211 protein-coding genes, 3 tRNA genes, 2 rRNA genes, 1 other RNA gene, 1 pseudogene and 1 riboswitch (1 of these 219 running past the window's edge) are annotated in these 223,638 nt (G+C 59.0%); of the genes and pseudogenes, 100 read left to right on the plus strand and 118 right to left on the minus strand.

The genetic code is table 11. The features are described 5' to 3' along the window. The first annotated feature begins 358 nt into the window (after positions 1 to 358). The 3 genes from CFBP5499_RS13675 to CFBP5499_RS13685 all read left to right on the plus strand — a co-directional run bounded on the left by CFBP5499_RS13675 (position 359) and on the right by CFBP5499_RS13685 (position 3,966). Positions 359 to 3,167, plus strand: a 23S ribosomal RNA gene (locus CFBP5499_RS13675). Positions 3,168 to 3,435: 268 nt separating this feature from the next. Continuing rightward, positions 3,436 to 3,550: ribosomal RNA gene (gene rrf / locus CFBP5499_RS13680) — 5S ribosomal RNA — on the plus strand. A gap of 339 nt (positions 3,551 to 3,889) precedes the next feature. Beyond that, a tRNA-Met gene (locus CFBP5499_RS13685) sits at positions 3,890 to 3,966 on the plus strand. A gap of 283 nt (positions 3,967 to 4,249) precedes the next feature. Here CFBP5499_RS13685 and CFBP5499_RS13690 read toward each other — a convergent pair. The 5 genes from CFBP5499_RS13690 to CFBP5499_RS13710 form a co-directional block, all read right to left on the minus strand. After that, on the minus strand, positions 4,250 to 7,606 hold the full coding sequence (locus tag CFBP5499_RS13690; RefSeq protein WP_233284154.1) for a molybdopterin-dependent oxidoreductase: 3,357 nt from the start codon (positions 7,604 to 7,606) through the stop codon (positions 4,250 to 4,252). A 158-nt stretch (positions 7,607 to 7,764) separates the two neighbouring features. After that, complete coding sequence (locus CFBP5499_RS13695; RefSeq protein WP_080827531.1) at positions 7,765 to 8,514, minus strand: amino acid ABC transporter ATP-binding protein; 750 nt, start codon at positions 8,512 to 8,514, stop codon at positions 7,765 to 7,767. Positions 8,515 to 8,519: 5 nt separating this feature from the next. Next, positions 8,520 to 9,602, minus strand: coding sequence for an amino acid ABC transporter permease (locus CFBP5499_RS13700; protein ID WP_080826955.1), 1,083 nt, complete (start codon positions 9,600 to 9,602; stop codon positions 8,520 to 8,522). Positions 9,603 to 9,605: 3 nt separating this feature from the next. Continuing rightward, on the minus strand, positions 9,606 to 10,766 hold the full coding sequence (locus CFBP5499_RS13705; RefSeq protein ID WP_080826954.1) for an ABC transporter permease subunit: 1,161 nt from the start codon (positions 10,764 to 10,766) through the stop codon (positions 9,606 to 9,608). Between the two features lie 225 nt (positions 10,767 to 10,991). Beyond that, positions 10,992 to 12,020: an amino acid ABC transporter substrate-binding protein gene (locus CFBP5499_RS13710; RefSeq protein ID WP_199445967.1), complete on the minus strand. Its 1,029-nt coding sequence runs from the start codon at positions 12,018 to 12,020 to the stop codon at positions 10,992 to 10,994. A 158-nt stretch (positions 12,021 to 12,178) separates the two neighbouring features. On the opposite strand from CFBP5499_RS13710, the pseudogene CFBP5499_RS30885 reads away from it, so the two are divergent. The 3 genes and pseudogenes from CFBP5499_RS30885 to recQ form a co-directional block, all read left to right on the plus strand. Beyond that, positions 12,179 to 12,310 (plus strand): annotated as a pseudogene (locus CFBP5499_RS30885) (helix-turn-helix domain-containing protein); the annotation flags it as partial. A 108-nt stretch (positions 12,311 to 12,418) separates the two neighbouring features. Beyond that, on the plus strand, positions 12,419 to 13,090 hold the full coding sequence (locus tag CFBP5499_RS13715) for a LysR substrate-binding domain-containing protein (protein WP_233284155.1): 672 nt from the start codon (positions 12,419 to 12,421) through the stop codon (positions 13,088 to 13,090). 240 nt (positions 13,091 to 13,330) lie between these two features. Next, positions 13,331 to 15,139, plus strand: coding sequence for a DNA helicase RecQ (gene recQ / locus CFBP5499_RS13720; RefSeq protein WP_080826951.1), 1,809 nt, complete (start codon positions 13,331 to 13,333; stop codon positions 15,137 to 15,139). A 48-nt stretch (positions 15,140 to 15,187) separates the two neighbouring features. Here recQ and CFBP5499_RS13725 read toward each other — a convergent pair whose 3' ends face one another. Next, positions 15,188 to 16,420: an ROK family transcriptional regulator gene (locus CFBP5499_RS13725; protein WP_080826950.1), complete on the minus strand. Its 1,233-nt coding sequence runs from the start codon at positions 16,418 to 16,420 to the stop codon at positions 15,188 to 15,190. 264 nt (positions 16,421 to 16,684) lie between these two features. Here CFBP5499_RS13725 and CFBP5499_RS13730 point away from each other — a divergent pair, with 264 nt between their 5' ends. The 8 genes from CFBP5499_RS13730 to nrdF all read left to right on the plus strand — a co-directional run bounded on the left by CFBP5499_RS13730 (position 16,685) and on the right by nrdF (position 24,883). Further along, on the plus strand, positions 16,685 to 17,707 hold the full coding sequence (locus CFBP5499_RS13730) for a sugar ABC transporter substrate-binding protein (protein ID WP_080826949.1): 1,023 nt from the start codon (positions 16,685 to 16,687) through the stop codon (positions 17,705 to 17,707). 223 nt (positions 17,708 to 17,930) lie between these two features. Further along, positions 17,931 to 19,013, plus strand: a complete 1,083-nt coding sequence (locus CFBP5499_RS13735) for an ABC transporter permease (protein WP_080826948.1) — start codon at positions 17,931 to 17,933, stop codon at positions 19,011 to 19,013. Then, entirely contained in the window at positions 19,013 to 19,795 is a 783-nt protein-coding gene (locus tag CFBP5499_RS13740) for an ATP-binding cassette domain-containing protein (RefSeq protein WP_080826947.1), read from the plus strand. The genes CFBP5499_RS13735 and CFBP5499_RS13740 overlap by 1 nt, the downstream gene beginning before the upstream one ends. Beyond that, positions 19,792 to 20,421 carry a nucleoside triphosphate hydrolase gene (locus CFBP5499_RS13745; RefSeq protein WP_080826946.1) on the plus strand — a complete coding sequence of 210 codons (630 nt, stop codon included), beginning with the start codon at positions 19,792 to 19,794 and terminating at the stop codon, positions 20,419 to 20,421. The genes CFBP5499_RS13740 and CFBP5499_RS13745 overlap by 4 nt, the downstream gene beginning before the upstream one ends. Before the next feature lie 133 nt (positions 20,422 to 20,554). After that, positions 20,555 to 20,778, plus strand: a riboswitch (cobalamin riboswitch). A 307-nt stretch (positions 20,779 to 21,085) separates the two neighbouring features. Beyond that, positions 21,086 to 21,307 carry a glutaredoxin-like protein NrdH gene (gene nrdH, locus CFBP5499_RS13750; protein WP_010970634.1) on the plus strand — a complete coding sequence of 74 codons (222 nt, stop codon included), beginning with the start codon at positions 21,086 to 21,088 and terminating at the stop codon, positions 21,305 to 21,307. Between the two features lie 12 nt (positions 21,308 to 21,319). After that, on the plus strand, positions 21,320 to 21,718 hold the full coding sequence (gene nrdI / locus CFBP5499_RS13755) for a class Ib ribonucleoside-diphosphate reductase assembly flavoprotein NrdI (protein ID WP_080826945.1): 399 nt from the start codon (positions 21,320 to 21,322) through the stop codon (positions 21,716 to 21,718). After that, complete coding sequence (nrdE, locus tag CFBP5499_RS13760) at positions 21,706 to 23,892, plus strand: class 1b ribonucleoside-diphosphate reductase subunit alpha (RefSeq protein ID WP_080826944.1); 2,187 nt, start codon at positions 21,706 to 21,708, stop codon at positions 23,890 to 23,892. The genes nrdI and nrdE overlap by 13 nt, the downstream gene beginning before the upstream one ends. A 16-nt stretch (positions 23,893 to 23,908) precedes the next feature. Then, on the plus strand, positions 23,909 to 24,883 hold the full coding sequence (gene nrdF, locus CFBP5499_RS13765) for a class 1b ribonucleoside-diphosphate reductase subunit beta (protein ID WP_080826943.1): 975 nt from the start codon (positions 23,909 to 23,911) through the stop codon (positions 24,881 to 24,883). A gap of 30 nt (positions 24,884 to 24,913) precedes the next feature. On the opposite strand, the gene CFBP5499_RS13770 is transcribed toward nrdF, so the two are convergent. Beyond that, positions 24,914 to 26,017: an alpha/beta hydrolase gene (locus tag CFBP5499_RS13770; RefSeq protein WP_175416731.1), complete on the minus strand. Its 1,104-nt coding sequence runs from the start codon at positions 26,015 to 26,017 to the stop codon at positions 24,914 to 24,916. Positions 26,018 to 26,168: 151 nt separating this feature from the next. Here CFBP5499_RS13770 and recF point away from each other — a divergent pair, with 151 nt between their 5' ends. From recF to CFBP5499_RS13785, 3 genes are read left to right on the plus strand one after another with little or no spacing between them, the layout of a single operon-like run. Next, positions 26,169 to 27,296, plus strand: coding sequence for a DNA replication/repair protein RecF (gene recF / locus CFBP5499_RS13775; RefSeq protein ID WP_080826941.1), 1,128 nt, complete (start codon positions 26,169 to 26,171; stop codon positions 27,294 to 27,296). Between the two features lie 22 nt (positions 27,297 to 27,318). After that, positions 27,319 to 28,086 (plus strand): molybdopterin-synthase adenylyltransferase MoeB, encoded by a 768-nt coding sequence (locus tag CFBP5499_RS13780; protein WP_080826940.1) that lies wholly within the window; start codon positions 27,319 to 27,321, stop codon positions 28,084 to 28,086. Further along, complete coding sequence (locus CFBP5499_RS13785; protein WP_080826939.1) at positions 28,083 to 28,559, plus strand: GNAT family N-acetyltransferase; 477 nt, start codon at positions 28,083 to 28,085, stop codon at positions 28,557 to 28,559. The genes CFBP5499_RS13780 and CFBP5499_RS13785 overlap by 4 nt, the downstream gene beginning before the upstream one ends. A 6-nt stretch (positions 28,560 to 28,565) precedes the next feature. Here the strand turns inward: CFBP5499_RS13785 and CFBP5499_RS13790 are convergent, their stop codons facing one another. Beyond that, positions 28,566 to 29,570 carry a 2-hydroxyacid dehydrogenase gene (locus CFBP5499_RS13790; RefSeq protein WP_080826938.1) on the minus strand — a complete coding sequence of 335 codons (1,005 nt, stop codon included), beginning with the start codon at positions 29,568 to 29,570 and terminating at the stop codon, positions 28,566 to 28,568. Between the two features lie 180 nt (positions 29,571 to 29,750). Here CFBP5499_RS13790 and CFBP5499_RS13795 point away from each other — a divergent pair, with 180 nt between their 5' ends. After that, positions 29,751 to 30,284 (plus strand): SH3 domain-containing protein, encoded by a 534-nt coding sequence (locus CFBP5499_RS13795; protein WP_175416789.1) that lies wholly within the window; start codon positions 29,751 to 29,753, stop codon positions 30,282 to 30,284. Here CFBP5499_RS13795 and CFBP5499_RS13800 read toward each other — a convergent pair. Next, positions 30,277 to 31,269: an adenosine kinase gene (locus CFBP5499_RS13800; protein WP_080826936.1), complete on the minus strand. Its 993-nt coding sequence runs from the start codon at positions 31,267 to 31,269 to the stop codon at positions 30,277 to 30,279. The two genes, CFBP5499_RS13795 and CFBP5499_RS13800, sit on opposite strands and share 8 nt — an antisense overlap. 476 nt (positions 31,270 to 31,745) lie before the next feature. On the opposite strand from CFBP5499_RS13800, the gene CFBP5499_RS13805 reads away from it, so the two are divergent. Further along, positions 31,746 to 32,690 carry an AEC family transporter gene (locus tag CFBP5499_RS13805; protein ID WP_080826935.1) on the plus strand — a complete coding sequence of 315 codons (945 nt, stop codon included), beginning with the start codon at positions 31,746 to 31,748 and terminating at the stop codon, positions 32,688 to 32,690. Between the two features lie 5 nt (positions 32,691 to 32,695). On the opposite strand, the gene CFBP5499_RS13810 is transcribed toward CFBP5499_RS13805, so the two are convergent. The 9 genes from CFBP5499_RS13810 to rimP form a co-directional block, all read right to left on the minus strand. Beyond that, on the minus strand, positions 32,696 to 33,712 hold the full coding sequence (locus CFBP5499_RS13810) for a class I SAM-dependent methyltransferase (protein WP_080826934.1): 1,017 nt from the start codon (positions 33,710 to 33,712) through the stop codon (positions 32,696 to 32,698). A 135-nt stretch (positions 33,713 to 33,847) separates the two neighbouring features. Next, positions 33,848 to 35,989 (minus strand): polyribonucleotide nucleotidyltransferase, encoded by a 2,142-nt coding sequence (pnp, locus tag CFBP5499_RS13815; protein WP_080826933.1) that lies wholly within the window; start codon positions 35,987 to 35,989, stop codon positions 33,848 to 33,850. Between the two features lie 266 nt (positions 35,990 to 36,255). Then, on the minus strand, positions 36,256 to 36,525 hold the full coding sequence (rpsO, locus tag CFBP5499_RS13820) for a 30S ribosomal protein S15 (protein WP_006309908.1): 270 nt from the start codon (positions 36,523 to 36,525) through the stop codon (positions 36,256 to 36,258). Positions 36,526 to 36,691: 166 nt separating this feature from the next. Next, positions 36,692 to 37,639: a tRNA pseudouridine(55) synthase TruB gene (gene truB, locus CFBP5499_RS13825; RefSeq protein ID WP_080826932.1), complete on the minus strand. Its 948-nt coding sequence runs from the start codon at positions 37,637 to 37,639 to the stop codon at positions 36,692 to 36,694. Between the two features lie 3 nt (positions 37,640 to 37,642). Next, entirely contained in the window at positions 37,643 to 38,059 is a 417-nt protein-coding gene (gene rbfA, locus CFBP5499_RS13830) for a 30S ribosome-binding factor RbfA (protein WP_035241339.1), read from the minus strand. Positions 38,060 to 38,134: 75 nt separating this feature from the next. Continuing rightward, complete coding sequence (gene infB, locus CFBP5499_RS13835; protein ID WP_080826931.1) at positions 38,135 to 40,876, minus strand: translation initiation factor IF-2; 2,742 nt, start codon at positions 40,874 to 40,876, stop codon at positions 38,135 to 38,137. Between the two features lie 102 nt (positions 40,877 to 40,978). After that, positions 40,979 to 41,680: an RNA-binding protein gene (locus tag CFBP5499_RS13840; protein WP_010970646.1), complete on the minus strand. Its 702-nt coding sequence runs from the start codon at positions 41,678 to 41,680 to the stop codon at positions 40,979 to 40,981. Further along, on the minus strand, positions 41,677 to 43,293 hold the full coding sequence (gene nusA, locus CFBP5499_RS13845; RefSeq protein ID WP_080826930.1) for a transcription termination factor NusA: 1,617 nt from the start codon (positions 43,291 to 43,293) through the stop codon (positions 41,677 to 41,679). Before nusA ends, CFBP5499_RS13840 begins: the two co-directional genes overlap by 4 nt. Positions 43,294 to 43,356: 63 nt before the next feature. Further along, complete coding sequence (gene rimP / locus CFBP5499_RS13850) at positions 43,357 to 43,947, minus strand: ribosome maturation factor RimP (RefSeq protein WP_080826929.1); 591 nt, start codon at positions 43,945 to 43,947, stop codon at positions 43,357 to 43,359. A 288-nt stretch (positions 43,948 to 44,235) separates the two neighbouring features. Here rimP and CFBP5499_RS13855 point away from each other — a divergent pair, with 288 nt between their 5' ends. Beyond that, positions 44,236 to 45,864, plus strand: coding sequence for an MFS transporter (locus CFBP5499_RS13855; RefSeq protein WP_080826928.1), 1,629 nt, complete (start codon positions 44,236 to 44,238; stop codon positions 45,862 to 45,864). A 22-nt stretch (positions 45,865 to 45,886) separates the two neighbouring features. Here the strand turns inward: CFBP5499_RS13855 and CFBP5499_RS13860 are convergent, their stop codons facing one another. Continuing rightward, complete coding sequence (locus tag CFBP5499_RS13860) at positions 45,887 to 47,152, minus strand: lytic murein transglycosylase (protein WP_080826927.1); 1,266 nt, start codon at positions 47,150 to 47,152, stop codon at positions 45,887 to 45,889. A gap of 32 nt (positions 47,153 to 47,184) precedes the next feature. Continuing rightward, positions 47,185 to 47,790 carry a recombination mediator RecR gene (gene recR, locus CFBP5499_RS13865; protein WP_080826926.1) on the minus strand — a complete coding sequence of 202 codons (606 nt, stop codon included), beginning with the start codon at positions 47,788 to 47,790 and terminating at the stop codon, positions 47,185 to 47,187. A 37-nt stretch (positions 47,791 to 47,827) separates the two neighbouring features. On the opposite strand from recR, the gene CFBP5499_RS13870 reads away from it, so the two are divergent. Beyond that, positions 47,828 to 48,463 (plus strand): MOSC domain-containing protein, encoded by a 636-nt coding sequence (locus CFBP5499_RS13870; protein WP_175416732.1) that lies wholly within the window; start codon positions 47,828 to 47,830, stop codon positions 48,461 to 48,463. Between the two features lie 60 nt (positions 48,464 to 48,523). Here CFBP5499_RS13870 and CFBP5499_RS13875 read toward each other — a convergent pair whose 3' ends face one another. From CFBP5499_RS13875 to ffs, 3 genes are all read right to left on the minus strand, one after another. Then, entirely contained in the window at positions 48,524 to 48,847 is a 324-nt protein-coding gene (locus CFBP5499_RS13875; RefSeq protein WP_080826925.1) for a YbaB/EbfC family nucleoid-associated protein, read from the minus strand. Positions 48,848 to 48,871: 24 nt separating this feature from the next. Next, positions 48,872 to 50,746, minus strand: a complete 1,875-nt coding sequence (locus CFBP5499_RS13880) for a DNA polymerase III subunit gamma/tau (protein ID WP_080826924.1) — start codon at positions 50,744 to 50,746, stop codon at positions 48,872 to 48,874. A 76-nt stretch (positions 50,747 to 50,822) separates the two neighbouring features. Further along, positions 50,823 to 50,919: signal recognition particle sRNA small type (gene ffs / locus CFBP5499_RS13885), an RNA gene on the minus strand. A 65-nt stretch (positions 50,920 to 50,984) separates the two neighbouring features. Between ffs and CFBP5499_RS13890 the strand changes: the two genes are divergently transcribed. Together CFBP5499_RS13890 and nudC are read left to right on the plus strand one after the other, a co-directional pair. Beyond that, entirely contained in the window at positions 50,985 to 51,413 is a 429-nt protein-coding gene (locus tag CFBP5499_RS13890) for an HIT domain-containing protein (protein WP_175416733.1), read from the plus strand. After that, the gene (gene nudC, locus CFBP5499_RS13895; RefSeq protein WP_080826923.1) at positions 51,413 to 52,375 is read left to right on the plus strand and encodes an NAD(+) diphosphatase; all 963 of its coding nucleotides are present in this window, start codon (positions 51,413 to 51,415) and stop codon (positions 52,373 to 52,375) included. The genes CFBP5499_RS13890 and nudC overlap by 1 nt, the downstream gene beginning before the upstream one ends. A 15-nt stretch (positions 52,376 to 52,390) precedes the next feature. Here nudC and CFBP5499_RS13900 read toward each other — a convergent pair whose 3' ends face one another. Next, positions 52,391 to 53,254 carry a prephenate dehydratase gene (locus CFBP5499_RS13900; RefSeq protein WP_080826922.1) on the minus strand — a complete coding sequence of 288 codons (864 nt, stop codon included), beginning with the start codon at positions 53,252 to 53,254 and terminating at the stop codon, positions 52,391 to 52,393. 11 nt (positions 53,255 to 53,265) lie between these two features. After that, positions 53,266 to 54,021, minus strand: coding sequence for a 3-deoxy-manno-octulosonate cytidylyltransferase (locus CFBP5499_RS13905; protein WP_080826921.1), 756 nt, complete (start codon positions 54,019 to 54,021; stop codon positions 53,266 to 53,268). Between the two features lie 150 nt (positions 54,022 to 54,171). Here CFBP5499_RS13905 and CFBP5499_RS13910 point away from each other — a divergent pair, with 150 nt between their 5' ends. Then, positions 54,172 to 54,747 carry a c-type cytochrome gene (locus tag CFBP5499_RS13910; RefSeq protein ID WP_080826920.1) on the plus strand — a complete coding sequence of 192 codons (576 nt, stop codon included), beginning with the start codon at positions 54,172 to 54,174 and terminating at the stop codon, positions 54,745 to 54,747. 94 nt (positions 54,748 to 54,841) lie between these two features. Here CFBP5499_RS13910 and CFBP5499_RS13915 read toward each other — a convergent pair whose 3' ends face one another. The 3 genes from CFBP5499_RS13915 to CFBP5499_RS13925 all read right to left on the minus strand — a co-directional run bounded on the left by CFBP5499_RS13915 (position 54,842) and on the right by CFBP5499_RS13925 (position 58,751). Next, entirely contained in the window at positions 54,842 to 55,567 is a 726-nt protein-coding gene (locus CFBP5499_RS13915; protein WP_080826919.1) for a sugar transferase, read from the minus strand. 285 nt (positions 55,568 to 55,852) lie between these two features. Beyond that, on the minus strand, positions 55,853 to 58,147 hold the full coding sequence (locus tag CFBP5499_RS13920) for a transglycosylase domain-containing protein (RefSeq protein ID WP_080826918.1): 2,295 nt from the start codon (positions 58,145 to 58,147) through the stop codon (positions 55,853 to 55,855). A gap of 145 nt (positions 58,148 to 58,292) precedes the next feature. Next, a complete protein-coding gene (locus tag CFBP5499_RS13925; protein WP_080826917.1) occupies positions 58,293 to 58,751 on the minus strand; it encodes a YbaK/EbsC family protein in 459 nt (152 codons plus the stop codon). Between the two features lie 470 nt (positions 58,752 to 59,221). On the opposite strand from CFBP5499_RS13925, the gene CFBP5499_RS13935 reads away from it, so the two are divergent. After that, positions 59,222 to 59,431 carry a cold-shock protein gene (locus CFBP5499_RS13935; protein ID WP_080826915.1) on the plus strand — a complete coding sequence of 70 codons (210 nt, stop codon included), beginning with the start codon at positions 59,222 to 59,224 and terminating at the stop codon, positions 59,429 to 59,431. 407 nt (positions 59,432 to 59,838) lie between these two features. Here the strand turns inward: CFBP5499_RS13935 and CFBP5499_RS13945 are convergent, their stop codons facing one another. Together CFBP5499_RS13945 and CFBP5499_RS13950 are read right to left on the minus strand one after the other, a co-directional pair. Further along, positions 59,839 to 61,230, minus strand: coding sequence for a dipeptidase (locus tag CFBP5499_RS13945; protein ID WP_080826913.1), 1,392 nt, complete (start codon positions 61,228 to 61,230; stop codon positions 59,839 to 59,841). Between the two features lie 165 nt (positions 61,231 to 61,395). Next, positions 61,396 to 61,830, minus strand: a complete 435-nt coding sequence (locus CFBP5499_RS13950; RefSeq protein ID WP_162688010.1) for a MarR family winged helix-turn-helix transcriptional regulator — start codon at positions 61,828 to 61,830, stop codon at positions 61,396 to 61,398. 416 nt (positions 61,831 to 62,246) lie between these two features. Between CFBP5499_RS13950 and polA the strand changes: the two genes are divergently transcribed. From polA to CFBP5499_RS14000, 9 genes are all read left to right on the plus strand, one after another. Continuing rightward, on the plus strand, positions 62,247 to 65,243 hold the full coding sequence (gene polA, locus CFBP5499_RS13955; RefSeq protein ID WP_080826912.1) for a DNA polymerase I: 2,997 nt from the start codon (positions 62,247 to 62,249) through the stop codon (positions 65,241 to 65,243). A 262-nt stretch (positions 65,244 to 65,505) separates the two neighbouring features. Next, positions 65,506 to 65,691: a 50S ribosomal protein L32 gene (rpmF, locus tag CFBP5499_RS13960; RefSeq protein WP_003507205.1), complete on the plus strand. Its 186-nt coding sequence runs from the start codon at positions 65,506 to 65,508 to the stop codon at positions 65,689 to 65,691. A gap of 162 nt (positions 65,692 to 65,853) precedes the next feature. Next, a complete protein-coding gene (locus tag CFBP5499_RS13965; protein ID WP_080826911.1) occupies positions 65,854 to 67,680 on the plus strand; it encodes a sensor histidine kinase in 1,827 nt (608 codons plus the stop codon). Then, complete coding sequence (locus CFBP5499_RS13970; protein ID WP_080826910.1) at positions 67,677 to 69,023, plus strand: sigma-54-dependent transcriptional regulator; 1,347 nt, start codon at positions 67,677 to 67,679, stop codon at positions 69,021 to 69,023. The genes CFBP5499_RS13965 and CFBP5499_RS13970 overlap by 4 nt, the downstream gene beginning before the upstream one ends. Positions 69,024 to 69,221: 198 nt before the next feature. Continuing rightward, entirely contained in the window at positions 69,222 to 70,205 is a 984-nt protein-coding gene (locus CFBP5499_RS13980) for a tripartite tricarboxylate transporter substrate-binding protein (protein WP_080826909.1), read from the plus strand. A 200-nt stretch (positions 70,206 to 70,405) separates the two neighbouring features. Next, positions 70,406 to 70,867, plus strand: a complete 462-nt coding sequence (locus tag CFBP5499_RS13985; protein WP_080826908.1) for a tripartite tricarboxylate transporter TctB family protein — start codon at positions 70,406 to 70,408, stop codon at positions 70,865 to 70,867. 9 nt (positions 70,868 to 70,876) lie between these two features. Then, positions 70,877 to 72,382 carry a tripartite tricarboxylate transporter permease gene (locus CFBP5499_RS13990; RefSeq protein ID WP_080826907.1) on the plus strand — a complete coding sequence of 502 codons (1,506 nt, stop codon included), beginning with the start codon at positions 70,877 to 70,879 and terminating at the stop codon, positions 72,380 to 72,382. Positions 72,383 to 72,530: 148 nt separating this feature from the next. Then, a complete protein-coding gene (locus CFBP5499_RS13995; protein WP_080826906.1) occupies positions 72,531 to 72,743 on the plus strand; it encodes a SlyX family protein in 213 nt (70 codons plus the stop codon). A 13-nt stretch (positions 72,744 to 72,756) separates the two neighbouring features. Next, positions 72,757 to 73,308 (plus strand): DUF924 family protein, encoded by a 552-nt coding sequence (locus tag CFBP5499_RS14000; RefSeq protein ID WP_080826905.1) that lies wholly within the window; start codon positions 72,757 to 72,759, stop codon positions 73,306 to 73,308. A 66-nt stretch (positions 73,309 to 73,374) separates the two neighbouring features. On the opposite strand, the gene dnaJ is transcribed toward CFBP5499_RS14000, so the two are convergent. The 3 genes from dnaJ to CFBP5499_RS14015 all read right to left on the minus strand — a co-directional run bounded on the left by dnaJ (position 73,375) and on the right by CFBP5499_RS14015 (position 76,900). Continuing rightward, positions 73,375 to 74,511 (minus strand): molecular chaperone DnaJ, encoded by a 1,137-nt coding sequence (gene dnaJ / locus CFBP5499_RS14005; RefSeq protein WP_003507223.1) that lies wholly within the window; start codon positions 74,509 to 74,511, stop codon positions 73,375 to 73,377. Positions 74,512 to 74,601: 90 nt separating this feature from the next. Then, complete coding sequence (gene dnaK / locus CFBP5499_RS14010; protein WP_080826904.1) at positions 74,602 to 76,503, minus strand: molecular chaperone DnaK; 1,902 nt, start codon at positions 76,501 to 76,503, stop codon at positions 74,602 to 74,604. Positions 76,504 to 76,810: 307 nt separating this feature from the next. Continuing rightward, positions 76,811 to 76,900, minus strand: a tRNA-Ser gene (locus CFBP5499_RS14015). Between the two features lie 222 nt (positions 76,901 to 77,122). Between CFBP5499_RS14015 and CFBP5499_RS14020 the strand changes: the two genes are divergently transcribed. The 10 genes from CFBP5499_RS14020 to deoA all read left to right on the plus strand — a co-directional run bounded on the left by CFBP5499_RS14020 (position 77,123) and on the right by deoA (position 86,343). Continuing rightward, the gene (locus tag CFBP5499_RS14020) at positions 77,123 to 77,440 is read left to right on the plus strand and encodes a hypothetical protein (RefSeq protein ID WP_080826903.1); all 318 of its coding nucleotides are present in this window, start codon (positions 77,123 to 77,125) and stop codon (positions 77,438 to 77,440) included. A 71-nt stretch (positions 77,441 to 77,511) separates the two neighbouring features. Then, positions 77,512 to 78,162, plus strand: a complete 651-nt coding sequence (gene msrA / locus CFBP5499_RS14025; RefSeq protein WP_080826902.1) for a peptide-methionine (S)-S-oxide reductase MsrA — start codon at positions 77,512 to 77,514, stop codon at positions 78,160 to 78,162. 213 nt (positions 78,163 to 78,375) lie between these two features. Continuing rightward, a complete protein-coding gene (locus CFBP5499_RS14030) occupies positions 78,376 to 79,368 on the plus strand; it encodes a BMP family lipoprotein (RefSeq protein WP_065654768.1) in 993 nt (330 codons plus the stop codon). Between the two features lie 82 nt (positions 79,369 to 79,450). Next, the gene (locus CFBP5499_RS14035; RefSeq protein WP_080826901.1) at positions 79,451 to 80,956 is read left to right on the plus strand and encodes an ABC transporter ATP-binding protein; all 1,506 of its coding nucleotides are present in this window, start codon (positions 79,451 to 79,453) and stop codon (positions 80,954 to 80,956) included. Between the two features lie 7 nt (positions 80,957 to 80,963). Then, the gene (locus CFBP5499_RS14040; RefSeq protein WP_080826900.1) at positions 80,964 to 82,067 is read left to right on the plus strand and encodes an ABC transporter permease; all 1,104 of its coding nucleotides are present in this window, start codon (positions 80,964 to 80,966) and stop codon (positions 82,065 to 82,067) included. Between the two features lie 6 nt (positions 82,068 to 82,073). Then, a complete protein-coding gene (locus tag CFBP5499_RS14045; RefSeq protein WP_003514401.1) occupies positions 82,074 to 83,045 on the plus strand; it encodes an ABC transporter permease in 972 nt (323 codons plus the stop codon). A gap of 4 nt (positions 83,046 to 83,049) precedes the next feature. Further along, positions 83,050 to 83,454 (plus strand): cytidine deaminase, encoded by a 405-nt coding sequence (locus CFBP5499_RS14050; RefSeq protein ID WP_080826899.1) that lies wholly within the window; start codon positions 83,050 to 83,052, stop codon positions 83,452 to 83,454. Further along, on the plus strand, positions 83,454 to 84,254 hold the full coding sequence (locus CFBP5499_RS14055; RefSeq protein WP_080826898.1) for a purine-nucleoside phosphorylase: 801 nt from the start codon (positions 83,454 to 83,456) through the stop codon (positions 84,252 to 84,254). The genes CFBP5499_RS14050 and CFBP5499_RS14055 overlap by 1 nt, the downstream gene beginning before the upstream one ends. Positions 84,255 to 84,256: 2 nt before the next feature. After that, entirely contained in the window at positions 84,257 to 85,030 is a 774-nt protein-coding gene (gene deoC, locus CFBP5499_RS14060; RefSeq protein WP_080826897.1) for a deoxyribose-phosphate aldolase, read from the plus strand. Further along, complete coding sequence (deoA, locus tag CFBP5499_RS14065) at positions 85,027 to 86,343, plus strand: thymidine phosphorylase (RefSeq protein ID WP_080826896.1); 1,317 nt, start codon at positions 85,027 to 85,029, stop codon at positions 86,341 to 86,343. The genes deoC and deoA overlap by 4 nt, the downstream gene beginning before the upstream one ends. Here deoA and CFBP5499_RS14070 read toward each other — a convergent pair. The 9 genes from CFBP5499_RS14070 to cyoA all read right to left on the minus strand — a co-directional run bounded on the left by CFBP5499_RS14070 (position 86,336) and on the right by cyoA (position 95,147). After that, the gene (locus tag CFBP5499_RS14070; protein ID WP_080826895.1) at positions 86,336 to 86,857 is read right to left on the minus strand and encodes a TIGR02281 family clan AA aspartic protease; all 522 of its coding nucleotides are present in this window, start codon (positions 86,855 to 86,857) and stop codon (positions 86,336 to 86,338) included. The genes deoA and CFBP5499_RS14070 overlap by 8 nt on opposite strands. Before the next feature lie 133 nt (positions 86,858 to 86,990). Beyond that, complete coding sequence (gene upp, locus CFBP5499_RS14075; protein WP_004439188.1) at positions 86,991 to 87,620, minus strand: uracil phosphoribosyltransferase; 630 nt, start codon at positions 87,618 to 87,620, stop codon at positions 86,991 to 86,993. 95 nt (positions 87,621 to 87,715) lie between these two features. Continuing rightward, on the minus strand, positions 87,716 to 88,693 hold the full coding sequence (locus tag CFBP5499_RS14080) for an adenosine deaminase (RefSeq protein WP_080826894.1): 978 nt from the start codon (positions 88,691 to 88,693) through the stop codon (positions 87,716 to 87,718). Beyond that, positions 88,690 to 89,910 (minus strand): phosphopentomutase, encoded by a 1,221-nt coding sequence (locus CFBP5499_RS14085; RefSeq protein WP_080826893.1) that lies wholly within the window; start codon positions 89,908 to 89,910, stop codon positions 88,690 to 88,692. The genes CFBP5499_RS14080 and CFBP5499_RS14085 overlap by 4 nt, the downstream gene beginning before the upstream one ends. A gap of 114 nt (positions 89,911 to 90,024) precedes the next feature. After that, entirely contained in the window at positions 90,025 to 90,786 is a 762-nt protein-coding gene (locus CFBP5499_RS14090; RefSeq protein WP_175416790.1) for an SURF1 family protein, read from the minus strand. 179 nt (positions 90,787 to 90,965) lie between these two features. Continuing rightward, positions 90,966 to 91,361 (minus strand): cytochrome o ubiquinol oxidase subunit IV, encoded by a 396-nt coding sequence (gene cyoD, locus CFBP5499_RS14095; protein ID WP_004439196.1) that lies wholly within the window; start codon positions 91,359 to 91,361, stop codon positions 90,966 to 90,968. Then, positions 91,361 to 91,987: a cytochrome o ubiquinol oxidase subunit III gene (gene cyoC, locus CFBP5499_RS14100; protein ID WP_080826891.1), complete on the minus strand. Its 627-nt coding sequence runs from the start codon at positions 91,985 to 91,987 to the stop codon at positions 91,361 to 91,363. Before cyoC ends, cyoD begins: the two co-directional genes overlap by 1 nt. A 6-nt stretch (positions 91,988 to 91,993) precedes the next feature. Beyond that, entirely contained in the window at positions 91,994 to 93,997 is a 2,004-nt protein-coding gene (gene cyoB / locus CFBP5499_RS14105; RefSeq protein WP_080826890.1) for a cytochrome o ubiquinol oxidase subunit I, read from the minus strand. 76 nt (positions 93,998 to 94,073) lie between these two features. Then, a complete protein-coding gene (gene cyoA, locus CFBP5499_RS14110) occupies positions 94,074 to 95,147 on the minus strand; it encodes a ubiquinol oxidase subunit II (protein ID WP_080826889.1) in 1,074 nt (357 codons plus the stop codon). A 305-nt stretch (positions 95,148 to 95,452) separates the two neighbouring features. Between cyoA and CFBP5499_RS14115 the strand changes: the two genes are divergently transcribed. From CFBP5499_RS14115 to CFBP5499_RS14125, 3 genes are all read left to right on the plus strand, one after another. Beyond that, positions 95,453 to 96,775: an MFS transporter gene (locus CFBP5499_RS14115; protein ID WP_080826888.1), complete on the plus strand. Its 1,323-nt coding sequence runs from the start codon at positions 95,453 to 95,455 to the stop codon at positions 96,773 to 96,775. 410 nt (positions 96,776 to 97,185) lie between these two features. Next, positions 97,186 to 102,690 (plus strand): glutamate synthase-related protein, encoded by a 5,505-nt coding sequence (locus tag CFBP5499_RS14120; protein ID WP_080826887.1) that lies wholly within the window; start codon positions 97,186 to 97,188, stop codon positions 102,688 to 102,690. Then, positions 102,687 to 104,456, plus strand: a complete 1,770-nt coding sequence (locus CFBP5499_RS14125) for a sulfite reductase subunit alpha (RefSeq protein ID WP_080826886.1) — start codon at positions 102,687 to 102,689, stop codon at positions 104,454 to 104,456. Before CFBP5499_RS14120 ends, CFBP5499_RS14125 begins: the two co-directional genes overlap by 4 nt. Positions 104,457 to 104,493: 37 nt before the next feature. Here CFBP5499_RS14125 and CFBP5499_RS14130 read toward each other — a convergent pair whose 3' ends face one another. From CFBP5499_RS14130 to fabA, 5 genes are all read right to left on the minus strand, one after another. Further along, entirely contained in the window at positions 104,494 to 105,087 is a 594-nt protein-coding gene (locus tag CFBP5499_RS14130; RefSeq protein WP_130932493.1) for a TadE/TadG family type IV pilus assembly protein, read from the minus strand. Beyond that, positions 105,084 to 105,680: a TadE/TadG family type IV pilus assembly protein gene (locus CFBP5499_RS14135; RefSeq protein WP_080826885.1), complete on the minus strand. Its 597-nt coding sequence runs from the start codon at positions 105,678 to 105,680 to the stop codon at positions 105,084 to 105,086. Before CFBP5499_RS14135 ends, CFBP5499_RS14130 begins: the two co-directional genes overlap by 4 nt. Before the next feature lie 184 nt (positions 105,681 to 105,864). Then, positions 105,865 to 106,671 carry an enoyl-ACP reductase FabI gene (gene fabI / locus CFBP5499_RS14140; protein ID WP_080826884.1) on the minus strand — a complete coding sequence of 269 codons (807 nt, stop codon included), beginning with the start codon at positions 106,669 to 106,671 and terminating at the stop codon, positions 105,865 to 105,867. Between the two features lie 6 nt (positions 106,672 to 106,677). After that, positions 106,678 to 107,901 carry a beta-ketoacyl-ACP synthase I gene (fabB, locus tag CFBP5499_RS14145; RefSeq protein ID WP_080826883.1) on the minus strand — a complete coding sequence of 408 codons (1,224 nt, stop codon included), beginning with the start codon at positions 107,899 to 107,901 and terminating at the stop codon, positions 106,678 to 106,680. A gap of 75 nt (positions 107,902 to 107,976) precedes the next feature. After that, positions 107,977 to 108,492: a 3-hydroxyacyl-[acyl-carrier-protein] dehydratase FabA gene (gene fabA / locus CFBP5499_RS14150; protein ID WP_080826882.1), complete on the minus strand. Its 516-nt coding sequence runs from the start codon at positions 108,490 to 108,492 to the stop codon at positions 107,977 to 107,979. A gap of 317 nt (positions 108,493 to 108,809) precedes the next feature. Between fabA and irrA the strand changes: the two genes are divergently transcribed. Then, a complete protein-coding gene (gene irrA, locus CFBP5499_RS14160; RefSeq protein WP_080826880.1) occupies positions 108,810 to 109,229 on the plus strand; it encodes an iron response transcriptional regulator IrrA in 420 nt (139 codons plus the stop codon). A 75-nt stretch (positions 109,230 to 109,304) separates the two neighbouring features. Here the strand turns inward: irrA and CFBP5499_RS14165 are convergent, their stop codons facing one another. Further along, the gene (locus CFBP5499_RS14165; protein ID WP_080826879.1) at positions 109,305 to 109,943 is read right to left on the minus strand and encodes a trimeric intracellular cation channel family protein; all 639 of its coding nucleotides are present in this window, start codon (positions 109,941 to 109,943) and stop codon (positions 109,305 to 109,307) included. 77 nt (positions 109,944 to 110,020) lie between these two features. Here CFBP5499_RS14165 and CFBP5499_RS14170 point away from each other — a divergent pair, with 77 nt between their 5' ends. Then, a complete protein-coding gene (locus CFBP5499_RS14170) occupies positions 110,021 to 110,539 on the plus strand; it encodes a hypothetical protein (protein WP_080826878.1) in 519 nt (172 codons plus the stop codon). A 12-nt stretch (positions 110,540 to 110,551) separates the two neighbouring features. Here CFBP5499_RS14170 and CFBP5499_RS14175 read toward each other — a convergent pair whose 3' ends face one another. Continuing rightward, positions 110,552 to 111,262 carry a YoaK family protein gene (locus CFBP5499_RS14175; protein ID WP_080826877.1) on the minus strand — a complete coding sequence of 237 codons (711 nt, stop codon included), beginning with the start codon at positions 111,260 to 111,262 and terminating at the stop codon, positions 110,552 to 110,554. Positions 111,263 to 111,467: 205 nt separating this feature from the next. Between CFBP5499_RS14175 and CFBP5499_RS14180 the strand changes: the two genes are divergently transcribed. The 8 genes from CFBP5499_RS14180 (at position 111,468) to CFBP5499_RS14215 (ending at position 118,790) form a co-directional block, all read left to right on the plus strand. Beyond that, positions 111,468 to 112,409, plus strand: coding sequence for an ABC transporter substrate-binding protein (locus CFBP5499_RS14180; RefSeq protein ID WP_175416734.1), 942 nt, complete (start codon positions 111,468 to 111,470; stop codon positions 112,407 to 112,409). A gap of 140 nt (positions 112,410 to 112,549) precedes the next feature. Then, a complete protein-coding gene (locus CFBP5499_RS14185; RefSeq protein ID WP_006309981.1) occupies positions 112,550 to 113,323 on the plus strand; it encodes an ABC transporter permease in 774 nt (257 codons plus the stop codon). Next, positions 113,323 to 114,108: an ABC transporter ATP-binding protein gene (locus tag CFBP5499_RS14190; RefSeq protein ID WP_080826875.1), complete on the plus strand. Its 786-nt coding sequence runs from the start codon at positions 113,323 to 113,325 to the stop codon at positions 114,106 to 114,108. Before CFBP5499_RS14185 ends, CFBP5499_RS14190 begins: the two co-directional genes overlap by 1 nt. Before the next feature lie 34 nt (positions 114,109 to 114,142). Then, entirely contained in the window at positions 114,143 to 114,880 is a 738-nt protein-coding gene (gene hutC / locus CFBP5499_RS14195) for a histidine utilization repressor (protein WP_080826874.1), read from the plus strand. A gap of 192 nt (positions 114,881 to 115,072) precedes the next feature. Further along, a complete protein-coding gene (exbB, locus tag CFBP5499_RS14200) occupies positions 115,073 to 116,227 on the plus strand; it encodes a tonB-system energizer ExbB (RefSeq protein WP_175416735.1) in 1,155 nt (384 codons plus the stop codon). A gap of 6 nt (positions 116,228 to 116,233) precedes the next feature. Beyond that, positions 116,234 to 116,737, plus strand: a complete 504-nt coding sequence (gene exbD, locus CFBP5499_RS14205) for a TonB system transport protein ExbD (RefSeq protein WP_080826873.1) — start codon at positions 116,234 to 116,236, stop codon at positions 116,735 to 116,737. Beyond that, positions 116,734 to 117,657 carry an energy transducer TonB family protein gene (locus CFBP5499_RS14210; protein ID WP_080826872.1) on the plus strand — a complete coding sequence of 308 codons (924 nt, stop codon included), beginning with the start codon at positions 116,734 to 116,736 and terminating at the stop codon, positions 117,655 to 117,657. The genes exbD and CFBP5499_RS14210 overlap by 4 nt, the downstream gene beginning before the upstream one ends. Before the next feature lie 143 nt (positions 117,658 to 117,800). Further along, positions 117,801 to 118,790, plus strand: coding sequence for an Ldh family oxidoreductase (locus tag CFBP5499_RS14215; protein WP_080826871.1), 990 nt, complete (start codon positions 117,801 to 117,803; stop codon positions 118,788 to 118,790). A gap of 219 nt (positions 118,791 to 119,009) precedes the next feature. On the opposite strand, the gene CFBP5499_RS14220 is transcribed toward CFBP5499_RS14215, so the two are convergent. The 16 genes from CFBP5499_RS14220 to phnG form a co-directional block, all read right to left on the minus strand. After that, the gene (locus CFBP5499_RS14220; RefSeq protein ID WP_080826870.1) at positions 119,010 to 119,255 is read right to left on the minus strand and encodes a LuxR C-terminal-related transcriptional regulator; all 246 of its coding nucleotides are present in this window, start codon (positions 119,253 to 119,255) and stop codon (positions 119,010 to 119,012) included. 462 nt (positions 119,256 to 119,717) lie between these two features. After that, on the minus strand, positions 119,718 to 120,758 hold the full coding sequence (locus CFBP5499_RS14230; protein ID WP_080826869.1) for an AraC family transcriptional regulator: 1,041 nt from the start codon (positions 120,756 to 120,758) through the stop codon (positions 119,718 to 119,720). An 87-nt stretch (positions 120,759 to 120,845) separates the two neighbouring features. After that, on the minus strand, positions 120,846 to 121,445 hold the full coding sequence (gene phnN, locus CFBP5499_RS14235; protein WP_175416736.1) for a phosphonate metabolism protein/1,5-bisphosphokinase (PRPP-forming) PhnN: 600 nt from the start codon (positions 121,443 to 121,445) through the stop codon (positions 120,846 to 120,848). Beyond that, positions 121,442 to 122,578, minus strand: coding sequence for an alpha-D-ribose 1-methylphosphonate 5-triphosphate diphosphatase (locus CFBP5499_RS14240; protein ID WP_080826868.1), 1,137 nt, complete (start codon positions 122,576 to 122,578; stop codon positions 121,442 to 121,444). Before CFBP5499_RS14240 ends, phnN begins: the two co-directional genes overlap by 4 nt. Then, complete coding sequence (locus CFBP5499_RS14245) at positions 122,575 to 123,273, minus strand: DUF1045 domain-containing protein (protein WP_175416737.1); 699 nt, start codon at positions 123,271 to 123,273, stop codon at positions 122,575 to 122,577. Before CFBP5499_RS14245 ends, CFBP5499_RS14240 begins: the two co-directional genes overlap by 4 nt. Before the next feature lie 275 nt (positions 123,274 to 123,548). Further along, a complete protein-coding gene (gene phnE, locus CFBP5499_RS14250; protein WP_080826867.1) occupies positions 123,549 to 124,898 on the minus strand; it encodes a phosphonate ABC transporter, permease protein PhnE in 1,350 nt (449 codons plus the stop codon). Further along, positions 124,898 to 125,884, minus strand: coding sequence for a phosphonate ABC transporter, permease protein PhnE (gene phnE / locus CFBP5499_RS14255; protein WP_080826866.1), 987 nt, complete (start codon positions 125,882 to 125,884; stop codon positions 124,898 to 124,900). Before phnE (CFBP5499_RS14255) ends, phnE (CFBP5499_RS14250) begins: the two co-directional genes overlap by 1 nt. 71 nt (positions 125,885 to 125,955) lie before the next feature. After that, positions 125,956 to 126,861, minus strand: coding sequence for a phosphonate ABC transporter substrate-binding protein (phnD, locus tag CFBP5499_RS14260; protein WP_080826865.1), 906 nt, complete (start codon positions 126,859 to 126,861; stop codon positions 125,956 to 125,958). 85 nt (positions 126,862 to 126,946) lie between these two features. Beyond that, positions 126,947 to 127,807 (minus strand): phosphonate ABC transporter ATP-binding protein, encoded by an 861-nt coding sequence (gene phnC / locus CFBP5499_RS14265; RefSeq protein WP_080826864.1) that lies wholly within the window; start codon positions 127,805 to 127,807, stop codon positions 126,947 to 126,949. A 235-nt stretch (positions 127,808 to 128,042) separates the two neighbouring features. Further along, positions 128,043 to 128,660 (minus strand): DapH/DapD/GlmU-related protein, encoded by a 618-nt coding sequence (locus tag CFBP5499_RS14270; protein WP_080826863.1) that lies wholly within the window; start codon positions 128,658 to 128,660, stop codon positions 128,043 to 128,045. After that, complete coding sequence (gene phnL / locus CFBP5499_RS14275) at positions 128,657 to 129,364, minus strand: phosphonate C-P lyase system protein PhnL (protein WP_080826862.1); 708 nt, start codon at positions 129,362 to 129,364, stop codon at positions 128,657 to 128,659. The genes CFBP5499_RS14270 and phnL overlap by 4 nt, the downstream gene beginning before the upstream one ends. Positions 129,365 to 129,431: 67 nt before the next feature. Further along, positions 129,432 to 130,208, minus strand: a complete 777-nt coding sequence (phnK, locus tag CFBP5499_RS14280) for a phosphonate C-P lyase system protein PhnK (RefSeq protein ID WP_003524419.1) — start codon at positions 130,206 to 130,208, stop codon at positions 129,432 to 129,434. Beyond that, positions 130,205 to 131,107 (minus strand): alpha-D-ribose 1-methylphosphonate 5-phosphate C-P-lyase PhnJ, encoded by a 903-nt coding sequence (locus CFBP5499_RS14285; protein WP_003507325.1) that lies wholly within the window; start codon positions 131,105 to 131,107, stop codon positions 130,205 to 130,207. The genes phnK and CFBP5499_RS14285 overlap by 4 nt, the downstream gene beginning before the upstream one ends. Positions 131,108 to 131,240: 133 nt before the next feature. Beyond that, positions 131,241 to 132,350: a carbon-phosphorus lyase complex subunit PhnI gene (locus CFBP5499_RS14290; protein WP_080826861.1), complete on the minus strand. Its 1,110-nt coding sequence runs from the start codon at positions 132,348 to 132,350 to the stop codon at positions 131,241 to 131,243. Position 132,351: 1 nt separating this feature from the next. Further along, a complete protein-coding gene (phnH, locus tag CFBP5499_RS14295) occupies positions 132,352 to 132,960 on the minus strand; it encodes a phosphonate C-P lyase system protein PhnH (RefSeq protein ID WP_175416738.1) in 609 nt (202 codons plus the stop codon). Continuing rightward, positions 132,960 to 133,421, minus strand: coding sequence for a phosphonate C-P lyase system protein PhnG (phnG, locus tag CFBP5499_RS14300; protein ID WP_080826859.1), 462 nt, complete (start codon positions 133,419 to 133,421; stop codon positions 132,960 to 132,962). The genes phnH and phnG overlap by 1 nt, the downstream gene beginning before the upstream one ends. 82 nt (positions 133,422 to 133,503) lie before the next feature. Here phnG and phnF point away from each other — a divergent pair, with 82 nt between their 5' ends. Continuing rightward, positions 133,504 to 134,241, plus strand: a complete 738-nt coding sequence (gene phnF, locus CFBP5499_RS14305; protein WP_080826858.1) for a phosphonate metabolism transcriptional regulator PhnF — start codon at positions 133,504 to 133,506, stop codon at positions 134,239 to 134,241. 9 nt (positions 134,242 to 134,250) lie between these two features. Here phnF and dapB read toward each other — a convergent pair whose 3' ends face one another. From dapB to mepA, 4 genes are all read right to left on the minus strand, one after another. Then, positions 134,251 to 135,078, minus strand: coding sequence for a 4-hydroxy-tetrahydrodipicolinate reductase (gene dapB / locus CFBP5499_RS14310; protein WP_080826857.1), 828 nt, complete (start codon positions 135,076 to 135,078; stop codon positions 134,251 to 134,253). A 127-nt stretch (positions 135,079 to 135,205) separates the two neighbouring features. Beyond that, on the minus strand, positions 135,206 to 136,228 hold the full coding sequence (locus CFBP5499_RS14315) for a glucokinase (RefSeq protein ID WP_080826856.1): 1,023 nt from the start codon (positions 136,226 to 136,228) through the stop codon (positions 135,206 to 135,208). Positions 136,229 to 136,255: 27 nt separating this feature from the next. Next, positions 136,256 to 136,639 (minus strand): methylglyoxal synthase, encoded by a 384-nt coding sequence (locus tag CFBP5499_RS14320; protein ID WP_080826855.1) that lies wholly within the window; start codon positions 136,637 to 136,639, stop codon positions 136,256 to 136,258. A 99-nt stretch (positions 136,640 to 136,738) separates the two neighbouring features. Then, on the minus strand, positions 136,739 to 137,800 hold the full coding sequence (mepA, locus tag CFBP5499_RS14325) for a penicillin-insensitive murein endopeptidase (RefSeq protein ID WP_080826854.1): 1,062 nt from the start codon (positions 137,798 to 137,800) through the stop codon (positions 136,739 to 136,741). 202 nt (positions 137,801 to 138,002) lie between these two features. On the opposite strand from mepA, the gene CFBP5499_RS14330 reads away from it, so the two are divergent. From CFBP5499_RS14330 to CFBP5499_RS14360, 7 genes are all read left to right on the plus strand, one after another. Continuing rightward, the gene (locus CFBP5499_RS14330; protein ID WP_080826853.1) at positions 138,003 to 139,847 is read left to right on the plus strand and encodes an extracellular solute-binding protein; all 1,845 of its coding nucleotides are present in this window, start codon (positions 138,003 to 138,005) and stop codon (positions 139,845 to 139,847) included. Positions 139,848 to 140,090: 243 nt separating this feature from the next. Continuing rightward, positions 140,091 to 141,185, plus strand: a complete 1,095-nt coding sequence (locus CFBP5499_RS14335) for a microcin C ABC transporter permease YejB (RefSeq protein ID WP_080826852.1) — start codon at positions 140,091 to 140,093, stop codon at positions 141,183 to 141,185. Continuing rightward, the gene (locus CFBP5499_RS14340) at positions 141,185 to 142,330 is read left to right on the plus strand and encodes an ABC transporter permease (RefSeq protein WP_080826851.1); all 1,146 of its coding nucleotides are present in this window, start codon (positions 141,185 to 141,187) and stop codon (positions 142,328 to 142,330) included. The genes CFBP5499_RS14335 and CFBP5499_RS14340 overlap by 1 nt, the downstream gene beginning before the upstream one ends. 5 nt (positions 142,331 to 142,335) lie before the next feature. Next, complete coding sequence (locus tag CFBP5499_RS14345) at positions 142,336 to 143,976, plus strand: ABC transporter ATP-binding protein (RefSeq protein ID WP_080827524.1); 1,641 nt, start codon at positions 142,336 to 142,338, stop codon at positions 143,974 to 143,976. 101 nt (positions 143,977 to 144,077) lie between these two features. After that, complete coding sequence (locus CFBP5499_RS14350) at positions 144,078 to 145,325, plus strand: NAD(P)/FAD-dependent oxidoreductase (RefSeq protein WP_080826850.1); 1,248 nt, start codon at positions 144,078 to 144,080, stop codon at positions 145,323 to 145,325. 172 nt (positions 145,326 to 145,497) lie between these two features. Next, positions 145,498 to 146,859, plus strand: coding sequence for a glutamine synthetase family protein (locus CFBP5499_RS14355; protein WP_175416739.1), 1,362 nt, complete (start codon positions 145,498 to 145,500; stop codon positions 146,857 to 146,859). 1 nt (position 146,860) lies between these two features. Next, positions 146,861 to 148,162 carry an NAD(P)/FAD-dependent oxidoreductase gene (locus CFBP5499_RS14360; protein ID WP_175416740.1) on the plus strand — a complete coding sequence of 434 codons (1,302 nt, stop codon included), beginning with the start codon at positions 146,861 to 146,863 and terminating at the stop codon, positions 148,160 to 148,162. Here CFBP5499_RS14360 and CFBP5499_RS14365 read toward each other — a convergent pair. From CFBP5499_RS14365 to rirA, 7 genes are all read right to left on the minus strand, one after another. Further along, positions 148,159 to 148,647, minus strand: coding sequence for a gluconokinase (locus CFBP5499_RS14365; RefSeq protein ID WP_175416791.1), 489 nt, complete (start codon positions 148,645 to 148,647; stop codon positions 148,159 to 148,161). The genes CFBP5499_RS14360 and CFBP5499_RS14365 overlap by 4 nt on opposite strands. 108 nt (positions 148,648 to 148,755) lie before the next feature. Next, a complete protein-coding gene (locus CFBP5499_RS14370) occupies positions 148,756 to 149,496 on the minus strand; it encodes an ABC transporter permease (RefSeq protein ID WP_080826847.1) in 741 nt (246 codons plus the stop codon). Then, positions 149,493 to 150,431, minus strand: coding sequence for an ABC transporter ATP-binding protein (locus CFBP5499_RS14375; protein ID WP_080826846.1), 939 nt, complete (start codon positions 150,429 to 150,431; stop codon positions 149,493 to 149,495). The genes CFBP5499_RS14370 and CFBP5499_RS14375 overlap by 4 nt, the downstream gene beginning before the upstream one ends. Continuing rightward, positions 150,428 to 151,594, minus strand: coding sequence for an ABC transporter permease (locus tag CFBP5499_RS14380; protein WP_175416741.1), 1,167 nt, complete (start codon positions 151,592 to 151,594; stop codon positions 150,428 to 150,430). The genes CFBP5499_RS14375 and CFBP5499_RS14380 overlap by 4 nt, the downstream gene beginning before the upstream one ends. 83 nt (positions 151,595 to 151,677) lie before the next feature. Continuing rightward, positions 151,678 to 152,589 (minus strand): glycine betaine ABC transporter substrate-binding protein OsmF, encoded by a 912-nt coding sequence (gene osmF, locus CFBP5499_RS14385; protein WP_080826845.1) that lies wholly within the window; start codon positions 152,587 to 152,589, stop codon positions 151,678 to 151,680. Between the two features lie 149 nt (positions 152,590 to 152,738). Beyond that, on the minus strand, positions 152,739 to 153,785 hold the full coding sequence (locus CFBP5499_RS14390) for an AbrB family transcriptional regulator (protein WP_080827521.1): 1,047 nt from the start codon (positions 153,783 to 153,785) through the stop codon (positions 152,739 to 152,741). Positions 153,786 to 153,953: 168 nt separating this feature from the next. Beyond that, entirely contained in the window at positions 153,954 to 154,424 is a 471-nt protein-coding gene (rirA, locus tag CFBP5499_RS14395; RefSeq protein WP_080826844.1) for an iron-responsive transcriptional regulator RirA, read from the minus strand. A gap of 173 nt (positions 154,425 to 154,597) precedes the next feature. On the opposite strand from rirA, the gene CFBP5499_RS14400 reads away from it, so the two are divergent. Continuing rightward, positions 154,598 to 155,647, plus strand: a complete 1,050-nt coding sequence (locus CFBP5499_RS14400) for a Fe(3+) ABC transporter substrate-binding protein (RefSeq protein WP_233284157.1) — start codon at positions 154,598 to 154,600, stop codon at positions 155,645 to 155,647. Between the two features lie 192 nt (positions 155,648 to 155,839). Here the strand turns inward: CFBP5499_RS14400 and CFBP5499_RS14405 are convergent, their stop codons facing one another. Beyond that, entirely contained in the window at positions 155,840 to 157,336 is a 1,497-nt protein-coding gene (locus CFBP5499_RS14405) for a CoA-acylating methylmalonate-semialdehyde dehydrogenase (protein ID WP_080826842.1), read from the minus strand. Between the two features lie 106 nt (positions 157,337 to 157,442). On the opposite strand from CFBP5499_RS14405, the gene CFBP5499_RS14410 reads away from it, so the two are divergent. The 7 genes from CFBP5499_RS14410 to pncB all read left to right on the plus strand — a co-directional run bounded on the left by CFBP5499_RS14410 (position 157,443) and on the right by pncB (position 164,316). Further along, positions 157,443 to 158,324 (plus strand): LysR family transcriptional regulator, encoded by an 882-nt coding sequence (locus tag CFBP5499_RS14410; protein WP_080826841.1) that lies wholly within the window; start codon positions 157,443 to 157,445, stop codon positions 158,322 to 158,324. Positions 158,325 to 158,442: 118 nt separating this feature from the next. After that, positions 158,443 to 159,369, plus strand: coding sequence for a DMT family transporter (locus CFBP5499_RS14415; protein WP_173986053.1), 927 nt, complete (start codon positions 158,443 to 158,445; stop codon positions 159,367 to 159,369). Between the two features lie 290 nt (positions 159,370 to 159,659). Next, the gene (locus CFBP5499_RS14420) at positions 159,660 to 160,766 is read left to right on the plus strand and encodes a DUF475 domain-containing protein (RefSeq protein ID WP_080826840.1); all 1,107 of its coding nucleotides are present in this window, start codon (positions 159,660 to 159,662) and stop codon (positions 160,764 to 160,766) included. A gap of 364 nt (positions 160,767 to 161,130) precedes the next feature. After that, positions 161,131 to 161,475 carry a MarR family transcriptional regulator gene (locus tag CFBP5499_RS14425; protein ID WP_080826839.1) on the plus strand — a complete coding sequence of 115 codons (345 nt, stop codon included), beginning with the start codon at positions 161,131 to 161,133 and terminating at the stop codon, positions 161,473 to 161,475. A gap of 18 nt (positions 161,476 to 161,493) precedes the next feature. Next, positions 161,494 to 162,345 (plus strand): NlpC/P60 family protein, encoded by an 852-nt coding sequence (locus CFBP5499_RS14430; RefSeq protein ID WP_080826838.1) that lies wholly within the window; start codon positions 161,494 to 161,496, stop codon positions 162,343 to 162,345. A gap of 95 nt (positions 162,346 to 162,440) precedes the next feature. Further along, complete coding sequence (locus CFBP5499_RS14435) at positions 162,441 to 162,800, plus strand: hypothetical protein (protein WP_080827519.1); 360 nt, start codon at positions 162,441 to 162,443, stop codon at positions 162,798 to 162,800. A gap of 211 nt (positions 162,801 to 163,011) precedes the next feature. After that, the gene (gene pncB / locus CFBP5499_RS14440; protein WP_065114598.1) at positions 163,012 to 164,316 is read left to right on the plus strand and encodes a nicotinate phosphoribosyltransferase; all 1,305 of its coding nucleotides are present in this window, start codon (positions 163,012 to 163,014) and stop codon (positions 164,314 to 164,316) included. A 58-nt stretch (positions 164,317 to 164,374) separates the two neighbouring features. Here the strand turns inward: pncB and CFBP5499_RS14445 are convergent, their stop codons facing one another. Continuing rightward, entirely contained in the window at positions 164,375 to 165,769 is a 1,395-nt protein-coding gene (locus CFBP5499_RS14445) for a leucyl aminopeptidase family protein (protein ID WP_080826837.1), read from the minus strand. A 142-nt stretch (positions 165,770 to 165,911) separates the two neighbouring features. Between CFBP5499_RS14445 and CFBP5499_RS14450 the strand changes: the two genes are divergently transcribed. Next, positions 165,912 to 166,736 carry a tetratricopeptide repeat protein gene (locus CFBP5499_RS14450; protein ID WP_080826836.1) on the plus strand — a complete coding sequence of 275 codons (825 nt, stop codon included), beginning with the start codon at positions 165,912 to 165,914 and terminating at the stop codon, positions 166,734 to 166,736. A gap of 82 nt (positions 166,737 to 166,818) precedes the next feature. Here the strand turns inward: CFBP5499_RS14450 and CFBP5499_RS14455 are convergent, their stop codons facing one another. From CFBP5499_RS14455 to CFBP5499_RS14495, 9 genes are all read right to left on the minus strand, one after another. Further along, a complete protein-coding gene (locus CFBP5499_RS14455; RefSeq protein ID WP_080826835.1) occupies positions 166,819 to 167,805 on the minus strand; it encodes a type II secretion system F family protein in 987 nt (328 codons plus the stop codon). Between the two features lie 9 nt (positions 167,806 to 167,814). Continuing rightward, positions 167,815 to 168,819 (minus strand): type II secretion system F family protein, encoded by a 1,005-nt coding sequence (locus CFBP5499_RS14460; RefSeq protein WP_080826834.1) that lies wholly within the window; start codon positions 168,817 to 168,819, stop codon positions 167,815 to 167,817. A gap of 15 nt (positions 168,820 to 168,834) precedes the next feature. Continuing rightward, on the minus strand, positions 168,835 to 170,307 hold the full coding sequence (locus CFBP5499_RS14465) for a CpaF family protein (protein ID WP_080826833.1): 1,473 nt from the start codon (positions 170,305 to 170,307) through the stop codon (positions 168,835 to 168,837). A 33-nt stretch (positions 170,308 to 170,340) separates the two neighbouring features. Further along, positions 170,341 to 171,624 carry an AAA family ATPase gene (locus tag CFBP5499_RS14470; protein ID WP_080826832.1) on the minus strand — a complete coding sequence of 428 codons (1,284 nt, stop codon included), beginning with the start codon at positions 171,622 to 171,624 and terminating at the stop codon, positions 170,341 to 170,343. Positions 171,625 to 171,658: 34 nt separating this feature from the next. Continuing rightward, positions 171,659 to 172,351, minus strand: a complete 693-nt coding sequence (locus CFBP5499_RS14475; RefSeq protein ID WP_080826831.1) for a CpaD family pilus assembly protein — start codon at positions 172,349 to 172,351, stop codon at positions 171,659 to 171,661. Between the two features lie 56 nt (positions 172,352 to 172,407). Continuing rightward, positions 172,408 to 173,991, minus strand: coding sequence for a type II and III secretion system protein family protein (locus CFBP5499_RS14480; RefSeq protein ID WP_080826830.1), 1,584 nt, complete (start codon positions 173,989 to 173,991; stop codon positions 172,408 to 172,410). Beyond that, the gene (cpaB, locus tag CFBP5499_RS14485; protein ID WP_080826829.1) at positions 173,988 to 174,794 is read right to left on the minus strand and encodes a Flp pilus assembly protein CpaB; all 807 of its coding nucleotides are present in this window, start codon (positions 174,792 to 174,794) and stop codon (positions 173,988 to 173,990) included. The genes CFBP5499_RS14480 and cpaB overlap by 4 nt, the downstream gene beginning before the upstream one ends. Before the next feature lie 118 nt (positions 174,795 to 174,912). Continuing rightward, on the minus strand, positions 174,913 to 175,425 hold the full coding sequence (locus CFBP5499_RS14490; RefSeq protein WP_080826828.1) for an A24 family peptidase: 513 nt from the start codon (positions 175,423 to 175,425) through the stop codon (positions 174,913 to 174,915). Positions 175,426 to 175,503: 78 nt separating this feature from the next. Next, positions 175,504 to 175,689 carry a Flp family type IVb pilin gene (locus tag CFBP5499_RS14495; RefSeq protein WP_080826827.1) on the minus strand — a complete coding sequence of 62 codons (186 nt, stop codon included), beginning with the start codon at positions 175,687 to 175,689 and terminating at the stop codon, positions 175,504 to 175,506. 443 nt (positions 175,690 to 176,132) lie between these two features. Here CFBP5499_RS14495 and CFBP5499_RS14505 point away from each other — a divergent pair, with 443 nt between their 5' ends. After that, a complete protein-coding gene (locus tag CFBP5499_RS14505) occupies positions 176,133 to 176,516 on the plus strand; it encodes a pilus assembly protein N-terminal domain-containing protein (RefSeq protein WP_010970742.1) in 384 nt (127 codons plus the stop codon). Between the two features lie 186 nt (positions 176,517 to 176,702). Here the strand turns inward: CFBP5499_RS14505 and CFBP5499_RS14510 are convergent. Beyond that, positions 176,703 to 176,789 (minus strand) — tRNA-Leu (locus CFBP5499_RS14510). A gap of 119 nt (positions 176,790 to 176,908) precedes the next feature. Next, positions 176,909 to 177,214 carry a SelT/SelW/SelH family protein gene (locus CFBP5499_RS14515; RefSeq protein ID WP_080826826.1) on the minus strand — a complete coding sequence of 102 codons (306 nt, stop codon included), beginning with the start codon at positions 177,212 to 177,214 and terminating at the stop codon, positions 176,909 to 176,911. A 137-nt stretch (positions 177,215 to 177,351) separates the two neighbouring features. On the opposite strand from CFBP5499_RS14515, the gene CFBP5499_RS14520 reads away from it, so the two are divergent. The 4 genes from CFBP5499_RS14520 to CFBP5499_RS14540 all read left to right on the plus strand — a co-directional run bounded on the left by CFBP5499_RS14520 (position 177,352) and on the right by CFBP5499_RS14540 (position 180,187). After that, positions 177,352 to 177,801 (plus strand): DoxX family protein, encoded by a 450-nt coding sequence (locus CFBP5499_RS14520; RefSeq protein WP_080826825.1) that lies wholly within the window; start codon positions 177,352 to 177,354, stop codon positions 177,799 to 177,801. Positions 177,802 to 177,936: 135 nt separating this feature from the next. Then, positions 177,937 to 178,635, plus strand: coding sequence for a type 1 glutamine amidotransferase (locus CFBP5499_RS14530; RefSeq protein WP_175416742.1), 699 nt, complete (start codon positions 177,937 to 177,939; stop codon positions 178,633 to 178,635). A gap of 87 nt (positions 178,636 to 178,722) precedes the next feature. Then, positions 178,723 to 178,911 (plus strand): YegP family protein, encoded by a 189-nt coding sequence (locus tag CFBP5499_RS14535; RefSeq protein ID WP_080826823.1) that lies wholly within the window; start codon positions 178,723 to 178,725, stop codon positions 178,909 to 178,911. 178 nt (positions 178,912 to 179,089) lie between these two features. Next, the gene (locus CFBP5499_RS14540; protein WP_080826822.1) at positions 179,090 to 180,187 is read left to right on the plus strand and encodes a glycoside hydrolase family 25 protein; all 1,098 of its coding nucleotides are present in this window, start codon (positions 179,090 to 179,092) and stop codon (positions 180,185 to 180,187) included. Between the two features lie 3 nt (positions 180,188 to 180,190). On the opposite strand, the gene CFBP5499_RS14545 is transcribed toward CFBP5499_RS14540, so the two are convergent. After that, a complete protein-coding gene (locus tag CFBP5499_RS14545; protein WP_080826821.1) occupies positions 180,191 to 181,066 on the minus strand; it encodes a DMT family transporter in 876 nt (291 codons plus the stop codon). A gap of 83 nt (positions 181,067 to 181,149) precedes the next feature. On the opposite strand from CFBP5499_RS14545, the gene CFBP5499_RS14550 reads away from it, so the two are divergent. Together CFBP5499_RS14550 and CFBP5499_RS14555 are read left to right on the plus strand one after the other, a co-directional pair. Beyond that, positions 181,150 to 182,571, plus strand: coding sequence for a PLP-dependent aminotransferase family protein (locus tag CFBP5499_RS14550; RefSeq protein WP_080826820.1), 1,422 nt, complete (start codon positions 181,150 to 181,152; stop codon positions 182,569 to 182,571). A 95-nt stretch (positions 182,572 to 182,666) separates the two neighbouring features. Next, positions 182,667 to 182,984, plus strand: a complete 318-nt coding sequence (locus tag CFBP5499_RS14555) for a lipase chaperone (protein WP_080826819.1) — start codon at positions 182,667 to 182,669, stop codon at positions 182,982 to 182,984. A 129-nt stretch (positions 182,985 to 183,113) separates the two neighbouring features. Here CFBP5499_RS14555 and CFBP5499_RS14560 read toward each other — a convergent pair whose 3' ends face one another. After that, positions 183,114 to 183,890, minus strand: coding sequence for an AraC family transcriptional regulator (locus tag CFBP5499_RS14560; RefSeq protein WP_175416743.1), 777 nt, complete (start codon positions 183,888 to 183,890; stop codon positions 183,114 to 183,116). 94 nt (positions 183,891 to 183,984) lie between these two features. On the opposite strand from CFBP5499_RS14560, the gene CFBP5499_RS14565 reads away from it, so the two are divergent. Then, on the plus strand, positions 183,985 to 184,392 hold the full coding sequence (locus CFBP5499_RS14565; protein ID WP_080826818.1) for a DUF2000 family protein: 408 nt from the start codon (positions 183,985 to 183,987) through the stop codon (positions 184,390 to 184,392). 69 nt (positions 184,393 to 184,461) lie between these two features. Here CFBP5499_RS14565 and lepA read toward each other — a convergent pair whose 3' ends face one another. The 3 genes from lepA to CFBP5499_RS14580 all read right to left on the minus strand — a co-directional run bounded on the left by lepA (position 184,462) and on the right by CFBP5499_RS14580 (position 187,832). Next, on the minus strand, positions 184,462 to 186,288 hold the full coding sequence (gene lepA, locus CFBP5499_RS14570) for a translation elongation factor 4 (RefSeq protein WP_080826817.1): 1,827 nt from the start codon (positions 186,286 to 186,288) through the stop codon (positions 184,462 to 184,464). A 72-nt stretch (positions 186,289 to 186,360) separates the two neighbouring features. Continuing rightward, a complete protein-coding gene (locus CFBP5499_RS14575) occupies positions 186,361 to 187,230 on the minus strand; it encodes a carbon-nitrogen hydrolase family protein (RefSeq protein WP_080826816.1) in 870 nt (289 codons plus the stop codon). Beyond that, positions 187,227 to 187,832 carry a GNAT family N-acetyltransferase gene (locus CFBP5499_RS14580; protein ID WP_175416744.1) on the minus strand — a complete coding sequence of 202 codons (606 nt, stop codon included), beginning with the start codon at positions 187,830 to 187,832 and terminating at the stop codon, positions 187,227 to 187,229. Before CFBP5499_RS14580 ends, CFBP5499_RS14575 begins: the two co-directional genes overlap by 4 nt. Before the next feature lie 72 nt (positions 187,833 to 187,904). Here CFBP5499_RS14580 and CFBP5499_RS14585 point away from each other — a divergent pair, with 72 nt between their 5' ends. The 3 genes from CFBP5499_RS14585 to CFBP5499_RS14595 all read left to right on the plus strand — a co-directional run bounded on the left by CFBP5499_RS14585 (position 187,905) and on the right by CFBP5499_RS14595 (position 189,521). After that, the gene (locus tag CFBP5499_RS14585; protein WP_080826814.1) at positions 187,905 to 188,306 is read left to right on the plus strand and encodes a ketosteroid isomerase-related protein; all 402 of its coding nucleotides are present in this window, start codon (positions 187,905 to 187,907) and stop codon (positions 188,304 to 188,306) included. Between the two features lie 94 nt (positions 188,307 to 188,400). Further along, complete coding sequence (locus CFBP5499_RS14590; RefSeq protein ID WP_080826813.1) at positions 188,401 to 188,982, plus strand: helix-turn-helix domain-containing protein; 582 nt, start codon at positions 188,401 to 188,403, stop codon at positions 188,980 to 188,982. Between the two features lie 20 nt (positions 188,983 to 189,002). After that, positions 189,003 to 189,521, plus strand: coding sequence for a GNAT family N-acetyltransferase (locus tag CFBP5499_RS14595; protein WP_080826812.1), 519 nt, complete (start codon positions 189,003 to 189,005; stop codon positions 189,519 to 189,521). A gap of 13 nt (positions 189,522 to 189,534) precedes the next feature. Here CFBP5499_RS14595 and CFBP5499_RS14600 read toward each other — a convergent pair whose 3' ends face one another. Next, complete coding sequence (locus CFBP5499_RS14600; RefSeq protein WP_080826811.1) at positions 189,535 to 190,608, minus strand: alpha/beta hydrolase family protein; 1,074 nt, start codon at positions 190,606 to 190,608, stop codon at positions 189,535 to 189,537. 142 nt (positions 190,609 to 190,750) lie between these two features. Between CFBP5499_RS14600 and CFBP5499_RS14605 the strand changes: the two genes are divergently transcribed. Further along, entirely contained in the window at positions 190,751 to 191,863 is a 1,113-nt protein-coding gene (locus tag CFBP5499_RS14605; RefSeq protein ID WP_175416745.1) for a helix-turn-helix domain-containing protein, read from the plus strand. Positions 191,864 to 191,872: 9 nt separating this feature from the next. On the opposite strand, the gene CFBP5499_RS14610 is transcribed toward CFBP5499_RS14605, so the two are convergent. Together CFBP5499_RS14610 and CFBP5499_RS14615 are read right to left on the minus strand one after the other, a co-directional pair. Further along, on the minus strand, positions 191,873 to 192,976 hold the full coding sequence (locus tag CFBP5499_RS14610) for a TRAP transporter substrate-binding protein (protein WP_080826810.1): 1,104 nt from the start codon (positions 192,974 to 192,976) through the stop codon (positions 191,873 to 191,875). A 162-nt stretch (positions 192,977 to 193,138) separates the two neighbouring features. Next, complete coding sequence (locus CFBP5499_RS14615) at positions 193,139 to 193,612, minus strand: group III truncated hemoglobin (RefSeq protein ID WP_130932492.1); 474 nt, start codon at positions 193,610 to 193,612, stop codon at positions 193,139 to 193,141. A 140-nt stretch (positions 193,613 to 193,752) separates the two neighbouring features. Between CFBP5499_RS14615 and mbfA the strand changes: the two genes are divergently transcribed. Continuing rightward, positions 193,753 to 194,736 (plus strand): iron exporter MbfA, encoded by a 984-nt coding sequence (mbfA, locus tag CFBP5499_RS14620; protein ID WP_080826809.1) that lies wholly within the window; start codon positions 193,753 to 193,755, stop codon positions 194,734 to 194,736. Between the two features lie 57 nt (positions 194,737 to 194,793). Here the strand turns inward: mbfA and CFBP5499_RS14625 are convergent, their stop codons facing one another. Both CFBP5499_RS14625 and CFBP5499_RS14630 read right to left on the minus strand, forming a co-directional pair. Further along, a complete protein-coding gene (locus CFBP5499_RS14625; RefSeq protein ID WP_130932491.1) occupies positions 194,794 to 195,408 on the minus strand; it encodes a transglutaminase-like cysteine peptidase in 615 nt (204 codons plus the stop codon). A 117-nt stretch (positions 195,409 to 195,525) separates the two neighbouring features. Beyond that, complete coding sequence (locus CFBP5499_RS14630; protein ID WP_080826808.1) at positions 195,526 to 196,314, minus strand: alpha/beta hydrolase; 789 nt, start codon at positions 196,312 to 196,314, stop codon at positions 195,526 to 195,528. A gap of 187 nt (positions 196,315 to 196,501) precedes the next feature. On the opposite strand from CFBP5499_RS14630, the gene infC reads away from it, so the two are divergent. From infC to pheT, 6 genes are all read left to right on the plus strand, one after another. Then, positions 196,502 to 197,038, plus strand: a complete 537-nt coding sequence (infC, locus tag CFBP5499_RS14635) for a translation initiation factor IF-3 (RefSeq protein WP_080728780.1) — start codon at positions 196,502 to 196,504, stop codon at positions 197,036 to 197,038. Between the two features lie 189 nt (positions 197,039 to 197,227). Beyond that, positions 197,228 to 197,431, plus strand: coding sequence for a 50S ribosomal protein L35 (gene rpmI / locus CFBP5499_RS14640; protein ID WP_003493355.1), 204 nt, complete (start codon positions 197,228 to 197,230; stop codon positions 197,429 to 197,431). 40 nt (positions 197,432 to 197,471) lie between these two features. Next, positions 197,472 to 197,876 carry a 50S ribosomal protein L20 gene (gene rplT / locus CFBP5499_RS14645; RefSeq protein ID WP_003507464.1) on the plus strand — a complete coding sequence of 135 codons (405 nt, stop codon included), beginning with the start codon at positions 197,472 to 197,474 and terminating at the stop codon, positions 197,874 to 197,876. Positions 197,877 to 198,040: 164 nt separating this feature from the next. Further along, positions 198,041 to 198,919, plus strand: coding sequence for a lipopolysaccharide kinase InaA family protein (locus CFBP5499_RS14650; protein WP_080827514.1), 879 nt, complete (start codon positions 198,041 to 198,043; stop codon positions 198,917 to 198,919). After that, positions 198,912 to 199,994: a phenylalanine--tRNA ligase subunit alpha gene (gene pheS, locus CFBP5499_RS14655; RefSeq protein WP_080826807.1), complete on the plus strand. Its 1,083-nt coding sequence runs from the start codon at positions 198,912 to 198,914 to the stop codon at positions 199,992 to 199,994. Before CFBP5499_RS14650 ends, pheS begins: the two co-directional genes overlap by 8 nt. Before the next feature lie 24 nt (positions 199,995 to 200,018). Further along, positions 200,019 to 202,442: a phenylalanine--tRNA ligase subunit beta gene (gene pheT, locus CFBP5499_RS14660; RefSeq protein WP_080826806.1), complete on the plus strand. Its 2,424-nt coding sequence runs from the start codon at positions 200,019 to 200,021 to the stop codon at positions 202,440 to 202,442. Between the two features lie 58 nt (positions 202,443 to 202,500). Here pheT and CFBP5499_RS14665 read toward each other — a convergent pair whose 3' ends face one another. Beyond that, positions 202,501 to 203,502 carry an aldo/keto reductase gene (locus CFBP5499_RS14665; RefSeq protein WP_080826805.1) on the minus strand — a complete coding sequence of 334 codons (1,002 nt, stop codon included), beginning with the start codon at positions 203,500 to 203,502 and terminating at the stop codon, positions 202,501 to 202,503. A gap of 171 nt (positions 203,503 to 203,673) precedes the next feature. On the opposite strand from CFBP5499_RS14665, the gene CFBP5499_RS14670 reads away from it, so the two are divergent. Further along, complete coding sequence (locus tag CFBP5499_RS14670; protein WP_080826804.1) at positions 203,674 to 204,564, plus strand: LysR family transcriptional regulator; 891 nt, start codon at positions 203,674 to 203,676, stop codon at positions 204,562 to 204,564. Here the strand turns inward: CFBP5499_RS14670 and CFBP5499_RS14675 are convergent, their stop codons facing one another. The 4 genes from CFBP5499_RS14675 to CFBP5499_RS14690 all read right to left on the minus strand — a co-directional run bounded on the left by CFBP5499_RS14675 (position 204,565) and on the right by CFBP5499_RS14690 (position 207,612). Next, positions 204,565 to 205,008: a GNAT family N-acetyltransferase gene (locus tag CFBP5499_RS14675; RefSeq protein WP_080826803.1), complete on the minus strand. Its 444-nt coding sequence runs from the start codon at positions 205,006 to 205,008 to the stop codon at positions 204,565 to 204,567. Between the two features lies 1 nt (position 205,009). Next, positions 205,010 to 205,960 carry an aldo/keto reductase gene (locus tag CFBP5499_RS14680; protein WP_080826802.1) on the minus strand — a complete coding sequence of 317 codons (951 nt, stop codon included), beginning with the start codon at positions 205,958 to 205,960 and terminating at the stop codon, positions 205,010 to 205,012. Between the two features lie 108 nt (positions 205,961 to 206,068). Next, positions 206,069 to 207,052 (minus strand): GlxA family transcriptional regulator, encoded by a 984-nt coding sequence (locus CFBP5499_RS14685; protein ID WP_080826801.1) that lies wholly within the window; start codon positions 207,050 to 207,052, stop codon positions 206,069 to 206,071. Beyond that, positions 207,052 to 207,612, minus strand: a complete 561-nt coding sequence (locus CFBP5499_RS14690; RefSeq protein ID WP_080826800.1) for an isochorismatase family protein — start codon at positions 207,610 to 207,612, stop codon at positions 207,052 to 207,054. The genes CFBP5499_RS14685 and CFBP5499_RS14690 overlap by 1 nt, the downstream gene beginning before the upstream one ends. 180 nt (positions 207,613 to 207,792) lie before the next feature. Between CFBP5499_RS14690 and CFBP5499_RS14695 the strand changes: the two genes are divergently transcribed. After that, positions 207,793 to 208,776: a Gfo/Idh/MocA family protein gene (locus CFBP5499_RS14695; protein WP_080826799.1), complete on the plus strand. Its 984-nt coding sequence runs from the start codon at positions 207,793 to 207,795 to the stop codon at positions 208,774 to 208,776. Here CFBP5499_RS14695 and CFBP5499_RS14700 read toward each other — a convergent pair. Both CFBP5499_RS14700 and CFBP5499_RS14705 read right to left on the minus strand, forming a co-directional pair. Continuing rightward, positions 208,773 to 209,144, minus strand: coding sequence for a hypothetical protein (locus CFBP5499_RS14700; RefSeq protein ID WP_080826798.1), 372 nt, complete (start codon positions 209,142 to 209,144; stop codon positions 208,773 to 208,775). The two genes, CFBP5499_RS14695 and CFBP5499_RS14700, sit on opposite strands and share 4 nt — an antisense overlap. A gap of 12 nt (positions 209,145 to 209,156) precedes the next feature. Continuing rightward, the gene (locus CFBP5499_RS14705; protein WP_080826797.1) at positions 209,157 to 209,399 is read right to left on the minus strand and encodes a hypothetical protein; all 243 of its coding nucleotides are present in this window, start codon (positions 209,397 to 209,399) and stop codon (positions 209,157 to 209,159) included. A gap of 188 nt (positions 209,400 to 209,587) precedes the next feature. Here CFBP5499_RS14705 and xseA point away from each other — a divergent pair, with 188 nt between their 5' ends. Beyond that, positions 209,588 to 211,186, plus strand: coding sequence for an exodeoxyribonuclease VII large subunit (gene xseA, locus CFBP5499_RS14710; RefSeq protein WP_080826796.1), 1,599 nt, complete (start codon positions 209,588 to 209,590; stop codon positions 211,184 to 211,186). On the opposite strand, the gene CFBP5499_RS14715 is transcribed toward xseA, so the two are convergent. The 3 genes from CFBP5499_RS14715 to CFBP5499_RS14725 form a co-directional block, all read right to left on the minus strand. Then, positions 211,187 to 212,389, minus strand: a complete 1,203-nt coding sequence (locus CFBP5499_RS14715; RefSeq protein WP_080826795.1) for a mandelate racemase/muconate lactonizing enzyme family protein — start codon at positions 212,387 to 212,389, stop codon at positions 211,187 to 211,189. Between the two features lie 51 nt (positions 212,390 to 212,440). After that, positions 212,441 to 213,148 (minus strand): FadR/GntR family transcriptional regulator, encoded by a 708-nt coding sequence (locus tag CFBP5499_RS14720; protein WP_080826794.1) that lies wholly within the window; start codon positions 213,146 to 213,148, stop codon positions 212,441 to 212,443. A gap of 108 nt (positions 213,149 to 213,256) precedes the next feature. Continuing rightward, positions 213,257 to 213,757, minus strand: coding sequence for a MarR family winged helix-turn-helix transcriptional regulator (locus CFBP5499_RS14725; RefSeq protein ID WP_175416746.1), 501 nt, complete (start codon positions 213,755 to 213,757; stop codon positions 213,257 to 213,259). 81 nt (positions 213,758 to 213,838) lie between these two features. Here CFBP5499_RS14725 and CFBP5499_RS14730 point away from each other — a divergent pair, with 81 nt between their 5' ends. Then, positions 213,839 to 214,702, plus strand: a complete 864-nt coding sequence (locus CFBP5499_RS14730; RefSeq protein ID WP_080826793.1) for an EamA family transporter — start codon at positions 213,839 to 213,841, stop codon at positions 214,700 to 214,702. Between the two features lie 6 nt (positions 214,703 to 214,708). Here the strand turns inward: CFBP5499_RS14730 and CFBP5499_RS14735 are convergent, their stop codons facing one another. The 3 genes from CFBP5499_RS14735 to CFBP5499_RS14745 form a co-directional block, all read right to left on the minus strand. Next, on the minus strand, positions 214,709 to 215,947 hold the full coding sequence (locus tag CFBP5499_RS14735; protein ID WP_080826792.1) for an aminopeptidase: 1,239 nt from the start codon (positions 215,945 to 215,947) through the stop codon (positions 214,709 to 214,711). A gap of 87 nt (positions 215,948 to 216,034) precedes the next feature. Beyond that, positions 216,035 to 216,511 carry a Cys-tRNA(Pro) deacylase gene (gene ybaK, locus CFBP5499_RS14740; protein ID WP_080826791.1) on the minus strand — a complete coding sequence of 159 codons (477 nt, stop codon included), beginning with the start codon at positions 216,509 to 216,511 and terminating at the stop codon, positions 216,035 to 216,037. A gap of 12 nt (positions 216,512 to 216,523) precedes the next feature. Further along, entirely contained in the window at positions 216,524 to 216,871 is a 348-nt protein-coding gene (locus CFBP5499_RS14745) for an ArsC family reductase (protein WP_080826790.1), read from the minus strand. A 233-nt stretch (positions 216,872 to 217,104) separates the two neighbouring features. Here CFBP5499_RS14745 and CFBP5499_RS30035 point away from each other — a divergent pair, with 233 nt between their 5' ends. Continuing rightward, positions 217,105 to 217,272, plus strand: a complete 168-nt coding sequence (locus CFBP5499_RS30035; RefSeq protein WP_003503889.1) for a hypothetical protein — start codon at positions 217,105 to 217,107, stop codon at positions 217,270 to 217,272. A 185-nt stretch (positions 217,273 to 217,457) separates the two neighbouring features. On the opposite strand, the gene CFBP5499_RS14755 is transcribed toward CFBP5499_RS30035, so the two are convergent. Further along, on the minus strand, positions 217,458 to 218,174 hold the full coding sequence (locus CFBP5499_RS14755) for a 2'-5' RNA ligase family protein (protein ID WP_080826788.1): 717 nt from the start codon (positions 218,172 to 218,174) through the stop codon (positions 217,458 to 217,460). A gap of 174 nt (positions 218,175 to 218,348) precedes the next feature. Here CFBP5499_RS14755 and CFBP5499_RS14760 point away from each other — a divergent pair, with 174 nt between their 5' ends. Further along, positions 218,349 to 218,927, plus strand: coding sequence for a TetR/AcrR family transcriptional regulator (locus CFBP5499_RS14760; RefSeq protein ID WP_080827512.1), 579 nt, complete (start codon positions 218,349 to 218,351; stop codon positions 218,925 to 218,927). A 142-nt stretch (positions 218,928 to 219,069) separates the two neighbouring features. After that, positions 219,070 to 219,558 carry a hypothetical protein gene (locus CFBP5499_RS14765; protein WP_080826787.1) on the plus strand — a complete coding sequence of 163 codons (489 nt, stop codon included), beginning with the start codon at positions 219,070 to 219,072 and terminating at the stop codon, positions 219,556 to 219,558. 73 nt (positions 219,559 to 219,631) lie between these two features. On the opposite strand, the gene guaA is transcribed toward CFBP5499_RS14765, so the two are convergent. From guaA to CFBP5499_RS14790, 5 genes are all read right to left on the minus strand, one after another. Beyond that, the gene (gene guaA / locus CFBP5499_RS14770; RefSeq protein ID WP_080826786.1) at positions 219,632 to 221,209 is read right to left on the minus strand and encodes a glutamine-hydrolyzing GMP synthase; all 1,578 of its coding nucleotides are present in this window, start codon (positions 221,207 to 221,209) and stop codon (positions 219,632 to 219,634) included. An 83-nt stretch (positions 221,210 to 221,292) separates the two neighbouring features. After that, positions 221,293 to 221,931: a 5'-methylthioadenosine/S-adenosylhomocysteine nucleosidase gene (locus CFBP5499_RS14775; protein ID WP_080826785.1), complete on the minus strand. Its 639-nt coding sequence runs from the start codon at positions 221,929 to 221,931 to the stop codon at positions 221,293 to 221,295. Beyond that, a complete protein-coding gene (locus tag CFBP5499_RS14780) occupies positions 221,928 to 222,377 on the minus strand; it encodes a PaaI family thioesterase (protein ID WP_080826784.1) in 450 nt (149 codons plus the stop codon). The genes CFBP5499_RS14775 and CFBP5499_RS14780 overlap by 4 nt, the downstream gene beginning before the upstream one ends. Positions 222,378 to 222,455: 78 nt before the next feature. Next, positions 222,456 to 222,908 carry a TspO/MBR family protein gene (locus tag CFBP5499_RS14785; RefSeq protein ID WP_080826783.1) on the minus strand — a complete coding sequence of 151 codons (453 nt, stop codon included), beginning with the start codon at positions 222,906 to 222,908 and terminating at the stop codon, positions 222,456 to 222,458. A 51-nt stretch (positions 222,909 to 222,959) separates the two neighbouring features. Beyond that, positions 222,960 to 223,638: the 3' portion of a DUF1513 domain-containing protein gene (locus tag CFBP5499_RS14790; protein WP_080826782.1), read on the minus strand. 416 nt of this gene lie beyond the right edge of the window; 679 of the gene's 1,095 nt are visible here — the last part of the coding sequence; its start codon lies off the right edge, out of view; it ends in the stop codon at positions 222,960 to 222,962.

A 223,638-nucleotide genomic window follows, 5' to 3' on the forward strand; every position in this document is an offset into this window, starting at 1 on the left:
AGCCCTTGTGGTTTGAAGCGTCCGAGCCCAGTCCCAGAGAAACCATGTGATGGCTTAGTCGGCCGGAATTGGCGGAGGGATTGGAGGTAGGTAGGAAAGCTTGTCCGAGGCATGTTTGTTGTTTGAAGGTTTAGGCCTTCATCTGATGGACATGCTGGATTGATGTTGCCTGACCGCGCATCACCGGATGATATCTCGAGAAGCTGGTCTTAATGGTATGGCTTCGAGGTGCACCGGCGTGCCCTCAATGAAGACCGTACCGACACGTCGATGTCATCAGGAAATGACTTGATTGTAAAAGGTAATCAGGTTGCCGTTCCCTAGGGAATGGCTATGGATGAGCATAGACAATGAGAACGAAGAAGTGAATTAAGGGCATTTGGTGGATGCCTTGGCATGCACAGGCGAAGAAGGACGTGATACGCTGCGAAAAGCCGTGGGGAGCTGCGAATAAGCTTTGATCCATGGATCTCCGAATGGGGCAACCCACCTTAAATGCTTGGAAAATCCAGTCTGTTTTAACGAACGGCCTGGGTTTCCAAGCATTGTGATAAGGTATCTGCACCTGAATACATAGGGTGTAAGAAGCGAACGCAGGGAACTGAAACATCTAAGTACCTGCAGGAAAGGACATCAACCGAGACTCCGCAAGTAGTGGCGAGCGAACGCGGACCAGGCCAGTGGCAATGATGAATAAAGCGGAACGATCTGGAAAGGTCGGCCATAGAGGGTGATAGCCCCTTACGCGTAGAACAGTCATTGTCCTTGAGTAGGGCGGGACACGTGAAATCCTGTCTGAACATGGGGAGACCACTCTCCAAGCCTAAGTACTCGTGCATGACCGATAGCGAACAAGTACCGTGAGGGAAAGGTGAAAAGCACCCCGACGAGGGGAGTGAAATAGAACCTGAAACCGGATGCCTACAAACAGTCGGAGCCCGCAAGGGTGACGGCGTACCTTTTGTATAATGGGTCAACGACTTAGTGTAACTAGCAAGCTTAAGCCGGTAGGTGTAGGCGCAGCGAAAGCGAGTCTGAACAGGGCGATTGAGTTAGTTGCATTAGACCCGAAACCGAGTGATCTAGCCATGAGCAGGCTGAAGGTTGGGTAACACCAACTGGAGGGCCGAACCCGTATCTGTTGCAATAGATTGGGATGACTTGTGGCTAGGGGTGAAAGGCCAATCAAACTCGGAAATAGCTGGTTCTCCGCGAAATCTATTTAGGTAGAGCGTCGACCGAATACCCTCGGGGGTAGAGCACTGGATGGGCTATGGGGACTCACCGTCTTACTGATCCTAACCAAACTCCGAATACCGAGGAGTACTAGTCGGCAGACACACGGCGGGTGCTAACGTCCGTCGTGAAGAGGGCAACAACCCTGACCTCCAGCTAAGGTCCCCAAGTCATGGCTAAGTGGGAAAGGATGTGAGGATCCCAAAACAACCAGGATGTTGGCTTAGAAGCAGCCATCATTTAAAGAAAGCGTAACAGCTCACTGGTCTAAATAAGGGTCTTTGCGCCGAAAATGTAACGGGGCTAAAGCCATGCACCGAAGCTGAGGATTGTGGCAACCTTCGGGTTGCTTCAGTGGTAGCGGAGCGTTCCGTAAGTCTGTGAAGGCGGACCCGTGAGGGCTGCTGGAGATATCGGAAGTGCGAATGTTGACATGAGTAACGATAAAGGGAGTGAGAGACTCCCTCGCCGAAAGACCAAGGGTTCCTGCTTAAAGTTAATCTGAGCAGGGTTAGCCGGCCCCTAAGACGAGGCGGACACGCGTAGTCGATGGGAACCACGTTAATATTCGTGGGCCTGGTGGTAGTGACGGATCTCGTGTGTTGTACATTCTTATTGGATTGAATGTGCGGCGAAGAGGTTCCAGGAAATAGCTCCACCGTATAGACCGTACCCGAAACCGACACAGGTGGTCAGGTAGAGTATACCAAGGCGCTTGAGAGAACTATGTTGAAGGAACTCGGCAAATTGCACGCGTAACTTCGGAAGAAGCGTGACCCTTTTGTACGCAAGTATGATGGGGTGGCACAGACCAGGGGGTAGCGACTGTTTATCAAAAACACAGGGCTCTGCGAAGTAGCAATACGACGTATAGGGTCTGACGCCTGCCCGGTGCTGGAAGGTTAAAGGGAGGGGTGCAAGCTCTGAACTGAAGCCCCAGTAAACGGCGGCCGTAACTATAACGGTCCTAAGGTAGCGAAATTCCTTGTCGGGTAAGTTCCGACCTGCACGAATGGCGTAACGACTTCCCCGCTGTCTCCAACATAGACTCAGTGAAATTGAATTCCCCGTGAAGATGCGGGGTTCCTGCGGTCAGACGGAAAGACCCCGTGCACCTTTACTATAGCTTTACACTGGCATTCGCCAAGGCATGTGTAGGATAGGTGGTAGGCTTTGAAGCAGGGACGCCAGTTCTTGTGGAGCCATCCTTGAAATACCACCCTTATCTTCGTGGATGTCTAACCGCGGTCCGTTATCCGGATCCGGGACAGTGTATGGTGGGTAGTTTGACTGGGGCGGTCGCCTCCGAAAGAGTAACGGAGGCGCGCGATGGTGGGCTCAGACCGGTCGGAAATCGGTCGTCGAGTGCAATGGCATAAGCCCGCCTGACTGCGAGACTGACAAGTCGAGCAGAGACGAAAGTCGGTCATAGTGATCCGGTGGTCCCGTGTGGAAGGGCCATCGCTCAACGGATAAAAGGTACGCCGGGGATAACAGGCTGATGACCCCCAAGAGTCCATATCGACGGGGTTGTTTGGCACCTCGATGTCGACTCATCGCATCCTGGGGCTGGAGCAGGTCCCAAGGGTATGGCTGTTCGCCATTTAAAGCGGTACGTGAGTTGGGTTCAGAACGTCGTGAGACAGTTCGGTCCCTATCTGCCGTGGGTGTAGGAATATTGACAGGATCTGTCCCTAGTACGAGAGGACCGGGATGGACGTATCTCTGGTGGATCTGTTGTCCTGCCAAGGGCATAGCAGAGTAGCTATATACGGAATGGATAACCGCTGAAGGCATCTAAGCGGGAAACCAACCTGAAAACGAGTGTTCCCTATCAGAGCCGTGGAAGACGACCACGTTGATAGGACGGGTGTGGAAGCACAGCAATGTGTGAAGCTTACCGTTACTAATAGCTCGATCGACTTCTTCGTTCCCATTGATTATGTTCATCAAGCAAAGCTTGATGACATCGTCTTCTGTCCTGACGCGCTGAAAGCGCTCCGGACGGGCCGCGCCATAAGGTATTTTGCTTGACAGCAAAAACCGGAAGGCGCGACAGACCTCTGGTCTGTATGGCTCCAAGCTCGATCTCGAGCAAAGGTAGAATACGGATCGGTCAGACAAGACGTGTAATTAAGACAAAAAGTGGTAATGCCACCCAGCTTCTCGAAAACAACTTATGTTGTTGCGTTTTGCCGACCTGGTGGTTATCGCGGGGCGGCTGCACCCGTTCCCTTTCCGAACACGGCCGTGAAACGCCCCAGCGCCAATGGTACTTCGTCTCAAGACGCGGGAGAGTAGGTCGCTGCCAGGTCTGCAAAACGCAACAATCAATCTTCTCATCACTCTCTTCGGCCCAGCCGATACAAAGGGCCGCTACAAGCGGCCTTTCGTCGTTCTACGGCATAAAACAAGGCAAACGCACAGCGCGTCCCTTACAGGAGATAAATTGCTCCGCAATTTACTCCGGCAATATGCATCACAGCTTCCCTGTGATGCAGTCGCGATAAATCCCATAGGGATTTACGCTGGTAATGACATTTTTGCTAACGCAAAAACGCAGTCGGTATTTTGCTAACGCAAAAACCTGGTAAACACGCAAACTCTTCGAGTTTGCTCTGTCGCGACAAGTTCTTCGAACTTGCGCTGGTAACGCGGGGTGGAGCAGCCCGGTAGCTCGTCAGGCTCATAACCTGAAGGCCGCAGGTTCAAATCCTGCCCCCGCAACCATTTCCAGATATTTCCGCGTTCAAGTCCCAGAACACAAAGCTCCTTCGTGTAAAGCTTTGAGGAGCGTTTTGTGTTTGACCTCTGTCTCGAGTTCGGCGTCGCGATGAAATCCACAGGCCGGCAGCGCATTGCAGGGCATCACGTTGTTATTCTGTTTACATCAGGCATCGCAAGAAGGCCCTGTGAGCAGCTCGGCAAAGTTTGACTGCGCTTGATGAAGATAGACGTCTTTGGATGTCCTGCATGGGATTGCTCAGCAATGGCCTCCAGAAGGCTCTAAACCTCACGCATCTAAAACGATATCCGTCAGCGGCACAGCCTGGCATGTCAAGCATTGATCGGCTTCCAGCTCTGATAAGTCGATCAGATGCCGGATCTTACCGGTCAGAACTCTGACGGAGCAGCTTTCGCATTGGCCGACCCGGCAGCCGCTTGGAATGGACAGGCCCTGCTCTTGCGCCGTTTGCAGCAGCGGAACGAGTGGTGTGCCGGGCCGCCACACGATTGTCCTGTCTGACTTGGCGAATGTTACCTTCCGTTCGGCGAGACCCTCCACGGTGGCCGCACTTGAAGCACCGAAACGCTCCTTGAAAAACTCGAACTTCGGGACGCCGCGATCACGTAGGTCCCGTTCGACGGTATCGATCATAGCGTTTGAAGCGCAGATATAGAATCGGGCGCGGGCCGCCAGCAGTTCGTCCGCAATATGGGAAACATCGAAACGACCGTGAATATCGAAATCGTCACCCGGTTGCGGCTGGCTGAGATACAAAATGATCCGCAGCGTCGGCAATTTTTGCGCGAGCTGGGTGAGCCGGTCCCGGAAGGGTCTTTCGGCGGCGGATCGGCAGGCATAATGCAAAATGAGCGGCTGACGGATTTCAGGCCGCTCGGCCATCGTTTCGAGATAGGAGAGAAAAGGGGTTATTCCTATGCCTCCCGCTATCAGGACGACCGGGAAATCGGGGGCAGTGGGCAATACGAATACGCCTGACGGAGGTCTTACCTCGATAATTGCTCCTTGCCTTGCCTTGTTCCAGATCTTCGGCGAGAGAGCGCCACCCTCAACGCTTCGGATTCCCAGCGAATAATGGTCGAGCTCTTCCAGCGCTGCGTTTGTCAGGGAATAGCTGCGCTCGATCCCGTCGACTTTAATACTGAGATATTGGCCGGCCAAGAAGCCGGGCAGGGGCTCGGGCACGAGCGGCTCCAGAGAAATCGCCGCAACATCTCCCGCTTCGTCCTTTCGCTCCCGCACGCGAAAAGGCTTCCACCCCATCCACCCTCCCGGAATTTTGCGGTCGATCTGGCAGGCGAAGGAGCGTAGCGCCAGGGCACCGCTGACCGGATCGCGGTCACGCTCGCTGATCAGCTGGTTGAAATTTCCGTAAACGGGGAGAGTTTTGGTCGGGATGCTTCCGCCAAGGCCGAGATCCGGTGCAGGTTGCCACCACCCATAGTCGCTGGCGACAACATCGCGTGCCAGCATGTCATCAAATTTTGCCCGAGCCGAAATCTCCCCCAGACGGGTGCGGATCGATATCCAGTCATTTTCGGCGATGCCGCGGCTTGCTGCCAGATCAGGATGTATTTCCGCTATCGGTTCTCGTCGCCGGCGGCGAAGAGTGTTGATACCGCGGTCCTGACTATGACGAAAATAACCGTTGTTAACAGAAAACAGAATAAGCGGATGCTCCGGGGTCAGCCGCTCCGCCGGTTCCGTAAAGACGGGCACTGGCGAATACCCGTGGCGATGCAGAAGCTCCGAGTAAAATTCGGCTTTTCGCGTCTGCGTCGCAAATCCACCGTTGCGTTCGTATTTCTGAAACCGCGTTTCGAGAGGCAACGGAACCCCTTGGGGATTTTCTCGAAGCATATTCATATCGAGGCCGAGCGGCGCGAGTTGATACTCGAAGGCCTTTTCGATATCGCCGCCGAAGAAGAGATCGGTAAAGCCGAGGTGCACTGCGAGCTGGAAGGCAATCCACATGTCGGATCGGGCTTCACCGCAGGGCGGGATCATGGCAGAGCGCAACTGGACATGCTCCTGCGCTTCCTGTGAAATCTCGAAGCCGATTTTCAGCGCTTCGAATTCCCATGGGCTGGCAACAGGCAGCACGATGTCGGCTGTCCCAGCCGTCGGGTTCATGAACAGATCGCAATGAACCTGAAAATCCAGTGCTTCAAGCGCCGCTCGCCCCCGCTCCGAAGCCGGGTGGGACACAAGGAGGTTAGCACCGAAGCCGATCAGCGCGCGCACCCTGTAGGGTTTGTGTTCAAGTACGGCATCATAGAAATCCGTCGAATTGATCCATCCATGCGCCTGGGGTCCAAGCGGCCGCTCCTCAAGTCCCAGCGCCCGCTTCCGAGCTTCCGGCGTCAGCATCGTCATCGAATGGATAGATGCTTTGGGCAGTGAAGTGAGTTCGACGTTGCCGCCGCGCCGGTCGAAACTGCCGGTGAGGGCGTAGAGCGTCGCGATGGCCCTGTCGGTCTGGGTGGCGTTGGTGTGCTGGCCTATTCCAGTCCAGCCGTGGTAGGCGACGGATGCCGCTTCTGCCATCATCGATGCGAAAGTCTCGACATCGCTGGCTGGTATTCCCGTGATGCTTTCCACCATTTCCGGCTGATATCTGGCGGCTGCTTCGTGATAGTAGCTAAACGCCGTTCTCAGGGATGTAGGGCCAAAGTCGGTTTCGACCGCAAACCGGCCCATCAACGGAGCACGCCCGGCATGGCCGGTCGCTGAAGCCGGAGCGCCCTCTAGAGCGTCCCACACCAGAAAATCGTCATCAGCTCGGCCGACATCGTACCCCCTTGCGAAATGTCCCGTCTTTTCACAGACGAGGAAAGGGGCATTGGTCCAGTTGTGCACGAATTCCTTGTCATAGGCCTCGTCTCTCATCAGGCAATAAGCCAGGCCGAGCGCAAGTGCTGCATCCGTTCCGGGCCTGACGCGTAGCCACAGATCCGCATCCCGCGCCAACGCGGTCCGTCGCGGGTCGATGACGACCAACTTCGCACCCCGCGCGCGCGCGTTGCCGATCACCTCTGCCTGCGCCAGCCAGACATTGGTGGGATTGTGCCCCCACAGTATGATTAGCTCGGCATTTTTATAGTCCGGCGCAGGGGTCGCGCAGCCAAAGGTAAAAACATGCGCATTGTCTTTATGCCAATTGCAGACTTCGGTGGAGGAAAGAAGGTTTGGAGTGCCATAGGCGCGGGCCAAACGCTGTATCCAGTCAGCACTGTCAGAAATCGACGATGATGACCCTGAAGTCATGGAAAATACCACCGATTGAGGGCCGGTTTCATCGCGAAAACGGTGGAGCTTACCTGCGATCTCGTCCAGGGCTTCGTCCCAGGAAATAGGCTCGAACCCTGGATCCATATCGCTTTTGGCACGCGTCCGCCGTAGCGGCGTAGTCAGGCGACGTGCCGAGTGCGCGATCTCCGGAGCCGCCCTTCCTTTCGGGCAAATTGCTTTGCCGGTGGGATGAGAAGGGTTGGGACGAACCTCGACGAGCCGGCCGTCATCGACGACATTGAGCGTACCGCATCGAGAACGGCAGAGCGTGCAGTAGCCGGGAATTTCTTTTTGCAAATGCCACTCTCCTGAAGAGCGCTTCATCTCGAACATCTACTGCACAAGCCCCAGTCCAGCGTCGCATCGAGGCCAACCACGCAGCATAATTTCCCGCGGCTGTCGCGTCATGCACGCGGCACAGCAAAGCGCATCACGTTGATCCTGGTGCGGAGCCGGTGCCTCATCGGCGGCGGTGAGGTCGCCGCCGCAACTCAGTGTTTCAGTATCTGCGACAGAAATTCCCTTGTGCGGGCGTTTTGCGGCGCGTCGAAGAAGGCGTCCGGTCTCGCTTCTTCAACGATTTCACCGCGATCCATGAAGATCACCCTGTCCGCCACTTTGCGGGCGAAAGCCATTTCATGGGTGACGCAGATCATCGTCATGCCCTCATTCGCAAGCGAAACCATCGCGTCAAGAACCTCGGCGATCATCTCCGGGTCGAGCGCCGACGTCGGCTCGTCGAACAACAGCACCTTCGGCTCCATGCTCAGTGCGCGCGCGATCGCCACCCGCTGCTGCTGACCTCCCGAAAGCTGACCCGGATATTTGTTCGCCTGGTCGAGTACGCGGACCTTTGTCAGATATCTGGTGGCGGTCTGCTCGGCCTCCGCCCTCGATTTCCGGCGCACGAGCATTGGAGCCAGCAGGCAGTTCTCCATAACCGTCATGTGCGGAAACAGATTGAAATGCTGAAACACCATACCGACTTCACGGCACACCTCGCTGGCGCTCAGCATATCCGTATCCACCATAGTGCCGAGGACGCGTATCGATCCGGCATTGTGCTTTTCCAACTGGTTTATACATCTTATCAGCGTGGATTTACCCGAGCCCGAGGGGCCGCAGATCACGACTTTCTCACCGTTTCCAACCGAAAGGTTGATGTGTTTCAATGCCTCGTATTGTCCGTACTGTTTTTTAACGCCGCGCATTTCCACGATGATGGAATTTTCTCTGGTCATGATGTTCACCGTATATCCTTGTTCATTCTTCGCTCCAGAAACGCGCCGTATCGCGAGAGGCTGAAAACGACGGCAAAGTAGATGGCTCCGATGAAGACGTAGACTTCAGCGAAGGCGAAGGTCCATTCGCCGGTTCGGTAGGCTGCATTGGCGGAGGCCAGCAGATCGAAAAAGCCGACGACGGTTACCAGTGATGTTTCCATGAAAGTGACGACGAACTGATTGATTGTCGCCGGAAGCGCAAATTTGAAAGCCTGCGGCAGAATGATAACCGTCATACGTTTGGAATAGGGCAGGCCGAGCGCGCGGGCAGCCTCATCCTGACCTTTCGGCACCGCTTGCATGCCGCCACGAATGATTTCCGCTTGATACACCGCAAAATACAGCGTCAATCCTAGAATGACGCGATAAAGCTTTTCGCCCTTGGCGAAATCCGGAAGCACGAACGGCAGGATGATGGCAAATGTAAACAAGATGGACAGAAGCGGAAGCGCACGTACCGTGTCGATCATCAGTCCTGTTAATTTGGCAATCCACGGCATGCTCGAGTTGCGCAGCAGCGCCAGAAGAATGGCGAGCGGCATTCCGGCGATGACCGATGCGGCAAAGGTGAAAAGCGTGAGCGACAGGCCACCCCACTGTTCCTCCCGTATCTGGGGCAGGCCGAATACGCCTCCGGCCATCAGCACGTAAAACCCTATGAAGCCCGAAAGCCAGGTCGCCGCAAGCCTTTCCGCCGTCCACAATGCCGGCATGCAGCTTGCCACTATCGTCGCCATCATGATCATGCAAGCCGCCGCCGAACGCCAATGCTGCTCGTGTGGATAAAGCCCAAAAAAGATGAGGCGCCAGCGATTGGCGATAACGGACCAGCACGCGCCTGATGCCGCCATGCATTCGGCCTGCCGGGCCTGCGGGTCAAAAGTTGCGTCGAGCACGCCCCACTTCAACAGCCACCATCCGAAGATCACAAACAGCCCGACACACACAGCCGTGACGGCTGCAGCCAGCAATCTCGTGGGTCGGAACCTGCGCGAAAGCCTGTAAGATGGCGATGCATTGGAAGAAAATGTATCCAGAACCGTCATGTCCTAACTCCGCAACTGGTGGCCTTTGATCGCAATCGCGTCGTTCACGCGATTGAGGATCGTTGCAAGGGAAGCGTTGATCAGCAGGAACCCCGCCATCAGCAGGCCCACCATCTCCAGGGTCTGGCCCGACTGGGTTATCGCCGTGGCGATGACCATGAAAAAGTCAGTAAAACCAACGACAATGCCTAGGGTTGTTGCCTTGATAAGCCAGATATACTGGTTCGTCAGAATGGGCAGCATGGACTTCAGCGCAAGCGGCAAACGGATACGGGTAAATCCCTGCCAGGCAGTCAGGCCCAGAGCCTGTGCTGCCTCCATCTGGCCCCTGCCGACAGCAAGGAAGCCGCCTCGTACGATTTCACCGACATAAGCTGCGGCGTAGAGCGCTATCGCAAGGATGAGGATGTAAAGCTCGGGCTGAAGCCTGTATCCGCCACTGAAGTTGAGGCCTTTTAATTGCGGCATATTGAAAATTGGCGTTTGCGGGTTGTGGCCCGCCATCAGCACAAGCATGATTGCCAATAGGCTGAGGGTCGTAACCGATGTTATTACCCACCACCTATGACGGTGTTGAATGGTTCTGGCGCGCCGCGAGAGCTTGAAACAGAGCACGAAGCAGGCGAACGAAAAGCAGATTCCGAATATAGCCGCCGTAGTCCACGAGGATATATTGAGCGTGGGCAGATAGAGCCCCCTGTTGTTCAGGTAGATGCCGGATATCTCCAGAGAATTTCGCGGTGCGGGAAGCCTGCTGGCAAGCATGTACCAGAACGACAGTTGAACGATGAGCGGAATGTTTCGGAAAAGCTCGACATAAGCGGTGCCCGCGAAGCGCAAGGCGCCTATGGGAGAAATTCGCATGGTGCCTATCGCGCCTCCCAACGCAGTCGCCAACAGGAGAGCCATGACCCCGGTGAGCAACGTGTTCAGGAATCCCATCAGCAGTACCCACCAATAGGGATCGTTGGACGTGGTAGGGAAAAGCGAAAACGCCATGTCCCAACCAGCCGATTTCCATAAAAAGTCGAAACCGGAGCCGATGCCCTGCTCCTGCAGGTTCTGCCGCGCAATAAGTACGGCCGAAAGGAACAGGGCCGCGAAGCTCCCCACATAGAGCGCCTGCAGAAGGACGTATCTGGAGAAAAATCCCCGCCAATTCATGGTCGATCTCAATCTTTGCAAGAGGGGAAAATGCGCCGGGCCTTGCTTGGTGCAGGACGCTTGCTCTTTCTGAACGACAATTGCCCGGTCGGCTGCCACAGCGTCGCGTACCCGATATGATGGCGGAGGGATCGCTGTAGCAGCTTGTTTAATTTGAATATTTTTTTGAAAAGATTTTTTTGAAAAATATTCCGGCGGGCGGAACCGCGTTCCGTGGATACTCGATCAGTCAATAACGTAAGGATAAAGGGCGCCACCCTTGTTCCACAGCGCATTGACTTCCCGCGGCATCTTATATGGGGAGCCCATGCCGATATTGCGTTCGTAGATTTCCTCGAAATTGCCGACGTGCTTTATGACGTTGTAGGCCCATTTGTCGGACAGTCCGAGCGGCTTGCCCATTCCGGGCGTCACGCCAAGCAGTTTGGCGATTTCCGGCGTCGGCGGTGTGGCCTGCATCTCATCAACATTTGCCGATGTTATGCCTTCCTGCTCCGCAAATAGCAGAGCGGACAGCATCCAGTTGGCGACGTCCAGCCACGCATCGTCGTTTTGACGCACCACCATGACTTCCGGCGAAGCAGCCAGAATATCCGGCAGAATGACATGATCGTCCGGGGAAGCAGCCTTCAGGCGGGCTATTGCCAGCGATGGCCCGAACTCCACGAGCAGGTCGCACCGGCCCGAAAAATAGGCTTCATGCAGTTCCTCGCTCTTTTCCAATACGACCGGTTCGAGCTTGATGCCAAGCCGCTTGACATAATTGGCTGTATTTTTTTCCTGCACGGACCCGGCCATGATGCAGACGGTTCCGCCATCCGCCTCTTTCATCTCGCTTATTCCGAGCTTCTTGTGTGCAAGAACCTTCGTAGTGCCGAGGTAGTAAGGATTTGAGAACTGGAACCCGAGTTCGGTGTCACGCGAGAGCGTGCCTGCGGTGATCTTGATGATGATATCAACGTCTCCGCCCTGTAATGCCGGCCATCTTTGTACCCAGGATAGTGGAACAACCTTCAACTTGTCCGGAGTGCCGAAAATCGCCGTTGCGAGAGCGCGGCACAAGTCGATGTCCAGCCCTTTCCATTTGCCCTTATCGTCCAGTTCAGCAAATCCAAGATAGGATCCGTTATGTCCCGGGCAGCTCAGCGACCCGCGCTCCACGACCGCTTTCAATGTCGGGCTCTTCACATCCGGTGCGGTTTGCGCGAAAGCGGGAGCTGTGGCCGCAAGGCTCAGGCAGAATATAATGCCCATCCCAATTTTTCGTATCATAGGTTCCCTCTTATATTTTAGCTGTATTTAGCTTTTAGGCCGAGCCCACCAAGTAGGTTTATGCTCGGCGGAAGGATTATGGACTTGCTGCAAGTAGAGAAGCCAGTTTAAATATCGCAAATGCATTATTGAGATTTTTTATGTTACCTTCGGTTCGTCAACTTCAGTATTTTGTTGCCACCGCGTCTGCCGGACAGATTTCGCGGGCTGCGGCGATCATGAATGTCACTCAGTCTTCCATAACGATCGCCATTAAGGGGCTCGAAGATTGCCTCGGTTACAAATTGCTGCATCGGCACTCGCAAGGTGTCCAATTGACGAGCCGCGGAGAGATATTCTTTCAGAACGCACGGGGCGTCCTTCTGACACTTGAGACGTTGATGGATGTGCCCCCGATCGCCGCCGAGGATTTTGCGGGATCAGTGAAACTCGGTCTCACCTATACCGTTTCGGGTTATTTTCTTCCGGGGCTCATGAGCCAGATAAAAAGGGAGCTTCCGAAGCTGAAAATAGAGCTTATCGAACTGCCACGCGCGCAGATCGAAGATAAAATCCTAAAGGGAGAAATAGATGTCGGCGTAGTTCTGGTGTCCGACATGAAGGACAGAACCGATTTCGAAACCATCACATTGCTGAAGTCGACCCGCAATTTATGGGTGGGCGCCACGCACCGGCTGGCAGATAAAACTCAGGTTTCGTTCAAGGATATCGCTGACGAGCCATATATCGTCCTCGATGCTGACGATCATGAGGAGACGATGAAAAAGAACTGGGATAAATATGGATTTGAGCCCAAGATCATCCTACGCTCCCGCTCGATGGAGGCAGTGCGCAGCCTGGTTGCGGCGGGTTACGGCATATCCATCCTGTCCGATATGGTTCACCGCTCCTGGTCTCATGAAGCGCAACGGATATTGAAGAAGCGGCTTGTGGAAGACGTCAGCAAACTTGAAACCGGGGCCATATGGGCGCGCAACAGGGAATTGTCCTCATCCACGCGCAAACTGCTCGAGGTTATGCAGACCTTGCCAGTCGTTGATCTCGGTAAGTAATCATCCCGCGGCAGGACCGGCGTTTTGCAACTGCCACTCCTCGCCAAGTCGCCTGAAGTAGCATCCTGTCATACGAAACCTCGCAACGCCCTTGTAGGTGAGCGGTCCTGTACGCTCGGAACGGGATTTCAACAAACCCCTGTACGAAAATGCCGTGACCGGCCGAATCTCAACTTCCGGATTGCCATAGGCGTTAAACTCGCCATGATGTGCGGATTGCGAGTTCTGAAGAAAGCTGCCGTGATCGCCGACCCTTTGCAAATTCTCAAGACTGTTTATGGCTACGATGCATTTCGCGGACGGCAAACTGACATCATTCAGCATGTCATGGCTGGAAAAAACGCCTTCGTGCTGATGCCGACCGGCGGCGGAAAGTCGCTGTGTTATCAGATCCCGGCGCTCGCCCGCAAAGGCATGGGGCTGATCGTCTCGCCGCTGATCGCGCTCATGGTCGATCAGGTGGCGGCGCTGCGTCAGGCGGGCGTGCGGGCTGAGGCGCTCAACTCGGACCTTTCTCCCGAAGAACGACGCGCGCTCTGGCAGGCGATGCGCGCCGGTCATGTCGATATTCTTTATGCCGCGCCGGAAACTCTCCTCAAACCGGAGGTTCTCGAGGCGCTTCAATCCATCGATCTGTCGCTGATCGCGGTCGATGAGGCCCATTGCCTGTCGCAATGGGGGCATGATTTCCGGCCGCCCTATCGCCAGCTCGATATGTTGATCGAGCGTTTTCCAAATGTACCGAGGATGGCGCTGACGGCGACCGCTGACGAACCCACCCGTAACGAGATTCTCGGCCATCTCGCTATCGATGAAAGTGATGCCTTCATCGCCGGCTTCGACCGCCCCAATATCCGCTATGCGATCATGGAGAAGGACAATCCCCGCGCCCAGCTGAAACGTTTTCTCAATGGCCGGGAGACCGAAAGCGGCATCGTTTATTGCCTGTCGAAACGCAAGGTGGATGAAACGGCGGCATGGCTGCAGGAAGAGGGGCGTGACGCGCTGCCCTATCACGCCGGCATGGACAAGGCCGCCCGCGAGGAAAACCAGACCCGCTTCCAGCACGGGGAAGCAGTCATCATCGTAGCGACGGTTGCCTTCGGTATGGGCATCGACAAGCCGGATGTGCGTTTCGTCGTTCATATCGATCTACCCGGAAGCATCGAGGCCTATTATCAGGAAACCGGCCGAGCCGGGCGCGATGGCCTGCCGTCTGACGTGCTGATGCTCTATGGCTACGAAGATATTGCCCTGCGCAACCGCTTCATCGAGGAGTCGGATGCTGCGGACCAGCGCAAATATATGGAACGACAGAAGCTCGATGCGCTGCTTGGCCTTGCGGAAACCGCGGGATGCCGGAGGCAGGTTCTGCTCTCCTATTTCGGTGACCGGTGCGAGCCCTGTGGCAACTGTGATACGTGCGCAGCGCCGCCTGATCTGTTCGATGGGGCCATCGCCGCACAGAAGCTGCTTTCCTGCATCTACCGCACGGGAGAACGTTTCGGGCAGGCCTATGTCATCAGCGTATTGCTGGGCGCGCAGGATGAGCGGATTTCCCGCTTCGGGCACGATCGCATCACCACTTACGGGATCGGCAAGGAACACGACAATCGCACCTGGCGGGCCATTTTGCGCCAGCTGGTGGCGTTACGCCTGATCGAGGTGGATCTGTCCGGGCATGGCGGATTGTCCATTTCAGAGGACGGGAGACGGTTCCTGCGCGAAAAGCCTTCCCTGATGCTGAGAATCCCGTCCGCGCCCCGTGCGGCACGGCGAGAGGCGCCGCGCAACTCGACATCGACGGCTCTGCCGGCGGCCGACCGTGGCCTCTTTGAGGCGCTGCGTGCCAAGCGCATGGAAATTGCCCGCGCGCAGAACGTTCCACCCTATGTGATCTTTCACGACAAGACCCTCATTGAACTCGCCGCGGCAAGACCGGCCTCTGCGAAGGAAATGGCGCAGATCGCCGGTGTTGGGGAAACCAAGCTGGAGCGGTACGGCCCCGCCTTTCTGGACACGATAATCCAGCACGCTGCTGGCGAATGATCGCCAGATCAGCCAATAAAGAGCCGGGTAAGGAAACCCGGTTAAGGCTCAGCCCGACGTGTCCTTGAACAGAACATTCTGATCGATGAGATAGCGCGAAAACAGCGGAAGGCTTGCACCGCCGATTGCCCGGGCCTGGCTGCCGACCGCACCTTCGACAATTTCCGGCAGCGTGACACCCTGAAGGTCGTGATGCTTGAGGGCAAGCCGGGTGGCGGAAACGATTCTCGTTCGGACCCAATCGGGAAAACCGCCATCGATGATGACGCTGGAAAAATCGATAATGGAAGCGGCGGCGATAACGGCCTGCGCCAGCGCGGCGGCGGTTTTTCCAATCCAGCTTTCCAGCGGTTCGCCGAAATCGATCCATTCGTCAGGCGAGAACCATAGGGGGCGGGGATCAATGCCACGTTCGCGCAGCATGTTTTCCAAAACGAAGATCGACGCGATTTTCAGCAACTGAACCGTGTTGCCGTCCTGCCCCTGCACCGGCAATGGGCCGATTGCGCCGGCGGTGCCCGTCTTTCCGGAAAACAGCGCCGAATTCAAGACGACGCCACCGCCGATAAAGGAGCCGATGAAGACGTAAAGAAAATCCGCATAGTTCTGGCCCGCGCCGAAAACCAGTTCGGCGCCGCAGGCGCTTGTGGCGTCATTCTGTAGAAAAACCGGATAACTGATGCCGTCGGCAATCTCCGAGCGGATATCGACGTCCCGCCACCGCTCCATCTCGATTTGCGGCGCACCCACTTCCTGGGCCCAATTCCATAATTCAAACGGGGCGGCGATGCCGACACCGGCAATTTTTTGCCGCTCCGCCGCGGAGAGTTTTGATTCGAGTTCGGATATGCCCTCTATGACAAAGGGCAATATCCATTCCGGCATGGGGTAGGGATAGGTCTTGCGGAGCTTGAGCCTGATGCGCCCGACGAAATCCATCAGCACGAGATCGACGCTACGCCGGCCGATCTTGACGCCAAAAGAAAATACGGCATCGGGATTGAGGCGCATCGGCGTCGATGGCTGCCCCACCTTGCCGCGCAGTCTTTCGCCACGAATGAGAAGACCATCCTTCTCAAGCGAACGCATGATGACGGAAACGGTTTGTGCCGAAAGGCCGCAAAGTCTTGATATTTCGGCTTTTGACAGTCCGCCATGACGGCGAACGAGGGATAACACGAGCCGCTCGTTGTAAGCGCGCACCCCGATCTGGTTAGCGCCGCCGCTCATATCCATGGTAGTGGGCGGCGCTTGCGGCGCCGTCTCGACAGATTGTCTCATAATGTCATCCTCCCGCCCGCCATATCCGCCGCGACCGATACATGAGGCTTTATGGCAATCTTGCTATCGCAACGTTAAACGACGCGGCGATATTCCTCCTTGCCGCTTGTCAGAATGCCATACGGAATTAATAATTCAATCGGATTTATTTATTGACAGCCGTTTCCTTTGGTGGTTCCATCTGCATCAACGGTCGTCGATCTCGGAGGAGACGAGATCGTCGGGTAACCGTCACGGTGCTCAAATATCCATTGGGAGGATCTCATGAAGACCACTGTTTCCGCTCTTCTGGGCGCGCTCGCGCTTGGCGTTTCTTTCGCTTCCGTTGCATCCGCCGCCGATACTTCGGTTTGCCTGATTACCAAAACCGACACCAATCCCTTCTTCGTCAAGATGAAAGAAGGCGCGACCGCCAAGGCGAAAGAGCTTGGCGTGACGCTGAAGTCCTATGCCGGCAAGATCGACGGTGATTCCGAAAGCCAGGTTGCCGCAATCGAGACCTGCATCGCCGATGGCGCCAAGGGTATCCTGATCACCGCATCGGACACCAAGGGCATCGTGCCGGCCGTACAGAAGGCGCGTGACGCCGGCTTGCTGGTGATCGCCCTCGATACGCCTCTGGAGCCCGTCGATGCCGCCGATTCCACCTTCGCCACCGACAATCTTTTGGCCGGCGAGTTGATCGGCAAATGGGCCGCCGGCACCCTCGGCGACAAGGCCAAGGATGCGAAAATCGCCTTCCTCAACCTTACCCCCTCCCAGCCGACGGTTGACGTGCTGCGTAACCAGGGCTTCATGAAGGGCTTCGGCATCGACGTGAAGGACATCAACAAGATCGGCGATGAAGACGACAAGCGTATCGTTGGCCATGACGTTACCAATGGTAACGAAGAAGGCGGTCGCTCGGCGATGGAAAATCTGCTGCAGAAGGATCCGACCATCAACGTCGTTCACACCATCAATGAGCCTGCTGCTGCCGGCGCTTACGAGGCGCTGAAGGCTGTCGGTCGTGAAAAGGATGTTCTGATCGTTTCCGTCGATGGCGGTTGCCCGGGAGTCAAGAACGTGGCGGAAGGCGTGATTGGCGCGACATCGCAGCAATATCCGCTGCTGATGGCGGCACTCGGCGTCGAAGCCGTCAAGAAGTTCGCCGATACCGGTGAGAAGCCGAAGCCGACGGCAGGCAAGAGCTTTGTCGACACCGGCGTGACGCTGGTGACCGACAAGCCGGTCAAGGGCCTCGACTCGATCGACACGAAGGAAGGTCTCAACAAGTGCTGGGGCTGATGCCTCACCGTTGAAACCCGCGGGGGCAGTTTTGCCCCCGCCCTTGGACCAGAATGATTTCAGGCACGATCCGGGGGATCGGACAAAGGAACAAACGAGCGTGCCGCATATCCTGCGGGGATGTTGAGGCCGCTTCACAACACTTTGAATCTGCGCATCATACTCTTTGGAGACAGACCCCGGTTTCGGGGCTGGTGCGATGGAGCGATCGGGAGGAAAATCCATGAGCGATCAGCCGGTGCGGGCTCAGCCGCATAATGAATTTGAAAAAGTGCTTTCGGGAAGTTCGACACAAGTCGCTGCTTTCGATACGCACGACAAGAGCGCGCTGGAAAAGTTTCAGCACTTTCTCCACTCCAGCCCGGCGGCCGTGCCGCTCATCGTTCTGGTGCTGTCGCTGATTATTTTCGGCTTGCTCCTCGGCGGCAAGTTTTTCTCGGCCTTTTCGCTGACCCTCATTCTGCAGCAGGTCGCGATCGTCGGCATCGTGGGTGCGGCGCAGTCTTTGGTCATTCTCACGGCGGGCATCGATCTGTCGGTTGGCGCGATCATGGTTCTGTCCTCCGTCATCATGGGGCAGTTCACCTTCCGCTACGGTTTGCCGGCGGAGCTTTCCATTCTCTGTGGCCTTGCGGTCGGCGCATTCTGCGGCTTCATTAATGGCGTCCTGGTCTCGCGTATGCGTCTGCCACCCTTCATCGTTACCCTCGGTATGTGGCAGATCGTACTGGCGACCAATTTCCTCTATTCCGCCAATGAGACGATCCGCGCTCAGGATATTGCCCAGCAGGCGCCGATCCTGCAATTCTTCGGCGCCAATATCCGTTTTGGCAGCGCGGTCTTCACCTATGGCGTCATCGCCATGGTCCTGCTCGTCGCTTTGCTCTGGTATGTGCTGAACCGCACCGCCTGGGGCCGCCATCTTTATGCGGTGGGCGACGATCCGGATGCCGCCGAACTTGCCGGCGTCAACGTCAAGCGCATGCTGACCACCGTTTACACGCTGTCCGGCCTCATCTGCGCCTTCGCCGGCTGGGCCTTGATCGGCCGTATCGGCTCTGTTTCGCCGACCGCAGGTCAGTTTGCCAATATCGAATCCATCACGGCGGTGGTGATCGGCGGCTTGTCGCTGTTCGGCGGACGCGGCTCCATCATGGGCATGATCTTCGGTGCCCTGATCGTCGGCGTGTTCTCGCTCGGTCTGAGACTCATCGGCACCGACCCGCAATGGACCTATCTGTTGATCGGCGTCCTCATCATCATGGCTGTCGCAATCGACCAGTGGATCAGAAAGGTAGCAGGCTGATGGCAAAAGAACCCATTCTCACAGCACGCAATCTCGTCAAGCGCTATGGTCGCGTGACCGCCCTCGACCATGCCGATTTCGATCTCTATCCGGGCGAAATCCTTGCTGTCATCGGTGACAACGGCGCCGGAAAATCCTCTCTCATCAAGGCGATTTCCGGTGCGGTGACGCCCGATGAAGGGGAGATCAGGCTGGAAGGCCAGCCCGTGCAGTTCCGCTCGCCGATTGAGGCGCGCAAGGCGGGTATCGAAACCGTCTATCAGAACCTCGCGCTCTCGCCGGCGCTTTCCATAGCCGACAATATGTTCCTTGGCCGGGAAATCCGTAAACCCGGTATTCAGGGCAGCCTGTTCCGGGCACTCGACCGCCCGGCCATGGAAAAATTCGCCCGCGAGAAACTGTCCGAACTCGGCCTGATGACGATCCAGAACATCAACCAGGCCGTGGAAACACTTTCCGGCGGCCAGCGTCAGGGTGTGGCCGTGGCGCGTGCGGCGGCCTTCGGCTCCAAGGTTGTCATCCTTGATGAACCGACAGCGGCGCTTGGTGTCAAGGAAAGCCGCCGCGTGCTGGAGCTTATTCTCGATGTGCGTTCACGCGGCCTGCCGATCGTTCTGATCTCGCATAACATGCCGCATGTATTCGAGGTTGCGGATCGCATCCATATTCACCGGCTGGGCAAGCGCCTTTGCGTCATCAATCCGAAGGACTATTCCATGTCGGATGCCGTCGCCTTCATGACCGGCGCCAAGGAAGCGCCGCAGGAAACGCTTGCCGCATGACGCTGAAACTCGAGACGATCGTCGAAGACGTGCTTCGACGGGCACAGGGTCAATCCCGTTTCATCATTGCCATTGCCGGTCCCCCTGGGGCCGGCAAATCCACGCTGGCGGATGTGCTTTGTGATGCCTTGTGTGCGCGGGGCGAAACGGCTGCCGTACTGCCGATGGATGGCTTCCATATGGATAATGGCATTCTCGAAGAACGAGGGCTGCTGCCGCGAAAGGGCGCGCCCGAAACATTCGACGTGCGTGGCTTCCTTGATATCGTCTCCGCTGTCCGCAATGGTGGGCAGGAAATTCTTGTTCCGGTTTTCGACCGCTCGCGCGAGATCGCCATTGCCTCTGCCCGAGCGATTGCGCCGGACACGCGCCTGATCCTTGCCGAGGGCAATTATCTGCTGCTCAACGAGGCGCCCTGGACGACACTGTCCGACAGCTTCGATCTTACTATTTTTGTGGGTCCATCCGTGGCGGTGCTTGAAGAGAGGCTGCGCAATAGATGGCAGGGCTATGGGCTCGATGCCGCGCAAATCCACGCCAAGCTGTTTGAAAACGATCTTCCCAACGGAAAAAGGGTGATCGAAAACACCCGTCCCTCCGATATCCACATCGATATCTGGGAATAGATTAACGCTTTTCCCCTCTTGAGCGGCGGTTCCGATCCGCCGTTAAGCCTTTCTTGACCATGTGTTGAATCTTTTTGATCCACAGGGTGGGGCTTTTGTGTGTCTATTCATTGACGTGAAAATTTCCTCATATACTATATGTGGTGTTCGAGGTTCTTCCGATTCGCAAGGGTTGGGAGCTAAGACGGGAATTCGGTGCGTAACGCCATCATGGTGGAGCAAGGCCGAAACTGCCCCCGCAACTGTAAGCGGCGAGCATCGTTCCGAATTGGGTCACTGGGGCTGAAAGCTCCGGGAAGGCCGGAATAGATGTTGTGACCCGCAAGTCAGGAGACCTGCCTTGAGCGCAAACGTCCACGGGCGGGGTGTCCGGAGGAAGGTGTCTGACGCAAATGATTTGCGTGCGCCCTTTTCTGCCCCCTCCAGAACAAGCTTCGGGGTGAAGTCATGCCAGTGCATTTGTTTGAGTTGCTACGCTCGTCGGCGTAGAGAGTGATTTTCTGCGGCTTGAAGCATCGCCAGAAAAACGGAATCCCGTTTCCGTCTGAGTATGACGAACTCTAAAGCTGCACGCCTCGCCTGAATGACAGATCCATCGCCGCCCGATTGCGATTGCAATCGGCAATGTAGAGCCGTGTCCGAAATCGGCTTTGAAAGGGAAATTATGACCGTCACCGTTTACAGCAAACCCGCCTGCGTCCAATGCACCGCCACCTATCGCGCGCTCGATCGCATCGGCGTTCCCTATGAGATTATCGACATTTCCGAAGATACGGATGCGCTCGATCATGTCCGTGGCCTCGGTTACATGCAGGTTCCCGTGGTCGTCGCCGGCGAACGCCATTGGGCGGGTTTCCGGCCTGATATGATTGGCTCGATCAGCTGAGGCGGCAGGGCGATGGGCCTGATCGTCTATTATTCCAGCCGTTCTGAAAACACCCATCGTTTCCTTCTGAAGCTGGGACGGCGATTGTTTCGCCTGCCGCTCGGCGCTGAGGGTGACGTGCCTCAGGTGTCGGAGCCCTATGTGCTGGTTACCCCCACCTATGGCGGCGGCGGCACCAAAGGGGCCGTGCCGAAGCCGGTGATCCGGTTCTTGAACGAGCCCTCCAACCGAAATCTCATTCGCGGTGTCATCGCGGCGGGCAACACGAATTTTGGCGCAGCTTTCGCATCCGCTGGAGATATCGTCTCGCGCAAATGCGCAGTGCCGTTTCTCTATCGCTTCGAGCTTCTCGGCACGGAGGAAGATGTCGCCAACGTCAAACATGGATTGGAACGATTTTGGACACGCTGACCTCAAGCGCGCTGCGCAAGGACGCCAAACAGCCCGTAGCCGCAAGCCAGAAACCGGTCGATACGGGGCTGGATTATCACGCGCTGAACGCGATGCTGAACCTTTATGACGAGAACGGCAAGATCCAACTCGACAAGGATCGCCTGGCGGCCCGGCAATATTTCCTTCAGCACGTCAACCAGAACACCGTCTTTTTCCATAATCTCCGCGAAAAGCTCGATTATCTCGTGACCGAGGGATATTACGAGCAGGAAGTGCTGGATCAGTACTCCTTCAATTTTGTCCGTGACCTCTACGATGAGGCCTATGCCCGGAAATTCCGTTTTCCGACCTTTCTCGGCGCCTTCAAATATTACACCTCCTATACGCTGAAGACCTTCGACGGAAAACGCTATCTTGAGCGTTACGAGGATCGCGTCTGCATGGTGGCGCTGGCTCTTGCGCGCGGTGACGAGCAGCTGGCCCGCGATCTGATGGACGAGATCATTTCCGGCCGCTTCCAGCCGGCAACCCCGACCTTCCTCAACGCCGGCAAAAAGAGCCGTGGCGAGCTGGTGTCGTGTTTTCTGCTGCGCGTGGAAGACAATATGGAAAGCATCGGCCGTTCGATCAATTCGGCTCTCCAGCTTTCCAAGCGTGGCGGTGGCGTGGCACTGTCCCTGACCAACATTCGCGAATTCGGGGCACCGATCAAGCAGATCGAAAACCAGTCTTCCGGTGTCATTCCCGTAATGAAGCTCTTGGAAGACAGCTTTTCCTACGCCAACCAGCTCGGCGCACGTCAGGGCGCGGGCGCGGTCTATCTGCATGCCCACCACCCCGACATCATGCGCTTCCTCGACACCAAGCGCGAAAATGCCGATGAGAAAATTCGCATCAAGACCCTGTCGCTCGGCGTGGTGATCCCCGACATCACTTTCGAACTCGCCCGCAACAACGAGGACATGTACCTGTTCTCGCCCTATGATGTGGAGCGGGTCTATGGTGTGCCGTTGACGGAGATTTCGGTCACCGAAAAATATCACGAGATGGTCGCCGACAGCCGCATCCGCAAGAAGAAGATCAAGGCGCGCGAATTCTTCCAGGTGATCGCCGAAATCCAGTTCGAAAGCGGTTACCCCTACATCATGTTCGAGGATACGGTGAACCGCGCCAACCCGATCGCGGGCCGCATCAGCATGAGCAATCTTTGCTCGGAAATCCTGCAAGTCAGTGAAGCGAGCGAGTTCAATGCCGATCTTTCCTATAGCCATATGGGCAAGGATATTTCCTGCAATCTCGGCTCGCTCAACATTGCCTCTGCCATGGATTCGGCCGATTTCGGCAAGACGATCGAGACCTCCATCCGGGCGCTGACGGCGGTGTCGGATATGAGCCACATTTCCTCTGTTCCCTCGGTGGAAAAGGGCAATGATGCGAGCCACGCCATCGGGCTAGGCCAGATGAACCTGCACGGCTATCTGGCACGCGAGCGTATCTTCTACGGTTCGGAAGAAGGCGTCGATTTCACCAATATCTATTTCTACACAGTGACCTATCACGCCATCCGCGCCAGCAATCGGCTTGCGGTGGAAAGGGGCCAGAGCTTCAAGGGCTTTGAGAGCTCCAAATATGCTTCCGGTGATTATTTCGACAAATACACCGACCGGGAATGGTTGCCTGCGACGGAAAAAGTCCGCGACCTGTTCGAAAAGGCCGGCATCGCTATCCCGACCCAGGAAGACTGGACGGCGTTGAAGCAGGAGGTCATGGCATCAGGTCTCTATAACCAGAACCTTCAGGCCGTGCCGCCGACTGGCTCGATCTCCTATATCAACCACTCCACCTCCTCCATTCATCCGATCGTCTCGAAGATCGAAATCCGTAAGGAGGGCAAGATCGGCCGAGTTTATTACCCGGCTTCCTATCTCTCTAACGACAATCTCGAATATTACCAGGATGCCTATGAGATCGGTCCTGAGAAGATCATCGACACCTATGCGGCGGCCACCCAGCATGTCGATCAGGGCCTGTCGCTGACGCTGTTCTTCCGCGATACGGCGACGACCCGCGATATCAACCGGGCGCAGATTTACGCCTGGAAGAAGGGCATCAAGACCATCTACTACATTCGTTTGCGCCAGATGGCGCTGGAAGGCACGCAGGTTCAGGGCTGCGTTTCCTGCACGCTCTGATTTGAGGGACAAGAGAATGAACATCGCCGTAAAACCTGCGTCCCGCATCCGCGCGGTCAACTGGAACCGCATCGAGGACGACAAGGACCTCGAAGTCTGGAACCGCCTGACCTCGAATTTCTGGCTGCCGGAAAAGGTGCCACTTTCCAACGACATCCCCTCCTGGGGAACGCTGAGGCCTGAGGAGCAGAAACTGACGATCCGGGTCTTCACCGGGCTGACATTGCTCGACACCATCCAGAACGGCGTCGGCGCGGTGCGCCTGATGCCGGATTCGGCGACGCAGCATGAGGAGGCCGTGCTTTCCAACATCTCCTTCATGGAGGCCGTGCACGCCCGTTCCTATTCTTCGATTTTCTCGACACTCTGCCTCACGCCGGATGTTGACGACGCCTATCGCTGGTCGGAGGAGAACGAGTTTCTGCAACGCAAATCCGCGATCATCATGCGGGAATATGGCAGCGGCGATCCGCTGAAGAAAAAGATCGCCAGCGTGTTTCTGGAAAGCTTCCTGTTCTATTCCGGCTTCTACCTGCCGATGTTCTGGTCAAGTCGCGCCAAACTCACCAACACGGCTGACCTCATCCGCCTCATCATCCGCGATGAGGCCGTGCACGGCTATTATATCGGTTACAAGTTCCAGCGGGCGCTGGACCGCCTTGGCGAGACGCAAAGACAGGAAATCAAGGACTTCGCCTTTGATCTATTGCTCGAGCTTTACGACAATGAGGCGAAATATACCGAAGACCTCTATGACGGCGTCGGGCTGACCGAGGACGTCAAGCAGTTCCTGCATTACAACGCCAACAAGGCCCTGATGAATCTGGGCTATGAGGCGCTGTTTCCGGCCGAGGCTTGCCGGGTCAATCCGGCGATCCTCTCGGCGCTCTCGCCCAATGCCGATGAAAATCACGACTTCTTCTCGGGTTCCGGCTCGTCCTACGTCATCGGCAAGGCTGTCGCCACCGAAGATGAAGACTGGGATTTCTGAAGCCGGGAACGTCGGCAGGTGCCCGCAAATCTATTGCGGGTTCACCACCTGGCTCGCAAGGCGGAAGGGGCTGGAGACGGTCGCGCCAATCGCATCGAACACGAAGGCGCCCGCACTGTTGATGCCACCCCCACGCCTGCTTGCTTCCAGCTGCGGCACCATGGATGCCAGCGCCGCGTAGCGATCGTGATTGAGCGGATCCGAGGCTTTCAGGTTGGAGATATCCACGAACTGAACACCTTCCTTCAAGGCGGCTTCCTGCACCTTCGGGTCGGTGACGTCCAGCGCGCCGATGCGGGTGACGTCCGCGCCCAGTATGGAAGAAGCCTTGAGGGCGCGGTCATCCTTGGACACCAGCACTGTGAGCGGCGGGTTGAGCTGCCCAACCACCTCGATCTGCTTGCGGAAGACATCAGCGTCGATATCGGGTGCGGCCAGCACCACCTGTAGCTTGGCGATAACGTCGTTTCTGCCTTCGAAGCGCAACTGCCGCAACGCCTCCATGACCAGCCAGCCACCCATGCTGTGGCCGAAGACGACGATATTCTTGCGCGGAGACTGACGCGTGAGATCGGTCATCAGATTGGCGAGGGCATCACGCGAATAGGTCGCCGATTCCTTGTCCGCCACATAGCCGGTGACATTGGCCTGTGACGGCCAGGAAAAGACCAGCGGAACGCCATTCAGATTGGCATCGGCGGCCATCTGCGCCGCTCGGAAGAGCGCTTCCTGATAGCTATAATTATAACCATGCACAAAAAGCGCGATCTGCTTGCCGGAGCGGGTAATATTTCCGAGATCGGTGTTGAAACGCGCCTTGCTCAGCATCTGCGCCTGCGTGACGACGAAATCCTTCTTCGCATCCGGTTTGCCGGTGGCCCATTCGATTTTTCCGCTCTTGTGGGTCGGCGGTATGGAAATATCGAAGCGGGCATAGTTCGGTTCGGCGGCCCGAAGGGCGCTAAACCCCTTTTTTGCCTCCTCGTTTTTCTCCCGCGTGCTTGCCACATAGGCGGTAACGATTTTAGCGTCCTTCGCCCTTGTATTGACGGCTTGCAACACGTCCGCTCCCGGCCGTCCGGCGCAGGACGACAGAAAGCTGATCACAAGAACGAGAGAAAGAATGAGGCGCATGGACGGGTTACCGGTGACAACGAAAGTCCATAAATAGCTGCCCGCTAAAAAAGTTGCCACTACTGAATAATTCGCGTGGTTTTGGCGCTGGTCGATGGGCTCGGGCATTCGCCACCTTGCCATCCGGCCAGCTTCGTTTTAGGCCGTAACGATGACGAACAAGGTGTCGCTTTCCCGACTTAAACTTACGGACTTCCGCAACTATGCGGCGGCGGCACTTGTCTTTGATGAGCGCCATGTTGTGCTGACCGGTGACAACGGTTCCGGCAAGACCAACCTTCTGGAGGCGGTTTCCTTTCTTTCTCCAGGACGCGGCCTGCGCCGTGCCGTCCTGTCCGACGTCACGCGCGTGGGTGCGGAGGCAATCGGTTTTTCGATCTTTGCGGATGTCGAGGGCATGGATGGCGAGGTCGCCATCGGCACCGGGATCGACGGTGATGGCGAGGTGGTGTCGCGCCGTCTGAGGCTGAACGGTACGCCGGTTAAATCCGTCGATGAATTGACCGACCATCTGCGGGTTTTGTGGCTGACGCCCGCCATGGATGGCCTCTTTACCGGCTCATCATCGGACCGCCGGCGTTTTCTCGATCGGCTGGTGCTGTCGCTCGATCCGGGCCACGGCCGGAGGGCAAGCGATTTCGAAAAGGCCATGCGAGGCCGCAACCGCCTGCTTTCGGAAGGCCGCTTTGATCCGGTCTGGCTGGATGGCATCGAAAAACAGATGGCCGAACTCGGCATCTCCATGGCGGTCGCCCGTTATGAAATGCTCGGCCTGTTGAAGACGCTGATCGAAGGCAGAGCCGGCAATGCGGCCTTCCCATCCGCCGCATTGTCGCTTGCCGGCTTTATGGATGACAGGCTCAACCGCCCGGCTGTCGATCTGGAAGACGAATATGGTCTCATGCTGCGGGAGGGCCGGTATCGGGATGCGGCCGCAGGCCGCACGCTGGATGGGCCGCACCGTGTCGATCTTTTCGTGCGCCACGCGGAAAAGAACATGGAAGCTGAACGCTGTTCGACCGGGGAGCAAAAGGCGCTCTTGGTCGGGCTGGTGCTTGCCCATGCGCAGCTCACCGCAAATATGACCGGTTACGCGCCGGTTCTGCTGCTGGACGAAATTGCCGCCCATCTCGACGAGGGCAGGCGGGCCGCCCTGTTCGATCTCATCCACGCGCTGGGCGGTCAGAGCTTCATGACCGGAACGGATGCGGCCATGTTCTCCGCTCTCGGTGAGCGCGCGCAGTTCTTCAATGTGTCCCATGGGAGCATCACGGCATGACGGCAGAGAAATGGAGTACGGCATGGACCCGCTGAGCCCGGAAGAAATCGAACGTTACAAGCGCCACATCCTGCTGCCGGAAATCGGTGGTGCCGGTCAGCAACGGCTGAAGGCGGCGCGGGTGCTGGTGATAGGCGCCGGCGGTCTCGGTGCGCCCATCCTTCAATATCTTGCCGCCGCCGGTATCGGCACGCTCGGCATGATCGATGATGATGTGGTCTCCCTTTCCAATCTCCAGCGGCAGGTGATCCACGATAGCGGCACCATTGGCGAGCTGAAAACGGAAAGCGCCCGCAAGACCATCGCCCGGCTCAATCCGCATGTCCGCACGCTTGTTTTTGAAGAACGCTTCTCGCAGGTCTGGGCGCATGATTACTTGCCATCCTTCGATCTGCTAATCGATGGTTCGGACAACTTCGATACACGTTATGCCGCGGCTGACGCCGCAGAGGCTGCAAAAAAACCGCTGGTGACGGGCGCCGTCGGCCGTTTCGATGGTTCGGTCACCGTCCTGAAACCCTATGAAACGGGGCCTGAAGGCAATTTTTTCCCCGGCTATCGCGATCTGTTTCCGGAGCCGCCGCCGCAGGGGCTGATACCGAATTGCGCGGAAACGGGTATTGTCGGCGCGCTGACCGGCGTGATCGGCACTTTGATGGCCATGGAGGCGATCAAGGTGATCACCGGTGCCGGTGAGCCCCTCATCGGCCGCCTGCTCCTCTATGATGCCCTGTCGGCGCGTTTTGAAACGGTGCGATACAAGCGTCGGGCAGCGGGCAGGAAACCATGATCGAGATCGTGAAGATCGGCGACGAATTCGACCGCTGGCAGGACTTGCTGGCGCTCATCATGGCGTCCTTCGCTTATATGGATGGCGTCATCGACCCGCCGTCTTCGGCCCATCGCCTGACACTCGAAAATCTCGCCGAAAAGGCGAGGGTGGAGGTCGCTTTCGTGGTGCAGGATGGCGATGAACTGCTGGGCTGCCTGTTTTGCCGGCCGGAGCCACCGGCCTCACTTTATGTCGGCAAGCTCTGCGTTTCCCCGAAAGCGCAGGGAAAGGGCATCGGCAAGCTGCTTCTGCAGCGGGCCGAAGCGCTGGCTCGGGAACTGGCGCTGCCGGCGCTCAGGCTGGAAACGCGCATCGAGCTTCTCGCCAATCATGCGAAATTCGCCGCCTGGGGTTTCGTCAAGACGGCGGAAAACGCCCATGCGGGTTATGATCGTATGACCTCGATCGAAATGACAAAATTCCTCGGCTGAACCGGCTCAGTTCCGCCCCGGCAGCACCCGGTTCGGCGGGCGGTGCCCGTCGAACAATGTGCGGATGTTGATGATGACCTTGTCGCCCATTTCGATGCGGCCTTCGATCGTTGCCGAACCCATATGCGGCAGCAGCACGACCTTGCCTTCCTTGGCGAGCTTGATGAGCTTGGGGTTCACCTGCGGCTCGTTCTCATAGACATCGAGACCCGCGCCGGCGATCTTGCCCTCGCGCAGGCACTGGATCATCGCCGCCTCGTCGATGATATCGCCGCGCGCGGTATTGACGATGTAGCTGGTCGGCTGCATCAGCGCCAGCCGCCGTGCCGAGATCAGGTGATAGGTCGCCGGCGTCGAGGGGCAGTTGACCGAGACGATGTCCACCCGTGCCAGCATCTGGTCGAGGCTGTCCCAATAGGTCGCCTCCAGCTCCGCCTCGGTGGTCGGGTTAACGCGCTTGCGGTTATGATAATGAATGGAAAGGCCAAAGGCCTTGGCGCGGCGCGCAACCGCCGTGCCGATTCGTCCCATGCCGACAATGCCGATACGCTTGCCGGAAATGCGGCGTCCGAGCATCCAGGTCGGAGACCAGCCCAGCCACTCATCGGCGCCATTGGCGAGCACGCGCGTGCCCTCGATCATGCGGCGCGGCACGGCCAGCACCAGCGCCATGGTGATATCGGCGCTGTCCTCGGTCAGCACATTGGGTGTGTTCGTCACGGTGATGCCTTTGCGGGCGGCGGCATCGACGTCCACATGGTCGATACCGTTGGAGAAGCTGGCGATCAGCTTCAGCTGCGGCCCGGCCTTCTCGATCATGGCGGCGGTGATGCGGTCGGTCACGGTCGGCACCAGCACGTCCACCCGTTGCATGGCGGCGACAAGCTCTTCCTCACTGCGCGGGCTGTCGTCGATATTCAGTTCCGCATCGAAGAGTTCACGCATTCTGGTCTCGACGACGTCAGGCAATTTGCGGGTGATATAGACTGTCGGTCTCTTCTTGTGGGTCATCGTTTGCCGCTGCCTTGTTCAGAAGTCATTAACCAGAAAGAGCGATAATTTCTTTCAATCAGGGCGTTTCTACCAGACCCACCGGCGAAGACAAATAAAACTCGCCGCGGCTTGAGGCATGTGGAAACGCGCCTCCTTGAATATCATCCGGTTTACAGAAGGCGGGAAACGGAAATGGGCATGCGCAGTGTGGTTTCTATCGTTTGCATTGCATTGTCTCTCGGCCTCTTCGGTGCGGCGGGCGAAGCCATGGCGCAGGGTGCGGCCAAGGGCGCAAGCGGCCTGCCGCTGCCGCGTTTCGTCAGCCTGAAATCCAAGCGGGTCAACATGCGCATTGGCCCCAGCACGGATTATGCCGTGTCATGGATGTATCTGAAATCGGGAATGCCGGTGGAAATCATTCAGGAATATGAAAACTGGCGGCGCATCCGCGATGCCGACGGGACGGAAGGCTGGGTCAATCAGGCCCTTCTGTCAGGCGAGCGCACAGCTGTCGCCGCTCCGTGGATGCGCGGCAAGGGCAAGGAAGTCTACGTGAACATGCGCCGTGAGGCGCAGTCTGGCGCTGCCGTTACTGCCCGCCTGGAGCCGGGCGTCGTCTTCCGGATCGGTGAATGCAATGGCGACTGGTGCCGTGCCGAGGCCGGTCAGGCCTCGGGTTGGGTATCCCAGGGGGAAATCTGGGGCGCTTACCCCGGCGAAGCCTTTAAATAAGGCTGTGTTTTGCGCCCAGCGCCTTCAGCGATGACATGGGGCGTGGCCCGACCTGTTGAATGACGGCGGCAGCCGCAAGGCAGCCAAGCTTGCCGCAATCTTCGAGCGGACGGTCCTGAGTATAACCGAAGAGGAAGCCTGCAGCGAAAAGATCGCCGGCGCCCGTCGTATCGACCACGTCATGCACGGGATAGGCGTCCACCTTCACGCGTTCCGTGCCGCGCAGGATAACGGCGCCTTCTTCGCTCATCGTTACCGCCGCGATCTTGCAATCGGCGGCGATTTTGGTCAGCGCCAGTTCGAAGTCGTCGGTTTCGTAAAGCGAAAGCGCTTCCTGCTTGTTGGCGAAAACAATGTCCACCGTGCCGGACCGCATCAGGTCCAGAAACTCGTCGCGGTAGCGGCCGACGCAGAAACTGTCGGAGAGCGTCATGGAGACTTCGCGGCCGTTTTCATGGGCAATACGGGCGCATTCGCGAATGGCGTCCTTGGCGCGCGGCGGATCCCACAGGTAACCTTCGAAATAGGTGACCTTGGTCTGCGCCACCACGTCATCTTCCACATCTTCCGGTCCGAGATCCACGCAGGCACCGAGATAGGTATTCATCGAGCGTTCGCCGTCTTCGGTCACGAAGATCATCGAACGTGCCGTCGGCGGGAATGTGCCTTCCGGCTTCGTTTCGAAATAGACGCCCTGGGCGCGGATATCGTGCTGGAAGATTTCGCCCAGCTGGTCCTCGGCCACCTTGCCGAAATAAGCAGCCTTGCCGCCGAAATTTGCAACGCCTGCCGCCGTATTGCCCGCGCTGCCGCCGGAGGCTTCGAGCGCCGGTCCCATCAGCGAATAAAGCAACTCGGCGCGTTCCGCGTCGATAAGGTTCATCGCACCCTTGGTGATGGCATTGTCATTGAGGAAGCGATCATCGCAGCGGGAGATGATGTCGACGATGGCATTGCCGACAGTCAGTACGTCGAATTTCGTCATAGGCCCTATCCGGTTCGCACAAGGTGTGCTTTTTTCGAATGGTCTTAAACATTTCTGGCTGCAAGAAAAGCCCAAACAGAAAATATGCCGTTCTCCGCGAGGAGCGAAAACGCGTCATCTGCCTGTAATGTGGTTAAGCTATTTCATTTGTCAGAGCAAAAGGTGTGTGAATGCATACCGGAATGGAAGACATGATGGTCTTCTGGCTCAACCGTTATCTCCGCCACGGATGTACTGGCGGCATATAACGGACATAAAAGGCGGGGGAGACCCCGCTTTTTCTTTTTGGGTAACGTTCGGCCTAGCGAATTTTACGGGCCAAGACGCGCTTTCTGCCCAAAGCGGCTCATGAGTTTTGTCTTTCTTGGACGCCATATAGCGAAAACAAAGAGTGGGAGCGTTTTCGCGATTCCATTCCCGTGGAAAAGGCTCTAAAGCGGAGTATCTCCCGCAAAAGCCGCGAAAGCTTTCCCTCCATGTCTGCCGTTGCCGCGAATGTCGCCCCGATTTTCATTCTCATCCTGATCGGCTGGCTCACCGTCAAGGCCGGTCTGTTCAGGGCCGATGCCGGCGATATCCTGAGCGATTTCGTGTTCAAGATTGCGGTGCCGACATTGATCTTCCGCACGCTTGCGGAAGCGAATTTCCACGGGGCCTCGCCCTTCCGTCTCTGGATAACCTATTTCGCCGGCGTGGCCGTCACCTGGACGGTCGGGCATATCGTCACCCGTTATGTCTTCAAGCAGGATGTCCGCATCGCCGTCATCGCCGGCATTTCCTCGGCCTTTGCGAATAACATCTTCATCGGCTTGCCGCTGGTCGGGCGTTCGGTGGGGGATGAGGGGCTGGTGGCTCTCTCCATCCTGCTCGCCATCCATCTGCCGGTCATGATGATCGCCGGCACGATCCTGATGGAAAATGCCACGCACAAGGCGGTCGGTGGCGAAAAGCGTGGCATGGCTGCGGTCTTCAAACAGGTGGGCCGCAATCTCGTGACCAATCCGCTGGTGATCGGTCTTGCTATCGGGCTTTCGACCAATGTTTCCGGCGTGGCGCTGACACCCATTTTGAAAACCGTGGTCGACCAGATCGCCTCGATGGCGGGGCCGGCGGCTCTCATCTCGCTTGGCATGGCGCTGACGAAATACACCATTCGCGGCAATATGGGCATTGCCGTCACCATGACCGTTTTCAAGCTGCTGCTTCTGCCCGCCTGCGTATGGGCCATGGGCCACGCTCTCGGCCTCAGCCGCGAATGGACGGCGGCGCTGGTGCTCACCTCGTCGGTGCCGACGGGCGTGAATGCCTGGCTGATCGCCAACCGCTTCGGTATCGGCCACAGTGTCGCGGCCTCCACCATCAGCATTTCCACAGCGACCGGCGTTCTGTCCGTATCGCTATGGGCCTGGCTGCTGAGCTGATCCGATTACTTCTGGGCGCTCAGAATCTTGAAGCGGGCGTTGCGGCACACTTCGGCGGTCGTGCGGAATTCCGCCGCCAGAACCGGTTCATAGGGCAGGCCACGATTGGCCACCATCAGCAGCTTGCCGCCGCTGCGCAACGCGCCTGCGGCCGTCTTGATAAAGGCCTGTCCGAGGGCGGGTTCTGCTGCCTGTCCCGCGGCATGGAAAGGCGGGTTCATGATGATCAGGTCGTATTTTTCCTTCGGCGGCTCGTTTGCCAGATCCTGCCAGAAGAAGCGCGCCGTCAGGCGCGGATTGTTTTCGAGAAGATTGGTCTTGGCGAACTCAAGCGCATTCCAGTCCGCTTCGAAAAGATCGATACGGGCGGTGCGCGGTGATTTTTCCGCCAGCATGATGGTGAGATAACCCCAGCCCGCACCAAAATCGGCGGCATTGCCGTCAAAGTCGGTCGGCAGGCGCGATGCGAGAAGCTCCGAACCGTCATCCACGCGATCATGGGAGAACATGCCGGGCAGGGCAGTAAAGCGACCATCCACCGTCACGGGCTTCTGGGCGAGTTTGGAGGCGACGGCTGAGACATCGTCCGGCCGTTTGAACCAGATTGCGACGCCGTGATATTTCGGTGTCGATTCCGACTCGATGCCGATCTTCGCCAGCGTCTTGCGCAGCGTCACGATGCCATCTTCCTTCGATCCGGCCGCGACGATCAATCCGCCGGCCTTCACGCGCGTAAGCGCTTCTGCGACACGGTTCTCGTTCTCGCCACGGTGTTTGCCGCAAAGCAGCAACGCCGCATCGTAGTCTTCGCCAGAAACGGCAGGGGCGACCCCTGCGCCCTGAGCCTCAAGAGCGCGATAGAGCGGCCGAAGGTGCTGAACCGCGACGATCTCTGCGTCGAAGCCATCCAGCCGCGGGCCGGCTTCCGCTCCCAGAAACAGAACGCGTTCGCCCTCTTTCGGCATGGCAAGCATGTCCGAGGCAAAGGGATGGAAAAGGGTTTTCACGGCGTCACGGCTCATTGGAGCGTCCTTAAGGTAGGATGGAGTTTGTCAGGGAAAAGTGGAAACCGGTTTTCCGGAAAAGACAAACGATAACAAAAACGAAAAAAAGGCGCGGGCAGAACCCGCGCCTCGATAGGGTCTGGCGACGCAGCCTTATTCGGCAGCGGCTTCGCCGTCTTTCTTGTCGGCAGCGACTTCCTTGCCGGTTGCCTGGTCGACAACCTTCATGGACAGGCGAACCTTGCCGCGCTCGTCGAAGCCCATCAGCTTGACCCAGACCTTGTCGCCTTCCTTGACGACGTCGGAGGTCTTGGCAACGCGCTCGGAAGCGAGCTGCGAGATGTGGACGAGGCCGTCACGGGCCCCGAAGAAGTTGACAAAAGCGCCGAAATCAGCGGTCTTGACAACAGTGCCTTCGTAGATCTGGCCGACTTCCGGTTCCGCAACGATGGAGTGGATCCACTTGCGGGCCGCTTCGATTTCCTTGCCGGAAGAGGAAGCGATCTTGACGGTGCCGTCGTCTTCGATGTTGATCTTGGCGCCGGTCTTTTCGACGATTTCGCGAATGACCTTGCCGCCCGAACCGATGACTTCACGGATCTTGTCGACCGGAATGTTCATGACTTCGATGCGCGGTGCAAATTCGCCGAGCTGGCCACGGCTTTCGGTGATGGCGTTGGCCATTTCGCCGAGGATGTGCTTGCGGCCACCCTGTGCCTGCTCCAGAGCGATCTTCATGATCTCTTCGGTGATACCGGCGATCTTGATGTCCATCTGCAGCGAGGTGATGCCATCGGCAGTACCCGCAACCTTGAAGTCCATGTCGCCGAGGTGATCTTCGTCACCGAGAATGTCGGAGAGAACGGCAAAACGCTCGCCTTCGAGGATCAGGCCCATGGCGATGCCGGCAACCGGCTTTGCCAGCGGAACGCCGGCGTCCATCAGTGCAAGCGAAGTGCCGCAAACCGTTGCCATCGACGAGGAGCCGTTGGACTCGGTGATTTCGGAAACGACGCGCAGCGTGTAGGGGAACTGTTCCGCGGTCGGCAGCATCGGACGGATGGCGCGCCATGCGAGCTTGCCGTGACCGATTTCGCGACGGCCCGGGGAGCCCATGCGGCCTGTTTCACCGACCGAGTAGGGCGGGAAGTTGTAATGCAGCAGGAAGCGTTCCTTGTACATGCCGGTCAGGCTGTCGACATACTGTTCGTCTTCGCCGGTGCCGAGCGTCGCAACAACGATCGCCTGGGTTTCACCACGAGTGAAGAGAGCCGAACCGTGCGTGCGCGGCAGCAGGCCGACTTCCGAGATGATCGGGCGAACGGTCGACAAGTCGCGGCCGTCGATGCGGCTCTTGGTGTCGAGAACGTTCCAGCGAACGATCTTCGCCTGAAGGTGCTTGAAGACAGCGCCGATTTCTTCCGGGCTGTACTTCGCTTCGCCTTCTTCCGGCAGGAAGTGAGCCTTGACCTTCGCCTTCACGGCGTCGACGGCGGCGTAACGGGCAGCCTTTTCGGTGATCTTGTAGGCGGTGCGCAGTTCGGCTTCGGCAAGACCGAGCATTTCGTTTTCGAGCGCGGAGAAATCTTCCGGTTCGAATTCGCGCGGCTCCTTGGCGGCAACTTCGGCGAGCTTGATGATCGCGTCGATAACCGGCTGGAAGCCCTTGTGGCCGAACATGACGGCGCCGAGCATGACGTCTTCGTTGAGTTCCTTGGCTTCCGATTCCACCATCAGGACGGCGTCCTGCGTGCCGGCGACAACCAGATCGAGAACCGATTCATCCATCTCGTCGAGATGCGGGTTCAGAACGTATTCGCCGTTGATGTAGCCAACGCGCGCGCCGCCGACCGGGCCCATGAAAGGAATGCCGGACAGTGTGAGCGCAGCAGATGCGGCAACCATCGACAGAACGTCCGGATCATTTTCCAGATCGTGCTGAATGACCGTGACGACAACCTGCGTGTCGTTCTTGTAGCCTTCAGGAAACAGCGGGCGGATAGGACGGTCGATCAGACGGGAAACCAGAGTTTCCTTTTCGGAAGGACGGCCTTCGCGCTTGAAATAGCCACCGGGGATCTTGCCGGCTGCGTAGGTCTTTTCCTGGTAGTTGACGGTCAGCGGGAAGAAGTCCTGGCCGGGCTTCGGAGACTTTGCGGAAACCACGGTCGCGAGAACCATCGTCTCGCCGTAGGTTGCGATGACGGCGCCGTCAGCCTGACGGGCAACCTTGCCGGTCTCGAGCTTCAGCGGGCGGCCTGCCCATTCGATTTCCACGGAGTGCTTATTGAACATATCTTGTCCTTGTTTGTGCGTGCCACCAAAAAGGGGCAACGGATGACGCAATCACGGGCAAGACAGCGGGAGGCTTTCGAAGATCAAGCATCCGGCAATCCTGCCCCATGACAGGTCTGCGGTTGAAAAGGCTGCACCGGCCCATCCGGGGCTACCTTATCGGTCCGGGGCCACATCTGCGGCAGACGCCCGGAAATTCATGTGGCCTTCAAAAGGCCCAATATAAAAACCGGCGGGTATCGTTGCGAAACCCGCCGGAAAAGGTTTTAGCGGCGAATGCCGAGAGCACCGATCAGCTTGGTGTAACGGGCTTCGTCCTTCTTCTTCAGATAGTCGAGAAGCGAACGGCGGCTCGAAACGAGCGTCAGAAGGCCACGACGGGAGTGGTTGTCCTTCTTGTGGTCCTTGAAGTGACCGGTCAGGTTGTTGATCCGCTCGGTCAGGATTGCGACCTGAACTTCCGGAGAACCGGTGTCGCCTGCCTTGGTGGCATATTCCGTGATGAGGGCGGCTTTGCGCTCTGCAGTAATCGACATCGTACGATCCTTTCTTGTTTTAAGGAAAAACGGGGACGCCTAGAGCCGGGATGTCGTCCAGCGCTGGCCATTCATCAGCATAGGCAAAGCCCAAGCTGGCGCTGCCTATAAACTATTCCGGGTGCAATTGAAAGAGGCGATTGATAGCGCCTCCCAAGCCGTGTGGTTAGCCAAAAACCCGCTTCGGCCTGAACTCGCCTTCGCCAATCTCGCCGATGGCGACCAGTTTGCCATGCGCGGTGGCATAGGCTTCCGGGTGATTGGCCGGCGCATCACGCCCGCGCAGCAGGATGGGGTTGCCCATTTTCAGCCTGTGCGCTTGATCATCGTTGATGATGAGGCGGGGAAGTGAGGACAGCGCCTCGGCCGTATCGATCAGGAAAGCATCCAGCGCTTCCAACCGTTCGTCACGATCTTCTATCGCTTCCAGCGCCGTCAGCGTTTCGAGCGGAACCATCATGTCTTCGCCGAAAGGGGCGACCATGGTGCGGCGCAGTTCTGAAATATGGCCGAAACAGCCGAGATCGCGGCCCATGTCGCGCGCCAGCGCTCGCACATAGGTGCCCTTGCCGCATTCCACTTCGAAATGCGCGGTATCGGCGTCGGGGCAGGCAAGCAGCGTCAGGCGGTGAATTTCCACCTCACGGGCGGGAATTTCCACCGTCTCGCCGTCACGCGCCAGATCATAGGCGCGCTCGCCGGCGATCTTGATGGCGGAAAACTGCGGCGGGGTCTGCATGATCACGCCGGTATAATTGGGCAGAATATCACGGATCGCCTGCTCGTCCGGCCGCTGGTCGGAGGAGTCGACCACCTCGCCTTCCAGATCGTCAGTCGCGCGCTGCTCGCCCCAGGTCACGGTAAATTCGTAAATCTTCCGGCCGTCCATGACGTAAGGAACAGTCTTGGTGGCGTCGCCGAGTGCGATTGGCAGCATGCCGGAAGCGAGCGGATCAAGCGTACCGGCATGGCCGGCCTTCTGCGCGTTGAACAGCCATTTGATCTTGGAAACGGCCTCTGTGGAGCCGAAATCGAGCGGCTTGTCGAGGATGAGCCAGCCCGAAATCGGACGGCCCTTGGGTTTGCGGTGCTGCTGTTTACGTGGTTTGGACATGCTTCAGTTCTGTTCGTCGTCTTTTTCGTTTGAAGGCCCGAGATCGCGCTGCACTTCAGGCGAGCGCAGGAGCGCGTCGATCTTCTGGTAATTGTCGAAACTCGTATCGTCGCGGAAGCGCAGTTCCGGCATGTATTTCATCTGCCGAAGCTGGGGCCCGAGGCGGCCGCGCATGAACTTGGCGTGGCGGTTCAGCGCGCTGATGATGTCGGTGTGATCAGCAACGCCAAGCGGCGTCACGTAAGCGGTTGCGATCTTCAGATCGGGCGACATGCGCACTTCCGAAATGGAAATGACAGTGCTTTCGATCAGATCGTCGCGGACTTCGCCGCGCTGGAGAATCTGGGTCAGGGCGGCGCGCACCTGTTCGCCGACGCGCAGCATGCGTTGCGAAGGGGCCGATGATGTAGCTTTTGCCATTGGTTATGCCTCAAACGGAGCGAGCGCCGGTAAGCCGGCGCCCGACAGTAAATTCCTGTTTTGCGGCGAGAACGCTTAGAGCGTTCTCGTGATGTGTTCGACGCGGAAGCACTCGATGGTGTCGCCAGCGCGGATGTCTTCGTAGTTTTCGAAGGCCATACCGCATTCCTGACCGACCGGCACTTCGTTGACTTCGTCCTTGAAGCGCTTGAGGGTCTTGAGCTTGCCTTCGTGGATAACGACGTTGTCGCGCACCAGACGGACACCCGCACCGCGTTCCACCTTGCCTTCGACGACGCGGCAACCCGCGACCTTGCCGACCTTGGTGATGTTGAACACCTCGAGGATTTCAGCATTGCCGAGGAAGGTCTCGCGACGTTCCGGCGAAAGCAGGCCCGACATCGCCGCCTTCACGTCATCCACCAGATCGTAGATGATGTTGTAGTAGCGGATTTCGATACCGGCGCGTTCGGAAGCCGTACGTGCCTGTGCGTTGGCGCGAACGTTGAAGCCGATGATCGCGGCGTTGGAGGCCTCTGCAAGCGAGATATCCGATTCCGTGATGGCGCCAGCGCCCGAGTGAACGATACGAGCGCGGACTTCGTCGGTGCCGAGCTTGTCGAGCGAAGCGATAATGGCTTCGACCGAGCCCTGCACGTCTGCCTTGATGACCAGCGGGAATTCCTTCATTCCCGAAGTCTGCAACTGGCTCATCATTTGTTCCAGCGAACCACGCTGGCCCGTCTGACGTGCGACAGCCTTGTCGCGTGCCAGACGCTGGCGGTACTCGGAAATCTCGCGAGCACGGCTTTCGTTTTCGACAACCGCGAAACGGTCACCGGCAGATGGCGTGCCGGAGAGACCGAGAATCTCGACAGGCATAGCCGGACCGGCCTCCTTGACGTGTTCGCCCTTGTCGTTGACGAGTGCGCGCACACGGCCCCACTGGTCGCCGGCGACGATGATCTGGCCGGGTTTCAGCGTACCCTTCTGCACGAGAACGGTTGCGACGGCGCCGCGTCCACGGTCCAGCTCGGCCTCGATAACCGTGCCTTCCGCCGTGCGGCTTGGATCCGCCTTGAGGTCGAGGATTTCCGCCTGAAGCAGGATGGCTTCGAGCAGCTTGTCGAGGTTCAGCTTGTTCTTGGCGGACACTTCGACGTCAAGAACTTCACCACCCATCGATTCCACGAAGACTTCGTGCTGCAGCAGCTGCTGACGAACCTTGTCCGGGTTTGCCTCGTGCTTGTCGATCTTGTTGATCGCAACCACGATCGGAACGCCGGCCGCCTTGGCATGGTTGATGGACTCGATCGTCTGCGGCATCACGCTGTCATCTGCGGCAACCACCAGAACGGCAATGTCGGTCGCCTGCGCACCACGGGCACGCATGGCCGTGAAGGCGGCGTGGCCGGGGGTGTCGATGAAGGTGATCTTCTGACCGTTCTTTTCGACCTGATAAGCGCCGATATGCTGGGTGATGCCACCGGCTTCCCCGGAAACCACGTTTGCCTGACGAATGGCGTCGAGCAGCGAGGTCTTGCCGTGATCGACATGACCCATGATGGTGACAACAGGCGGGCGGGAAACCATTTCGCCTTCATCGTCCGTCTGGTTGAAGATGCCTTCTTCGACGTCGGATTCGGAAACGCGCTTGACGGTATGGCCGAATTCGACCGCGATCAGTTCGGCCAGATCGGCGTCGATCACGTCGCCCGGCTTCAACATCTGGCCTTCCTTCATCAGGAACTTGATGACGTCAACAGCCCGTTCGGACATACGCTGCGACAATTCCTGAATGGTGATGGTTTCCGGCAGGATGACCTCGCGCAAAACCTTTTCGCGGGTTTCCTGCATCTGGCTGCGGCGGAATTTCTCCTGCCGGCGGCGCATGGATGCCATGGAGCGGCCGCGTGGCGTGCCGTCTTCATCCAGATTCGATGAAGTGACGGTCAGCTTGCCGCGACGGCGTTCTTCTTCCGTCTTCAGGCGGGCGGCGGGCTTTGCCGGAACCGGAGCCACGACCTTGCCGCGGGCTGGAAGGCTGCTGCCGCGACGCGCACCACGATCGTCCTCATCGTCACCACCGGTACGGCGTCCGCGCGGAGCGGCGGCGTCGGGTGTGGCGGGAGCGGAACGGGGAGCGGCGGCCGCAGATTGCGGGCGGGCGTCCGTGCGGGGAGCCGGCGCGGCGGCCGCAGCTGGCCTTTCGCTGGCCGGTTCGGCTTTCACTTCAGCGGCAGGCTGGCTTGCTGCCACCTTGGCGGCTGCAGCCTCTTCGGCGGCGCGGTTTGCTGCCTCTACTTTTTCGGCCGCGATGCGCTGTTCTTCCTCGACCTTGCGGCGGGCTTCGTCTTCGGCGCGCTGCTTGGCTTCAACCACGTCGCGAGCCTGCGCTTCCATCAGCGCGCGGCGACGGGCTTCCATCTCGCCGGCGGAAAGATCGTGCAGAACATTGCCACGCGGGCGGTCGGGCTGGCGCTGCTGGGGCGCGGACGAGCCGGGGCGTTGCTGCGACTGGGAGGAACCCGGACGCTGCTGCTGGCCGCCTGGCTGGTGAATACGCGGCTGGGGAGCCTGCGGACGCGCCGCCACCGGGGCAGGGGCGGCAGGCTTCGGTGCTGCCACGACAGGCTGAACCGGCTTCTCGTCTTCAGGTCGATGGGGGCGGCGTTTGCGTGTTTCCACGACAACCGCGTTGGTGCGACCTCGACCCATATCCTGCCGCACGGTGCCCTGATTCATCCCGCCCGGTTTCAGGGTAAGAGTCTTCTTGGCCGGCGCATTGAGTGTCTTGTCGTCGTTGTTGTCGGTCATTCCGTTCCCGTTCCTTCGGACGAGAACCGGATGACGTCCATCAGGTCTCGTCGTTCAATTGCTGCATCGGAACGCGGCGACCGTTCATGTCGGTTAACCGCGTCATTGTTCTGTCCGGGCAGCGTCGCGTTCCGCCTGAGATCGACCGCCAAGGCGGTACTGCTCAAGCATCGTTGCGCGCTTCACTACACCCTCACCCGCCTGCCCTGCAAGCGCGCAGGCATGGATAAAAGCATTCTGGCCCATCAACTCGTCCATTTCGGCTTCACTGGAGAGCCGGAAGGACGGAATTTCATTGCCGGCATCGCTGCCGAGCGCCCAGGCCTTGCGGGCCTGGTCCAGTTTTCTCACGCCGTCGGCCGCAGCATCGGTCGCGTGGAACACGGCGATCGCGTTCCCGGACCGGACGGCTGCATCGACCTTCGTCGCACCGCTGATGAACTGACCCGCCTTGCGCGCCATGTTCATCATGCCTGCAAGCTGCTGCGCCATCAGCCGGTCGAGAAGAGCGAGAAGCTCCGGCCCGGCCTTGACGTCGCGTTTGAGAGCCCGCGCGAAAAGCTTCTTCGCGATGGCCTTCTCGATCAGGGCGCGCTCGGGTGTCACCCAGCAGCCGCGCCCCGGCAATTGGCGTTTCAGATCCGGAACGACGTTGCCGTCCGGGCCCGCGACGAAGCGGATCAGCTCATCCGGCGATCCACTCTGCCGTGTCACAATGCACATACGTCCATTGACGTCGCCCTTGATCCGCCCGTCATCGTCAGTCTCGGGCAGATCGTCCGGCTCATGCGCCTGCGATGTCATTCCTGTTCGGCGGTATCCGCCTCCTCGGTAGCTTCCGCATCGGCTTCCTGTTCGGAAGCGAGCTCTTCGGCGGTGATCCAGCCTGCCAGAAGACGGGCCTGCACTACCATGTTCTCGGCTTCGACGCGCGAAACATCGAGCTTGGAGAAGATGCCTTCGAATTTCTTCGTCTCGCCGTCCTTGCGCTCGCTCCAGCCAACCAGATCGTCTGCGGCGCAACCGGCAAAGTCCTCGATGGTCTTGATGCCGTCTTCACCCAGCGCAACCATCATCTGCGAGGTCAGGCCCTCGATCTGGCGCAGCTCGTCCAAAACGCCGAGTTCCTTGCGCTTGGCGTCCATTTCGGCTTCCAGGCGTTCCAGATATTCGCGGGCGCGGGTCTGGATTTCATCAGCGGTGTCTTCGTCGAAGCCGTCGATCGAGGAAATCTCGTCGAGATCGACATAGGCCAGTTCTTCGACCTGCGCGAAGCCTTCCGAAGCCAGAACCTGGCCGACCATTTCGTCGACATCGAGGGCGTCCATGAACAGCGCCGTGCGCTCGTTGAATTCCTTCTGGCGACGCTCGGATTCTTCCTGCTCGGTCATGATGTCGATATCCCAGCCGGTCAGCTGCGATGCCAGACGCACGTTCTGGCCGCGGCGGCCGATGGCAAGCGACAGCTGTTCGTCGGGAACAACCACTTCGATACGCTCGGACTCTTCATCCAGAACGACCTTGGCGACTTCCGCCGGCTGCAGGGCGTTGACGATGAAGGAAGCCGGTTCCTGGCTCCACGGAATGATGTCGATCTTCTCACCCTGGAGTTCGCCGACAACGGCCTGGACGCGCGAACCGCGCATACCGACGCAGGCGCCGACCGGATCGATCGACGAGTCGTTGGAGATAACGGCGATCTTGGCGCGCGAACCGGGGTCGCGGGCAACCGACTTGATCTGGATAATGCCGTCGTAGATCTCAGGAACTTCCATGGTGAACAGCTTCACCATGAACTGCGGATGGGTACGCGACAGGAAAATCTGCGGGCCACGCTGCTCGCGGCGAACGTCGTAGACATAGGCGCGCACGCGGTCGCCGTAACGCATGTTTTCCCGCGGGATCATCTCGTCGCGACGGATGATGCCTTCGCCACGGCCGAGATCGACGATGACATTGCCATATTCGACGCGCTTGACGGTGCCGTTGACGATTTCGCCGATGCGGTCCTTGAACTCGTCATACTGACGGTCACGCTCGGCTTCGCGCACCTTCTGCACGATGACCTGCTTGGCGGACTGGGCGGCAATACGGCCGAAATCCATCGGCGGCAGCGGATCGGCGATGAAGTCGCCGAGCTTGGCGTCGGGGTTGCGGTCGCGGGCCAGCTCAAGCGGGATCTGGGTCGAATAGTCCTCAGCGGCCTCGACGACTTCCAGAAGACGCTGCAGGCGGATTTCGCCGGTCTTGGAGTTGATGTCGGCGCGGATGTTGGTTTCCGAACCATAGCGCGAGCGGGCGGCTTTCTGGATAGCGTCGGCCATTGCGGCAAGCACGATTTCGCGGTCGATGACCTTTTCGCGCGCCACAGCATCGGCGATCTGCAGAAGCTCAAGCCGGTTAGCACTCACTGCCATTTTTTTATCTCCGTAAGTCGCATAATTGCGGGGATCGCCCGTTTTCCGGGCTTTACGTTGGAATTAGTCTTCGTCTGCTTCGTCGTTCTGGTTTGCGGCGGCGGCCTTGGCCGCCTTGTCTGCCCGCAGCGCATCACGAATAAGGTCGTCCGTCAGAATAAGCTTCGCATCGGAAAGCGCACTGAACGGAACGGTGACTGTCGGCTCTTCGCCATAGGCGATCTGGTCGCGTTCCAGCTTGAAACCATCCGCATCGACCTCAACGATCTTGCCGCGAAACCGCTTGCGGTTTTCGACCAGAATGGAGGTTTCGACCTTCACCAGATGACCCTGCCAGCGGGTGAAATCCGATTTGCGAACCATCGGCCGGTCGATGCCGGGCGAGGACACTTCGAGATGATACGCTTTATCGACCGGATCTTCCACATCAAGAACCGGTGAAATCGCCATCGAGATGGCTTCACAGTCCTGAACGTTCATCGTTCCATCTTCCCGCTCGGCCATCACCTGCAGGGTCATGCCATTCTGGTTGGAGAGCCGCACGCGCACCAGAAGATATCCCATGCCCGTCAGAACAGGCTCGATGATCTCGGCAATGCGCTGGTCGATGCCCGTTTCGGTTATCAGTCGCGGTTCTTGTGCGGTGTCTGCCATCTGGCCTTCCGGTCTTTAGATTTTCACCGGGCACTCAGCCCGTGGTTTCCGGTTCGCCTAACGAAAAAGAGCGGAGCCTTGCGGCCCCACTCTTCATCAAGCGATCAAGAATTTCAGGGGTCATATAGACCCATCGGGGCAGGATTGCAAGGTTTTAGCGGGGTCTTCCGCTTCGGGTGTCGCCGCCGCCACATTTTCACCCTTACCGTGTCGGAAAGGCTGGCATGATCGTCGGCACTGTCTATAGTTGCCGTTTGACAAATCGCAGTTGCATCAAGTGGACAGAGCGTGCCTGACCGTAAATCGCCACTCGCGCCTTTAAGGCATTTGACTTACAGACGAATCTGGATCGCGAGCCTTGCCTCGAATTTCGGCGGATTGATCCAGGCGGTGGGTGCCGCGTGGATGATGACCTCGCTGTCGAGTTCGGAAAACATGATCGCGCTGGTGCAGGCCTCCACCTCGCTGCCGATCATGATGTTCTCGCTGATTTCAGGCGCGCTGGCCGATAGTTTCGACCGCCGCCGCATCATGATTTCGGCGCAGATATTGATGCTGACGGCCTCCGTGCTGCTCACGGTTTTCGCCTGGTCCGGCTGGCTCACGCCCTGGCTGCTGCTGTTCTTCACCTTCATGATCGGCTGCGGAACGGCGCTCAACAATCCGTCCTGGCAGGCCTCGGTTGGCGAAATGGTGCCGCGTGAGGATTTGCCCGCCGCCGTGACGCTGAACAGCGTCGGCTTCAACATCACCCGCAGCGTCGGCCCCGCCATCGGTGGTATCATTGTCGCGGCCGCTGGGGCCGCCGCCGCATTTTTCGTGAATGCGCTCAGCTATTTCACCCTGCTTTACGCCCTGTTTCGCTGGCAGCCGCCCAAATATGCCTCGACGTTGCCGCGCGAGCAGCTTCTCGCCGCAATATCTGCCGGAATGCGTTATGTCGCCATGTCGCCCAATATCGGCAAGGTGTTGGTGCGCGGCTTTCTCTTCGGCCTTTCCGCCAGTGCCATCCTGGCCCTGATGCCGATCGCTGCCCGCGATCTGGTGGAGGGCGGCCCGCTGACTTATGGCGTCATGCTGGGTGCGTTCGGTGTCGGCGCCATCGGCGGCGCGCTCATCAGTGCCCGGTTGCGCGAGGTAATGTCCAGCGAATGGATTGTACGCGTCGCTTTCATGGGGTTCGCTTTCAGCTCCGGTGTGACGGCGATCAGCACCAGCGCGATCATTACCTCGCTTGTCCTGACAGTTGCCGGCGCCTGCTGGGTTCTGGCGCTTTCCCTGTTCAACACCATCGTCCAGCTTTCCACCCCGCGCTGGGTGGTGGGCCGGGCTCTGTCGCTTTATCAGACCATGACGTTCGGCGGCATCGCCGTTGGCAGCTGGCTGTGGGGCGAACTGGCCGAAGACTACGGCATTTCCTATTCGCTTCTCTGTTCGTGCGTGCTGATGCTGCTCGGCGTCGTCGTCGGTTTCAAACTCGCCATGCCGGCCTTCGCTTCGCTCAATCTCGATCCTCTCAACCGTTTCGTGGAACCGCCGCTGAGGCTAGACGTCAAGCCGCGCAGTGGACCCATCGCCATTCTCATTGATTATGAAATCCACGACGAAGATCTCGGCGAATTCCTGCCGTTGATGGCCGAGCGCCGCCGAATCCGCCTGCGCGATGGCGCACGCAACTGGAACCTGATGCGAGATCTCGAAAACCCCGACATCTGGACGGAAAGCTACCATGTGCCGACATGGGTGGAATATGTCCGCCACAACCACCGCCGCACCCAGGCGGACGCGGAAGCCTGGGACCGGCTGCTTGAGCTTCACCGCGGCAAGACGCGACCGCGCGTGCATCGGATGATCGAACGGCAGACCATTCCGCCCACCGACGATATCTTTCACAAACCCCATACCGACCAGCACTGAGAAACAATGGGCCGGCGACGGATTATTTCAGCTTCGCCTTCAGTGTCGCATCGGGAAAACATGTCGGCGCGAGGCCGTTTTTCGCCTGCCAGTCGCCGAGCGACCGGCGCGTCTTGAAGCCCGCCAACCCATCCGCCTTGCCGACATCATAGCCCTTGGCGACCAGCGCCTTCTGCATGGCCAGCACGTCGGAGCGCAGCATCGACCCGACATTGCCCCATTCTCCCTTGAACGATCCTCCCCCGTGGGTGATGCGGTCGGCGAGATTGCCGATGAAGAGCGCGTAGAGATCGGAATTATTATATTCCTTGATGACGTAGAAATTCGGTGTCACCACGAATTCCGGTCCGTGCTGTCCAGCGGGCACCAGCATCATGCCGTCGGCGGTCAGGTCATTGGCTGGAAAGGCTTTTCCGGAAATGCGGGTAATGCCCATCTTCGCCCAGTCGGCCACCGGTCGGGCAAGATCAGGGCCTTCCTGCGCGCAGGAAACATTGGCGGGGATGGAGACTTCGAAACCCCAGTCGCGATTGCGCTGCCAGCCGCGCTGTGAAAGATAGTTTGCTATGGATGCCAGTGCATCTGGTACGGAATTCCAGATATCGCGGTGGCCGTCGCCATCGAAATCCACGGCATATTTGAGATAGCTCGATGGCATGAACTGTGGCTGGCCAAGCGCCCCGGCCCAGGAGCCCATCATGCGTGAAGCCGCGATATCGCCGCTTTCGACGATCTTCAGCGCATCGATCAGCTCGGTGCGGAACATTTGCCTGCGGGTCGACATATAGGCTTTCGTCGCCAGCACATCGACCACGGAATGCGGCAGCTTCGCCCGGCCGAAACCGGATTCGCGGCCCCAGATCGCAACGACGATATCGCCGGGCACACCATATTTCGCCTCGATCCTGCGCAGCGTCGCCGCATGGGTGGCGGCAAGCGAGCGGCCGGTGCCGGCAAGCCCCTGCAGTCGCTTTTCGGAGAAATAAGCGCCCGGCGAGGAGAATTCCGCCTGGCTTTGGCTCTGTTCTTTCGGCGGCTTTTGGCCGGGAATGACCAGGTCGGGCAGGTTCCAGCTGATGGAGAGACCGCTGAGTGTTGCCTCCAGCGTCTTTTGCGAAATGCCGGCCTTGCGGGCCTCCGGCCAGATTTCCTTTTTCAGCCAGGCATTAAAGTCTGCGTCATATTTGGCGGCAGCCGCACCTGTTGGAGCCGACTGTGCAAGAGCTGTCGTTGCTGAAAAAACGGAAATAATGGCGGCCAGTGCCTTGGGGGCAAATCGGTTTCGCATTCGGTCTCCTCTTGGGTGGTGGGAGGGAGGCTTCAGATTGTCGTTCGCGCCCGAAGCGCCGCCGTCAATGTGCCCTCGTCGAGATAATCAAGCTCGCCGCCCACAGGTACGCCATGTGCGAGCCGGGTGATCTTGATGCCGAGATCGGAGAGACGGTCGGTGATGTAATGGGCGGTTGCCTGTCCTTCCACCGTCGCGTTGACGGCGATGATAAGTTCGCGAATACCGCCCGCACTCACGCGGTCGATCAGGCCCTTGATGTTGAGGTCCTCCGGCCCGACGCCGTCGAGCGGCGACAGTGTGCCGCCCAGAACGTGATAGGCGGTGTTCATCGCACCTGCCCGCTCCAGCGCCCAGAGATCCGACACGTCCTCCACCACGATGATGACTGACTGGTCGCGCCGGTCATCGGCGCAGATGGTGCAGGGATCGATTGTATCGACATTGCCGCAGCAGGAGCAGATCTTTACCTTGTCATAGGCTTCACCCATCGCATGGCCCAGCGGCCCCAGAAGCTGTTCCTTCTTCTTGATGAGATGCAGCGCCGCCCGCCTTGCCGAGCGAGGCCCAAGCCCCGGCACTTTTGCCAGAAGCTGGATCAGTTTTTCGATTTCGGGACCGGTGACTCGTTTTGCCATGAGCGCTTTCTACTGCATAAATCAGGAAACGGGAATCATGAAGCTTGAAGGGCAGTCCATGAAAATAAGGGCGGTGTGCCGGGGTGAGGCAAAAAGCCTGCCGGGAAAGACGACGAAGACGGGCATCTTCAAACACGCGGTGCAGGGCGCGGTCATGGTCGATGCACAAGGCATCGTCAGCGATGCCGTCTGCAATCGTAAACATCATGGCGGGCCGGATCAGGCCATATATGTCATGGGCTCCGTCGATCTCGACTTCTGGTCTCGCTCTCTGGGCTCTACTGTCGAACCGGGATTTTTCGGCGAAAATCTCGTACTTGATGGTGTCGATAGCGCGAAGCTGCATGTCGGCGACAGGTTCACGGCAAATGAAGTTGTGCTGGAAGTGACAGCCGCCCGCATCCCCTGCGCCACGCTGTCGGCTCGCATCGGCGATCCCGATTTTGCCCCGCGTTTCCGGCGGGCGGGCCAGCCGGGTTTTTATTGCCGGGTGCTGAAAGGTGGAATGCTCGCAGCGGGTGAGGAGGTGGTGTTCGAACCCTATCAGGGAACGAAACTGCCGATACCGACAATCCTACAGCGCTTCCGTCCCATGCGACTCAACGAGGCCGAACGCGCGACCTATCTCGAAACACCGCTCGCAAGCCGTTTCCGCGCGATGCTGGAAGCCTAGACCCTGTCTTTGAGGCGAGGATGGCGAATACTCAACGCCGTCCTCTTCAGTCGGATTGTATCAGAAAGGCAGCTTCATGCCGGGCGGCAGAGGCAGACCGGCGGTCAGGTCGGCCATCTTTTCCTGAGCCTGCGCTTCGCCTTTTTCCTTGGCGTCCTTATGGGCGGCAACGATCAGGTCCTCGAGGATTTCGACCTCGTCTTCCTTGAACAGCGAAGAATCGATTTTCAGACCACGCATTTCGCCCTTGCCGTTGAGAATGACGGTCACCAGACCGCCACCGGCTCGGCCTTCGATTTCGAGGGCGGCAATTTCCTGCTGCACCTTCTCCATCTTGGACTGCATTTCCTTGACCTTGCCCATCATGCCCATGATGTCACGCATGTGCCAATCTCCTGTTCTTCTTGTTTAAAACTCGATGTCGTCGCCGGGAAGGATGTCGCCTTCGCTCGATTCGGCAACCGATGGCGGGGCGATGTCCTCCGCCTCATCCTGTATCGCGGTGCGGATACGCACGTCGGTGATCTTTGCACCAGGAAACTGCGCCAGAATGGCGGCAACATCAGGGTCCTGACGCGCATCGACCAGACGCGCATCGCGAGCGTTGCCTTCGGCCTCGACAAGCGTCGCCTCGCCCTGTTCCTTGCTGAGGCTGATGATCCAGTGGATGCCGGTCCATTCCTTAAGCTTGACGCCAAGCTCACCGGGCAGCGAGCCGGGGGCGCCTTCGCCGAGGCGCATGTCGAGCCGGCCAGGCTCCAGCCGCACCAGCCGCACGAAGTTACGCACCTTCGCCCGCATAACGGGATCGCGGTTTTTCTGGCAGAGATCGGCAATATCCTGAACCGAATTGACGGGAACCTTCGGCTCCGGCCGCTCTTCGGTTTTCGGGGTCGCGACCTGCATCTCCTGCGGCCGGCTATCTGGAACGGCGCGCAGCATGGTGGAGGGCTGCGGACCGGCCTGCCTCGGGGCGGCAAATTCCGCAGGTCTTCCGGCCGCCACGGTCTGTGCCGACGAATAGGCACGCGCGCCACCGCCATTGCCGCCGCCGGAAGGCCCGCCATTAGCGTAACCGCCGTCGCCGCTGGAAAGCTCGAGCAGGCGCCGCGCCGCATCTTCCGGTGCCGGCAGATTGGCGGCATGCGAAAGCCGGATCAGCACCATTTCGGCAGCACCCGCCGGCCGTGAGGCATTTTCCGTTTCCGGAATGCCTTTCAGCAGCATCTGCCAGATGCGCGACAGCGCGGTTACCGCGATGGTTTCGGCAAACTCCGCGCCACGCGTGCGTTCTACTTCGGAAAGCGAAGGGTCTTCCGCCGCGTCAGGCACATATTTCATGCGGGTGACGAGATGGGTGAAATCGGCAAGGTCGTTCAGAACGACAACCGGGTTTGCCCCCGCCTCATATTGCCCGTTGAATTCCGAAAGGGCCGCAGCGACATCGCCTTTGACGACGTGCTGGAAGAGGTCGACAATGCGTGCGCGATCGGCAAGGCCCAACATGCCCCGCACGGCTTCCGCCTCCACACGACCGCCGCCATGGGCAATCGCCTGATCGAGCAGGGAAAGACCGTCACGGGCAGAACCCTCGGCCGCACGCGCAATCATCGACAGTGCCTGCGGCTCAGCCTCAAAACCTTCCTTGCCGGCAATGGCGGTGAAGAGGCCGACGAGATCGGCTGCGCTGATGCGGCGCAGGTCAAAACGCTGGCAGCGCGACAGAACGGTGATCGGCACCTTGCGGATTTCGGTCGTTGCGAAGATGAATTTCACATGTTCCGGCGGCTCTTCAAGGGTCTTCAGAAGACCGTTGAAAGCCTGCGTCGACAGCATGTGCACTTCGTCGATGATGTAGACCTTGTAGCGCGCCGAGACCGGGCGATAGCGCACCTGCTCGATGATCTCGCGAATATCATCGATACCGGTATGGGAGGCGGCGTCCATCTCGATCACGTCGACATGCCGGCCTTCCATGATCGCCTGGCAATGTTCACCGGGAATACGAAGGTCGATGGTCGGTTTGTCGATGGTGTCGGTCTTGTAATTCAGTGCGCGGGCGAGAATGCGGGCCGTGGTCGTCTTGCCCACGCCGCGAACGCCGGTCAGCATATAGGCCTGCGCGATACGTCCGGTCTCAAACGCGTTGGTCAGCGTACGGACCATCGGCTCCTGGCCGACCATCAGATCAGAAAAATCCTTTGGGCGATATTTGCGCGCCAATACCCGGTAGCCGGTCCCGACCTGGGATTCGCTTGATGTGGTGGGTATGGTATCGCTCATTGCCTCGCCAGTTTGTTTTGCCAGTTTGTTTCGGGGCTGAACTGGCCCGGCGAAAGCTGAGCGGCATTTTGAAAAGGTGGGAGGCTGGCACGGCGACCCGTGCCTGGCTCGTTAGGGCTGCTTCCTTCCGGACCTGACCCGGTTGGCGAGTGGCTCGTCCACCACCAACCTCCCGAGGCCACATATCGGCAATATCGACAGCAAATGCAAGCCAAGCCTTCAAAAAACTGCTATCACGATGAAAACAAACATGGAGGACACCTTGGAGACATTCCGGCTGGACGAGAGACTAGCGCGCGACAGTGTGCTGGTGACGCGTTTGGGACTATGTGAATTGCGTTTGCAGAATGACAATCGCTGGCCCTGGCTGGTGCTGGTGCCGCAGCGAGGCGGCGTCAGCGAATTGTTCGATCTCACCCCGCTTGATCAGGCCGTGCTGACATTCGAGACCAATCTCGTCGCATCCGCCTTGAAGGAAATCACGGGGGCTACCAAGATCAATGTCGGTGCTTTGGGCAATATCGTCCGGCAACTGCATGTCCATATTATCGCCCGCAATGAAGGCGACACCTGCTGGCCCGGTCCCATCTGGGGTCACGGAACGGCGGTGCCTTATGCGGCGGGCGAGAAGGAAAATTTGATGAAAAAAATCTCCGGCGCGCTCTGATGATCTCCATGAAAATTTTTGAAACCACTGCCCCGCATCCCGAAGCAAGCCTGCTGACGGCCTTTTCCAAAAATGCTCTCGATCGTTTCGCTGAAAAGCGGACGGAGGAGTGCGTTGCCGATGCGCTGAAAGTCGATGGCACCCATATTCTCGCCTTCTCAGGTAATCGGCTCGTCCTGAAACATGACGAGCAGGTCATCGACCCCTTATTTGCCGCCTATGAGCTTGCCGAGTTGCAGCCGGATTTCGACAATGCCGTGCTGCTCGGATATCGCGAAACCGGCGAACCGAGAATTGCAGTGCCGGTTGCCGTGGCAGAAGACCAGCTGGCGAGCCACTACAAGCTTGCCGACGCCCGCACGCTATATCGCGATCATCTGCTCGATGAAGAATTGCTGAGCGAGGTTGCGCAGGCCGTCAGCCTCACACACTGGAACGCCGATAACCGCTTCTGTGGGAAGTGCGGCGGGACGATGGAGCTGCGGATCGGCGGCTACAAGCGCATCTGCGCCGCGTGCAACCACACCATTTTTCCGCGCACCGATCCTGTCGTCATCATGATGACGATCGACATCGAGCGTGATCTTTGCCTGCTTGGTCGCGGCGCGCATTTTGCGCCGGGCATGTATTCCTGCCTTGCCGGTTTCGTGGAGCCGGGCGAGACGATCGAACAGGCTGTGCGCCGTGAAACGCATGAGGAGTCCGGCGTCGAAATCGGCCGGGTGCGGTATCACGCCTCCCAGCCCTGGCCGATGCCGCATACACTAATGATCGGCTGTTATGCCGAGGCGCTCTCGTCCGATATTGCTCGCGACGAGATCGAACTGGAGGATTGCCGCTGGTTCACGCGAGCGGAAGTCGCAAAAATGCTGGAAACGGCGACGGGTGAAGGTTTTTCCGCGCCGCCCGGTGGCGCCATCGCGCATCGCTTGATGCGCGACTGGGTGGAATGGTCAAAATGAAACCGTACGGCAGGCTCAGTTCTGGTTGAGCTTGCCACGCATCGCATGGCCTTTGTAGACGCCGAGAATGCGGACCTTTTCCGAGAAGAAGCGCAGCTCGTCCAGCGCATGCCGCACCGGTTCGTCATCGGGGTGGCCTTCAATATCGGCATAAAACTGCGTCGCCACGAATTTGCCGCCGAGCTGGTAGCTTTCGAGCTTCGTCATGTTGATGCCGTTGGTGGCAAAACCGCCCATGGCCTTGTAGAGCGCGGCCGGAATGTTGCGAACATTGAAGACGAAGGTCGTGACGACGATTTCGTCGCTCGACTGACGCTTGGCCCAGTTTTCATCGCGGGAGAGCACGACGAAGCGCGTGACGTTGTTTTCCGAATCCTCGACGTTCTCAGCCAGGATATCGAGACCGTAGAGACTGGCGGCAAGACGCGGCGCGAGGGCTGCCATGCTGCGGTCGCCCTTTTCGGAAACCAGCCTAGCGGAGCCCGCCGTATCGCCCGCAATGACGGGCTTCCAGCCGTTCGAACGGATGATCTTGCGGCACTGGCCCAGCGCATGGATATGGCTGTGGACGGTGCGGATCTCGTCCTTCGTCACACCGGGCACCACCATAAGCTGGAAACGGATCGGCATGAAATATTCGCCGATGATGTGCAGACGTGATTCGGGCAGCAGGTGATGAATATCCGCGACGCGACCGGCCAGCGTGTTTTCAATCGGGATCATGCCGAGATCGGCTTCGCCGCTCTCGATGGCATTGAAGGCATCCTCGAATGTCGGGCATGGCAATGGCTCCATATCCGGAAACATGTCACGGCAGGCCATGTCGGAATTCGCGCCGAACTCGCCCTGAAAGGCAATACGATTTGTAATCAAGCTCATGGGACTGTCCGTTAGAGGGTTCTGCTTGCAAGGATCTTGCGGGCTTTTTCAAGGTCATGCGGCGTGTCGACGCCAAGCGGCACTGAACGGACGATTTCCGCATCGATGCGCATGCCCGCTTCCAGTGCACGCAGCTGTTCCAGCCGCTCGCGCAATTCCAGAGGCGAGGGCGGCAGGCGCACGAATGTTTCAAGTGCGGCGCGGCGATAGGTGTAAAGTCCGATGTGGTGATAAAGCGGCCCATCGCCATAAGGGGCGGTGGCGCGGGTGAAATAAAGCGCGCGCAACCGTGTTTCGGAAAGCGGGCTACCCACCACTTTCACCACGTTCGGATTGGTTTTTTCCTCTTCGTCGGTGATTTCGACCGTCAGCGTGGCGATGTCGACCGCGGCATTTTCCAGCGGGCGCAGCGAGGCGCGGATGGTTTCCGCCTCGATGGTCGGAAGATCCCCCTGAACATTGATGACATATTCGGCGTTGCCGTGAGGATCGGCCTTTTGCAGCGCCTCAAAAATGCGGTCCGAGCCGGACTGGTGGTCGTCCCGCGTCATCATCACGTCGAAACCGGCATTTTGAACGGCCGAAAAAACCTGTTCGTCATCGACCGCAACGACGATTCGTTCCGCACCTGCTTCGCGCGCGCGCAACGCCACCTGAACGATCATCGGCTTGCCGCCAATATCCGCAAGCGGCTTGCCCGGCAGGCGTGTGGATGCCATCCGTGCCGGTATGAGGACGACAGCTTTCTCGAAATCCCGATTCTTCATCCGACACCCTTCAAATCCCGCCCGAAAAGTGTCAAAACGTCACGGAGTGGGGACCATTATTCAAGTTGCGCAGGCTGTGCAAAAGCCATAGCTTTCGAGTAATTTCAAGATGCCCGGTTATATGGAGCGGATGCGAGGGAGCGCATATAGATGAATTCTTATGTTAATATGGGCGTTGGGGCGTTGCTGGGCACGGTTTTCGTCCTGATGTCGGTGTCGATTGCGTCTGAGGGCATTTTCCATGCGCCTGCGCCCGAAAAGGAAGGTTACACCATTGCCGCGGCAGAAAGCGGTGGCGAAGCCGGTGGCGGTGAAGCCGCTGCAGCTGCGACGCCAATCGCAAAATTGCTTGCGAGCGCCGATGCCGCCAAGGGCGAAACGGTCTTCAAGAAGTGTACGAGCTGTCATACCGGAGAGAGTGGTGGTGCAAACAAGGTCGGCCCCAATCTCTTCGATATCGTCAATCGGCCGATCGCCAGCCACGAAGGTTTCAGCTACTCCGCTGGGATGAAGGATTTCTCCAAGGGCGCCTCCGTGCATTGGGATTACGATCATCTCAACTTCTTCCTCGAAGCCCCCAAGAAACACGTTCCTGGCACGGCCATGGGCTTTGCAGGCGTGAAGAAGGAAACGGAAAGAGCCGACCTCATCGCTTATCTGCGCTCGCTTTCGGCAAACCCGGCTCCGCTTCCGGATCCGAATGCGGCTCCCGCACCGATGAACTGATGATCATGATGGTTCATGATAAAAGCCCGGCATCGCTGCCGGGCTTTTATTTTTGTACGGACGGATTGCAAATACGGGAGTGGCGCCTGAAAAATCAGAAGCCCTTGCCGCCACGCAGTTCGGAAATCACCGTTCCGACCATGATCTTGATATCCAGCCAGACCGAAAAATTCTCGACATAATAAAGATCGGAAACGATCCGGGCACGGGCCTTGTCGCTGCGATCCGTCGGGCCGCGTAGTCCCCGCATCTGGGCGAGGCCGGTAATGCCGGGCCGCATCCGGTGCCGCATGTGATAATGGGGAACCAGTTCCTCATAAAGACGGCCGGCCGCCAGCATGCCGATGGCGTGGCAGCGTGGGCCCACCAGCGACATGTCGCCCTTCAACACATTGATCAGCTGCGGCAGTTCGTCGATATTCGTTCGGCGGAGAATGGCGCCGATACGGGTTATCCGCGGATCGTTCTTCACCGTCTGAGCCACCCCGGTGACGTCACCCAGTTCCGTCCGCATCGAGCGAAATTTATAGACGCGGATTTTTCTTCCATTCATGCCCCAGCGCACCTGCGAGAACAGGACCGGGCCTTTGCTGTCGAGCTTCACCAGCAATGCGACGGTCGCCAATACGGGGGCAAGTGCGACAAGGGCGATGGACGCCCCTGCAATATCGATGGTTCTTTTGAGCGCAAACTGGCTGCGCAACAATGACGATGGTTTTTTTTCTGAAATGGGAGATTGCATTTCCGCCGCTTCAAACGGCACGGCAGGATAGGGAGCGCCGTAAAAAACGGCATGCGATGAGCCTTTAGTACCCAGCATAATATGGAACCCTGAAAAGTTATTTTGAAACAAGAAAATTAATTTATATGAACGATTAATAATTCATTTACCCTAAAAAGTCACCCGAAATGTATCCGTCTCTGCGTAAATGGCAATCTAGGGTTAATCGGCGTGCGCGCATATGTTGCAGTGTCGCACCGTCTCCGCTCATGGCTGCGGATGCGAAGGGCAAAGCCTTCGGAAAAGCGGGTTTTGCGGGAGAGCGAGTGTCGCTGCCACCTCGCCATTCGTGATGAAATCCGCTGGCCATTTACCAGGGGCGGGTCAATTTCCCATCAGAATGTCTAGCAGTGTCGTCTGCTTCGGCCCCGATTGCGCGGGAGCCTGGCCGCCTATATCGGCGGGCGGTACGGGGCCGTTGCCGGCCTGATAGCCGGGTTCGATATCGCGGGAAGGTATATTCGCCGGCGGCATGGCCATGCCCGGTTGGTTGGGTGAAGCCGGCGCATCGGGGTAGGCGCGGGTGTCCGTCGTTCCGCCACCCAGCGCATTGGAAATGATCTCGCCGATGGATGAGGGGGCGGCCTCCGGTGCCGGCTGCTGCATTTCCCCGAGCGGCGGTACGCTACCTGCACCGAGGCCGAAAAGCGGCGACGGCGAGAGCCCGGAATGGGCAGCGGTCATGAAATCCTTCCATGCCCGTGCCGGCAGTCCGCCGCCGGTCACCTTTTTCATGGAGGTGCCGTCGTCATTGCCGAACCAGACGCCGGTGGTGAGGTTGCTTGTGTAGCCGACAAAAAGTGCATCGCGGAAGGACTGGGTCGTGCCGGATTTTCCTGCCGCCTGCCAGCCTTGCAGGCGCGCCGCCTTGCCGGTGCCTTCGGTAATGACGCGGGACAACATGCCGTTCATGGTCGCGGCAATCTCTTCGCTCAGCACGCGTGGTGGATTATCGTATTTGTTCTCGTAAAGAACCTTGCCATCGGCATCGGTGATGCGCCGGACGATATGGGGCGTCGCCTTGTAGCCACCATTCATGAAGGGAGCATAGGAGGCGGTGAGTTCCATCAGCGACACTTCCGAGGTGCCGAGCGCGATGGAGGCATTGTTTTGCAGCTCCGATTCGATGCCCATGCGATGGGCCACCTGCGTCACCCGTTCCGGGCCGACTTCCATCACCAGCTGTGCGGCGATCGTGTTCAGCGAATTGGCAAGCGCGGTGGCGAGCGTCACTTCGCCGCGATATTTCTTCTCGTAGTTTTCCGGTGTCCAGTTGCCGATGCGCACTGGCCCGTCATTGCGGATCGTGTAGGGGGTAAGCCCCGATTCGAGTGCGGCGACATAAACGAAGGGCTTGAAGGCTGAACCGGGTTGCCGTTTTGCCTTCACGGCGCGGTTGAACTGGCTTTGCGCATAATCCGCTCCGCCGACGACGGCGCGTATCGCACCCGTACCGTCGATGGAAACCAGCGCCGCCTGCGAGGCGCCCTGCTTCTTCCCGTCACCCTGCAGCACATGGGTCAACGCCTTTTCGGCGTCGCGCTCGAGATTGGGGTCGATGGTCGTATCAACGACGATGTCCTGCTTGACCTCGCCAACCAGGCCGCGGACTTCCTCCAGCACCATATCGGCGGCGTAATGTTCAGCGCCCGACCAGAACCGTTTCGCCTTGGTCGGCGGCTGCGACATGGCGGTCTTGATTTCGTCATCGGTGATGAAGCCGACATCGCGCATGGATTGCAGCACGACCTGCGCCCGCTCTTCCGCCGCCTGCGGATCGCGCGCCGGTGAAAGGCGTGAGGGCGCTTTGAGAAGCCCGGCCAGCATCGCCGCTTCGCCCAGATTGACGTCGCGTGCGGATTTGTTGAAGTAACGCCGGGAAGCCGCCTCGACGCCATAGGCATTGGAGCCGAAATAGACGCGATTGAGATACATCGCGAGGATCTGGTCCTTGGTGAACTCGTGCTCCAGCCAGAAGGACAGAAGCACTTCCTGCACCTTGCGTTCCAGCGTCCGGTCAGGCGAGAGGAACAGGTTTTTCGCCAGCTGCTGCGTCAGTGTCGAGCCGCCCTGCACGGTTCGTCCCGTCAGCACATTCGTCACGATGGCGCGTCCGAGACCGAGCGGATCTATCCCGAAATGCGAATAAAACCGGCGATCCTCGATCGCCATGACAGCCTGGGGAATATAAGGCGACATGTCTTCCAGCGCGAGCGCCTCGCCACCGGTCGTGCCGCGATTGGCAAGCACACTGCCGTTCACCGAAACGATCTTCACATTCGGCGGCCGTTCGGGAATGGACCAGCTGCTGGCGCTCGGCATGCGCGCGCCATAATAAAGAACAAGCCCGGCAACTCCGATGCCGCCCCAGATGCCGAGCACGATGCACCAATAGAAGAGGGAGCGGATGAAGCCCGTTGCGCCACGGCCGGAGTTGCGGCTGCGCTTTTCTTTCTTCCGGGGTTTGGTGCGGCCGGATGCCTGGTTTTGCTTTTTCGCCGGCTGTTTTGATGTTCCGCTGATGCGTTCGCTGGCATCAAGACGCAGGTCATCACCGGACTCGTGGAAATCCCCGAAGGAAGGTTCTACCCGTTCGCGTGATTTACCTTTGCCTGCCATCCAGCCGAAGTCGCTCCTATTCGCGAAACCGCGCTTATCCCCTTTGGGTTCAGGTCTCTATGCCTGCGCGATCCTTAATCCAGGATGAAGAGTGTAAATGCGGCGATTTAAGGCGGGGTTAAGTCCAGGCCGGATCAAATCGGCGTCATTGACAGACGTCGACCCACTCCGCTCCCGTCAATTTAGCCATGACATCAGGCGAAATCTTCACCGCCGCATTGGTGGCGCCGGCTGCCGGAACCACCTCGTGATAGTTTTTCAGTGAGATGTCGCAAAACACCGGCAGGGCCGAAGGAAGTCCGAAAGGACAAACGCCACCGACGGGATGGCTGGTCACGGCGACCACTTCTTCAGGTCCGAGCATGCGTGGTTTCGCACCGAAATGATCGCGGAATTTGCGGTTGTCGAGGCGTCTGGTGCCGGCGGCGACGACGAGAAGAATGGTGTCGCCAGCCTTCAGGCAGATGGTTTTGGCGATCTGGTCGGGGTCGACGCCGTGCGCTTCGGCGGCCAGTGAGACGGTCGCCGAACTCGCTTCCGTTTCAATCACGGTCACTTCGGGCGATTTCTCGGTGAAAAAGGCTCTGACGGATTCGATAGACATGCGTATTTATTAGGCTTTACACGGACAGGCTTCAAGTCGCCTCGAAATAGCTATGCGTTTTTTGCAATGCTGCGCTGCGATGAAACGTCTGTTTTTTAAGCTGATATCCTGTATGTTTAAACCATCGAAGCGACGCACTCCTCCTCCCAGCGTCGCCCGATTGGACTGACAATACTCCTCCTCCCAATTGTCAGTCAGTTTCAAGAACCCGGCGCACCTCCTCCCGCGCCGGGTTTTTGCGTTTTTGGCGATCCGGTTGCCTTCTTAATCCACCTTCCCTCAAAGACTGCCCTGTTCAAAGAAACTTGACTTTGAGACCCTTCCAACCTACGTACTTCGCCATCGATATTTGTTTGACGACCAGAGCTTCGGCGTCTTTCCAGACGCTCACGACGATCTTTTCCTTCAAATTCGACCCAAGTCCGCACTGCTTGCAGTGCAAATACAATTGCCAACGGAAGGAAATCGTTATGGCGACTGGTACAGTAAAGTGGTTCAACGCAACCAAGGGCTACGGCTTCATTCAGCCGGACGACGGTTCGCAGGACGTATTCGTTCACATCTCCGCTGTTGAGCGTGCTGGTCTGACCTCCCTCAACGACGGTCAGAAGCTCTCCTACGAGCTGATGCAGGACCGCCGCTCGGGCAAGATGTCCGCAGGTGAGCTCGTCGCTTCCTGATAAGCGCTTTGGCCCGAAAGGGTCATTCGCATGAATGGAAAGGCCGGATTTTTCCGGCCTTTTTTCTTTGGAAAGACGTGCCGAACAGGCAGGCCTTGAAAAGGCGGGCGCGCATACCAATATAGGGTTCAACGGTGTTTCGGATGAAAACTGTCAGGCGGGCATTTTGAAAGTGCCGCTGTTATCGTGTTAACCAAAGATTAACCGAAGCAGCCGATCCTGATGGTGAAAGGCAGCGGCCATGGAAGTGGACGCGCTCTGGAACATCAGACCGTTGAACGCTTTGACCACGGATGTACTGGCATTGACGAAAAACGGATGGAAAGGTCGGGCTCGCCCGGCCTTTTTGTTTTTGCGATGAGCAAACGGAAAGAGGAAGCGCCGCACCCGGTGCTTCCTCTTTTTTGTTATTTCGCCGCGAGTGCATCCAGAATGCGGACCCAGGAGCGGATGCCCTTGTGGAAGGACTGCAACTCGTATTTTTCATTCGGCGAATGAATGCGGTCGTCAGTCAGGCCAAAGCCGACAAGCAGCGAATCCATACCCAGCATCTTCTGGAAATCACCGACGATCGGGATCGAGCCGCCCATGCCGATGACAACGGCGGGTTTTGGCCACTCTTCCGAAAGCGCGTTTTTGGCCTTGGTGAGCACGGGCGAGTCGTAAGACAGCTGGATGGCCGGTGATGCGCCATGCTCGTGGAACTCCACGGAGCAATCGGCTGGAATTCTGGAGCGCACATAGGCCCGGAAGCTGTCGCGAATGGCCGCGGGGTTCTGCTCGCCGACGAGGCGGAACGACACCTTGGCGGAGGCTTTGGCCGCGATCACGGTCTTGAAACCATCGCCGGTATAACCGCCGATGATGCCGTTGACTTCCGCCGTCGGCCGCGCCCAGGTCTGCTCCAGCACGGAGCGGCCCTTTTCGCCCGAGGGAACCGAAAGGCCGACTTCACCGAGGAAGGCTTCCGCCGTGCGCCCGAGCGTTTCCCAGGAGGCCTTGATGTTGGCAGGGGTCTCTTCTACGCCGTCATAAAAGCCGGCAAGCGTCACACGGCCGGTCTCGTCATGCAGTCCGGCAAGGATATCGGTGAGGATATGGATCGGGTTTGCGGCGGCACCGCCAAAAAGGCCGGAATGCAGGTCGCGATCAGCCGCCGTGATGACTACCTCTTCGCCAACCAGGCCGCGAAGGGCAGCGGCGATAGCGGGCGTATCCCGGTCCCACATGCCGGTATCGCAGACCAGCGCATAATCGGCTTTCAACTCCTGCGCATTGGCGTCGAGGAACGGCTTCAGCGAAGGCGAGCCGGATTCCTCTTCACCTTCAAACAGAATGGTGACGCGCACCGGCAGGCCGCCATTGACCGCCTTATAGGCCCGGCAGGCCTCCACGAAGGTCATCAGCTGGCCCTTGTCGTCAGCCGTGCCACGTCCGGTAATCACCTTCCGGCCAGCGCCGACATCCTTGATAGCAGGCTCGAACGGATCATTTTCCCAGAGATCAAGCGGATCGACCGGCTGAACGTCATAATGGCCGTAAAAAAGCACATGCGGTGCATCCTTGGTCGCCGCATCGTGATGCGCAACCACCATCGGGTGACCGGCCGTATCGCGGACGGAAGCCGTAAAGCCGAGCGCGGAAAGTGTCCTCACCAGCCATTCCGCGGCCTTGCGGCATTCCGCCTTATAGGCAGGATCCGTGGAAATCGACGGAATGCGCACGAGTTCGAACAGCCGCTCGAGGCTGGAAGTCAGATTATCGTCGGCGTAGGAAAGAATAGGGGAAACGTCTGTCATCGCTGATCCTGTCATGTCTGTCGTGACCCGGCGAAAAGACGAAATATCCGGGCATCGCACATCGCGGGAAACAAGGGGCGGGCTTGTCGTGAATCGGCAAGCGCGCGGCCGCCGGAACGATAGAGCAGTTCACGAAAACTGCGAAGCGGTTTTGGGCCGTGAATGTTATTTTGCTTTTTTGGCGCTTTCGATCGCCCGGCGCATATATTCTAGCAGAAGCTGTCGTTCGAAGCGGCGGAAATCCGCAAGCAATGTGTCTTCGGTCGCCTCGGAAGCGGCGATAGCATTCGCCTCCAGATCCCGGCCGCGCTGCGTCAGTTCGATGATCTGGGCGCGGCGGTCACTCGGATGAGATTTGCGGACAATCAGACCGTCACGTTCCATGCGCGAAAGCGTGTTGGCAAGCGTCGCCTGTTCGACATCGATTCTATCAAGCAATTGCCGCTGCGTCAGGCCTTCTTCATGCCAGAGCTCGATGAGAATGGGAAATTGGCCGGGAGAAAAACCGAGCGCCGCGGCTCTTTTCTGCAGCGCCATGGTAAATTCCCGCGCCATCTTCGCGGCGAGATAGATTGCCGATTCGTCCCGGGAAAAACCCATTCTTCCGTCCATACCACATCGCCGCTGGCGGAAAGCCGGCAACTTTAATAGCGCGATATATATCGCATGATATGTTTAGACCAGCCCAAACGGGGCGCAAAATAAAACCGCCATGGCCGGGAGGGGTCGGCCATGGCGGTCATATTGGAGGACAAAGGCCCGGAGAGGGGGAAAGGCCTTTGTCCGGTCTGACGCGGCGGGGGACGAGCCAGCTATCAGACTACGGCGTGATCAGGCGCCGTCCTCTAAGAAATGTGTCTGCAAATGCGGCTTTTCAAGGGAAGGGCGGATTACAAATCGGTAAGGTTCAGGTGAATTTTACAGGCTTCTCGGGCCGGCTCATTACCCGTGCTTTACGGTGTGTTGTGCGAAGTTTCGGTGGACGTCAAAACGGCCCCGCGCTATCCATGCTACCCATGAAAAAAGGCGATCATCTTTTCCTCGTTGACGGGTCCGGTTTCATTTTCCGGGCCTTCCATGCCATCCCGCCGCTGAACCGCAAGTCGGACGGGCTGCCGGTCAACGCCGTCTCCGGCTTCTGCAACATGTTGTGGAAGCTCCTGAAGGATGCGCGCAATACCGATGTCGGCGTCACACCGACCCATTTTGCTGTCATTTTCGACTATTCATCGAAAACCTTCCGCAACGAGCTTTACGATCTCTACAAGGCCAATCGCTCGGCGCCGCCGGAAGATCTGGTGCCGCAATTCGGCCTGATCCGCGAGGCGACACGCGCCTTCAACCTTCCCTGCATCGAGACGGAAGGCTTCGAGGCAGATGACATCATCGCCACTTATGCGCGGCAGGCCGAGGCGATCGGCGCCGATGTCACCATCATCTCCTCCGACAAGGATCTGATGCAGCTCGTGACAGTCAATGTGCATATGTACGACGCCATGAAGGACAAGCAGATCGGTGTTCCAGACGTCATCGAAAAATGGGGCGTCGGCCCCGAAAAGATGATCGACCTGCAGGCGATGACCGGCGATTCCACCGACAACGTCCCGGGCATTCCCGGCATTGGGCCGAAGACGGCGGCGCAATTGCTGGAGGAATATGGCGATCTCGATACGCTTCTGGCGCGGGCAGGGGAAATTAAGCAGCAGAAACGCCGGGAAAACATCATCGCCAATGCTGATCTTGCCCGTATTTCCAGACAGCTGGTAGCGCTCAGAACCGATGTGCCGCTGGAACAGACCCTCGAAGAACTGGTGCTGGAACCGCAGAATGGCCCGAAGCTCATTGCCTTCCTGAAGGCGATGGAGTTCACGACGCTGACCCGCCGTGTTGCCGAAGCGACGGAAACGGACGCCTCGGCCGTCGATGCTGCCACCGTGCCGGTGCAATGGGGCGTCGATGCCCATGGCCCCGATCTCGATGCGCCGGCCGTAGCTGCGGCAGGTGACGTGTCCGCCGAGGCAAACAATGCGCCGGCTTCGGCCGCCACTTCCGCAAGAAAGCTGGTTGGCGAGGGCAGCGCGCCCGCCGATCTCGCCACCGCGCGACAGGCCCTTTTTGCCGCCGCCAAGATCGATACCACCGCTTATACGACGATCAGGGACCTCGCGACGCTGGATCGCTGGATTGCCGCCGCCCGGGAGACGGGTGTCGTCGCCTTCGATACCGAAACGACCTCACTCGACCCGATGCAGGCCGAACTCGTCGGTTTTTCGTTGGCCATTGCCGACAATGGCAAGGATGCCTCAGGCACGGATATCCGCGCTGCCTATATTCCTTTGACCCACAAGACCGGCTCCGGCGGTGATCTGTTCAGCGACGGCATCAAGCTCGCCGAAGGGCAGGTGCCGTTTGCCGAAGCGCTGGCGCGCCTGAAGGACTTGCTTGAAGATGAAGCCGTTCTGAAAATCGCGCAGAACCTTAAATATGATTACCTGCTGATGAAACGCCAGGGCGTCGTCATGCAGAGCTTCGATGACACGATGCTGATTTCCTATGTGCTTGAGGCCGGCAAGGCCACACATGGCATGGATTCCCTGTCCGAACGCTGGCTCGGCCACACGCCCATCGCCTATAAGGACGTGGCGGGATCGGGCAAGTCGAGCATCACCTTCGATTTTGTCGACATCGACAAGGCAACCGCCTATGCGGCTGAGGATGCTGACGTCACCCTGCGGCTGTGGATGGCGCTTAAGCCCCGGCTTGTCTCGGAAAGGCTGACCAAGGTTTATGAGCGGTTGGAACGCCCCCTCGTGCCGGTTCTGGCGCATATGGAAGAGCGCGGCATCACCGTGGACCGGCAAATCCTGTCGCGCCTTTCCGGCGAACTCGCACAGAAGGCCGCGAGCTTCGAAGAGGAAATCTACGAACTCGCGGGCGAGCGTTTCAACATCGGCTCGCCGAAGCAGCTCGGCGATATCCTGTTCGGCAGGATGGGTCTGCCGGGCGGCTCCAAGACCAAGACGGGCCAATGGTCGACATCGGCGCAGGTTCTGGAAGACCTCGCGGCGGAAGGTGCGGAATTGCCGCGCAAGATCGTCGACTGGCGGCAGCTGACCAAGCTGAAATCCACCTATACGGATGCGCTGCCCAGCTATATCCATCCCGAGACGAAACGGGTGCACACCTCCTACGCGCTCGCCTCCACCACCACGGGGCGTCTGTCCTCTTCGGAGCCGAACCTTCAGAACATCCCGGTCCGTACCGCCGAAGGCCGCAAGATTCGCACGGCCTTCATCTCCACGCCAGGACACAAGCTTCTGTCGGCCGACTACAGCCAGATCGAGCTGCGCGTGCTTGCCCATGTCGCCGATATTCCGCAGCTTAGAAACGCCTTCGAAAACGGCATCGACATTCATGCGATGACCGCATCGGAAATGTTCGGCGTGCCGGTGGAAGGTATGCCCTCGGAAGTGCGCCGCCGCGCCAAGGCCATCAACTTCGGCATCATCTACGGCATTTCCGCTTTTGGTCTCGCCAACCAGCTCAGCATCGCCCGCTCGGAGGCGGGGGACTATATCAAGAAATATTTCGAGCGCTTTCCCGGCATTCGCGACTACATGGAAGCGACCAAGGCGTTCGCCCGCGAGAACGGCTATGTCGAGACGATTTTCGGCCGCCGTGTCCATTATCCGGAAATCCGCTCCTCCAACCCGTCCGTGAAAGCCTTCAACGAACGTGCGGCCATCAATGCGCCGATCCAGGGCTCGGCCGCCGATATCATCCGCCGCGCCATGGTCCGCATCGAGCCGGCGCTGGAGGCCGAAAAGCTTTCCGCCCGCATGCTGTTGCAGGTGCATGACGAACTCATCTTCGAAGTCGAGGAAGCGGAAATCGAAAAGACCCTGCCGGTCGTCGTCTCCGTCATGGAGGATGCGGCCATGCCGGCCATCTCCATGAGGGTGCCGCTGAAGGTGGATGCCCGCGCGGCCGACAATTGGGATGAGGCGCATTGAGGGGAAGCCGGCTTTCTGTGAATTCAGAATATGCACGACTTCAAGGAGCGCATTGTTTTCGATAAGGGGGGGCATGATTTGTGCCGCCTGAGGGTAGTGCGTCGCGCTGTTTCCGCTGAATCGGAAAAAATGCGCATCAGGGCTGGTCAAAGCCAGTTTCGGCATGTATAAGCGCGCCAAATTTCCGATATCGAGACATCCGACATTCGGCCTTTGGTTCTGGCCGGTTCCGTTGTTTCGCCGCTTAAGTGGAGTAACAAAAATGGCTGTACCAAAAAGAAAAACAAGCCCGTCCAAGCGCGGCATGCGCCGCTCGGCCGACGGTCTCAAGTCTGCAACCTACGTTGAAGACAAGAACTCCGGCGAACTGCGCCGTCCGCACCATATCGATCTGAAGACCGGTATGTATCGCGGCCGTCAGGTTCTGACGCCGAAGGAAAGCGCATAAGCTTTTCTGACATTACATTTGCAAAAAACCGGTCCTCGTGGCCGGTTTTTTGTTTTCAGGACTGTCCGGCTGCCTTTTCCCCTCACTTGGAAAATTCCGCCACTCCTCCTACACTCGTTGAGGGAGAGCGGGTTTGAGGCCTGAAGCAGGAGGGGAGTTTCGGTGAAATATCGCTGGATTTTGTTGACGTTTCTCGGCCTCGGTCTCGGTTATGGCGCCGTGACGAGAGGTGGCGGCATCATCGCGGAAAGCTATTTCGGCGAAACGTCCGATCAGGGCCGCACGACGCTCCGGCTCGCCGTCTCGGCGCTCGGCGGGCTCCTGAGCCGCTACGAGCCACTTCCCGCGCTGATTGCCGATCATGACGACATAGAGGAACTGGTCGCGCATCCCAAGGATGAAGCCCTGCGCCAGCGGGCCAATGTCTACCTCAAATCCATCAACACCCTGCTGGAATCCTCCGATATCTATATCATCACGCTGGATGGGGAGACGATCGCGGCCAGCAATTACGATGGGCCGACGAGCTTCGTCGGCGAGAATTTCAGTTACCGGCCCTATTTCCAGGATGCCGCCAAGGGCCTCAAGTCTCGCTTTTTTGCGCTCGGCACCACCTCCCACAAGCGCGGTTATTATTTCTCCGCGCCGATTCTCTTCAATGAAGAGATCAAGGGCGTCATCGTGTTCAAGGTAGATATTGAAGGCATAGAGGCGTCCTTCGGGGATGGCGAAAACCGCATTCTGGTTTCGGACCCCGAAGGCATCATCTTCATGACCGGCACGCCGCAATGGCTTTATTCCGGCCTGATGCCGCTGACACCGGAGAGGCTGGCGCGCACCGAAGCCTCTCGCCGCTACGCCAATGCCGCCCTCAAGGAATTGCCGCTGAAAAACGGCAGTTTCGGTTCGCACCAGCTGATGACGATCAGTCAGGAGGACGGCGAGAGGGAATATATGGTCCTGTCGCAGCCGATGCCGGATGCGGGCTGGACCGTCAGCGTGCTGATGGATACGGGCTCGCTCCGCACGCAGGTCAAGACGGCGATGATTGCGATCATCCTGTGCCTGTGCCTCGCTGCGGCGCTGATTGCCGCCATGCTGCAAAGACGGCGGCGTCTGCGCGAACGCCTGACCCACCAGGCCGAAGCGCAGGCAGAGCTGGAGCGCCGGGTGGAGGAGCGCACGGCCGATCTGGCGCGGGTCAATCAGGAAATCGAACACGAAATCGCCGAACGTCGCCAGACCGAAAAGCAGTTGCGCAAGATGCAGAACGATCTGGTGCAGGCTGGCAAGCTGGCGGCACTTGGGCAGATGTCGGCGGCGCTGTCTCACGAATTCAACCAGCCGCTTGCCGCTGCCAAGAACTATGCCGAAAACGCCTCGCTTCTGGTGGAGCGCGGGCGTCTGGAAGAGGTGACGGAAAATCTCAGGCGTATTTCAGGCTTGATCGACCGTATGGCGTCGATCAGCAAACATCTCAGGAACTTTGCCCGCAAACCCAACGAGAAAACGGCAGCGGTGGGTCTGGAAACCGTCCTTCGCGATACGCTCGAAATCGTCGGTCCGCGGCTGAAGGCCGCCGATGCAATGCTGGATGTCGATCTTGGCCCGGTGCCGCTTGCGGTGAAAGCCGGTCCGGTGCGATTGCAGCAGGTGCTCGTCAATATCATCTCCAATGCCGCCGATGCCGTGGAAGGGCGTGACGATCGCCGGATCTCACTACAGGCGGTGCAGCACGGTCAGGCGGTATCGATTTTCATCCGCGACCACGGCCCCGGCGTGCCGGCGGCGATTTCGGAACGCATCTTCGATCCCTTCTTCACCACCAAAGGTGTGGGCCGCGGCCTCGGCCTTGGCCTGTCCATCTCCTATAACATCATCAAGGATTTCGGTGGCCAGCTGCGGGTGCGAAACCATGAAGACGGCGGGGCAGAATTCGAGATCGAATTACCAGCCGCCACCTGGCGCGTGGAGGCAGCTGCGGAATGACCATGTCGCGGGTTCTGTTGATCGATGACGAGGAGGAGCTGCGCTTTTCCACCGCGCAGGCGCTGGAGCTTTCCGGTTTTGCCGTCACCATGCTGGCAAGCGCCGAACACGCGCTGGAACTGATCGGCTACAGCTTCGACGGCGTCGTGGTCAGCGATATCCGCATGCCCGGCATGGATGGCATGACGCTGCTGCAAAAGGTGAGGGAGCTTGACCCGGAAATACCTGTCATCCTCATGACGGGACATGGCGATGTGCAGCTTGCCGTCAACGCCATGCGCAACGGTGCTTATGACTTCATCGAAAAGCCCTTCACCCCGCAATATCTCGCCGGCATCATCAAGAGAGCGAATGACCGGCGGGCGCTGGTGCTGGAAAACCGCCGGCTGAAGGCGGTGGCCGGCAAGCATGATGACCTCGAAACACGTCTGCCCGGCAGGACCCAGATCATGGTTGATCTGCGCTATCGCATCCGCGCCATCGGCGCGACGGACGCCGATACGCTGATCGTGGGTGACACCGGTGCCGGCAAAGAGGTGGTGGCGCGGGCGCTGCATGACATCAGCGCCAGAGCCAACCGACCCTTCGTCGCGATCAATTGTGCTGCCCTTCCGCAGACGCTGATCGAAAGCGAACTCTTCGGCCATGAGGCCGGTGCTTTTCCGGGCGCACTGCGCTCACGCTATGGCAAGTTCGAACATGCCCGGGGCGGCACCATCCTGCTGGATGAGATTGGCTCCATGCCCTTCGAACTGCAGGGGCGCTTCCTGCGCGTCTTGCAGGAGCGGGTGATTACCCGTCTGGGCTCCAATGAGACGGTCGAGCTCGATGTCCGCTTCATCGCCACCAGCAAGGTCGATCTGGAGCAGGAGGTTGCGGCCGGCCGGTTCCGCGCCGATCTTCTGTATCGCCTGAATGTGGCGACGCTTCTCGTGCCTTCGCTTTCGCAGCGCAGTGCGGACATACCGCTGCTCTTCCTGCATCTGGTCCGGGAAGCCGCCGCCCGTTACGGGCGGGAAGATATGGACGTGCCGCAGCATCTGCTTTCCGCCGTTTCGTTGCGGGAATGGCCGGGCAATGTGCGGGAATTGCGCAATGCCGCGGATCGTTTCGTGCTGGGTCTGGAAAGCGATGTGTCCGAGGTGTCGCTGGCACTTCATGATGACGGCACCTCGACGCTGGCGCCGCGGGTTGCCGCTTATGAAAAAAGCCTGATCGCGCACGCCATTGCCGTGCATGGCGGAAATCTGAAATCCGTCTATGAAAGTCTCGGCATTTCACGCAAAACGCTTTATGAGAAAATGCAGAAATACGGGCTGCATCGGCACATGACCGAGGTCTGATGGGTGGATTTCCACCCATGGATAAAGCGCTATGGGTTGAAATCCACCCATAAGCATCCAGGACAGCGATAAAAGTGGACGCCGCGACGAGAGCACCGTTGCTGAACGGCAATCCCGGATCGCAAATAACGTCACCCCGGCCGCCATGGAGGAGCATGCGCGGCTGAAGTGGCGATCATTTTCATCCGGGAGGAATCGATGAAAATACTGAAGACAGTTACCGGCCTTGCCGCCGCCGCTGCCGTTTCCCTTTTTGCGCTGTCCGCGTCCGCTCAGAACTATCCCGAGCGTAACATCACCATGGTCGTGCCGTTTGCCGCCGGTGGTCCGACGGATACGGTCGCGCGCCTTGTCGCCGAATCCATGTCGAAGGATCTCGGTCAGCAGATCATCGTCGAAAATGTCGGCGGCGCGGGCGGCACGCTGGGTGCTGGCCGTGTGGCCGCAGCCGATCCGGACGGCTACACGGTGCTTCTGCACCACATTGGCATGGCGACCAGCGCCACGCTTTACCGCAAGCTTGCCTACGATACGACGAACGCCTTCGAATATGTCGGTCTGGTCACCGAAGTGCCGATGACCATTCTGTCGCGCAAGAATCTCGAGACCAAGGACCTCAAGGGTCTGATCGAATACGCCAAGGCGAACAAGGATAAGGTCACCGTCGCCAATGCCGGCATCGGCGCCGCCTCGCATCTGTGCGGCATGCTGTTCATGAGCGCCATCGAGACGCCGCTCGTCACCGTTCCCTACAAGGGCACCGGCCCGGCGATGACCGATCTGCTCGGCGGCCAGGTCGATATCATGTGCGACCAGACCACCAACACCACCAAGCAAATCCAGGGCGGAACCGTGAAAGCCTATGCCGTGACGACGGCCAAGCGCCTCGACGTGCTGCCGGATGTGCCGACGGTTGTCGAAGCAGGCCTGCCGAAGCTTGAAGTGGGTATCTGGCACGGCATCTATACGCCGAAGGGTACGCCTGCGGAAATCAACGAGAAGCTCTCCAAGTCGCTTCAGGTCGCGTTGAAGGACAAGAATGTCGCGGCCCGCTTTGCAGAACTCGGCACCACGCCCTCGTCGGAAAGCGATGCGACGCCGGCTGCGCTGAAGGCCAAGCTTGAAAGCGAAATCGCCCGCTGGAAGCCGGTGATCGAATCCGCCGGCCAATATGCCGACTGATGGTCAGAAGAATTGCCGGCGGCACGCTGTCGCCGGCTTTTGCCATCGATTTACTGCATCGGCGCAAAAATCGATTCCGATTTTTACAAAGCGCGGTGCAGAGTTTTAATGGTCAGAGCGTCCTTCATGCGTCTGAAAGGACGCACGGCGCTCTCAATGCGGATCGGTGTGTCACCGGCCGCAGTGGAGGGGCATCTTTCATGAAGTCGTTTTTCATTGACCCTGCCGAAGCAGCCTGCGGGGCAATTTTCATCGGTCTCGGCGCTTTTTTCGCCTTGCAGTCTTACGGGCTGGAGATCGGGACCGCCTTTCGCATGGGGCCGGGCTATTTTCCGCTTGTTCTGGCGATCGTGCTGATCCTGCTCGGCGGAGTTATATTCCTGCGTTCCACGCGCGTTCAGGGCGACGTTATCGGCGCCATCGCCTGGCGGGGAATATTTTTCATTCTGCCCGCGCCGATATTTTTCGGCTTTACGGTCCGGGGACTTGGTTTCGTGCCGGCGCTTTTTTTCAGCGCCCTTATCGCAGCCTTCGCCTCGCACAAGATGAGCCCACTGATGGCCGTCGTTATTTCCGCCGCCATCACCGCCTTTTCAGTGGCGGTGTTCGAATATGGTCTCGGCCTGCCGTTCCAGCAGTTCGGCCCCTGGCTTAAATTTTGAGGTCTTGCGATGGATTTGCTCAATAATCTCGCACTCGGTTTCGCCACGGCCACGTCCCTGGAAAACCTTTTCTTCTGCCTGATCGGCGTGCTGCTCGGCACCCTGATCGGCGTTCTGCCGGGTATCGGCGCGACGGCGACCATCGCCATGCTTTTGCCGATCACCTTTCAGCTTGAACCCGTCTCGTCGCTCATCATGCTCGCCGGCATTTATTACGGCGCGCAATATGGCGGCTCCACCACGGCGATCCTGATCAACATGCCGGGGGAGTCCTCCTCCGCCGTCACCGCCATTGACGGTTACCAGATGGCTCGCAAGGGCAAGGCGGGAGCGGCACTGGCGATCGCCGCCATCGGCTCGTTTTTCGCCGGTACGGTTTCCACCTTCCTCGTGGCGATCTTTGCTCCGCCTTTGACGGCGATTGCACTGGAATTCGGCGCGGCGGAATATTTCTCGCTGATGGTCGTCGGCCTCGTCTCCTCCATCGCGCTTGCCCACGGTTCCATCGTCAAGGCGCTTGCCATGGTGGTGCTCGGCCTGCTGCTCGGCCTGGTCGGCACGGATATCTACAGTGGCACACCCCGCTTCACCTTGGGCATCCGTGAATATGCCGACGGCCTGAATTTCGTGGCGGTTGCTGTCGGTGTGTTCGGTATCGCCGAAATCCTGCGCAACCTCGAAAACGAGCGCACCCGTTCGGTGCTGATCGCCAAGGTCGCCAGCCTGATGCCATCGAAGGAAGATTTCAAGGCCATGATCGGCCCGGTGCTGCGCGGCACGGCCATCGGTTCTGCCCTGGGCATCCTGCCCGGAGGCGGGGCGATTCTCGCTGCCTTCGCATCCTACACCGTCGAAAAACGCGTCTCCAAAAACCCGGAGGAGTTTGGGCATGGCGCGGTTGCCGGTGTTGCCGGTCCGGAATCCGCCAACAATGCCGGCGCGCAGACCTCCTTCATCCCGCTTCTGACGCTCGGCATCCCCGCCAACCCGGTCATGGCGCTGATGATCGGTGCGATGATCATTCAGGGCATCGTGCCGGGTCCGAACGTTGCGACCGAACAGCCGGCGCTGTTCTGGGGCATCATCGCCTCCATGTGGATCGGCAACCTGATGCTCGTTATCCTGAACCTGCCCTTGATCGGGCTGTGGGTGAAGCTCTTGACGGTGCCATATTACGTGCTTTTCCCCATCATCATGGCCTTCTGCGCCATCGGGGTCTACAGCGTCAATTCCAACGTGTTTGATCTCTACGCCGTCGCTTTCTTCGGCTTCATCGGTTACGTGCTGGTGAAACTGCGCTGTGAACCGGCGCCGCTGCTCCTGGGCTTCGTGCTCGGGCCGCTGCTGGAAGAAAACTTGCGCCGCGCCATGATCCTGTCACGCGGCGATCCGACCACTTTCGTCACCCGGCCGATCAGCGCCACCCTGCTTTTCATTGCGCTCGCGGTGCTGATCGTCGTCTTCCTGCCCAGCGTCAAGAAAAAACGCGAAGAGGTTTTCGTAGAAGAAGACTGAGAATGTCACGAACTTCAGATGCCGGCGATGGAAACATCGCCGGCTTTTTTGTCTCCGCTTTGGCCGTGACGAATTCGCTTTACGAAAGCGACATATGGTTGACTCGCGAGCCTTTAGGCCCAAGGAAGGGCTGGAAAGAGAGGTCACCATGACGTCGGAAACCGAAAAACGGATCATTGCGCTTGAGGAGACGGTCGCGCATCAGGCCAAGACCATTGAGGAACTGTCCGACCAGCTGACGGAACAGTGGAAAGTGCTGGAACAGACCCGCGCCAAGCTCGACCGGTTGACGGAGAGGTTTTTGAGCCTTGAGGAGCAATCGCTGGACGCGCCTGCCATCACCCGGCCGCCGCATTACTGACAGGGAAGACCCGATGAAAAACGACAAAGCCGCACTTTCTGCCGAAATCGTGGACTTCTGGAAGAAGGCCGGCCCCGACAAATGGTTCGACAAGGATGCCGCCTTCGACAGTCATTTTCACGACCGTTTCCGTGACGCTCATTTCGCTGCCGCAAGGCGGGAACTGGATGACTGGCTGGAAGGTGCGGAAAGCAGCCTCGCCTTGATGCTTCTGCTGGATCAGTTTCCGCGCAACTGCTTTCGCGATACGGCGCACATGTATGCGACCGATCCTCTGGCGCGGCTCCTGACCGACGAAGCCATCCGGCGCGGGCATGATCAGGCGGTGGGTGATGATTTGCGGGTTTTCTTCTATCTGCCCTTTTCCCACGCAGAGGATATGGCGGCGCAGCACCGGGCCTGCCGTCTCAATCAGCCGCTTGGTGGGCTTTATCTGCACCATGCCGAAGAACATCGCGAGATCATCGAGCGTTTCGGCCGCTTTCCGCATCGTAACGACATCTTGCTGCGGGAAACGACACCGGAGGAACGGCAATATCTGGAAGAGGGCGGCTTTTCCGGCTGAACTCGAAACAAAAACGCCGCCAGTCCCGAAAGACGGCGGCGTTCTGAATTGTGAGAATGGTTGCGATCAGCCGTCAAAGAATTCCTTCATCCGGGCAAAGAAGCCGGTCGATTCCGGATTATTCTCCTTGGAGGAGAGCTGCTCGAATTCCTGCAACAGCTCACGCTGGCGCTTGCTGAGTTTCTGCGGCGTTTCGATCTGGATCTGGATGTAGAGATCGCCTGTCTGCGCCGAACGCAGCACCGGCATGCCCTTGCCCTTCAGACGGAACTGCTTGCCCGGCTGTGTGCCTTCCGGAACCGTGACGCGTGACTTGGTGCCATCAAGCGTCGTGACATCGAAAGTGCCGCCAAGCGCCGCTGTCGTCATGGAGATCGGCACGGTGCAATAAAGGTCGGCGCCGTCGCGCTGGAAGAATTCATGCGGACGCACGGACAGGAAGATATAAAGATCGCCCGCCGGACCACCCCGCATGCCGGCTTCGCCTTCGCCCTGCAGGCGAATGCGGGTGCCGTCTTCAATGCCCGAGGGGATGTTGACGGAAAGCGAACGCTCTTCGGTCACGCGGCCCTGGCCGTGGCATTTGCCGCACGGGTCGGAAATCGTCTGGCCGCGGCCGTGGCAGGTGGGGCAGGTGCGTTCCACCGAGAAGAAGCCCTGTGCCGCGCGCACGCGGCCGGAGCCCTGGCAGGTGGCGCAGGTCTTGGGCTGCGTACCGGGTTTGGCGCCCGAACCGGAACAGACGTCACAAGTGATTGAAGTCGGAACCCTGATCTGTGCCGTCTTGCCGGTGAAGGCCTCTTCCAGCGTGATTTCCATATTGTAGCGAAGGTCGGCGCCACGCTCGCGTCCGCCGGAAGACCGACGCGCACGACCGCCGCCCATCATCTCGCCGAAGATATCTTCGAAAATATCGGAGAACCCGCCATTGGCGAAACCGCCGCCGCCAAAGCCGCCACCGCCGCCCATGCCGCCATTTTCAAATGCGGCGTGGCCGAAACGGTCATAGGCCGCGCGCTTCTGCGGGTCCTTCAGCGTTTCGTAGGCTTCGTTGATTTCCTTGAATTTCTGCTCGGATTCGGCGTTATCCGGGTTTTTGTCCGGATGGTATTTCATCGCGAGTTTGCGGAAGGCGCTTTTCAGCTCTTTTTCGTCCGCGGTTTTGCTGACGCCGAGTGTTTCGTAAAAGTCTGCTTTCGCCATTAAGTTAACAAGCCCCGCAAATGGATTTCCGGCTGCACGTCGGCAGCCGGATGTCTTGCATATGGTGTAAGGAGTCTGGAAGCCGCGCGATTATGCGGACTTCTTGTCGTCCTTGATTTCTTCATAGTCGGCATCGACGACGTCATCCTTGCCTTCTGCGGAAGCATCACCGGCCTCGGCCTGCTGCGCTTCGTAGATGGCCTGACCGAGCTTCATGGAGACTTCCATGAGGGTCTGGGTCTTGGCCTGAATGTCGTCTGCGTCCGGCTCAGCGGCTTCGACAGCGGTCTTCAGGCTCGCAATGGCGTCTTCGATCGCCTTGCGGTCGGTCTCGGAAACCTTGTCGCCATATTCCTTCACCGACTTTTCGGTGGAGTGAATGAGGCTTTCGGCCTGGTTCTTGGCTTCGACACCAGCGCGACGCTTCTTGTCGGCCTCGGCATTGGCCTCGGCGTCCTTGACCATCTTTTCGATGTCGGCGTCGGAGAGACCACCGGAGGCCTGGATGCGGATCTGCTGTTCCTTGCCGGTGCCCTTGTCCTTGGCTGAAACCTGCACGATGCCGTTGGCGTCGATATCGAAGGTCACTTCGATCTGCGGAACGCCGCGCGGCGACGGCGGCAGGCCGACGAGGTCGAACTGGCCAAGCAGCTTGTTGTCCTGGGCCATTTCGCGCTCGCCCTGCGAAACGCGGATGGTCACGGCCGACTGATTGTCTTCGGCGGTCGAGAAGGTCTGGCTCTTCTTCGTCGGGATCGTCGTGTTGCGATCGATCAGACGGGTGAAGACGCCACCCAGCGTTTCGATGCCGAGCGACAGCGGGGTCACGTCGAGCAGCAATACGTCCTTGACGTCGCCCTGCAGAACGCCGGCCTGGATCGCGGCGCCCATGGCAACCACTTCATCCGGGTTCACGCCTTTGTGCGGCTCCTTGCCGAACAGCTGCTTGACGACTTCCTGAACCTTCGGCATGCGGCTCATGCCACCGACGAGAACGACCTCATCGATCTCGGAAGCGGAGACGCCGGCATCCTTGAGCGCTGCCTTGCAAGGCGCAACGGTGCGCTGGACGAGGTCATCGACCAGGCTTTCGAACTTCGCACGGGTCAGCTTCAGCGTCAGGTGCTTCGGACCGGAAGCATCTGCCGTGATGAACGGCAGGTTGATTTCGGTCTGCTGCGAAGACGAAAGTTCGATCTTTGCCTTTTCGGCAGCTTCCTTGAGGCGCTGCAGAGCGAGCTTGTCGTTCTTCAGGTCGATGCCCTGATCCTTCTTGAACTCGCCGGCCAGATATTCGACCAGACGCATGTCGAAGTCTTCACCACCCAGGAAGGTATCGCCGTTGGTCGACTTCACTTCGAAGACGCCGTCGCCGATTTCCAGAACGGAAATATCGAAGGTACCGCCGCCAAGGTCGTAAACGGCGATGGTCTTGCCTTCCTTCTTATCGAGGCCGTAAGCGAGTGCGGCTGCAGTCGGCTCGTTGATGATACGCAGAACATCAAGACCGGCGATGCGGCCGGCATCCTTGGTTGCCTGGCGCTGCGCGTCGTTGAAGTAGGCCGGAACGGTGATGACGGCCTTCTCGACCTTCTCACCGAGATAAGATTCAGCCGTTTCCTTCATCTTCTGAAGGATCATCGCGGAAATCTGCGAAGGGGAATAGTTCTTGTCCTGTGCCTTCACCCAGGCGTCGCCATTGTCACCCTTGACGATTTCAAAAGGAACAAGGGCCTTGTCCTTTTCAACGGTCGGGTCTTCATAACGGCGACCGATGAGGCGCTTGACCGCAAACAGGGTGTTGGTCGGGTTGGTGACCGCCTGGCGCTTGGCCGGCTGGCCGACAAGGCGTTCGCCATCGTCGGAAAATGCCACCATGGACGGCGTGGTGCGCGCGCCTTCCGCGTTTTCAATAACTTTCGTGTCCTTGCCGTCCATCACTGCGACGCAGGAATTGGTCGTGCCAAGGTCGATACCGATTACTTTTGCCATGCTCTTCTCTCCTTGAAGCGAGCTGCCGGAACCCCGTGAGGCATTCTTGTGGCAGCTCCTTGACTTGGATTTGCAACATTCGCTGCAGTTCTGCGGCGTATATAAGGAGCGATTTTTCCTGCTGCAAGGCGCAAGAGAGGGGGAAGCGCAGCAAAAAAGCGTAAGAAACCCCTGTCTGTGCAGAAGCATAGCCATTCACGCTTGCGAAAGCGGAAAAACGCGACTTTGACGGTATGCCGGGTAGACGACCGTAAGGCGAATCCGGCAATGGCTTGGAGCAACAGTGACGGCTGAAGATGAGGTGAAATGGCGGACAGGGTGGGATTCGAACCCACGGTACGCTTTCACGCACACACGCGTTCCAGGCGTGCGCCTTAAACCACTCGGCCACCTGTCCTTTTTTCAAATCTGCATGTTTTGAAGAAATGCAAATCACTGGAACGGCGCGATATATACCGATGAATTCGCAGGGATCAACACGAATCTGACAGTTTTTTGAAATGTCGGCAATTTCCTGCCTTTCGATGCGGTTGCAAACCGGTTTTCCCGGCTTTATCGATGCAATATATGTTTTAAAACGTGGCTGTCGAAACGATGGGCCGTAGCCGAGGTGCGCCGGATGAAAGCTTTTCTGCGGTTTTTGAGCTTTCTTCTCCTTATTGCGGCGATTTTTCTCGGCGTGCTCGACTCGATCCGCTCGGTTTCCACATCCTCGGTCAACATCACAGGAATCCTGTCGGTCTGGAACTATCTTCTTCCTGCCTCGCGCACCATGGTGGAAGCGGCCTTGGCTCACTATATTCACCCTGAAGCGTGGCGCTTCGTTGAAAATGCCCTGTCGGGAGTGCCTGCATTTGCCTTCTTCTTGGCACTATCCCTGCTTTGCTGGATGGCCGGCTACAGGAAGCGCAAAGTGATGAGGCGCTCGTCAGTCTGACAGGGCGAAAGCATGCGCCCCGCAGATGTGAACCCTTAAGACGCGGCGGAACCGGCCGCACGGAGGACCGAATGTTCCTGTTCGATACGCTTTCAAAAAAGACGACGATGCCGACCGAAGAAACGGCTCTGCCCGGCCGTGAAGAAGCGCTTGCGGTGCCGGAAACCCATTTCGTGAATGGTCGGCCTTTGAAGGGACCTTATCCGGATGGTTTGGAAATCATCTATCTCGGTATGGGCTGTTTCTGGGGCGCGGAGCGGCTGTTCTGGAAAACGCCGGGCGTGTGGGTAACGGCGGTCGGATATGCGGGTGGTTTCACCCGCAACCCGACCTATCAGGAAACGACGACCGGCCAGACGGGCCACGCCGAAGTGGTGAAGGTGGTCTACGATCCGGCCGTGATCTCGCTGTCGGGCCTGCTCAAGATATTCTTTGAGGAGCACGATCCGACACAGGGCATGCGGCAGGGCAACGATGTCGGCACGACCTATCGCTCTGCCATTTACGCGACGACGGAAGGCCAGTTGCAGCAGGCGCAGAAGGCACGTGATGCTTTTCAGCAAAATCTTGATGAGGCCGGCCACGGTCGCGACATCACCACCGAGATCGGCCCGCTTGAAACATTTTATTATGCCGAGGACTATCATCAGCAATATCTTGCCAAGAACCCGGGTGGCTACTGCGGCCTCAGGGGAACCGGCGTAAGCTGCAATATAGGCTAGATTTTTTGCAGGTAACCCCGGTGGAAAGACTAAAAAAACGCCAGATCAAAGTTTTTCCACCGGGTCAAAAAAACCGGATGAATTTTTCATTGAGCCATGCAAGGATATCAGGCAAGCACAGCCGGGATAACGGCTGGCGGTTCCGCAGACATTCCCGGTTAACGGGATTGCGGGAGGACCCTAAAATATCAATTGCAACAACAGGGCTGCACAATGAAAAAATCCCTTCTGACACTTTTTGCGCTTGCCGCAATGTCGGCTTCCGCGCTCGCCGCGGATATCAAGCCGGCGCTGGTCTATGGCACGGGCGGCAAGTTCGACAAGTCGTTCAACGAGGCCGCTGCGGCCGGCGCTGAAAAGTTCAAGGCGGAAACGGGCATCGAGTTCCGCGATTTTGAACCGACCAGCGACACGCAGGGCGAACAGGCCATCCGCAATTTCGCCAGCAAGGGCTTCAACCCGGTCGTTGCGATTTCCTTCATCTGGGAAGCGCCGATGGCCAAAGTTGCGGCGGAATATCCCGATACCAAATTCGTGATCGTTGATACGGTTGTAGATGCGCCTAACGTGCGTTCTGTTGTTTATAAGGAACATGAGGGCTCTTACCTCGTAGGTCTTTTGGCGGGCATGGCATCCAAGACCGGCAAGGTCGGCTTCGTCGGCGGAATGGATGTTCCCCTGATCCGCAAATTTGCCTGCGGTTATGCGCAGGGCGCCAAAGCCGCCAACGACAAAATCGAAGTCTTCCAAAACATGACGGGAACGACGGGTGCAGCCTGGAACGATCCCGTCCGCGGTGGTGAGCTCACCAAGAACCAGATCGACCAGGGCGCCGACGTGATCTATGCGGCGGCCGGTGCGACCGGTCTCGGCGTTCTGCAGACAGCCGCAGACAATAAGAAGCTTTCGATCGGCGTCGATTCTAACCAGAACCACCTGCATCCCGGCTCGGTTCTGACCTCCATGGTCAAGCGGGTCGATCTCGCAGTTTATAACGCGTTCAAGGATGCTAAAGACGACAAGTTCACAGCTGGTGTCGTGGCGCTCGGCGTGAAGGAAGACGGCGTTGCTTACGCCGTTGATGATAACAACAAAGCCCTGATTACACCGGAAATGACTGCCGCCGTCGATAAGGCGAAGGCCGACATTATATCCGGCGCTGTCAAGGTCCATGACTATATGGCGGACAAGTCCTGCCCGAAATGATATGATACAAACTTGGGGCGCATGATGATTTTCATCTTGCGCCCTTTTCATATCCAGCCTTCGGAGAGGTTTCGGTTTGAGTATGGACCCTGCAATCGAGCTCGTGGGCATCGACAAGAAATTCGGTGCTGTTCACGCCAATAAAAATATCAATCTGACCGTTGCCAAGGGCACGATCCACGGCATCATCGGGGAAAACGGCGCTGGAAAATCGACTTTGATGTCGATCCTCTACGGTTTTTACCAGGCAGATGCCGGTGAAATCCGCGTGAAGGGCACGCCAGTCTCGATCCGCGACAGCCAGACGGCCATCAATGCCGGTATCGGCATGGTGCATCAACACTTTATGCTGGTGGAAAATTTCACCGTGCTGGAAAACGTCATGCTTGGTGCTGAAGGCGGCGCGACGCTGTCGAGTGGCCGGGCTGGCGCCCGCAAGGAACTGAAACGTCTTGAGGACGACTACGGGCTGGAAGTCGATCCCGATGCAGTGATCGAGGAATTGCCGGTCGGTCTGCAGCAGCGCGTCGAAATACTCAAAGCCATGTATCGCGGCGCCGAAATCCTGATCCTCGACGAGCCGACCGGTGTCCTGACCCCGGCTGAGGCCGACCACCTGTTCAAGATTCTCGGCGTCCTGCGCGAGCAGGGCAAGACCATCATCCTTATCACCCACAAGCTGCGTGAAATCATGGCGATCACGGATTCCGTCTCCGTCATGCGCCGCGGCGAAATGGTGGCGACCCGCAAGACATCCGAAACCAGCGTCGAGGAACTGGCCGAACTGATGGTCGGCCGGCGCGTGCTGCTGCGGGTGGAAAAGGGCGAGACAACGCCGGGCGAGGTTCTCCTCTCCATCCGTAATCTCACCGTCAAGGATAGCCGCGGCGTCACCATGGTGGACGATGTTTCGCTCGATGTCCGCGCCGGCGAAATCGTCGGCATTGCCGGCGTGGCGGGCAACGGCCAGTCGGAACTGCTGGAAGCCATCGCCGGCATCCGCAAACCCCATTCCGGCGAAATCTGGGTGGATGGGCAGAAGGTGGACCGCCCCGATCCGGCGATCCTGCGCAAGCTTGGCCTCGCCCACATCCCGGAAGACCGCCACCATATGGGGCTGGTACTGAAATTCGAGGAATATGAAAACTCCATCCTCGGTTATCACCATGACGAGCGTTACGGCCGGGGACCTTTCCTCAACCCGGAGGCCATCCGCAAGGATGCGGTCGAGAAGATCGAGAAATACGATATCCGCCCGCCGAACCCGCAGCTGAAGACCGCCAATTTTTCCGGCGGCAACCAGCAGAAGATCGTCGTCGCTCGCGAAATCGAACGCGACCCGAAGATGCTGATCATCGGTCAGCCCACCCGCGGCGTCGATATCGGTGCGATCGAATTCATCCATCGCCGCATCATCGAAATGCGCGATGCCGGAAAGGCGATTTTGCTGGTTTCGGTCGAACTCGACGAAATCCGTTCCCTTTCGGACAGGATCATGGTCATGTTCGCGGGCCGGGTCGTTGGAGAAAAAACGGCGGAAGCCGAAGAACAGACGCTGGGCCTGATGATGGCCGGCATCGCCGCATGAGGCATGAATGAGCACCGCTTCCACCCCCCTGCCAAACTGGATCAGCTACGGCCTGCTGCCGCTGTTGAATGTCGTCACCGCCTTCCTGATTTCCGGCCTCGTCGTCTGGTCGATTGGGGAAAGCCCGCTGGCGGCACTCCGCCTGCTCATCGAGGGCGCACTCGGCCGAGGTGACGCCATCGGCTTCACGTTGTTTTACACGACGAGCTTCATTTTCACCGGCCTCTCCGTCGCCGTGGCCTTCCATGCCGGCCTCTTTAACATCGGCTCCGAAGGTCAGGCCTATATTGGCGGTCTGGGTGCGGCGCTGGTGGCGCTCGCTCTCGACCGTTACGTGCCCTGGTATGTGACGATGCCCTTTGCCGTCATCGGCGCGGCCTTCTTCGGCGCGGCCTGGGCCTTCATTCCGGCCTGGCTTCAAGCCAAGCGCGGCAGTCACGTCGTCATCACCACCATCATGTTCAACTTCATCGCTGCGGCGTTGATGGTCTATCTCCTGGTGAACGTGTTGATCGTGCCGGGCAAGATGGCGCCGGAAACACGCACCTTCCTTCCGGGCGGGCAATTGCCGAAGCTCGACTGGCTGATGGCGCTGTTCGGTCTGAAGCTCGGGCCGGCGCCGTTCAACGTGTCCTTCCTTATCGCTCTGGTCATGTGTTTTCTCGTCTGGGTGCTGATCTGGCGTACCAAGCTCGGTTATGAGATGCGCACACTGGGCGTCAGCCCATCTGCGGCCATCTATGCCGGCATTCCCTATTCGCGCACCGTCATCATCGCCATGCTCATTTCCGGCGGTCTGGCGGGCATGATGGCGCTGAACCCGGTTATGGGCGCGTCCGCTCGCCTGCAGGTGGAATTTGTCGGTGGTGCAGGTTTCGTAGGCATCGCGGTCTCGCTGATGGGGCGAAGCCATCCGCTAGGGATCATCTTCTCGGCATTGCTGTTCGGCATTCTCTATCAGGGCGGCGCGGATCTTTCCTTCGAGATGCCCAACATTACCCGCGAGATGATCGTGGTCATCCAGGGTCTGGTGATCCTGTTTGCCGGCGCGCTGGAATATATGTACCGGCCCGCGATCGTCCACATCTACCAGCGTCTGGCAAAAGGGTGAGCTGATATGGATTTTTTCGATATGCTGGTCAGCATTCTCGGCTCGACCGTCCGTCTCACCATCCCGCTGCTCTTTACCGCTCTTGCCGGGCTGTTTTCCGAACGCGCCGGCGTGTTCGATATCGGTCTTGAAGGCAAGATGCTGGCGGCGGCCTTTGCTTCCGCCTGCGTCGCTTATCTGACAGCAAACCCGTGGGCCGGTCTTCTGGCCGGCATTGCGGTCTCTATCCTGTTCTCGCTGATCCATGGCTTTGCCGTCATCACCAATCGCGGCAACCAGATCGTGTCCGGCGTGGCGCTCAACTTCATCGCCGCCGGTCTGACAGTGGTGCTGGGGCAGGCCTGGTTCGGGCAGGGCGGCCGCACGCCGCAATTGCCGGGGGAAGGGCGTTTTGCGCCAATCATCCTTCCCGGTGCGGATGCGATGCGCGAGGTGCCTTTCATCGGCCCGCTCTACGCCAATGTCATTTCCGGCAACAATATTCTCACCTATCTCGCCTTCCTCGCGGTGCCGCTCTCCTGGTGGGTGCTGTACCGCACCCGTTTCGGCCTGCGGCTGCGCGCCGTCGGTGAAAATCCGGGCGCCGTCGATACGGCGGGCATTTCGGTAACGTGGATGCGCTATCGCGCCGTCATCGTTGCCGGGTTCCTCTGCGGTTTCTCCGGTGCCTATCTCGCTGTCGCGCAGTCGGCTGCTTTTATCGCCAACATGTCCGCCGGCAAGGGTTATATCGCGCTTGCCGCACTGATTTTCGCGAAATGGAAGCCGGTGCCGGTCATGTTCGCCTGCCTGCTTTTCGGTTTTCTGGATGCCTTCGCCAATTTCATGCAGGGCAAATCCGTGCCTGGCATCGGTGAGGTGCCGGTGCAGATATTCCAGGCCATGCCCTATATCCTGACCTGCATCCTGCTTGCCGGTTTTATCGGCGTTGCCAAGCCCCCCAAGGCCGGTGGCGTTGCCTATGCGAAGGAGCGTTAAACCCATGTCCTCCGACCCGAAATCCCATGCCCTGTTCGAGGCGGCGGTGGAGGCCATGGCCTTTGCCCATGCGCCCTATTCGAAATTTCCGGTCGGCGCGGCGATCCGCGCCGAAGACGGCAAGATCTACAGGGGCGCCAATATCGAGAACCTATCCTTCCCGCAGGGCTGGTGCGCGGAGCCTTCTGCGATCAGCGCCATGATCATGGGCGGGGCAAAGAAGATCAGCGAAATCGCCGTCATCGCGGAAAAGCTGGCTCTCTGCCCTCCCTGCGGCGGCTGCCGCCAGAAGATCGCCGAATTTGCAACGGCGGAGACGAAGATTTATCTCTGTGATGAGACAGGCGTTCAGAAGGTGATGACGATGGAAGAGCTTTTGCCCTTCAGCTTCAACACAGAGCTGCCCTGATGAAGGACGGTCTGATCGATATTCTGGTTGAGCGCCTGAATGGCTTGATGCCGCGCGTTGCCATCGTTCTGGGGTCCGGCCTCGGATCGCTGGTGGAAGAGGTGAGCGATCCGATCCGTGTGCCCTATGCCGATCTTCCCGGTTTTCCCGCAAGCGGCGTTTCCGGCCATGCGGGCGAGCTGGTGGCGGGTTATCTGGGTGGCGAGCCTGTCATGATGCTCTCCGGCCGGGTGCATTATTACGAAAAGGGTGATCCGGCCGCCATGCGCGCGGTCATCGAGGCGCTCGCCGGCCTCGGCGTGCAGTCGCTCATCCTCACCAATTCGGCGGGTTCGGTCAGGCAGGATATGCCGCCCGGCTCCGTCATGCAGATCACCGATCATATCAATTATTCCGGCATGAACCCGCTGATCGGCGAGGAAAGCGACCGTCGTTTCGTCGGCATGACCACGGCTTACGACCCGGACCTGATGCTCGCCATGCGCAATGCCGCGATCCGCGCGACGGTGCCTTTGTTCGGCGGCGTCTATATGTGGTTTTCGGGGCCGAGCTTCGAAACGCCGGCGGAAATCCGCATGGCGCGGGTGCTGGGTGCCGATGCCGTCGGCATGTCCACGGTGCCGGAAGTCATCCTTGCGCGCTTTTTCGGGATGCGTGTTGCCGCCGCTTCGGTTATTACCAATTACGGTGCCGGCATGACCGGCGCGGAACTGAGCCATGAAGAAACCAAGGACATGGCTCCCGTGGGCGGCAAAAGGCTTGCCGCCATCCTAAAGGAAATGATCTCAGGAGGAGCGTGACCATGGAACTCCAGCGTCCGCGCGAAGCGGCTGCCCTCACTCTGTCCTTGCTGGACCTGACCAATCTTAAAGAAGACTGCACGCCGCAGCAGATCGCCGTCCTGTGCCAGCGGGCGCATACGGAGTTTGGCAACACCGCCGCCATCTGCATCTGGCCGCGTTTCGTCGCGCAGGCCCGCGCGGCGTTCGGAAAGGACCACACGATCCGCATCGCCACTGTCGTCAATTTCCCCTCGGGCGATCTCGATGTCGCGACCGTGGTTACGGAAACGGAAACCGCGATCGCAGATGGTGCCGACGAAATCGATCTGGTCATCCCCTATCGCAAATTCATGGCAGGCGATGAGACCGCCGTTTCCGCCATGGTAGCGGCCGTGCGCAAGGTCTGCGTCGCGCCCGTGCTGCTCAAAGTCATTCTCGAAACCGGTGAGCTGAAGGACAAGGCGCTTATCCGCCGTGCCTCCGAAATCGCCATCGCCGAAGGGGCCGATTTTATCAAGACCTCGACCGGCAAGGTCGCCATCAATGCCACGCTGGAAGCGGCCGACATCATGCTGCAGGCGATCCGTGACAGTCGCCAGAAGGTGGGCTTCAAGCCCGCCGGCGGTATCGGCACGGTTGAGGACGCGACACTTTACCTGCGGCTGGCGGAAACCATCATGGCGCCCAACTGGGCCATGCCGTCCACCTTCCGTTTCGGCGCCTCGGGCGTTCTCGATGACGTGCTCAACGTGCTGGCCGGTGGCGAACCGGCCAAGGCTGCCAGCGGGTATTGAGCTTGATCCCGCAGGAGATCATCCGCCGCAAACGCGATGGCCTGTCGCTGGCACCGCAGGAGATTGCCGCTTTCATCGAAGCGCTGTCTAAAGACGGCATATCGGAAGGGCAGGCGGCCGCCTTTGCCATGGCGGTGTTTTTCCGTGGCATGAACCGCGACGAGATGGTGGCGCTGACGCTTGCGATGCGCGACAGCGGCGATGTCCTCTCCTGGCGCGATATTGGCAGGCCGGTGGCGGACAAGCACTCCACCGGTGGCGTCGGTGACAACGTCTCCCTGATGCTGGCTCCCCTCGTTGCCGCCTGCGGTCTTGCCGTGCCGATGATATCAGGCAGGGGTCTTGGCCATACGGGTGGCACGCTCGACAAGCTGGAAGCCATCCCCGGTTATGATGTCATGCCCGATGAGGCCCTGTTTCGCCAGACGGTGCAGGCGGTCGGCTGCGCCATCATCGGCCAGACGGGCGATCTCGCACCCGCCGACAAACGCCTCTACGCTATCAGGGATGTGACCGCGACCGTCGATTCCATTCCGCTGATCACTGCCTCCATCCTCTCGAAAAAGCTTGCAGCCGGGCTGCAGACGCTGGTTCTCGACGTGAAAGTCGGCAACGGTGCCTTCATGCAAAGCCTGGAGGATGCCCGCATTCTCGCCCGCGCGCTGGTCGATGTGGCGAATGGTGCAGGCCTGCCGACAACGGCGCTGATAACCGACATGAACCAGCCGCTTGGCGATGCCGCGGGCAATGCCGTCGAAATCGTCAATTGTCTGGAATTTCTGGCGCGTCGCAAGGCCGGCACCCGTCTGGAAAAAGTGGTTCTGTCCTTCGCGGCGGAAATGCTGGTGCAGGCTCAGAAAGCCGCGACGTTGGAGGAAGGCGAGGCGATGGCGTCGGCGGCTCTTTCCTCCGGTCGTGCCGTGGAGGTCTTCGCGCGAATGGTTTCGGCACTGGGCGGCCCGTCGGACTTTGTCGAGAAGCCATCCCGCTACCTGGCCTCTGCGCCGGTCATCCTCCCGGTTCCCGCTGTCCGAAGCGGCTGGCTCGCATCCTGCGAAACGCGTGATCTCGGCATGGTTGTCGTCGAACTCGGCGGTGGCAGAAGAAGGCCCTTGGACACCATCAATCCGGCAGTCGGTCTTTCGGATATCCTGCCGCTTGGTGCGAGGGTGGAGAAGGGCGAGCCGATTGCCGTTGTTCATGCAGCTTCCAGCGAAGACGCGGAACGTGCGATCAAGAGAATAGAGGACTGTTACGGGATTGCGGACAGCGCCCCGGAAATCGCGACACCCATCCTTGAGCGGATCACCTGACCAGCCGCATTTCGCCGCCTGATACTTTGAAGGACGATAGTTGCTTCAAAAAGCTCATGCCTATCAGCATGTTGCTCAACGCATTGTCCTTCAGCACCATGGCATCGACATTCTGAACCCGGATCGTGCCGATTTCCACCCGGTCGAGTTTCACATGGGCTGCCAGGGTCTGCCCATTGGCTGTCGAGATTGCGTATTTGAAATCGAGGCTATTGACGCCGTAACCCAGCCGGCGCGCAATCGTCTCGTTGATCGCCACCATGGAGGCACCGGTATCGACAAGTCCGTCGAAGGATTTGCCGTTGATGCGGAAGGTGGCATTGAAGTGCCCGCGCGTATCCGCCTTTAGACTGACGCTACCAAGTGAAACCGGCTGCGGTCTGGAAACTTCGGCGGTGGCGCCGGATTTTGCCGCGCCGGTTTCCGGACGCGGCTGAAATTTTTCCATCAACGCCGGAATCTGCGTGGCGCTGACCGAAAGACCGACAAGCAGAAAAATCGCACGCGCCAGCAAGTGATGCTCCTCAGGGGCAAAGGTTATCCCTGCGCAGCATAGGCGCAAAACATGCTGAAATCTTAAAAGAAAAAGCCATCCGCCGCGTTGCGTGCAGCGAATGGCTCAAACGGTTAAGCAATGATGAACGGTGTTATTTGGTGCCGTACATGCGGTCGCCGGCATCGCCGAGGCCGGGAACGATATAGCCTTTTTCGTTCAGGTGCCTGTCGATTGCTGCGGTGTAAATCGGCACATCGGGATGCGCTTCACGGAAATTCTTGATGCCTTCGGGTGCTGCCAGCAGACACAGGAAACGGATGTTCTTCGCGCCGCGCTCTTTGAGCTTTTCCACGGCGGCAATGGAAGAGTTGCCGGTCGCCAGCATGGGATCGACAACGATGACCAGGCGGGCATCGAGGCTTTCGGGAGCCTTGAAGTAATATTCGACGGCCTCAAGCGTATCGTGGTCACGATAGACGCCGACATGTGCCACGCGCGCAGACGGGACCAGTTCGAGCATGCCTTCCAGGAGGCCATTGCCGGCGCGCAGGATGGAGGCAAAAACCAGCTTTTTGCCTTCCAGAACCGGTGCCTGAATGGTCTCGAGCGGCGTGTCGATGGTCTCCATCGTCATTTCAAGATCACGCGTCACTTCATAGCAGAGCAGCGTCGAAATTTCCCTGAGCAGGCGGCGGAAGCCGGCCGTGGAAGTTTCCTTCTTGCGCATGATGGTGAGTTTGTGCCGCACCAGCGGATGTTCGATGACTGTGACGCCGTCCATGAAACTGGCCTTCCTTTTTATCTTATGCCCTGTAATTCACCGAAAGCACGTTTTTCGCAAGCCTTCTTCGCGGTTTTACCCTGCCAACAACCGTCTCAGGCATCACCCAGTCTTGCAAGCAGCCGCTCGCGCGTTACCTCGTCCACGAAGGCGCATTCCAGCGCGGTGCGGGTCATGTGGTTGATCTCTGTATCGCTGAAACCGAAAGCGTCCGCAGCCAGGGCATATTCCCGCGCAAGCGAGGTAAAGAAGAATGGCGGGTCATCGGAACTGATGCAGACGCGCACCCCGGCATCGCTCAGGGCTCTCAGCGGGTGGCTGGCGAAATCGGGATAGACGCTGAGCGCAATATTCGAGCCGGGGCAGACTTCGAGAACCGTTCCCGTCTCGACTAGCCGGGAGATGAGAGCGGCATCTTCGATCGCCCGCACGCCATGGCCGATACGCGACGGTTTGACGAGATCGAGGGCGTCGGCAACGCTTTCCGGGCCGCAAACCTCACCCGCGTGGATCGTCAGCCCCAGTCCCGCATCACGGGCGATATCGAAGGCGCGGGCGTAATCGGCAACCCGGCCCATACGCTCTTCGCCTGCCATGTTGAAGCCGGTCACCAGCGGATGCCGGGCGCGGGCCGCATATTCGGCCGCTGCGATCACCCGCTCGGGGCCGAAATGCCGTTCGCCGGTGACGATGATGCGGGTTTCGATGCCGGTCTTTTCTTTGGCGATACGAATGCCCTCGGCAATGCCGGCGAGATAGGCGTCGGCGCCAAGCCCGATGCGGTCGCCATGATCGGGCGAGATAATCAGCTCGCTATAGATCGTATTGGCCTCGGCCAGTTCGGTCAGATAGGTTTCCGTCAGGATCGCGTAGTCTTCATCGGTCTTGAATACCTGCGCCACGGCATCGTAACACTGGATGAATTGCGCAAAATCCGACCAGACATATTGGCCGTCGCGCAGGAAGCCGCTGGTGTCTATGCCGTATTTCTTGGCCTGTTTGGCAACGAGGGCAGGCGGTGCCGCACCTTCGAGGTGGCAGTGAATCTCCGCTTTCAGCAAATGCGATGTCAAATGAAGCTCCTGCCGTTTGAACCGGCGTCAATTCCAAGATGGTGGGCGATGCTTTCGCCGATATCGGCGTAACTTGAACGAATACCGACATCACGGGAACGGATGCCGGGGCCGAATGCCATGATCGGCACCCTTTCGCGGGTATGGTCCGTGCCGCGCCAAGTGGGATCGCAACCATGGTCGGCCGTGAGAAGCGCTATATCGCCCGGCGCCATCTTGCGGTGGATTTCCGGAATACGCGCATCGAAGGCCTCGAGCGCCGCCGCATAACCGGCAACGTCGCGGCGATGGCCGTAAAGCATGTCGAAATCGACGAAATTGGCGAAGACGAGATCGCCGTTTTCGGCCTCATCGATGGCCTGCAGCGTCGCATCCATCAAGGCCGCGTTGCCATTTGCCTTGATGACGCGCGAGACGCCCTGATGGGCATAGATGTCGCCGATCTTGCCGATCGCATGCACCTTGCGCCCCGCCTCCACCAGCCGGTCGAGCAGGGTGGGCTCGGGCGGCAGGACGGAGAAGTCGCGGCGGTTGCCGGTGCGTTCGAAGGTCGCGACTGTCTCGCCGATGAAGGGGCGGGCGATGACGCGGCCTATATTCAGCGGGTCGAGCAGTTTGCGCACCGTCTCGCAGAGCGCGATAAGCCGATCCAGACCAAAGTGGGTTTCATGCGCGGCAATCTGGAACACGGAATCGGAAGAGGTGTAGCAGATCGGCTTGCCGCTCCTGATATGTTCGTCACCGAGCGCAGCGATGATCTCCGTACCGGAAGCATGGCAATTGCCGAGGATTCCGGGAATATCGGCTTGCCTGCAGATCGCCTCAACCAGATCAGACGAAAAGGCGTCGCCCTCCTTCGGGAAATATCCCCAGTCGAAAGTTACAGGTGTGCCGGCGATCTCCCAATGGCCTGAAGGCGTGTCCTTGCCCTTGGAGATTTCGCTTGCGGAGCCGTGCAGACCGAAAATCCGCTCCGGCGGCTCCATGCCGGCGGGAATGTCGCCGCTTGCCTGCCTTGCGATCTCCATGAGGCCGAGCGAACACATGTTCGGCAGCTTCAGCGGACCGGCCCGAAGCCCGGCTCTATCCGCCGCACCTGCCGCGCAGAATTCCGCAATATGACCGAGCGTATTGGCACCCAGATCGCCATAACGCTCCGCATCAGGCGCACCGCCGACACCGAAGGAATCCAGAACGAGAAGAAATGCTCTTGCCATAACTCACCGAAACAAAATTGCGCCGACGGGCAATGTCAGGCCGAACTGTCGTTATAGATCAGCAAAACGTGAAGAAGGAAGTGCTTTTATGAACCATCCGGTAAAACCGGCCGTTCACTCTGCATCCCGTTCCGATTTCGGCGCATTGAGATTGCGCAGGACATACCAGCCGGCCGCAACCACCATGACCGCCAGAATATACCATGTCACGGCGTAGGAGAGGTGGTTGTTGGGGAAGGTGAGCATGGTTTTGCCGCCCACCGGCAGTCCGCCCGGATTTGGCGTTGCATCGGCATCGACATAAAAGGGCGCGACGTCTGAAAGTCCGGAAGCCTGAGTGATCTCAGGAATATTACGGGAATACCAGCGGCCACTTGCCGGATCGTTGGTTCTAAGGAAAAGCCCGCCGGTTTCCGGCGCGCGCATCAGCCCTACGATCTCGACCTTTCCGTTCGGCTCGCCTTCCCGGCGCGAGGACGGGTCGCGGCGGTCGGAGGGCACGAATCCGCGATTGATAATGATGTTTGAGCCATCGTCGCGCCGCAGCGGGGTCATGACCCAGTAACCGGGCCCGAGATCGGTGACAGTGTAGACCTGAACTTCCCTGTCGTTGAGCAGGGTGCCGGCCAGTTTTACACGACGATATTCGTAGTCCGGGGGATTGCCGAGGGCCGGCCATTCGCTGGCGGCAGGGGCATCGACAGGCTCGGCATGGGCGCGGGCCTCGACACGCTCGATCAGGTCGAGTTTCCAGAAAAGGCGCTGAACCTGCCATGTTCCAAGCGCTAGCAGGCAGCCCGTCAGGACAATGGTTAAAAACAGGACGACGATAGCCGCAGGGCGGATGCGCCGGTTTTGGGGTGCGATTTCGCTCATCTCATGGTCCTTGCAAAGCGCCTCTGGCAGCAGGATCATCTGCTCCGGCGGACCTCGTTGCACCCGCATGCGCTTTCTCCAGCAAATAACCCCATAAATCGCGCCAGGATTCATGGGGTTATGTGTTGGCGCGGAAGGCGGCCCGCCGAAAGCCCGGCAGGCCGCTGATTTATGGCTGCTCAGGGCAGGTTCTTCACATCCTCGATGTGCAGCGGCATCATATTCTTGTTCATGTTATACATGACCCAGAGCGAGCCGGAGAGCGTGATCAAGAGCACCACGACGGTGAAGATCAGCGCCATGAAGGTCCAGCCGCCTTCGGACTTGGTGTCCATGTGCAGGAAGTAGATCATGTGCACGAAAATCTGGATGACGCCGAGGCCCATGATTGCGATGACGAGCAGGGTCTTGTTTTCAAGAACGTCACCCATGACCAGCCAGAAGGGGATCGCCGTCAGAATGACCGACAGGATGAAGCCGATCATGTAGCTCTTGAACGTGCCGTGGCTGGCGCCATCATGGTGATGATGGTCGTCGCCATGCGCGTCGTGATGTGCGTGTGCTTCGGAACTCATCAAAGAACTCCCATGAGGTAAACGAAGGAGAAGACGCCGATCCAAATGACGTCAAGGAAGTGCCAGAACATCGAAAGGCACATCAGACGACGCTTGTTGGCGGCGATCAGGCCATGTTTTGCCACCTGAACCATCAGCGTGACGAGCCAGATGGTGCCGAAGGTGACGTGCAGACCGTGCGTGCCGACCAGAGCGAAGAAGGACGACAGGAAGGCCGAACGTTGCGGGCCGGCGCCCTCTTCGATCAGGTGGTGGAACTCGTAAAGTTCGACGGCAAGGAAGGCGAGGCCGAAAAGGCCGGTGACGCCGAGCCAGACCAGCGTCGACTTCACCTTCTGCTTTTCCATTTCCAGCATGGCGAAGCCATAGGTGATGGAGGAAAAAAGCAGGAAGCCGGTGTTGATGGCCACGAGCTTGAGATCGAACAGATCCGCGCCGGAAGGCCCGGCCGCATAGCTGCGGCCGAGAACGGCATAGGTGGCGAAGAGCACGGCAAAGATCAGGCAGTCGCTCATCAGATAGAGCCAGAAGCCGATCGAAGTGCCGTTTTCCGGGTGGTGGTCTTCCTTCAGGTAAAAGACCGGTGGTTCTGCGCCGTCGACGCTTTGTGCAGGTGTATGAGCCATGTTCCGTTACGCCTGTTTCGCGAGCAGCTTCGTACGCTCCGCCTCGACGGTCGAAACGTCGGACGCGGGAATGTAGTAATCGCGATTGTAGTTGAAGGTGTGGGCGATGGAGACCGCGATGACGCCGATGAAGGACAGCGCGGCGAGCCACCAGATGTGCCACACCAGGGCGAAGCCGAGCACCACGCTGATGGCGCTGATGATGACGCCTGCACCGGTATTCTTCGGCATGTGGATCGGAATGAAGCCTTCCAGCGGACGGCTGTAACCACGCTTCTTCATGTCATGCCAGGCATCCACGTCATGAATGACCGGCGTGAAGGCGAAGTTGTACTGCGGCGGCGGCGACGAGGTCGACCATTCCAGCGTGCGGCCGTTAAAGGGATCGCCGGTCACGTCGCGCAGCTGGTCGCGCTTCAGGTAGCTGACGATGAGCTGGATGATGAAGGCGGCGATGCCGAGCGCGATCAGGAAGGCGCCGAAGGCGGCGATCACGAACCAGATCTGCAGCGAATTGTCCTCGAACTGGCTGACGCGACGGGTAATCCCCATCAGGCCGAGCACGTAAAGCGGCATGAAGGCGAAATAGAAGCCGATGAACCAGAACCAGAAGGACAGCTTGCCCCAGAACGGATCCAGGCGGTAACCGAACGCCTTCGGGAACCAGTAGACGATACCCGCAAGTACACCGAACACCACGCCGCCGATGATGACGTTGTGGAAGTGGGCGATGAGGAACAGCGAGTTGTGGAGTACGAAGTCCGCCGGCGGAACGGCGAGAAGAACGCCGGTCATGCCGCCGATGACGAAGGTGATCATGAAACCGATCGTCCAAAGCATCGGAACGTCGAACTTGATGCGGCCCTTGTACATGGTGAAGAGCCAGTTGAAGATCTTCGCACCCGTCGGGATCGAGATGATCATCGTAGTGATGCCGAAGAAGGCATTGACGTTGGCGCCCGAACCCATGGTGAAGAAGTGGTGCAGCCAGACGAGGTAGGAGAGGATGGTGATGACGGCGGTGGCGTAAACCATCGACGCGTAACCGAAGAGACGCTTGCCCGAGAAGGTGGCGACGATTTCGGAGAAGATACCGAAAGCCGGCAGCACCAGAATATAAACTTCAGGGTGGCCCCAGATCCAGATGAGGTTGACATACATCATTGGATTGCCGCCGAGGTCGTTGGTGAAGAAATTCGTACCAGCGTAGCGGTCAAGGGTCAGAAGTGCGAGCGTCGCAGTCAGGATCGGGAAGGATGCGACGATCAGGATGTTCGAACACAGCGACGTCCAGACGAAGATCGGCATGCGCATCATGGTCATGCCAGGGGCGCGCATCTTGATGATGGTCACGATCAGGTTGATGCCCGATAGCGTCGTTCCCACACCGGCGATCTGCAGACCCCAGATGTAATAATCCACCCCGACCCCCGGGCTGCCATCGATGCCGGACAGCGGCGGATAGGCGAGCCAGCCGGTCTGCGCATATTCACCGATGAACAGCGAGATCATGGTGATGACGGCGCCGGCCGTGGTCATCCAGAAGGAGAAGTTGTTGAGGAAGGGGAAAGAAACGTCGCGGGCGCCGATCTGCAGCGGCACGACGAAGTTCATGAGGCCGGTGATCATCGGCATGGCCATGAAGAAGATCATGATGACGCCATGGGCCGTAAAAATCTGGTCGTAGTGATGCGGCGGAAGATAACCTTCCGATCCGCCCGACGCGATCGCCTGCTGGACGCGCATCATGATGGCGTCGGCGAAGCCGCGCAGCAGCATGACCAGCGCCAGGATGATGTACATGATACCGATCTTCTTGTGATCGATACTCGTGAGCCATTCCTTCCAGAGATATCCCCAAAGGCGGAAATAGGTAAGGGCGCCGACGACGGCGATGCCGCCCAGAGCCACGGCCGCGAAGGTGGCGACAAGAATGGGCTCGTGAAGCGGGATGGACTCCCATGTCAGCTTCCCGAACAGGAACGACGTTTGATCGGAATTGACGATCATTTTCAGCCTCTTGCGATTCTAAGACGTAAGATCGGCGCAGCCATTGGCCGCGCCGCAGAATGCCGGGACGTCACCGTCAGCCAGCGACTTGTTTCGTTTCCGGCAGCGCTGCGGGTTCAAAAGTCTGACCTTTGATCGCAGCCGGAGTGGATTGGGGTCCGCTGGCGACGCCGTAAGGCGAAAGCGGGGTACAGACGACGGAGTTCAGCGCCTTGGCGATGTCGATGCCTTCCTTGCCGCCGCCGCCATTGGCGTCGATATGCATCATGTCGCGCATGCAGAGCTTGTTGGGCTCCACGCAGCGGTTGAGGATGGCGCTGTACAACTCCGGATCGACCGAAGCGAAATATTGCACCGGCTCACGCTCGGAAGGCTTGGCGAATTCCAGATATTCCTGCCGGCCGAAGCCCTTGCCGCCTTCTTTCACCTTGGCCACCCATTGCTCGAAGCCCTGCTGGCTGAGGCCATGGAACTTGAAGCGCATGTGCGAGAAACCGGGGCCGGAGAAGTTGGCCGAGATGCCGTCATAGACACCTTCCTTGTTGATGACCGCGTGCAGCTTGGTCTGCATGCCGCCCATGGCGTAGATCTGGCCGGCAAGTGCAGGAACGAAGAAGGAGTTCATCGCGGTCGTGCCGGTGATCTTGAAATTGATCGGAACATCGACCGGCGCGGCGAATTCGTTGACGCTACCGATGCCGAGTTCGGGATAGAAGAACAGCCACTTCCAGTCCATGGCCACCACTTCCACCGTGATTGGCTTGATATCGGCGGTAACCTGACGGTTCTCGTCGATCCGTTCCAGCGGGCGGTAGGGGTCGAGACGGTGGGTGGAGATCCATGTCACCGTGCCGAGCATCAGGATGATGGCGACGGGAGCCGACCAGATCACCATTTCAAGGCGTGTTGAGTGATGCCACTCTGGATCGTAATCTTCGGCCTTGGCCGACTCGCGGTACTTCCACGCGAAAAACAGCGTCAGGACGATGACCGGGACGATGATCAGCAGCATCAGGACCGTGGACGTGATGATAAGATCGCGCTGCTGGATGGCCACGTCGCCCGAAGGGTTCATGACGACCAGATTGCAGCCGCTGAGCAACAGCAGGGCCGGGATTGCCAGAAGGGCGGATGGGAGTTTTTTGATCATGCGCACGTTCTTTGAACTCGTAGAGTTTGGATTAGGCCGCGAATAATTGCCGAAGGTCATTTTTGAAATGAGGTATATTGTCGCGGTGCAGCGAAGCCTTCGCGATGCACCATATTCCGGGCAGTACTGCGTTTAGAGGCGAGCGGCTGCATTATCGCATGGTCGGCCGGCTGGGCAACCCTTTATTGTCAAACTTCAATTGACGTTACGTAGGGTGCGTGTGACAATCCGTCGCATCGTAACGCAACGGAAGAGGAGCCCGCGCGTTACAGGCAATGGTTCGTCCATGACGCAGGAGGGATATTATGAGTTATACCAATGCTGCTCCATCCTTTGGGCAGGCACCGGAGGCAAATGGGGCTGGTCCCGCGAGCGTCGATCCGGATCGCATCACGATTGCGGTCATTCTTGCGAGGATGACTGAATTCTTTGACTTTTTCATCTATGCCATCGCCTCTGCGCTCGTTTTCCCACACGTCTTCTTTTCCTTTGTCGATCCGCTGACCGCCACGCTTTATTCCTTCGCGGTATTCTCGCTTGCCTTTATCGCAAGGCCGATCGGCTCGCTGATCTTCCTCCAGATCGACCGGAAATTCGGCCGGGCCGTCAAGCTGATGGCGGCGCTCTTCACGCTCTGTGGTTCCACTATGGCGATCAGCTTCCTCCCGTCTTACGAGGAAGCCGGCATGCTTGCGCCCTGTCTTCTGGCCGCGTTCCGTATCGGCCAGGGCCTCGGTCTTGGCGGCGCCTGGGATGGTCTCGTCTCGCTGCTCGCCATGAATGCACCGCAGAAGCAGCGCGGCTGGTACGCCATGATGCCGCAGATCGGTGCGGCCATGGGATTCGGTCTCGCAAGCGCTTTCTTCATCGTGTTCGTCACGCAGCTTTCCAATGCCGAGTTCCTGGCCTGGGGCTGGCGTTTCCCGTTCTTTGTCGCGCTGGCGCTCAATGTTCTCGCACTTTTTGCCCGTCTGCGCATGATCGTAACGCCGGAATTCCAGGCCATGCTGGAACAGCATGAGCTGGAGCCGCGCCCGATGTTCAGGATGTTGCGCTCGCAGTTTCCGGTTGTCGTCACCGGCGCTTTCGTTCCGCTGGCAAGTTTTGCGCTCTTTCACCTCGTCACGGTTTTCCCGCTGAGCTGGGTCTCCCTCAATACCAGCCAGCGTGTTTCGGACTTTCTGTTCGTGCAATTCGTCAGCGCCATCATCTGCGGCGGCATGATCGTGGTATCCGGCATTCTGGCCGACAGGATCGGTCGTCGGAAGCTTCTGGCCATCGCCGCAGCTCTCATTGGTCTCTTCAGCCTCGTGGCACCCGTGCTGCTAAATTCCGGCGATATCGGCCGTTATCTCTTCGTCCTGATTGGCTTTTCATTGTTGGGTCTCTCCTTCGGCCAGGCGGGCGGTGCGCTCGCCTCCCGTTTCAGCCGTGAATATCGTTATACCGGCGCGTCGCTAACCTCGGATATTTCCTGGTTGATCGGCGCCGGTTTCGCGCCCCTCGTCGCACTCGGATTTTCGTCCAAATTCGGACTGTTCGCGGTCGGAATTTACCTGATGTCGGGTGCGGTTTGTACGCTGGTTGCCCTCTGGTTCAGCCGAACGCTGGAAATGCCTTCGGAGTGATCCAGGCAATTTAACAATCCCTGCAGCCATCGCGCCGCGGAATCCTGTCGGATTTCGCGGCGTTTTTGTTTTTTTATTGCGCGACCGAGCTTTTAATCTTGACTCGTCGCATCATGAAATATTATGTAAGCAATGCTGACGTAATTCAGTGTGTCTCATTGCCGGAAATGCCGGTCACCAGGGAACGCGATGCGAACGACGACGATCATTATTTGCGAGAAAGCGGCCATTGCCGCCACGCCGTTTGACGGCCGCAAAACGACCGTTCGCGCCATTAAACGCCGATAAGCAGAAATAAAGAGGAGCAGCCAGGTCGCCTGCGGCTCCGCCCGCAGAGTGCCGGCTGACGCGCCGGGTTTTCGGGGAAAGAGGGCGATACCGCGCGAAATGCGCAACGAGAGGAGAGTGCCTTGAGTGTGACGGAGCAAAAATTCGGCCTTTACGATGCGGCTTTTGAAAAAAGCAGCTGTGGCGTCGGTTTCATCACCCGCAAGGACGGCGTGCAGACGCATGATGTGCTGAAGCGCGGCCACGAGGCGCTCTGTGCCGTGCCGCATCGCGGCGGCATGTCGGCGGAAGGTGTTGGCGATGGCGCCGGCGTGTCGCTCGACCTGTCGCTCGCCTTTTTTAGGGAGCTGACGGGAAGTGAAGCGTTGCAGGCCGGCCGCTTCGGCGTAGGCAATTTTTTTCTGCCGCGGAACCCTGCTTTTCATGACGAAGCGGTCAGCATCATCGGCAGCGCGTTAGAGGAACAGGGCTTTTCGGTCCTGCTCGTCCGCGATGTCCCGGTGAATGAGGCGGCCATCCGTCCCGCCGCCATCCCTTACCAGTTACCTATCCGCCAATGGGTCTTTTCGGCTCCGGTGGAATGCGCAACCCTTGCCGAATTCGACTGGCGTATTCACAAGGCGCTGCTTGCCATCGAGGCGCTGGCCTATACCGTGCCGGAACTCGCCGGGTTTTATCCGCTGTCGCTCAGCGCGCGTACGCAGGTGCTCAAGGGGCGTCTGAACTCTCAGGAGGTCATGCCCTATTTCTGCGACCTGACCGATCCGCGCCATGAAGTGCATACGATGTATTTTCACACGCGGTTTTCCACCAATACCGATCCGCATCCCTCCATGGCGCAGCCCTTCCGTCTGATGGCGCATAATGGCGAGCTCAACACCGACAAAAAGAACCGGCTGTCCGAAGCGGCCGTGGCGCTGGCCAAGAATGCCAGCATCGTCAGGCCCAAGGGCCAGTCGGACAGCTGCCGGCTGGACCAGACATTGCAGGCGCGGGTGATGGAGGATGGTCTCGACCTCGTCACCGCCGTGGTCTCTATGATGCCGCCTGCCTGGGAAAACGACGACACCCTGTCGCCGGGCGTGAAGGCGATGCTGGAATATTTCTCGCTATATGAGGAAAAGAATGACGGCCCGGCCGCGCTGATCTTCGGCGATGGCGCCATCATCGGCGCGCGTCTCGATCGCCTTGGCCTGCGCCCGCTGCGCACGGTCGAGACGGAGGAGTACCTCTGTGTCATGTCGGAGGCGGGGCAGATCGCCTTTCCGGCCGAAAGCGTCATCCGTCGCGGCCGCATCGAGGCGGGCGGCATGCTCTATTACGATCACGCTGACCGTCGCGCATTTTCCACGGTCGAGGCGCTGGAGCTTCTGGCCTCGCGGCGGGACTATCCCTCACTCCTGTCTGAAGCGCGGGTCATGCTTGCCGACTTGCCGGAAGTGCTTGCCGAAAAACAGGGTTCGCCGCTTCGCTATAATGGCGATCTGGAACGGCACCAGCGTTATGTCGCCTATTCGCACAATCAGGAAAGCTTCAAGTTTCTGATGGACCCGATGCTGGCTTCCGGCGCGGAAAAGATCTCCGCGATGGGTTATGGCAATGCCATCAACGCGCTATCCGATCAGGAAGGCGGGGTCGCCAAATATTTCTCGCAACGTTTCGCCCAGGTCACCAACCCGCCGCTCGACAGTATTCGCGAGGCTGACGGCATGACGCTACGCGTGGCTCTCGGCGCAAAGCCGAACAGCGGTGCGAAGAAGGCCCGCCAGATCGTCGTGCGTTCCCCGATCCTGACCCACCTCGACATGCTGCGTATTCGCGAGCAGCCCGAAACGCCCGTTCGCCGTTTCGAAATGCTTTATGCACCGGTCGTCGATGCTGCGGACGCCAATGAAGCGGCCCTCCGGCAGGCGATCGATGGCCTCTGCGATGAGGTCGTGGCTTTTGCGGCGGAGGAAGGCGGCATTGCCGTCATCACCGACCGGCACGTTTCGGCGGGCCGCGCCGCTCTGCCGATGATTATGGTCGTTTCCGCCATCAATCAGCGGCTGATCGAGGAAGGCCTGCGGCTTCGTATTTCCCTGATCGTCGAAAGCGGGCAATTTTCCTCCTCGCATCACATCGCAGCCGGCCTGGGTTTTGGCGCTTCGGCCGTCTATCCGCTCGGCGTGCAGTTCCGTGCCGAAGAGAAGTTTGGCGCCGATGCCGACAAGGCCTTCAAGCGCTTCGCCAAGGCGGCCGAGAAGTCGCTGATGAAGACCATGGGCAAGGTCGGACTCTGCACGGCGGAAAGCTATATCGGCGGTGAGTTCTTCGAGCCGAACTTCCTCGATACCAACGATCCGGTGCTGAAGCGTTATTTCCCGAATGTGAAGACCCCGGTCGGTGGCGTCACCTTCGCCGTCATCGCGCAGGCTGTCGCCGACTGGCACCGCAAAGCGCTGTCGGTGAAGGGTGAAAACGACATTCCGCTGCTCGGTCTCTTCAAGGAACGCGCCGAAGGTGCGGGCCACTCCTATGGCACGACGGCCGTGCGCGGTTTTGTTGATATGACGGAGGAGAAGATCGGTTTCGACAAGGGAACCGAAAACGAGGAGGCGCTGCGCCTTCTGCCGCTCAACCGGCTGGAGGATGCCTTCGGTCTCAACGATGCGGCCTATTATCACAACAGTTTCGACCGGCTGACCCCGGAAGCGATCGACGCATTCGAGGTAACGCCCGGTTATCGCTCCTTTGCCCGCATGATGGCGGAAGAAAGAGCGCGCCGCCCGGCCGCCCTGCGCGATGTTCTCGACCTGCCGGCCGACGTGACCTTCGCCGGTTCGGCGGAAGAGTTCCGCCGGGAAATGGGCCGTTTTTCCAGACAGGGCAATAACAGCTTCATGGTGCGTGGATTGCGCTGCGAAGAGGCTGGAGACGGTGCGTTCCGGCTGCAATTGACCGGGCTGCACGGCCATGAACTTGCCCGCCTTTCCGCACTCGGCCAGTCGTTGCTTGACCGCTTCGGTGACGATATCGCCGGCCATTGGCTGGAAGGCGGCGCGCTCATGGTTCAGGCGAAGGGAGAGGCATCCGCCTATCTGTCGCTTATCCGCACCGCACCGGAGAGTATTCCGCTTGAGACAGTGCAAAAGGCGAGCGAGATCACCAAGACGCTGGCATCGGGCGCCATGAGCCACGGCGCGCTGGTTGCCGCTGCCCATGAGGCGGTGGCGCATGGCACCAACATGGTCGGTGGCATGTCGAATTCGGGCGAGGGCGGCGAACATATCTCCCGTTACGGCACCATCCGCGCCTCGCGCATCAAGCAGTTTGCCTCTGGTCGTTTCGGCGTCTGGGCTGGATATCTTGCCGATCCAATGCTGGAAGAGATCGAGATCAAGATCGGCCAGGGCGCAAAGCCGGGCGAAGGCGGGCAGCTGCCGTCCCCCAAGGTGACGGTGGAGATCGCTGCGGCACGCGGTGGCACGCCGGGCGTCGAGCTGGTCTCGCCACCACCGCATCACGATACCTATTCGATCGAGGATCTGGCCCAGCTCATCCACGATGCCAAGGCGGCGCGCGTGCGGGTCATCGTCAAGCTCGTCTCGTCGGAAGGCATTGGCACCATCGCCGTCGGCGTCGCCAAGGCGGGTGCGGATGTCATCAATGTCGCCGGCAATACCGGCGGCACGGGTGCTGCCGCCGTCACCAGCCTCAAATATACCGGCCGCGCCGCTGAAATCGGCATCGCCGAGGTGCATCAGGCGCTCTGCGCCACGGGCCTGCGTGCCAAGGTGCTGTTGCGCTGCTCCGGCGCGCACCAGACCGCAAGCGACGTGGTGAAGTCGGCGTTGCTCGGCGGCGACAGTTTCGAGTTCGGCACGACCGCGCTGATGATGCTGAAATGCGTCATGGCGAAGAACTGCAACATCAAGTGCCCGGCCGGTCTCACCACCAATCAGGAAGCCTTCAACGGCGATCCGCGGGCGCTGGCGCAATATCTCATGAACATCGCCCATGAAACGCGCGAGATTTTGGCAGGGCTTGGAATTGCCTCGCTGCGGGAAGCCCGTGGTCGTTCCGATCTTCTTCACCTCCTCGATCATCCGGCAAGCGTCGGCCAGCTTGACCTCCGGGCAATGCTTGCCGTGGTCGAGGAGGTGAAGATCGACAGCCCCGTCTATATGGAAAAAGACTTCGCACTCGACGATGCCTTCATCGAACTCGTGCGTTCGGCTCTGGTCGACAGCAGGCGCGAAAACATCGAACTTGGCGGGAACCGTTTCCTCAACAATTGCAATAAGAGCGTCGGCGGCCAGCTTGCCGTCGATATCGAACGCATGCTGAACCACGAACTTTCCGAAGAGCAGCTGGATTCGCTTCCGGCCGTCAAGCGGGATAGTCGTGGCCGCCATTTCCTGGAACCGGGGTCAGTGCGCATCGATACCTCAGGTTCGGCCGGTCAGTCCTTCGGCGCTTTCTGCAATGACGGCATGGTCATGGTCCATACCGGCACCTGCAATGACGGCGTCGGTAAGAGCGCCTGCGGCGGCACCATCGTCGTGCGCTCGCCCGGCGGCGGATCGGAAGAGGCTGGCGGCAATGTGCTGGTCGGCAATTTCGCGCTGTTCGGCGCCACTGGCGGCCGGACCTTCGTGGAAGGGCAGGCGGGCGACAGGTTCGCCGTGCGCAACTCCGGCGCAACCGCCGTTGTGGAAGGCGTTGGCGATTTCGCCTGCGAATACATGACCAACGGCGCCGTTCTCAACCTCGGCAGTTTCGGCAAGGGGTTTGGTAATGGCATGAGCGGCGGCTTTGTTTATCAATATGATCCCTATGGCGATCTGCCGAAGAAGGTCAGCCACGATTCGATCCTGCTCGGTTCGATCACCGGCGAGGATGAACAGGCCGCGATCCACAATCAGGCCGTCCACCAGCTTCTGACCCTGCATGTCGCGGAAACCGGCTCTGCCAAGGCGGCATGGCTTCTGGAAAACTGGGAAAGCGAGCAGCATAATTTCGTCTACGGCATGCCGCGCGCCCTGCTGCTCTATCAGGACAGCGATGAAATTCTGAAAGCCAAGCCCCGCAAGGAGTTGCTGGAGGAACTGGCCTCTGCGCTTGCCGCCCACCAGCTGCGCAAGTTCAAGCTCGCCTATCGTGACCGCAAGGCCGTGCTGAACGGAACGGTGCCGGGTTATGGCGAGACGGACACGGAGGAGATGTATGCGCTCATCAACAACTATGCCGTCTTGAGCATGGCGCAGGCCATCGCGTTGCAGCGGGTGCCGATGGCATCCGGTCCTTCCGATCCCGCCATCGAAAAAGCCGTGCGCAATCTCATCCTCACGGAAGATTATGCGCTGATGCAGCGTCTGCTGAAATATGCACGCGAGGCGCTTTCCGATCACAGCGACGAGCAACTTGCGGTGATGATCGCCGCCAAGCGGCTCGATGACTACAAGCAGGCGCTGGCACGCCGGAACATCTGGTCGGTAGATAGTCCCGGCACCTATGGCTGGATCATTCAGCAGAGTTGTAAAAACATCGAGAAGATCGGCCGTCTGCCGGGTTTCGAAGAGCTTTTTGCCGCTCGCGCCATTCCGGACCTCGCCACCGCATCCAGTCAAAACAGGGCAGCATGATGAAGATACCTTACATTCCACAGGATGCACCCTTCAACGGCGACCAGCGCGCATGGCTCGCCGGCTTTCTGGCCGGACTACACTCCCGCACTGCTATCGGTCTGGAGACATCGGTGGCAGCTGCTGCGCCCAAAGCGGCGGCCAGCGTGCTGAACATCCTTGTCGGCACCCAGACAGGCAATGCCGAAGCGCTTGCGATGGATATCGCCGCTGCGGCGCGCACTCAGGGCATGCAGCCGGTGGTAACGGCTCTGGATGATGTCTCCATGGACAGCCTCGGCTCCATGAAACGGGTCATCGTCGTCACTTCGACCTATGGCGAAGGTGAAATGCCTGACAATGCCCAGCTGTTCTGGGAGGCGCTTGCCGCTGATGGCGCGCCGCGGCTGGACGAGATGAATTTCGCCGTACTTGCCTTGGGCGATACAGGTTATGACGGGTTCTGCCAGGCGGGCAAGCTCATCGATACGCGGTTCGAGCAACTCGGCGGCAAGCGCATGAAGACGCGTATCGACTGCGATATCGATTTTGAAGATGCGGCCGCCGCATGGATCGGTGAGACCCTGCCGCTTGCGCTAGCTGTCGATGGCGGCAAAGAAGCGGCTGTCACCATGCCAGACATCGCCGGGCAGCCGGCGCGGGCAAAGTCGGGCTGGAACCGCAAGAACCCCTATTCGGCAAAGGTGAGCGTTAATCGCCGCCTGTCCGGTCCCGGCTCGTCCAAGGAAATCCGTCACTACGAATTCGATCTCGGCGAAAGCGGGCTCGATTATGAGGCGGGTGACGCACTTGGTGTTGTTCCCCTTAACGATCCGAAACTGGCCGGCGCGCTGCTCGACCATTTCGGAGCGAGCGCAGACAGCCAAATCGCCGGGTTGGACCGGTCGGTTGGCGATGCGCTTCTCAACATGTACGAGATTTCAACGCCCTCACGCGAACTGGTGGCTGAGATCGGCAAACGCGCGGGTCATGACGAACTCGGCCACATCCTTGCGAATGGTGATCGGGAACAGCTAGCCGCCTTCCTCTGGAGCAAGGATATTCTCGATCTGCTCAATCTTGGCGGAAAGCCACTCTTCGAACTTGCCGAATTCGTGACCTTCCTGAAACCCTTGCAGCACCGCGCCTATTCCATCTCCTCCAGCCCTCTGGTTGCGAAAGACAGCGTGCATCTGACGATCGCCAGCGTGCGATATCGCGCCGACGGCCGGGAGCGTGGTGGCGTTTGCTCCACCTATCTCGCGGACCGGGTGGAGGCAGGGCAGAATGCCGGCATTTTCGTCTCGCCCAACAAGGCATTCCGCGTCCCGCAGGACGATAATGCGCCTGTTATCATGGTGGGACCGGGCACGGGCATCGCGCCCTTCCGGGCCTTTTTGCAGGAACGGCTGGCACGGGGCGCCAAGGGCAGGAACTGGCTGTTTTTCGGCGACCAGCACCGGCAATCGGACTTCATCTACGAAGACGAACTTGGCGACATGAGCCACGATGGCGTGCTGACGCGTCTCGACCTCGCCTTTTCACGGGATCAGGTGGAGAAAATCTATGTCCAGACCCGCATGCGGCAGAACGGCAAGGCACTGTATCAATGGCTTGAGGAGGGCGGTTATTTCTACGTCTGCGGCGATGCGACCCGCATGGCAAAGGATGTCGATGACGCCCTGCACGGCATTATCAGCGATGAGGCCGGCATCTCCGCCGAGGCGGCTAGCGACTATGTAAACCGGCTGAAGCGCGAAAAACGCTATCTGCGCGACGTCTATTAGGCCCGGCCGATAAGGGGCCGTCTGAGTACCGATTGCCTCAGCAATTGGTGCAGGCGGTCTCGGCGTCGCGCTGCTTGAAGAAATAATCCCTGCTAATCGTGATCGACTTTGTGCCGGATGAGGCGACATCGGGCATGAACATCAGCAATTCATGCGGGATGGAAAGTTCGACATGGATGAGGAAGCTGTTTTCCACCAGCAGGCGGGTCGGAACGGTGACCACTGATCCCACCGCATAGGGCCTCAGATTCTTCTCATCCCAGGACCAGGTGATTTTTGCCTGCTTTTGCGCGTCGATCTTGATGCCACTGATCTTCAGTTTCAGACCCTTGGTACTGTAGGGCGCGAAAACTGCGGCTGCGACATCCTGCATGCCAGTGAGGTAGGTTTTGTCGACGGAGCCTGTTTTCGATATCAGGTCGTTGATGGTGGCGGCCGCACTGCTTGCCCGCTTGTAGGTATTGAAGCCGATCGTCAACTCGAAAGAAGTCAGATAAAGCGCGAGCAATATCGGGAAGATGATGGCGAATTCCACCGCACCCACACCGCGACGATCTCCGGCAAAGCGTGAAACGAGCGCGATCAGACGCCGTTTGCCGCTTGCCGCGACCAAGACAAGCCCTTCCATCATGAGCCCCCGCCTGTGATGTATTTCTCGTTCATGAACGCACTTGTCGCGACGATAAGGAAATGGGAGGGCATCGATCCGTCGGCCGGGCGTATTTTGGTGAGATAGGGGCGGATGATATCGGCGACCACACGCCAGCGATAATAGACGCGCAACATGTTGATGGTTTCCGGTCCGCCCGGCTTGAAGCCGAATTGAGCCGTATCGAGATCGTAATATTCGCCATAGGCTTTCAGGGGTATCGTGGTCGGAATATCCTTGAAGGCGGTAAAGGAGCGAAGGTCGACATAAAGTTTCTGTTCTTTCTGAATCTCATCTGCCGCGCAGGTGATCATCACTGAAACTTCATTGCAGAAACTTCTGCGAAAATCCTCTTTCGAAATCGAACTGCTGATCTGCCCGGTGCGCAGACGCCGCGACATGGTCTCGGTGGCATTAACGACAACCTGTTCCGCCATGAGGGCGATGAAGGTCTCGATGATCGCAAAAACGACGAGGAAATAAGGAATGGCCAGGATCGCGAATTCGATGGCCGCTGTCCCGTCGCGCGAGAACCCGAATTTTTCCAGCAATGGCTTCAGTCTGGCCAGTCGCATGAGGTGGTGTCGATCTCTAAGAATATGCGGCAAGCGCAACCGTTGAATTTGTTGCGGACCATAACCACCCCATGTTTAAAATCAGTTACTTCGACAAACTATACTTTAGTGATTTCCAAAATTGATACGACACATAAAAAAGCCCGGCACAGGGCCGGGCTTTTGTCGAATATCAGAAGGCGGCTTACTCCGCGTCTGCCTTGGACAGAACCTCAAGCGTGGGTGTCGAGGTGATATTGTAACCGCAATCCACGTAATGACATTCGCCGGTCACGCCACGCGACAGGCTGGACAGGAGGTAAAGCGCGGATCCGCCGATGTCGTCGATGTCAGCCGTCCGCCGCAACGGTGCGTTTTTCTGGTTCCACGCGTAGATTGCGCGTGCATCCGAAATGCCGGCACCTGCCAGCGTGCGGACCGGACCGGCCGAGATGGCATTGACGCGGATATCGCGCGGGCCGTAATCGGCAGCGAGGTAACGCACCGACGCCTCGAGAGCCGCCTTGGCGACGCCCATGACGTTGTAGTTCGGGATGACGCGCTGCGACCCATTATAGGTCAGCGTCAGCATCGAGCCGCCATTGGTCATCAGTTCAGCGGCGCGCTTGGCGATTTCCGTGAAGGAGAAACAGGAAATGACCATGGTGCGGCTGAAATTCTCGCGCGTCGTATCGGCGTAGAGACCTTTCAGCTCGTTCTTGTCGGAAAAGCCGATGGCGTGCACGACGAAATCCAGCGAGCCCCATTTTTCGCGGATCGTGGCAAACAGCGCATCCACCGAAGCGATATCCTCGACATCGCAAGGCACGATGAAGTCGGAGCCCAGTTCCGCGGCGAGCGGTTTCACGCGCTTGCCAAGCGCTTCACCCTGAAAGGTGAAGGCCAGTTCCGCGCCCTGCGCCGCAAGTGCCTTGGAAATACCCCAGGCGATCGAGTGATTGTTTGCGACGCCCATAATGAGGCCGCGCTTACCTTGCATGATGCCGTTCATGGGCAATTATCCGTTATGACGCTGGAAGACCAGCGTGGCGTTGGTGCCGCCGAAGCCGAAGGAATTGGAAAGGATGGTGTCGATCTTGGCATTGTCGATGCGGCTGCGAACGATCGGAACGCCCGCAAATTCCGGATCGAGTTCGGAAATATGCGCGCTTTCGCCGATGAAGCGCTCCTGCATCATCAACAGGCCGTAGATCGATTCCTGCACGCCTGCCGCACCCAGCGAATGGCCGGTGAGCGACTTGGTCGACTGGATATGCGGGATCTTGTCGCCGAAGACTTCGCGGATCGCACCGATTTCCTTGCTGTCGCCAACCGGTGTGGAGGTGCCGTGGGTATTGATGTAGTCGATGTCACCCTTGACGGTGGAAAGCGCCTGCCGCATGCAGCGGATCGCGCCTTCGCCTGAAGGAGCCACCATGTCGTAACCGTCGGAGGTCGCGCCATAACCGACGATTTCAGCATAGATCTTGGCGCCGCGCGCCTTTGCATGTTCCAGCTCTTCGAGAACCAGAACACCCGCACCGCCGGCGATCACGAAACCGTCGCGATTAACGTCATAGGCCCGCGAAGCGAGAGACGGCGTTTCGTTGTATTTGGACGACATCGCGCCCATGGCGTCGAAGAGGTTGGACATCGACCAGTCGAGATCCTCGTGGCCGCCCGCGAACATAACATCCTGCTTGCCCCACTGGATCATCTCGGCGGCGTTGCCGATGCAATGCGCCGAGGTCGAGCAGGCCGACGAGATCGAATAGTTGACGCCGTGGATTTTGAACCAGGTCGCGAGCGTGGCCGAGGCGGTAGAGGACATGGCCTTTGGCACGGCGAAGGGGCCGATGCGCTTCGGGCTGTTGTTCTTCAGCGTGATATCGGCGGCCTCGACGATGGTGCGGGTGGAAGGGCCGCCCGAACCCATGATGATACCGGTGCGCTCATTGCCGCTGATATCGCTCTCTTCGAGACCGGAATCGGCGATCGCCTGCTTCATGGCCACATGGTTCCATGCGCCGCCCTGCGACAGGAAGCGCATGGCGCGGCGGTCGACCAGATCGGTCGGGTCGAGCGAGGGCTTGCCCCAGACCTGGCACTTGAAACCGTGCTCGGCAAAATCCGGCGAAAATGAAATGCCGGATTTGGCATTGCGCAGCGACGCGGTGACCTCAGCGGCATCACCGCCGATGGAGGAAACAATACCGAGGCCGGTGACAACAACTCGTCTCATGAAAGGGACCTTTTCTTAAGATTTCGGCCGGACGACCGAAGCCGCCCGGCGTTTGTCTGAACTATTCCGTCTGCCTCAGGCAGCCTTTTCCTTGGACAGGCCGACCCGCAGGTCCGACGCCTGATAAATGGTTTCGCCATCCGCCTTCAGCCAGCCATCGGCAGTTCCGAGAACCAGCCGGCCACGCATCACGCGCTTGAAATCAATACCATACTGAAGGAGCTTGGTGTGAGGACGCACCATGCCCTTGAACTTCACTTCGCCGGTCGAAAGCGCCATGCCGCGGCCTTCTTCACCCAGCCAGCCGAGGAAGAAACCGGTCAGCTGCCACATGCCGTCAAGGCCGAGGCAGCCCGGCATGATCGGGTTGCCCTGGAAGTGGCAGGGGAAATACCAGTCGTCAGGGCTGACGTCATATTCAGCGCGGATGAAACCCTTGTCGAAGGCGCCGCCCGTTTCGGAAATTTCGGTGATCCGGTGAACCATGAGCATGGGGGGCAATGGGAGCTGGGCATTTCCCTGGCCGAACAATTCGCCGCGACCGCAGGACAGGATCTCCTCGTAATTGTAACTTGACTGCCTCGTTGCCATACCGCTTTCACTTCCCCAATCACTGGTGTTGAACGACTTCACTAGAGCAAGTTAGGTTCAAAATGAAGCGCTGCAAGGGCAGAGGCCGTTCCGGCCCCATTCTTTGTCTTCAGAACCTTCTTTGCAGAAGTCATTACCTCAATATGCCGTCCGCATACAGGAACCATCCGGCTGGAACCAGAGGAAATTTGCAAGAATGGCCGGTTTACAGCCATTTGCGACACTCGGCGGCGCTGAAACTATTGAAAGCATTCGCCGCAAAAGATATATGCTATTGCAATCGACGGGTTTCATACCTCTGTTTGGAATGGGATTGCATGGCATTTGACGCCACATTGGATATCGGAACGAGGCTGCGGCGTTCAGGGCTGCGGCCCACGCGTCAGCGTGTGGCTTTGGGCGATCTTCTTTTCGCAAAGGGCGATCGCCACCTGACGGTCGAAGAACTGCATGACGAGGCGGTCACCGCCGGCGTGCCCGTTTCTCTCGCCACGGTCTACAACACGCTGCATCAGTTCACTGAAGCCGGCCTGATCCGCGTTCTCGCCGTGGAGGGTGCCCGCACCTATTTCGATACGAACGTTTCTGATCACCATCACTTCTTCGTGGAAGGTGAGAACGAGGTTCTCGATATTCCCATCAACAATCTCCAGATCGACAATCTGCCGGAAGCGCCCGAGGGCATGGAAATCTCCCATGTGGACGTGGTCATCCGCCTTCGCCGCAAGCGCGGTTGAAGTTTCTGTCTGATCGTGGATGTGAAAATGGCGCCGATGGGCGCCATTTCTGTTTTCAGCGGTCACTTCTATATGTCACTTCATGACGTCTTCCGGCCGCCTGCCGGGCTTGGCTTTGTAGGGCGGAAAAGTCCAGCCGAAGATCAGCGCGCCTGATCGCACGCAGAAGGCCGTCAGGAAACCCGCAGCTGATGCGGCATAAAGCGGCGCACCGAGGAAATAGACGATAATGAAGGTGGAAGAGCCCAGAAGCGCGCAGGTGATGTAGATTTCCGGGCGCAGGAGAACGGAAGGCTCCCCGGCCATAATATCGCGCAAAACACCGCCGAACGTCGCCGTCAGAACGCCGGTGACGATAGCGACGGTTGCCGAGCCACTTGCAGCGAGACCTTTGGCCGCTCCCATGACGCAATAGGCGGAGAGGCCGAGCGCATCGAGCCAGATCAACACCCGATAACGGGATTCGAAAAGATGCGCGGTAAAGAACAGCAGAACCGCGACCGAGACGCAGACGAGAATATAGGTGGGGTTTAGCACCCAGAAGACCGGCGTCCTGCCCAGCACGAGATCGCGCACCGTGCCGCCGCCAATGCCGGTTGCAGCCGCGAAGAACAGGAAGCCTATCAGGTCGAGCTGCTTGCGCGAGGCGGCCAGAGCGCCGGTTGCGGCAAAGACGGCGACACCGGCATAATCGAGGAAACCCAGAAGCGTCATGAAAAGATTCCCCCCGGAAACACAGGCTGAGACACGTCAGTGTCGCGCAAGCACTAAACTCTAGGCTGGCCGCCCGGATGATCGCAACATCCATAACCGAAACGGATGCAAAGGAAAATGCCGTGCGAATCGCTCTCGTTGCCGCTCTTCAGGCGCTGGTCCTCTTGATGTTTCCGGTGGCGCTCTCGGCGCAGCAGCAGCTGGTGAGCGACCCGGAGATTTACGAGAAGGATCATTTCCGCAATGAGTGCAAGGTGGCGGCCTTCGGCGATGACTTCGTCACGCGGCTGGATATCAACAATGACGGCCTGATGGATGCCGTCGTCAATCACGGCGTTCTGGATTGCGACGATGAAAAGGGCCGCAGCTGCGACGACGAAGGATGCCCCTATAATTTCTACGTCCAGGTGAAAGAGGGCGGTTATCTGATGATCGCGACGGCCCGGATCTACAGCTATGATTTCATCAAGCGGTTTGGGAACATGGTTTTTGTGCTGAAGATGCATCCGCGTTATTGCGAGCGCACCGACAAGGAGCCCTGCCTGATGACGGTCAGGGTCCGAGGCACGAAATTCGTTACGATTTCGCGAAAGTGACGGCGGCAATGATCAGGGTGCGATCCGCCGGATTTTGACCCGCTGATTATAGCGCTGGCGCAATGAGCGCGGAATGATGAGCGTGGCGATGGCGACGGCGAAAACCGCGCCTGCAACCACCCACAGGGCATCGGACTGGAGCGTTGCGCCGAGAACGGCACCGCAGATCGCACCGCTCAGCATGCCGAGCCACGGAACGATCTGGATACCCCAGTCAAAGCTCCGGTCACCGAGAAGAAAGCGGCCGATGCCGCGGCCGAAGCGGGAAAGAGCGCCTGTCACATAGGTAAGCCCGATCGGCAGCCCTTCTATATGCTCCACGGCGGCATTGACCATGCCCATGGCGAAAACCACGAGGTAAAACTGCGCGAGAGCGAAGGCATCGCCGCGCAGCAATGCGGCAACCGCCACCAATGACCCCACGCCTAAGAGAACGGCAAAGATCCGCCGCTCGAACTTATGCGCCACCACGATGCCGCCGGCATTGCCCGCCACGAAAGCAACGATGGCGAAAAGCAGTTTCGCGGCGTGGGAATAGAGACCCGCTTGCGCCGAGACGGCGGCGCGGGTGGTGTTGCCGGTCATGAACGATACGAAGTCGCCTGAAATATGCAGGCCCACCGCATCCGTCATGCCCGCTATGAAGGAGATGGCGGCCACCAGCGCAATTCCGGTTCCGGTGCGCCTTGCCCTGATGATATTGCGACGTCTTTGTCTGGTCATGGGAAGCTCGATATCGAAAAACAGCGGACCGACAGGTAGGCCGTGTTATCCTATGTCTAGAATGCCGGAGGGCCGGTTTGCAATCTTTCCGGAGGTGTTCGAGCGCTTCTGTTTTGTCTAGACAAATATAAAATCCCTGCCTACCATGCCTCAAATAAGGCGAAAAACAACATCGCACAAAAATAAATCAAAAGGGGTCCGGATCATGAAAAGAACGTGGGTTCTCGCCACTATTGCAGCACTTGCCTCATCCGCTTCCGCCTATGCCGAAACGTCGGTGACGATCGGCATGTCCGGCTGGACGGGTTTTGCACCGCTGACGCTTGCCAAACAGGCCGGCATTTTCGAAAAGAACGGCCTGAAGGTCGATATCAAGAAGATACCGCAGGCCAGCCGTCATCTCGCTCTCGCTTCGGGTGACATCCAATGCGCCGCCACCACGGTGGAAACATGGATCGCCTGGAACGCCAACGGTGTGAAATCCACCCAGATTTTCCAGATGGATAAGTCGCACGGTGCCGATGGCATCGCGGTGCGCGGCGATGTCTCGAAAATAGCGGACCTCAAGGGCAAGACCGTCGCCGCGTCCGCGCCGGGCACCTCGCCTTATTTCTTCCTTGCCTGGATCCTCAAGGAAAATGGCCTGACGCTGAAGGACGTGAAGATCGTCAACCTTGAACCGGGACCGGCCGCGCAGGCTTTCGTCGCCGGCCAGAATGATGCGGCCATGACCTATGAGCCCTATCTCTCCACCGTGCGCGCCGCTCCTGACAAGGGCAAGATTCTTGCCACGACGCTGGATTATCCCGCGGTCATGGATACCTTCGGCTGCACGCCGGACTTCCTGAAGGCCAATCCGCAGGCGGCCAAGGCGCTGGCGGACAGCTATTTCCAGGCGCTGGAACTCATCAAGGCCGACCCGGAAAAGTCCTATGCGACGATGGGAGCGGATGTGAAACAGGCGGGCGAGGCTTTTGCCGCTTCGGCAAAATTTCTCGAATGGCAGGACAAGGCCGCCAACCAGAAATTCTTCGAAGGTGAATTCAAGACATTCTCCGAAAAGTCGGCGGATCTGCTTCTTGAAATCGGCGTGATAAAGTCGAAACCCGATCTTTCGACGCTCGCGGATACGTCTTTCATCAAGTGAGAGAAAAAGGCGGCCGCAGCCCTTCGGGGAATGGCGCAGCCAGTGGCAAGGGTGCGAGCGTTTATTGTGCGTCATTGAAGGCGCACGCGCTCTGATGGCGCGGCGAAAGTGCCGCGCCGGTTTTCCGGACAGGCGATAGAATGCAACCTCTTCAACCCATCAAGAACAGCACGAGGATCATCCTCGGCATCCTGTTCTTCGTGCTGTTTTTCTCCGCCTGGGGCTTTGCGACGCTCGGCGGTTTCGTGTCGCCGACCTTTCTGGCCGACCCGATTACCATGCTGAAGGACGGCATCTACCTGCTGACCGATCAGGGCTTTGCCGGCGATATCGGCATGACCATCTGGCGCGTGGTGGGCGGTTTTGTGCTGGCATCGCTGATTGCCGTGCCTGTTGGTATCGCCATGGGAGCATACAAGCCGATCGAGGCGCTGCTTGAACCCTTCGTTTCCTTTGCCCGCTATCTTCCGGCCTCCGCTTTCGTGCCGCTTCTCATTCTGTGGGCCGGCATCGGCGAAATGCAAAAGCTGCTGGTGATCTTCATCGGTGCGGTCTTCCAGATCATCCTGATGGTGGCCGTGGCGGTTGCCGGCACGCGGCGCGATCTGGTGGAGGCCGCCTATACGCTGGGTGCAAAAGACCGGGGCGTGGTGCGCCGTGTTCTCATCCCTGCCAATGCGCCCGACATCGCTGAAATCCTGCGTCTCGTTCTCGGCTGGGCCTGGACCTATGTCATCGTTGCGGAACTGATCGGTGCCTCCTCGGGCATCGGCTATATGATCATCAACAGCCAGGCGCTGATGGCGACCGGCCAGATTATCTTCGGCATCATCGTCATCGGTGTCATCGGCCTTATCTCGGATTTCGCGTTCAAATCGCTGAACCGGAAGCTTTTCGCCTGGAGGCTTGCCTGATGAGCGAACTCCTTATCAAGGGCGTCAGCCGCACTTTTCCGGGCGTACAGGGCGGGCAGCCGACGCTTGCCCTGCAGCCGACCAATCTGGAAATCCCACGCAATGACTTCGTCACCATCCTCGGTCCGTCAGGATGTGGAAAATCAACCTTGCTGCGCATCATCGCCGGCCTCGACCGTCCGACGACGGGCGAAGTCCTGTTGTCCGGCCGCGCGGTGACCGGTCCGGGCGCGGATCGCGGCATGGTGTTCCAGTCCTACACGCTGTTTCCCTGGCTGACGATCCGTGAAAACGTCGCCTTCGGCCTGCGCGAGCGCGGCGTTGCCGAAAAGGAAAAATGGGAGATCGTCGACAGCTATATCGACAAGGTCGGCCTGCGCGGTTTCGAAAACCATTGGCCGAAACAGCTGTCCGGCGGCATGCAGCAGAGAACGGCAATTGCCCGTGCCTTGGCGAATGGGCCGAAAATCCTGCTGCTCGATGAGCCTTTCGGCGCCCTCGACAATCAGACGCGCGGCCTGATGCAGGAATTGCTGCTCGGCATCTGGGAGCGTGAGCAGAAGACGGTCATTTTCGTCACCCATGATATCGAGGAGGCGGTCTTCATGGCCTCGCGTGTCGTGACCATGTCCGCAAGGCCGGGCCGCATCAAGTCGATCACGCCGGTCGACCTGCCGCATCCGCGTCACTACACCGTCAAGGCGAGCCCGGAATTTTCGCAACTACGGGCGAAACTCACGGAGGAAATACGCAGCGAGGCGATTGCCGCCGCTGCCCATGGATAGTTGATCCGGCAAAGGGGAGGAGAGAAGTATCGGGATGAGGAGCACAGGTGCCGATCTTCAGGAAAAATCGCTGCACGAGCGCATCCGCAACGATGTCGAGCGCCACATCATGTCGGGCGAATGGCCGCCGGGCTATCGTATTCCCTTCGAGCACGAAATGACCCGGCAATATGCCTGTTCGCGCATGACGGTGAACAAGGCGCTCGGCGAACTGGTGCAGCGTGGCCTGATTGAAAGACGCCGGCGTCTCGGCACCTTCGTTCGCCAGCCTCATGCGCAATCCGCCGTGCTGGAAATCCACGATATCGAGCGGGAGGTGCAGGCGCTCGGTCTCGTTTACGGCTACCGGCTTGATAAACGACGGCTGCGCCCTGCGGGCAAGGAAGATGGCAAGGCCATGGCGCTTGCCGCCGATGCCCTGGTTCTGGAACTCACCTGCACGCATTTTGCCGGTGGCGTTCCCTTCTGCCTTGAGGAACGCATTATCAATGTCACCGCCGTTCCCGAGGCGGAAGGCACTGATTTTTCGCAGGTCGGGCCGGGAGCCTGGCTGCTGAAAATGGTACCGTGGAGCGCGGCCGAACATCGCATCAGCGCTGTCTCCGCAGACCGCAAAAACGCCGCGGCGCTGGGTATAGCCTCCGGTGCGGCCTGTCTGGTCATCGATCGCCGCACCTGGCATGGGGCGGATTACATCACCAGTGTCCGGGTTACCTATCCCGGAGACCGGCATGCCCTGGTTGCGCAGTTTTCACCTTCTCAAAACAGCTGAAACTGCTTGCGCGGTCAATTTTTTGTAAAGAAGAGTTTACGGGTAGCCTTTTGACAATATAATAGTTGTCAAAAGAACTCAGGTTTATTATCGGAACGTCAAGCTTACACGACGACGTCCGTTCATGGCCCCGGTTTTCAGGACCGGTCAATCTGCGGATGAGTTCATCGACGGAAATCCGGGATAAAAATTATGTCAGCCGAGACCTCAACTTCATCCGCATCTTTCAACAGTGCAAATGCAACACGGCGCCTCTCCCTTGCCATGACTGTCGCCTTGCTGACGGGCCTGAGTGCCGGTGCGGTTTTTGCTCAGTCGGCCCCTGAAACACAGATTCAATCCGCGCCACAGACGCAAACGGTTCAGCCCTCACAGGCGCCGGCAGCTCCCGCAACGCAGAGCGCACCAACCGTCGAGCCTGCCGCAACCGCACAGCCATCATCGCCGCAACCAGCGCCCGCTCAATCTGCAAGCGATCCCGCGCCGGCGCCCCAGGGTACTGCGCCGCAGCCGGCGCAGACCGAGCAACCCGCACAGACGAACCAGACGGCAGCGCCGGGCGAAACCTCCACCCCGCTAGAGCCCGTCAGCGCCGAGCCGGCCAGTGCCGAACGTCGCGCGGACATCCCGCACAACCTGTCCCCGTGGGGCATGTTCATGGCGGCGGACTGGGTCGTGAAGGGCGTCATGATCGGTCTTGCCTTCGCCTCGCTCGTCACCTGGACGGTCTGGGTGGCGAAATCGATCGAGCTCGCAGGTGCGCGCGTGCGTGCCGGCTCGACGCTCAAGGTCATTCGCCGGGCAAAAACACTTGCCGAGGCCACCGATGCCGTCGAGAAGAAAGGCGGACCCGCGGCGCTGATGCTGCGCATGGCAAGCCACGAAATGCAGCTTTCCGATGCGGTGGTCGGACACACGGATGGCGGCGGTATCAAGGAGCGTGTCTCTTCGGCGCTGTCGCGTATCGAAACCCATGCGGGTCGCCGTATGTCTCGCGGAACGGGTGTTCTGGCGACCATCGGTTCCACCGCGCCCTTCGTTGGCCTCTTCGGCACGGTCTGGGGCATCATGAATTCCTTCATCAGCATTTCGGAATCGCAGACCACCAATCTCGCCGTTGTCGCCCCCGGTATTGCGGAAGCGCTTCTCGCCACCGCCATCGGCCTTGTCGCGGCCATTCCGGCCGTGGTGATCTACAACGTCTTCGCCCGCTCGATTACCGGATACCGTCATCTGTTGGCGGATGCCGCAGCCGGTGTGGAGCGCCTCGTCAGCCGCGACCTCGATTTTCGCCGCATTCCGCCGGGCAGCGCCAGCAAGCCTGCCGTGTCGCTGGTTGGACGGTGACCGGTCATGGCTGGCGGTATTCGCGACAATAGCGGAGACGATCTCTCCGAAAACCACGAAATCAATGTCACGCCCTTCATCGACGTGATGCTGGTTCTGCTCATCATCTTCATGGTGGCCGCGCCGCTGGCGACCGTCGATGTGAATGTCGATCTGCCCGCATCCACCGCCAAGCCGGCGGAGCGACCGGAAGAGCCGCTTTATCTGACGGTCAAGGACGATCTCTCGCTCAACCTCGGCAATGATGCGGTTGCCCGCGAGGCACTGGCGGCAGCGATCGACCTCCAGACGGGCGGCAAGAAGGATACGCGCATCTTCCTGCGTGCCGACAAGGCCGTTGATTACGGTCACTTCATGGAAATCATGAACCTCCTGCGTGATGCCGGCTATCTGAAGATCGCCCTTGTCGGGCTGGAAAACGCGGCTGCGGCGTCTCAGCCTGTTGGTTCCAATACGGCCCAACCCTCTGGCCAGCCTGCCGCGCCGGCAGGGCAGGGAACTGCGCCATGACTGAAAACGGCTACCCGCAGGCCCGCCATTCCCGTATTGGGGAAGTGGTGCTGTGGTCTGCCGCGGCGCTGCTCATGCTGAGCGTTCATGCCGGTTTTGCCTATTATCTGATGCAGGAGCCCGAGGAGCAGGATGCTGGCGGGCAGCCGCCTGCCGCGATCATGATTGAAATGGCCGCGATACCGGAAGCCGTCAAAACCGAGGAAACGACGCAGGCGCAGGATGTCGAAGACACCCAGGAGGTGAAGAGCGACAGCAGCGAACCGGTGGAGGAAGCTGCTCCGGAAGAGCCGCCCCCGCCGGAACCGGTTGCGGAAACGCCGCCGCCTGAGCCCGTGCAGCCGCCCGAACCGCCGGTCGAGGAGATCGTCGAACCGCAGGAAATTCCCGAGCCGGTAGAGCCGATCGACCCCGTTCAGGAACAGATGATGGCGGAACTCGAAAACGTCGAGGTGCCCTTGCCCGTCATGCGGCCGCCACCACCACCTGCCGAAAAGAAGGTGGAAAAGACAGAGCCGGAAGAGAAAAAGAAGGTCGAGCGACAAAGGCCCAAGCCGCAGCAGGCATCGGAGTTGCGCGAAACGGCAAAGGCGGAGGCCCAGCAGTCCGACCGGACGGCGGCATCGCGCAGCAATGCCGGCTTCTTCTCGTCGCCGTCCATGTCAAAGGCTGATTGGGACGCAAAAGTACGCTCGGCAATGCAACGGCGACTGGCCCGTGCGGCTGGAAAATCCGGAATGGCCATTACGGTGTCATTCAAGATAGATAGCGGCGGATCCGTAGGCGGTGCGAGGATCCTTTCGTCCACTGGTGACGCGGCGATGGACCAGAAGCTTCTGGCCGTCATACAAAAAGCGTCAGTCTCACCGCCGCCAGCGGGCGCAAATACCAGTTTTACCCTACCGGTTCTTTTCAAGTAGGGCTGGAACAGCATGCGGCCATCCCGACTCTGAAGAGGACGGGATGGCCAGTTCATTTTCCATGTTGATTTGCAGCGACCCTATACCGCAGAGTGGGGCCAAGACGTCCCATCGCATGCAAGCCAACAGGAATAGCGAAAATCATGAAACTCTCGATCGCAGAGGCGGAGGATCTCGTATCCTCTATCTTTGAGCGCAATGGCGTTCTGCCGCAAAATGCCCACTCGGTGGCAAAAGCGCTGGTCGCTTCTGAGGCCGCCGGCCAGGGCGGCCACGGTTTTCGCCGTATCCCCGTTTATGTCCGCCAGGCGCGGGTTGGAAAAGTCGATGGCAAGGCGCGTCCCGTGGTGAAGCGCGTGAAGCCGGGTGTTCTCTCGATCGATGCCAATCATGGCTATGCGTATCCGGCAATCGACTGCGCTCTTGAGGAATTGCCAGAAATGGCCCGACAGCAGGGCATCGCGCTTGCAGCGATCCATCGCTCCCATCATGCAGGTGTCATGGCGCTGACGGTCGAACGTTTCGCGGAAATGGGCCTTGTCGCGCTTATGTTTGCCAATGCGCCGGCGTCCATGGCCCCCTGGGGTGGCAGCACACCGCTTTATGGCACCAACCCCATCGCCTTTGCGACGCCCATCGGCGGTGCCGATCCGCTGGTCATTGATCTGGCCCTTTCCAAGGTCGCGCGCGGGAAGATCATGGCGGCACGCCAGAAGGGTGAAACCATTCCCGGCGACTGGGCGCTCGACAGAAACGGTCGGCCGACGACCGATCCCGAAGAGGCCATTGAGGGAACCATGGTGCCCGCAGGCGAGGCCAAGGGTGCTGCGCTTGCATTGATGGTGGAGATCATGGCTGCTGCGATTACCGGCGGAAACTTCGCATTCGAGGCGTCTTCCCTTCTGGATGACAAGGGCGCACCACCCTCTCTCGGCCACACGATCATCGCCATAGACCCGGTATCGTCAGGCGGTGCGGCCTTTACCCAGCGGCTGGCCCTCATCGCAGGTGAGATCGAAAAGCAGGAAAATGTGCGCCTGCCCGGTCGTCGCAGCCAGGGCATCCGCAAACAGGCGCTGGAAAGCGGCATCGTGATCGAAAGCGATATTTTCGCCGAAATTCAATCGCTCTGAAGCGACAAGAAAAACCCGGCGGATCGAATATGATCCGCCGGGCAAACCCGATATGGCTGCTTTGCATTGGCGTCGACAGGGCCGGACATCATGTCCAACCCGCTTTTGGTCCGCCATCCCGCCATTGACATGGAAGGATTTGACGCCGAAAGCCGCTCATTCGGTTTTCAGCTTACGGAAGGGGACGTTTCGCATAAGCCTTGGAAAAGTAGAGGGTGATCATGCATCCTGTTCGATCAGGCCGCGCAGCAGGGCGATGCTGACGGCGTTCAGCAAATTGGCCGCCCCCAACCTGTTTCGCACCCGTTCCAGAGTATCCTTCACGTCCGCTTCGTCCGCGCCGGTTATCAGGGCGACGTGGGAAGGATGTTTACCCCGTGCGACAAGTCCCAGATAATGCCGCTCGCGATCCGAAAGGACGATGTCGCGCGTCTGACGATGTTCATGCGGCGTTTTTGAAGACATTTTCTTTCAGCCTCAAAAGAGATTGGCCTGCCCCCGGGTGTGCGACCAGCTAGTGGTCTCGCCCCGAAACCGGCTCGTTAACCGCTCTGTCTACACGCGAACAGAAACGCCAATTTCGCCAATAGGTTTCATCTCGCATCAGGAATTATGCAGTAAAAAGCCGCTTTCGCAGCCAGCCGATCCGGGCGGGGACGTTATTCCGGGGCATTGAGAGAACCGCCGCGCAATTGTCGGGACCACAATCGGGTCTGGCGTAGCATGCAGTTTCAAAGCTCTGGAATGTTTTTCGTCATATCCCGGGATACGCGGCGCTCTCATAAGCGATGTACTGCGCCGATAAAATAACATCGCGCGCCAAGTTTTGCATTTCTATTGTTATGTTTCGGCACATCTTTCAAAAAACACCGACATATTTTTCAAGTTTTGTGCGTATTTTCGAAATATTGATGCTGATGACATCTGTCAGCCGGCGGAATGATGCGCGTGTTTCCTGCGAATATCCGTGGGTGTTGCCCCGAACCAGCGCGAAACGGAACGCGAAAAGGCACCGGGTGTCGAATAACCGAGCCTGTAACTGATGTCGGATACCGGAAGATCGCTTTCGACAAGGAGTTTGAAACCGGCGTTTTTGCGAATGGCGTCCTTTATCTCGTTGAGATTGGTGCCAAGCTCGGCGAGCCGCCTTTGGAAACTCCGTTCCGACAAGTTGAAATAGGGGGCGATCTCACCGAGTGAAAGTTCCGCGTCCGAGAGCCGCATCTGCATATAGCGTTTCACCTGATCGATGAAATGGGTCGGGTCCGCCGATGTTTCCGGTCGTAACATGCGGCATTGCAAATTCATCAATTCGAACAGACGTTCATCCGCATTTGGATTGGCCACATCCAGAAGCGATGCCGGAAGTCGCATCGTGTGGATGGCTTGGGAAAAACTGACCCGTTTGCTCAATCTCTCTTTAAAGAGCTGAATATTATTGGGTTTCTGCCGCTCCAGACCGATCTCGATCTGGTTCACGCGCTCTCCGAGAATATCGCGCAGGCGCTGCATCAGAACTGCAAGTGACATATCCACATATTGATCGCGTTTGACGATCACGGGCGCGAAGGACCATGAGAGGGTCGCATGCGCGGCATCCGTCACCATGGTGAAATTGCTGTTATTGGTGGCGTAATAAACATGGTCCTGAAGGAAACGCAGGAACGATCGAACCGTCGGAGCGCTGATCAGCCCATAACCGAACGCGCCGGATGCACCGGCTGGAAAGGTGGCGGCGCATTGCAGGCCGAAGGCGTCATCGCCGGAAATCAACGCGCAGGTTTCGAGCAGACGGGAAAATCTGTCGAGGCTGATGCGGTCCGTCAGGCTGCTGAACGTGGCGGGATCAATATCCAGGGCCTTGCAGATGGGAACGATATCGATGCCCCGTGATCGGGCATAATTACTGACGCCGGCGGCCAGACCGGCGACTACAGATATCTCGTCACTGACCCTTTTTTCGGGCATCCCTCGCCTTGGCGTACCATGTTTGGAAATTGTCGCCTGATGGTAAGCCCTGAAAGCGTGTTTGTCGAGCAGCCCGGCTGCGGCATTTTAAGGGTGGTTGGAACCGGCGCTTTGCTGCAGCACCTGCATGATGGTCTTGCCGGCATCTTCGATTGCACCGCTATTATCGACCGTCGTGACATCGAAGTCGCCGGCAACGGCCAGCGAGCTTCGTTCCAGCCGCCGCAGGATATCGTCCCGGCTCTCCCGTCCGCGCTGCTCCAGCCGCCTCGCCAGTACATCCGGCCTTGCAACGATGTTCACGACCTTCAGACGGGAAAAGGCGATGCCGAAATGGGGAAGCGCCGAGCGTGAACCATTGGCGATGACAACATCTCCCGCTTCGAGATGGCGATAGACGGCGGCCGGAATGCCGTATTTCAGACCGTGCGCCTGCCAGGAGACCGCAAAGGCGCCCGCATCTTCCAGCTGGTTGAACTCGTGCATCGAAACGGCATCGTGGTTTTCACCGCCCGCGTCGCAGCTGCGGGTAATGACGCGGCGTGTGAAATGGAAACCCGGGCGGCCGGAAAGCTGTGCCGCCGCATAATCCATCAGCGTGTCCTTGCCCGCCCCGCTCGGGCCGACAATCACGATCATCGTGCCGGGCGACAATGTGCGCCGGTTATCGTCTCCATCGGTGGTCATGCCACGCGCTTGCCCTGACGCCAGACCGAACGGGCGACCGGCACGCCATCTTCGCGGTGGACCCGCACCAGATCGGCCCGCAACCCGGTCGCGATACGGCCACGGTCAACAAGGCCGACCGTGCGGGCCGGCGTGGCGGTGACCATGCGCAGCGCTTCCGGCAGACTGATGGCTTCCACCTGATCGGCGAGCAGGAACGGCGCGAAAAGCAGGCTGAACGGCACGTAGTCGGAGGAAAGAACATCCAGCACGCCGATCTCGGCCAAGTCCCGAGCGGCGATATTGCCGGAATGGGATTTGCCGCGGACGATGTTCGGCGCACCCATCAGCACGCTCATGCCGGCGCTGTGTGAGGCTTTTGCAGCCTCGACACTGGTGGGGAATTCCGCCAGTTTCACGCCGTGGCCGATAGCCTCGCCGACATGCGCTTCGGTGGCGTCGTCATGGCTTGCAACGGTGATGCCACGCTCGGCACAGCGGGCTGCCAGATAATCACGATGCTTGGCGGAATATTCAGCGGATGCGGCCTGCCGGCGCCGCACGAATTCGGCAAAGGCCTCGTCGCTCAACCCGCGCTTCTTCTGATAGTAGAAAATATACTGGTCCATGGACTGGAACTGGCGCTGACCCGGGGAGTGGTCCATCAGCGAAATCAGCCGCACGCGCGGATCGGTTTCGAAGTCTTCGAAATGCTCAAGCACATCGGCAGAAGCCACTTCGCAGCGCAGATGCAGCAGGTGGTCCGCACGCAGACGGTTTTGATCCGCCGCCGCTTCGATGGCATCAGCCATTTCGCGCATTTCACCCTTTTTGAAACCGCCATCCTCATCCGAGCCGAGCCGCAGGCAGTCGAACACGGTGGTGATGCCGGAAGCGGCTACCTGTGCGTCATGCGCCTGAATGGCGGCGATCTTGTCCCAGATCACACCAGGGCGCGGCGAATAATGCTGTTCCAGATGGTCGGTATGGAGTTCCACCAGACCGGGGATCAGAAAGTCGCCTTCGAGGTCTTCTCCGGTTTTGGAAGCGCCTTCGCTGATATCGGCAATCTTGCCGTCACGGATCAGAACGGATCCGAGAATAATATCGTCTTCCAGAACGATACGGGCATTGGAAAGGGCGTGCTCGGTCATGGGTTCGCATCTTTCTTTGGTGGCTGGGCAAGGGGGTGCCAGCTATGAACGGTAAAGGGCGCGCCGCGCGTTTCTTCAATGAACAAGGCGAGGCCGGATATGGTGAGAGGCCGGTCTGTGAATTCAGCAAACCGGGTCGAGAGAACCTCTTGCATGGCGGGCTGCTCATCTTCATCGATACGGCCGGTCAGCGTCATGTGAAAACGGAAATCATCCATGACATGCGGATAACCCCAGAGAGAGAGATTTTGCCGCTGGCTTTCCGTCAGCATTTGCGGCCGCCGCCGGGCAATATCGGTCTCGGACAGGGGCGCGCGGAACCGATCGAAGTGATCGACGACCTCTGCGGCGAAATCCTGCAGCGGCTGGTAAATGCGATCCGGAACCAGCGCAAAAAACGGCCCAAGCGCCCCGACGACGACGCGTGGAACCTCGAAGGCGGACTGATTGGCCGTGAAATCTTCGACGGCCGCGAGCAGCTCTGCCTCACCGTATTTTTCGGCAAGCTCGAAGGGAGCTTTCAGGGTCGCGTGGAAACCGTAACGGCGCGGTTCCTCCGTCAAATCGGCATAATCGTCGTGGTCGTCATGCAACGTGCCGGAAAACGCATTGCGGCCGAGCCAGCGCGACGCTGTTTCAGTCAGCGGATGATCTTTAGCCGGAGAAAAATAGATGGCGTAGCGCACGGCAAGCACTCTTCAGTGTCATGGAAAACCAGGGATGAGAAGCTATTTGGCGTGACTCGCCTGCTTCCCGCAAGGTCAGGAGTGCGAGGTAATCGCTTTCCGTGACAGAATGATGATGCAGATGGAAAAAAGCGCATTCGAAAGGAGGCAAATCTTCCGAACGTGCTGAAGGCGTAGAGGGAAATGGTGAAGAGATATGGCCGGCGTAAATCAAGACTGCGTGAGCGTGCGCAGCGTGGGATAACAAACGTCATCGCGACTTTCGTTATCCCGCCCGTTAGGGCCTAGTGCTGTGTTTTACCGATCAGGCGCGAACGCAGCGAATTGGAAATATGGTCGAACAGGAAAACGACGAAGAGGATGAGCAGAACCATATAGGCGACCTTGTCCCAGTCGGCATTGGTACCCATCGCTTCCAGTAGTTTCAGGCCGATGCCGCCGGCACCCACCGCACCGATGATCGTGGCGGAGCGGGTGTTGCTTTCCCAGAAATAGAGAGATTGGGAGATAAAGACCGGCAGGACCTGCGGCAACACGCCGAAACGACTGACCGCAATCGGCGATGCGCCGACCGATTTGACGCCCTCGCGCTGCTTGTCATCGACATTCTCCAGCGCTTCGGCATAGACCTTGCCGAGCGCGCCGGTATCGGTGAAGAAGATCGCGGCAATGCCGGGGATCGGTCCGGGGCCGAAACTGCGGGTGAAGAACAACGCCCAGATCAGCATATCGATGGACCGCAGGAAATCGAACAGGCGCTTCATGCCCCAGTTTGCCGCCCTGTTGGCGGTGATGTTGCGCGCGGCGATGAAGGCGAGCGGCAGGGCGACAAGTGTGCCGAACAGCGTGCCGACAAATGCCATCACCAGCGTCTGCATCAGCTTGGACAGGATATCGGCATGTTGCCAGACGCTGTTGTCGAGAAAATCATCGACCATATGGCCAATATTGGAGCGTGCGGGATCGAGCCGCTCTCCCCAGAGCGCCAGCGCTGCGAGTTCACCATAACCCTTGCCCCAGAATTCCGATTTGGTGTCGAACAGGAAATTCGCCCATCCAAGGAAACGGCGCTGCACATAGACCTGGCTGGTGCGGATTTCCGCCTGGCCGGCAAAACCGTAATGCACGAGAACCTTCTTGCCGTCCTGCTGGATTTCGTCGGGCAGACCCTGTGGAGCGACAACGGCATCGTCGTTGATGATGACGGGGTAATTTTTGCCGTCGACATAAACATCCACCCGGGTCGGTGTTATGTCGAGGCGGTTTTGCGTACCTGCATAAACGACGCTATAGCCGCCATCCGGCAGGGGCTGCAACCAGTCGATCTTTGCATCGGCCGGATATTGTCCGCGGCTAGACCATTGGGCCAAGACCTTGCCATCTTCGAAACGCAGGCGCGGCTGGGCACGCCAGGAATACCAGTCCTGAATATAGCTGGAGGCGCGATCCCACCGGCCCTGCATGAAAGCCGGGCCGACATTGAAGAAGAAAAAGCAGCCGATGAGATAGGCGGTGACGGCGAGAAGGCCGACGAGCAGACCATATCGCTGCATGAAACTGCGGTTGAACACATGGCGATGTGCAGCCGTCAGCCTCTCGCGCTCGGCGGTGTTGAGAATGAAGCTGGACGACATCAGGCCGCTCCCCGTCCGAATTCGAAGGATTGTTGGCCGATCAGCCTGCAGCGCAGCCAGCTGGAGAACTGGTCGACGGCGATGATGGTGATCAGCAGAAGGATGATGATGGCATAGGTCTTCGAGGCATGGTCATTGCCGATCGACAGGCGGAAGACCTCGCCAATGCCGCCGCCGCCCACAGCGCCGATGATGGTGGAGGCGCGCACGTTGATTTCGGCGCGCAGCAGCGCATAGGAGACGAAATTGGGCAGAACCTGCGGCACGATGGCGAAACGCACCCGCTCCAGCCAGTTGGCACCGGCGGCGCGTAGGCCTTCATCCGGTTTCATGTCGGCATTTTCCACGACTTCGAAGAACAGCTTGCCCAGCGCACCGATCGTATGGACCGAAATCGCGATGATCGCGGCGATCGGTCCGATCGAGAGAATGGCGGTCAGCAACCCGGCGACGACGATTTCCGGAAAGGCACGCAGCACTTCCATAATCCGGCGCACCACCCAGCGCACGAGACCGGCGCCAACGAGATTGGTGGAGGCGAAGAAGCAAAGCACGAAGGCGAAGCTCGTGCCGATGATTGTCGAGACCAGCGCGATATTGAGCGTGATGATCAGCTGGTAGATGAAGTGCGGGATGTAGAAGCCGTCGGTGATGTAAACGCGATCCGCGACATAATTATATTTCAGCGAACCATCCGCATAAGGCGACGGCAGGTCGAACATCGCCCGGAAGATTTCCAGCGGACTATCAGGCACGAAGGTCTTCATGAAATCGAAGAAATAGGGCAGGCGCTCGAAGAATTTGCCCGAATTGGCCGAATTGGCGAAATTCAGGGAGGCGGCAAGGATGACGAGAAAGATCACGAGCGAAATGACGGTATAGATCCGTCGTGTCGCAAGCTGCTGTTGATAGTGGCGCATGACCGTCCGGGACGATACGCTCACCCCCTCGGGTGAGAGGGTACCATTGTGCAGTGTGGTCGCCATGCCGCTTTTCCTTTATTGGCAAAAGCGGCGGCGCCGCAAGGCGCCGCCGCTTCCGGATATGACCTGAGGGATCAGCCGCCGATAACGGACTTACGCGCGTCGATGATCGTCTGGTAGAAGGACGGGTCGACCTTGATGTAGGCGGTGTTCTTGCCCTGGGTGAAGCCCTGGAAGCAGGCGAGGTCCTTCTTCGGCAGTTCCATGAAGAAGTCTTCGACCTTCTGCTTCATCGCGTCGCCGAGCTTGTTGGTGACCATGAGCGGACCGTTCGGGATCAGCGGCGACTTCCAGACTTCGACGATATCGTCCATGTCGAGGTTGCCCTTCTTGACCATCTGGTGAAGGTTGCCGCCGGAGTAGCCTTCTTCCCACTTGCCGACGCCCGAACCGAAAGTCGTGCCAACGTCGAACTTCTTGTCGAGAACGGCGAGAACGAGGTTCTCATGACCGCCGCCGAAACCGGTTTCGGCGAAATATTCCTTGACCGGCTTGCCGGTTTCCTTGGGGATCGCCACGTTCGGGACGAGGAAGCCGGACGTGGAATCCGGATCGGCGAAGCCGATCTTCTTGCCCTTGGCGTCAGCCAGCGTCTTGATGCCGCTGCCCTTGCGGGCAACCATGATCGTGTAATAACCACTGGAGCCGTCGGAGCCGGTATAGGTCAGGATCGGATCGACAGCCTTCGGGTCGGCCAGAGCGATCTTGGCGTAGGAGGATGCGCCCATCGAAGCGATGTCGATGGTGCCGCCGAGCAGACCCTGGATGACGCCGTTATAGTCCGGCGACGGGAAAACCTGGACTTCGGAAACGCCGGTCGCGGCCTTGAGGCCATCGGCAACGCACTTGGTGTTGCGGATCTGGTCGGCTTCGTTTTCGGAACCGTCGAGACCGATGCGCAGAACCTTGACGTCCTGAGCGATGGCGGAACCGGCCAGAACGCCAAGGGCGACTGCCGAAAGAAGGATTTTCTTCAACATGGACTTTCTCCTGTTTCCCGGCGAGCCGGAGTTTGTTGTGAAATGTCGGCCCTTGACGCGGGCAAAAACGATGCTGAGCGGTTCCTCAGAGCCCGGCGAGAGCGAGCGGTTCGGGACCGGCAGATTGCTGTATCGGCCGTGCGGGAAGCTGCGCGCCGGGAATGTTGATGCTGGTCGAGGTCATGGTCTCGTCGATGCCGGCGCCGTGTGAATCCGTCCCGTAAATCTCCGTGACCGCCGCAGCCGTCAGTTCGGCGGGCGTTCCGTCGAAAACGACTCGACCCTGCGACATGCCGATGATGCGTTCGCAATAATTGCGCGCCGTATCCAGCGTATGCAGATTGGTGATGACGGTGATGCCTTCGCGCTCGTTGATGTCGCGCAGGGCGTCCATGACGATCTTGGCGTTCAGGGGATCGAGAGAGGCGATCGGCTCGTCGGCGAGAACCATCTTCGGAGACTGCATTAGTGCCCGGGCGATAGCGACGCGCTGCTGCTGGCCGCCGGAAAGTGTGCCTGCCGCCTGCATGGCTACGTGCTCGATGCCGAGCCGCTCGAGGGCGGCAATCGCCATCAGGCGCTCTTCATCCGTGAAGATGTTGAACAGGCTGAGCACGGTCGAACGGTGGTTCAGGCGGCCGAGCATGACATTGGTGAGCACATCAAGGCGTGGCACCAGATTGAACTGCTGGAAGATCATTGCGCAGTCGCGCTGCCAGTTTCGGAGCGCAGCACCCTTCAGCGTCGAGACTTCCGTACTGTTGAAATGGATGGAACCCGAGGAGGGATCGACGAGGCGGTTGATCATGCGCAGCAGCGTCGATTTCCCCGCACCCGAGCGTCCGATAACGCCAACCATCTGGCCCTGCGGAATTTCGACATTCACGGAATCGACCGCAGTGTGGTTGCCGAAACGGCGCGTGACTTGCTTCAGGTGAAAGCTCATTTCCCCGTCCAATCTTCTTTTTGACGGGGTTCGGCGTAACAGCGGTGCGTGAAGTGTGGATGTCAGTTTGATGAATAAAATATTACAGATTTCACGGATCTTGCGTCCGCCTGTTTGCCGACAAAGCTTTCGGGAGGAATCTTGGACCGTTCAAATCCGCGTGTCTTTTGATCGCATAAACAAAAATCCCGGGATTTGTGTCCCGGGATTTGCAGGTGTTCGGTAGAGTGAGATTTCATCCGCCATATTTCGCTACAAAATCCTCGGCGTCCAGACTACGGAAATCGTCGAGAGCGACGCGCAATGTCGCGTGGTCCCAGTCCCACCATTTCAGATCATCCATTTGCCGGCCCAGTTCCGCCGGGAAGCGTTCCCGGATCAGCCGGGCGGGCACGCCGCCGACGATGGTATAGGGCGCGACGTCTCTTGAGACGACCGCGCCTGCGCCGATCACCGCGCCGTTCCCTACCGTGACGCCGGGCAGGATGGTCGCACCATGGCCGATCCAGACATCGTGGCCGATCACCACCCGTTTGGCACGGCGGGCGGCGAAGAAGTCCGTTTCATCTTCGGCGTCGTCCCAGTAGCTGTGGGCGCGATAGGTGAAATGGTGCAACGTCGCACGCTGCATGGGATGATTGGTGGCGTTGATGCGGACGGAGGCGGCGATATTGACGAATTTGCCGATGGTGGCGCACCAGATCGCGCCATCCTGCATGACGTAGGAGTAGTCGCCCATCTCGACCTCCTCGAGGCGGCAGCGCTCCGAAATTTCGGTATAGCGGCCGATCGAGGAATTGGTGACGCGGGCACTTTCGTGGATGACGGGTTCGAGACCGACCTTGACACTCATGCCGCTGCCTTCCGGGGCGAGAATTGCGAGACGTCGAGAATGCGATCAGCCACGGCTTCGCGCACCTCTTCGTCGTGGAAGATGCCGAGCAGCGCGGTGCCCTTCTCTTTTTTCTCCCTGATCATATCGACCACCACACGCCGGTTAGTGGCGTCGAGCGAGGCCGTTGGCTCGTCGAGAAGCAGGATCGCGTGATCGGTGATGAAGCCGCGCGCGATGTTGACGCGCTGCTGCTCACCGCCCGAAAAGGTCGCTGGTGGCAGCGACCACAATTCCCGTGGCAGGTTGAGTTTGGAAAGCAGCATGGCCGCCTGCTCACGCGCATCTTCAGCGGTAACCTTGCGCGCCAGAAGCGGCTCGGCAACCACATCGATCGCCGCGACACGCGGCACCGTGCGCAGGAACTGGCTGACATAACCGATGGTGCGGTGGCGGATATCGAGGATCGTGCGCGGCGAGGCATTGCCCATATCGATGACCTCACCCTGATGGCGGATGAGGATCTGTCCGCTGTCGATGGCGTAATTGCCATAGAGCATTTTCAGGATCGAGCTTTTGCCGATGCCCGAAGGGCCGCCGAGCACGACGCATTCGCCGCCCGAAACAGAGAAATTGACATCGCGGACGACCGGCAGCTCGATGCCGTCGCGAAGATGCATGGTGAAGCTTTTGAAGACTTCCGAAACGATGAGAGGCGTCGTCATGGTGGGTTCTTTCTTCCTGCGCGTGATTTTATCCGAAAACCGGGGGCCACTTTTCGGAATCACGCGGCTAGACCTGCAAAATGGAGGAAACAAGCAATTGCGTGTAGGGCTCGCGCGGATCGTCCAGCACCCGGTCGGTGAGGCCATGTTCGATGACGTCGCCGCCCTTCATCACCATCATGCGATGGGATAGCAGCCGCGCAACCGCCAGATCATGGGTGACGACGACGACCGCAAGACCGAGATCGTTGACGAGGCCGCGTACGAGATCGAGCAGGCGTGCCTGCACCGAGACATCGAGGCCGCCTGTCGGTTCGTCCATGAAGACGAGGCGCGGCGAGGTGACGAGGTTGCGGGCGATCTGCAGGCGCTGGCGCATGCCGCCGGAAAAGGCGCGCGGCTGATCGTCGATACGGTCGGTGCCGATTTCCACCCGCTCCAGCCATTCGCTGGCCGATTGCCTGATATTACCGTAATGCCGGTTACCCACCGCCATCAGCCGCTCGCCGACATTCGCGCCGGCAGACACCGCCATGCGCAGTCCGTCCGCCGGGTTCTGGTGCACAAAACCCCAATCGGTGCGCATCAGGAAACGCCGTTCAGCCTCACCCATATGATAGAGGTCACGCACCGAGCCGTCGCGCATGCGATATTCGACGCTGCCCGCCGTTGGCATGAGCCGGGTGGAGATGCAGTTGAGAAGCGTGGTCTTGCCGGAACCGGATTCGCCGACGATCGCCAGCACTTCGCCCGGATAAAGCTCGAAGGAGACGTTGCGGCAACCGGCGCGGTCGCCGTAATATTTGGAAACGTCCCGGACTTTCAGAAGCGGTGCGTCGCTCATTCTGCGGCCTCCTTCACATCCGCCAGCAGGTGGCCCTTGTGGCCATGGGCGCGGCGGTCTTCACAATGGTCGGTATCGGAGCAGACGAACATCCGCCCGCCCTTGTCGTCCAGCACCACCTCGTCGAGATAGACATTCTCCCCGCCGCACAGCGCGCAGGGCTTGTCGAAGCGCTGGATTTCAAAGGGATGATCCTCGAAATCGAGACTGACGACGTCCGTATAGGGCGGCACGGCATAGATGCGCTTTTCGCGCCCGGCGCCGAACAGCTGCAGGGCATCCGAGAGATGCATTTTCGGATTGTCGAATTTCGGCGTGGGCGAAGGGTCCATCACGTAACGCCCGGCAACTTTCACCGGATAGGCATAGGTAGTAGAGATGCGGCCGTTGCGGGCGATGTCCTCGTAAAGCTTGACGTGCATCAGGCCGTATTCTTCGAGCGCATGCATGACACGGGTCTCGGTCTCGCGCGGCTCGAGGAAACGTAAGGGTTCGGGGATGGGAACCTGATAAACGAGCACCTGACCCGAATGCAGTTCTTCTTCGGGAATGCGGTGCCGCGTCTGGATGATCGTCGCATCCTTCGTGCGGGTGGTGACGGCCACATTGGCTACCTTCTGGAAAAAGGCACGGATGGAGACGGCGTTGGTGGTGTCGTCGGCGCCCTGGTCGATGACCTTCAGCACATCGTCGGGACCGAGGATGGAGGCGGTCAACTGCACACCGCCGGTGCCCCAGCCATAGGGCATGGGCATTTCGCGGGAAGCGAAGGGAACCTGATAGCCGGGAATGGCGATGGCTTTCAGGATCGCCCGGCGGATCATCCGCTTGGTCTGTTCGTCCAGATAGGCGAAGTTGTAGGCAGCCAGCCCGTCGTCAAATGAAACTTCTTTAAGCATTGCGCGTTAGCCTTGTGAAAAAAGGAGTACAAGCTCATGGAGATTGGAATTCTTGCAGCCGTGTTCTTTGCTGTCTTTGCAGCATCGACCGTCTTTTGCGCCTACTGGTTTGGCGAGCAGCACGGCCGCTGAGCTATTCGGCCGCATCGCCCATCCACTCCGCGCCATCGGTATTGATCGCCTCGAAATCGGCGCGCATCTTCCGCACCAGACCGAGTTCGGCCTGAAAATCCACGTAATGCGGCAGTTTCAGATGTTCGACGAAACCCGTTCCCTGCACGTTGTCGGCGTGTGAGATGACGAATTCCTCGTCCTGGGCGGGGGCAACCACATCCTCGCCGAATTCGCTGGCACGCAGTGCGCGGTCGACCAGCGACATGGCCATGGCCTTGCGTTCGCTCTGGCCGAACACCAGCCCGTAACCGCGCGTGAACTGCGGCGGAGCCTTGGCCGAACCCTTGAACTGATTGACCATCTGGCACTCGGTGACCTTGATGTCGCCGAGTGAGACAGCAAAGCCGAGTTCCGGCACATCAAGCTCGACTTCTACCTCGCCAATGCGGATTTCGCCGACGAACGGGTGGGTGCGGCCATAACCGCGCTGGGTCGAATATGCGAGCGCCAGCAGGAAACCTTCGTCACCGCGCGCCAGCGATTGCAGGCGCAGGTCGCGCGGCATCGGAAACTCCATCGGTTCCCGTGTCAGATCGCCGGCAATATGATCATCCGGCATGTCGCCGTCGCTTTCGATCAGCCCCTCCTGGGCGAGGATATCGGAAACGCGCATGACATATTCCGGCTCGCCCTCCCGCTGGGTAGCGATTTCGACGGCGTCGTCTTCGAGGAGGGAGGGATCGAGCAGCCGGTGGGTGTAGTCGAAGGTCGGGCCCAGCAATTGCCCGCCGGGCAGATCCTTGTAGGTCGCGGAAACACGCCGCTGCACCGCCATGTCAGCGGTATCCACCGGAACCGAATAGCCGAAGCGCGGCAGTGTGGTGCGATAGGCGCGCAGCAGGAAGATGGCTTCGATCATGTCTCCGCGCGCCTGCTTGACGGCAAGGGCTGCAAGCGACTGATCGTAGAGTGAGGCTTCCGCCATCACCCGGTCTACGGCGAGCGACAGCTGCGAAACGATCTGCGCCACGGTCATGGCGGGCAGGTCGCGGTCTCCACGCCGCTGGTCGGCCAGCAGCCGGTGGGCGTTGGCGATGGCGGTCTCCCCGCCTTTGACAGCAACATACATCTTATGCCTCCACGGGTTTGATGCGCGTCGTGCGCGGCAGGCAGACGAATTTATCGCCAGCGGTCAGGATGACATCGACGCCGCGCGGGAAGACGGCGTTATTCTCCGCCCAAAGCCTCGGGAATATATCCGGCAGGCCGGAAGGGCTGATGAGGTTGACGTGGCGGATGCCGGGGCCGGAGAGCAGCAATTCCCGTCCGCCGTCCAGATCGGATAATTCGATGATGAGCGTCGTGGAGCGATCGGGATATTCCTGGCTGCCCTGGGCGAAGAGGCCGAAGGACGCGATGGCGCTGCCTGCCTCAATGACGGCGAAATGCGCAGCCGCTTTTTCTTCTGTAGCAGGTGCGCCCGTGTGAAATCCGATCCAGCCCGGCACCGCGGTCTTGCGCAATAGGCCGCTCAGCCAGACCGGCGTGTCGTGGTCGCAAAGCGCCAGCAGAACCGCACCGGTGGCAGCGGCAAGCGGAAGCGGCGGAGCGACTGCCGTTTCGATTGTCTGCGGCGTGCCCGGGCGGGCCATACCGTCCATCAGCTTCTTGAAAATACGCTGGGAATCGAAGACGGTGTTGGAAAAGCCGCCCGTCAATGCTTCGGCTTTCACACCCATCAATCCTCTCCTCGAACCATGGTGAAGAAATCGACCCGCGTGGCTGCGGTTTCCTTTGTTTTCCGTTCCTTCTCTTCGCTCAGTCTTTTTTCGACCGGTGAAAGAAGCTCGCTCTCGACGAGGTCCCGGGTCGGGAGTTCCTGCCAGAGTGCGTCGAAAACAGCGGCATACCAGGCCTTCTTGCGGCCGGTGCCGAGAACATGCGCATGGCCGACGGTTCCCGAGGCAAGCTTGACGGTCGCGCGGGTGACGGTGGTTTCACCGAGATTGAAAGGTGCACCGCCGCCGCCGATACGGCCTTTGACCATGACGAGGCCGGTTTCCGGCCCCCGCACATTTTCCGTCTGCGGGCTGGCATCCTGCCGGCTCCAGACATTTTCAAGTTCCTGAACGGTGGCGCGGGCAAGAAGCGCCGCCACTCGCTTCCTCTCTGCATGCATATTCGCAGCTTCGTTATTCATCGCTTGACCTCTAATGTCTATTGATATAGACAACTATACAATATAAGCTACAATTAACGCCGATGAATGACAAGCGTGTGACATGAGCCCTGCAGCAGCGATGAAAAGAAAGAACGGCGTGGCGCTCTGGCGGCAAATTGCCGACCGGATCAGGGGCGAGATTGCAGCTGGCGATCACGACGCAACCGGCATGTTGCCGCCCGAGATGACGCTGGCCGAAAAATTCGGCGTCAACCGCCATACCGTCAGAAGCGCCATTGCTGCGCTGGCGAGCGAAGGCATTCTCGAGCCGATGCAGGGACGCGGCACAATGATTACGCGCAAGGAGCGTTTGAGCTTTCCGATTTCGCTGCGCACGCGCTTTACGGCCGGCATCGCCGATCAGGTGAAGGAAATGGAGGCGCTGCTGCTTTCCCACACAACCGAGCCGGCAACTGCCGATCTCGCAGCGCGGCTGCAACTGCCATCAGGTGCGACGCTCATCCGCCTGGAAACCCTGCGCAAGGCGGACAGCCGCCCCGTGTCCCGTTCGACCACATGGTTCCCGGCGGATCGTTTTGCCGGAATAGGTGAGGCCTATCAGCAAAGCGGCTCGATCACGGCCGCTTTCAATATCCTTGGTGTGGCGGACTATGTTCGCACGTCGACCGTCATTTCCGCCATCCACGCGGATTCGCAGGATCTGGCCGATCTCGAACTATCGCCCGGGGCCATCCTGCTTGTCACCCAGGCATTAAATGCCGATATGGATGGCGTGCCGGTGCAATATGCCATCAGCCGCTTCTCGGCCGACACGGTCGAATTCACGGTGGAAAATTAGAGTTCGAGCTTACTCCGCCTGCGAAAGTCCGAGCACATCCAGCATGGAGTAGAAACCGGGCTTCTTGTCGAAGGCCCAGACAGCTGCCGTGATCGCGCCGCGTGCGAAAATGGAGCGGTCGCCGGCATAGTGGGAAAGCTCCACGCGCTCACCTTCTCCGGCGAAGATCACCGAATGTTCGCCGATCACCGAGCCGCCGCGCAGCGTGGCAAAACCGATGGTGCCGGTCTCACGCGCGCCGGTATGTCCGTCGCGCACGCGCACGGAAGAGGCGGTCAGATCGACCTTGCGGCCTGCCGCCGCAGCTTCACCCAACAGCAGCGCCGTTCCCGAGGGTGCATCCACCTTGTGCTTGTGGTGCATTTCCAGAATTTCGATATCCCAGTTCTGCGCATCCAGCGCCTGCGCCGCCTGCTGCGTGAGAACGCTGAGCAGGTTGACGCCGAGGCTCATATTGCCCGACTTGACGATGCGGGCATGGCGTGATGCTGCCTTGAATTTTTCTTCGTCTTCGGGCGAGCAGCCCGTGGTGCCGATGACGTGTACGATGCGTGCCTGCGCGGCGAGGCCGGCAAAGGTGACACTCGTTGCCGGTGAGGTGAAATCGATCACCCCTTCCGCATGCAGAAATGCCTGCAGCGGATCGCTGGTGATTTCGACGCCGATGGGGCCGAGACCGGAAATTTCACCGGCATCGCGGCCGACAAAAGCCGAACCTTCACGCGCCACTGCGGCATGCAGCTGAACGCCCGGCGTCTGGTGAATGAGGCGGATCAGCGCCTGTCCCATGCGGCCCGCCGCGCCCACCACCACCAGTTTCATGCCGCTGCTGCCCATGCTGTCACTCACTTTTCATGTCGGGCGGATCGGAACCCGCCGGTATCGGATGTTTGCTACAGCGACGTTAAAGACCGTCCGCCCGCTTCGCAAGCATCACATGTGAAGGGGTGTCCTTCAAAACCGATCAGGCTCTCCAGCGCCGGCCGTCCAGCGACAGGCCGAAATCGGAAGGCGTTCTGGCATAGGTGGCAAGCCCGGAAAGGGCCGCTTGCGGATGGGTGACGACGAATGTCGGAATGGTCCGCATCAGGGCGGTGTGCGGCGCCTTGTCCTCGAAAGCGGCCCGGAATTCCGGGCTCTTCAGCGCGGGGATGATCTTCTGCGAAATGCCGCCGGCGAGATAAACGCCGCCCTTGGCCATGAAGATCAGCGCAAGGTCACCCGCCACACGGCCGAGATAGGTGCTGAACAGCGAGAGCGTTTCTTTCGCCTGCGCGTTCTGGCCGGAAAGACCCTGCGACGTGATATCGGCCGGATCGGAGAAGACGGCGTCAATTCCATCGGCGATGCAGACGGCGCGGTAAAGATTGACCAGTCCACGCCCGCACAGGATTTGCTCACCCGCGACACGGCCCTCGATGGTTTCGATATGGGGGAAAACCGCATAGTCACGCGCGCTTCTCGGGCCGATATCGATATGGCCGCCTTCGCCAGGCACCGGAAACCACATATGGCGGGCATAGACCAGCCCGGCGACGCCGAGCCCCGTGCCCGGTCCGAGAACGACGCGCGATGCAAGCACGTCTTTTTTGCCGGAGCCGATGGCGTCGCGGTTATCGTCGTCAAGGGCTGCAATCGCGAGAGCCTGTGCCTCGAAGTCGTTGATGACGATGACGTCCTTCAGGCCGAGATTGGCGAGCATGTCCTTCGGCTTGACGACCCAGTGGCAATTGGTGAGCGGAATCTCGTCGCCTTCGATCGGGCCGGCAATCGCAAGAATGGTGGAGACCGGCTGAAGCGAGGTCTTGTCCAGAACCGCCTGCTGGATGGCGTCATCGATAGCAGGATATTCTGCCGTCTTCACGGTGGTGAGGTGCACCGGTGCCGCAAAGGAATCGATCAGAATGGAAAAGCGGGCATTGGTGCCGCCGATGTCGCCAAGAAGGATCGGGAAGGACAGATATTCGGTATCGGACGTCTTCGGCATTGCCTGTTCCATATTGGTGGGTGCGGGTCAGTCGGCGGAATTGAAGTCGATCATGTTTTCTGCGGTGGCGCGGTTGAGCGCCATGGGAATGTCATAGACCGTGGCAAGACGCGTCAGCGCTTTCACGTCGACATCATGCGGCATGGCCGTCAGCGGATCGGTAAAGAAGATCAGCATGTCCACTTCACCAGTGGCGATCATCGCGCCGATCTGCTGGTCGCCGCCGAGGGGACCGCTTTTGAGGCGAATGACCTCAAGGCCCGGACATGCTTCCTGTACCCGCCCGCCAGTGGTGCCGGTGGCGACGATCCTGAAACCGGCAAGCGCCTTCTGATGGTGACGGGCGAAATCCGCCATATCGTCCTTTTTCTCGTCGTGAGCGATGAGCGCGATACAGCGTTGCCCTTCCATGGTCCCAGCCCGTCCTCAAAGAATTAAATCGATTTGAAGCCTTCTATAACAGCTTGCCGCCATTTGAAAAGGGAAGCTGTTGAATGCCTCATTTCTGTTTCAGTTCAATGTCGGACGCTGGGTCGGAAGCGGAATATCCGAAGGCGGTTGCAGGGCGGGAGCGGCCTGAATGACCTGCTCCACGTTCTGCTGGCGTGCGGCCGGGGCCTGAGCCGGTGTCGGCGAATAGGCCTGGGCGGCAAGACCCTCGGGGTTGGCGGAAGGGGCAGCGGCGACTGCGGCGCAGGCCGCGGGCAGATCGGAAACCATGACCTGGCGCGGCTTCACCGGTTTGGCATTGGGGTCCTTTTTCGGCGGCGCCCATGGTTCCTTGGTGAACCACCAGGCAAGCGACTTGTCGCAACCGTCGCCTTTGCCGACCTCCGCCTGTGGTTTGCAGTTGGGAGCGCCGGGCGGGCATTCGAGACGGATGTGGAAATGTTCGTCATGGCCGTAGATCGGCCTGATCTTGCCCATGAAGGTGCGATCGCCGGTCCATGTCTGGCAGAGCTTCTGCTTGATGGCCGGGTTGACGAAGACACGTTCCACCTGCGGGTAACTTGCCGCCATCATCACCAGCCGGGCATTCAGCGGCGACCATTTACGGTCATCGACCGTCAGGAACTTGCTCTTGTCCAGCATCGAGATGAAAGGCACCGTTTCGCGCTGCTCCACGGTCAGCCGGGGAGTGGGCATGGGCCGCCACCAGACGTCGACATCGAGGCCGATCTGGTGCGAGGCGTGGCCGGTCAGCATCGGGCCGCCGCGCGGCTGGGAAATATCGCCAAGCAGCAATCCCGGCCAGCCGATCTTCTGCGCATCCTGCGAAAAGCGCTCGAGGAAGGAAATCAGCTGCGGCTGGCCCCAGCGCCGGTTGCGCGAAAGGCGCATGGCCTGCCAGCCGGGACCATCCGTCGGCATGGCGATGGCGCCGGACTGGCAGCCCTTGGCATAGGAGCCAATCGGCTGGGAGGTTGCGGCGGAAGGCAGAGCCATGTGGCCAAACACTTCTTTCGCGGGCCGGTCTTCGGCCGATGCGGCCTCGATCTGCAATTGAAGCGCGGAGACGACCGATATCGCCAGCATGGCCGCCTTGAAAACTCTTGATGATCCCGCCGTCATATAGCCGTGCCCGTCCGATCAGGTGATTCTCTTGCCCCAAGAATAAACTGGAACGGGATTTTGGTGAAACCATGTTTCGCTTGGCCCTCGCAAAGCGGTGATAAAGACGCCGATAAAGAGCTTGTGAGTCAGCGCATCTGTTTTTTGCCAATCTTTCTTTTATGCTCTCTCCAGCAAGCACAAAAACAGGGACATTCCCCCGATGATATTGGCACCACTGAAATCCCGTATCCTTGTCGCTCTCGCGACATCCGCCCTGTTGATACCGGCGCTGGCTTCCGCCCAGTCGGCGGATGTCTGGCGAAAGGGGATTTCGACGGTCGGGGAGCTGAAACATCCCGATGGTTTCGACCATTTCGACTATGTGAATACCAAGGCGCCGAAGGGCGGCACATTGCGCCTGTCGACATCAGGCACTTTCGATACGCTCAATCCGCTGCTTGCTAAGGGCGAGAGGGCAACGGGCCTTTCGCTGGTTTACGATACGCTGATGAAATCGACGGAAGAGGAACTGTCGGCTTCCTACGGTTTGCTGGCCGAGGGCGTGAGTTATCCCGACGATATTACGAAGGCGACGTTCCGGCTGCGGCAGGACGCCAAATGGGCGGACGGCAAACCGGTAACGCCCGAGGATGTCGTCTTCAGCTTCGAAAAAGCGAAGGATCTGAGCCCGCAACTCTCGACCTATTACACCCACGTCACCAAGGCGGAGGTGAGCGGCGAAAGGGACATTACCTTCACCTTCGATGAAAAGAACAATCGCGAATTGCCGCAGATCGTCGGGCAGTTGCTGATCGTTCCCAAGCACTGGTGGGAAGGCGCCGGCCCCGATGGCAAACCGCGCGACATATCGCGCGGTACGCTGGAACCGGTCATGGGCTCCGGTCCGTACAAGATCGCAGCCGTCTCCCCCGGCTCGTCTATCACCTATGAACGCCGTGACGATTATTGGGGCAAGGACGTCAATGTGAATGTGGGAATGAACAATTTCAAAACCGTCGCTTACACTTTCTTTGCCGATCAGGACGTGGAGTTCCAGGCTTTCAAATCGGGCACAGTCGATTTCCGGCAGGAAGCCTCCTCCAGCCGCTGGGTCACGGGTTATGATTTTCCGGCCGTGAAGGAAGGCCGCGTCAAGAAAGAGGAACTGCCGAATATTTATCGCTCCGTCGGCATCATGCAGGCCTTCGTGCCGAACATGCGGCGCGAGAAGTTCCAGAACCCCAACCTGCGCAAGGCACTGAACTACGCCTTCGATTTCGAAGAGCTGAACCGCACGCTGGCTTACGGTCAGTTCCAGCGCATCAACAGCTTCTTCATGGGCAGCGAACTGGCTTCCTCCGGCCTGCCGACAGGCCGCGAACTGGAAATTCTTCAGGAGCTGAAGGATCAGGTTCCGCCGGAGGTCTTCACGACGGAATATAAGAATCCGGTGGCGGGCGATCCGGCAAAGCAGCGCGACAATCTGCGCGAAGCCGTCAGGCTGATGAAGGAAGCAGGATACGAACTGCGCGGCAATCGCATGGTCAATGCCAAGACCGGCCAGCAACTCGATATGGAGTTTCTGATCGATTCCGCCGGCATGGAACGAACCATCCTTCCCTATGTCCAGAGTCTGAAGAAAATCGGCATCAACGCGACCATCCGCACGGTCGATGCCTCGCAATTCACCAACCGTACCCGCAGCTTTGATTACGATATTATCGTCAAGCTTTGGGCGACATCGGCCAATCCCGGCAACGAGCAGGCGGATTTCTGGGGTTCGGCAGCCGCCGACCGGCAGGGTTCCAACAATCTCGCCGGCATCAAGAACCCGGCCGTGGATGCCCTGGTCAGGAAGGTCATATTTGCGCCCAACCGGGATGAGCAGGTGGCCGCTGCCCGCGCACTCGATCGGATGCTTCTGGCAAACAGCTATGTCATTCCGCAATTTTACCGCGGCGAGATGTTCATCGCCTACTGGAACACCCTCATCCGCCCCGAAAACCTGCCCGAATACGGCGTCGGTTTCCCGGAGGCCTGGTGGTCCAGCCAAGCGGGACAATAACGCTAGCCTTGCTTTCGCGACGAAGGCTTGATTCACATAGGGCGAGACGAATCGCTTGGAGCGCACGCAAGGCGCTTTCACGAAAGGACCGGGTTTGACTGAAACGAAAACCGCTGACTTACAGCATTTCCAGGAAAAGTGGTCCCCGGTTTTCCGTCCGGAAATGCGCCAAAATAAAAAGTTAGAGCGTTTTCGCAATTCGAAGAAATGCGGAAGCGTTCTGACGCCCGGGAGCAGAGGCTGATGGGCGCCTATATCCTCAGACGTCTGGCGCTGATGATCCCGACGATCGTCGGCATCATGGGCATTTCGTTTCTCGTCATCCAGTTCGCGCCGGGCGGGCCGGTGGAACAGGTCGTGGCGCAGCTGACCGGGCAGGGCGACAGCGCCTCCGACCGGCTCTCCGGCGGCGGCGATCTCATGGGCCAGTCCGGTGGTTTCGATGAAAGCGGCTCGAAATATCGCGGCGCACAGGGCCTTGACCCTGAGTTGATCAAGAAGCTCGAAAAACAGTTCGGCTTCGACAAGCCGCCGCTCACCCGTTTTCTTGAAATGATGTGGAATTACATCCGCTTCGACTTCGGCGACAGCTTCTTCCGCAACTCGTCGGTGATCGATCTCATCATCGACAAGCTGCCGGTCTCGGCCTCGCTCGGCTTCTGGATCCTGATCATTTCCTACGTGATTTCCATTCCGCTCGGCATCAAGAAAGCCGTTTCCGATGGCTCGACCTTCGATGTCTGGACATCGGGCATCATCATCATCGGTTATGCGGTGCCAAGCTTCCTGTTCGGCATCCTGCTCATCGTGCTTTTCGCCGGCGGTTCGTTCTTCGACTGGTTTCCGCTGCGCGGTCTGGTTTCGGATAATTTCGACCAGCTGAACTGGTGGCAGAAGATCATCGACTATTTCTGGCACCTGACGCTGCCGCTGATCGCGCTGTCGCTTTCGGCCTTCGCGACAACCACGCTTCTGACCAAAAATTCCTTCATCGACGAGATCAAGAAGCAATATGTCGTCACCGCCCGCGCCAAGGGTCTCACCGAACGCAGGGTTCTCTACGGTCATGTCTTCCGCAACGCGATGCTGATTGTGATCGCCGGTTTTCCGGGCGCCTTCATCTCGGCCTTCTTCACCGGTTCGCTGCTGATCGAGAATATCTTCTCGCTGGATGGTCTCGGCCGTCTCGGTTATCTCTCGGTGGTCAACCGTGATTATCCGATCGTTTTCGGCACGCTCTTCATCTTTTCGCTGATGGGCCTCGTCGTCGGCCTGCTGTCCGACCTGATCTACACCTGGATCGATCCGCGCATCGATTTCGAGCGGAGGGACGTGTGATGTCGCTTGTCCATCCCGCCGGAACCGGAACGTTGGCAAAGCCGAAGCGCCCGTTGTTTTCGCCAACGACCAAGCGCCGCTGGCAGAATTTCAAGGCGAACCGCCGCGGATACTGGTCTTTCTGGCTGTTCCTCATTCTGTTTTTCCTGAGCCTGATGGCGGAATTCATCGCCAATGACAAACCTATTCTCGCTTCCTACAAGGGCGAGCTTCTGGTGCCGGTCATGGTCGACTATCCGGAGGAGAAATTCGGCGGCTTCCTTGCCCAGACCGATTACAAGTCCTCCTTCATTCAGGACGAGATCAACGCCAATGGCTGGATGATCTGGCCGCCGATCCGTTATTCCTACCAGACGGTCAATTCCAATATTCCGCATTCGGCACCCACGGCACCCTTCTGGCTGATGGATGAAAAAGAACGCTGCTCGGCTTACCCGCAAGACAATGCCGATCCGGGCTGCACGCTTGGCAATCTCAACTGGCTCGGAACCGACAATCAGGCGCGCGATGTTACGGCACGGATGATCTACGGCTTCCGCATCTCCGTGCTGTTCGGCCTGACGCTGACCATCGCATCGGCCCTCGTCGGCGTCTCGGCCGGCGCCATTCAGGGCTATTTCGGCGGCTGGACGGACCTGCTTCTGCAGCGTTTCATTGAAATCTGGTCGTCCATGCCGGTGCTGTACATCCTGCTGATCATTGCGGCCATCCTGCCGCCGGGCTTCTTCGTGCTGCTCGGCATCATGCTGCTGTTCTCATGGGTTGGCTTCGTCGGCATTGTCCGCGCCGAATTCCTGCGGGCCAGAAATTTCGAATATGTCCGTGCCGCGCGGGCGCTCGGCGTCGGCAACTGGACGATCATGTTCCGGCATCTTCTGCCCAACGCCATGGTGGCAACGCTGACCTTCCTGCCCTTCATCCTCTCCGGTTCGATCACGACGCTCACATCGCTCGATTTCCTCGGCTTCGGCATGCCGCCGGGATCGCCGTCGCTGGGCGAGATGATTGCGCAGGGCAAGAACAATCTTCAGGCCCCCTGGCTCGGCCTCACCGCCTTCTTCACCATGTCCATCATGCTCTCGCTGTTGATCTTCGTCGGCGAAGCGGTGCGCGACGCCTTCGATCCACGCAAGACGTTCCGGTGATCGCCATGACGGAAACAAAAATCCAGCCGCTTCTCTCCGTCCGTGATCTCTCAGTTGCCTTCCATCAGGGGGGCGCGACCAGCGTGGCTGTCGATCACGTCTCCTTTGACCTGATGCCGGGCGAAGTCGTCGCCCTTGTCGGTGAATCCGGTTCCGGCAAATCGGTAACGGCGAATTCCATTCTCAAATTGTTGCCCTATCCGGCGGCCAGCCACCCGTCGGGAAAAATCCTGTTCGACGGCAAGGACATGCTGACCCTGCCGGAGCGGGCGCTGCGTGCCGTGCGCGGCAACGACATCACCATGATTTTCCAGGAGCCGATGACCTCGCTTAACCCGCTCCACACCATCGAGCGGCAAATCGGCGAGATTTTGGAGTTGCATCAGGCGATCACCGGTGCGGAGGCGCGGGCGCGAACGTTGGAACTGCTGTTGCAGGTCGGCATCCGCGAGCCGGAAAAGCGCCTGAAGGCCTATCCGCATGAACTATCCGGCGGTCAGCGACAGCGCGTGATGATCGCCATGGCACTCGCCAACCGACCGAAACTGCTGATCGCCGACGAGCCGACCACGGCACTCGACGTGACGGTGCAGGCGCAGATACTGGAACTGCTCGGTGATCTGAAAACGCAGCACGGCATGTCCATGCTGTTCATTACCCATGATCTCGGCATCGTCCGCAAATTCGCCGACCGCGTCTGCGTCATGACCAAGGGCAAGATCGTCGAAACCGGAACGGTGGAGCAGGTATTTACCGATCCGCAGCACGCCTATACCCGCCATCTTCTGGCTGCCGAGCCGAAGGGCGAACCGCCGCATTCCGATGCCAGCAAACCGGTGGTCATGCAGGGCGACGACATCAAGGTCTGGTTCCCGATAAAGGCGGGGCTGATGCGCCGGGTGGTCGATCATGTCAAGGCGGTTGATGGTATCGATATAACCCTGCGCGCCGGCCAGACGGTGGGCGTCGTGGGCGAATCCGGCTCCGGCAAGACGACGCTTGGTCTTGCGCTCTCGCGGCTGATTTCCTCGAAGGGCCGCATCAGCTTCATCGGCCAGTCGATCGACAGCTATTCCTATGAGATGATGAAACCGCTCAGGAACCGGCTGCAGGTGGTGTTTCAGGACCCCTACGGTTCGCTCAGCCCGCGTATGTCGGTAGGCGAAATCATCGCGGAAGGCCTGAAGGTACATGAGCGGTCCCTCTCCGCAGACGAGCGCGATACGCGGGTTGCCACAGCACTGGAAGAGGTGGGCCTCGATCCGGCGACACGCTGGCGATATCCGCACGAATTTTCAGGTGGCCAGCGCCAGCGCATCGCCATTGCCCGCGCGATGGTGCTTAAACCCCGTTTCGTCATGCTGGACGAACCGACATCGGCCCTCGACATGAGCGTGCAGGCGCAGGTGGTCGATCTGCTGCGCGATCTCCAGGCGAAGCATGAACTGGCCTACCTCTTCATCAGTCACGACCTGAAGGTGGTGAAGGCGCTCGCCAACGACCTGATCGTCATGCGCCACGGCAAGGTGGTGGAAAGCGGTCCGGCGGCAGAGATTTTCGCCAACCCGCAGCAGGATTACACCAAGGCGCTTTTGGCAGCCGCCTTTAACATCGAGGCCGTGAAAACCAAAGCGGTTAGCCAGTAAGGCGCATCGGGTTTTCCATTAAGGCAATGATTTTTCTGTTGCTTTGCGCAAAATGCCGACCCATGTTGCGGTGGACGTGACACGGAAACGGGTTGATTGCGATGGCAGCGGATGTGGTCGTTTTGGGAGCGGGGATCATCGGGGTCTCTGTCGCTTTGCAACTGGCTCGAAGGGGCAAATCGGTGGTGCTGGTGGACCGGCGCGGACCGGGCGAAGAGACCTCTTTCGGCAATGCCGGGCTGATCCAGAGAGAGGGCGTGGTGCCTTACGGCTTCCCGCAGGATCTTGCGCTGCTGCTGCGCTATTCGCTGAATAACAGGATCGATGTCCGCTACCGCCTCTCCGCCCTGCCGAAGATCGCGCCTTTCCTCGGCCGTTACTGGTATAATTCCGCAGCCATCAGGCATGCTGCGATTGCACGCGCCTATACGCCGCTGATCGAACATTCGGTCTCGGAGCACAGCATCCTGATCGATGAGGCGAAGGCGGGCGATCTGATCGTGAAAAATGGCTGGATGGAGGCCTATAGGACCGCCGAAAGGCGGGACGCCGACTATGCCTTTGCCGAGCGTCTCGCGCGCGAGCACGGCATTTCCCACACCAAACTCGATGCCGACGAGCTAGCCACGGTCGAACCGCATCTCAGCCGCGATTTCGTCGGTGGCCTGAAATGGAATGATCCCTGGTCAGTACGCGATCCGCACGCGCTGACGCTTGCCTATGTCAAACTGTTCGAAAACCTCGGCGGAACCTTTGTCCGGGGTGATGCCTCCACCCTCAGCCAGACGACAAGCGGCTGGACGGTGCGCACCGAAACCGGTGCGGTGGAAGCCGAACATGCCGTCGTGGCGCTTGGTCCATGGGCGGATACGGTGACAGAGAGGCTGGGTTATCGTTTGCCGCTCGGCGTGAAGCGTGGCTATCACATGCATTATGCGCCGCAGGAGGGGACGAAGCTCAACAACTGGCTGATCGATGCCGAGCGTGGTTATTTCCTGGCGCCGATGCGAAAAGGCATCCGCCTGACGACCGGTGCGGAATTTGCCGAACGCGATGCGCCGAAATCCCCCGTGCAGATCGAAAGGGCTGAACGGGTTGCCCGCACCGTCTTTCCCCTCGGCGGCAGGCTGGATGCGGAGCCGTGGATGGGTGCCAGGCCCTGCACGCCGGATATGATGCCGATCATCGGTAAGGCGCCGCGCCACAGAACCCTATGGCTCGCCTTCGGGCATGCCCATCACGGACTGACGCTGGGCCCGATAACCGGCCGTGTTCTGGCGGAAACCATGCTGGGAGAAGCGCCGGTTATCGCCATCGATGCTTATCGTCCGGAAAGGTTCAATCCCTGATAGCCGAATCCGCTGGCCTTCCTGTGGCAGGCCACGTAACATGGTTCCATGCAAAGGGGAAAAGGGGCAAACGTCATCATGGTGGCGAGGTTTCTCATCTATCAGCAGCAGGGCGACTTTCGTTAGCGAAACTCGCTGCGCATGAAACGAGATGGAAACGGCTTGCTGGTGCATGATGTATGATATTGAAAACGCAAAGAAATTTTTCGCCGATAACCCAGATATCGAAATTCTCGAAGCTTTCGTCATAGACGCGAACGGTGTCCCGCGTGGCAAATGGATTCCGCGCGAACGGGCAATCGACGTGCTTGGAAAGGGAATGGCGATCCCGCGATCCGTTTATGCGCTGGATATCTGGGGCCGGGATGTGCACGCCGCAGGTCTTGCCGAAGGTACGGGTGATCCTGATGGTTTTTGTTTCCCCGTTCCCGGCACGCTGTCACGGGTGACATGGCTTGGCCGGCCAACGGCGCAGGTTCTGCTGGCGATGAAAAACCCGGATGGAACCGGCTTTTATGGCGATCCGCGTCATGTTCTGTCGCAGGTGCTGAGCGCCTATAAAAAAGCTGGCCTCACGCCGGTCGTGGCCACTGAACTGGAATTTTACCTGATTGATCCCGTCCGCTCGGCGCTTGATCCGGTACGCCCGCCACACAGCCGTGAGGGCCGTTGGCACACCGGTCAGACGCAGGTTCTGTCGATTTCCGAATTGCAGGATTTCGAGGACGTCTTTCACGACATTTCCACGGCCTGCCGCGCGCAGGGTGTGCTTGCCGATACGACGCTGCGGGAAAACGGGCCGGGGCAATATGAGATCAACCTCAACCATGTGCCGGATGCCCTGCAGGCCGCCGATTTCGCCGTCTTTCTGAAGCGTATAGTCAAGGGCGTGGCACGGCGGCATGAACTCGACGCCACCTTCATGGCCAAGCCCTATGGGCTGCAGGCCGGTAACGGCATGCATGTGCATTTTTCCGTTCTCGACAGGGACGGCAGGAATATCTATGCCGGGGAAGATGGCCCGTCGGATGCGCTGATGCATTCGGTCGGCGGCCTGTTGGAAAACATGGGGGAAAGCATGGCGATCTTCGCACCCCATGCCAATTCCTATCGCCGCCTGACCCCCAGCGAACATGCGCCGACCTATGCCTCGTGGGGCATCGACAACCGCTCGGCAGCGGTGCGTGTCATCGTTGCCAGCAAGGCCGCGACGCGTATCGAGCATCGGGTGGCCGGTGCCGACACCAATCCCTATCTGGTTCTTGCGATGATCCTCAGCGCCGCACTTGCCGGCATGAAGGAGAAGCGCCAGCCCGGCGGCGCAATCGCCGGCGATAGCCACGCCATCAATCATGAACCGCTTCCCACCAACTGGGACTATGCCCTGCAGCGCTTCACGCGGTCGAGCTTCGCCTATGCAACGCTTGGCCAGAAGTACCGGACGCTGTTTTCCGCCTGCAAGCAGCAGGAGCTTTCCGAATTTTCCCTGCGTGTAACCGACGTCGAATATGACGCCTATATCAGGACGGTGTGAGATGGCTGAGGTAACGAACATTCCCAATCCCGGCCACACATCGTCGTGGTATGCGGCCTCTGCCAATGTCAAAACCGTGCGGCCCTCGCTTGAAGGAGCGCTGGAAGCCGATATCTGCATCATCGGTGGCGGTTTCACCGGCATTTCCGCCGCGTTGGAACTCAGTGAACGTGGTTATTCCGTCATCGTTCTGGAAGGCGTGCGGGTCGGCTTCGGCGCTTCCGGCCGCAATGGTGGCCAGATCGTCAATGGCTATAGCCGTGATCTCGAAACCATCGCCCGACGTTACGGCCACGAAAAGGCGGTGAAGCTCGGAGAAATGTCGCTGGAAGGCGGAGCGATTATCCGCGGTCGCGTCGCCAAATACGGCATTGACTGCGATCTCGTCGATGGCGGCTTCTTTGCCGCCTTTACGCCGAAGCAGATCCGCGAAATGGAGGCTCACAAAGCCCATTGGGAAAAACACGGCCATGGCGGCCTCGAAATGGTCTCCAAGGCGGATGTTGGCCACTATGTGAAAAGCGACCGTTATGCGGGCGGCATGATCGACCGCTTCGGCGGCCACATCCACCCGCTCAATCTGGTGCAGGGCGAAGCGGCAGCGGCCGAAAGCCTCGGAGCCCGCATATTCGAAAATTCGCGCGTCATCGCGGTGGAGCAGGGCGTCAATCCCATCGTGCGCACGGCAACGGGCAGCGTGAAGGCGAAATATGTTCTCGTCTGCGGCAATGCCTATCTCGGCTCCTTGCTGCCGGAAATCGGCGAGCGGATGATGCCGGTCTCAAGCCAGGTCATGGCGACGGAGCCGCTTGATGCCGATCTGATCGAGGCCCTTCTGCCCGCCGATTATTGCGTCGAGGATGCCAATTACATTCTCGATTATTACCGCCGCACGTCGGATAATCGCCTGCTTTACGGCGGTGGCATCGGTTATGGCGGCAGTGATCCGACTGACCTCACCGGTGTTATCCGTCCGAACATGCTGAAGACATTTCCGCAGCTGGAGAAGGTTAAGATCGATTTCGCCTGGAGCGGCAATTTCGCGCTGACCCTGACGCGCATTCCGCATATGGGCAAGCTCTCGGATAATATCTACTTCTCACACGGCGACAGCGGCCATGGGGTGACGACCACCCATCTACTCGGCAAGATATTGGGCGAGGCCGTTGCCGGCCACGCCGAACGTTTCGATATCTGGAGTTCCCTGCCGAACTACCCGTTCCCCGGCGGCAAGACGTTCCGCGTGCCGCTGACCGTGCTTGGTGCGTGGTGGTATGGTTTGAGAGACAAGCTGGGCCTCTAGAAGGTTACCGTCTTCAGGCCGGCGAGCGCGTTGACGGTGATCTCTTCGGGTGTAGTGTCGATGCTGACGGTTACGACGCCCGGTTCGCCGGTCGGCACTTCCAGCGTGGCAAGCTGGGTTTGAAGCAGCGAAAGCGGCATGAAATGGCCCTTGCGTTCACCCATGCGCCGGCTGAGAAGCTCCAAGCTGCCATCAAGGTACACGAAAGCGAGTGGGCCACCGGTCGCCTTACGAAGACGGTCGCGATAGATTTTCTTGAGTGCGGAGCAGGAAACCACGATACCCTTGCCGTCGCTGCCCTTGCGCAGTTCCGCACCGATCAGATCGAGCCATGGCCAGCGATCTTCGTCGGTCAGCGGAATACCCTCGGACATTTTATCGACATTGGATTTCGGGTGTAGTTTGTCGCCCTCTATGAAGGCAACGCCCAGTTTCTCAGCCACCGCTTCCGCGACCGTGGACTTGCCGGAGCCGCTCACTCCCATCACGACGATTGCCTGTGTCACCCGAACCTCTGATGTTTCTGTTTCGACGGTCAGCCCCTACCATGTGCGACGGATGGCGGGAACCTTAAATTTGGGCGGTTAGCTATGTCAGTGGCCGGTTTTGCGGGCTGCGGACCTTTCCAGCGCGGAAAAGCCGGCGTGGATCAGGATCGCCAGTGCCGCAACGATCAAACCGCCCTGGAGAATGAAGGCGAGATTGTTGGATTGCAGGCCGGCTATGATCACTTCGCCGAGCGTGCGGGCGGCGACCGTGGACCCGATGGTGGCGGTTGAAAGACTGATGACGGCCGAAAGCCTGACGCCAGCGAGAATGGCCGGAAGGGCAAGCGGCAGCTCCACTTTGGTGAGCCGCTGCCAGCCGGTCATGCCGCTGCCTCTGGCGGCGTCCATCACCGTGGCCGGCAGTGTGGTTAGTCCCGTCAGCGTATTTTCGAACACCGGCAGAAGCGCATAGAGAAACAGCGCGATGAGCGTGGGTTTCTCGCCGAAACCGATCATCGGCACGGCCAGCGCCAGTACCGCCACGGGCGGAAAGGTCTGGCCAATATTCACGATACTGCGCGACAGCGGCAGAAAATCCACCCCGAAAGGTCGGGTGACGAGAACCGCAAGCGCCCCCGCCGTGAGCGTGGCCAGTCCGGTCGCGATCGCAACGGTGGTCAGATGCGAGAGCGTCAGGGAAAAGAGATTGGCCTGTGTATAGATGGCTGGCGCATTGGCCTGCACGAGAGGGCGGAAGATCGGCGCGAAGATTTGCGGTGCGGCAAGAAAGATGATCAGTGCCAGCACCAGAAGTCCGAGAGAGAAAAAAGAGAAGACGTTTTTCATGGGGCGCCAGTGGCACGCTGCAGGAGAACGTCACGCCGCACCCGGCCGACGGGTTGCCCATCCTCTTTTATGACAGGCAAGACATCGCGGCCCGCCCATAACATGGCCGACAGGGCATCGCGCTGGCTGGTGCCCTCGGTGAGCGGTTCGCCTTCCGCACTTCCCGGCTCCACGATGTCGGCGACGGAGAGAACCGAAAGCAGTTTCAGCGCGCGTTCGTTTTCGCCGATCATGGTGCGGACGAAATCCGTCGCCGGTTTCAGCACCAGCTCCGCCGGCGGGCAATCCTGCACGATGCGGCCCTTGTCCATCACGGCAATACGGTCCGCCAGAAGGAAAGCCTCATCCATGTCGTGCGTGACGAGGACTATGGTGACGCCGAGTTTTTTCTGGATATCGAGAAGGTCGTTCTGGGCCTTGGCGCGGATCACCGGGTCGAGCGCGCCGAAGGGCTCGTCCATCAGGAGAATGTTCGGTTCCGCGGCCAGTGCACGGGCCACGCCGACACGCTGCTGCTGGCCGCCGGAAAGCTCATGCGGAAAACGATCCGCATAAAGCCCGGGATCAAGCTGGAAGAGGTGCATGAGCGCATCGATCTTGGCCTCAATGCGTTTGCGATCCCAGCCGATCAACTGCGGCACGGTCGCGATATTTTCCACCACGGTTCGATGCGGAAAGAGCCCATGGCCCTGAATGGCATAACCGATCTGGCGGCGCAGTTTGAAACCCGGAATGGCGCTGACATCCTGACCGTCGATCCGGATCACGCCGGAGGTCGGTTCCACCAGCCGGTTGATCATGCGCAGCAGGGTGGTTTTCCCCGACCCGGATGTGCCGACGATGACGGTGACGGTGCGCGGCGCGACGGTCAGCGATACCTGATCCACGACGGTCACATCGCCATATCGTTTCGTGATGGTGTCGATCTCGATCATGGCTTCTGCCTTCCGCCTGCGCTGAAGAGATTGCTGTCTATCAGGGCGTCGAGTGTGATCGCAGCAGCAAAGCCGAGGAGAACGGTCGGCACGGTGCCGAGCAGCACGAGGTCCATGGCCGTCTGCCCGATGCCCTGAAACACGAAAACGCCAAACCCGCCGCCGCCGATCAGGGCAGCGATTGTCGCGAGCCCGATATTCTGCACCAGCACGATGCGGATGCCGGTGAGAATAACCGGCATGGCGAGCGGAAATTCCACCCGCAGCAACCGCTGCACCGGCGTCATGCCAAGCCCGCGCGCCGCTTCCCGAACTGCATGGGAAACGCCGGCAAGACCGACCACCGTGTTGGAAACGACCGGCAGCAGCGAATAGAGAAACAGCGCCACGAAGGCCGGCGCCATGCCGATGCCGGCGATGCCGATCTTCGCTGCGCCCGGCACAGTAGCCGCAATCCATCCGAGTGGCGCGATCAGCAGGCCGAAAAGGGCTATGGAGGGGATGGTCTGGACGATGTTGAGACTGTTCAGCACCCCCGCCCGCAGCCGCTCGACTTTATAACAGAGGATGCCCAGCGGAATACCCGCGACGGTCGCCGCGATCAGCGACCCGATGGCGAGCTCCACATGCCGCACGGCCTCGGTCCAGAATATGTCGGACCGGCCGGTATATTCCTTGATAATGGAAAGATCATTCCAGAGGCCGCTTGCCAGCACTGCGGAAAGTGCGGCGGCCGCCAGCAGCAACAGCAAGATTCGGATGGCGGGTTTCGGCTCAAGACGCGCGATGCAATCCGTGGCGAGCAAAGCCAGCCCGGCAAAGAGCAACCAGAAACCACTCGACGGCGAGACGCGGGCAAAACTGTTTCCCTCCGGCGTGAGAAAGGAGGCAGCCTGTCCGACGAAAACCGAGAGCGCCGCGAGACCGGCCAGTGCAGCTGCGAGTTTCAACCGTGCAGGAAAACGGAAAAAGGCGATGAAGGCCGCAAGAAGAATGATGGCCGCAAGCAGTGTCGCGGCCGCGGATGGAAGGGCCTCGAAGATTGCTCGTGTTTCCCCCTGAACGATCCGGTTGGCGCGAAACGTCATGAAGGGCGATGCAAAAAGCGCATAAAGAAGCAGGCACGAAATCAGCACGCCCACCTTGTCAGGCCATTTCGTCAAATCCTGCTCCCCTCTACCCTGGATCGGGATCGGATGATGAAAACGCTTCCGTTCTCGTGATCCTCCTCCAGCACCATGAGCCGCTACTTGACGAAACCGTTCTTTGTCAGGAAGTCCAGCGCCACGGTTTTCGCCTGTTCGCCGCCCACCTGCACGCGGGCATTCAGGTCCTGCAGGGTTGCGAGATCAAGCTTTTCGAACACGGGCTTCAGCAGTTCCTCGATATTGGGGTGCTTTTTCAGAACCTCTTCGCGAATGATCGGCGCAGGCTGATAGACCGGCTGCACATGCTTGTCGTCTTCCAGAACCACAAGACCGGAAGGGGCAATCCCGCCATCCGTGCCATAGACCATGGCGGCATTGGCATTGTTCGTCTGGTTCGCGGCGGCGGCGATCGTGGCCGCGGTGTCACCGCCGGAAAGCGTGATCAGCTGGTCCGGCTTCATGGTGAAGCCATAGGTCGTCTGAAACGCCGGCAGGGCGGCGGCGGAATTGACGAATTCCGAGGAAGCGGCAAGAACCACCGTGCCGCCATCGGCAACGTATTTGCCGAAATCGGAAAGCGTCTTCAAATTGTTCTTGTCGGCAACATCCTTGCGCAGGGCGATCGCCCAGGTGTTGTTGGCCGGAGATGGCGTCAGCCAGACGATCTTGTTGGCGTCATGGTCGAGTGTTTTTGCCTCTTGATACCCCTTGGCAGCGTCTTTCCAGAGCGGGTCATCCGCCTTGGAGAAAAAGAAGGCGGCGTTGCCGGTATATTCGGGATAGATGTCGATCTCGCCCGCGGTGATCGCTTTTCTGACGACCGGGGTGGCGCCGAGCTGGATGCGATCCGTCGTCTCGATCTTGTTCTGGTTGAGAACGGCGAGGATGATGTTACCGAGAACGCCGCCCTCCGTGTCGATCTTCGACGACACCACCACCTGCGCCTGAGCGATGGAAACAGAAAAGGCAAGCGCAAGTCCGGCGCCCGTCAAGGTCATCAAGCGGTTCATGAATAGTCCTCCGGTGGGTCAGCCTGCCGAACAGGCAAAAGATCGCCGCCGCAATTGCGGCGGAGTATCAACGGGCGGAAAGAAAAAAAGTTGCACGCCATTTGCATTTTCGCGTCGATGGCTCCTGTGGCACGGGTGGCCAGCACTCGTCAGGCGTCGCCATCCCGCTTGCGCGCATCCTTGCCCATGACGAGCGGCATGAGCACCGACAGGAAGAGAAGCCGGATGACATGATGCGAACCGACATAGGCGGTATCGGCATGCATCATGACAGCCATTGCCGCCATGGTTTCGAGACCGCCCGGCGAATAGGCAATCATGACGGCATTGAGCGGCACGCCTGTCACGCGCGAAATCAGCCAGGCAATGCTGCCGGCAATCACCATCACGGCAATGGTGACGACGAAGCCGGCCAGAAAGCCCTTGCGCACCTCCATCAGCGAGACATTTGAGAAGCGCGTGCCGATGAGGCAGCCGATCAGCACATAGACCGGCAGGCTGAGCCAGGTGGGCACACCGCCTTCGGTGAGGCCGGTAATATGCGTGCCAATGGAGATCGCGACGCCACCGAGCAGCAGGGCGGCGGGAAATTTCCAGCGCAGGAAAAGCCATCCGGTCAGAAGCGAGGCGGCGATGGTAAGCGCCAGCGTAAAAAGGCCCATTGGCGGGTTTGTGATCAAGGGTTCCGTGCTGACCAGATCGAAATATTCGACGATCAACGGTACTGAAAGCGTCAGAGCCAACACGCGCACGCTTTGCACGATGCTGACGGTCGCAAGGTCGCTTTTAGTCTCGGCTCCGAGGCTGATGATGTAGCTGAGATGACCGGGGGAAGCCCCGAGCATCGCCGTTGTCCGGTCGTAACCGAAACCGTAATGCAGGATCCAATAAGCGACATAGAGCATGATCACGACGGCGATGAGCACGACGATGAAGCTCAATGGCCATGTCTTTGCGGCATCGATGACCGAGGGCGTTACGCTCGTTCCCATGGAAATGCCGACGACGACGAAACAGGCGTTGCGGATGAAGGCGGGAATTCCGAGCTTGACACCCGCCAGTCCGGTGATGGTCACCGCGAGCGCTGGCCCTGAAAGAAAGGGGGCGGGAACATGCAGCAGGCTGGCAAGCAGTGCGCCCAAGCTGCCGACGAGGGCAGTAAGCGCAAATGTGTGGAATTCAGGCTTGATGATCATTGCGACGCTGGTTGGTTGCTTGAAAAAGCTCGGGACCAAATGCGCTGCTTCCTTCCGCGACGTCAACACGCGGGACCAAAAATATTATATTTCATGCGCATTCGATAAAAGAAAAGCCCGTGACCTGTGGTTACGGGCTTTGCGATTGCCGGATAGGCTGTGGAACGATCAGGCTGCCGGAAGTGCGGCAATCTTCGGCATTTCCGTATCGATTCCGAGCAGGAAGTTGATCTGCGGTCGCGCCTTGACGAGATCGTCAATCGAATATTCCGTGAGCACATCAAAGAAGGCATTCAGCGCCTTGCGCAGCGCCGAATTCAGGCCGCAGCTGTCCACAAGCGGACATTCCACGGCACCGTCCTCAAAGCACTCAGCCATGGCGAAGCTGTCTTCGGTCACCCGAACCACGTCGAACAGGCTGATCTTTTCGGCAGGCTTGCCAAGGCGCACGCCGCCATTGCGGCCGCGCACGGTTTCCACGAGACCCGCCTTGTTGAGCGGCTGCAGGATTTTGAACAGGAACAGTTCAGATACGCCGTAAGCCCTGGCAATCTCCGGAATGCGGCTAAGCTTGCCTTCATTCGCAGCGCAATACATCAACATGCGAACGGCATAGTTGGTCTGTTTGGTCAAACGCATGCTGGTCTCCTAACTCTCAATGTGGAGTTATATAGTCTCTTTTTCAGTTTAGAACAATTCCAGAAACTGAAAAAACTGGCATCCATCCGATATTTCTCGAACAGCCTTGTTGACCGCCCTCATGATTCATGAACAAACAAGTCAAGAATCGGAATGTAATGGAGGCATTCACAATGGCAAGCTTGAAATCATACTTTTCCGCTGCCGTTTTTTCAGGGCTGACGATCCTTTCCCTCGCGCCCGCCGCGCTGGCAGAGGGGGATGTTAACGTCTATTCCTATCGCCAACCTGAACTGATCCAGCCGCTTCTCGATGCCTTCACCAAGGAAACCGGGATAGAAACCAACGTGCTTTTCCTGGACAAGGGGCTGGTGGAACGCATCCAGGCAGAGGGCGTCAATTCACCTGCGGACGTGCTGCTGACGGTGGATATTGCCCGGCTTGTCGAGGCCAAGGAGGGCAAGGTCACACAGCCGGTTCTGGGTGATCCCGTCATCGAAAAGGACATCCCCGCCAATCTGCGTGATCCGGAGGGTGAATGGTTTGGCCTCACGACGCGTGGCCGGGTTGTCTATGCCTCCAAGGAGCGGGTGACCCAGAAGGACATTACCTATGAAGAACTTGCCGAACCGAAATGGAAGGGCAAGATCTGCATTCGTGATGGCCAGCATTCCTACAATATCGCGCTGATTGCCTCGATGATCGCCCATCACGGCGTCGATTATACCCGCACATGGCTGACGGGCCTGAAGAATAACCTCGCCCGCAAGCCTGACGGAACTGACCGCAGCCAGGCAAAATCGATCTTTTCCGGAGAATGCGATATCGCGCTCGGCAATACCTATTACGTCGGCCTGATGCTGACCAATGATCAGGAACCGGACGAAAAAATATGGGCGGGTTCGGTGCGGGTAATCTTCCCCAATGCGGGCGACCGCGGCACCCATGTGAATATTTCTGGCATGGCGCTGACGAAATATGCGCCGAACAAGGACAATGCGCTGAAGCTGATGGAATTTCTGGCCTCGCGTGAAGCGCAGGAAATCTACGCCAAGCAGGTCTTCGAATATCCGGTGCTGCCGGGTGCGGAGCCGTCCGACGTCGTGAAGGGTTTCGGCCCCATCAATCCGGACAAGCTGCCGCTGACGGATATTGCCGCCCATCGCAAACAGGCTTCGGAGCTGGTGGACGAAGTGGGTTTCAACGACGGCCCGACCAACTGAACGTCACATTACTCCTAGAGCAATTCCGGTGAACGCCGGCTCACCTCAATTGCTCTAACTCTTTGTTTTTGCTCATTTCTTGGCGCAAAATCGAGCACTCTTTTAAATGCTTTAGTCGCTCTCCTGAGCGCCAGCAAAAAGCCCCGCTGCAACAACAACGGGGCTTTTTATGTTCTCTTGCCGGTTGCCCTGTTATTTCATCGTCGGCATGACGAATTCGGCACCCGACTTGATGCCGGACGGCCAGCGCGAGGTGATCGTCTTCGTCTTCGTCCAGAACTTGATCGAATCCGTGCCGTGCTGGTTGAGATCGCCGAAGCTCGAGGCCTTCCAGCCGCCGAAGGAGTGATAGGCGAGCGGAACCGGGATCGGAACGTTGATGCCGATCATGCCGATGTTGATGCGGCTTGCGAAGTCGCGAGCAGCGTCGCCGTCACGGGTGTAGATCGCGACGCCGTTGCCATACTCATGCTTCATCGGCAGTTCCAGCGCGTCTTCGTAGTTCTTGGCGCGAACGACGGACAGAACCGGTCCGAAGATTTCCGTCTTGTAGATGTCCATGTCAGGGGTGACGTGGTCGAACAGGCAGCCGCCGACGAAATAGCCGTCTTCATAACCTTGCAGCTTGAAGTCGCGACCATCGACCAGCAGCTTCGCACCCTGTTCGACACCGCTGTCGATCAGGCCCCTGACGCGCGTCTGTGCTTCCTTGGTGACGAGCGGACCCATATCGGCCTTGTCGTCGGTATAGGGGCCGATCCTCAGGCTTTCGATCTGCGGAATGAGCTTTTCGACGAGACGGTTGGCGGTCTCTTCGCCAACAGGAACCGCAACGGAAACGGCCATGCAGCGCTCGCCGGCTGAACCGTAACCGGCGCCCATCAGCGCGTTCACGGCCTGATCGAGATCGGCATCCGGCATGATGATCATGTGGTTCTTCGCGCCGCCGAAGCACTGCGCGCGCTTGCCGTTCATGGCGGCGGTGCCGTAAACATAGCGTGCGATCGGCGTCGAGCCGACGAAGGAGACCGCGCCGATATCGGGATCGGTGAGGATGGCGTCGACGGCGCCCTTGTCCCCGTTGACGACATTGAGGATGCCGGCCGGAAGACCGGCTTCGATCATCAGTTCGGCAAGGCGGATCGGCAGCGACGGATCGCGCTCGGAAGGCTTGAGGATGAAGGCGTTGCCGCAGGCGATCGCCGGGGCGAACATCCACATCGGGATCATGCCGGGGAAGTTGAACGGCGTGATGCCCGCGCCGATGCCGACCGGCTGGCGGATCGAATACATGTCGATGGCAGGACCCGCACCCTCGGTGAATTCACCCTTCTGCAGATGTGGAATACCGCAGACGAATTCGCAGACTTCAAGGCCGCGAATGATATCGCCCTTGGAATCCTCGACGGTCTTGCCGTGTTCGCTGGAAAGCAGCACCGCCAGCTCGTTGATGTCGCGGTTCAGAAGCTCGACGAACTTGAAGAAAACGCGGGCGCGGCGCTGCGGGTTGGTAGCGGCCCATTTCGGCTGTGCCGCCTTGGCGCTTTCGACGGCGGCGCGCAGCTCAGCGTCGCTGGCAAGTGCGACAGTTGCCTGCACTTCGCCGGTTGCCGGGTTGTAGACATTCGACGTGCGGCCGCTGGCGCCCGGCACATGCTTGCCATTAATGAAATGACCGATTTCCTTCATGAGTGTTCCTCCAGAATAAGATGGCGCAGCATTACCTTTCGATTTGCACAAATCAATCGCCTGAAATAAGCATCCATTGTGCGAAAATAGACATAAGGAGGGTGCCGTGAACTGGGATGATGTGCGCTTGTTTCTAAGCGTTGCACGAAGTGGCCAGTTTCTTTCGGCGGCCAGAAAGCTCGGTGTCAACCACGCCACGCTCAGCCGGCGCATTTCCGCGCTTGAAACGGCCATCGGCACGCAGCTGTTCCTGCGAAGCACCAATGGTTGCGAGTTGACGGAGGAAGGCCAGCGTCTTCTTGCCGGAGCCGAGCGCATGGAAACCGAAATGCTGAATGCCCAGGCCAATCTCGGCCGTGTCGATACGGCGGTGGCGGGAACGGTGCGCATCGGCGCGCCCGATGGCCTCGGTGTATCCTTCCTCGCGCCAAGGCTTGGCCGGTTGACGGCCCGTTATCCCGACCTGAAAATCCAGCTCGTGCCGGTGCCGCGTTCCTTCTCTTTGTCGCAACGTGAGGCCGATATCGCCATCACCATCGAGCGGCCGGAGCAGGGCAGGCTGATGTTTTCCAAGCTCACCGATTATTCGCTGGGCCTTTATGCCTCGGCGGATTATCTGGCCGACTATGGAACGCCCGCGGATGTCGATGCACTGAAGCGTCACCGGCGGATCGGATATGTAGAGGACCTGATCTTTTCACCGTCGCTCAACTATACCGGCGAGATCATGCGCGACTGGGACGCGGCGTTCGAAATCTCCAGCGCCACCGGCCAGACGGAGGCGGTGCGGTCGGGGGCAGGCATCGGCATCCTGCACAATTACATCGCCGGGCAATATCCCGAACTGATGCGGATCATGCCGCATCTCGGTATCAGCCGCTCCTATTGGACGGCCTATCACGAATCCGCCCGCCAGCTGGTCCGTGTCCGCACGGTCGTCGATTTTCTCCAGGAACTGGTCGCGGAAGAGCGGCGAATCTTCATCTGAAACATTCGGCCGCCGATCTATTAGTACTATTAATTCCTGATGGCAGGTCGTTCCGGGCTTGACAAAGGGCTGCCGGCTGGACGACCAATGCAGCCATTGGGAGAAATCGGAATCTGACATGTCGACTATGATAAGAAAGCTTTCGCCGACCGGCCTCGGCGTGGCTGTCATGCTGCTTGGAATGCTGCTTTTTGCATTGAACGACGCCATGGGCAAATGGCTGGTATCGACGTACAGCCAGGGCCAGGTCATCCTGATCAGAAGTGCGGCAGCGCTTGTCATTCTCGTTCCGATCGTCTGGAGAGCCGGCCTTTCAGGCCTCGTGAAGATCGAGCGCCCTGGCCTTCAGGTGGCGCGTGTCTTCTTCTCCACGGCCGAACTTTTCTGTTTCTATTTCGCCGTTGCGAGCCTGCCGCTGGCGGATGTCATGACCTACTGGCTGGCAGCCCCCATTTATGTGGCCGCTCTGGCGCCGTTCCTGCTGGGGGAAAAGGTCGGCTGGCGCCGCTGGACGGCCATCGCCATCGGTTTTGTCGGCGTTCTCATCGCGCTCAAGCCCAGCTCGGCAAGTCTCACTTCCGCGGCACTCTTTTCCATTCTCGGCAGCGCGGCCTTCGCATTCATGATGTTGTCCGGCCGCCAGCTGCGCAACACGCCGGATACCGTGCTTGCCTTCTGGCAGATCATCGGCGCAGGGCTTGCAGGCATCGTCGCAGTGTTCATGACCCCGTCCGGCTGGCTACCGGTCCAGTCCAGCTTCGACCTGGCGTTCCTCGGTTTGCTCGGCGTGGTCGCCATGGCAGCGCATGTGCTGGTCAACCGGGCCTTGAAACTTGCCGACGCCGCCACCGTCGCGCCGCTGCAATATACGCTGTTGCTTTGGGCAGTGATCTTCGGCTGGCTGTTCTTCAACGACGTGCCGCAGACCAGTATCGTTGTCGGTGCAGGCCTGATTGTTCTTTCCGGCCTTTACATCTTCTTCCGCGAAAATACACTCAAACGACGCCGCGAAACCGCCGAAGGACTGGCTGCGGAGCAGGTTTGACCTTTCTTGTTCGTCTTGGTCACAATCACGGGACTTGACGAAGGCGTGATCTTCAGGAAGTAAGAAGGGGTCCTGCGATGATTTGTCTCGCAAGGGCAGAGGAAACAAAGGTGCCGGGCCCCTCTGGCGAGAGTTTTACGGCGCTCTCGTGATGTCGGTACCGCCTGCAAATTGGCCGGCGGATTAAAAACTATGAAAAACCTGAATGTGCTTCGCGCGCGTGCTTTTCGCGTGCGGCCTGACGCCCTGCGTCGGTCCGTGAACATCCTCGTCATCGGAGGAGACCGGACATGAGCGCCGCCCAGAAATCCACGCTTTCCTACTTCAAGTGGGCATTTATCGTCACCGTCGTCGGTCTGATCCTCGGCGGTTACCTCGGCTGGGAAATGACCGGCACCATCGGCGGAACTGCAACGATCTTCTTCATCTGCGCGGTGCTTGCCGTGCTGGAAATCTCGCTGTCCTTCGACAATGCCATCGTCAATGCCAACAAGCTCAAGGACATGACACCTGTCTGGCAGCATCGCTTCCTGACCTGGGGTATTCTCATCGCCGTTTTCGGCATGCGTATCGTCTTCCCGCTGCTCATCGTCGTCGTGGCCGCCAATGTCGGCCCCTGGACGGCGCTCGTGATGGCGGCCACCCAGCCGGAGCGCTACGCGGAAATCATGCGTGACGCCCATCTGCCGATTGCGGCTTTCGGCGGCACCTTCCTGATGATGGTCGGTCTCAATTTCTTCTTCGACCATGAGAAGGATGTGCACTGGGTGCGTTGGATCGAGGAAAAGGCGGCAGCCTATTCTTCCGTCAAGGGCATCGAAATCGCTTTTGTGCTTGTTGTCATGCTGATCTTTTCCCGCATCATCGGCGCCAGCGACAATCCGGAACTCGGTCCGGTCGCGGCCAATACCTTCTTCCATTCGGCGATCTGGGGTCTTTTGACCTTTCTCCTGGTGGAAGTGGTCGGCGGCATTCTCGACCGCAGCCAGGAAATGCTGGAAGGCGCGGCCAAAGGTGGCTTCGGTGCGTTTCTTTACCTCGAAGTGCTGGATGCCAGCTTCTCCTTCGACGGCGTGATCGGTGCTTTCGCACTGACGCAGAATCTCTTCATCATCGCCATCGGCCTCGGCATCGGCGCCATGTATGTGCGCTCGATGACCATCATGCTGGTGGAGAAGGGAACGCTCGCCGAATACCGCTATCTGGAGCACGGCGCCTTTTATGCGATCCTGATCCTTTCGGTCATCATGTATGTGCAGACCATGTTCCATATACCGGAGGTCATTACCGGTCTTGGTGGCGCGACCCTGATCGGCATTTCGCTCTGGTCGTCGATCCGGCATAATCGGCAGCAAAGTGCCAATGCCGCAGATGCGGCGCGCGGTGCGGAAATCTGATCCGTGTTCATCCCTGCCTTCCGCCGTTGCGGCGGAAGGCAGTTTTTAAGCATCACATCTCCTGCTGCCTGTTTTTGTTGCTGTTTGCTCTTTGAGGAAAATTTGACCATAAGGGTTCATATTCGCTCCAAGTGACTGTTTTCGTTTCGCTTTGTGCGTTGCAATAAAACTGGCACGCTTCCTGCATCTCATCTGGCAAGTCCAGAGGGGACGTGGAAGCCCGGAAAACGGGTCGATAAACGCCGCCGCGCCGCGCGATCTTTCGAGGTCTGCGCCGCGCGGCGGTTTTGTTTGTGCGGTTGGTTCTTGAGTTTTCAACTGCGTTGAATGAAAACAGTGGAACAATGACGGAAGGGTCACCGGCTTGCCTGCACAATTGTCACCCACGGAGGCCTTGGGGCTCTGGCACCGTGTATCCACGGCGCAGGTCATTGACGATCAGCCGGATTTGACCTTGCGTCAGACGGCCATCCTGCTGCAGATTTATCTCGTGCCACCGCCGCACACCGTTCGGGGTCTTGCCGCCACGCTAGGGGTCACCAAACCGGTCATCACCCGCGCGCTCGACAGTCTCGGGGCGTTGGGATTGGTCGACCGGGTGCGAGATGAGCGGGACAGGCGCAATGTCGTGATAAAACGCACCGTGGCCGGTGCGCTTTATCTGGAAAAATTCGGCGATCTGATTATTGATCAGGCACGCAAGATCTAACCTCTGGATGTGAAACCCATGATGCTCGACCGCCGCCTGAACGTCTTCCGCCCCGATCTCGCCGATGCGAAACTGCAGGGTGTGGTGCAGGCCGACCGTTTCGTCAGCGGGTCGCCCGCCCAAGTCACCGCACCGGTCATCGGCCTGCGGCCGACGCCTGATCTTGCGACCGGTATAGACACCGAACTGCTCTCCGGCGAAACGGTGCGCGTTTTCGATAGGGCAAATGGCTGGGCCTGGGTACAGGCGGATGTGGATGGTTATGCCGGTTATGTGCCGGAAACGGCTATCGGCGATGTTGTCGCCGCCACCCATCAGATCATCGCGCCGCGTACATTCCTTTATTCTTCGGCCGAGTTGCGCAAACCGCCTGTCGCGGCGCTGTCCATGGGCAGCCTGATCCGCATCGTCGGCGAGGCAGAGACGCGCGGCACCCGCTACCTGATGAACGAAAAAGGCGAGGGCATCATTGCCGCCCATTGCCGGGCTGTCGATGCGACGCTTGAAGAAGACTATGTGGCGGTGGCTCTGCGTTTTATCGAAACACCCTATCTCTGGGGTGGCCGCTCGGGCTTCGGTATCGATTGTTCCGGCCTCGTGCAGCTTTCCATGGCGATGACCGGCCGCCGGGTTCTGCGCGACACGGATATGCAGGTGAAGTCGCTGGGCGTTGAAATCGAGCGTGATGAATTGCGCCGCGGCGATCTCGTCTTCTGGAAGGGCCATGTCGGCCTCATGGAAAACGAGGAAACGTTGTTGCATGCCAATGGCCACACGATGAATGTCGCACGCGAAAATCTCGATGCGGCCATCGAGCGGATCGGCTGGCTTTATGAAAAGCCGACGGCTTTTCGCCGCCTGGAAGGCTGAGACTGCGGCTTTCACGAAATTGTGCCTGCCTGGCCCTTTGTGGGAGAGCCCTGGACAGCCTACATCGGTTGGATGATGGTACGGGACTGGCATCGATGAAGACAAGAACGGCAACACGATTGGCAGCGATCCTCACGGCGGCCTTGCTAAGCGCGTCGGCGCAGGCGCAGACCGTTTTCCAGAATGGTTTTGCCCCCGCGCCGGATGCCTATGCAAACTTGCCTGGCGTCAAGGACCCGCGAACGCTGCAGCCCAAGGTCCGTTACAACTGCCATAGCGAACTCGGCGTGACCGGATACTCCCGAGGTCCCTACCGGGATGTTTTCGGCAGCCGCGGGCTTCCTGTTCAGGGCTATCGCTGCACCGATGAAAACGGCATTTCCAGTTTCGGTGGTAAAAATCCGGTCTCCAAGGACTGGTATCCCGGCATCAATCCTGTGGATCCGACCTTCTGAAGCGGCGTGGCCCTAGCACCTGGCCGAAACGACAATGCGGTTTTTGGGAAATCGACGCGCGAGCGGGCGTGTGAGGCATTTGCCGCCGCCGGCGCTCTGGACTTGTTGTCGCTTTTTCAGATAAATCTTCCGCGTGACAGGTTGATACCTGCCGGGGTGCGGAGTGACATCGGCTATTTTTGACCTTTGGCCGATATTGGGGAATGCAAGTATGACGAAGACCGATATAGCCACCCGTGTCCACAATCATACCTGGAAGCTAGACCCGATCGTCCGCAGCCTGATCGACACAGATTTCTACAAACTGTTGATGTTGCAGATGATCTGGAAGCTCTATCCGGAAGTTGACGCGACATTTTCCCTGATCAACCGCACCAAGACCGTGCGGCTGGCGGAAGAGATCGACGAGATGGAACTGCGCGAGCAGCTCGATCATGCGCGCACCCTGCGTCTCTCCAAGAAGGAAAACATCTGGCTTGCGGGTAACACCTTTTACGGCCGCTCGCAGATTTTCGAGCCGGAGTTTCTCTCCTGGCTTTCGAGCTATCAATTGCCGGAATATGAGCTTTTCAAGCGCGACGGGCAATATGAGCTGAATTTTCATGGCCGCTGGATGGATACGACGCTCTGGGAAATCCCGGCGCTGGCGATCATCAACGAGTTGCGTTCGCGCAGCGCCATGCGTTCGCTCGGTTATTTCACGCTGGACGTGCTCTATGCTCGCGCCAAGGCCAAGATGTGGGAGAAAGTCGAGCGGTTGCGGGAACTGCCGGGCCTGCGCATCTCCGATTTCGGCACCCGCCGCCGCCACAGCTTCCTGTGGCAACGCTGGTGCGTCGAGGCGCTGAAGGAAGGCATCGGCCCTGCCTTTACCGGTACGAGCAATGTCCTGCTCGCCATGGATTCCGACCTCGAAGCCGTCGGCACCAACGCGCATGAATTGCCGATGGTGGTCGCGGCACTGGCGCAGACGAACGAGGAACTGGCCGCCGCGCCCTATCAGGTTCTGAAGGACTGGAACCGGCTTTATGGCGGCAACCTGCTGATCGTGCTGCCGGACGCTTTCGGCACGGCGGCGTTTCTGCGCAATGCGCCGGAATGGGTGGCTGACTGGACCGGCTTCCGACCGGACAGCGCGCCGCCGATCGAAGGCGGCGAAAAGATCATCGAGTGGTGGCAGAAGATGGGCCGCGACCCGCGCAAGAAGATGCTGATCTTTTCCGATGGTCTCGATGTCGACGCCATCATCGACACTTACCGGCATTTTGAAGGCCGCGTCCGCATGAGCTTCGGCTGGGGCACCAACCTCACCAATGATTTTGCCGGCTGTGCGCCGAAGACCATTGCCAGCCTCAAGCCGATTTCCATCGTCTGCAAGGTGAGCGACGCCAATGGCCGACCGGCTGTGAAGCTCTCGGACAATCCGCAAAAGGCCACCGGCGAGCCGGCCGAAGTGGAGCGTTACCTGAAGTTCTTCGGCGAGGAAGACCACAAGGAACAGAAGGTTCTGGTTTAAGGGAACCGGGCGCTCCGATTGAGGAAGCGCCCTTCAAACCTGATCCTGGTCTAGCAGATTACTTCGCGAATTGATGTGCGATGTAATGGAAGAGCGCGCGGATACCCTGTGCTTCCCCGCCGATAGACGAATGGTGACGCTCGCTGAGCGACCAGCCGTAAATATCGAAATGCGCCCAGCGCTTCGTATTGGTGACGAAGCGCTTCAGGAACAGGGCGGCGGTGATCGATCCACCCATGCCGCCTGAAGGCGCATTGGTGATATCGGCTGCGCGCGAGCGGATATCCTTGTCATACCCCATGTAAAGCGGCATGCGCCACAGCGGGTCATCCGTATCGATGCTGGCTTCCGCGATATCATGCGCCAGATCGTCATCGTCGGTGTAGAAGGGCGGCAGATCGGGACCCAGCGCCACGCGCGCCGCACCTGTCAGCGTCGCCATGTCGATCATTAGGTCCGGCGCATCCTCGTCCGCATAGGCCAGCGCATCCGCCAGAACGAGACGACCCTCCGCATCGGTATTGTCGATCTGTACGGTCAGCCCCTTGCGGCTCCTGTAGATATCGCCCGGGCGGAAGGCATTGGCGGAAATGGAATTTTCGACCGCCGGCACGAGAACGCGCAGATCGACCGGCAGCTTCGCATCCATGATCATCAGCGCAAGACCGAGAACATTGGCGGCACCACCCATATCCTTCTTCATCAACGCCATGGAGGCCGCAGGCTTGATGTCGAGACCGCCGGTATCGAAGCAGACGCCCTTGCCCACTAGTGTCAGTCGCGGATTGCCCTTCTTGCCCCAGTTCATCTCCAGAAGGCGCGGTGCGCTTTCACTGGCGCGGCCAACCGCATGGATCAGCGGGAAGTTTTCCTTCAGCAGATCATCGCCGGTCGTAACGTTCACCTTCGCCTTGTAGTGGGCAGCAAGCGCGCGGAAGGCGATCTCGAGCTCGTCCGGTCCCATGTCGTTGGCCGGGACGTTGATGAGGTCGCGCGCAAGGAAGACGCCTGCCAGAATGCGCTTGATCTCGCCGTCTTCAGCGTCTTGCGGAATGAGAAGCTTTGCCCCGCTGGTCTTGGTGGTCTTGTATTTGTCGAAGCGGTAGCTGCCGAGGCCGAATCCGAGAGCGAGGCGATTGGCCGTCAGGGGCGCGGTTTCGATATGCCACTCGCCCTCCGGCAGCTCACGGGCGAGTTTCCCGGTGATGAAGGGAATTTCGGAAGGATTGCCACCCAGACCGAGAAGCACACCTCCAAGCGATCCATCGGAGGAAGGAACGAGCAGGACGGCGCCGGCTTCCGCCTTGAACCCCGCCTTTTTCGCCCAATCCAGAGCGACCGGGTCTATGGCGCCCTGTTCGATATGGGCTGGCGTGACGGCGAAAACCGGCAATGTGCTGCCGGCCTTCGAACTGAAAGGGGTGGGGCGTTCGATGAACTGATAGGGCGCCATGGTATGCTTCCGTAAATGTCGAGAATCGGTGCGATTAACGCTCTGTTAGGGTTAACAGATTATTGCTTAAGCGAAAGTTGCGTCATGTGAGTCTGTCGTGTGTCGGGCGCAAGATCGATCATTCTCGGGCGGGGGCGCTGCCATGACTGCATTTTCTTTGGGTGAGACAGGCCGGACAGGGTTGCTGCGGGGCGTATGTCTTGCAGCGCTGGTTTTAGCCGTTTCCGGATGTGCAAGCACCAACAAGCCGGATCGCATGTCCACCGGCTCCATTCCCGCCGCCACGCGTTCTTATGACCATCTGAACATGGAGCAGCTTCGGCAGGCGGAAGAGACCGCCGGCAAAGCCTATGAACGCAATCCCAAGGACAAGTCAGTCGGCATGAATTATGCCAGTGTACTGATGATGACCGGCAAGAATACGCAGGCTCTCGCCGTCATGCAGCAGATTGCCATCGCCAATCCGGCCGACCGTGAAGTGCTTGCGGCCTATGGCAAGTCGCAGGCGGCTGCCGGCCAACTGGAGCAGGCGCTTTCGACCATTCAGCGCGCGCAGACGCCCGATCGTCCCGACTGGCGGCTCTACTCCGCCGAGGGCGCGGTGCTCGACCAGCTCGGACGGTCGAACGAGGCACGTTCCAGATATCGTCAGGCACTTGACCTCAAGCCGAACGATCCCAGCGTGTTGTCCAATCTCGGCATGTCCTATGTCCTGTCGAGCGATCCGCGCACCGCCGAAACCTATCTGCAATCGGCCATTTCCCAGCCGGGCGCCGATAGCCGCGTCCGCCAGAACCTTGCGCTCGTGGTTGGTCTGCAGGGCCGCTTTGCCGAAGCCGAACGCATTGCTGTTCAGGAACTCTCTGCCCAGCAGGCACAGGCTAACCTGACGTATCTGCGTGCAATGCTTTCGCAGCAGAATTCCTGGCAGCAACTGGCGAAAAAAGACGGCAGGCCGGCTGGTTGATCGGCTTTCGGAGGCACGGATCAGCGCAATCCCGCAGACATCGTGACTTCTGTTCCGCTCAATTTGCCTGCGCGTTTCTTCGTCAGAAAGTATCCATGACGCGAAGACCGGCGGGTCCAAGAATGACTGCGATCAGAACCGGCAGGAAAAACAAGATCATCGGCACGGTCAGTTTCGGCGGCAGTGCGGAGGCCTTTTTCTCGGCCTCATTCATGCGCTCGTCGCGGCCTTCCTGCGCAAGAACACGCAATGCCTGAGCGAGCGGGGTTCCGTATCGTTCCGCCTGGATAAGAGCTTGCACCACACTTTTGACGCCGTCCAGCTGGGTGCGCATACCGAAATTCTCAAGCGCCATGCGCCTGTCCTGAAGGAAGGATAGTTCCGCTGTCGTCAGAATCATTTCCTCAGCCAGCTCAGGTGACTGTTCCGCCATTTCTTCAGCCACACGGCGCATGGCTGCTTCCATCGATACGCCGGATTCAATGCAGATCAGCATCAGATCAAGCGCATCCGGCCATGCCCGCTTGATTGAGGCCTGTCGCTTGGTCATGCGGTTCGAAACGTAGATATTGGGGGCGTAAAAGCCGATATAGCCGAAAAGAAGCACGGCCATCAGCCGAACGACAAAAGCCTGATCAACCAGGTTTCCGAGAATGAAAACCCAGGCGAATGCCACTGTCAGGAAAATGAACGGCAAGACGAACCGGGCGGCAAGAAATGTATTGAGCGCATTCTGTGAACGGAAACCGGCTGCCCGCAGTTTATTCATCGTGTTCTTGTCGACAAGCGCTTCCCGAAGGTTGAATTTTTCGACGATGCGTCGTGCGGATTTATTGTTATTGCTGCGCAGGGAGGTCTTACCCTCTCTGGTCGCGGTCGCCAGACGCTCGCGTTCACGGCTGCGAATGAGTTCCCGTTCCGACGAGACGGCTTTCATGCGCTTGGCGAGATCTTTCCGCTCCAGGAAAGGCATGATCAGCGTATAGAGGGTCGCGAACACCGCGAGTGTCACGAGAATGGCGATGATCGTCTGCGGATCCGCTAGATTGGAAAAGAGATTTCCCGTCATGGTCGCCCCTCAAATATCGAAATTGATCATTTGGCGCATGATGAAAATCCCGATGAGCATCCATAATGCGGATGCTCCCAGAATGATGTGCCCGCGCGTATCCGTGAAAAGTATCGAGAGATAGTCTGGCGACGTGAAGTGCACCAGCATCATCACGATGAAAGGCAATGCGCCGATGATGACGGCGGACGCTTTCGCCTCCATGGACAGAGCGTTCACCTTGGCGCGCATTTTTCTACGGTCACGCAATACCTTGGACAGGTTGGACAAGGCCTCCGAAAGATTGCCGCCTGCCTGTGCCTGGATGTTGATGACGATGCTGAAGAAGCTGACTTCGAAAAGCGGCATGGTCAGCATCATACGCTCGATCCCCTGGGGGATGCCGATCCCGACCTGCTGCGCATCCACAACCCGCTGGAACTCCGTTTTTACCGGTTCCTGACCGTCCGAGGCAATCAGTCGTACCGCGTCGTTCAGCGGCAAACCTGATTTGATCGAGCGGCACATGACATCCAGCGCATTGGGAAACTCCTCGAGAAATTTTTTCTGCCGACGCTTGAGGAGAAATGCCAATACCCAACGCGGCAGTCCCAAAGCCGCAACTGCGGCTATGGGGAGAGCGGTCAACAAGGACAGACCATAGATCAGCGCGACGAAACCGGCACAAGCCGCCGCACCGGCGCTCAGAAGATGGAATTGCCGAACGGAAATTGTGAGCCCAGCCTGCACGAGTTTATCGCGCAGGCTGACATTCTTTGCTTTTTTCGCCTTCTCATTCTGTTTCTTTTCCATATCCCGCAGGCTGTCCTGCATGGATTTGCGGCGCTTGCTGAGTTCCTGGACCCGGTCGCGCGCAGCCTTGATATTCACATGATCCGTCTCTGCGGCCTGCACCCGTTTGAAGCGGCTGGTGGTCTTTTTCTCGACCTCTATCTGCTGGAAAAGAAAGGCATAGGCGAGCGCTCCTGCCGAGATGGCGACAAGTACGGCCAGTAACACTATCGTCGGGTCCATGGCGGTCGCTTTCCCTTAGGACGTCTTTTCCATCTCATCGAGCGCGGCGGCCAGACGCTTGTCTTCGCCGTAATAACGTGCACGATCCCAGAAATGCGGTTTGCTGATACCGGTGGATACATGCCTGCCGATCAGTCTGCCCTGGGCATCCTCGCCTTCGATCTCGTATCGCATCAGATCCTGGGTGACGATGACGTCGCCTTCCATGCCGATCACTTCGGTGATCTGCGTTATTCGACGCGAACCGTCGCGCAGGCGGGCCGCCTGAATGACGACATCGATCGAGCCTGAGATGATTTCGCGCACGGTCTTGGCCGGCAGCGTGAACCCGCCCATGGCGATCATCGATTCGATACGGCTGAGGCATTCACGCGGTGTATTGGCGTGCAGCGTTCCCATCGAACCGTCATGGCCGGTGTTCATGGCCTGGAGCAGGTCAAAAACCTCCGGTCCGCGCACTTCGCCGACGACGATGCGCTCAGGCCGCATGCGAAGGCAGTTCTTGACGAGATCGCGCATGGTGATCTCGCCTTCGCCCTCGATATTCGGCGGACGCGTTTCAAGCCTCACCACATGCGGCTGCTGAAGCTGCAGTTCAGCGGTGTCTTCACAGGTGATGACGCGTTCATCCCTGTCGATAAAGCTCGTCAGGCAATTGAGGAGCGTGGTCTTGCCCGAGCCGGTGCCTCCGGAGATGACGACATTGCAACGGACGCGACCGATGATCTTCAGCAATGTTGCGCCTTCGGGCGTGATCGCTCCGAAACGCACGAGCTGGTCGAGCGTCAGCTTGTCCCTCTTGAATTTTCGGATCGTCAGCGCGGGTCCGTCGATGGCGAGCGGAGGTGCGATGACGTTGACGCGCGATCCATCCGGCAGGCGCGCGTCGCATATCGGGCTCGATTCATCCACACGCCGACCGACCTGGCTGACGATGCGCTGGCAAATGGAGAGCAACTGCGCATTATCCCGAAAGCGGATATCGGATTCGATGGTCTTGCCGCCGACTTCGATGAAGGTCTGGCCGGAACCATTGACCATGATATCGGCAATGTCGTCGCGCGCGAGAAGCGGCTCCAGCGGTCCGTAACCCAGGACGTCGTTGCAGATGTCCTCGAGCAGCTCTTCCTGCTCGGCAATCGACATGGCGAAATTTTTGATCGTGATGATATCGTTGACGATATCACGAATTTCCTCGCGCGCGCTTTCCGCATCGAGCTTGGCGAGCTGCGAAAGGTCGATCGTATCGATAAGGGCGGAAAACACCTGGCTCTTGGTATTGTAGTAGTCTTCCGTGCGGGCGCGTTTTTTCTGCACGAGTGGTGCGCCCGTCGTCACCTGACGGGTGACGGGTGATTGGCCGGGCTCGAGCGTGTCAATCGCAGGAGAGCGAGGCTCAGGCGCTGTCGCCACCTGCATGGATACAGGTGCGACGGGTTCCGGCTTCGTGCTTCTGGCTGGGCCTTCAGGCCCGCGTTTTCCGAACATCGGCGTTTCCGTCTAAGGGCGCAGGCAGAAGACCTACTTGCGCTTGAGAATATTCTTCAGTTTTTCCAGACCGCCGCGCCTGTTCTTGCGCAGCACGGAGCGGCCTGTGATGGTGTGTGCTATCTGCGAGAAGGTTTCCGCAGTCTGGGATTTTTCATCCATCTCGCTGATCATACGGCCGCTATTGGCGGCATTTCCGAACAATTGTGCGTCGAAGGGGATGATCGCGATCGGCTCGATTTCCAATGGCTCGAGGAAATCCGCCGGGGTGATTTCCGGGCGTTTTGGCATGCCGACCTGATTGAGAACGAGATGCGGTAACTTGTCGTTGGGTCTCAACTTGATAAGCGCGTCGAAAAGGTTCTTCGTGTTGCGCAGATTGGCGAGATCGGGAACCGCCGTAATGACGACCTCGTCGGCTTCCGCGAGGACTGCCCGGGTCCAGTCGCACCATTGGTGGGGAAGATCGAGAACGGCAATGGGGGCGCTGCGCTGCAAGACTTCGAGGATCGGCAGAAACGCCTGACGATCGAGGTCATATGTCCTGTCGAGGAGAGACGGTGCCGCGAGAAGCGACAGGTGGTCGGAGCATTTCGTTAGAAGGCGGTCAAGAAACACCTCGTCCAGCCGTTCCGGTGAAAAGACCGCTTCTGCCATGCCCTGGGCAGGGTCCTGATCGAAATCGATATTGGCCGTTCCATAGGCAAGATCCATATCCGCCAGAATGGTTTCCGTGGAGAAGAGGCTCGAAATGCCGAAAGCGCAATTATGCGCGAGGGTAGACGAACCCACGCCGCCCTTGGCGCCGATGAAGGCGATGTTGCGGCCAAGCGGTTCGGCTTCCGGATCGACGAAGATCGCGGCGATCGCACCGAGTAGATCGGCCATGTTGACCGGCGCGACGAGATATTCGGAAATACCGTTGCGGATGAGATCGCGATAAAGCGTGATGTCGTTGTGCCGGCCGATAATGATGACGCGGGTGGTGGGATCGCAAACCTCCGCCAGCGGCGCGAGCTCATCGAGCAGCGAGGCGGTCGCGGTTGCTGTTTCGAGAACGATGAGGTTGGGCGTGGGCGATGCCGAAAACATCGTGGCCGCCGCGTTGATATCACCCTTCGTCACCCGCAGGGTGACCCTGCTCATGCGCCTGTCGCTCGACAGGGCATCCATGACACCCTGCATATTGTCGCTGACGCAGAAGGCGTGAATTGAAATGCGGGGCAGGGGCCGCAGGCGATCCATATCCGAAGCGCGCAGCGGTGTTTCGGCTTCTTCGCCGCCGCTTGGCTTGATATCGTATTCTACAGCGCTCATCGTCTTTCCTGCCGTGACAAATGTTGGATCCGCATCAATTCGTCGTCCCTGTCGCAGTCTTGCCGCGATAGGTATCGATGACGACCGCACGGCGTTCCGCATCAATCGGGCTCATGCCGCGTGGGCCGACCAGATCCATGGGATTGGCGATTTGCGCTGCGAGATTGCTCTGGGAGGCGCATCCGAAATTGTACCAGTTCTTGTTGGCGAAGGTGTTATCCGAAAGATCCTCGGGCCACTGGCCACATTGCCCGGTCATGGCGGTAACCGCGACATAGCTCAGGCGGATCGGTGCGGCGTCGCCATTCGGAGAGGCGGCATAGCGCGTTTCCATGATCTTGCCGGGCGAGACCCCCGCACCGGACAGCGTCGATCGGATCTGTTTTGCCATCCTTGCTGCCGTCGCCGAATTGGGCGATCCCGAAGGCATCTGAATGTTGATGATGCCCGTCGACATCGACGCATAATTCTGGGCGAATCCACGGACGTTATCTGCCGTGGCTGTGGTCAACCGGCTGTCGCCAGCCGCAACCGGAATATCAAGCGAATGTTCGGCTTCCGACAGGGTAATCGGGTGGCGCGTGCGATAGTCGTCGGGAATGGCGTTGGTGGTCATCGGGTCGCGTGCGCAGCCCTGCAGCAGGCCGGCGGCAAGCGCGGCCACGGCAACGAGACCGGCCCTTCTTCCGGACACGGGGAGGGAAAAGGCGGAAGAGTTTTCCTGCATGACATTTCCTGCCCGGCTCGGGCTCGCTGGGGAGATGGGATTAGGTGCGCGCGTCGTCATTTGTAGATGAACCCCACTGATCCCTGATAGGGAGCCGCCTGAACCTGGTCCTTGCGGCCATAGACCTTGTTGACGCGGTTCATGAAATACATGGCGGCATCGTTTTCCGGATTGAAGTTGTCATCCGGCCGGGCAATCTGGTTGCGGGCAACCGGCCGCACCAGATAGGGCGTCGCGATGATGACAAGCTCCGTTTCGTTGCGCAGGAAGTCCTTACTGCGGAAAAGCGTACCGAAGATCGGGATTTTGGAAATGCCCGGCAGTCCGGACATGGCCTGCCGGACATTATCCTGAACAAGACCCGCAATCACGATCGATCCGCCCGAAGGAAGCTCAACCGTCGTGGAGGTTTCGCGCTTGCGCACTGACATATAGGTCGCCCCCGGGATGCCTCGCCCATAATTTCCGCTTGCGAAATTGCCTTCATAGGTGGGCTCGGACACGTTCGTCTCGATCTTGAGACTTATTCTGCCCGGTGAAAGCACCACCGGCTTGAAGTTCAAGGTAATACCGTAGTCGACCGTTTCCACATCGCGTTTGACGACCGTGGTATTCGTATCCTTGTCGAGCGAAACATCCTGTTGCGCCGCAATGCGGAAGTCTCCTCCCACATAAAACTTGGCCTGCTCCCCGGAAATTGCCGTCAGGCTCGGTTCCGCTAGGGTGCGCATGACGCCGGCCTGTTCCATGGCATTGAGGTAGGAGGCGAATCTGAGAGAACCTGAGCCTATCGCACCACTGGCAATCCGGGATGCACCGTCGATCGCAGCACCAAGATTAGACGGATTTGCGAATTCGAAACCATTGCCACTCGTCGTGCTGCCAATCGAACCGTTAAAGCCGAGTTGTTTCAGAACCTGTCTGCTGACTTCGGCGACGGTAACCTTCAGCGTCACCTGATCTTCACCTTCGATCGTCAGCATGTTGACGATCTGCGATACCTGCCGTCGCTCGGCAAAAATCGCGGCATCGCCGCCATTGTTACCGCCGGTCAGCGATATGTTGCGGGTAGTGGCCTCACCGCCCTTTAGAAAGGCATCGGCAAGCTGGACGGCGCGTGCGGAATCCTGCGGCGTGCGTACCGATCCCGTCAGAACGATGTTGTCCGAAACGATTTCCACCTTGATGTCGGACTCAGGAATAAAGCGGCGGATATTGGCCTCCAGGCCGGAGATGTCCCGCTCCACTTCGAGATCGAGGCTGACGATTTCCCGGCCGCCGTCACCAAAAATGAAGATGTTGGTCTGCCCCACCACTTTGCCGAAGAGATAGATGCGTTTCGACGTCCGGGTCACGGCATCGGCAAGGTTCGGGTCGGCGACAAGAATGTCGTGGGCATCTTCCGGCAGGTCGATGACCAGCGCCTTGTTCAGGCCCAATTTCAGACGCTTGCGAATGCCTGCACCGCTTTCGGTGATCCGCACGACGCTTGCGCTTTGCGCCTCAGCTTTGCTGGTGCGCAGAAACTGGGGGGAGTATTGGCCGGGAACGCCTGAAAAAGCCAGGCAGAATGCGATGCCACCCGCCATTGACGAACGCAGGTGGTGTTTGAAGCGTTTTGTCATGGGCCCCCCGGTCATTGTGAGGCTCCTTGACCGTTCTTCACGATCGAGCCGGATTTGATCACCTGAATTTCCGGCTGCCCGGAATTTCCGCTGAGAAGATGGCCGGCCGAAAGCGTATCGTTTTCCTGCGCATCCGCGACTGAACGCAAGGCGAGTGTGAGACGGTCCGCCATCTGTTGTGCCACGGTTATGATCTTGGCCTGTTCCGGGGTCAGTTCCAGAGTGGCGGTGGCGCCGACCACGGCCGATATGCCGTCTTCACCTTCTTTGATCTGCTGGTCGATCGCCAGAACACGAACATTGTTCAAAACATTCTCGGTCAGGAAATTACCGCTGTCGCCCTTGCGGACCATGATGACATCGACCCGGTCGTTCGGCAGCACGAAGCCACCCGCGCCGGTCGAGACGGAAATCTCGGTCGCGACGGCGCGTTTGCCGGCCGGCAAAAGCGAAGACATGATGCGGGTGCTGGAATCAACCACTTTTTCCGGTCGGACCGGCTCCCCTTCGAACAGAGGCAATCGCACGACCGCGCCCGCAAGTTCGGTGATAGCGTCAGGTCTCTTCGCTTCCGTTATGAAACTATCGACCACATTGCCCTGTGGCCAGGGCGTCCAGCGCACGGAACTGTCGTTCAGGCGGCTGCCGACGGGCAGATTGACCGAAGAGACAAGAACATTGACCGTCGGTTCTTTCTGGATGATCGTTTCCGCTTTTTCGATGACCTGTTTTGCGCCGGAAATCTGCATGGCGACAAGGCCGGCAAGACCGGCGGCCACCAGGGCAACGGAAAGAATGACGATACGCGACGGTTTCATGCTCGATCCTTGAGGAGAATCAGATTCTGCTCCCATCAGGATGGCGCGCGATTGGTATAATTATGGTTAATATTGTGCTTGGGTTTGTGGTTAACCGATGCTTAACCCGAAAGGTTACTCAAGAAAGGCTCGCAATGGCGGCTTTTACGAATGGCGTTTCCCCGTAGGTGAGAAGACCAGCGATCGCTATGCCGATACCGTAAGGGATTTTTTTTGCCACAAGTAGGGAATCGGGTACCGGTATTCCGGCTGCCATGATTTCGCGGGAGCGTGTTCGCAAAAGAAGGATGCCGATCGTCAGCACGCCGCCGATAAAGGTCACTCCGAGCAGAAATTCGATGACGGAAATATTGAAGCCATACCAAACCGCTGCGGCGGTCAAAAGCTTCGCATCCCCCCCGCCCATGACATTGGCGGCGAAGAGTGCAAAACAGGCGAAAAAGACTGCGGCGCCGGCGGCGAGACTCAGGGCAAAAGTTTGCCAGTCCATGCCTGAAACGGGCGCGACGATCATAAACGAAAATAACAGGATGAGCGGGATCCTGTTCGGGATCGTCATGGTGAAGAGGTCGTTCAGCGCGGCGAAGCTGAGACAAAGAGGAAGAATGAGGAATATCGCCGCAACTGTCATGGTTCCACACCTGTAACTAGAAACTATGTTGCCCCGCAATGACGGGGCAACACGATCAAATCCATTTTGACATGGAAATTACGGCGTCGGATTCGTTCTTACGTTCATATAGCTGCCCAGGTTCGTGAACTGGGTGCTGAGGCTGGTGCCCAAGGTTCTAGCGCCGCCGATGATGGCAACGGAAATAAGCGCAGCAATCAGGCCGTATTCGATGGCGGTCGCGCCGGATTCGTCCTTGAGAAAACGAGCGAAAATCTTGGTCATGAGGTCTCTCCTAAATCTTGTTTGGTTCAGCACGCCGACAACTGTTCTCCGTTGTTCGGTTGCGTTCAAACTACAGCCGAGCGATTTCCAAGCGCTTAAAAAAAACGATTAACTCAAAGTAAACGTCAGGATGAGTTTCTCTTGGTAAATAAAATTAAAAAGTATTTTCTGCATTTTTATATTTTCGGATAAATAAATGTATTTTCAGCCTTATCACTTTTCTCTTTTTTAGAAGTACCGTTTCACGGAGGCGCACATGTTCATTTTTGAAGCGGATGAAGAGTGATGAAAATATCATCTTGTTACACATGGCTATCATCCGCGTCGCGGATTCCTGCCATTTAACGCTTCATTCACTAAAACCGCGCATTCTGTGGCGCAATAAACTGTGCGGATAGTGAGCAAGGGCCAAACGCGTGTCATCCGGAAAACTGGCGAAAATCATGGTCGGCTTGTCCGTCTTCCTCGGGGCTGCGGCGCAGCCCGTTTTTGCCCAGGACGATATATTGCGTGTTTCGATGAATCACGCCCGCGTTCTCCGCCTCGACCGTCCCGTGAGCAAGGTTATCGTCGGCAACTCCAAGGTCGCCGATGCCACGGTGGCCGATGCAACGACCATCGTTCTAACGGGTCGCAGTTTCGGCACGACCAACCTTGTGCTTCTTGATGCGGAAGGCAATCCGATCGTGGATGAACGCATCCTCGTCTCCATCGACGAGGGTAATACGGTTCGCGTGTTCCGTCAGACGGAGCGCACTGTGTTGTCCTGTACGCCGAATTGCGAACAGCATTCGCAAAATAGCGGCGACAAGGACGCTCAGCCCTGACAGGGCGCGTCATTGCATCATTCTGACAGGACAGCAGGCCTTCCGTCGGAAACGGAAGCCGCCGTCTTCAGCTTTTCTGAAAATGAAAAAGGCAAAAAAAGCAACATGCTCCCCGGCGTTTGCCGGTCGGCTATATGTTGCTTTTTTTCGGATAAGTATTTGATCTGGCTAAGATCAAAAATGGAATGGTGCCCAGAAGAGGACTCGAACCTCCACACCCTTTCGAGTACCAGCACCTGAAGCTGGCGCGTCTACCAATTCCGCCATCTGGGCGACGGAGAGCGATGTACGAGGGCAGCCGCCCGGTGTCAACAGACTTTTTGAACTTTTATGACGATCATTGATTTTAAAGGGAAAAAACTTAATCCGGGCTGTTGAAACATGTCGTCGGGTCAGGTGTCGAGGCCCTCGTGCTTCGTTCTGTCGACATGACCGAGATCGCGCTCCGGATCGATGATGTCACGGATTCTCTGTTTGAGTTCTTTTGGACCGGGAAAACCGCCATCGCGCTTGCGTTCCCATATGATCGTTCCATCAACGGTGATCTCGAACAAGCCGCCGGTAGAAGGAACGAGACTGACTTCGCCGATATCGGAAGCGAAGGTTTGCAGGATTTCCTGCGCCATCCAGCCTGCGCGAAGCAGCCAGTTGCATTGCGTGCAGTAGCGAATGGTTATGCGGGTTTTGGTCTCGGACATCCCTAAGTCTCCTTCAGCGCAATAATGCTCACGATAATGTCAACTTTAATACTCATGTTTTTACCGGGCGCATGCTTGTTCTTATCATGTGGCTTTGCGAACAGAGAAGCTGTCGAAGGCTGAAACGTGGAGATCCTATGGCCCAGTTCGAGAATAATCGTCAGCGTCTTTTCGTTCCAGCGGTCGCGCCGCTTTATAATTCGACCCATGATCTGGTGGAGACCGTGCTGCGCGTCGCGGCCGGGCTGCTTCTCGTTACCCACGGGTTTGGCAAGATCGCCAATCCTTTCGGCGCTGTCGGCATGGTGGAGAGCCTGGGTTTTTACCCCGGCGTTTTCTGGTCGCCGCTGCTTGCTGCCACGGAATTTTTCGGCGGCATTCTGGTTGCGATCGGCCTGTTCACGCGGCCCGCATCTTTCGCGGCGATGATCGTCCTGTTGGTCACGGTCTATTTTCACGGCATCGTAAAGGCGGAAGGTCTGGGCGGCGCGGAAAAATCGATTCTCTGGGCTGCGATTTTCCTGTTCTTCGCCGTGCGCGGCGGCAACCGGCATTCGGTGGATGCCAGGCTGGCGCGTGAATTCTGAGGCTTAGAGGGCCAGACGGTTCGCTATCGCCTTGAGAACGATTCGCGCTCTTGAAAATAGCTTTTGCCCGTGGTGAAGCTGGACTCAATCGGCAATCTTTGCCGATTGAGTCGATCGTCGTCGCCAAGAGGTCTTATGCGCGTTGCAATCATAGAAAACATGGCGGGCACGCCGCATGGGCAAATCGGCGTAGCCCTGCAGGAAGCGGCAGCGGACATCCACATCATCCGCGCCTATACGGGTGATCCTCTTCCTGACGATGCGGGCGACCATGATGCGCTTGTCGTTCTGGGCGGCGAACAGAACGCGGTAGATGATGTGCTTTATCCCTATCTTCCAGACTTGGCGCTTCTGATGAAAGCCTTCGGCGATGCGGACAAGGCGGTCATGGGGGTTTGCCTCGGCAGCCAGTTGCTGGCGCGCGCCTATGGCGGAGAGAATATTCTGTCCGGCCCGCCGGAATTCGGCTGGCAGGATGTGTCCCTGACGCAGGAGGGCGCATCCGATCCGCTTTTGGCCGGGCAGCAGCAGACCTTCCCGATCTTTCAGTGGCATTGCGATACTTTTACGCTTCCGCCGGGAGCCGTGCGCCTTGCGACCAATGCCGCGACGCAAAACCAGGCCTTTCGCATCGGCCGCGCGGCCTATGGCACCCAGTTTCATTTCGAGGCTTCCACCGAGGTTGTCGACGGATGGTGCCGGACATTCCCGGGTTCCGTCGAAAGAATGTCACCGGGCTGGCTGGAAAATTACGGTGACCACCGTGGCGGGCGGGCGCAGATGGCCGACATGGCCGGTCTGGAAATAGCCCGCGCCTGGATCCGGCTGATCTGACCTCAGCGATTTTCGGTTGCGAATTAAGCCTGCTCTGCTCAAGATTGCCGCGGGTTCACCCCGATTTGCAACAGAGGCGCAAAGATAATGTACAAATTCGAGATCTATCAGGACAGAGCCGGCGAATATCGCTTCCGCTTCAAGGCATCCAATGGCGAGACGATGTTTTCGTCGGAAGGATACAAGGCGAAGGCATCGGCTATCCATGCGATCGAATCGATCAAGAAAAACTCCGCTGGTGCCGATACCTTTGATCTCACCACCATGACGGCCTGAGCGCCGCCCTTGCGCGAGAACTCGAAGCGTTGCGCCTGTCATAAATGACGGGCGCATCGGCAGGTGCCGGCGTAAAGATAAGATTCAGTCTTTTTTGATAATCTTCCGTTAGCATTTGTCTTTCGAGGTCTGCGGGTGGCGTCAGAGCGCCCCCGATTTGTTTTGCGTACGGGTTCTCATGCGTTCATCGGCTGTGCCAGCACTTCTTTTCGGTTGCCTTCTGCTAGGCGGCTGCACGTCCAGTTCCGGGCCGGAAAGCCTGATGGCTGGCTTGCCGTCGAAGGAAACCACGAGTTCGGTCAAGCCATCCGCGCCGGTGCCGCAGGCAAGTGTCGGCACGCAGTCGATTGCGGCTCAGCCACGGCAGGAAGTCCTGGCATGGGGCGGGCCGGTGCCGGAAGAACCCAGGGCCTTCTCCGCCGTTACGCCCAAGGCATCCCTGCCGCAGAACGCGCCTGAAATCCGTCTGCCGGTTCCTTCGCAGACCGGAATGATGCGGCCGGCGGAACGGCCGATGGAGCGTCCGGTGCAATTGGCCATGGCTGCCGCTCCAGCGGCGAGCGCCGGTGCGCAGATCCGTTCCCGCATCTTCCGCTCCAGCTTCAGCGATGCCAAGCCCATCAATTTCGGCCGGGTTCAGCCGCGCCATTTCCAGGTCCATGGTGTGGATGTTTCCCGCTGGCAGGCGAATATAGACTGGCCGCAGCTGCGCACTCGCGGCGCGAATTTCGCCTTCATCAAGGCGACGGATGGCGGCGATCATCTCGATCCGATGTTCCGCACCAACTGGCAGCGGGCGAAGGAGGCGGGCATCCGCCGCGGCGCCTACCACTTCTTCTATTGGTGCCGCAACGCCAGCGAACAGGCGGACTGGTTCATTCGCAACGTACCGCGCGATCCGGATGCGCTGCCGCCGGTCATCGACGTGGAATATAATGGCGAATCGAGCTGCAAGATGCGCCATTCCCGTGAACGCGTTCTGGAAAAGATGCGCGTCTTCATGGACAAGCTTGAGCGCCACTACGGCCAGCGGCCGATCATCTATACGGCGCCGGATTTCTACAAGGACAACCTCCAGGGCGAATTCCAGGATTATCCCTTCTGGCTGCGCGCGGTCGCCCAGCACCCGTCAGTGGTCTATCCCGGCCGCAAGTGGCTGTTCTGGCAATATTCCGGCTCCGGCCTGTCGCATGGCGTCGACGGCCGCATCGATCTCAATGTCTTCAATGGCAGCGAGGAATCCTGGCATCGCTGGGTGGATCGTCGTTCGAGCTGATGATCAGCGCGCGAATTTTCGCGCGCCCGCAACACACAGCACCACCACCAGCGTCACGCCGATCATGGCCGGGCTCACCTCTTCGTGCAGCAGGGTTGCGGCAAGTGCGAGCCCGAAGAAGGGCTGGAGCAGTTGTAGCTGCCCCACTGCGGCGATGCCGCCCAGCGCCAGCCCGCGATACCAGAAAATGAAACCGATCAGCATGCTGAACAGCGAGACATAGGCAAGGCCGCCCCAGGCTCTCGGGTCTATGCCATCAAGCGTTTCCGGCCCAGTAAAAAAGGCAAGCGGCAGCATCACGGGCAAGGATAGCACCAGCGCCCAGGAAATGACCTGCCAGCCGCCCAGCTTGCGGGAGAGGGCAGCGCCCTCCGCATAACCGAGCCCGCAGACGATGATTGCGCCGAGCATCAGAAGATCGCCGACAAGCGAGGCCTCGAGCCCGGCGGCGAACGAATTCGACAGGGAGAAACCGGCAACCAGTGCGCTGCCGAGGCAGGAAAACAGCCAGAAGACGGGACGCGGGCGTTCCCCGCCTCGCAATACGGCAAAAATCGCGGTTGCGAGTGGAAGCAGCCCGACAAAGACAATGGAATGTGCGGAAGTGACGTGTCGTAGGGCGAGTGCAGTCAAAAGCGGAAAACCCACCACGACACCAAGCGAAACAATAAAAAGCGATGTCAGATCATCGCGCGCCGGGCGTTTCTGCCTGAACAGAAACAGCAGCGCGAGCGCCAACAGGCCCGCAATGCTGGCGCGAGCGGCGGTCAGGAACACCGGGTCGAAACCCGTTACCGCAAGGCGTGTCGCGGGCAGAGACCCGCTGAATATCACCACGCCTGTCAGCCCGTTCAGCCAGCCGCTTGTCGTCTTGTCCATGATCACCTCCTGCGCTTTGCCTTTCTAGATCCGGAATGGCTGGCAGGAACAGCGACAGTCCGCTACAATTTCCACAAACTGTTATGGTATCAAACGCAGTACGGTTGGAGGTGAACGTGGACGAAAAGGTTACGGCGGGCACACGCATCGATAAGGTGATGGCGAATATCCGTCAGCGCATCGCCTCGCGCAGCCTTGTTCCGGGAGCTCGCCTGCCATCCGTGCGGGCACTTGCAAAGAGCATGCAGCTCTCCACCTCCACCATTGTCGAGGCCTATGACCGGCTTGTGGCGGATGGCACGATAAGCTCGCGCCCCGGCTCCGGTTTTTTTGTTGCGGGTCCGCTTGCGCCGCTCTCGCTTGCCGATATCGAACCACGGCTCGACAGGGCGGTGGACCCGTTATGGGTTTCACGGCAGGCGCTGGATGAAGGCTCCGCTCTCGCTAAGCCCGGCTGCGGCTGGCTCCCGGCATCATGGATGCCACAGGAGGCGTTGCGGCGGGCGATGCGGGGGCTGGCCCGCGCCGATGATGCCTTGCTGACGGATTACGGCAGCCCGATGGGACTGTTGCCGCTCCGCCAGCTTCTGTCACGCCGGCTTGCCGAACACGGTGTGCAGGCGGGTGCGAGCCAGATCATGCTCACCGATTCCGGCACCCAGGCAATCGATCTTCTCTGCCGTTTCCTGCTGCAGCCGGGGGATACGGTTGTTGTCGATGACCCCTGTTACTTCAATTTCCACGCCCTGTTGCGGGCCCATCGAGTGAAGATCGTCGGGGTGCCCTATACGCCTGCTGGTCCCGATCTGCCGCTTTTCGAGCAGGCGCTGAAAGAGCACCAGCCGCGGCTTTATATCACCAATTCCGCGATCCATAATCCGACCGGCGCAAGACTATCCGCCGTTTCCGCCCATCGCCTGCTGATGCTGGCCGAACAGGCGGGACTGACCATCATCGAGGATGATATTTTTGCCGATTTCGAAACGCAGGCGGCTCCCCGGCTGGCGGCTTTTGATGGTCTGAACCGCGTCGTCCAGATCGGCAGCTTTTCCAAGACGCTGTCCGCTTCCGTTCGATGCGGTTTCATCGCGGCACCGCAGGCATGGGTGGAAGCCCTGACCGACCTCAAGATCGCCACGGCTTTCGGCGGAACGCATTTTTCGGCGGCGCTGGTCCTGTCGCTTTTGACTGACGGTAGTTACCGCAAGCATGTCGAGGCTCTGAGGCAGCGTCTTGCGGCTGCGGTGCCGGAGGCCGCGACCCGTCTGAGATCGATTGGATGTATGCCGTGGATCGAGCCGCAGGCGGGCATGTTCCTGTGGTGCCGCCTGCCGGAAGGTATCGATGCCGCCGATGTGGCGCGTCGGGCGCTTGCACGGCAGGTGGTGCTGGCCCCCGGCAATGTGTTCAGCTCGTCGCAGAATGCTTCCGGTTTCATGCGTTTCAACGTGTCGCAAATGGCCGGTCCGCAGGTCATGACGGTGCTCACGGATGCCCTGCGATGAGTGACTGGTAATTCCCGATTATCGGCATTGCAAGGAAATCGGAACAAAATCCCGTGAACCTCGTTTTCTCCGCAGAATGAAGAGGAGGAAACACCATGACATTCGATCCCAATAACCCGCGTCCGGACCGTGATCTTCGGCCGGAACTGAATATCAGCAATGAACCGCGTGCCCGCACGTCGTCGTCATGGGTACCGTGGTTGGCGATCATCGTTGTCGTCCTGGTTGGCGTTTTCGCCTGGTCGCAGATGAGCGGCCCGACCACCGATCCGGCAACGACGTCCTCCACCACGCCGCCTGCGGCAACGGATCAGGCGCCGGCGCCCATGACTCCGACTACTCCGGCAACGCCGCCTGTGAACAATACCGCACCGGCAAGCCCGAATACCGGTGGCACGCAGACCCAGCCTTAACGGGTTGATTGATATGATAAAACCGCCTGCTTTTCAGCAGGCGGTTTTTCTTTGCTTATTGCTGCTCGTGTGCTGTGGCTCACAAGGCCGTGCAGCCGCGGCTCTCTGTCTATCCGCTGTGGAAATGGCCTAGCCTGAGATGAGGCTGAGCCAGCGGCCGGGAGGCATGCCGAAGGCATTTTTGAAATGCCGGGTGAAATGCGCCTGATCCGCGAAACCGCAGGCAAAGGCTGTTTCGGCAAGGCTCGCACCCGCGCGCATCATGTCCTTGCATTTTTGCAGCCGGCGCATGATGAGATAACGGTGCGGGCTGGTGCCGAAGAGGCAACGAAAGTGCCGGAAGAGTGTGAAGCGGTCGAGCCCGCTTATCTGTTCCAGCTCCTGTGAGCCAACGGTGTCGGCGCTGTTCTCCAGCAGATAGTCCCGGCATCGCAGAACGGCGGCGCGGTCGATCCATTTGATGGGTCTAGCGCTTCCGTTCGAATGTTTCCAGAGCAGATCCGAAAGTCGCGATTGCCAGTCGGTGAGAAGCAGACTGTCAGGTTCGCCGTCGAGATTGCCGAGCGCCTCGGTCAGGCATTGGCGGAATTCTTCATCCTCGATGACGGCACTCTGGGCAAAGGGCAGCGTGTTATATCCCGCCTCCGTCGTTTTCTCCGGTGGAAGGTAAAGCATGCGATAGTGCAGGCCTTCGTCCGTGCCCGCGCCGCCATCGTGAATTTCGTCGGGATGCAGAACGATGACATTTCCCGGCATGCTGAAATGCGATGCGCCGCGATAGGAAAAGGTCTGTACGCCGGAAAGCGTGACGCCGAGCGCATAGGTATCATGGCGATGCGGCGCATACGCGTTGCCGTGAAAGCGCGCGTCTATACGCTCTATGCCTTCGCTGGAGCGAGCCTGCACGATCCCTTCGAATTTGCACGAACGTTCAAGATCGTTGCTGCCCCGGGGCGCTAGGATCGCTTCTCTTTCGTAACCACAGCCAGATTGAGTTCGCATGTTTGATACCAAGATCGCCGTCATTCTTCGTGATGACCTTGCCGTGTGGCAAAAACTGAACGTCACCGCATTTCTCATGTCCGGCATCGTCGCCCAGACCAGAGAGATCATCGGGGAACCATACCGCGATGGCGCAGGCAACGTCTACAACCCCCTGTCCATCCAGCCGATCGTCGTCATGGCCACGGATCAGGAGGCGTTGCGCAAAATCCACCAGCGCTCCCTCGAGCGCGACGTCACGACATCGCTCTACATCGAGGAAATGTTCGCCACCGGCCACGATGTCGCCAACCGCCAGGTATTTTCGGAGTTTTCTCCTGACACTGCCAAGGTGGTCGGTATGGCGCTGAGGGCCGACAAGAAGATCGTCGACAAGATCACCAAGGGCGCGAAGCTGCACGCCTGAGGACGGGCCTTTAAACGCAAAAGGGAGGCTGTGAGCCTCCCTCCAATAGCAATGACAGATGATTGCGACTTATTCGTCGTTCATCTTCAGCGCGGCGATAAAGGCTTCCTGCGGAATTTCCACCTTGCCGAACTGGCGCATGCGCTTCTTGCCTTCCTTCTGCTTGTCCAGAAGTTTGCGCTTGCGCGTTGCGTCACCGCCGTAGCACTTGGCCGTCACGTCCTTGCGCAGCGCGCGCACGGTTTCGCGGGCGATGACCTTGCCGCCGATGGCGGCCTGGATCGGGATCTGGAACATGTGCGGCGGAATGAGTTCCTTCAGCTTTTCGCACATGCCGCGCCCGCGCCGGTCGGCCGCAGAGCGGTGCACCAGCATGGAGAGCGCATCGACAGGGTCGCCGTTGACGAGGATCGACATCTTGACGAGATCGCCTTCGCGATAATCGATGATGTTGTAGTCGAACGAGGCGTAACCCTTGGAGATCGATTTCAGACGGTCGTAGAAATCGAACACCACTTCATTGAGCGGCAATTCATAGGTGATCATGGCGCGGTTGCCGACATAGGTCAGCTCCGTCTGCAGGCCGCGCCGGTCCTGGCACAGTTTCAGGATGCCGCCGAGATATTCATCCGGCGTCAGGATCGTTGCCCTGATCCACGGCTCGCGGATTTCCTTGATCTTCACCACGTCAGGCATGTCTGCCGGGTTGTGAAGTTCCTTCTCGGTACCGTCAGTCAGCGTCATTTCATAGACGACCGAGGGGGCGGTTGCGACGAGATCGAGATTGAACTCGCGCTCGAGGCGTTCCTGAATGATTTCGAGATGCAGCAGGCCGAGGAAGCCGCAGCGGAAACCGAAGCCGAGGGCGGCGGAGGATTCCATTTCGAAGGAGAAGGAGGCGTCGTTGAGGCGGAGCTTGCCGACCGCTGCACGCAGGTCTTCGAAGTCGGCCGCATCGACCGGGAAGAGGCCGCAGAACACCACGGGCTGCGCGGGCTTGAAGCCGGGCAGGGCCTGAGCCGTCGGGCGCTTGTCGTCGGTGATCGTATCGCCAACGCGGGTATCGGCGACTTCCTTGATCGAAGCGGTGATGAAACCGATCTCGCCGGGGCCGAGGCTATCGACATTGACCATCTTCGGGGTCAGCACGCCGACGCGTTCGATGCCGTATTTCGCACCCGAGCCCATCATGCGGATCTGCTGGCCCTTGCTCAGCACGCCGTCAATGACGCGCACGAGAACCATGACGCCGAGATAGGTGTCGTACCAGCTGTCGACCAGCAATGCCTTCAGCGGCCCGTTTTCGCCGACATCGCTCTTCGGCGGCGGCAGACGGTTGACGATGGCTTCCAGAACATCGGGAATGCCAAGTCCGGTCTTGGCCGAGATCATCACGGCGTCGGAGGCATCGATGCCGATCACTTCCTCGATCTGTTCCTTGATGCGGTCGGGTTCGGCCGCCGGCAGGTCGATCTTGTTGAGCACCGTGACCAGTTCGTGATTATTGTCGATCGCCTGATAGACGTTGGCGAGCGTCTGGGCTTCCACACCCTGCGATGCGTCCACGACCAGCAGCGAGCCTTCGCAGGCCGAAAGCGAGCGGGACACCTCATAGGCAAAGTCGACGTGACCGGGGGTGTCGATGAGGTTCAGCACATAGGTCTCGCCGTTATTTGCCTTATAGTGCAGGCGCACGGTCTGGGCCTTGATGGTGATGCCGCGCTCGCGCTCGATATCCATCGAATCGAGAACCTGTTCCGACATGTCGCGTTCGGCAAGGCCGCCCGTCGACTGGATCAGCCGGTCGGCCAGCGTCGATTTGCCGTGATCGATGTGGGCAACGATCGAGAAGTTGCGGATATGGTCCAGGGGCGTGCGGGTCGAATTTGTGCTCATGTTCCGCGCTATAGCAGGGGCTTGTCATGCCGCAAAGCGGGAATTTGGTTAAAAGCCCTTTAAAATGGGCTTTCAGACCGCAAATTGCTCCGGCCAGTCGCGGCGGGTGGCAACCTGTCCCTCGGTGCGGAGCCTCGCCACAGTGGCAAGATCGATATCGGCGATCAGCAGCGTGCTCTCAGTCACCGCATCGCTTTCGCTTTCCGCGACGATGCCGGATGCCGGCATGCCGTAGTCGGACGGCACGTAAAGGGCGGCACGGCCACGATTTTCATCGACGGCGGGAGACCACGGCGCCTCACCCGCGGTGGGGGAGGAAAGAACGGCATATTGATTTTCCAGCGCCCGGGCCTGCGCGCCGATCCGCACCCGGTAAGCGCCGGCCAAAGTGTCGGTGCAGCTGGGGGCAAGAACCAGTTCCACGCCAAGCTCTGCCAGCTTGCGGCCGAGCATCGGGAACTCGTTGTCGTAACAGATCAAAATGCCCAGCCTGCCGATGCTCGTCTCGAAGGCCTTCAAACCCTCCACTCCCGCATGGATGTTCCATTGCTCCCGCTCGAAGCGGGTCATGATCTGCTTGTCCTGATAACCGATCAGTCCATCCGGGCCAAAGAGCCACGCCCGGTTACGAAACTTGCCGTCCGGGTCCTTCACCGGCGCGCTGCCGGGCTGGAACAGCATCTGGTGCTGTCGCGCCAACTCTTCGCAAAGCTCCACCCAGGAGGGGATGAGCGGCTGTATCTCTTCGATGGAACGGTGCAGATCGGAGCGGGCGTCGTGCGGCAGCTGCCCGGTCAGCGCCATCGCCGAATATTCCGGCAGAAGCAGCAGTTCCGCGCCCTTTTCCTTGGCCTCGCGGACGATGGCGGAAAGATGCGCGGCATAGGCCTCCCATGTCTCGATCAGTTCGATGGCATATTGGCTGGCGGCTAACCGTGTCATGCGTTTCCATCTCCGGCGATTTTCTTCATCCAGAAAGACAGCGGTTTTGCACTTTCGCTGCTCTCGTCCAGGTCCTGCCATGTGAAGCTGGTGCGCAATTCGGGATAGTGGCGATAACCGCGCTTTTCCCAGAAGGCATTGAGCGGCACGTAATCCGCCGGGCGGCGGGGATGGTCGGCGGGCCGCTCGACCGCGCAGAAGGTACAGCGGTCGAAACCGCGCCTCTTTGCATGCGCCTCCCGCTCCTCGAAGAAGCGCACTCCTATCCCGTGACCGCGATAGTCGGGCAGCAGCACGCTTTCCCCGAAATAAAATATTCGGTCCGGATCGTAACCCGCCTTGACGAAGGGAGCCTTCACCTCATCGGTCTCCGCCGCCATCGGCATGCCGGTGGACATGCCGACAACGCGCCCGTCATCGAGCGCCAGCACGAACACCGCGCCGTCAGTATCGGCATAGGTCGCGAGATATTTGCGCTCATAATCCAGCGAGCCGTCATAGAGGTAAGGAAAAGCGCGAAACACTTCGATCCGCAGGCGTGCGAGGTCATCGAAATAGGGTGCGGCGTCGATGCCGGAAAGAGACTTGATTTCGACGGTCATGGGCATTTTCACTCTCGGTTGCACTGGTTATACCGTCATGGAACACCCGCGCAAGCAAGAACGGAGAAGACGATGACCGCTGCCGAGACCATCCGCGCCTATTACGATGCCTTCAACCGTCAGGACATGGATGCCTTCCTGGCGCTGCTTCACGATGAGGTGGTGCATGACATCAATCAGGGTCAGCGCCAGACCGGCAAGGCCGCCTTCGCCTCCTTCATGGATCACATGAACCGCTGCTACCGGGAAAGCCTCACCGACATGGTGATCATGGCGAGCGCAGACGGCAAACGCGCATCCGCCGAATTCGTCGTGAACGGCGAATATCTCAAGACCGATGAGGGGCTTCCGGAGGCAGATGGCCAGAAATATGTGCTGCCGGCCGGGGCATTCTTCGACCTGAAGGATGGGAAAGTTAGCCGAGTAACAAACTACTATAATCTGAATGACTGGATCGCTCAGGTCGGCGCCTGAGACGTTGTCTACCGCGCGCAACATGCGGTAACCGACGATCACGATTTCTACTATCATGGATATTGACTCCATCATATGAGAATCATAATCTCATATGATGGAAAACGAAGATCAGATTCTCGAACGTTCGATCGGCGAGCGGATCAAAACCCTGCGGGCTGAGAACGGCCTGACGCTGGACCGGCTCGCCTCCGAATCCGGTGTCAGCCGCGCCATGATTTCGCGCATCGAACGCGGCGAGGCGAGCCCCACCGCGTCGCTGCTCGCCCGCATCTGCGCAGCACTTGGCCTGTCGCTTTCCGGTTTCTTCGCCGAAGATCAAGAGGTGGTTTCCCCGCTGGTGAAGAAGCGCGACCAGCAGCTCTGGAAAGACCCGGAGACAGGCTATGTCCGCCGCGCCATCTCCCCGCCACGCGTGGGGTCTGACGTTGATATCGTTGAAGTCGAATTTCCAGCAGGGGCGCGTGTCGGTTTTCCGCCGCATGCGGCCAGCCGGGGAATGACGCAATATGTCTGGCTTTTTGAAGGTGTTCTGGAAATGACGAGCGGCGGTATCGTGCACCTGATGGAACCCGGAGATTGCCTTTTCATGCCGGTGGGCGAAGGGCATGTCTTTCACAATCCCTCCGAAAAACCTGCCCGTTACGCCGTCGTGCTGGATCAAAGACAGCGCTGATTTTCCCAAGAGGAGTTCATATGGCCACGATCCGCGTATTGAACGGGCAAGAGACCATCGACGTCCTGCCCGAACTCTGCGACGTCCTTGCCGAGTGCGTGAATGGCGGCGCATCCGTCGGTTTCATGTTGCCCTTCTCCCCGCGGGATGCAGAACCCTTCTGGCAATCAGTGGCGGACAATGTCGGTGAGGGCGGTACGATCCATGTGGTGGCGGAAGTGGATGGCAGGGTGGTGGGCACCGTGCAGGTCGGCCTTGCTTCCAAACCCAACCAGCCGCATCGCGGCGATCTGATGAAGCTTCTCGTGCATCCCTCGGCGCGCGGCCTTGGTCTCGCCCGCAAGCTTATGGAAAAGGTGGAAGAGGAAGCGGCTGCCCGTGGCCGTACCCTTCTGGTGCTGGATACGGCCACCGGTAGCGATGCCGAGACGATCTATCCTCGCTTCGGTTGGGAGCGGGTCGGCGTCATTCCCGATTACGCCCTGTTTCCCGATGGGCGTTATTGCGGCACGACCCTGTTTTACAAGCGGATCGGCTAGACCTTTCCGCTGCCTATTGTCCGGGCTTCAGCGTCCGGTTGAAGGCGGCAACGATCATCTTTTCCAGCTCGGCATGAATATCCGCCCGATCCCGCGGCCCGGCCGGTTCGCAGATCGGATCCCGCTCGCCGACGGATTTGAGAAATGCGCTGGCACCCTCTTTGCACAGGGGCAGGAAGCTGAAATGGTCGGCTTCATCGACCTGCTGGTAGGTTGAACCGGGCACCTCAGCCGCCAGCCTGTCTGCCAGCACTGCCGGCGGAATTTTTCCCTTGCTGCCGAGATTGACGAAGGTGAGCGGAATATCGATCTGTCTCAGACTCTCTGGCTGGAAGGCGAGTGCGAGGCCGGGATCGACCAGCACGGCGGAACGGATACGGGGATCGCGATTCTGTTGTTCGAAACGGGCCTTGTCGATGGTTCTGAGATCGAGCTTCGGTACGCTGACCGGCTCGTTATTGACATAGGCCTGCCCGCCGGCGAACCATTGGCAATCCATCATCGCGGCCTCATTTTCACAATAACGCGCATAGGCTTCGAGATCGGCGCGTGCGCCGGATATCTCCATTGCGGCGCTGCCGCCCAGCGAAAAGCCGAGGACGCCGATCCTGCCCGCGTCGACCGAGGCGGACCATTTGCCTTGTGTGGTGAGCGCCGTGACGATCGCGGAAAGATCGCTGGTCCGCTCCCAGATTTTTGGGGTATCGGCCGGCGTGGAATCGCCGCTTGTCGTGCCGGGATGGTTGGTCCCGGCGACGATGAAACCCTCACTCGCGAGTCTTACAGCGATCCAGGCCATGCCGCTAACTCTTGAACCCGAGCCGTGCGACAGAAGCACCAGCGGAAGACGGCCCGGCTGCACCGCACTACCGTTGAGAACGGGCGTGCCTTGAAAAATTCGATCCTCCCCGGAAAGCACCTGTGTGCCCTTGCCGTCGGATGGATACCAGATCGTCACGGCAAGCTCCTTGCCCCGTTCAGGCGAATGGATGGCGATGTCGCTGACGCCGACGGCCTCGCCTGCAAAAAGCGGTTGGGTGGCGAGAGCGGAAAACAGTAAGGTCGTGGTGGTGGTGAAGGTACGCATGAAAACCTCGTGCGGTGAAAAGAACGAAATGCAATCTGCGTCGTCACCGGTTTTTTGCGTCCTTGATCGCGTTTGAGGTCGTACCGAAACGCGATCTGGTCCATGACTGAGCAATATAGGTCTCGCTCAGGGGATATCGTTCGTGCTGTTCATTCCGCTGCCTTTTGTCGTGGCGCTTCTGCTGGTCGTCATGTTCATCGTCTTCCTGCGAAGCGGAGACGATGTGCGGACCAACCGGGCCTTTCTGGCGTCCATTGCCCTTTGCGCCGTGCAATCCGTCCTCGTCGGGCTGCGTTGGGGTTATGGCATCAGCGAAATGCGTTATGCTTTGCCGATCCTTGCCGCCTGCCTGCCGCCTCTCATCTACATCGCTTTTCGCGGATTGATGGGCGCGGGCACGGAGAGCCGCAGGTTGATGCTCGCCAGTCTTGCCCTGTCGCCACTGTTGATCGTCGTGCTGGAATTGACATTCCCGGCGGCGATCGACCTCGCGCTGATCACCATTTTTGTCGGCCACGCTGTCGCCCTGCTTCTTCTGGGAAGAAAGGGGCCGGATGGGCTGGATGAGGCGCAATTCGCCAGCGTCGCCTCGGCACACCGGGCGCTTATCATCGCCGCGGTTGCTCTTTGCGTTTCTGCTCTTGTCGATCTGCTGGTGTTTTTCGATTTCCAGTGGGCACGTGGGGAAAACGTCGCAGCACTTGTCAGCAACGCCAATCTTTTCGGACTGCTGTTGATCGGCCTCATGGCTGCTCTCGCCGGTAAAAGCAAAGCACCGCGAGCGGCCGCGGAGCCGGTTTCGGACTTATCTGCGCCGGCAGAACCATCCGAACAGGACCGGGATATCGTCGCAAGGGTCGATCGGCTGATGGAGGCGCAGGCGCTTTATCGCGACGAGAACCTCAACCTGTCCCGACTTGCAAGACGCCTCGGCCTGCCCAGCCGGCAAATCTCGGGTGCGATCAATCGCTCTCTTGGCGTCAATGTCTCGCAATATGTCAATCAGCTCCGCATCCGCGAAGCCTGCCGGTTGCTGGAGGAAACGGAGCAATCGGTGACGGCGATCATGTTGTCCGCCGGCTTTCAGACCAAGTCCAACTTCAACCGGGAATTTCGGCGTGTCACCGGCATGAGCCCGGTCGACTGGCGCGAAAGGGAAGTGTGGAAGCTGGTGTCGCCAAACAAAACGGCCACCCGGCAGATGCCGGATGACCGTCTGAAGCCCGAAGAACCTTTGAAGATCGTCGGAAAATGATGAAAAGGATCAGAGCGTGCCGTTACGCTGCTGGATCATCATGTAGGTGTCATAGGTATATTCAGCGATCTGGGCCCAGAGATAGGCGTCCTTCTTGAAGGCCTGCTGGCTTTCATAGATCTTCTTGAAGTTTTCGTTCTTGGCCGAAATCTCCGCATAGGTTTCCAGCGCCGCCTTGTGGCAAACGTCGAGAATTTCCTGGCTGAACGGGCGCAGGATGGCGCCCTGCGCCACGAGTTCCTTCAGTGCCTTCGGGTTGCGGGCATCGTAACGCTCCAGCATGCTGGCGCTGCCGGCGGCGCAGGCGTCTTTCAGGATACGCTTGTAGTTCTCCGGCAGCTCGTTGAACTTCTGCAGGTTCACGAAAGCATGCACGGCCGGGCCGCCTTCCCACCATGCCGGGTAGTAGTAATATTTCGCGACCTTGTAGAAGCCGAGCTTCTGGTCGTCATAGGGCCCCACGAATTCGGTGGCGTCGATCGTACCCTTTTCCAGCGCAGCATAAACATCGCCGCCGGCGATCTGCTGCGGTGTCACGCCAACCTTCTGCATCACCTGGCCGGTGAGGCCGGCAATGCGCATCTTCAGGCCCTTCAGGTCATCGATGGTGTTGATCTCCTTGCGGAACCAGCCGCCCATCTGGGCACCGGTGTTGCCGAGCAGGATCGAGTAGATATTGTGCTGCGCAAGGAATTCATTGAGCAGCTCGTTGCCGCCGGCCTGGTTGAACCAGGCATTAGTCTGGCGTGCATTGAGACCGAAGGGGACGGAGGTTCCAAGCGCGAAGGTCGGGTCCTTGCCGACATAATAATACGAGCAGGTATGCGCCATTTCGACGGTGCCAGCCGTCACCGCATCCGCTGCCTGCAGCGCCGGCACGATTTCGCCGCCGGCAAAATGCTGGATGACGAAATTGCCGCCGGAGGCTTCCTTGACATGATCGGCAACGATCTGGCCTGCGCCGAACAAAATGTCGAGGCCCTTGGTGAAGGACGACGTCATGCGCCAGGTGATCTTGGGGTTTTCCTGTGCGATGGCCGGAGCGGCAAGCGCCGTTGCGGTGACACCGGCGCCGACAGCGCCTGCCTTGCGGATAAATGATCTGCGATCCATGTCGATAAGCCCTGCTATGTCTGCATATGACGGGCGAACCGCACGGTACGCCTCCCGCCGGCTACTAAACATTTATCCCCACAGCCATCAAGAGGGAATGTTTGAAACTTGCGTGATCTTCCGCTGTGCTTGCCGATTATTGCTTGTGGGGCTTTCTCCGCCCTAGGACATGCTGCGTTTTAACGCCGGGTCATCCATTGCCGGATTATAAAACAGCGAAAGCGTCAGGCTTCTGGCGATGCGTTCCGCCGTTTCCATGAACCAGTCATGCGCCTTCCTGCTCGGCGCGATGTCGTCCAGCGTCGCTGAAAAAAGTGCGAGCCATTGCGGAAAAAGCTCCGCCGACATGCCTTTTACCCCCAGATGCGCCTGCACGGGTTTGCCGCGATAGCCGCCATTCTTGAAGGCGACAGCCGTCCAGAATTGTTTCATCCGGGCCATATGTTCCGGCCAGCGCCCGGCAAGCCGTGCATCGAAAACGGGGCCAAGCGTCGGGTGTTCGAGAACGCGGCCGTAAAAGGTCTCCACCAGAAGGTCGATGAAAGCGGCATCGACGCCCATTTCGGCCATGGCCTTTTCCGCCCTGTCCTGAATTTCCGCATTGTGGGCGGCCCGCCCTGCAATTTGATCCTGCATCGTCTTTCCTTTTTGGCAAATTTACCCCGCCGCACCGATGGCTGCAATGCGACCCTTTGCCTTATTGGAATAATTCTAAAATGGCTTGATCGCGATGGAGTACAGATGTATTTAGAATTATTCTAAAAAAGGTTTCAGCCATGTTTCGCAGTCTTTTTTCCCTGTCCAAACGCCCCTTTTCCTCGCTAGGCGAACAGGAAATCCTCGCTCTCGCCATCTCGTCCGAAGAGGACGATTCCCGTATCTACCGCTCCTATGCCGATCATCTGCGCGGGCAATATCCGCAATCGGCCAAAGTGTTCGACGATATGGCCGAGGTCGAGCAGCAGCATCGGAATATCCTGATCAACATGCATCGCCGTCGTTTCGGTGAAACCATTCCGCTGATCCGCCGCGAACATGTGCGCGGCTTTTACGAACGCACGCCGGACTGGCTGGTGAAGAACCTGTCGCTCGAGAAAATCCGCGCCCAGGCCCAACTGATGGAAGCCCAGGCGATCCGCTTTTACGATGAAGCCGTCAAGCGCACCAGCGACGCCTCGACGCGTCAGCTGCTGGGCGATCTGGCCGAGGCGGAGCGGGGCCACGAAGACATCGCCCGAATGCTGGAAGAAAAACATCTTGATGAGGGTGATCGGACGGAAGAGGAGGAAACCGCAAAGCGGCAGTTCCTTCTGACTTACGTGCAGCCGGGCCTTGCCGGCCTTATGGACGGCTCCGTCTCGACGCTGGCGCCGATCTTCGCGGCTGCCTTTGCCACACAGGATACGTGGCAGACCTTCCTAATCGGTCTTTCCGCCTCCGTCGGTGCGGGTATCTCCATGGGCTTTACAGAGGCCGCTCATGATGACGGCAAGCTGTCCGGCCGCGGGTCGCCGCTGAAGCGCGGCCTGGCGTCTGGCATCATGACGGCTATCGGCGGTCTCGGCCACGCGCTGCCCTATCTCATCCCGCATTTCTGGACAGCGACGGGCATTGCCGCCGTCGTCGTTTTTGTGGAGCTCTGGGCCATCGCCTTCATTCAGAACCGCTTCATGGAAACGCCATTCCTGCGGGCGGTGTTTCAGGTGGTGCTAGGCGGTTCGCTGGTGCTGGCGGCCGGTATCATCATCGGCAACGCGTGAAAAAAAGAAAGAGCCCGCGACGGCGGGCTCCGATCTATCAGACATGGAATTTGAGCGTCAGCGCAACGCGCCGACCAGAACGTCGCGACCATCCTCGATGGAAATCCAGCGGCCCGTATTGAAGGACGCCTGCCGCTTGAGATAGGTGTAATTGGTGTCGGTCCAGAGCTTCACGTCGTCGGTGAGGTTGTCGAGAATATAATCGCCATCCGTAGTGCGCAGCGTCAACACGGCATGACCCTCGCCATCTGGCTTGCGCACGACGGTGATCAGGAGATCGGCCACGGAAAAACCGCGCTCGATCAGCTTCTTGCGCTTCAGCAGCACGAAATCTTCACAGTCGCCGGCGGTTGTCGGATATTCCCAGACCTCGTCCTTGCCGTAGATTTCCTGGTCGGTCATCGCCACGATGGTGGTATTGACGGAAGCATTGATCTCGCGAATGACGCCCCAGCCGTATTCGGTAACGCGCGGCGGCGGCGTCACCTTGCTGCGGATATTGCACTCGTCGGCATATTTCTGACAGAACTCGTAATGGCCGATTGGCTGGGACGTGATCCCGCCCGTCACCATGGAAGGGCTTCCCTTGATTTCCGCCATGGCGGAGGCAGCAGTCATTAGCCCGGCAGCAACTGCAAACAGCAGAGCACGCGCCAGCGGTGCGTTCATCATGAAACCCGTCCCTTAATTCTTAACGAAAAGTTAAGAGGGATAGGGGGTTGAGTCAATCTCTAGCAATCGGCGACGCCCAAGACTCGTTGAATATGGTTAAGAGCGTTGCGCAAATGCCTATATTGCAAGGGCTTTGACGGCCGCGAGCATCCGCTTGATATCCTGCGGCCGGGAAAGCCGGTGGTCTCCGTCGCGGATCAGCGTCAGCACCACGTCGTCGGCGGGAAGATGTTCGATGAGCTTCAGCGCATGCTGATAGGGAACATCGGGATCGCGCATGCCCTGCAGAACATGAACCGGGCAGCCGGTGGTGATGATGCCGGTGAGCACGCGGTTCTGCTTTCCGTCTTCCATCAGTGCGCGGGTGAAGATGTTGGGCTCGGGGCTATAGTCCGAATGCTCCTCGAAGTAGCCCCGTTCCATGAGAGAGGTCTTTTCCGTATCCGAAAGGCTGGGCTCTATCAGTTCCTGTGTGAAATCGGGCGCTGGCGCAATAAGCACCAGGCCGGCGACGGAGGGCGCGCCACCCGCCCTGCGCAGCTCCTCGACCATGCGCAACGCAATCCACCCGCCCATCGACGAGCCGATGAGAACGACACGCGACGGTGCTTTTGCCCGCACCACCGCAAGTGCCTCGTCGAGCCATCTCGAGATCGTGCCTTTTTTGAAATCGCCGCCGGAAGCCCCGTGGCCGGAATAATCGAGCCGCAGGCAGGCAAGGCCGTTTTCCGCTGCAAAGCGATCCAGCTCAACCGCCTTGGTTCCCGTCATGTCGGAGCGGTAGCCGCCGAGCCAGACGAGCGTGGGCGCGTCCGGCTGGGATGTCGCGGGTCGATGAAGGAAAGCGATGTTGCGGGCGTCGTCGCCCACTCCTATATGCAGGAATTCAGCAGCTTGTTCGGTCATGTATATGCAATTCTCCTGATTTTAGTGCAATATCGGCGGCGTATTTGCAAAATCCGTGGCAACAGGTGATCTTTTCGGGCAGATATGCTATTGACTTCGCCGCGGCAATAACGACATTTCCGCCGCTTGTACCAAACAAGCTGTTTTTTGCTGACGTGATCCAGAAACAGATCAGGAGAATACGACCATTCGCAGACCTTTCAAAGCCGATGCCCCCGTAAAGGAGGGCCCGCGCTCCAACCGGGAAATTCGGGTTCCCAGAGTTCAGCTTATTGATGAAGAGGGCCAGAACCTCGGTAGCATGCCGACGGATCAGGCTTTGAAAATGGCGGAGGAGGCCGGTCTCGATCTCGTCGAGATTTCGCCGAACGCTGAACCGCCGGTATGCAAGATCCTCGATCTAGGCAAGCTGAAATACTCGACCCAGAAAAAGGCCGCCGAAGCGCGCAAGAAACAGAAGATCGTCGAGGTCAAGGAAATCAAGATGCGCCCCAACATCGACACGCATGATTATGACGTGAAGATGAAGGCGATGAACCGCTTCTTTGACGAAGGTGACAAGGTGAAGGTAACGCTGAAGTTCCGTGGCCGTGAAATGGCCCACCAGGAACTCGGTATGAAGCTTCTCCTTCAGGTGAAGGAAGACACCCAGGCGATTGCCAAGGTTGAAGCCGAGCCGAAGCTGGAAGGCCGTCAGATGATGATGGTTCTCGCCCCTAGATAATTACGCCAGCCTTTAAAGGCCGCGTGAATCACCGCCGCAAGGGGAAATTTTCATTCCCCGTTGCGCTTTTAGCCGACTGCGGTTATAAGCGCGCGTCCGAACGGTCCGGCAGGGCATGCCGAGGCCGTTCCTGAATAGCTTGAAATAGGCCTCGTCTGCCTGTTTCGATACAAAAAACGGAGTAGCAAAATGCCCAAGATGAAGACGAAGTCCGCTGCAAAAAAGCGGTTCAAGATCACCGCCACCGGTAAGGTTGTTGCAGCCGCCGCCGGTAAGCGCCACGGCATGATCAAGCGTACCAACAAGTTCATTCGCGACGCGCGTGGAACCATGGTTCTCGCCGAAGCTGACGGCAAGAAAGTCGTCAAGAACTACCTGCCGAACGGTCTCTGAGACTTTTCCGCACTTTTGGACACTTTAAGGAGATCATGACATGGCACGCGTAAAACGTGGCGTAACTTCCCGCGCCAAGCACACCAAGACACTCAAGGCAGCCAAGGGCTTCTACGGCCGCCGCAAGAACACCATCCGCGCAGCAAAGGCTGCCGTGGATCGTTCCAAGCAGTACGCTTACCGCGACCGCAAGGTCAACAAGCGCAATTTCCGCGCTCTGTGGATCCAGCGTATCAACGCTGCTGTTCGCGAATTCGGCCTGACCTATGGCCGCTTCATCGATGGCCTGAACAAGGCTGGCATCGAAGTTGACCGCAAGGTTCTGTCCGACATGGCTATCCATGAGCCGGCAGCATTCGGCGCGCTCGTTGAAGCAGCGAAGAAGGCGCTTGAGTACCTCAAGGATGCTGGCACGACCAACGAGTTTGAAACCGCTGTAAAGTAGTTACGGCGCGGACAATCTGTTGTTCATTTAAAACCCGCGTCGGGAAACCGGCGCGGGTTTTTCGTTTCGAGCTGCTTATACATTTCGATCGGCATTTTTTAATTTAGAAATTTAGAAGAGATGGAGTATTCACGCCGTTTGAAGCGAAACCTTTGGTGGACGACATGCTGGTCAATAAAAGTGAGGTTGTGGAAGCGGAAGGCTTTCGCGTTCATCTTGACGACGGTGACATCGCAGCCCTGATGCGCGTCCTCCTGAAAAGTGACCGCCGTATTCAGAAGGTTGAGCTTTCGCAACTAACGGTGTGGATCAAACGGCAGGGCACGGAACGTGTAACCTGGTGGATGAAAATGCAGAAGCTGCTGTCGAAACTTCTGCCCTACGCCTTTCTTCGCCCTTCCGAACCGCTGGATGGCGCAGGCCTCATGCAGCGAGAACTGGAAACATTGCAGCAGTTCCAGCAACGGGGCTTCCCGGTTCCGCCGCTCATCTACGCGTCGCGCACGGCGGTGGTGCTGGGAGACGTTGGTCCGACGCTCATGGAGCGGATGGATGCGCTGAAGGCGTCCGATCCGGTGGAGCATGACGCCTTGCTTGTGAAATCCGCAGAAGCGCTCGGCGAGCTGCATGCTGCGGGCCTCTGTCACGGCCGCCCGCATGTGCGTGATTTCTTTTTGAAGGACGGCCGTGTCGGTTTCATGGATTTCGAGGAGCGCCCTCAGGATGTCATGCCGCTTGAGACCGCGCAGGCCCGCGATATCTGGCTGCTGTTTCTGCAGGTCGCGACGCGTGCTTCGGATGCCCCCAAAACCCGTGACGCGGCCTTTTCAAGCTGGCTCGAAAACGCCCCGCCGCGGGCTGTCGAAGAATTAAGCCGCCTGACCCGCATTCTCGGGCGATTTTTACCGTTTGCCCGGTTGATCGGGCGCGTGCGGATGGGTAGTGATCTGCGACGCTTTATCATGGCGACCGACTATCTGATGAATGCTGTGAACCCCGAAGCCGCTCTCAAAAAAACCGGCAAGGCAGGAAAAGATGACTGAACTTGATACCTTGAAATCGCAACTGATGTCGGAGATCGCCGCCGCTGCCGATGAGCCGGCCATCGAGGCAGTGCGCGTCGCCGCGCTTGGCAAGAAGGGCTCGGTTTCGGAGCTTCTGAAGACGCTGGGAAGCATGACACCGGAAGAGCGCCAGACCCGGGGTGCTGCCATCAATCAGCTGAAGACCGAAATCACCGACCTGATCGGCGAACGCAAGAGCGGCCTGAAGGATGCTGCGATTGCCGCGCGCCTGAAGGCGGAAACGGTGGATGTCAGCCTGCCGGTGCGCCAGTCGCCTGCCGAGCGTGGCCGCATTCATCCGATCAGCCAGATCGTCGACGAAATCACTGCGATCTTCGCAGATATGGGTTTCTCGATCGCCGAAGGTCCTGATATCGAGACCGACTATTACAACTTCACGGCGCTGAATTTCCCCGAGGGCCATCCGGCCCGCGAAATGCACGACACCTTCTTCTTCCAGCCGGATGAAAACGGCGAGCGTAAGGTGCTGCGCACCCACACCTCTCCGGTGCAGATACGCACCATGGAAAGCCAGAAGCCGCCCATCCGCATCGTCATTCCCGGCAAGACCTACCGTCAGGATTCCGACGCCACCCATTCGCCGATGTTCCATCAGGTCGAGGGTCTTGTCATCGACAAGAAGGCGCATGTCGGCAATCTGCGCTGGGTGCTTGAGGAATTCTGCAAGACCTTCTTCGAGGTCGATAGTGTCGTCATGCGCTTCCGCCCGTCCTTCTTCCCCTTCACGGAGCCGAGCTTCGAAGTGGATATCCAGTGCGACCGTTCTGGCCCCATCGTCAAGTTCGGCGAAGGCAAGGACTGGATGGAAATCCTCGGCTGCGGCATGGTGCACCCCAATGTGCTGCGCGCCGGCGGGCTGGACCCGGATGAATATCAGGGCTTTGCCTGGGGCATGGGCCTCGACCGCATCGCAATGCTGAAATACGGCATGCCGGACCTGCGCGATTTCTTCAACGCCGATGTCCGCTGGATGAACCACTACGGCTTCCGCCCGCTCGACATGCCGACGCTGTTCGGCGGTCTGAGCGTTTAATCCGGTTAGCCAAGGAGCAAAGACATGAAATTCACTCTTTCCTGGCTGAAAGAGCATCTCGATACGGATGCGACGCTGGACGAGATTTGCGAGCGGCTGACGGCGATTGGCCTCGAGGTCGAGGACGTTGACGACAAGGCGGCCTACAAGCCCTTCGTGGTCGCCAAGGTCGTTTCCGCCAAAAAACATCCCGAGGCTGACCGCCTCAAGGTGCTGATGGTGGATGCCGGTGACGGCAAGCCGGTGCAGATCGTCTGCGGTGCTCCGAATGCGCGTGCGGGTCTCGTCGGCGCGCTGGCGCGTCCCGGCGTGTATGTCCCGGGCATCGATGTCACGCTTGCCGTCGGCAAGATCCGCGGTGTCGAAAGCCACGGCATGATGTGCTCCGAAAAGGAGCTGAACATTTCCGACAGCCACGACGGCATCATCGATCTGCCGGAAGATGCGCCTGTTGGTACCTCCTTCGCCACCTATGCCGGGCTCGACGATCCGGTCATCGAGATCAATCTGACGCCGAACCGCCCGGATTGCACCTCGATCTACGGCATCGCCCGCGATCTTGCCGCTTCCGGTCTTGGCAAGCTGAAGACGAAGGCTGCGCCGTCCTTCAAGGTTGAAGGCGCAACCCCGGTTGACGTGAAGCTGGAGCTGGATGACACGGCGCTTTGCCCCGGCTTTTCGCTGCGCATCGTGCGCGGTGTAAAAAACGGCCCGAGCCCGAAGTGGATGCAACAGCGCCTGATGGCGATCGGCCTGCGCCCCATCAATGCGCTCGTTGATATCACCAATTACATGACCTTCGATCAGGGCCGGCCGATGCACGTCTTCGACGCCGCCAAGGTCAAGGGTGATCTCACCGTCCGTCGCGCAAAAGAGGGTGAGACGATCCTCGCGCTCGACCAGCGCGAATACAAGCTCGGCCCGAACAATGTCGTCATTGCCGACGAAAATGGCCTTGAATCCATCGGCGGCGTCATGGGCGGCGAACATTCCGGCTGTGACGAAAACACTGTCGATGTGCTGATCGAGTCCGCTCTCTGGGACCCGATCAACATCGCCAAGACCGGCCGCTCGCTCGGCATCATCACCGATGCGCGTTATCGTTTCGAGCGCGGCGTCGATCCGGAATATATGGTTCCGGGTCTGGAACGCACCACCGAGCTGGTTCTCGAACTGTGCGGCGGCGTTGCCGGCGAAGCCAAGGTCGTCGGCTACAAGGGTCATCAGCCCAAGGTCGTTGATTTTCCGCTCTCGGAAGTGAAGCGACTGACCGGTCTGGAAGTGTCGGCGGAAGAAAGCCTCGCCATTCTTAAGGGGCTTGGTTTCGGTGTCGAAGGAACGGGCGAGCGCGTGTCCGTCACCGTGCCGTCCTGGCGCCCGGATGTCGATGGTAAGGCCGATCTGGTTGAAGAGGTCATGCGTATCCACGGCGTCGACAATATCAAGCCGGAACCGCTGGAAAACTTCGGAGCGGTCAACGGCCGTATCCTGACGACGCTGCAGATCCGCACCCGCACCGCGCGCCGTGCTTTGGCAAGCCGTGGCATGCTTGAAGCTGTCACATGGTCCTTCATCCCGGAAGCTCAGGCGAAGCTTTTCGGCGGCGGTTCGCCCGCGCTGAAGCTTGCCAATCCCATCGCAGCCGACATGTCGGATATGCGGCCCTCGCTGCTGCCCGGTCTTCTGACCGCGGCCCAGCGCAACGCCGACAAGGGCCATGGTGACGTGGCGATCTTCGAAGTTTCCGGCACCTATGAGGGCGATACCCCTGAAGGCCAGCGTCGTGTTGCCGGCGGCGTCCGTCGTGGCACGGCCTCGCTCGCAGGCAGCGGCCGCATGTGGTCCAATGCCACAAAGGGCGGCGGCAAGCCGGTGGATGTCTATGACGCCAAGGCCGATGCGCTCTCGGTGCTCGAAGCCTGCGGCCTGCCCATGGCCAATGTGCAGATCGAGGCCGGCGCCCCCTCCTGGTATCACCCCGGCCGTTCCGGCACCATCAAGATGGGTCCTAAGGTTGTGCTCGGCTATTTCGGCGAGTTCCATCCGAAGACGCTGTCCGAACTCGATGTCTCCGGTGTCTATTGCGGTTTCGAGATTTATCTCGACGCCATGCAGGAGCCGAAGAAGAAAGCGACCCGCACCAAGCCTGCGCTTGAGCTTTCGCCCTTCCAGGCCGTCAAGCGCGACTTCGCTTTCGTGGTCGACAAGTCGGTGGAAGCAGGGGCCATCATCAAGGCCGCGACGAGTGCCGACCGCAAGCTGATCACTGGCGTCAACGTCTTCGATATTTTCGAGGGCGCATCGCTCGGGGAAGACCGCAAGTCGGTCGCCATCGAGGTCCAGATCCAGCCGGTCGACAAAACGTTGACTGACGAGGATTTCGAGGCACTGACGGCCAAAATCGTCGGCAATGTCGAGAAATCGACGGGCGGCGTTCTTCGCGCCTGAAAGGCTGCGAGCGGATGACAGAATAAAAAAGCCGCGGCAGTTACCGCGGCTTTTTGTTTTAGCGGTTGGCCAATCGCATCATCTGTTCCGTATAACGTTCACCGGCAACCTTTGCCGGAGAGAGCAACGCGCCGAGGCTGGCGACTTCGTCTGTCGTCAGCGATATATCCGCTGCCGCCACGTTTTTCTCCAGATTGGCGATTTTCGTGGTGCCGGGGATCGGCACGATGAAGTCGCCCTGTGCCATGACCCAGGCGAGCGCAAGCTGCCCGGCGGTAACACCCTTTTCGACCGCCATGTCTTCCAGCAGCTTGATGAGTGCCAGATTGGTATCGAAGTTTTCGCCTTGGAAGCGCGGCAGGCTGCGGCGAAAATCGTCGGAGGCAAGTCCATCGAGCGTCTTCAGCGCACCCGTCAAAGCACCGCGGCCGAGCGGGCTGAAAGGCACGAAACCAATGCTGAGTTCACGGCAGGTTTCCAGCACGCCATTTTCTTCGGGATCGCGAGTCCACAGCGAATATTCGCTCTGAATGGCCGCGATCGGGTGAACGGCATGCGCCCTGCGAAGGGTCGCCGCGCTCGCCTCCGAAAGACCGAGCGCCTTCACCTTGCCTTCCCGCACTAGGTCGGCCATTGCGCCGACCGTCTCTTCAATTGCCACATCCGGATCGACGCGGTGCTGGTAATAGAGGTCGATGACATCGACACCAAGTCTCTTCAGCGAGGCTTCGGCGACGGCGCGCACATTTGCGGGTGAGCCGTCAACGCCCTGGACCGTCTCCGCCAACGGTTTGCTTTGATCGATGCGGAAACCGAATTTGGTGGCGATGGTCACCTGGTCGCGATAGGGCTTCAAAGCCTTGCCGACGAGGATTTCGTTTTTGAACGGGCCGTAGACTTCTGCCGTGTCAAAGAATGTGACGCCAAGTTCGACGGCGCGATGCAGCGTGGCGATGGCGCCGCTTTCATCATTCGAAGGGCCATAGGCATCGCTCATGCCCATGCAGCCAAGTCCTAGTGCGGAGACGGAGAGGTCTTTTCCGAGAATTCTATGTTTCATCTGCCTGTCCTTTGTCAGAGCACGCCTTGAAAACTGTCCCGTGGTTTGCGCGGAGCGTGTATCCAAGACGCTAAATATACCCTTGGGAGCGGGTATGGGCAAAACATAACGTCCGGCGGTGGCAAAGATAATCGCTGCAAATCCGCTTGGGTTGTTCTATCATTTAGAACAATGAACCGTGTACAACTTTCCCAGCTGGCCGTTCTCGCCGCCGTTGCCGAAGGCCGCAGCTTCCGCAAGGCCGCGGCTGAGCTGGCCATTGCGCCCTCCGCCGTCAGCCATGCTGTATCGTCGCTGGAGGCGAGCCTTGGCCTGCGCCTGCTGCATCGTACCACCCGCAGCGTTTCACCGACAGAGGAGGGCAGGCGGCTCCTCGAAACGCTGGGGCCGGCGCTTTCCGACATCGATGCGGTCATCGAGACCCTTGCCGAGCATGGTGGAAGGCCGGCTGGTCCTCTGCGCATCACCTTGCCGAGACTGGCCGCCGAGGATCTCATCGTGCCGCGGCTGGGCGAGTTCCTGCGGATCTATCCCGATATCTCCCTCGAAATCTCAACGGATGATCGCTTCGAAGACATTGTCGCGAAGGGTTTTGATGCCGGTCTGCGGCTCGGGGAGCACCTCGATGCGGATATGATTGCGGTGAAGGCGAGCGGCGCATGGCGCGGCGCGATTGTCGGCGCTCCCGCCTATTTCGCAGAAAAAGCACCGCCGCGCGATCCAAGAGATCTCATCCGGCATCGCTGCATTCGCCGGCGCTTCGCCAGTGGCCTTATCTATCGCTGGGAACTGGAGAAGAACGGCAAGCCGCTGGTGGTCGATGTTCAAGGGCCGCTGATCCTGTCGGACCAGAGCCTCATTCGCCGGGCTGCGATCGACGGCGCAGGGCTTGCCTTTGTTTTCGAGCAGCGCGTTGAGGACGATATCAGGGAAGGCCGGCTCACCCGCGTGCTGGACGACTGGTGCGCACCCTTCGACGGTTTTTACATCTATTATCCCTCGCGCCGGCAGATGCGCCCGGCGCTGAGGGCTTTCGTGGACTTCTTCCGTTTCCGGGGATGATCAGAAGGTGATGCGATAGCGGATATGGCCATCGCTTTTGACATAGCTGTCGTAGAGCTTCTGGGCGCGATGATTGTGCTCGTCCGTGTTCCAGTAAAGCCGTGACCAGCCCTTTTCCTTGCAGATGACAATGAGATCGTCCATCAGCGCCCGGCCCGTTCCCTTGCCGCGGATCGCGCCATCGACGAACAGATCTTCCAGATAGCAGTCCGGTGTCTTCACCCAGGTGGAATCATGGAAATGGTGGATGGCGAAACCGGCCATGCGCTCGCCGAGCATAGCCACGCGCATGGAAACGCGGGATGCGGGATCGAGGATACGCGCCCAGGTGTGTTCCGTCACATCATCGGCAAGCTCGACCTCATAAAAGGCAAGGTAATCGCTCCAGAGGCGCAGCCATTCCGCCCGGTCAGCCGGCTGCACATCACGAATTGTAAGCTCCATCTTAAGCGCCTGCCTTGTCGAGAAGGGTCATCATCTCATCCGTAAGCTTCAGGTTGACAGCGCGTTTGAAGCTTTCAAGCTGCGACAGGCTGGTAGCGCTGGCGATCGGGGCCGTCACCGCTTTTTTTCGCAAAAGCCAGGCCAGCGCGATATCGGCGAGCCTTGCGCCGGTTTCAACCGCCACCGCGTCCATCGCGCCCAGAACGGCAAGGCCGCGCGTGTTGACATATTCACCCACCCGATAGCTGCGGGCGACACCTTCCGTATCGGCCTTGGCGCGATATTTCCCGGTCAGGAAGCCGGCGGCGAGGCTGTAGTAGTTGATGACGCCGATATCTTCCTTGACGCAGAGGTCGGCAAGAGGACCTTCAAAATCCGCGCGGTTGTAAAGGTTATATTCGGGCTGCAGCACATCATAACGTGGAAGATCATTCTTCCGAGCCACGTCCAGTGCCTCCTGAAGCTGGCTCGCGGAATAGTTGGAGCAGCCGATGGCGCGGATTTTTCCCTGTTCCTTCAGCTTTGCGAAGGCGGCAAGCGTCTCTTCCAGCGGCACGTCCGCATCAGGCTTGTGGGCGAGATAGAGGTCGATATAGTCGGTTTGCAGCCGCTTCAGCGAAGCTTCGACAGCCTCTGCGATCCATCTGGCGCTGAGGCCGGTCTTCTGGCCGCGATTGTCGAAACCGACCTTGGTCACAATCACTGCATCCTCGCGCTTGACGCTCGATTGTTTCAGCCATTTGCCAATGATCGCCTCAGATTCACCGCCCACATGCCCGTCCACCCAGGCGGAGTAGACATCCGCCGTGTCGACGGCGTTGAATCCGGCGTCGAAAAATGCGTCCAGCAGGGCAAAGGAAGTCTTCTCATCCGCTGTCCAGCCGAACACGTTGCCGCCGAAGACGATCGGCGCGATGGAGAGGCCGGTCCGGCCAAGGCTTCGTTTTTCCACGGGAGTGCTCCTGTTGCTGAGTTTGCGGCAGGTTAGCAACTGCCCGTCGGCATAACCATTCAATTCCTTTGATGGCATTCATCAGCGAGCGGGCGACGGCCGGGAAAATCAGGCCTGAAAGCTTCGATAGTGGCTGGGCGGAAAACGATTATGCTGTTGCCAGACGCGTCGCAAATGCCGGGCGGAGGCAAAGCCCGCCCGCTCGGCGATGGCTTCCATATCGAGGCGGCTATTTGTGAGAATGTCGCGGGCCAGATTGACCCGCATCAGATTGACGTAGTCGATCACGCTGATGCCGGTATGCTCGCGAAACAGGCGCGACAAATGCCTTTCGCTGAGTGCTGCGATATCGGCCAGTCGCTCCAGCGACCAATCCCGCGCTGGTTCGCCCATTACCCGGTCCTGCACCCGGTGAATGGCGGGGTGCATGTGGTTGCGGCCGGTAAGCCAGGGAGAAATCTGAGGATCATTGCCGTTGCGCCTGAGATAGATGACCATGGTTTGGGCAATTCGCGCCGCAACAGTGGGGGATGTCAACCGCGAAACCACATGCAGCATCAGATCGATGCCGGTGGAGATGCCTGCGCTGGAAAATCGATTGCCATCCTCAACAAACAGGCGGTTTTCGGCCACCTGGGACAGTGGCGCGATGCGGCGCAAAGCATCGATGCAGTCGCTATGCGTGGTGCAGCTTCGCCCGTCGAAAAGCCCGGCCTCACCCGCCAGCAATGCGCCGGAGCAGATGGAAATGACTGTCGTGTCAATACGCACGACGCGGCGCAGCCATGCTGCCAATGCCTGTCGTTCCCGTCGCGTTTCCGGCTCGCTCTCGGAGCGCGACGTGCTGCCGGAGATCAGCAGGAACGCATAGTCCGGCAGGGTGTCAGGCAGGGTCTCCAGCCCGCAAATGCCAAGGCCGATCGAGGATTGCTGCTTCTCCTGTGCCGCAATGTAGCGGCAGTCGAAAAAAATATCGCTCTGCTCGTCATTGGCATAGCGGATCACCTGCAAAGGCCCCGCAATATCGAGCAGCAGCGCGTGCGGCGGCACAAGCGTATAAAAGGGAATGACGTGTGTGCCGCCTCTATCCATCAGGCTGCTGCCTTCAGGGGTGTGAGCGCCTCACTCACGGTGGCGATGCGCGCGAAGCGGCCAGCCAGCACCAGCTCGGTCCGCGTGCGGATGTCATCCGCGCTGAACACCGTGCCGGAGGTGTGCGTCATCGGAAAGGTCAGCGTCGCCTCGGTTACGTAGTCGACGCTGTAGCCGAGATCGGAAGCGTGCCGGGTGGTGGTTTCGCAGCATTGTTCGGTGCGGATGCCGGAAACGATCAGCCGGTTGATGCCTCTCTGCGTCAGCCAGATTTCAAGGCCGGTGCCGGCGAAGGCCGAGTGCCGGTTCTTGCGAAAGGTCACATCAGGGGCAATCCGCACACCCTCCAGCGTGCGGATATAGCCGCTGCCTTCCGAGAAGGCCCGGTCGCCATCGACATGGAAGATTTGCACGACGGGGATTCCCGCAGCCTTGGCGCCATCGATCAGCGCCTGCTGCTTCTCCAGATAGGCGGCGAGCCCGCTTGTTTCGAAATAAGGGGCATGCCGAAAGGATTCCTGAACATCGATGACGAGGAGTGCGGTGTTGGAAGAGGACATTTCATGGTTCTCCAGTTGGTTCATGAATAGCATAATCCTCTTTTGTTTATCGGGATAAAAGCAACGGAACAGACAAAGGAGGGACAAATTCGGCCATACTTCATTTCATTGTGAGTCATCGGCTTGCCAGCCCGTGTGACGGTGATAAGTTTCCGGAGAATTGCAGAGCGGGAGAACGGAATGTTGCGTTTCGGAATAATCTCAACGGCGAAAATCGCTCAGGATCACGTCATTCCGGCGATACAGGATGCGCAGAACTGCGTGGTCAGTGCCGTCGCCAGCCGCGACCACGCCAAAGCGCGTGCGGTTGCGGAGCGTTTTTCCGTGCCCCATGCCTTTGGTTCCTATGAGGAGATGTTGGCATCGGATGTGATCGATGCGGTCTATATTCCGCTTCCCACTGCGCAACATGTGGAGTGGACCATCAAGGCCGCCGATGCCGGCAAACATGTTCTCTGCGAAAAGCCGATCGCGTTGAAAGCGGAAGAGATCGATACGCTTATCGCGGTGCGTGACCGCAATGGCGTCATCGTGTCCGAGGCTTTCATGGTCACCTATTCCCCTGTTTGGGCCAAGGTGAAGGAATTGCTGGCTTCGGGCGCCATTGGCACGCTGAAACATGTGCAGGGCGCTTTCAGCTATTTCAATCGTGATCCCGACAATATGCGCAATATTCCTGAATTGGGTGGCGGGGCGCTGCCGGACATCGGCGTCTACCCGACCATCGTCACCCGATTTGCCACCGGCGCCGAGCCCAGACGCGTGCAGGCCACCGTCGAGCGTGACAGGGAATTCGGCACCGATATCTATTCCAGCGTCCGGGCCGATTTCGGCGATTTCGAGCTGAGCTTCTATCTGGCAACCCAGCTTGCCGCCCGCCAGCTCATGGTCTTCCACGGCACGGATGGATACATCGAGATCAAGTCGCCGTTCAACGCCAATCGCTGGGGTGCGGAAGAAATCGAACTGACCAATCAGGCCCACAACCAGTCGCAGGTCTTCCGGTTTCAGGATAGCCGCCAGTACAAGCTCGAGGCGGAGGCCTTTGCCCGTGCGGTGAGGGGCGAGGGCGAGGTCGTCACGCTTGAGAATTCGAGGAAGAACCAGCTTTTCATCGACGCCATCTACCGGGCGGCGGAAAAGGACGGTTGGGAAGCGGTTTAATCCTGATCCCGCTGCTGTCTCCGCAGCCGCCGATAGCCGTAAAGCGCCAGCAACAGTGCGGCGAGCGCCGAGAGGGCAAGCGGGATAAGCGGCTGCAGCAGCGGGTTGCGCCATAGCAGCAGGGCAAATAGCCCAACGCCCACGAAGCGGGAGATGAGCGTGACGGCGTTCATAAGAAAGCCATTCAATGCGTCAGGTGCATTTGCATTTGAGCGGTTCAGCCGCCAGCTCGTCGCAAGTCCCGCCGCCGCACCCGGCAAACGGGCTGCCAGCGGATCGATGTCGAGATAGAAAATAAGTAAGCAGGTAATGGCAAGATCGACGGCCAATCCGCAAATTTCGGTCAGCGCGAAGTGCGGAAGTTTCAACGGGGTGGGCTTTTAAAGTGTCGGCTGTGTGGAGCGCGGGCGCTGCAGCACGAGAAGGCCGATAACGACACCCACGACGCCGAAATTATAACCCGCGAGCGCCAAAAGCAGCGACATCAGCGGCACAGCCGTGGAAGAAAGCACCATTGCAATACCGTAGGCGCCGATAATCAGCATGCAGATGAAAACGATGCTGAAGACAGAACGCAACGCAACTGCGGTTACGCCAAGCACTGTGGCGGTAAGAAAAATCATGATGCCGCCTCCTCTTTGGTTGCCGGGTCTGGAACAAGACGTAGCGTCTCCTTCCCTAATGAACCCTTGTTGTCTCCTCCAATCCCTGTTTTCCTAACTCGTTAGTTGAGGATATGGTTTCATCGCCGTTAAAATCGGTGAGCCGATGTCGGCATTTCCGAATCGACGGGTTTTGGTTACAAACGGTCATGAGCGATATCTTCTCCCACGCCGCATTGAGCAATCTTGCCGAATTTTCGGTGTCCGAACTGTCGGGTTCCATCAAGCGCACGGTGGAGACGGCTTTCGAGCAGGTGCGGGTGCGCGGCGAGATTTCCGGCTATCGTGGTCCGCATTCTTCCGGCCACGCCTATTTTTCGCTGAAGGATGATCGTGCCCGTATCGACGCGGTGATCTGGAAAGGCACCTTCTCTCGCCTAAAGTTCCGCCCGGAAGAGGGTATGGAAGTGATCGCCACCGGCAAGATCACCACCTTTCCCGGGTCTTCCAAATACCAGATCGTCATAGAAAGCCTCGAGCCTGCCGGTGCCGGCGCGCTGATGGCGCTTCTGGAAGATCGCCGCCGGCGTCTGGCGGCAGAGGGGCTTTTTGATGCGGCCCGCAAGCGTTCCCTGCCATTCATGCCGCGTGTCATCGGCGTTGTCACCTCGCCCACGGGTGCAGTCATCCGCGATATTCTTCACCGTATCTCGGATCGGTTTCCGGTCCACGTCGTCGTCTGGCCGGTCAAGGTGCAGGGCGAAGGCTCGGGCGAGGAGGTGGCGAACGCCATTCGCGGTTTTAACGCGCTTAAGCCCGGTGGCGAGATTGCCCGTCCCGATGTGCTCGTCGTTGCGCGCGGCGGCGGCAGTCTGGAAGACCTCTGGAGCTTCAATGACGAAATCGTCGTGCGCGCGGCGGCCGAGAGCGAAATCCCGCTGATTTCCGCCGTGGGGCACGAGACCGATACGACATTGATCGACTATGCCGCCGATGTGCGGGCGCCGACGCCGACAGGCGCTGCCGAAATGGCGGTGCCGGTGCGGGCCGAACTCGAAGCGCAGCTTTCCGGTCTTGCTGCCCGCCTGTCCGGTTCGGTTTCGCGGCAGATGGATAATCGACGTCAGAGTGTGCGGGCGCTGGTGCGCGCTTTGCCGTCACTCGATCAGCTTCTGGCCCTGCCGCGCCGCCGCTTCGATGAGGCCGCGAGCGGTCTTGGCCGTGGATTGGAATTGACGACGCTGAACAAGCGCCGCGCCTTCGAACGTTCCGCCTCGGGACTGAGACCGGAAACCTTGCTGAATGGTCTGAAGCACCACAGGCAGCGCGTCACCGAGCGTATGCACCGGGCCGAGACCCTGGTGGAGCGCCGTCTGTTGCAGGGCAAAGGCCGCGTCGATTCCTTCGATTCGGCCCTGCGTTCGCTTCCCGCCCGCCTGCTTGGCCAGCTGGAACGGCAGAAGGAACGGGTCGTCACAGCATCGCGCCGGGCCGATACCGCCGTATTGCACCGCATGGCGCAGAACCGGTCCGGTCTTGCCGCCCATGATCGTATCCTGCAATCGCTGTCCTACAAGAACGTGCTGAAGCGCGGTTATGCCGTGATCCGCGATGAGGAAAACCGGCCATTGACCCGCGCTGCCGCCATCGCCTCCGGTGCTGTGGTGTCGATGGAATTTGCCGATGGCCGCGTTTCCGCCATCACGACGGGAGAGGGGACACCCGCCCCGGATGCTGCCGCCGCGCCGAAAAAGAAGCCGGCGAAACCGGCTTCTTCTGACCCGGGTAATCAGGGCAACCTGTTCTGATCAGATCGACGCTGCATCTGAGAAACGGCGGCTGACGGTGAAGGTCTTTTCGATATCGGGATGCAGCTCCATGCCGAGACCGGCACCCGGCGGCACGGTGATCATGCCGTTTTTCACCTCGGGCAAGGCGGTGACGAGATCGCGATACCAGGTCTTGTAGAAGGCGCGCACGCTTTCCTGCACCAGCGCATTCGGCGCGTTGAGCGACAGATGGGTGGAGGCGCACAGCACCACCGGCCCGGTGCAATCATGCGGCGCGACCGGTAGGTGCCAGGCTTCCGCCATGGAGGCAATCTTGCGCGCCTCGGAAAGGCCGCCGCACCAGCTGATATCAAGCATCACCACACCGGCCGCGCCGGTTTCCAGGAGATCGCGGAAGGCCCAGCGGGAACCGAGCGTTTCGGACGCGGAAATCGGAGCGGGCGACACGGCGGCATACCGCGTCAGGCTGGAAAGGCTGTCCATCTTGATCGGGTCTTCATGCCAGAAGGTCTGGTAGGGGGTAAGCGCCTTGGCGATCTGCATGGCGGGCAGAAGCTGCCACATGGAGTGAAACTCCACCATGATATCCATCTTGTCGCCCACCGCCTTGCGGATTTTTTCGAACGGCTCGAGCGCGGTCTTCAGGTCCGGCATCGAGATATATTGCCCGCGCGTCTTTTCCGCCGCCGCATCAAAGGGCCAGATCTTCATGGCGGTGATACCGTCTTCCAGCAGCGAATGGGCCAGCTCATCGGCCCGATGCAGGAAGCCGTTCAGATCGTCATAATCCTTGCCGTCGGAGAGGCCATAATTGGCCGTCTGCTGGCCAGTCGCCTTCTTGATGTATTCGGTTCCCGCGCAGGTATTGTAGGTGCGGATTTCCTTGCGGCTGAAGCCGCCGAGCAACTGGGCGATGGGCTGGTTGGTGGCCTTGCCGAAAATGTCCCACAGCGCGATGTCGAAGGCGGAATTACCGCGCACTTCTGCGCCCGATGAACGGAAGCCGAGATAACCGACAAGGTCTTGCGCCAGAAGGTCGATCTGCAGCGGGTCGCGGCCAATCACGCGCGGCGCGATATATTCATGCACATAGGTCTCCACTGTCTCCGCTCCGAAGAAGGTTTCGCCGAGCCCGGTAATGCCCTCATCCGTACGGACCAGAACCCAGAGCAGGTTTGTCCGTTCCGCCACGCGGACGGTCTCGAGTTTCGTAATTTTCATGATGTCTCCTCCAGAGGCAGTCAGTTTCCATCTGGGACTGCGTTGAAAAAATCAGGCGATACCGGCCGCCAGAAGCGCATGCACGCTTTCATCGAAATGCCGCGCCATCAGCGTTGAGGCGGTTTGCGGATCGCCCGCGGCAATGGCCTGTCCGATGGCGATGTGAAGTTCGCACGCGGCAAGGCGCTGCGCATCCGAGGTGCGGCTTTTCCAGCCAATCGGCCAGGTCTGGCGTGTCACATTCTGGAAAGCGCCGAGAATGAGTTCGAAAACCGGGTTCTTGGAGGCTCTGGCAACGGCAAGGTGAAAGGCAAGGTCGTGCTCCATCACCTTGTCATTGTCACTGAAATCCCGCTCCATATTGTTCGCGTGATCGAGGACGGTAAGCGCTTCCGCACCCGTGCGCCTCAGGGCCGCAAGGGTCACGGTTCTGACTTCGATGGTGCGGCGCACGTCGTAAATTTGCTGGATGTTGATCTGCTCGGTGTGAATGCCATGTTCGAACATCAGCGACATCGCACCATGGTCCAGCGTCGCCACGGTTGCGCGTCTGCCGGCGCTGACATCGATCAGCCGCATGGCCGACAGAGACCGGAAAGCCTCGCGAACGACGGTGCGTGAGACGCCGAGCTGTTGCGAGAGCGAAAGTTCACTCGGCAGCTTCGCACCGGGGGCAAGTTCGTTTTCGCGGATATGACGGGTGATCGCGCCGATCGTGCTGCTGACGAGGCCGGATTCATGTGAAATGGCGTTTAACATTTTTCCTCCAACCTGTAGTACAGGTTTATGGAAAATTGCTTACAGGATTTTTTCTGCGGAAACAAGCGCCCTTGCCGCGTGATTACCGGTTCCATCCGCGGCGTAAATCTATTCCTCGAAGTCCTGCAGGAACCGCTTCAGCAGCCCATCAAGCGCCAGGCGCTCCTCTTCGGTGAGATGAGCGACAAGACGGTGCTGGTTTTCGACATGCGCGCCAACCGCTTCCTCGACGATGGCAAAGCCGCGCTCTGTCAACGATATCAAGACGCTGCGCCGGTCCTGTGGATTGTGAATGCGCTCCACCAGCCCGGCTTTTTCCAGCTGGTCGATCCGGTTTGTCATGGTGCCGGAGCTGACCATGGTCATGGCCAGAAGATCGCCGGGAGAGAGCCGATGGGGTGCGCCCGCGCGCCGCAACGTCGCCAGCACATCGAAAGCGGAGGAGGAGAGGCCGTGTTTCAAGAGCACTGCTTCCACCTCGCGGCCGAGATGTGTGCTGAGCCGGTGCAGGCGCCCTAGCAGCCCCATGGGGCCGACATCGAGATCGGGGCGCTCGCTCCGCCATTGCGCGAGAATATGGTCGACGTGGTCCATGGGTTCCTTGCTCATCACCAAGGCATAACAATTGATATCTTGACGTCAAGATAAAATCGACTAAGTTGGATTTATCTTGATATAGAGATTCTTGAAATGAAGAAAAATACGACCTATGCCGCCGATGTGCTGGTGACCGCGCTTGCCCCCGCCATCTGGGGAACCACCTATTTCGTCACCACGGAATTCTTGCCGCAGGGCTACCCTCTGCATGTCGCCATGTTGCGTGCTTTGCCGGCGGGTGTCCTGTTGCTGCTTCTCGTCCGAAAGCTGCCGCAGGGCATCTGGTGGCCGCGCAGCTTCATTCTCGGCGCACTGAATTTTTCGTTTTTCTGGGCGATGCTTTTCGTTTCGGCCTATCGGTTGCCCGGCGGTGTCGCAGCGACGGTTGGCGCGGTGCAGCCGCTCATCGTCATCGGTCTGTCGCGGCTGTTTCTCTCAACAGCCGTGCGGCCACTCGCCATCGTCGCCGGTTTTCTCGGCATTGCCGGTGTTGCGCTTCTGGTGCTGACGCCCGGCGCGGCGCTTGATGGTATCGGCATTGCCGCAGGTCTGGCCGGTGCTGTCTCCATGGCCTTCGGAACCGTGTTGACCCGTAAATGGCGACCGCCGGTCTCGAACCTCACCTTCACCGCCTGGCAATTGACGGCGGGCGGCATTCTTCTTCTGCCGGTCGCTTATTTTCTGGAGCCGGCCCTGCCGGCGCCAACGGCCGCCAATATTCTCGGTATGGCCTATTTAGGCCTTATCGGTGCGGCGCTCACCTATCTTCTGTGGTTTCGTGGGCTAGCCCGCATCGAACCTTCCGCGGCTGCATCGCTCGGTTTTTTAAGTCCTGTTGTGGCGACCGTGCTGGGCTGGCTGGCGCTTGGCCAAAGCCTTGCGCCAGCGCAGATCGCCGGGTTCATTGCCGTGCTTTTCAGCATCTGGCTCAGTCAGCGCAGCCAGTTGCCGAAGTAGGCATCCTCAGGCCCATTCGCCCTTGCGCATAACCGGAACCGTGGAGCCATCCGGCTTCACGCCATCGATATCCACCTTGTCGGAGCCGATCATCCAGTCGATATGAATGAGGCTGGAATTGCCGCCCTGCGCCTTGATCTGATCCTGCGACAGCGAGGCGCCGTCGAGGAAGCATTTCGAATAGCACTGGCCGAGCGCGATGTGGCACGAGGCGTTTTCATCGAACAGCGTGTTGTAGAACAGGATGCCGCTTGCCGAGATCGGTGAGGAATGCGGCACAAGTGCCACTTCACCGAGACGCCGCGCACCCTCATCGGTGTCGAGCACCTTGTTCAGCACAGCTTCGCCCCTGGAAGCCTTGGCTTCGACGATGCGGCCGGCTTCGAACTTCACCTGAATATTGTCGATCAGCGTTCCCTGATGCGAAAGGGGCTTGGTGCTGGAAACGTAACCATCCACGCGCAGCGCATGCGGCGTGGTGAATACTTCTTCGGTCGGAATATTCGGGTTGCAGGTTACGCCGTTCTTGGCGGTGGAAGCGCCGCCATGCCATTCATGGCCGTCTGCCAGCCCGATCCTTACATCCGTGCCGGGGCCGGTGAAGTGTAGTGATGAGAAGCGCTCGCCATTCAGCCATGCCGAGCGCTTGGCAAGATTGGCGTTATGCTCTGCCCATGCAGCGACGGGATCGGCCACATCCACCCGCGAGGCGGCGAAGATGGCGTCCGCGAGCTTGCGAACCGCTTCGTCCTCAGAGACACCGGGGAAGACCTGTTTTGCCCAGGAGGGGTTGGGATAAGAAATGATGTTCCAGTTGATATCGAAGTTGGAAATCTTCTCCAGCGCGGGCTTATAGGCCGTGGAATTGGCCTTGTTGGCGCGCGCCACCTTGGCTGGGTCCTGCTCGGCCAGCAGCATGGGGTTGTCGCCGGCAATCGCCAGCCGCGCCGCGCCATTGGCATAGGCCTTCGCCATACCTTCATAGAGCCAGCCGGAAGCCCGGTCGAAATTCGCGTCGCTGGCATGGCGGTAGCGCGAAAGCGTGGTTTCCTCGTCGGAGTAGAAAGTGGTGACCAGCCCGCCGCCCGCGATATAGGCATGTTTGGTCAAAAGCCTGACCAGCGGCAGGGCCGCCAGCGGCGCAGTGATCACCAGATCCTGATCCTTCTGCAATTGCAGGCCGACCTTGACGGCGACTTCCGCGAGTTTTTCGAGTTTGACGGGATCGATGGGGGAAACGGTCATGATCTGCCTTCGTCTATTTCATAGGAGGCGCCGACCATAGCCCATTCCTTCCGAAAGCCAAATGCTTTCAGGAACGCTCCTTACGCCTCATTCCGCAACCAGCGGTGCGACAATGGCATCAAGCGCTTTCTGGGCATCTTGGGGCGAGAGCCTCACCTGCAAACCACGTTGCCCGCCATTCATGTAGACGTAATCATGCGCCATGGCATCGGCTTCAATGGCTGTCGGCACCTGTTTCTTCTGCCCGAAAGGGCTGATGCCGCCAACATGGTAACCGGTCGCCCGTTCCGCATCGGCGGGCTTCATCATGCTGGCGGATTTGCCCCCGAAGGCGACGGCAAGCTTCTTCATGCTCACCTCGCGGTCGGAGGGGACTACGACGCAAACTGGCTTGCCGTCCAGCTCCGCCATCAGCGTCTTCAGCACCAGATGCGGCGCCTCACCGATCGCCTCGGCCGCCTGTAGACCGATGCGGTCGGCATTCGGATCGTAATCATAGGTGACGGCGGTAAAGGCAATACCGGCCTTGGTCAGCATCTGGGTGGCGCGGGTCGTTTTGGACATGGAGGGCTGCGTTCAGGCAAAAAGGGTCTGGTAGATTTCCGGCTTGAAGCCGACGGTTATCTTGCCCTTCGTCTCCAGCACCGGGCGCTTGATCATCGAGGGCTGCGCGAGCATCAGTCCGATGGCCTTTTCGCGGGTAAGATCGGCCTTCTGGCCATCGTCGAGTTTCTTGAAGGTCGTACCGGCCCGGTTGAGCACCGTTTCCCAGCCGGCGGCATCACACCATGTTTCCAGATGGTTGCGGTCGATGCCGGCTGCCTTGTAGTCGTGGAAAGAATAATCGACGCTGTTCAACTCCAACCAGCTTCTAGCCTTCTTCATCGTGTCGCAATTCTTGATGCCGTAAATCGTGACCGTCATGCTATCGCCTCTTCGTCTTTAGACCTTCCGGCATAACAAAATATCCATCTTATTCAAGCCGCCGCCTGATGTGCCTTGCGCCATTTTTGAAGCATGACGCCTGAGCCATGCAAAATCGAAGTAGCTGATATCCGAACGAGCGCGAGCAAAGCTGCATGGCTTCCCTGCTACATCATGAGTTGTAGAACAGGGCGGAAATCCCCATTATCTGGGCATCAAAGATGGAGAGAAAAATGCGTCAGGTTGCAAAGACATCGCGTAACTTCTTCGGTGAAACTTTCGCCGTTCTCGGTGCAGCGCTATCGGTTTCGGCCGCTGTTCGCGCACATCGCAAGCCCGCCCGCGCCGATCTCGAAGCCCTTGGCATCGACGGCAAGGCTTTCGACAAGGTCCAGCTCTAAGCTGTTTATCGTTTGTAGCGAGGCGAAATCGCCTCGCTTGCGTCTGTTACCGAAATCCGCTCGGTTTTCGGCGGGTGCCGCGGATGATTTGAACTGCGCCTCTGTCGTATATTGCTAGGCGCGTTCCTGCTGCTTCCCAGCAGCAGATAGTTTCGGGCATGGATACCATGCCTTTCGGGCCCACGTTATCGCGCCGCTAACTTTCGGGCCGGTCGTTTCGGCAGGCTGAATATTTTTTCCGGCAGATATAATTGACTCTCTGGCTGCTCGTAGCGGTCCGCCTTCGCCGAAAGCGCGAAGCGTCCCAGAGATTCGTGCCGCGTTTCCCCATTATGGCTGAAGATGAGTTCGAAACTGCCCGCCAGCCAGCTATAGGGTTTTTCAACAGGCATGGGTTCGATTTTCCCGCAGCCATAGATCATGGTGAGGTGCGGCGTAAACGATGATGCGGCGATGTAGGGAAGATTTGCCCGCCAAAGGGCGCGCTGCACCATCTTCGCCAGGGCCCTGAGCTCCAGCATCTCGCGGCGGCTGCTCAGTACCAGACAGTTGCGATTGCCGAAAAGCGAACTCCCATCGAATGTGATTGGAACGGGCCGCGCCCTTATCTCCCCCAGTGCCGCCTTCAGCCGGTTTACCAGGCCGCGAGGCACGGTGTCGAAACATCCGACACAGAGCAGGGTGATGTGCAGAAGCTCCGCCGGATAGGCCTCACGCTTCGTTCGCCCTGCGGCATGGCTCGACGCATCGGTAAAAATTCTCCCCGCCAGGGCCGCCGGCGGCTTCACCACGATCAAGACCTTGCTGCTAAATCGCGGATTGATCCGGCGTTGTTTCTCCGGCTCAAACCCTTCAAGGAAAAGCTGCCTTAACCCTCCTTTATCCGTCAACTCGAAACCCATGACGATGCTCCACGGCCATGCCAAGGCCGCGATATTATCATCGGCGGGAAAAATTGAAAGAACAAAAAGAGAACATATTGCGTCAGGCACGGCATATAGGAGAGAGGATCGATCGCCCAGTGTGCGAACTCGCTACGAGTTGACATTCTACCTACTAGTTGGTAGGCCATGAACATGAAAAATCTGCAAAGCAAAGCCGATGACATTCTCCAGTGCGCGCGCACCCTGATTATAAGAGGTGGCTACAACAGTTTCAGCTACGCCGATATTTCCCATGTGGTCGGCATTCGCAATGCGAGTATCCACCACCATTTTCCCAGCAAAGCGGATTTGGTCCGCAAACTGGTTGCACAATACAGGCAGGAAGCTGAAGCCGGTATCGCCGGGCTGGAGCGAAACATCTCTGATCCGCTGGAACAGCTTCGCGCCTATATCGGCTATTGGGAAGGCTGTATCGCTGACGCTACTCATCCCTTCTGCGTCTGTGCGCTGCTTGCCAGCGAGATACCGGTTCTTCCTGAAACGGTCGTTCTTGAAGTACGTGCGCATTTTCGAAGTCTCTCGGACTGGCTCACCACCGTGCTGGAACGCGGCGCTGCTCAAGGGCGCCTTGTACTAACGGGAACAGCGCGGGCCAATGCTGAAATCTTCATGGCCACGGTGCACGGCGCAATGCTTTCGGCGCGTGCACACGGCGATGCCGCGACCTTTGGCGCGGTAACCCGCTCCATGCTGGAGCGCATCACCGCTTGAAACGGCACCTTGCGAGGGGAGTGCACGCAGGACCCGAGCGAGTTGCCGACCAATCAACAGACAACACACCGCTTGCAGATATGTCGGTGACATCCTGCTTCCCGGACCACCCCAACTTTCTGGAAGAGAAAGGCAATCTCGCATGTTCGGTATTTCTCCGCTTGGCTGGGTCCACACACTCGGCAGCCTCCCGGCCATTCCCGTGGCCATCTACATGTTTGCCCGTCACGGTCGAATCGTTCCCCGATCCACGCCGGGTGCAATCTATCTCGTTTCCATGCTGATTGGTGCTGCGACGGTCTTCCTCGTGGCGCATCAGCCGGTCAGCTACGGCGTTGGTGTCCTGACTATCCTGTTCCTGCTTGCGGGTTATGGAATAGAACGCGTTCTGGGTTCAACGCGTATCGCCAGATATATTGAAACCATCTGTCTCAGCATCACTGCGTTTCTTTTGATGGTGCCAACGGTTAGCGAAATTCTGCGTCGCGTCCCCGATGGTCACCCGATAGTTACGGACCTAAAATCGCCGCTGCTTCTCGGCGCTCAGGCAGGATTGCTGGCAATCCTCGTGGTTGGCCTGACCGCCCAGATGATTTATCTCACACGACAAAAAAGAAACGCCGCGAACTAGTCGCGGCGTCATCTTTAAAACTGCCTTCGATACGGGCGTTGCGGCAGCAACGTCACGGCATCGATTATAGTCCTTATTCCCACTCGATCGTGCCGGGCGGCTTGCTCGTCACGTCATAAACGACGCGGTTGATACCGCGCACTTCGTTGATGATGCGGGTTGCCGCGCGGCCAAGGAAGTTCATGTCGTAGGGATAGAAATCCGCCGTCATGCCATCCACTGACGTCACGGCGCGCAGCGCGCAGACGAAGTCATAGGTGCGGTAATCGCCCATGACGCCGACGGTCTGTACCGGCAGCAGCACGGCAAAGGCCTGCCAGATGGTGTCATAGAGACCGGCCTTGCGGATTTCGTCGAGATAGATCGCATCCGCCTTGCGCAGAATATCGAGCTTCTCGCGGGTGATCGCGCCGGGGCAACGGATCGCCAGACCCGGGCCGGGGAAGGGGTGACGGCCGATGAAGCTTTCCGGCAGGCCGAGTTCGCGGCCAAGCGCGCGCACTTCATCCTTGAAGAGCTCACGCAGCGGCTCGACGAGCTGCATGTTCATGCGCTCGGGAAGCCCGCCGACATTGTGGTGGCTCTTGATGGTGACCGAAGGGCCGCCGGAGAAGGAAACGCTTTCGATGACGTCAGGATAAAGCGTGCCCTGCGCCAGGAACTTCGGTGCGCCCTTGCCATCGGCGGCAATCTTGGCCGCTTCGGCCTCGAAGACTTCGATGAACAGACGACCGATGGTCTTGCGTTTTACTTCCGGATCGGAAACGCCCGAGAGTTCGCCGAGGAACATGTCGGCGGCGTCAACGTGAACAAGCGGGATGTTGTAATGGTCGCGGAACATGCCGACGACCTGCTCGCTTTCGCCAAGCCGCATCAGGCCGTGGTCAACGTAAACGCAGGTCAGCTGGTCGCCGATCGCCTCATGGATTAGGATCGCCGCAACCGAGGAATCGACGCCGCCGGAGAGAGCGCAGAGCACGCGGCCGGTGCCGACCTGCTCGCGGATCTTGCGGATCATCTCGGCGCGGTAGGCAGCCATCGTCCAGTCGGATTTGAGGCCGACGATCTTGTGAACGAAGTTGGAGAGCAGCTTGCCGCCGTCAGGCGTATGCACCACTTCCGGGTGGAACATCGTGGTGTAATAGTGGCGCGCCTCGTCGGCCGCGATGGCGAAAGGTGCGTTCTCGGAGGTCGCGATGACCTCGAAACCTTCCGGCAGCTTCGTCACGCGGTCGCCATGGCTCATCCACACCGGATAGCTCTTGCCCTGTTCCCAGAAACCGTCGAACAGCGGGCTTGCCTTCTTGATGTCGATATCGGCCCGGCCGAATTCCGCCGCATGGCCGCCCTCGACCACGCCGCCGAGCTGCGTGCAGAGCGTCTGCTGGCCGTAGCAGATGCCGAGGATCGGAACCTTGCTGTCGAACACCGCCTGCGGCGCGCGAGGGCTTCCTTCCGCCGTCACGGATGCGGGGCCACCGGAGAAGATCACGCCCTTGGGCTGAAGCTTCTCGAACGCCTCTGCGGCATTCTGGAACGGGTGGATTTCGCAATAGACCCCGGCTTCGCGGATGCGGCGCGCAATCAGCTGCGTCACCTGGCTGCCGAAATCGATGATGAGAATGCTGTCGGGATGGGCTATCTGGGTCATGGCGAGCCTTTAAAGAAAAGCGGGGCTTTAGGCAACCCGGAAGCGGGCGTCAAACGGCGGAAATTTGCGAAAATCGCAAGGTTTCAAAGGGCAATCACACCATCCTCGATGGCGCGGCAGAGCCGGTCGACGGCATCGGCGAGCTTTTCATCGATGATATCAAGATATTCCGTCCAGTCGTCCACATGGTTCACATCGGCCTTGCCGTCGGAAATACCGCGCAGGCCGATGAGGGGCACACCGAAGCGCTGGCACGCGCGCAAGACCGCAAAGGTCTCCATTTCCACCATATCGGCATCGATCAACCCATAGGCTTCTCCAGAAACGACGTTGCCGCCGGTGGAAAGTCTTGCCTCGGCAATATCGGGTATCCGCAAAGGCAGGGCCACTTCAGCGGGCAGATCGAGAAACGGCGTGCGCCCCTTCTCGAAACCGAAGGCGGACGCATCCATATCGCGATAGGAAACCGAAATCGCCTGATAGATACCCGTCTGTTGCAATGTCCGCGAACCGGCGGAGCCAAGCGAAACGACGAGATCGGGCAGATGGTCGGCCGCATCGAGACCGGCAAGAATGGCCGTCACCGAAATAGCCGCCTCGACCGGGCCGACCCCGGTCATGAGTGGCGTGATGCGCGCCTGCAGATGGGGGCCGTATTCTGCGGAAGCCGCCATGACGAAAAGAACGGATTTATCCGCAACATGCGAAAGCCGATAGCTCATCCGCTAATATCCTCGCGCCCCTTCACTACCATCATAGTGCCCGTCATGGAGGCGATGAGCTTTGCAGGTCCATCGGAGAGCGCATAGGCGCGGCCATCCGCCACGATCAGATTGTTGCCGGGCTTGATGATCTCGCCGCGAAACAGGAACCGCTCACCACGTCCCGGCGACATGAGGTTGACCTTGAATTCGATGGTCAGCAGCGAGGCTTCCGGTTCGATGATCGTATAGGCCGCGTAAGTGCAGGCCGTGTCCAGGCCGGCGGCAATGACGCCCGCATGCAATATGCCATGCTGCTGTGTCAGCTTTTCATGGAAAGGCAGCTCTATTTCCACCAGCCTGTGTTCGATGCGGCTTATCTCGGCATTGATGGCCTGCACCACGCCCTGCCGCGCGAAGCTAGTTTCTATCCGCTGGCGAAAATCGCCGGGATCAGTGATCTCCATGGCCTACCTGCCTGCCTTCTGCCCTGTCGCAGACTGACATGGCGCGTGGCGCTGGGCAAGGCAAGGGCTTGCCGCGAATTAGTTCAGCAAACCGATGCTTGCGTTGAGCACCGTGGCAAAGGCGACCCACAAGGCATAGGGCGCGAAAAGCCACATGGATATGCGGTCGCGACGGTAGGTCAGCGCCATGAAGGCGATGATGCAGATCAGCATGGGGACGATGATGACGAGCGCGCCGGCCGGGCTCTGCATGCCGAAAAAGATCGGTGACCACAGGAAATTCAGCACCATCTGCGTGAACCAGAGGCGCATGCGCGTCCCCATCGGTTTCCTGATCCACGTCCGCGCGCCGGCGATGCCGATCAGGATGTAAAGCGCAGTCCAGACCGGCCCGAAACTCCAGTTGGGGGGATTGAAGAATGGTTTCTGCAGCGATTGGTACCATTCGCCCGGCACATTGTTGACGCCGATCAATGCCCCGATAGCGACAACGACAACCACAAAAACAATATGCACGGCCAGATTCTTCATTACGCATCCAATGCGCGGCCGACGCTTTGGTTCCCCTGCTTTTTCAGTATTTTAGCCGGAAAGGCGCACGATATGCTGGTCCCAGGCCACGTTGCTGCGAATGGCCTCGAAAAATCCGTCATAGGAGGAAACCGCAATGCCGCCGGTAGCCGCCGCAACACCCGCCGCTTCCCGCACGCTAACCTCCGAGACCACGCGTCCTGTCTTCGCATCAAGTGTCACGGCGGCGTTGCCGTTCGGCGAGGTCAGGCCCACCAGCCCTTCGCGCCGGTTGACGGCGATGGCCCCGACATAATTGGCAAGCCGTACGGTCGTTTCGTGCGGCAGATCGACGAAGGCAAGATCCTCGCCCTTCGAGAAATGGCCGACAAGCGGCGGAAGATCGTTGCGCGGTCCTTCATATTGGCAGGCGAACCAGATGCGGCCGTCATCGCCGAGATCGACATGGCGGGTGGAAAGCTGCCGCAGCTGCTCCGGCATCGCATGTTTCTGGATCAGCTGACCGGTGGCGGCATCCAGTAGCACGAGGGAAGGTTCCATGCTGTCGATATTGAGTTTCGTGCGGCCGAAATCCGGGTGGGTCTCAATGCCGCCATTGGCGATCACGATCAGCCGCCCGTCATCGCTCACCGTCATGTCATGGGTGCCGACGCCATGCGCGTCATATTCACCGATGCGGATAAAACCGTTCCGGGTGTCGTAAAGGCCGATGACGCCGCGATTGCCGTCG

Origin of the sequence: Agrobacterium tumefaciens (assembly GCF_005221325.1) — a bacterium.
GTDB lineage: Bacteria > Pseudomonadota > Alphaproteobacteria > Rhizobiales > Rhizobiaceae > Agrobacterium.

What these genes read in the sequence shown, in the direction of transcription:
- nrdF (WP_080826943.1), top strand. Translation starts at nt 23,909, where the DNA reads ATGAACATCGCCGTAAAACCTGCGTCCCGCATCCGCGCGGTCAACTGG.
- CFBP5499_RS13800 (WP_080826936.1), bottom strand. Translation starts at nt 31,269, where the DNA reads ATGACGAAATTCGACGTACTGACTGTCGGCAATGCCATCGTCGACATC.
- CFBP5499_RS14460 (WP_080826834.1), bottom strand. Translation starts at nt 168,819, where the DNA reads ATGGACCCGACGATAGTGTTACTGGCCGTACTTGTCGCCATCTCGGCA.
- nudC (WP_080826923.1), top strand. Translation starts at nt 51,413, where the DNA reads ATGATCTCCATGAAAATTTTTGAAACCACTGCCCCGCATCCCGAAGCA.
- recF (WP_080826941.1), top strand. Translation starts at nt 26,169, where the DNA reads ATGACGAACAAGGTGTCGCTTTCCCGACTTAAACTTACGGACTTCCGC.
- CFBP5499_RS14615 (WP_130932492.1), bottom strand. Translation starts at nt 193,612, where the DNA reads ATGCAGGATCAAATTGCAGGGCGGGCCGCCCACAATGCGGAAATTCAG.
- CFBP5499_RS14785 (WP_080826783.1), bottom strand. Translation starts at nt 222,908, where the DNA reads ATGAAGAATCTGGCCGTGCATATTGTTTTTGTGGTTGTCGTTGTCGCT.
- CFBP5499_RS14055 (WP_080826898.1), top strand. Translation starts at nt 83,454, where the DNA reads ATGAAGGACGGTCTGATCGATATTCTGGTTGAGCGCCTGAATGGCTTG.
- CFBP5499_RS14650 (WP_080827514.1), top strand. Translation starts at nt 198,041, where the DNA reads ATGCTGGTCAATAAAAGTGAGGTTGTGGAAGCGGAAGGCTTTCGCGTT.
- dnaK (WP_080826904.1), bottom strand. Translation starts at nt 76,503, where the DNA reads ATGGCAAAAGTAATCGGTATCGACCTTGGCACGACCAATTCCTGCGTC.
- phnE (WP_080826867.1), bottom strand. Translation starts at nt 124,898, where the DNA reads ATGTCGTCCAGCTTCATTCTCAACACCGCCGAGCGCGAGAGGCTGACG.
- CFBP5499_RS14285 (WP_003507325.1), bottom strand. Translation starts at nt 131,107, where the DNA reads ATGCTTAAAGAAGTTTCATTTGACGACGGGCTGGCTGCCTACAACTTC.
- CFBP5499_RS14675 (WP_080826803.1), bottom strand. Translation starts at nt 205,008, where the DNA reads ATGGAGCTTACAATTCGTGATGTGCAGCCGGCTGACCGGGCGGAATGG.
- CFBP5499_RS14470 (WP_080826832.1), bottom strand. Translation starts at nt 171,624, where the DNA reads ATGAGCGCTGTAGAATACGATATCAAGCCAAGCGGCGGCGAAGAAGCC.
- CFBP5499_RS14450 (WP_080826836.1), top strand. Translation starts at nt 165,912, where the DNA reads ATGACTGCATTTTCTTTGGGTGAGACAGGCCGGACAGGGTTGCTGCGG.
- CFBP5499_RS14430 (WP_080826838.1), top strand. Translation starts at nt 161,494, where the DNA reads ATGATGCTCGACCGCCGCCTGAACGTCTTCCGCCCCGATCTCGCCGAT.
- CFBP5499_RS14370 (WP_080826847.1), bottom strand. Translation starts at nt 149,496, where the DNA reads ATGAAAAACGTCTTCTCTTTTTTCTCTCTCGGACTTCTGGTGCTGGCA.
- fabA (WP_080826882.1), bottom strand. Translation starts at nt 108,492, where the DNA reads ATGGCAACGAGGCAGTCAAGTTACAATTACGAGGAGATCCTGTCCTGC.
- CFBP5499_RS14165 (WP_080826879.1), bottom strand. Translation starts at nt 109,943, where the DNA reads ATGACGCTTCTGGGTTTCCTCGATTATGCCGGTGTCGCCGTCTTTGCC.
- CFBP5499_RS14730 (WP_080826793.1), top strand. Translation starts at nt 213,839, where the DNA reads ATGAAGAAAAATACGACCTATGCCGCCGATGTGCTGGTGACCGCGCTT.
- CFBP5499_RS13910 (WP_080826920.1), top strand. Translation starts at nt 54,172, where the DNA reads ATGAATTCTTATGTTAATATGGGCGTTGGGGCGTTGCTGGGCACGGTT.
- phnE (WP_080826866.1), bottom strand. Translation starts at nt 125,884, where the DNA reads ATGGCGACCACACTGCACAATGGTACCCTCTCACCCGAGGGGGTGAGC.
- CFBP5499_RS13905 (WP_080826921.1), bottom strand. Translation starts at nt 54,021, where the DNA reads ATGAAGAATCGGGATTTCGAGAAAGCTGTCGTCCTCATACCGGCACGG.
- CFBP5499_RS13810 (WP_080826934.1), bottom strand. Translation starts at nt 33,712, where the DNA reads ATGAGCCGTGACGCCGTGAAAACCCTTTTCCATCCCTTTGCCTCGGAC.
- pheS (WP_080826807.1), top strand. Translation starts at nt 198,912, where the DNA reads ATGACTGAACTTGATACCTTGAAATCGCAACTGATGTCGGAGATCGCC.
- CFBP5499_RS14515 (WP_080826826.1), bottom strand. Translation starts at nt 177,214, where the DNA reads ATGTCCGAGACCAAAACCCGCATAACCATTCGCTACTGCACGCAATGC.
- CFBP5499_RS14465 (WP_080826833.1), bottom strand. Translation starts at nt 170,307, where the DNA reads ATGTTCGGAAAACGCGGGCCTGAAGGCCCAGCCAGAAGCACGAAGCCG.
- CFBP5499_RS13950 (WP_162688010.1), bottom strand. Translation starts at nt 61,830, where the DNA reads ATGGGTTTTTCCCGGGACGAATCGGCAATCTATCTCGCCGCGAAGATG.
- CFBP5499_RS14690 (WP_080826800.1), bottom strand. Translation starts at nt 207,612, where the DNA reads ATGTCCTCTTCCAACACCGCACTCCTCGTCATCGATGTTCAGGAATCC.
- CFBP5499_RS14390 (WP_080827521.1), bottom strand. Translation starts at nt 153,785, where the DNA reads ATGATCATCAAGCCTGAATTCCACACATTTGCGCTTACTGCCCTCGTC.
- rirA (WP_080826844.1), bottom strand. Translation starts at nt 154,424, where the DNA reads ATGCGTTTGACCAAACAGACCAACTATGCCGTTCGCATGTTGATGTAT.
- cyoB (WP_080826890.1), bottom strand. Translation starts at nt 93,997, where the DNA reads ATGATCGTCAATTCCGATCAAACGTCGTTCCTGTTCGGGAAGCTGACA.
- CFBP5499_RS13780 (WP_080826940.1), top strand. Translation starts at nt 27,319, where the DNA reads ATGGACCCGCTGAGCCCGGAAGAAATCGAACGTTACAAGCGCCACATC.
- CFBP5499_RS13925 (WP_080826917.1), bottom strand. Translation starts at nt 58,751, where the DNA reads ATGTCTATCGAATCCGTCAGAGCCTTTTTCACCGAGAAATCGCCCGAA.
- CFBP5499_RS14595 (WP_080826812.1), top strand. Translation starts at nt 189,003, where the DNA reads ATGGCCACGATCCGCGTATTGAACGGGCAAGAGACCATCGACGTCCTG.
- CFBP5499_RS14630 (WP_080826808.1), bottom strand. Translation starts at nt 196,314, where the DNA reads ATGACCGAACAAGCTGCTGAATTCCTGCATATAGGAGTGGGCGACGAC.
- CFBP5499_RS14125 (WP_080826886.1), top strand. Translation starts at nt 102,687, where the DNA reads ATGATGAAGATACCTTACATTCCACAGGATGCACCCTTCAACGGCGAC.
- CFBP5499_RS14135 (WP_080826885.1), bottom strand. Translation starts at nt 105,680, where the DNA reads ATGCGACTGGCCAGACTGAAGCCATTGCTGGAAAAATTCGGGTTCTCG.
- CFBP5499_RS14345 (WP_080827524.1), top strand. Translation starts at nt 142,336, where the DNA reads ATGACGGAAACAAAAATCCAGCCGCTTCTCTCCGTCCGTGATCTCTCA.
- CFBP5499_RS14705 (WP_080826797.1), bottom strand. Translation starts at nt 209,399, where the DNA reads ATGATTTTTCTTACCGCCACAGTGCTTGGCGTAACCGCAGTTGCGTTG.
- cyoC (WP_080826891.1), bottom strand. Translation starts at nt 91,987, where the DNA reads ATGGCTCATACACCTGCACAAAGCGTCGACGGCGCAGAACCACCGGTC.
- CFBP5499_RS13715 (WP_233284155.1), top strand. Translation starts at nt 12,419, where the DNA reads ATGGATGTGCCCCCGATCGCCGCCGAGGATTTTGCGGGATCAGTGAAA.
- phnG (WP_080826859.1), bottom strand. Translation starts at nt 133,421, where the DNA reads ATGAATAACGAAGCTGCGAATATGCATGCAGAGAGGAAGCGAGTGGCG.
- rpmF (WP_003507205.1), top strand. Translation starts at nt 65,506, where the DNA reads ATGGCTGTACCAAAAAGAAAAACAAGCCCGTCCAAGCGCGGCATGCGC.
- CFBP5499_RS14085 (WP_080826893.1), bottom strand. Translation starts at nt 89,910, where the DNA reads ATGGCAAGAGCATTTCTTCTCGTTCTGGATTCCTTCGGTGTCGGCGGT.
- infB (WP_080826931.1), bottom strand. Translation starts at nt 40,876, where the DNA reads ATGACCGACAACAACGACGACAAGACACTCAATGCGCCGGCCAAGAAG.
- CFBP5499_RS14175 (WP_080826877.1), bottom strand. Translation starts at nt 111,262, where the DNA reads ATGACCAGACAAAGACGTCGCAATATCATCAGGGCAAGGCGCACCGGA.
- CFBP5499_RS14340 (WP_080826851.1), top strand. Translation starts at nt 141,185, where the DNA reads ATGTCGCTTGTCCATCCCGCCGGAACCGGAACGTTGGCAAAGCCGAAG.
- nrdH (WP_010970634.1), top strand. Translation starts at nt 21,086, where the DNA reads ATGACCGTCACCGTTTACAGCAAACCCGCCTGCGTCCAATGCACCGCC.
- CFBP5499_RS14365 (WP_175416791.1), bottom strand. Translation starts at nt 148,647, where the DNA reads ATGGGAGTGAGCGGCTCCGGCAAGTCCACGGTCGCGGAAGCGGTGGCT.
- CFBP5499_RS14355 (WP_175416739.1), top strand. Translation starts at nt 145,498, where the DNA reads ATGATGTATGATATTGAAAACGCAAAGAAATTTTTCGCCGATAACCCA.
- CFBP5499_RS13805 (WP_080826935.1), top strand. Translation starts at nt 31,746, where the DNA reads ATGTCTGCCGTTGCCGCGAATGTCGCCCCGATTTTCATTCTCATCCTG.
- CFBP5499_RS14185 (WP_006309981.1), top strand. Translation starts at nt 112,550, where the DNA reads ATGCAACCTCTTCAACCCATCAAGAACAGCACGAGGATCATCCTCGGC.
- msrA (WP_080826902.1), top strand. Translation starts at nt 77,512, where the DNA reads ATGTTCCTGTTCGATACGCTTTCAAAAAAGACGACGATGCCGACCGAA.
- CFBP5499_RS14775 (WP_080826785.1), bottom strand. Translation starts at nt 221,931, where the DNA reads ATGAGCTATCGGCTTTCGCATGTTGCGGATAAATCCGTTCTTTTCGTC.
- lepA (WP_080826817.1), bottom strand. Translation starts at nt 186,288, where the DNA reads ATGAGCACAAATTCGACCCGCACGCCCCTGGACCATATCCGCAACTTC.
- CFBP5499_RS13840 (WP_010970646.1), bottom strand. Translation starts at nt 41,680, where the DNA reads ATGACATCGCAGGCGCATGAGCCGGACGATCTGCCCGAGACTGACGAT.
- CFBP5499_RS14545 (WP_080826821.1), bottom strand. Translation starts at nt 181,066, where the DNA reads ATGGACAAGACGACAAGCGGCTGGCTGAACGGGCTGACAGGCGTGGTG.
- nusA (WP_080826930.1), bottom strand. Translation starts at nt 43,293, where the DNA reads ATGGCAGTGAGTGCTAACCGGCTTGAGCTTCTGCAGATCGCCGATGCT.
- CFBP5499_RS14400 (WP_233284157.1), top strand. Translation starts at nt 154,598, where the DNA reads ATGGCAAGCTTGAAATCATACTTTTCCGCTGCCGTTTTTTCAGGGCTG.
- CFBP5499_RS14575 (WP_080826816.1), bottom strand. Translation starts at nt 187,230, where the DNA reads ATGACACGGTTAGCCGCCAGCCAATATGCCATCGAACTGATCGAGACA.
- fabB (WP_080826883.1), bottom strand. Translation starts at nt 107,901, where the DNA reads ATGAGACGAGTTGTTGTCACCGGCCTCGGTATTGTTTCCTCCATCGGC.
- mepA (WP_080826854.1), bottom strand. Translation starts at nt 137,800, where the DNA reads ATGACGGCGGGATCATCAAGAGTTTTCAAGGCGGCCATGCTGGCGATA.
- fabI (WP_080826884.1), bottom strand. Translation starts at nt 106,671, where the DNA reads ATGAACGGCATCATGCAAGGTAAGCGCGGCCTCATTATGGGCGTCGCA.
- cyoD (WP_004439196.1), bottom strand. Translation starts at nt 91,361, where the DNA reads ATGAGTTCCGAAGCACACGCACATCACGACGCGCATGGCGACGACCAT.
- CFBP5499_RS13970 (WP_080826910.1), top strand. Translation starts at nt 67,677, where the DNA reads ATGACCATGTCGCGGGTTCTGTTGATCGATGACGAGGAGGAGCTGCGC.
- CFBP5499_RS14720 (WP_080826794.1), bottom strand. Translation starts at nt 213,148, where the DNA reads ATGTTAAACGCCATTTCACATGAATCCGGCCTCGTCAGCAGCACGATC.
- CFBP5499_RS14315 (WP_080826856.1), bottom strand. Translation starts at nt 136,228, where the DNA reads ATGCCGAAGACGTCCGATACCGAATATCTGTCCTTCCCGATCCTTCTT.
- CFBP5499_RS14210 (WP_080826872.1), top strand. Translation starts at nt 116,734, where the DNA reads ATGACTGAAAACGGCTACCCGCAGGCCCGCCATTCCCGTATTGGGGAA.
- CFBP5499_RS14405 (WP_080826842.1), bottom strand. Translation starts at nt 157,336, where the DNA reads ATGAAGGAAATCGGTCATTTCATTAATGGCAAGCATGTGCCGGGCGCC.
- CFBP5499_RS14745 (WP_080826790.1), bottom strand. Translation starts at nt 216,871, where the DNA reads ATGACGGTCACGATTTACGGCATCAAGAATTGCGACACGATGAAGAAG.
- phnK (WP_003524419.1), bottom strand. Translation starts at nt 130,208, where the DNA reads ATGAGCGACGCACCGCTTCTGAAAGTCCGGGACGTTTCCAAATATTAC.
- CFBP5499_RS14600 (WP_080826811.1), bottom strand. Translation starts at nt 190,608, where the DNA reads ATGCGTACCTTCACCACCACCACGACCTTACTGTTTTCCGCTCTCGCC.
- CFBP5499_RS13740 (WP_080826947.1), top strand. Translation starts at nt 19,013, where the DNA reads ATGGCAAAAGAACCCATTCTCACAGCACGCAATCTCGTCAAGCGCTAT.
- CFBP5499_RS13700 (WP_080826955.1), bottom strand. Translation starts at nt 9,602, where the DNA reads ATGACGGTTCTGGATACATTTTCTTCCAATGCATCGCCATCTTACAGG.
- CFBP5499_RS13690 (WP_233284154.1), bottom strand. Translation starts at nt 7,606, where the DNA reads ATGTTCGAGATGAAGCGCTCTTCAGGAGAGTGGCATTTGCAAAAAGAA.
- CFBP5499_RS14760 (WP_080827512.1), top strand. Translation starts at nt 218,349, where the DNA reads ATGAAAAATCTGCAAAGCAAAGCCGATGACATTCTCCAGTGCGCGCGC.
- phnH (WP_175416738.1), bottom strand. Translation starts at nt 132,960, where the DNA reads ATGGGTGTGAAAGCCGAAGCATTGACGGGCGGCTTTTCCAACACCGTC.
- truB (WP_080826932.1), bottom strand. Translation starts at nt 37,639, where the DNA reads ATGTCCAAACCACGTAAACAGCAGCACCGCAAACCCAAGGGCCGTCCG.
- CFBP5499_RS14695 (WP_080826799.1), top strand. Translation starts at nt 207,793, where the DNA reads ATGTTGCGTTTCGGAATAATCTCAACGGCGAAAATCGCTCAGGATCAC.
- rpmI (WP_003493355.1), top strand. Translation starts at nt 197,228, where the DNA reads ATGCCCAAGATGAAGACGAAGTCCGCTGCAAAAAAGCGGTTCAAGATC.
- CFBP5499_RS13870 (WP_175416732.1), top strand. Translation starts at nt 47,828, where the DNA reads ATGAAGCTTGAAGGGCAGTCCATGAAAATAAGGGCGGTGTGCCGGGGT.
- CFBP5499_RS14535 (WP_080826823.1), top strand. Translation starts at nt 178,723, where the DNA reads ATGTACAAATTCGAGATCTATCAGGACAGAGCCGGCGAATATCGCTTC.
- nrdI (WP_080826945.1), top strand. Translation starts at nt 21,320, where the DNA reads ATGGGCCTGATCGTCTATTATTCCAGCCGTTCTGAAAACACCCATCGT.
- CFBP5499_RS14445 (WP_080826837.1), bottom strand. Translation starts at nt 165,769, where the DNA reads ATGGCGCCCTATCAGTTCATCGAACGCCCCACCCCTTTCAGTTCGAAG.
- CFBP5499_RS14610 (WP_080826810.1), bottom strand. Translation starts at nt 192,976, where the DNA reads ATGGATCGCAGATCATTTATCCGCAAGGCAGGCGCTGTCGGCGCCGGT.
- CFBP5499_RS13745 (WP_080826946.1), top strand. Translation starts at nt 19,792, where the DNA reads ATGACGCTGAAACTCGAGACGATCGTCGAAGACGTGCTTCGACGGGCA.
- guaA (WP_080826786.1), bottom strand. Translation starts at nt 221,209, where the DNA reads ATGACCCAGATAGCCCATCCCGACAGCATTCTCATCATCGATTTCGGC.
- CFBP5499_RS14585 (WP_080826814.1), top strand. Translation starts at nt 187,905, where the DNA reads ATGACCGCTGCCGAGACCATCCGCGCCTATTACGATGCCTTCAACCGT.
- CFBP5499_RS14555 (WP_080826819.1), top strand. Translation starts at nt 182,667, where the DNA reads ATGACATTCGATCCCAATAACCCGCGTCCGGACCGTGATCTTCGGCCG.
- rimP (WP_080826929.1), bottom strand. Translation starts at nt 43,947, where the DNA reads ATGGCAGACACCGCACAAGAACCGCGACTGATAACCGAAACGGGCATC.
- CFBP5499_RS14130 (WP_130932493.1), bottom strand. Translation starts at nt 105,087, where the DNA reads ATGATGGAAGGGCTTGTCTTGGTCGCGGCAAGCGGCAAACGGCGTCTG.
- pncB (WP_065114598.1), top strand. Translation starts at nt 163,012, where the DNA reads ATGACGAAGACCGATATAGCCACCCGTGTCCACAATCATACCTGGAAG.
- CFBP5499_RS14230 (WP_080826869.1), bottom strand. Translation starts at nt 120,758, where the DNA reads ATGCCCGAAAAAAGGGTCAGTGACGAGATATCTGTAGTCGCCGGTCTG.
- dapB (WP_080826857.1), bottom strand. Translation starts at nt 135,078, where the DNA reads ATGGGCAGCAGCGGCATGAAACTGGTGGTGGTGGGCGCGGCGGGCCGC.
- xseA (WP_080826796.1), top strand. Translation starts at nt 209,588, where the DNA reads ATGAGCGATATCTTCTCCCACGCCGCATTGAGCAATCTTGCCGAATTT.
- CFBP5499_RS14290 (WP_080826861.1), bottom strand. Translation starts at nt 132,350, where the DNA reads ATGTATGTTGCTGTCAAAGGCGGGGAGACCGCCATCGCCAACGCCCAC.
- CFBP5499_RS14495 (WP_080826827.1), bottom strand. Translation starts at nt 175,689, where the DNA reads ATGACCAAGATTTTCGCTCGTTTTCTCAAGGACGAATCCGGCGCGACC.
- CFBP5499_RS14435 (WP_080827519.1), top strand. Translation starts at nt 162,441, where the DNA reads ATGAAGACAAGAACGGCAACACGATTGGCAGCGATCCTCACGGCGGCC.
- CFBP5499_RS14000 (WP_080826905.1), top strand. Translation starts at nt 72,757, where the DNA reads ATGAAAAACGACAAAGCCGCACTTTCTGCCGAAATCGTGGACTTCTGG.
- CFBP5499_RS14415 (WP_173986053.1), top strand. Translation starts at nt 158,443, where the DNA reads ATGTCGACTATGATAAGAAAGCTTTCGCCGACCGGCCTCGGCGTGGCT.
- osmF (WP_080826845.1), bottom strand. Translation starts at nt 152,589, where the DNA reads ATGAACCGCTTGATGACCTTGACGGGCGCCGGACTTGCGCTTGCCTTT.
- CFBP5499_RS14490 (WP_080826828.1), bottom strand. Translation starts at nt 175,425, where the DNA reads ATGACAGTTGCGGCGATATTCCTCATTCTTCCTCTTTGTCTCAGCTTC.
- CFBP5499_RS14020 (WP_080826903.1), top strand. Translation starts at nt 77,123, where the DNA reads ATGAAAGCTTTTCTGCGGTTTTTGAGCTTTCTTCTCCTTATTGCGGCG.
- CFBP5499_RS14670 (WP_080826804.1), top strand. Translation starts at nt 203,674, where the DNA reads ATGAACCGTGTACAACTTTCCCAGCTGGCCGTTCTCGCCGCCGTTGCC.
- CFBP5499_RS13790 (WP_080826938.1), bottom strand. Translation starts at nt 29,570, where the DNA reads ATGACCCACAAGAAGAGACCGACAGTCTATATCACCCGCAAATTGCCT.
- CFBP5499_RS13770 (WP_175416731.1), bottom strand. Translation starts at nt 26,017, where the DNA reads ATGCGCCTCATTCTTTCTCTCGTTCTTGTGATCAGCTTTCTGTCGTCC.
- CFBP5499_RS13900 (WP_080826922.1), bottom strand. Translation starts at nt 53,254, where the DNA reads ATGAGCTTGATTACAAATCGTATTGCCTTTCAGGGCGAGTTCGGCGCG.
- CFBP5499_RS13710 (WP_199445967.1), bottom strand. Translation starts at nt 12,020, where the DNA reads ATGGGCATTATATTCTGCCTGAGCCTTGCGGCCACAGCTCCCGCTTTC.
- CFBP5499_RS13920 (WP_080826918.1), bottom strand. Translation starts at nt 58,147, where the DNA reads ATGGCAGGCAAAGGTAAATCACGCGAACGGGTAGAACCTTCCTTCGGG.
- CFBP5499_RS14530 (WP_175416742.1), top strand. Translation starts at nt 177,937, where the DNA reads ATGCGCGTTGCAATCATAGAAAACATGGCGGGCACGCCGCATGGGCAA.
- CFBP5499_RS14180 (WP_175416734.1), top strand. Translation starts at nt 111,468, where the DNA reads ATGAAAAGAACGTGGGTTCTCGCCACTATTGCAGCACTTGCCTCATCC.
- CFBP5499_RS14350 (WP_080826850.1), top strand. Translation starts at nt 144,078, where the DNA reads ATGGCAGCGGATGTGGTCGTTTTGGGAGCGGGGATCATCGGGGTCTCT.
- phnN (WP_175416736.1), bottom strand. Translation starts at nt 121,445, where the DNA reads ATGACCACCGATGGAGACGATAACCGGCGCACATTGTCGCCCGGCACG.
- CFBP5499_RS14045 (WP_003514401.1), top strand. Translation starts at nt 82,074, where the DNA reads ATGGATTTTTTCGATATGCTGGTCAGCATTCTCGGCTCGACCGTCCGT.
- CFBP5499_RS13695 (WP_080827531.1), bottom strand. Translation starts at nt 8,514, where the DNA reads ATGACCAGAGAAAATTCCATCATCGTGGAAATGCGCGGCGTTAAAAAA.
- CFBP5499_RS14520 (WP_080826825.1), top strand. Translation starts at nt 177,352, where the DNA reads ATGGCCCAGTTCGAGAATAATCGTCAGCGTCTTTTCGTTCCAGCGGTC.
- CFBP5499_RS13980 (WP_080826909.1), top strand. Translation starts at nt 69,222, where the DNA reads ATGAAAATACTGAAGACAGTTACCGGCCTTGCCGCCGCCGCTGCCGTT.
- CFBP5499_RS14215 (WP_080826871.1), top strand. Translation starts at nt 117,801, where the DNA reads ATGAAACTCTCGATCGCAGAGGCGGAGGATCTCGTATCCTCTATCTTT.
- CFBP5499_RS14320 (WP_080826855.1), bottom strand. Translation starts at nt 136,639, where the DNA reads ATGGAAGGGCAACGCTGTATCGCGCTCATCGCTCACGACGAGAAAAAG.
- CFBP5499_RS14375 (WP_080826846.1), bottom strand. Translation starts at nt 150,431, where the DNA reads ATGATCGAGATCGACACCATCACGAAACGATATGGCGATGTGACCGTC.
- CFBP5499_RS14550 (WP_080826820.1), top strand. Translation starts at nt 181,150, where the DNA reads ATGGTATCAAACGCAGTACGGTTGGAGGTGAACGTGGACGAAAAGGTT.
- CFBP5499_RS13915 (WP_080826919.1), bottom strand. Translation starts at nt 55,567, where the DNA reads ATGCTGGGTACTAAAGGCTCATCGCATGCCGTTTTTTACGGCGCTCCC.
- CFBP5499_RS13860 (WP_080826927.1), bottom strand. Translation starts at nt 47,152, where the DNA reads ATGCGAAACCGATTTGCCCCCAAGGCACTGGCCGCCATTATTTCCGTT.
- CFBP5499_RS14455 (WP_080826835.1), bottom strand. Translation starts at nt 167,805, where the DNA reads ATGACGGGAAATCTCTTTTCCAATCTAGCGGATCCGCAGACGATCATC.
- CFBP5499_RS13875 (WP_080826925.1), bottom strand. Translation starts at nt 48,847, where the DNA reads ATGCGTGACATCATGGGCATGATGGGCAAGGTCAAGGAAATGCAGTCC.
- CFBP5499_RS14480 (WP_080826830.1), bottom strand. Translation starts at nt 173,991, where the DNA reads ATGACCGGGGGGCCCATGACAAAACGCTTCAAACACCACCTGCGTTCG.
- CFBP5499_RS14050 (WP_080826899.1), top strand. Translation starts at nt 83,050, where the DNA reads ATGTCCTCCGACCCGAAATCCCATGCCCTGTTCGAGGCGGCGGTGGAG.
- CFBP5499_RS14170 (WP_080826878.1), top strand. Translation starts at nt 110,021, where the DNA reads ATGATCGCAACATCCATAACCGAAACGGATGCAAAGGAAAATGCCGTG.
- cyoA (WP_080826889.1), bottom strand. Translation starts at nt 95,147, where the DNA reads ATGATCAAAAAACTCCCATCCGCCCTTCTGGCAATCCCGGCCCTGCTG.
- CFBP5499_RS14540 (WP_080826822.1), top strand. Translation starts at nt 179,090, where the DNA reads ATGCGTTCATCGGCTGTGCCAGCACTTCTTTTCGGTTGCCTTCTGCTA.
- CFBP5499_RS14335 (WP_080826852.1), top strand. Translation starts at nt 140,091, where the DNA reads ATGGGCGCCTATATCCTCAGACGTCTGGCGCTGATGATCCCGACGATC.
- CFBP5499_RS14360 (WP_175416740.1), top strand. Translation starts at nt 146,861, where the DNA reads ATGGCTGAGGTAACGAACATTCCCAATCCCGGCCACACATCGTCGTGG.
- CFBP5499_RS14765 (WP_080826787.1), top strand. Translation starts at nt 219,070, where the DNA reads ATGTTCGGTATTTCTCCGCTTGGCTGGGTCCACACACTCGGCAGCCTC.
- CFBP5499_RS14475 (WP_080826831.1), bottom strand. Translation starts at nt 172,351, where the DNA reads ATGCAGGAAAACTCTTCCGCCTTTTCCCTCCCCGTGTCCGGAAGAAGG.
- CFBP5499_RS14115 (WP_080826888.1), top strand. Translation starts at nt 95,453, where the DNA reads ATGAGTTATACCAATGCTGCTCCATCCTTTGGGCAGGCACCGGAGGCA.
- exbD (WP_080826873.1), top strand. Translation starts at nt 116,234, where the DNA reads ATGGCTGGCGGTATTCGCGACAATAGCGGAGACGATCTCTCCGAAAAC.
- CFBP5499_RS14780 (WP_080826784.1), bottom strand. Translation starts at nt 222,377, where the DNA reads ATGGAGATCACTGATCCCGGCGATTTTCGCCAGCGGATAGAAACTAGC.
- CFBP5499_RS14035 (WP_080826901.1), top strand. Translation starts at nt 79,451, where the DNA reads ATGGACCCTGCAATCGAGCTCGTGGGCATCGACAAGAAATTCGGTGCT.
- CFBP5499_RS13990 (WP_080826907.1), top strand. Translation starts at nt 70,877, where the DNA reads ATGGATTTGCTCAATAATCTCGCACTCGGTTTCGCCACGGCCACGTCC.
- pnp (WP_080826933.1), bottom strand. Translation starts at nt 35,989, where the DNA reads ATGTTCAATAAGCACTCCGTGGAAATCGAATGGGCAGGCCGCCCGCTG.
- CFBP5499_RS13935 (WP_080826915.1), top strand. Translation starts at nt 59,222, where the DNA reads ATGGCGACTGGTACAGTAAAGTGGTTCAACGCAACCAAGGGCTACGGC.
- CFBP5499_RS14240 (WP_080826868.1), bottom strand. Translation starts at nt 122,578, where the DNA reads ATGACCGAGCACGCCCTTTCCAATGCCCGTATCGTTCTGGAAGACGAT.
- phnC (WP_080826864.1), bottom strand. Translation starts at nt 127,807, where the DNA reads ATGAGCTTTCACCTGAAGCAAGTCACGCGCCGTTTCGGCAACCACACT.
- ybaK (WP_080826791.1), bottom strand. Translation starts at nt 216,511, where the DNA reads ATGTCCAAAACGACCCGCGCCACCCAGATGCTGACCAAGGCCGGTATT.
- pheT (WP_080826806.1), top strand. Translation starts at nt 200,019, where the DNA reads ATGAAATTCACTCTTTCCTGGCTGAAAGAGCATCTCGATACGGATGCG.
- CFBP5499_RS14330 (WP_080826853.1), top strand. Translation starts at nt 138,003, where the DNA reads ATGATATTGGCACCACTGAAATCCCGTATCCTTGTCGCTCTCGCGACA.
- phnD (WP_080826865.1), bottom strand. Translation starts at nt 126,861, where the DNA reads ATGTTGAAGAAAATCCTTCTTTCGGCAGTCGCCCTTGGCGTTCTGGCC.
- CFBP5499_RS14040 (WP_080826900.1), top strand. Translation starts at nt 80,964, where the DNA reads ATGAGCACCGCTTCCACCCCCCTGCCAAACTGGATCAGCTACGGCCTG.
- polA (WP_080826912.1), top strand. Translation starts at nt 62,247, where the DNA reads ATGAAAAAAGGCGATCATCTTTTCCTCGTTGACGGGTCCGGTTTCATT.
- CFBP5499_RS14505 (WP_010970742.1), top strand. Translation starts at nt 176,133, where the DNA reads ATGGTCGGCTTGTCCGTCTTCCTCGGGGCTGCGGCGCAGCCCGTTTTT.
- irrA (WP_080826880.1), top strand. Translation starts at nt 108,810, where the DNA reads ATGGCATTTGACGCCACATTGGATATCGGAACGAGGCTGCGGCGTTCA.
- CFBP5499_RS14715 (WP_080826795.1), bottom strand. Translation starts at nt 212,389, where the DNA reads ATGAAAATTACGAAACTCGAGACCGTCCGCGTGGCGGAACGGACAAAC.
- rplT (WP_003507464.1), top strand. Translation starts at nt 197,472, where the DNA reads ATGGCACGCGTAAAACGTGGCGTAACTTCCCGCGCCAAGCACACCAAG.
- CFBP5499_RS14090 (WP_175416790.1), bottom strand. Translation starts at nt 90,786, where the DNA reads ATGAGCGAAATCGCACCCCAAAACCGGCGCATCCGCCCTGCGGCTATC.
- CFBP5499_RS14270 (WP_080826863.1), bottom strand. Translation starts at nt 128,660, where the DNA reads ATGAGTGTCAAGGTCGGTCTCGAACCCGTCATCCACGAAAGTGCCCGC.
- mbfA (WP_080826809.1), top strand. Translation starts at nt 193,753, where the DNA reads ATGTTTCGCAGTCTTTTTTCCCTGTCCAAACGCCCCTTTTCCTCGCTA.
- CFBP5499_RS13730 (WP_080826949.1), top strand. Translation starts at nt 16,685, where the DNA reads ATGAAGACCACTGTTTCCGCTCTTCTGGGCGCGCTCGCGCTTGGCGTT.
- CFBP5499_RS14685 (WP_080826801.1), bottom strand. Translation starts at nt 207,052, where the DNA reads ATGGATAGAGGCGGCACACACGTCATTCCCTTTTATACGCTTGTGCCG.
- CFBP5499_RS13735 (WP_080826948.1), top strand. Translation starts at nt 17,931, where the DNA reads ATGAGCGATCAGCCGGTGCGGGCTCAGCCGCATAATGAATTTGAAAAA.
- CFBP5499_RS14420 (WP_080826840.1), top strand. Translation starts at nt 159,660, where the DNA reads ATGAGCGCCGCCCAGAAATCCACGCTTTCCTACTTCAAGTGGGCATTT.
- CFBP5499_RS14190 (WP_080826875.1), top strand. Translation starts at nt 113,323, where the DNA reads ATGAGCGAACTCCTTATCAAGGGCGTCAGCCGCACTTTTCCGGGCGTA.
- phnL (WP_080826862.1), bottom strand. Translation starts at nt 129,364, where the DNA reads ATGACGACGCCTCTCATCGTTTCGGAAGTCTTCAAAAGCTTCACCATG.
- CFBP5499_RS13995 (WP_080826906.1), top strand. Translation starts at nt 72,531, where the DNA reads ATGACGTCGGAAACCGAAAAACGGATCATTGCGCTTGAGGAGACGGTC.
- exbB (WP_175416735.1), top strand. Translation starts at nt 115,073, where the DNA reads ATGTCAGCCGAGACCTCAACTTCATCCGCATCTTTCAACAGTGCAAAT.
- phnF (WP_080826858.1), top strand. Translation starts at nt 133,504, where the DNA reads ATGAGCCCTGCAGCAGCGATGAAAAGAAAGAACGGCGTGGCGCTCTGG.
- CFBP5499_RS14735 (WP_080826792.1), bottom strand. Translation starts at nt 215,947, where the DNA reads ATGACCGTTTCCCCCATCGATCCCGTCAAACTCGAAAAACTCGCGGAA.
- CFBP5499_RS13705 (WP_080826954.1), bottom strand. Translation starts at nt 10,766, where the DNA reads ATGAATTGGCGGGGATTTTTCTCCAGATACGTCCTTCTGCAGGCGCTC.
- CFBP5499_RS14725 (WP_175416746.1), bottom strand. Translation starts at nt 213,757, where the DNA reads ATGAGCAAGGAACCCATGGACCACGTCGACCATATTCTCGCGCAATGG.
- CFBP5499_RS30035 (WP_003503889.1), top strand. Translation starts at nt 217,105, where the DNA reads ATGCGTCAGGTTGCAAAGACATCGCGTAACTTCTTCGGTGAAACTTTC.
- cpaB (WP_080826829.1), bottom strand. Translation starts at nt 174,794, where the DNA reads ATGAAACCGTCGCGTATCGTCATTCTTTCCGTTGCCCTGGTGGCCGCC.
- CFBP5499_RS14220 (WP_080826870.1), bottom strand. Translation starts at nt 119,255, where the DNA reads ATGTCTTCAAAAACGCCGCATGAACATCGTCAGACGCGCGACATCGTC.
- CFBP5499_RS14755 (WP_080826788.1), bottom strand. Translation starts at nt 218,174, where the DNA reads ATGGGTTTCGAGTTGACGGATAAAGGAGGGTTAAGGCAGCTTTTCCTT.
- CFBP5499_RS13795 (WP_175416789.1), top strand. Translation starts at nt 29,751, where the DNA reads ATGCGCAGTGTGGTTTCTATCGTTTGCATTGCATTGTCTCTCGGCCTC.
- CFBP5499_RS13880 (WP_080826924.1), bottom strand. Translation starts at nt 50,746, where the DNA reads ATGAGCGATACCATACCCACCACATCAAGCGAATCCCAGGTCGGGACC.
- CFBP5499_RS13785 (WP_080826939.1), top strand. Translation starts at nt 28,083, where the DNA reads ATGATCGAGATCGTGAAGATCGGCGACGAATTCGACCGCTGGCAGGAC.
- CFBP5499_RS14665 (WP_080826805.1), bottom strand. Translation starts at nt 203,502, where the DNA reads ATGAAACATAGAATTCTCGGAAAAGACCTCTCCGTCTCCGCACTAGGA.
- dnaJ (WP_003507223.1), bottom strand. Translation starts at nt 74,511, where the DNA reads ATGGCGAAAGCAGACTTTTACGAAACACTCGGCGTCAGCAAAACCGCG.
- deoC (WP_080826897.1), top strand. Translation starts at nt 84,257, where the DNA reads ATGGAACTCCAGCGTCCGCGCGAAGCGGCTGCCCTCACTCTGTCCTTG.
- hutC (WP_080826874.1), top strand. Translation starts at nt 114,143, where the DNA reads ATGAGGAGCACAGGTGCCGATCTTCAGGAAAAATCGCTGCACGAGCGC.
- CFBP5499_RS13985 (WP_080826908.1), top strand. Translation starts at nt 70,406, where the DNA reads ATGAAGTCGTTTTTCATTGACCCTGCCGAAGCAGCCTGCGGGGCAATT.
- CFBP5499_RS14030 (WP_065654768.1), top strand. Translation starts at nt 78,376, where the DNA reads ATGAAAAAATCCCTTCTGACACTTTTTGCGCTTGCCGCAATGTCGGCT.
- CFBP5499_RS13725 (WP_080826950.1), bottom strand. Translation starts at nt 16,420, where the DNA reads ATGAGACAATCTGTCGAGACGGCGCCGCAAGCGCCGCCCACTACCATG.
- CFBP5499_RS13945 (WP_080826913.1), bottom strand. Translation starts at nt 61,230, where the DNA reads ATGACAGACGTTTCCCCTATTCTTTCCTACGCCGACGATAATCTGACT.
- CFBP5499_RS14590 (WP_080826813.1), top strand. Translation starts at nt 188,401, where the DNA reads ATGATGGAAAACGAAGATCAGATTCTCGAACGTTCGATCGGCGAGCGG.
- CFBP5499_RS13890 (WP_175416733.1), top strand. Translation starts at nt 50,985, where the DNA reads ATGAAAACAAACATGGAGGACACCTTGGAGACATTCCGGCTGGACGAG.
- rpsO (WP_006309908.1), bottom strand. Translation starts at nt 36,525, where the DNA reads ATGTCGATTACTGCAGAGCGCAAAGCCGCCCTCATCACGGAATATGCC.
- CFBP5499_RS14580 (WP_175416744.1), bottom strand. Translation starts at nt 187,832, where the DNA reads ATGACCGTCGAAATCAAGTCTCTTTCCGGCATCGACGCCGCACCCTAT.
- upp (WP_004439188.1), bottom strand. Translation starts at nt 87,620, where the DNA reads ATGGACGGCGTCACAGTCATCGAACATCCGCTGGTGCGGCACAAACTC.
- rbfA (WP_035241339.1), bottom strand. Translation starts at nt 38,059, where the DNA reads ATGGCAAAAGCTACATCATCGGCCCCTTCGCAACGCATGCTGCGCGTC.
- CFBP5499_RS14625 (WP_130932491.1), bottom strand. Translation starts at nt 195,408, where the DNA reads ATGATGAACGCACCGCTGGCGCGTGCTCTGCTGTTTGCAGTTGCTGCC.
- recR (WP_080826926.1), bottom strand. Translation starts at nt 47,790, where the DNA reads ATGGCAAAACGAGTCACCGGTCCCGAAATCGAAAAACTGATCCAGCTT.
- CFBP5499_RS14565 (WP_080826818.1), top strand. Translation starts at nt 183,985, where the DNA reads ATGTTTGATACCAAGATCGCCGTCATTCTTCGTGATGACCTTGCCGTG.